The sequence below is a fragment of the Peribacillus simplex genome (assembly GCF_900156045.1).
Classification (GTDB): domain Bacteria; phylum Bacillota; class Bacilli; order Bacillales; family DSM-1321; genus Peribacillus; species Peribacillus simplex_D.
In genome coordinates this window covers 749,730-980,415 of sequence record NZ_FTMX01000001.1, presented here as the reverse complement: position 1 = coordinate 980,415, position 230,686 = coordinate 749,730, and the positions used below count along the sequence as shown (strand labels likewise).

Annotated in this window: 227 protein-coding genes, 2 pseudogenes, 2 riboswitches and 1 other annotated feature (1 of these 232 running past the window's edge); of the genes and pseudogenes, 44 read left to right on the top strand and 185 right to left on the bottom strand. The window is 40.3% G+C overall.

What is annotated here, in order from left to right:
* From BW986_RS04680 to spoIIM, 8 genes are all read right to left on the bottom strand, one after another.
* On the bottom strand, positions 1-467 hold the 5' end (the start) of the coding sequence (locus tag BW986_RS04680; protein WP_076365533.1) for a D-alanyl-D-alanine carboxypeptidase family protein. 700 nt of this gene lie to the left of the window's left edge; 467 of the gene's 1,167 nt are visible here — the first part of the coding sequence; it begins with the start codon at positions 465-467; its stop codon lies off the left edge, out of view.
* A 197-nt stretch (positions 468-664) separates the two neighbouring features.
* The gene (locus BW986_RS04675) at positions 665-1,969 is read right to left on the bottom strand and encodes a pyrimidine-nucleoside phosphorylase (protein WP_076365531.1); all 1,305 of its coding nucleotides are present in this window, start codon (positions 1,967-1,969) and stop codon (positions 665-667) included.
* A 66-nt stretch (positions 1,970-2,035) separates the two neighbouring features.
* Positions 2,036-2,848, bottom strand: coding sequence for a purine-nucleoside phosphorylase (locus BW986_RS04670; protein WP_076365529.1), 813 nt, complete (start codon positions 2,846-2,848; stop codon positions 2,036-2,038).
* Positions 2,849-4,051 carry a phosphopentomutase gene (gene deoB, locus BW986_RS04665; protein ID WP_076365527.1) on the bottom strand — a complete coding sequence of 401 codons (1,203 nt, stop codon included), beginning with the start codon at positions 4,049-4,051 and terminating at the stop codon, positions 2,849-2,851.
* Positions 4,052-4,352: 301 nt separating this feature from the next.
* Positions 4,353-5,246 (bottom strand): site-specific tyrosine recombinase XerD, encoded by an 894-nt coding sequence (xerD, locus tag BW986_RS04660; RefSeq protein ID WP_076365525.1) that lies wholly within the window; start codon positions 5,244-5,246, stop codon positions 4,353-4,355.
* Positions 5,247-5,251: 5 nt separating this feature from the next.
* On the bottom strand, positions 5,252-5,482 hold the full coding sequence (locus BW986_RS04655) for a YqzK family protein (protein WP_370662551.1): 231 nt from the start codon (positions 5,480-5,482) through the stop codon (positions 5,252-5,254).
* A gap of 165 nt (positions 5,483-5,647) precedes the next feature.
* Positions 5,648-6,097 carry a ferric iron uptake transcriptional regulator gene (fur, locus tag BW986_RS04650; protein ID WP_034311309.1) on the bottom strand — a complete coding sequence of 150 codons (450 nt, stop codon included), beginning with the start codon at positions 6,095-6,097 and terminating at the stop codon, positions 5,648-5,650.
* A 119-nt stretch (positions 6,098-6,216) separates the two neighbouring features.
* On the bottom strand, positions 6,217-6,864 hold the full coding sequence (gene spoIIM / locus BW986_RS04645) for a stage II sporulation protein M (protein ID WP_034308157.1): 648 nt from the start codon (positions 6,862-6,864) through the stop codon (positions 6,217-6,219).
* Positions 6,865-7,003: 139 nt separating this feature from the next.
* On the opposite strand from spoIIM, the gene BW986_RS04640 reads away from it, so the two are divergent.
* Positions 7,004-7,567, top strand: coding sequence for a GNAT family N-acetyltransferase (locus tag BW986_RS04640; protein WP_076365523.1), 564 nt, complete (start codon positions 7,004-7,006; stop codon positions 7,565-7,567).
* Between the two features lie 36 nt (positions 7,568-7,603).
* On the opposite strand, the gene BW986_RS04635 is transcribed toward BW986_RS04640, so the two are convergent.
* Both BW986_RS04635 and BW986_RS04630 read right to left on the bottom strand, forming a co-directional pair.
* Positions 7,604-8,785, bottom strand: coding sequence for an endonuclease Q family protein (locus tag BW986_RS04635; protein WP_076365521.1), 1,182 nt, complete (start codon positions 8,783-8,785; stop codon positions 7,604-7,606).
* Complete coding sequence (locus BW986_RS04630) at positions 8,786-9,337, bottom strand: NUDIX hydrolase (protein WP_076365519.1); 552 nt, start codon at positions 9,335-9,337, stop codon at positions 8,786-8,788.
* A gap of 75 nt (positions 9,338-9,412) precedes the next feature.
* On the opposite strand from BW986_RS04630, the gene mciZ reads away from it, so the two are divergent.
* From mciZ to BW986_RS04615, 3 genes are all read left to right on the top strand, one after another.
* Positions 9,413-9,574: a Z-ring formation inhibitor MciZ gene (gene mciZ / locus BW986_RS04625; RefSeq protein ID WP_076365517.1), complete on the top strand. Its 162-nt coding sequence runs from the start codon at positions 9,413-9,415 to the stop codon at positions 9,572-9,574.
* 56 nt (positions 9,575-9,630) lie between these two features.
* Entirely contained in the window at positions 9,631-10,539 is a 909-nt protein-coding gene (locus BW986_RS04620; RefSeq protein ID WP_076365515.1) for an aldo/keto reductase, read from the top strand.
* Positions 10,540-10,782: 243 nt separating this feature from the next.
* A complete protein-coding gene (locus tag BW986_RS04615) occupies positions 10,783-11,208 on the top strand; it encodes an Ohr family peroxiredoxin (RefSeq protein WP_053535641.1) in 426 nt (141 codons plus the stop codon).
* Between the two features lie 44 nt (positions 11,209-11,252).
* Here the strand turns inward: BW986_RS04615 and BW986_RS04610 are convergent, their stop codons facing one another.
* Together BW986_RS04610 and BW986_RS04605 are read right to left on the bottom strand one after the other, a co-directional pair.
* The gene (locus BW986_RS04610; RefSeq protein ID WP_076365513.1) at positions 11,253-11,690 is read right to left on the bottom strand and encodes a MarR family winged helix-turn-helix transcriptional regulator; all 438 of its coding nucleotides are present in this window, start codon (positions 11,688-11,690) and stop codon (positions 11,253-11,255) included.
* Between the two features lie 160 nt (positions 11,691-11,850).
* Positions 11,851-12,111 (bottom strand): YqkE family protein, encoded by a 261-nt coding sequence (locus BW986_RS04605; RefSeq protein ID WP_076365511.1) that lies wholly within the window; start codon positions 12,109-12,111, stop codon positions 11,851-11,853.
* A gap of 130 nt (positions 12,112-12,241) precedes the next feature.
* Between BW986_RS04605 and BW986_RS04600 the strand changes: the two genes are divergently transcribed.
* Positions 12,242-13,141 (top strand): alpha/beta hydrolase, encoded by a 900-nt coding sequence (locus BW986_RS04600; RefSeq protein WP_076365509.1) that lies wholly within the window; start codon positions 12,242-12,244, stop codon positions 13,139-13,141.
* 36 nt (positions 13,142-13,177) lie between these two features.
* Here the strand turns inward: BW986_RS04600 and BW986_RS04595 are convergent, their stop codons facing one another.
* From BW986_RS04595 to BW986_RS04580, 3 genes are all read right to left on the bottom strand, one after another.
* Positions 13,178-13,504, bottom strand: coding sequence for an iron-sulfur cluster biosynthesis family protein (locus BW986_RS04595; RefSeq protein ID WP_076365507.1), 327 nt, complete (start codon positions 13,502-13,504; stop codon positions 13,178-13,180).
* 207 nt (positions 13,505-13,711) lie between these two features.
* Complete coding sequence (locus BW986_RS04585; protein WP_076365503.1) at positions 13,712-14,044, bottom strand: YolD-like family protein; 333 nt, start codon at positions 14,042-14,044, stop codon at positions 13,712-13,714.
* 26 nt (positions 14,045-14,070) lie between these two features.
* A complete protein-coding gene (locus tag BW986_RS04580; protein WP_076365501.1) occupies positions 14,071-15,330 on the bottom strand; it encodes a Y-family DNA polymerase in 1,260 nt (419 codons plus the stop codon).
* Between the two features lie 411 nt (positions 15,331-15,741).
* On the opposite strand from BW986_RS04580, the gene BW986_RS04575 reads away from it, so the two are divergent.
* Positions 15,742-16,401 carry a C40 family peptidase gene (locus BW986_RS04575; RefSeq protein ID WP_076365499.1) on the top strand — a complete coding sequence of 220 codons (660 nt, stop codon included), beginning with the start codon at positions 15,742-15,744 and terminating at the stop codon, positions 16,399-16,401.
* A gap of 82 nt (positions 16,402-16,483) precedes the next feature.
* On the opposite strand, the gene BW986_RS04570 is transcribed toward BW986_RS04575, so the two are convergent.
* The 3 genes from BW986_RS04570 to BW986_RS04560 all read right to left on the bottom strand — a co-directional run bounded on the left by BW986_RS04570 (position 16,484) and on the right by BW986_RS04560 (position 18,942).
* Positions 16,484-16,999 (bottom strand): DUF3221 domain-containing protein, encoded by a 516-nt coding sequence (locus BW986_RS04570; protein WP_076365497.1) that lies wholly within the window; start codon positions 16,997-16,999, stop codon positions 16,484-16,486.
* A gap of 159 nt (positions 17,000-17,158) precedes the next feature.
* Complete coding sequence (locus BW986_RS04565; protein WP_076365495.1) at positions 17,159-17,974, bottom strand: SDR family NAD(P)-dependent oxidoreductase; 816 nt, start codon at positions 17,972-17,974, stop codon at positions 17,159-17,161.
* Positions 17,974-18,942 (bottom strand): MBL fold metallo-hydrolase, encoded by a 969-nt coding sequence (locus BW986_RS04560; protein WP_076365494.1) that lies wholly within the window; start codon positions 18,940-18,942, stop codon positions 17,974-17,976. The genes BW986_RS04565 and BW986_RS04560 overlap by 1 nt, the downstream gene beginning before the upstream one ends.
* Positions 18,943-19,391: 449 nt before the next feature.
* Here BW986_RS04560 and proC point away from each other — a divergent pair, with 449 nt between their 5' ends.
* Positions 19,392-20,300: a pyrroline-5-carboxylate reductase gene (proC, locus tag BW986_RS04555; RefSeq protein WP_260320755.1), complete on the top strand. Its 909-nt coding sequence runs from the start codon at positions 19,392-19,394 to the stop codon at positions 20,298-20,300.
* 108 nt (positions 20,301-20,408) lie between these two features.
* Here proC and BW986_RS04550 read toward each other — a convergent pair whose 3' ends face one another.
* Positions 20,409-20,840, bottom strand: a complete 432-nt coding sequence (locus tag BW986_RS04550; RefSeq protein WP_076365492.1) for a VOC family protein — start codon at positions 20,838-20,840, stop codon at positions 20,409-20,411.
* 279 nt (positions 20,841-21,119) lie between these two features.
* On the opposite strand from BW986_RS04550, the gene BW986_RS04545 reads away from it, so the two are divergent.
* Positions 21,120-21,671 carry a MerR family transcriptional regulator gene (locus tag BW986_RS04545; protein ID WP_076365490.1) on the top strand — a complete coding sequence of 184 codons (552 nt, stop codon included), beginning with the start codon at positions 21,120-21,122 and terminating at the stop codon, positions 21,669-21,671.
* A 157-nt stretch (positions 21,672-21,828) separates the two neighbouring features.
* Here the strand turns inward: BW986_RS04545 and BW986_RS04540 are convergent, their stop codons facing one another.
* The 5 genes from BW986_RS04540 to rnz all read right to left on the bottom strand — a co-directional run bounded on the left by BW986_RS04540 (position 21,829) and on the right by rnz (position 26,689).
* Complete coding sequence (locus tag BW986_RS04540) at positions 21,829-22,623, bottom strand: ABC transporter ATP-binding protein (RefSeq protein WP_076365488.1); 795 nt, start codon at positions 22,621-22,623, stop codon at positions 21,829-21,831.
* On the bottom strand, positions 22,598-23,629 hold the full coding sequence (locus BW986_RS04535; protein WP_076365487.1) for an ABC transporter permease: 1,032 nt from the start codon (positions 23,627-23,629) through the stop codon (positions 22,598-22,600). Before BW986_RS04535 ends, BW986_RS04540 begins: the two co-directional genes overlap by 26 nt.
* A gap of 32 nt (positions 23,630-23,661) precedes the next feature.
* On the bottom strand, positions 23,662-24,657 hold the full coding sequence (locus tag BW986_RS04530; RefSeq protein WP_076365486.1) for an ABC transporter substrate-binding protein: 996 nt from the start codon (positions 24,655-24,657) through the stop codon (positions 23,662-23,664).
* A gap of 208 nt (positions 24,658-24,865) precedes the next feature.
* On the bottom strand, positions 24,866-25,684 hold the full coding sequence (locus tag BW986_RS04525) for a squalene/phytoene synthase family protein (RefSeq protein WP_076365484.1): 819 nt from the start codon (positions 25,682-25,684) through the stop codon (positions 24,866-24,868).
* Positions 25,685-25,747: 63 nt separating this feature from the next.
* On the bottom strand, positions 25,748-26,689 hold the full coding sequence (gene rnz / locus BW986_RS04520; protein ID WP_076365482.1) for a ribonuclease Z: 942 nt from the start codon (positions 26,687-26,689) through the stop codon (positions 25,748-25,750).
* A 229-nt stretch (positions 26,690-26,918) separates the two neighbouring features.
* Between rnz and zwf the strand changes: the two genes are divergently transcribed.
* Positions 26,919-28,418, top strand: coding sequence for a glucose-6-phosphate dehydrogenase (gene zwf / locus BW986_RS04515; RefSeq protein ID WP_076365480.1), 1,500 nt, complete (start codon positions 26,919-26,921; stop codon positions 28,416-28,418).
* A 43-nt stretch (positions 28,419-28,461) separates the two neighbouring features.
* On the opposite strand, the gene BW986_RS30030 is transcribed toward zwf, so the two are convergent.
* Positions 28,462-28,623 (bottom strand): hypothetical protein, encoded by a 162-nt coding sequence (locus tag BW986_RS30030; RefSeq protein WP_179086001.1) that lies wholly within the window; start codon positions 28,621-28,623, stop codon positions 28,462-28,464.
* A 294-nt stretch (positions 28,624-28,917) separates the two neighbouring features.
* Here BW986_RS30030 and BW986_RS04510 point away from each other — a divergent pair, with 294 nt between their 5' ends.
* On the top strand, positions 28,918-29,091 hold the full coding sequence (locus BW986_RS04510) for a hypothetical protein (RefSeq protein WP_034308217.1): 174 nt from the start codon (positions 28,918-28,920) through the stop codon (positions 29,089-29,091).
* Between the two features lie 126 nt (positions 29,092-29,217).
* Here BW986_RS04510 and gndA read toward each other — a convergent pair whose 3' ends face one another.
* The 5 genes from gndA to mce all read right to left on the bottom strand — a co-directional run bounded on the left by gndA (position 29,218) and on the right by mce (position 35,767).
* Positions 29,218-30,630: an NADP-dependent phosphogluconate dehydrogenase gene (gene gndA / locus BW986_RS04505; RefSeq protein ID WP_076365478.1), complete on the bottom strand. Its 1,413-nt coding sequence runs from the start codon at positions 30,628-30,630 to the stop codon at positions 29,218-29,220.
* A 42-nt stretch (positions 30,631-30,672) separates the two neighbouring features.
* Positions 30,673-31,947 carry a DNA polymerase IV gene (locus BW986_RS04500; protein ID WP_076365477.1) on the bottom strand — a complete coding sequence of 425 codons (1,275 nt, stop codon included), beginning with the start codon at positions 31,945-31,947 and terminating at the stop codon, positions 30,673-30,675.
* A gap of 492 nt (positions 31,948-32,439) precedes the next feature.
* On the bottom strand, positions 32,440-33,561 hold the full coding sequence (locus BW986_RS04495) for a tripeptidase T (protein ID WP_076365475.1): 1,122 nt from the start codon (positions 33,559-33,561) through the stop codon (positions 32,440-32,442).
* A 233-nt stretch (positions 33,562-33,794) separates the two neighbouring features.
* Positions 33,795-35,345, bottom strand: coding sequence for an acyl-CoA carboxylase subunit beta (locus tag BW986_RS04485; protein WP_076365471.1), 1,551 nt, complete (start codon positions 35,343-35,345; stop codon positions 33,795-33,797).
* Positions 35,342-35,767 carry a methylmalonyl-CoA epimerase gene (gene mce, locus BW986_RS04480; RefSeq protein ID WP_179086000.1) on the bottom strand — a complete coding sequence of 142 codons (426 nt, stop codon included), beginning with the start codon at positions 35,765-35,767 and terminating at the stop codon, positions 35,342-35,344. The genes BW986_RS04485 and mce overlap by 4 nt, the downstream gene beginning before the upstream one ends.
* Before the next feature lie 167 nt (positions 35,768-35,934).
* Between mce and prli42 the strand changes: the two genes are divergently transcribed.
* The gene (prli42, locus tag BW986_RS30025; RefSeq protein WP_155726463.1) at positions 35,935-36,030 is read left to right on the top strand and encodes a stressosome-associated protein Prli42; all 96 of its coding nucleotides are present in this window, start codon (positions 35,935-35,937) and stop codon (positions 36,028-36,030) included.
* 40 nt (positions 36,031-36,070) lie between these two features.
* Here the strand turns inward: prli42 and BW986_RS04475 are convergent, their stop codons facing one another.
* The 15 genes from BW986_RS04475 to BW986_RS04405 all read right to left on the bottom strand — a co-directional run bounded on the left by BW986_RS04475 (position 36,071) and on the right by BW986_RS04405 (position 55,649).
* Positions 36,071-36,586, bottom strand: a complete 516-nt coding sequence (locus BW986_RS04475) for a L,D-transpeptidase (protein WP_076365467.1) — start codon at positions 36,584-36,586, stop codon at positions 36,071-36,073.
* A gap of 31 nt (positions 36,587-36,617) precedes the next feature.
* Positions 36,618-37,607, bottom strand: coding sequence for an aromatic acid exporter family protein (locus BW986_RS04470; protein ID WP_076365465.1), 990 nt, complete (start codon positions 37,605-37,607; stop codon positions 36,618-36,620).
* A gap of 192 nt (positions 37,608-37,799) precedes the next feature.
* Positions 37,800-38,522 carry an amino acid ABC transporter ATP-binding protein gene (locus BW986_RS04465; RefSeq protein WP_076365463.1) on the bottom strand — a complete coding sequence of 241 codons (723 nt, stop codon included), beginning with the start codon at positions 38,520-38,522 and terminating at the stop codon, positions 37,800-37,802.
* Positions 38,515-39,174, bottom strand: coding sequence for an amino acid ABC transporter permease (locus tag BW986_RS04460; protein WP_076366307.1), 660 nt, complete (start codon positions 39,172-39,174; stop codon positions 38,515-38,517). Before BW986_RS04460 ends, BW986_RS04465 begins: the two co-directional genes overlap by 8 nt.
* 131 nt (positions 39,175-39,305) lie before the next feature.
* Positions 39,306-40,109, bottom strand: coding sequence for a transporter substrate-binding domain-containing protein (locus BW986_RS04455; protein WP_179086019.1), 804 nt, complete (start codon positions 40,107-40,109; stop codon positions 39,306-39,308).
* A gap of 642 nt (positions 40,110-40,751) precedes the next feature.
* Positions 40,752-41,189, bottom strand: a complete 438-nt coding sequence (locus BW986_RS04450; protein ID WP_034308239.1) for a BrxA/BrxB family bacilliredoxin — start codon at positions 41,187-41,189, stop codon at positions 40,752-40,754.
* Between the two features lie 209 nt (positions 41,190-41,398).
* The gene (gene meaB / locus BW986_RS04445; protein WP_076365459.1) at positions 41,399-42,526 is read right to left on the bottom strand and encodes a methylmalonyl Co-A mutase-associated GTPase MeaB; all 1,128 of its coding nucleotides are present in this window, start codon (positions 42,524-42,526) and stop codon (positions 41,399-41,401) included.
* Positions 42,526-44,718, bottom strand: a complete 2,193-nt coding sequence (scpA, locus tag BW986_RS04440; protein ID WP_076365457.1) for a methylmalonyl-CoA mutase — start codon at positions 44,716-44,718, stop codon at positions 42,526-42,528. The genes meaB and scpA overlap by 1 nt, the downstream gene beginning before the upstream one ends.
* A 1-nt stretch (position 44,719) precedes the next feature.
* Positions 44,720-46,597: a methylmalonyl-CoA mutase family protein gene (locus tag BW986_RS04435; protein ID WP_076365455.1), complete on the bottom strand. Its 1,878-nt coding sequence runs from the start codon at positions 46,595-46,597 to the stop codon at positions 44,720-44,722.
* Positions 46,598-47,237: 640 nt separating this feature from the next.
* Positions 47,238-48,530, bottom strand: a complete 1,293-nt coding sequence (locus BW986_RS04430) for a dihydrolipoamide acetyltransferase family protein (RefSeq protein WP_076365453.1) — start codon at positions 48,528-48,530, stop codon at positions 47,238-47,240.
* A 26-nt stretch (positions 48,531-48,556) separates the two neighbouring features.
* The gene (locus BW986_RS04425) at positions 48,557-49,540 is read right to left on the bottom strand and encodes an alpha-ketoacid dehydrogenase subunit beta (protein ID WP_076365451.1); all 984 of its coding nucleotides are present in this window, start codon (positions 49,538-49,540) and stop codon (positions 48,557-48,559) included.
* A gap of 12 nt (positions 49,541-49,552) precedes the next feature.
* Positions 49,553-50,548, bottom strand: coding sequence for a thiamine pyrophosphate-dependent dehydrogenase E1 component subunit alpha (locus BW986_RS04420; protein ID WP_076365449.1), 996 nt, complete (start codon positions 50,546-50,548; stop codon positions 49,553-49,555).
* Positions 50,549-50,572: 24 nt separating this feature from the next.
* Positions 50,573-51,994 carry a dihydrolipoyl dehydrogenase gene (gene lpdA / locus BW986_RS04415; RefSeq protein ID WP_076365447.1) on the bottom strand — a complete coding sequence of 474 codons (1,422 nt, stop codon included), beginning with the start codon at positions 51,992-51,994 and terminating at the stop codon, positions 50,573-50,575.
* A gap of 131 nt (positions 51,995-52,125) precedes the next feature.
* Entirely contained in the window at positions 52,126-53,223 is a 1,098-nt protein-coding gene (gene bcd, locus BW986_RS04410) for a branched-chain amino acid dehydrogenase (protein ID WP_076365445.1), read from the bottom strand.
* A 368-nt stretch (positions 53,224-53,591) separates the two neighbouring features.
* Positions 53,592-55,649, bottom strand: a complete 2,058-nt coding sequence (locus tag BW986_RS04405) for a sigma-54 interaction domain-containing protein (protein WP_076365443.1) — start codon at positions 55,647-55,649, stop codon at positions 53,592-53,594.
* A 204-nt stretch (positions 55,650-55,853) separates the two neighbouring features.
* Between BW986_RS04405 and BW986_RS04400 the strand changes: the two genes are divergently transcribed.
* Positions 55,854-56,090 carry a DUF2627 domain-containing protein gene (locus BW986_RS04400; RefSeq protein ID WP_076365441.1) on the top strand — a complete coding sequence of 79 codons (237 nt, stop codon included), beginning with the start codon at positions 55,854-55,856 and terminating at the stop codon, positions 56,088-56,090.
* A 42-nt stretch (positions 56,091-56,132) separates the two neighbouring features.
* Here BW986_RS04400 and BW986_RS04395 read toward each other — a convergent pair whose 3' ends face one another.
* From BW986_RS04395 to BW986_RS04265, 27 genes are all read right to left on the bottom strand, one after another.
* Positions 56,133-56,867, bottom strand: coding sequence for a glycerophosphodiester phosphodiesterase (locus BW986_RS04395; RefSeq protein ID WP_076365439.1), 735 nt, complete (start codon positions 56,865-56,867; stop codon positions 56,133-56,135).
* Positions 56,868-57,300: 433 nt separating this feature from the next.
* The gene (gene spo0A / locus BW986_RS04390; protein ID WP_034308269.1) at positions 57,301-58,092 is read right to left on the bottom strand and encodes a sporulation transcription factor Spo0A; all 792 of its coding nucleotides are present in this window, start codon (positions 58,090-58,092) and stop codon (positions 57,301-57,303) included.
* Between the two features lie 330 nt (positions 58,093-58,422).
* Positions 58,423-59,715 (bottom strand): SpoIVB peptidase, encoded by a 1,293-nt coding sequence (gene spoIVB, locus BW986_RS04385; protein ID WP_076365437.1) that lies wholly within the window; start codon positions 59,713-59,715, stop codon positions 58,423-58,425.
* A gap of 161 nt (positions 59,716-59,876) precedes the next feature.
* Positions 59,877-61,592: a DNA repair protein RecN gene (gene recN / locus BW986_RS04380; RefSeq protein WP_076365435.1), complete on the bottom strand. Its 1,716-nt coding sequence runs from the start codon at positions 61,590-61,592 to the stop codon at positions 59,877-59,879.
* Positions 61,593-61,614: 22 nt separating this feature from the next.
* Positions 61,615-62,064, bottom strand: a complete 450-nt coding sequence (gene ahrC, locus BW986_RS04375; protein ID WP_034308279.1) for a transcriptional regulator AhrC/ArgR — start codon at positions 62,062-62,064, stop codon at positions 61,615-61,617.
* A gap of 326 nt (positions 62,065-62,390) precedes the next feature.
* A complete protein-coding gene (locus tag BW986_RS04370; protein ID WP_076365433.1) occupies positions 62,391-63,218 on the bottom strand; it encodes a TlyA family RNA methyltransferase in 828 nt (275 codons plus the stop codon).
* A gap of 4 nt (positions 63,219-63,222) precedes the next feature.
* Positions 63,223-65,115 (bottom strand): 1-deoxy-D-xylulose-5-phosphate synthase, encoded by a 1,893-nt coding sequence (gene dxs / locus BW986_RS04365; protein WP_076365431.1) that lies wholly within the window; start codon positions 65,113-65,115, stop codon positions 63,223-63,225.
* 249 nt (positions 65,116-65,364) lie between these two features.
* The gene (locus BW986_RS04360) at positions 65,365-66,258 is read right to left on the bottom strand and encodes a polyprenyl synthetase family protein (RefSeq protein WP_076365429.1); all 894 of its coding nucleotides are present in this window, start codon (positions 66,256-66,258) and stop codon (positions 65,365-65,367) included.
* A gap of 1 nt (position 66,259) precedes the next feature.
* Positions 66,260-66,493: an exodeoxyribonuclease VII small subunit gene (locus tag BW986_RS04355; protein WP_034308286.1), complete on the bottom strand. Its 234-nt coding sequence runs from the start codon at positions 66,491-66,493 to the stop codon at positions 66,260-66,262.
* The gene (gene xseA, locus BW986_RS04350) at positions 66,490-67,842 is read right to left on the bottom strand and encodes an exodeoxyribonuclease VII large subunit (RefSeq protein ID WP_076365427.1); all 1,353 of its coding nucleotides are present in this window, start codon (positions 67,840-67,842) and stop codon (positions 66,490-66,492) included. The genes BW986_RS04355 and xseA overlap by 4 nt, the downstream gene beginning before the upstream one ends.
* A gap of 147 nt (positions 67,843-67,989) precedes the next feature.
* The gene (gene folD / locus BW986_RS04345) at positions 67,990-68,865 is read right to left on the bottom strand and encodes a bifunctional methylenetetrahydrofolate dehydrogenase/methenyltetrahydrofolate cyclohydrolase FolD (RefSeq protein ID WP_076365425.1); all 876 of its coding nucleotides are present in this window, start codon (positions 68,863-68,865) and stop codon (positions 67,990-67,992) included.
* 69 nt (positions 68,866-68,934) lie between these two features.
* On the bottom strand, positions 68,935-69,327 hold the full coding sequence (gene nusB, locus BW986_RS04340) for a transcription antitermination factor NusB (RefSeq protein WP_076365423.1): 393 nt from the start codon (positions 69,325-69,327) through the stop codon (positions 68,935-68,937).
* A 449-nt stretch (positions 69,328-69,776) separates the two neighbouring features.
* Positions 69,777-70,181: an Asp23/Gls24 family envelope stress response protein gene (locus tag BW986_RS04335; RefSeq protein ID WP_222620245.1), complete on the bottom strand. Its 405-nt coding sequence runs from the start codon at positions 70,179-70,181 to the stop codon at positions 69,777-69,779.
* A 37-nt stretch (positions 70,182-70,218) separates the two neighbouring features.
* Entirely contained in the window at positions 70,219-71,571 is a 1,353-nt protein-coding gene (gene accC, locus BW986_RS04330; protein WP_076365421.1) for an acetyl-CoA carboxylase biotin carboxylase subunit, read from the bottom strand.
* A gap of 14 nt (positions 71,572-71,585) precedes the next feature.
* On the bottom strand, positions 71,586-72,083 hold the full coding sequence (gene accB, locus BW986_RS04325; RefSeq protein ID WP_076365419.1) for an acetyl-CoA carboxylase biotin carboxyl carrier protein: 498 nt from the start codon (positions 72,081-72,083) through the stop codon (positions 71,586-71,588).
* Positions 72,084-72,704: 621 nt separating this feature from the next.
* Positions 72,705-73,292, bottom strand: a complete 588-nt coding sequence (locus tag BW986_RS04320; protein ID WP_076365417.1) for a SpoIIIAH-like family protein — start codon at positions 73,290-73,292, stop codon at positions 72,705-72,707.
* Between the two features lie 14 nt (positions 73,293-73,306).
* The gene (gene spoIIIAG / locus BW986_RS04315; protein WP_076365415.1) at positions 73,307-73,978 is read right to left on the bottom strand and encodes a stage III sporulation protein AG; all 672 of its coding nucleotides are present in this window, start codon (positions 73,976-73,978) and stop codon (positions 73,307-73,309) included.
* Between the two features lie 7 nt (positions 73,979-73,985).
* Complete coding sequence (gene spoIIIAF, locus BW986_RS04310) at positions 73,986-74,594, bottom strand: stage III sporulation protein AF (protein WP_076365413.1); 609 nt, start codon at positions 74,592-74,594, stop codon at positions 73,986-73,988.
* A gap of 15 nt (positions 74,595-74,609) precedes the next feature.
* Positions 74,610-75,818, bottom strand: a complete 1,209-nt coding sequence (gene spoIIIAE / locus BW986_RS04305; protein WP_076365411.1) for a stage III sporulation protein AE — start codon at positions 75,816-75,818, stop codon at positions 74,610-74,612.
* 33 nt (positions 75,819-75,851) lie between these two features.
* On the bottom strand, positions 75,852-76,232 hold the full coding sequence (spoIIIAD, locus tag BW986_RS04300) for a stage III sporulation protein AD (RefSeq protein ID WP_142244526.1): 381 nt from the start codon (positions 76,230-76,232) through the stop codon (positions 75,852-75,854).
* 23 nt (positions 76,233-76,255) lie between these two features.
* A complete protein-coding gene (spoIIIAC, locus tag BW986_RS04295) occupies positions 76,256-76,459 on the bottom strand; it encodes a stage III sporulation protein AC (RefSeq protein ID WP_034308319.1) in 204 nt (67 codons plus the stop codon).
* Positions 76,460-76,480: 21 nt separating this feature from the next.
* Positions 76,481-76,996 carry a stage III sporulation protein SpoIIIAB gene (gene spoIIIAB, locus BW986_RS04290; protein ID WP_076365407.1) on the bottom strand — a complete coding sequence of 172 codons (516 nt, stop codon included), beginning with the start codon at positions 76,994-76,996 and terminating at the stop codon, positions 76,481-76,483.
* A complete protein-coding gene (spoIIIAA, locus tag BW986_RS04285; protein ID WP_076365405.1) occupies positions 76,989-77,921 on the bottom strand; it encodes a stage III sporulation protein AA in 933 nt (310 codons plus the stop codon). Before spoIIIAA ends, spoIIIAB begins: the two co-directional genes overlap by 8 nt.
* 769 nt (positions 77,922-78,690) lie before the next feature.
* A complete protein-coding gene (gene efp / locus BW986_RS04280; protein ID WP_034308328.1) occupies positions 78,691-79,248 on the bottom strand; it encodes an elongation factor P in 558 nt (185 codons plus the stop codon).
* A gap of 26 nt (positions 79,249-79,274) precedes the next feature.
* The gene (locus BW986_RS04275) at positions 79,275-80,336 is read right to left on the bottom strand and encodes a M24 family metallopeptidase (RefSeq protein ID WP_076365403.1); all 1,062 of its coding nucleotides are present in this window, start codon (positions 80,334-80,336) and stop codon (positions 79,275-79,277) included.
* Positions 80,337-80,783: a type II 3-dehydroquinate dehydratase gene (gene aroQ / locus BW986_RS04270; RefSeq protein WP_076365401.1), complete on the bottom strand. Its 447-nt coding sequence runs from the start codon at positions 80,781-80,783 to the stop codon at positions 80,337-80,339.
* Between the two features lie 94 nt (positions 80,784-80,877).
* Complete coding sequence (locus tag BW986_RS04265; RefSeq protein WP_076365399.1) at positions 80,878-81,390, bottom strand: YqhR family membrane protein; 513 nt, start codon at positions 81,388-81,390, stop codon at positions 80,878-80,880.
* 334 nt (positions 81,391-81,724) lie between these two features.
* On the opposite strand from BW986_RS04265, the gene BW986_RS04260 reads away from it, so the two are divergent.
* A complete protein-coding gene (locus BW986_RS04260; RefSeq protein ID WP_076365397.1) occupies positions 81,725-82,681 on the top strand; it encodes a DUF1385 domain-containing protein in 957 nt (318 codons plus the stop codon).
* Between the two features lie 137 nt (positions 82,682-82,818).
* The gene (locus tag BW986_RS04255) at positions 82,819-83,193 is read left to right on the top strand and encodes an SA1362 family protein (RefSeq protein ID WP_081395494.1); all 375 of its coding nucleotides are present in this window, start codon (positions 82,819-82,821) and stop codon (positions 83,191-83,193) included.
* A 25-nt stretch (positions 83,194-83,218) separates the two neighbouring features.
* Here BW986_RS04255 and BW986_RS04250 read toward each other — a convergent pair whose 3' ends face one another.
* Positions 83,219-84,100, bottom strand: a complete 882-nt coding sequence (locus BW986_RS04250; RefSeq protein ID WP_076365393.1) for a patatin-like phospholipase family protein — start codon at positions 84,098-84,100, stop codon at positions 83,219-83,221.
* A gap of 85 nt (positions 84,101-84,185) precedes the next feature.
* Complete coding sequence (gene splB / locus BW986_RS04245) at positions 84,186-85,211, bottom strand: spore photoproduct lyase (RefSeq protein ID WP_076365391.1); 1,026 nt, start codon at positions 85,209-85,211, stop codon at positions 84,186-84,188.
* A 137-nt stretch (positions 85,212-85,348) separates the two neighbouring features.
* On the opposite strand from splB, the gene BW986_RS04240 reads away from it, so the two are divergent.
* Positions 85,349-85,534: a hypothetical protein gene (locus BW986_RS04240; RefSeq protein ID WP_076365389.1), complete on the top strand. Its 186-nt coding sequence runs from the start codon at positions 85,349-85,351 to the stop codon at positions 85,532-85,534.
* 142 nt (positions 85,535-85,676) lie between these two features.
* Here BW986_RS04240 and BW986_RS04235 read toward each other — a convergent pair whose 3' ends face one another.
* Together BW986_RS04235 and BW986_RS04230 are read right to left on the bottom strand one after the other, a co-directional pair.
* A complete protein-coding gene (locus BW986_RS04235; protein ID WP_076365387.1) occupies positions 85,677-88,247 on the bottom strand; it encodes a vitamin B12-dependent ribonucleotide reductase in 2,571 nt (856 codons plus the stop codon).
* Between the two features lie 391 nt (positions 88,248-88,638).
* Positions 88,639-89,475 carry a lipoate--protein ligase family protein gene (locus BW986_RS04230; RefSeq protein ID WP_076365385.1) on the bottom strand — a complete coding sequence of 279 codons (837 nt, stop codon included), beginning with the start codon at positions 89,473-89,475 and terminating at the stop codon, positions 88,639-88,641.
* A 203-nt stretch (positions 89,476-89,678) separates the two neighbouring features.
* Between BW986_RS04230 and BW986_RS04225 the strand changes: the two genes are divergently transcribed.
* A complete protein-coding gene (locus BW986_RS04225; protein ID WP_076365383.1) occupies positions 89,679-90,062 on the top strand; it encodes a rhodanese-like domain-containing protein in 384 nt (127 codons plus the stop codon).
* A gap of 158 nt (positions 90,063-90,220) precedes the next feature.
* Here the strand turns inward: BW986_RS04225 and gcvPB are convergent, their stop codons facing one another.
* Genes gcvPB through gcvT form a run of 3 tightly spaced genes read right to left on the bottom strand, consistent with a single transcriptional unit; the run spans position 90,221 to position 94,141 of the window.
* Entirely contained in the window at positions 90,221-91,678 is a 1,458-nt protein-coding gene (gcvPB, locus tag BW986_RS04220; RefSeq protein ID WP_076365381.1) for an aminomethyl-transferring glycine dehydrogenase subunit GcvPB, read from the bottom strand.
* Entirely contained in the window at positions 91,671-93,017 is a 1,347-nt protein-coding gene (gene gcvPA, locus BW986_RS04215) for an aminomethyl-transferring glycine dehydrogenase subunit GcvPA (protein ID WP_076365379.1), read from the bottom strand. Before gcvPA ends, gcvPB begins: the two co-directional genes overlap by 8 nt.
* Before the next feature lie 17 nt (positions 93,018-93,034).
* Positions 93,035-94,141, bottom strand: coding sequence for a glycine cleavage system aminomethyltransferase GcvT (gene gcvT, locus BW986_RS04210; protein ID WP_076365377.1), 1,107 nt, complete (start codon positions 94,139-94,141; stop codon positions 93,035-93,037).
* A 139-nt stretch (positions 94,142-94,280) separates the two neighbouring features.
* Positions 94,281-94,363, bottom strand: a riboswitch (glycine riboswitch).
* Between the two features lie 3 nt (positions 94,364-94,366).
* A riboswitch (glycine riboswitch) is annotated at positions 94,367-94,454 on the bottom strand.
* Positions 94,455-94,829: 375 nt separating this feature from the next.
* Between gcvT and BW986_RS04205 the strand changes: the two genes are divergently transcribed.
* Entirely contained in the window at positions 94,830-96,518 is a 1,689-nt protein-coding gene (locus BW986_RS04205) for a DEAD/DEAH box helicase (protein WP_076365375.1), read from the top strand.
* A complete protein-coding gene (locus tag BW986_RS04200) occupies positions 96,496-97,296 on the top strand; it encodes a YqhG family protein (RefSeq protein ID WP_076365373.1) in 801 nt (266 codons plus the stop codon). Before BW986_RS04205 ends, BW986_RS04200 begins: the two co-directional genes overlap by 23 nt.
* Positions 97,297-97,342: 46 nt before the next feature.
* Here the strand turns inward: BW986_RS04200 and BW986_RS04195 are convergent, their stop codons facing one another.
* The 9 genes from BW986_RS04195 to BW986_RS04155 form a co-directional block, all read right to left on the bottom strand.
* Complete coding sequence (locus BW986_RS04195; RefSeq protein ID WP_063233067.1) at positions 97,343-97,528, bottom strand: YqzE family protein; 186 nt, start codon at positions 97,526-97,528, stop codon at positions 97,343-97,345.
* Between the two features lie 117 nt (positions 97,529-97,645).
* The gene (gene comGG / locus BW986_RS04190; protein WP_179085999.1) at positions 97,646-98,002 is read right to left on the bottom strand and encodes a competence type IV pilus minor pilin ComGG; all 357 of its coding nucleotides are present in this window, start codon (positions 98,000-98,002) and stop codon (positions 97,646-97,648) included.
* Positions 98,003-98,024: 22 nt separating this feature from the next.
* On the bottom strand, positions 98,025-98,504 hold the full coding sequence (gene comGF / locus BW986_RS04185; RefSeq protein ID WP_081395492.1) for a competence type IV pilus minor pilin ComGF: 480 nt from the start codon (positions 98,502-98,504) through the stop codon (positions 98,025-98,027).
* Positions 98,452-98,790 carry a hypothetical protein gene (locus BW986_RS04180; protein WP_076365367.1) on the bottom strand — a complete coding sequence of 113 codons (339 nt, stop codon included), beginning with the start codon at positions 98,788-98,790 and terminating at the stop codon, positions 98,452-98,454. The genes comGF and BW986_RS04180 overlap by 53 nt, the downstream gene beginning before the upstream one ends.
* Positions 98,777-99,220, bottom strand: coding sequence for a competence type IV pilus minor pilin ComGD (comGD, locus tag BW986_RS04175; protein WP_076365365.1), 444 nt, complete (start codon positions 99,218-99,220; stop codon positions 98,777-98,779). Before comGD ends, BW986_RS04180 begins: the two co-directional genes overlap by 14 nt.
* Positions 99,221-99,227: 7 nt before the next feature.
* Positions 99,228-99,527 carry a competence type IV pilus major pilin ComGC gene (comGC, locus tag BW986_RS04170; protein ID WP_076366305.1) on the bottom strand — a complete coding sequence of 100 codons (300 nt, stop codon included), beginning with the start codon at positions 99,525-99,527 and terminating at the stop codon, positions 99,228-99,230.
* An 89-nt stretch (positions 99,528-99,616) separates the two neighbouring features.
* Positions 99,617-100,651, bottom strand: a complete 1,035-nt coding sequence (gene comGB / locus BW986_RS04165; protein WP_076365363.1) for a competence type IV pilus assembly protein ComGB — start codon at positions 100,649-100,651, stop codon at positions 99,617-99,619.
* A complete protein-coding gene (locus BW986_RS29490) occupies positions 100,635-100,958 on the bottom strand; it encodes an ATPase, T2SS/T4P/T4SS family (RefSeq protein WP_464682976.1) in 324 nt (107 codons plus the stop codon). The genes comGB and BW986_RS29490 overlap by 17 nt, the downstream gene beginning before the upstream one ends.
* Positions 100,959-101,680: 722 nt before the next feature.
* The gene (locus BW986_RS04155) at positions 101,681-103,600 is read right to left on the bottom strand and encodes a P-loop NTPase family protein (RefSeq protein WP_076365359.1); all 1,920 of its coding nucleotides are present in this window, start codon (positions 103,598-103,600) and stop codon (positions 101,681-101,683) included.
* A 210-nt stretch (positions 103,601-103,810) separates the two neighbouring features.
* Here BW986_RS04155 and BW986_RS30020 point away from each other — a divergent pair, with 210 nt between their 5' ends.
* The gene (locus BW986_RS30020) at positions 103,811-103,981 is read left to right on the top strand and encodes a hypothetical protein (protein ID WP_179085998.1); all 171 of its coding nucleotides are present in this window, start codon (positions 103,811-103,813) and stop codon (positions 103,979-103,981) included.
* Positions 103,982-104,109: 128 nt separating this feature from the next.
* Positions 104,110-104,403, top strand: coding sequence for a hypothetical protein (locus BW986_RS04150; RefSeq protein ID WP_076365357.1), 294 nt, complete (start codon positions 104,110-104,112; stop codon positions 104,401-104,403).
* A gap of 641 nt (positions 104,404-105,044) precedes the next feature.
* Here BW986_RS04150 and BW986_RS04145 read toward each other — a convergent pair.
* The 4 genes from BW986_RS04145 to BW986_RS30015 form a co-directional block, all read right to left on the bottom strand.
* Positions 105,045-106,577 (bottom strand): TniQ family protein, encoded by a 1,533-nt coding sequence (locus BW986_RS04145; RefSeq protein WP_076365355.1) that lies wholly within the window; start codon positions 106,575-106,577, stop codon positions 105,045-105,047.
* A 178-nt stretch (positions 106,578-106,755) separates the two neighbouring features.
* Entirely contained in the window at positions 106,756-107,646 is an 891-nt protein-coding gene (locus tag BW986_RS04140; protein ID WP_076365353.1) for a TniB family NTP-binding protein, read from the bottom strand.
* Between the two features lie 15 nt (positions 107,647-107,661).
* A complete protein-coding gene (locus BW986_RS04135; RefSeq protein WP_076365351.1) occupies positions 107,662-109,614 on the bottom strand; it encodes a Mu transposase C-terminal domain-containing protein in 1,953 nt (650 codons plus the stop codon).
* A 797-nt stretch (positions 109,615-110,411) separates the two neighbouring features.
* Complete coding sequence (locus tag BW986_RS30015) at positions 110,412-110,585, bottom strand: hypothetical protein (protein WP_179085997.1); 174 nt, start codon at positions 110,583-110,585, stop codon at positions 110,412-110,414.
* Positions 110,586-110,712: 127 nt separating this feature from the next.
* Between BW986_RS30015 and BW986_RS04130 the strand changes: the two genes are divergently transcribed.
* The gene (locus BW986_RS04130) at positions 110,713-112,608 is read left to right on the top strand and encodes a TniQ family protein (protein WP_142244524.1); all 1,896 of its coding nucleotides are present in this window, start codon (positions 110,713-110,715) and stop codon (positions 112,606-112,608) included.
* A gap of 386 nt (positions 112,609-112,994) precedes the next feature.
* Here the strand turns inward: BW986_RS04130 and BW986_RS04125 are convergent, their stop codons facing one another.
* From BW986_RS04125 to BW986_RS30010, 3 genes are all read right to left on the bottom strand, one after another.
* Positions 112,995-113,264 carry a hypothetical protein gene (locus tag BW986_RS04125; RefSeq protein ID WP_076365347.1) on the bottom strand — a complete coding sequence of 90 codons (270 nt, stop codon included), beginning with the start codon at positions 113,262-113,264 and terminating at the stop codon, positions 112,995-112,997.
* A complete protein-coding gene (locus tag BW986_RS04120) occupies positions 113,265-113,753 on the bottom strand; it encodes a hypothetical protein (protein WP_076365345.1) in 489 nt (162 codons plus the stop codon). It abuts the gene before it with no gap.
* 99 nt (positions 113,754-113,852) lie between these two features.
* Positions 113,853-114,002: a hypothetical protein gene (locus tag BW986_RS30010; RefSeq protein WP_179085996.1), complete on the bottom strand. Its 150-nt coding sequence runs from the start codon at positions 114,000-114,002 to the stop codon at positions 113,853-113,855.
* 587 nt (positions 114,003-114,589) lie between these two features.
* Here BW986_RS30010 and BW986_RS04115 point away from each other — a divergent pair.
* Entirely contained in the window at positions 114,590-116,305 is a 1,716-nt protein-coding gene (locus BW986_RS04115; RefSeq protein WP_076365343.1) for a hypothetical protein, read from the top strand.
* A 162-nt stretch (positions 116,306-116,467) separates the two neighbouring features.
* Here BW986_RS04115 and BW986_RS04110 read toward each other — a convergent pair whose 3' ends face one another.
* From BW986_RS04110 to BW986_RS04080, 7 genes are all read right to left on the bottom strand, one after another.
* Positions 116,468-118,114 carry a hypothetical protein gene (locus BW986_RS04110; RefSeq protein ID WP_076365341.1) on the bottom strand — a complete coding sequence of 549 codons (1,647 nt, stop codon included), beginning with the start codon at positions 118,112-118,114 and terminating at the stop codon, positions 116,468-116,470.
* A gap of 407 nt (positions 118,115-118,521) precedes the next feature.
* Complete coding sequence (locus BW986_RS31395) at positions 118,522-121,734, bottom strand: immunoglobulin-like domain-containing protein (RefSeq protein WP_076365339.1); 3,213 nt, start codon at positions 121,732-121,734, stop codon at positions 118,522-118,524.
* A gap of 387 nt (positions 121,735-122,121) precedes the next feature.
* Positions 122,122-124,287 (bottom strand): helicase-related protein, encoded by a 2,166-nt coding sequence (locus tag BW986_RS04100; protein ID WP_076365337.1) that lies wholly within the window; start codon positions 124,285-124,287, stop codon positions 122,122-122,124.
* Positions 124,272-125,123: a HamA C-terminal domain-containing protein gene (locus BW986_RS04095; protein ID WP_076365335.1), complete on the bottom strand. Its 852-nt coding sequence runs from the start codon at positions 125,121-125,123 to the stop codon at positions 124,272-124,274. Before BW986_RS04095 ends, BW986_RS04100 begins: the two co-directional genes overlap by 16 nt.
* A gap of 555 nt (positions 125,124-125,678) precedes the next feature.
* Positions 125,679-126,071: a hypothetical protein gene (locus BW986_RS04090; protein WP_076365333.1), complete on the bottom strand. Its 393-nt coding sequence runs from the start codon at positions 126,069-126,071 to the stop codon at positions 125,679-125,681.
* 214 nt (positions 126,072-126,285) lie between these two features.
* Positions 126,286-128,196, bottom strand: coding sequence for a UvrD-helicase domain-containing protein (locus tag BW986_RS04085; protein WP_076365331.1), 1,911 nt, complete (start codon positions 128,194-128,196; stop codon positions 126,286-126,288).
* Entirely contained in the window at positions 128,193-130,094 is a 1,902-nt protein-coding gene (locus tag BW986_RS04080) for an ATP-dependent nuclease (protein WP_076365329.1), read from the bottom strand. Before BW986_RS04080 ends, BW986_RS04085 begins: the two co-directional genes overlap by 4 nt.
* Positions 130,095-130,739: 645 nt before the next feature.
* Here BW986_RS04080 and BW986_RS04075 point away from each other — a divergent pair.
* Positions 130,740-131,279 carry an RNA polymerase sigma factor gene (locus BW986_RS04075; RefSeq protein WP_076365327.1) on the top strand — a complete coding sequence of 180 codons (540 nt, stop codon included), beginning with the start codon at positions 130,740-130,742 and terminating at the stop codon, positions 131,277-131,279.
* Positions 131,269-132,201 carry a stage II sporulation protein P gene (gene spoIIP / locus BW986_RS04070; protein ID WP_076365325.1) on the top strand — a complete coding sequence of 311 codons (933 nt, stop codon included), beginning with the start codon at positions 131,269-131,271 and terminating at the stop codon, positions 132,199-132,201. Before BW986_RS04075 ends, spoIIP (BW986_RS04070) begins: the two co-directional genes overlap by 11 nt.
* Before the next feature lie 508 nt (positions 132,202-132,709).
* Here spoIIP (BW986_RS04070) and comGA read toward each other — a convergent pair.
* Both comGA and BW986_RS04060 read right to left on the bottom strand, forming a co-directional pair.
* Positions 132,710-133,453 (bottom strand): annotated as a pseudogene (gene comGA / locus BW986_RS04065) (competence type IV pilus ATPase ComGA); the annotation flags it as partial.
* A gap of 101 nt (positions 133,454-133,554) precedes the next feature.
* Positions 133,555-133,935 carry a Spx/MgsR family RNA polymerase-binding regulatory protein gene (locus BW986_RS04060; RefSeq protein ID WP_076365321.1) on the bottom strand — a complete coding sequence of 127 codons (381 nt, stop codon included), beginning with the start codon at positions 133,933-133,935 and terminating at the stop codon, positions 133,555-133,557.
* 212 nt (positions 133,936-134,147) lie between these two features.
* Here BW986_RS04060 and BW986_RS04055 point away from each other — a divergent pair, with 212 nt between their 5' ends.
* Both BW986_RS04055 and BW986_RS04050 read left to right on the top strand, forming a co-directional pair.
* A complete protein-coding gene (locus BW986_RS04055; protein ID WP_076365319.1) occupies positions 134,148-134,849 on the top strand; it encodes a helix-turn-helix transcriptional regulator in 702 nt (233 codons plus the stop codon).
* An 85-nt stretch (positions 134,850-134,934) separates the two neighbouring features.
* Positions 134,935-135,177 carry a DUF2626 domain-containing protein gene (locus tag BW986_RS04050; RefSeq protein ID WP_076365317.1) on the top strand — a complete coding sequence of 81 codons (243 nt, stop codon included), beginning with the start codon at positions 134,935-134,937 and terminating at the stop codon, positions 135,175-135,177.
* Positions 135,178-135,229: 52 nt separating this feature from the next.
* Here the strand turns inward: BW986_RS04050 and BW986_RS04045 are convergent, their stop codons facing one another.
* Both BW986_RS04045 and BW986_RS04040 read right to left on the bottom strand, forming a co-directional pair.
* Complete coding sequence (locus BW986_RS04045) at positions 135,230-136,330, bottom strand: class I SAM-dependent methyltransferase (protein ID WP_076366303.1); 1,101 nt, start codon at positions 136,328-136,330, stop codon at positions 135,230-135,232.
* Between the two features lie 362 nt (positions 136,331-136,692).
* On the bottom strand, positions 136,693-137,319 hold the full coding sequence (locus BW986_RS04040; protein WP_076365315.1) for an MBL fold metallo-hydrolase: 627 nt from the start codon (positions 137,317-137,319) through the stop codon (positions 136,693-136,695).
* Positions 137,320-137,553: 234 nt separating this feature from the next.
* Here BW986_RS04040 and BW986_RS04035 point away from each other — a divergent pair, with 234 nt between their 5' ends.
* Positions 137,554-137,727 carry a DUF2759 domain-containing protein gene (locus BW986_RS04035; RefSeq protein WP_064505148.1) on the top strand — a complete coding sequence of 58 codons (174 nt, stop codon included), beginning with the start codon at positions 137,554-137,556 and terminating at the stop codon, positions 137,725-137,727.
* Positions 137,728-137,768: 41 nt separating this feature from the next.
* Here the strand turns inward: BW986_RS04035 and BW986_RS04030 are convergent, their stop codons facing one another.
* The 5 genes from BW986_RS04030 to BW986_RS04010 all read right to left on the bottom strand — a co-directional run bounded on the left by BW986_RS04030 (position 137,769) and on the right by BW986_RS04010 (position 143,648).
* Positions 137,769-138,941, bottom strand: a complete 1,173-nt coding sequence (locus tag BW986_RS04030; protein ID WP_076365313.1) for a YqgU-like beta propeller domain-containing protein — start codon at positions 138,939-138,941, stop codon at positions 137,769-137,771.
* Between the two features lie 170 nt (positions 138,942-139,111).
* A complete protein-coding gene (locus tag BW986_RS04025) occupies positions 139,112-140,278 on the bottom strand; it encodes a M14 family metallopeptidase (RefSeq protein WP_076365311.1) in 1,167 nt (388 codons plus the stop codon).
* Between the two features lie 143 nt (positions 140,279-140,421).
* The gene (locus BW986_RS04020) at positions 140,422-142,272 is read right to left on the bottom strand and encodes an LTA synthase family protein (RefSeq protein WP_076366301.1); all 1,851 of its coding nucleotides are present in this window, start codon (positions 142,270-142,272) and stop codon (positions 140,422-140,424) included.
* Positions 142,273-142,452: 180 nt separating this feature from the next.
* Complete coding sequence (locus BW986_RS04015; protein WP_076365309.1) at positions 142,453-143,424, bottom strand: ROK family glucokinase; 972 nt, start codon at positions 143,422-143,424, stop codon at positions 142,453-142,455.
* 14 nt (positions 143,425-143,438) lie between these two features.
* Positions 143,439-143,648: a YqgQ family protein gene (locus BW986_RS04010; RefSeq protein WP_076365307.1), complete on the bottom strand. Its 210-nt coding sequence runs from the start codon at positions 143,646-143,648 to the stop codon at positions 143,439-143,441.
* A gap of 213 nt (positions 143,649-143,861) precedes the next feature.
* Here BW986_RS04010 and BW986_RS04005 point away from each other — a divergent pair, with 213 nt between their 5' ends.
* Positions 143,862-144,719 carry a hypothetical protein gene (locus tag BW986_RS04005; protein WP_081395489.1) on the top strand — a complete coding sequence of 286 codons (858 nt, stop codon included), beginning with the start codon at positions 143,862-143,864 and terminating at the stop codon, positions 144,717-144,719.
* Here the strand turns inward: BW986_RS04005 and BW986_RS04000 are convergent.
* The 5 genes from BW986_RS04000 to BW986_RS03980 all read right to left on the bottom strand — a co-directional run bounded on the left by BW986_RS04000 (position 144,714) and on the right by BW986_RS03980 (position 148,533).
* The gene (locus BW986_RS04000; RefSeq protein ID WP_076365305.1) at positions 144,714-146,252 is read right to left on the bottom strand and encodes a rhomboid family intramembrane serine protease; all 1,539 of its coding nucleotides are present in this window, start codon (positions 146,250-146,252) and stop codon (positions 144,714-144,716) included. The genes BW986_RS04005 and BW986_RS04000 overlap by 6 nt on opposite strands.
* Positions 146,253-146,650: 398 nt before the next feature.
* Positions 146,651-146,839 (bottom strand): hypothetical protein, encoded by a 189-nt coding sequence (locus BW986_RS03995; protein WP_076365303.1) that lies wholly within the window; start codon positions 146,837-146,839, stop codon positions 146,651-146,653.
* Between the two features lie 76 nt (positions 146,840-146,915).
* Positions 146,916-147,488 (bottom strand): 5-formyltetrahydrofolate cyclo-ligase, encoded by a 573-nt coding sequence (locus tag BW986_RS03990; RefSeq protein ID WP_076365301.1) that lies wholly within the window; start codon positions 147,486-147,488, stop codon positions 146,916-146,918.
* A 169-nt stretch (positions 147,489-147,657) separates the two neighbouring features.
* Positions 147,658-147,807 (bottom strand): 50S ribosomal protein L33, encoded by a 150-nt coding sequence (gene rpmG / locus BW986_RS03985; RefSeq protein ID WP_028391797.1) that lies wholly within the window; start codon positions 147,805-147,807, stop codon positions 147,658-147,660.
* A gap of 117 nt (positions 147,808-147,924) precedes the next feature.
* Entirely contained in the window at positions 147,925-148,533 is a 609-nt protein-coding gene (locus tag BW986_RS03980; RefSeq protein WP_076365299.1) for a hypothetical protein, read from the bottom strand.
* Between the two features lie 415 nt (positions 148,534-148,948).
* Here BW986_RS03980 and BW986_RS03975 point away from each other — a divergent pair, with 415 nt between their 5' ends.
* Both BW986_RS03975 and BW986_RS03970 read left to right on the top strand, forming a co-directional pair.
* Positions 148,949-149,329 (top strand): hypothetical protein, encoded by a 381-nt coding sequence (locus tag BW986_RS03975; protein WP_076365297.1) that lies wholly within the window; start codon positions 148,949-148,951, stop codon positions 149,327-149,329.
* 2 nt (positions 149,330-149,331) lie between these two features.
* Positions 149,332-149,730 carry an endolytic transglycosylase MltG gene (locus BW986_RS03970; RefSeq protein ID WP_076365295.1) on the top strand — a complete coding sequence of 133 codons (399 nt, stop codon included), beginning with the start codon at positions 149,332-149,334 and terminating at the stop codon, positions 149,728-149,730.
* A 69-nt stretch (positions 149,731-149,799) separates the two neighbouring features.
* Here BW986_RS03970 and phoU read toward each other — a convergent pair whose 3' ends face one another.
* The 9 genes from phoU to BW986_RS03925 form a co-directional block, all read right to left on the bottom strand.
* Entirely contained in the window at positions 149,800-150,453 is a 654-nt protein-coding gene (phoU, locus tag BW986_RS03965) for a phosphate signaling complex protein PhoU (RefSeq protein WP_076365293.1), read from the bottom strand.
* A gap of 20 nt (positions 150,454-150,473) precedes the next feature.
* Positions 150,474-151,295 carry a phosphate ABC transporter ATP-binding protein PstB gene (gene pstB, locus BW986_RS03960; RefSeq protein ID WP_076366297.1) on the bottom strand — a complete coding sequence of 274 codons (822 nt, stop codon included), beginning with the start codon at positions 151,293-151,295 and terminating at the stop codon, positions 150,474-150,476.
* Positions 151,296-151,316: 21 nt separating this feature from the next.
* Positions 151,317-152,195 carry a phosphate ABC transporter permease PstA gene (gene pstA / locus BW986_RS03955; protein ID WP_076365291.1) on the bottom strand — a complete coding sequence of 293 codons (879 nt, stop codon included), beginning with the start codon at positions 152,193-152,195 and terminating at the stop codon, positions 151,317-151,319.
* 3 nt (positions 152,196-152,198) lie between these two features.
* Positions 152,199-153,098 carry a phosphate ABC transporter permease subunit PstC gene (pstC, locus tag BW986_RS03950; RefSeq protein WP_076366295.1) on the bottom strand — a complete coding sequence of 300 codons (900 nt, stop codon included), beginning with the start codon at positions 153,096-153,098 and terminating at the stop codon, positions 152,199-152,201.
* Positions 153,099-153,236: 138 nt separating this feature from the next.
* Positions 153,237-154,202 carry a PstS family phosphate ABC transporter substrate-binding protein gene (locus BW986_RS03945; protein ID WP_076365289.1) on the bottom strand — a complete coding sequence of 322 codons (966 nt, stop codon included), beginning with the start codon at positions 154,200-154,202 and terminating at the stop codon, positions 153,237-153,239.
* A gap of 204 nt (positions 154,203-154,406) precedes the next feature.
* Positions 154,407-156,575: a peptidoglycan D,D-transpeptidase FtsI family protein gene (locus tag BW986_RS03940; protein WP_076365287.1), complete on the bottom strand. Its 2,169-nt coding sequence runs from the start codon at positions 156,573-156,575 to the stop codon at positions 154,407-154,409.
* A gap of 193 nt (positions 156,576-156,768) precedes the next feature.
* Entirely contained in the window at positions 156,769-157,989 is a 1,221-nt protein-coding gene (locus tag BW986_RS03935) for an MFS transporter (protein WP_076365285.1), read from the bottom strand.
* Positions 157,990-159,220: 1,231 nt separating this feature from the next.
* Positions 159,221-159,829: a superoxide dismutase SodA gene (sodA, locus tag BW986_RS03930; protein ID WP_076365283.1), complete on the bottom strand. Its 609-nt coding sequence runs from the start codon at positions 159,827-159,829 to the stop codon at positions 159,221-159,223.
* Between the two features lie 135 nt (positions 159,830-159,964).
* On the bottom strand, positions 159,965-160,450 hold the full coding sequence (locus tag BW986_RS03925; RefSeq protein ID WP_076365281.1) for a DUF456 domain-containing protein: 486 nt from the start codon (positions 160,448-160,450) through the stop codon (positions 159,965-159,967).
* Between the two features lie 163 nt (positions 160,451-160,613).
* Between BW986_RS03925 and BW986_RS03920 the strand changes: the two genes are divergently transcribed.
* From BW986_RS03920 to ispG, 4 genes are all read left to right on the top strand, one after another.
* Positions 160,614-161,381, top strand: coding sequence for a DUF1189 domain-containing protein (locus BW986_RS03920; RefSeq protein ID WP_076365279.1), 768 nt, complete (start codon positions 160,614-160,616; stop codon positions 161,379-161,381).
* A gap of 321 nt (positions 161,382-161,702) precedes the next feature.
* Entirely contained in the window at positions 161,703-161,837 is a 135-nt protein-coding gene (locus tag BW986_RS31185) for an anti-repressor SinI family protein (protein WP_142244522.1), read from the top strand.
* Positions 161,838-161,949: 112 nt separating this feature from the next.
* Positions 161,950-162,282 (top strand): LysM domain-containing protein, encoded by a 333-nt coding sequence (locus BW986_RS03910; protein ID WP_076365277.1) that lies wholly within the window; start codon positions 161,950-161,952, stop codon positions 162,280-162,282.
* A gap of 202 nt (positions 162,283-162,484) precedes the next feature.
* Positions 162,485-163,597, top strand: coding sequence for a flavodoxin-dependent (E)-4-hydroxy-3-methylbut-2-enyl-diphosphate synthase (gene ispG, locus BW986_RS03905; protein ID WP_185116925.1), 1,113 nt, complete (start codon positions 162,485-162,487; stop codon positions 163,595-163,597).
* A 90-nt stretch (positions 163,598-163,687) separates the two neighbouring features.
* On the opposite strand, the gene BW986_RS03900 is transcribed toward ispG, so the two are convergent.
* Positions 163,688-164,158 carry a DUF308 domain-containing protein gene (locus BW986_RS03900; protein ID WP_260320729.1) on the bottom strand — a complete coding sequence of 157 codons (471 nt, stop codon included), beginning with the start codon at positions 164,156-164,158 and terminating at the stop codon, positions 163,688-163,690.
* Between the two features lie 167 nt (positions 164,159-164,325).
* Between BW986_RS03900 and BW986_RS03895 the strand changes: the two genes are divergently transcribed.
* Positions 164,326-164,910 carry a 5' nucleotidase, NT5C type gene (locus BW986_RS03895; protein ID WP_076365274.1) on the top strand — a complete coding sequence of 195 codons (585 nt, stop codon included), beginning with the start codon at positions 164,326-164,328 and terminating at the stop codon, positions 164,908-164,910.
* 36 nt (positions 164,911-164,946) lie between these two features.
* Here BW986_RS03895 and BW986_RS03890 read toward each other — a convergent pair whose 3' ends face one another.
* The 3 genes from BW986_RS03890 to BW986_RS03880 are packed head-to-tail and all read right to left on the bottom strand — an operon-like array spanning position 164,947 to position 167,007.
* The gene (locus tag BW986_RS03890; RefSeq protein WP_034308449.1) at positions 164,947-165,372 is read right to left on the bottom strand and encodes a Fur family transcriptional regulator; all 426 of its coding nucleotides are present in this window, start codon (positions 165,370-165,372) and stop codon (positions 164,947-164,949) included.
* 15 nt (positions 165,373-165,387) lie between these two features.
* A complete protein-coding gene (locus tag BW986_RS03885) occupies positions 165,388-166,221 on the bottom strand; it encodes a metal ABC transporter permease (RefSeq protein ID WP_034308452.1) in 834 nt (277 codons plus the stop codon).
* Between the two features lie 21 nt (positions 166,222-166,242).
* Complete coding sequence (locus BW986_RS03880) at positions 166,243-167,007, bottom strand: metal ABC transporter ATP-binding protein (RefSeq protein ID WP_076365272.1); 765 nt, start codon at positions 167,005-167,007, stop codon at positions 166,243-166,245.
* A 214-nt stretch (positions 167,008-167,221) separates the two neighbouring features.
* Between BW986_RS03880 and BW986_RS03875 the strand changes: the two genes are divergently transcribed.
* The gene (locus BW986_RS03875) at positions 167,222-167,482 is read left to right on the top strand and encodes a DUF2624 family protein (RefSeq protein ID WP_076365270.1); all 261 of its coding nucleotides are present in this window, start codon (positions 167,222-167,224) and stop codon (positions 167,480-167,482) included.
* Positions 167,483-167,585: 103 nt separating this feature from the next.
* On the opposite strand, the gene BW986_RS03870 is transcribed toward BW986_RS03875, so the two are convergent.
* A complete protein-coding gene (locus BW986_RS03870) occupies positions 167,586-168,482 on the bottom strand; it encodes a deoxyribonuclease IV (protein ID WP_076365268.1) in 897 nt (298 codons plus the stop codon).
* A gap of 12 nt (positions 168,483-168,494) precedes the next feature.
* Positions 168,495-169,808, bottom strand: coding sequence for a DEAD/DEAH box helicase (locus BW986_RS03865; RefSeq protein WP_076365266.1), 1,314 nt, complete (start codon positions 169,806-169,808; stop codon positions 168,495-168,497).
* 422 nt (positions 169,809-170,230) lie between these two features.
* Here BW986_RS03865 and vrrA point away from each other — a divergent pair, with 422 nt between their 5' ends.
* Both vrrA and BW986_RS03855 read left to right on the top strand, forming a co-directional pair.
* Complete coding sequence (vrrA, locus tag BW986_RS03860) at positions 170,231-170,917, top strand: VrrA/YqfQ family protein (RefSeq protein WP_076365264.1); 687 nt, start codon at positions 170,231-170,233, stop codon at positions 170,915-170,917.
* Between the two features lie 126 nt (positions 170,918-171,043).
* On the top strand, positions 171,044-171,988 hold the full coding sequence (locus BW986_RS03855) for a 4-hydroxy-3-methylbut-2-enyl diphosphate reductase (RefSeq protein ID WP_076365262.1): 945 nt from the start codon (positions 171,044-171,046) through the stop codon (positions 171,986-171,988).
* Positions 171,989-172,036: 48 nt separating this feature from the next.
* Here BW986_RS03855 and BW986_RS03850 read toward each other — a convergent pair whose 3' ends face one another.
* From BW986_RS03850 to rpsU, 26 genes are all read right to left on the bottom strand, one after another.
* Positions 172,037-173,155 carry a Nif3-like dinuclear metal center hexameric protein gene (locus BW986_RS03850; RefSeq protein ID WP_076365260.1) on the bottom strand — a complete coding sequence of 373 codons (1,119 nt, stop codon included), beginning with the start codon at positions 173,153-173,155 and terminating at the stop codon, positions 172,037-172,039.
* Complete coding sequence (locus BW986_RS03845) at positions 173,152-173,859, bottom strand: tRNA (adenine(22)-N(1))-methyltransferase (protein WP_076366291.1); 708 nt, start codon at positions 173,857-173,859, stop codon at positions 173,152-173,154. Before BW986_RS03845 ends, BW986_RS03850 begins: the two co-directional genes overlap by 4 nt.
* A gap of 215 nt (positions 173,860-174,074) precedes the next feature.
* On the bottom strand, positions 174,075-174,443 hold the full coding sequence (gene cccA, locus BW986_RS03840) for a cytochrome c550 (RefSeq protein ID WP_076365258.1): 369 nt from the start codon (positions 174,441-174,443) through the stop codon (positions 174,075-174,077).
* Positions 174,444-174,889: 446 nt separating this feature from the next.
* A complete protein-coding gene (locus tag BW986_RS03835; protein ID WP_076365256.1) occupies positions 174,890-175,423 on the bottom strand; it encodes a hypothetical protein in 534 nt (177 codons plus the stop codon).
* Between the two features lie 190 nt (positions 175,424-175,613).
* A complete protein-coding gene (gene rpoD / locus BW986_RS03830) occupies positions 175,614-176,747 on the bottom strand; it encodes an RNA polymerase sigma factor RpoD (RefSeq protein WP_034308477.1) in 1,134 nt (377 codons plus the stop codon).
* Positions 176,748-176,782: 35 nt separating this feature from the next.
* Positions 176,783-178,588 carry a DNA primase gene (dnaG, locus tag BW986_RS03825; RefSeq protein ID WP_142244542.1) on the bottom strand — a complete coding sequence of 602 codons (1,806 nt, stop codon included), beginning with the start codon at positions 178,586-178,588 and terminating at the stop codon, positions 176,783-176,785.
* Between the two features lie 51 nt (positions 178,589-178,639).
* A complete protein-coding gene (locus BW986_RS03820; protein ID WP_076366289.1) occupies positions 178,640-179,095 on the bottom strand; it encodes a YaiI/YqxD family protein in 456 nt (151 codons plus the stop codon).
* 513 nt (positions 179,096-179,608) lie between these two features.
* Entirely contained in the window at positions 179,609-180,430 is an 822-nt protein-coding gene (locus BW986_RS03815) for a pyruvate, water dikinase regulatory protein (RefSeq protein WP_370662553.1), read from the bottom strand.
* 16 nt (positions 180,431-180,446) lie between these two features.
* Positions 180,447-181,085, bottom strand: coding sequence for a transcriptional regulator CcpN (locus BW986_RS03810; RefSeq protein WP_034308483.1), 639 nt, complete (start codon positions 181,083-181,085; stop codon positions 180,447-180,449).
* 162 nt (positions 181,086-181,247) lie between these two features.
* On the bottom strand, positions 181,248-183,317 hold the full coding sequence (gene glyS, locus BW986_RS03805) for a glycine--tRNA ligase subunit beta (RefSeq protein ID WP_076365252.1): 2,070 nt from the start codon (positions 183,315-183,317) through the stop codon (positions 181,248-181,250).
* Complete coding sequence (glyQ, locus tag BW986_RS03800) at positions 183,304-184,200, bottom strand: glycine--tRNA ligase subunit alpha (protein WP_076365250.1); 897 nt, start codon at positions 184,198-184,200, stop codon at positions 183,304-183,306. The genes glyS and glyQ overlap by 14 nt, the downstream gene beginning before the upstream one ends.
* A 98-nt stretch (positions 184,201-184,298) precedes the next feature.
* Positions 184,299-184,475, bottom strand: a binding site (T-box leader).
* Positions 184,476-184,532: 57 nt separating this feature from the next.
* The gene (recO, locus tag BW986_RS03795; protein ID WP_076365248.1) at positions 184,533-185,285 is read right to left on the bottom strand and encodes a DNA repair protein RecO; all 753 of its coding nucleotides are present in this window, start codon (positions 185,283-185,285) and stop codon (positions 184,533-184,535) included.
* Positions 185,286-185,318: 33 nt separating this feature from the next.
* A complete protein-coding gene (locus BW986_RS03790; protein ID WP_076365246.1) occupies positions 185,319-185,462 on the bottom strand; it encodes a YqzL family protein in 144 nt (47 codons plus the stop codon).
* 99 nt (positions 185,463-185,561) lie between these two features.
* Complete coding sequence (era, locus tag BW986_RS03785) at positions 185,562-186,491, bottom strand: GTPase Era (protein ID WP_076365244.1); 930 nt, start codon at positions 186,489-186,491, stop codon at positions 185,562-185,564.
* Positions 186,484-186,882 (bottom strand): cytidine deaminase, encoded by a 399-nt coding sequence (locus BW986_RS03780; RefSeq protein ID WP_076365241.1) that lies wholly within the window; start codon positions 186,880-186,882, stop codon positions 186,484-186,486. The genes era and BW986_RS03780 overlap by 8 nt, the downstream gene beginning before the upstream one ends.
* 39 nt (positions 186,883-186,921) lie before the next feature.
* Positions 186,922-187,299 (bottom strand): diacylglycerol kinase family protein, encoded by a 378-nt coding sequence (locus BW986_RS03775; protein ID WP_076365239.1) that lies wholly within the window; start codon positions 187,297-187,299, stop codon positions 186,922-186,924.
* Positions 187,277-187,753, bottom strand: coding sequence for an rRNA maturation RNase YbeY (gene ybeY / locus BW986_RS03770; RefSeq protein ID WP_076365237.1), 477 nt, complete (start codon positions 187,751-187,753; stop codon positions 187,277-187,279). Before ybeY ends, BW986_RS03775 begins: the two co-directional genes overlap by 23 nt.
* A complete protein-coding gene (locus tag BW986_RS03765) occupies positions 187,750-189,912 on the bottom strand; it encodes an HD family phosphohydrolase (RefSeq protein WP_076365235.1) in 2,163 nt (720 codons plus the stop codon). Before BW986_RS03765 ends, ybeY begins: the two co-directional genes overlap by 4 nt.
* Before the next feature lie 178 nt (positions 189,913-190,090).
* Positions 190,091-191,053 (bottom strand): PhoH family protein, encoded by a 963-nt coding sequence (locus BW986_RS03760; RefSeq protein ID WP_076365233.1) that lies wholly within the window; start codon positions 191,051-191,053, stop codon positions 190,091-190,093.
* Between the two features lie 3 nt (positions 191,054-191,056).
* Positions 191,057-192,244 (bottom strand): sporulation protein YqfD, encoded by a 1,188-nt coding sequence (gene yqfD / locus BW986_RS03755; RefSeq protein ID WP_076365231.1) that lies wholly within the window; start codon positions 192,242-192,244, stop codon positions 191,057-191,059.
* 15 nt (positions 192,245-192,259) lie between these two features.
* On the bottom strand, positions 192,260-192,544 hold the full coding sequence (yqfC, locus tag BW986_RS03750) for a sporulation protein YqfC (RefSeq protein ID WP_034308511.1): 285 nt from the start codon (positions 192,542-192,544) through the stop codon (positions 192,260-192,262).
* Positions 192,545-192,671: 127 nt separating this feature from the next.
* A complete protein-coding gene (locus BW986_RS03745) occupies positions 192,672-193,175 on the bottom strand; it encodes a hypothetical protein (RefSeq protein ID WP_076365229.1) in 504 nt (167 codons plus the stop codon).
* Positions 193,176-193,197: 22 nt separating this feature from the next.
* The gene (gene floA, locus BW986_RS03740) at positions 193,198-194,187 is read right to left on the bottom strand and encodes a flotillin-like protein FloA (RefSeq protein WP_397221686.1); all 990 of its coding nucleotides are present in this window, start codon (positions 194,185-194,187) and stop codon (positions 193,198-193,200) included.
* A 50-nt stretch (positions 194,188-194,237) separates the two neighbouring features.
* Positions 194,238-195,512 (bottom strand): NfeD family protein, encoded by a 1,275-nt coding sequence (locus tag BW986_RS03735; protein ID WP_081395515.1) that lies wholly within the window; start codon positions 195,510-195,512, stop codon positions 194,238-194,240.
* A 348-nt stretch (positions 195,513-195,860) separates the two neighbouring features.
* Complete coding sequence (locus BW986_RS03730; protein WP_076365222.1) at positions 195,861-196,304, bottom strand: GatB/YqeY domain-containing protein; 444 nt, start codon at positions 196,302-196,304, stop codon at positions 195,861-195,863.
* Between the two features lie 14 nt (positions 196,305-196,318).
* On the bottom strand, positions 196,319-196,492 hold the full coding sequence (rpsU, locus tag BW986_RS03725) for a 30S ribosomal protein S21 (protein ID WP_028391853.1): 174 nt from the start codon (positions 196,490-196,492) through the stop codon (positions 196,319-196,321).
* Positions 196,493-196,728: 236 nt separating this feature from the next.
* Between rpsU and BW986_RS03720 the strand changes: the two genes are divergently transcribed.
* Positions 196,729-197,661, top strand: coding sequence for a Na/Pi symporter (locus BW986_RS03720; protein WP_076365220.1), 933 nt, complete (start codon positions 196,729-196,731; stop codon positions 197,659-197,661).
* Between the two features lie 628 nt (positions 197,662-198,289).
* Here the strand turns inward: BW986_RS03720 and deoC are convergent.
* The 13 genes from deoC to gpr all read right to left on the bottom strand — a co-directional run bounded on the left by deoC (position 198,290) and on the right by gpr (position 213,470).
* The gene (gene deoC, locus BW986_RS03710; RefSeq protein WP_063233000.1) at positions 198,290-198,961 is read right to left on the bottom strand and encodes a deoxyribose-phosphate aldolase; all 672 of its coding nucleotides are present in this window, start codon (positions 198,959-198,961) and stop codon (positions 198,290-198,292) included.
* Positions 198,962-199,118: 157 nt separating this feature from the next.
* Positions 199,119-200,456 (bottom strand): tRNA (N(6)-L-threonylcarbamoyladenosine(37)-C(2))-methylthiotransferase MtaB, encoded by a 1,338-nt coding sequence (mtaB, locus tag BW986_RS03705; RefSeq protein WP_076365216.1) that lies wholly within the window; start codon positions 200,454-200,456, stop codon positions 199,119-199,121.
* A 6-nt stretch (positions 200,457-200,462) separates the two neighbouring features.
* Entirely contained in the window at positions 200,463-201,215 is a 753-nt protein-coding gene (locus tag BW986_RS03700) for a 16S rRNA (uracil(1498)-N(3))-methyltransferase (protein WP_076365214.1), read from the bottom strand.
* A gap of 139 nt (positions 201,216-201,354) precedes the next feature.
* Complete coding sequence (gene prmA / locus BW986_RS03695) at positions 201,355-202,296, bottom strand: 50S ribosomal protein L11 methyltransferase (protein WP_076365212.1); 942 nt, start codon at positions 202,294-202,296, stop codon at positions 201,355-201,357.
* A gap of 36 nt (positions 202,297-202,332) precedes the next feature.
* A complete protein-coding gene (gene dnaJ, locus BW986_RS03690; RefSeq protein ID WP_076365210.1) occupies positions 202,333-203,448 on the bottom strand; it encodes a molecular chaperone DnaJ in 1,116 nt (371 codons plus the stop codon).
* Positions 203,449-203,748: 300 nt separating this feature from the next.
* The gene (gene dnaK / locus BW986_RS03685; RefSeq protein ID WP_076365208.1) at positions 203,749-205,581 is read right to left on the bottom strand and encodes a molecular chaperone DnaK; all 1,833 of its coding nucleotides are present in this window, start codon (positions 205,579-205,581) and stop codon (positions 203,749-203,751) included.
* Between the two features lie 36 nt (positions 205,582-205,617).
* Entirely contained in the window at positions 205,618-206,214 is a 597-nt protein-coding gene (gene grpE, locus BW986_RS03680) for a nucleotide exchange factor GrpE (protein ID WP_076365206.1), read from the bottom strand.
* 99 nt (positions 206,215-206,313) lie between these two features.
* Positions 206,314-207,342: a heat-inducible transcriptional repressor HrcA gene (hrcA, locus tag BW986_RS03675; RefSeq protein WP_076365204.1), complete on the bottom strand. Its 1,029-nt coding sequence runs from the start codon at positions 207,340-207,342 to the stop codon at positions 206,314-206,316.
* 124 nt (positions 207,343-207,466) lie between these two features.
* Positions 207,467-208,618, bottom strand: coding sequence for a radical SAM family heme chaperone HemW (hemW, locus tag BW986_RS03670; protein WP_076365202.1), 1,152 nt, complete (start codon positions 208,616-208,618; stop codon positions 207,467-207,469).
* A gap of 89 nt (positions 208,619-208,707) precedes the next feature.
* The gene (gene lepA, locus BW986_RS03665; protein ID WP_076365200.1) at positions 208,708-210,543 is read right to left on the bottom strand and encodes a translation elongation factor 4; all 1,836 of its coding nucleotides are present in this window, start codon (positions 210,541-210,543) and stop codon (positions 208,708-208,710) included.
* 176 nt (positions 210,544-210,719) lie between these two features.
* Positions 210,720-211,043 carry a YqxA family protein gene (locus tag BW986_RS03660; RefSeq protein ID WP_076365198.1) on the bottom strand — a complete coding sequence of 108 codons (324 nt, stop codon included), beginning with the start codon at positions 211,041-211,043 and terminating at the stop codon, positions 210,720-210,722.
* Positions 211,044-211,065: 22 nt separating this feature from the next.
* Positions 211,066-212,265, bottom strand: coding sequence for a stage II sporulation protein P (gene spoIIP, locus BW986_RS03655; protein ID WP_076365196.1), 1,200 nt, complete (start codon positions 212,263-212,265; stop codon positions 211,066-211,068).
* Between the two features lie 86 nt (positions 212,266-212,351).
* Positions 212,352-213,470, bottom strand: a complete 1,119-nt coding sequence (gene gpr / locus BW986_RS03650) for a GPR endopeptidase (protein ID WP_076365194.1) — start codon at positions 213,468-213,470, stop codon at positions 212,352-212,354.
* 274 nt (positions 213,471-213,744) lie between these two features.
* Between gpr and rpsT the strand changes: the two genes are divergently transcribed.
* A complete protein-coding gene (rpsT, locus tag BW986_RS03645; RefSeq protein WP_076365192.1) occupies positions 213,745-214,011 on the top strand; it encodes a 30S ribosomal protein S20 in 267 nt (88 codons plus the stop codon).
* 88 nt (positions 214,012-214,099) lie between these two features.
* Here rpsT and holA read toward each other — a convergent pair whose 3' ends face one another.
* Positions 214,100-215,113, bottom strand: coding sequence for a DNA polymerase III subunit delta (gene holA, locus BW986_RS03640; protein ID WP_076365190.1), 1,014 nt, complete (start codon positions 215,111-215,113; stop codon positions 214,100-214,102).
* A gap of 342 nt (positions 215,114-215,455) precedes the next feature.
* Here holA and BW986_RS03635 point away from each other — a divergent pair, with 342 nt between their 5' ends.
* On the top strand, positions 215,456-215,590 hold the full coding sequence (locus BW986_RS03635) for a YqzM family protein (RefSeq protein WP_034308559.1): 135 nt from the start codon (positions 215,456-215,458) through the stop codon (positions 215,588-215,590).
* Positions 215,591-215,666: 76 nt separating this feature from the next.
* On the opposite strand, the pseudogene BW986_RS03630 reads toward BW986_RS03635, so the two are convergent.
* The 3 genes and pseudogenes from BW986_RS03630 to BW986_RS03615 all read right to left on the bottom strand — a co-directional run bounded on the left by BW986_RS03630 (position 215,667) and on the right by BW986_RS03615 (position 219,265).
* Positions 215,667-217,972, bottom strand: a pseudogene (locus BW986_RS03630) (DNA internalization-related competence protein ComEC/Rec2).
* An 18-nt stretch (positions 217,973-217,990) separates the two neighbouring features.
* A complete protein-coding gene (locus BW986_RS03620; RefSeq protein WP_076365184.1) occupies positions 217,991-218,551 on the bottom strand; it encodes a ComE operon protein 2 in 561 nt (186 codons plus the stop codon).
* A 78-nt stretch (positions 218,552-218,629) separates the two neighbouring features.
* Positions 218,630-219,265, bottom strand: a complete 636-nt coding sequence (locus BW986_RS03615) for a helix-hairpin-helix domain-containing protein (RefSeq protein WP_076365182.1) — start codon at positions 219,263-219,265, stop codon at positions 218,630-218,632.
* A gap of 110 nt (positions 219,266-219,375) precedes the next feature.
* Between BW986_RS03615 and comER the strand changes: the two genes are divergently transcribed.
* Entirely contained in the window at positions 219,376-220,206 is an 831-nt protein-coding gene (gene comER, locus BW986_RS03610; protein ID WP_260320727.1) for a late competence protein ComER, read from the top strand.
* Between the two features lie 107 nt (positions 220,207-220,313).
* Here the strand turns inward: comER and BW986_RS03605 are convergent, their stop codons facing one another.
* Genes BW986_RS03605 through BW986_RS03570 form a run of 8 tightly spaced genes read right to left on the bottom strand, consistent with a single transcriptional unit; the run spans position 220,314 to position 225,327 of the window.
* The gene (locus BW986_RS03605) at positions 220,314-221,057 is read right to left on the bottom strand and encodes a class I SAM-dependent DNA methyltransferase (RefSeq protein ID WP_076365180.1); all 744 of its coding nucleotides are present in this window, start codon (positions 221,055-221,057) and stop codon (positions 220,314-220,316) included.
* Positions 221,054-221,410 (bottom strand): ribosome silencing factor, encoded by a 357-nt coding sequence (rsfS, locus tag BW986_RS03600; RefSeq protein WP_034308569.1) that lies wholly within the window; start codon positions 221,408-221,410, stop codon positions 221,054-221,056. Before rsfS ends, BW986_RS03605 begins: the two co-directional genes overlap by 4 nt.
* Positions 221,410-221,982: a bis(5'-nucleosyl)-tetraphosphatase (symmetrical) YqeK gene (yqeK, locus tag BW986_RS03595; protein WP_076365178.1), complete on the bottom strand. Its 573-nt coding sequence runs from the start codon at positions 221,980-221,982 to the stop codon at positions 221,410-221,412. Before yqeK ends, rsfS begins: the two co-directional genes overlap by 1 nt.
* On the bottom strand, positions 221,972-222,541 hold the full coding sequence (locus BW986_RS03590; RefSeq protein WP_076365176.1) for a nicotinate-nucleotide adenylyltransferase: 570 nt from the start codon (positions 222,539-222,541) through the stop codon (positions 221,972-221,974). The genes yqeK and BW986_RS03590 overlap by 11 nt, the downstream gene beginning before the upstream one ends.
* An 11-nt stretch (positions 222,542-222,552) precedes the next feature.
* Positions 222,553-222,843 carry a ribosome assembly RNA-binding protein YhbY gene (gene yhbY, locus BW986_RS03585; RefSeq protein ID WP_076365174.1) on the bottom strand — a complete coding sequence of 97 codons (291 nt, stop codon included), beginning with the start codon at positions 222,841-222,843 and terminating at the stop codon, positions 222,553-222,555.
* Positions 222,837-223,679, bottom strand: coding sequence for a shikimate dehydrogenase (gene aroE / locus BW986_RS03580; protein ID WP_063590586.1), 843 nt, complete (start codon positions 223,677-223,679; stop codon positions 222,837-222,839). Before aroE ends, yhbY begins: the two co-directional genes overlap by 7 nt.
* A gap of 20 nt (positions 223,680-223,699) precedes the next feature.
* Entirely contained in the window at positions 223,700-224,809 is a 1,110-nt protein-coding gene (gene yqeH / locus BW986_RS03575) for a ribosome biogenesis GTPase YqeH (protein WP_397221463.1), read from the bottom strand.
* On the bottom strand, positions 224,806-225,327 hold the full coding sequence (locus BW986_RS03570; RefSeq protein ID WP_076365171.1) for a YqeG family HAD IIIA-type phosphatase: 522 nt from the start codon (positions 225,325-225,327) through the stop codon (positions 224,806-224,808). Before BW986_RS03570 ends, yqeH begins: the two co-directional genes overlap by 4 nt.
* Positions 225,328-225,792: 465 nt before the next feature.
* Here BW986_RS03570 and BW986_RS03565 point away from each other — a divergent pair, with 465 nt between their 5' ends.
* Positions 225,793-225,933, top strand: coding sequence for a sporulation histidine kinase inhibitor Sda (locus BW986_RS03565; RefSeq protein WP_034311351.1), 141 nt, complete (start codon positions 225,793-225,795; stop codon positions 225,931-225,933).
* 52 nt (positions 225,934-225,985) lie between these two features.
* Here the strand turns inward: BW986_RS03565 and BW986_RS03560 are convergent, their stop codons facing one another.
* Positions 225,986-226,771, bottom strand: coding sequence for a phosphatidylserine decarboxylase (locus BW986_RS03560; RefSeq protein WP_076365169.1), 786 nt, complete (start codon positions 226,769-226,771; stop codon positions 225,986-225,988).
* A 136-nt stretch (positions 226,772-226,907) separates the two neighbouring features.
* Here BW986_RS03560 and pssA point away from each other — a divergent pair, with 136 nt between their 5' ends.
* A complete protein-coding gene (pssA, locus tag BW986_RS03555; protein WP_076365167.1) occupies positions 226,908-227,447 on the top strand; it encodes a CDP-diacylglycerol--serine O-phosphatidyltransferase in 540 nt (179 codons plus the stop codon).
* 67 nt (positions 227,448-227,514) lie between these two features.
* Here pssA and BW986_RS03550 read toward each other — a convergent pair whose 3' ends face one another.
* Both BW986_RS03550 and sigK read right to left on the bottom strand, forming a co-directional pair.
* Positions 227,515-229,305: a M3 family oligoendopeptidase gene (locus tag BW986_RS03550; protein WP_076365165.1), complete on the bottom strand. Its 1,791-nt coding sequence runs from the start codon at positions 229,303-229,305 to the stop codon at positions 227,515-227,517.
* A 657-nt stretch (positions 229,306-229,962) separates the two neighbouring features.
* Positions 229,963-230,685 (bottom strand): RNA polymerase sporulation sigma factor SigK, encoded by a 723-nt coding sequence (gene sigK, locus BW986_RS03540; protein ID WP_076365161.1) that lies wholly within the window; start codon positions 230,683-230,685, stop codon positions 229,963-229,965.
* Between the last annotated feature and the right edge of the window lies 1 nt (position 230,686).

Genomic DNA, 230,686 nt, shown 5'->3' with positions numbered 1-230,686 from the left:
TTCAACCCGAGATCTTTCGCCTTTTTGTTCATTTTCCTAACAAACTCTTCTTCCGATCCAGCTAGACGTTCAGCCATCGCCACCGATGCATCATTCGCCGAACCAATCGAGATGCCCTTGAGCATTTGTTCTGTGGTCATTTCTTCACCTGGCTCGAGAAAGATCTGGGAACCGCCCATCGATGCTGCATACTCACTAGTCCTGATTTTCTCCTTCATGCTAAGTTCGCCTTTATCGATCGCTTCCATGATCAGCAGCATCGTCATGATTTTCGTCATGCTTGCCGGTGAAAGGCGAACGTCTGCATTTTTATCATAGAGAACAGTACCTGTATCCCGTTCAATCAAAATAGCGGATTTAGCATTTGCCGCCAATTCGACCCCTTTTTCTTCAGCTGCTTTTGTATGCGGGATGCTAAAACCCAATGCTACCAAAACGGTTAAAAATAGAGAAAGAATCCGCTTCATCTCCATACCCTCCAATCTTTATAGATTTTATTTTTTCCATTAAACCCATTTTTATACAAATAAAGATGAATTTTGAAACATATACTGGATATAGGGTAACAAAGTGAACCAAATTAAAAGAGGATGCGCATGGGCATCCTCTTTTAACATTCAATGGGATGAACGTAAAAAGCCGCTCAATAGCGGCCATTTTACGTTTATTCCATGATTTCTTTATAAATCAATGTAGGTTTTTCTATTTTCTCTTTTGAAATCGCAATGCTTTCATACAATTTTTCTTTTACCTTTGAAACATCTTCAAAATTGCTGTAAATCGTCACTAGGGATTCACCTTTTGCCACGGTTTCCCCGATTTTTTTACGAAGTACCAGTCCGACTGCCAAATCAATCTCTGATTCTTTTGTTGCCCGCCCGGCGCCTAAAAGCATGGCTGCCGTTCCTACTTCATCAGCGATGATTTCCGATACATATCCGTCCTCTTTCGCTTCCAGCTCGAAAGTATGAGCAGCCTGCGGTAGTTTTTCCGGCTGATCCACAACCGAACCATCGCCTCCCTGCGCTTCTAGGAAAACCTTGAATGAGTTAAGTGCAGAACCATCCTTAATCGCATTTTCCAGCAAGGTTCTTGCTTCTTCCAGCGAGCTTGCCTTTTTGGCAAGGTATACCATATGGCTTCCTAGTGTTAAAGAAAGTTCCGTTAAATCTTCCGGTCCCTCTCCTTTAAGCGTATCGATGGCTTCCTTCACTTCTAAAGCATTTCCAATTGCGTAACCCAACGGTTGGCTCATATCGGAAATGACTGCCATCGTGTTTCGTCCCACATTGTTTCCAATGCTAACCATTGCATGCGCCAACTCTTCGGAATCTTCGAGAGTTTTCATGAAAGCGCCCGCTCCCGTTTTAACATCAAGTACGATTGCATCAGCACCAGCGGCGATTTTCTTACTCATGATCGAGCCAGCAATCAAACCGATACTGTTAACGGTAGCCGTAACATCGCGCAATGCATATAACTTTTTGTCGGCTGGAGTCAGGTTACCACTTTGTCCAATGACAGCTATCTTATTTTTATTAACAAGTCGAATGAACTCGTCATTTTCTATTTCGACATGAAATCCTTTTACAGACTCCAACTTATCGATCGTTCCGCCTGTATGACCAAGACCGCGTCCTGACATCTTTGCCACTGGAACACCTACAGCAGCAACCAATGGTCCAAGCACTAGAGTTGTGGTATCACCAACACCGCCTGTTGAATGTTTATCGACCTTAATTCCTTCAATCATCGATAAATCAATTTGATCTCCTGATTCGACCATTGCCATGGTTAGATCTGCACGTTCCTGCTCATTCATGCCTTTGAAATAAACTGCCATTGACCAAGCGCTCATTTGGTAATCCGGAATCGATCCATCGGTAAACCCTTTGATGATGAACTGTATTTCTTCCGTAGTAAGCGCCTTTCCATCACGCTTTTTCTCAATTAAATCTACCATTCTCATATTGGAATCCCCACTTTTTCAAAGACACCGCATCTCTTTAGGTGTACTTGTATTTTTTTGTTCGTTTTATATGTCTTTAACGATCTGCTTAACAAATTCAAGAAAACTGCTTTTCACTTTTTCAGTCGTTTCAATAACCTCTTCATGAGACAATGGCTGATCAAGAATACCTGCGGCCATATTTGTAAGGCATGAAATTCCGAGCACCTTCATACCACTATGCCTAGCTACGATAACTTCCGGAACTGTCGACATACCAACTGCATCCCCGCCAAGGATCCTTGCCATTTTCACTTCTGCCGGTGTCTCATAGGTCGGTCCTGTATTTCCGATATAGACACCTTCTTTAATATCCAATCCTAGTGAAGCTGCTATTTTTTTTGCCTGCGTCCGAAGGTCTTTATTATAAGCCTCCGACATATCAGGGAATCTAGGGCCGAAACGCTCTTCATTAGGACCAATCAATGGATTTGCCCCCATCAAATTAATATGATCCGTAATGAGCATCAAATCACCTGGTTCATAGCTTTCATTAACGCTTCCCGCAGCATTTGTTACAATTAATTGCTCAACGCCAAGTAGTTTCATTACACGTACAGGAAAAGTGACCTTCTCCATAGAATAACCCTCATAAAAGTGGAAACGTCCTTGCATGGCTACAACTTTTTTGCCACTTAATTGTCCAATGACAAGCTGTCCAGCGTGTCCCTCAACAGTCGATACCGGGAATTCCGGGATTTCGTGATATGGAATAGTCATCGGATTTTCAATTTCATCCGCCAATACACCAAGCCCGGAACCAAGAATCAGTCCTATCTCCGGAGTGCCTTCAATTTTACTTTTTATAAATGACGCAGCAGTCTCTATTTTATTAAACATCTATTTAATCTCCCCTAAATTTAAATCGCCCAATATATTTTTTCCAAAGGCAGGCATTTTTACATCAAAATTAGTAGCGACCGTCGCCCCAATATCAGCAAATGTATCTCTTATCGGGAGTTCGGCACCTTCCATAAATCGTTTTGAATAAACTAATAATGGAACATATTCACGTGTGTGATCGGTTCCTTCATGGACTGGATCATTCCCGTGATCGGCAGTGATGATCAATAAATCATCCTCATTCAGTTTATCAAGGACTTCCGGCATCCGAGCATCGAATTCTTCCAATGCCTTTCCGTATCCCTCTGGATCGCGGCGGTGACCGTATAAAGCATCGAAGTCGACTAGGTTAAGGAAACTTAACCCTTTGAAATCCTGTTCTACCGTTTGGATTAATTTATCCATTCCATCCATATTGGATACTGTCCTCAATGATTCAGTGACGCCCTCCCCATCAAAGATATCAGAGATTTTCCCGATTGCGAGCACATCATATCCAGAATCTTTCAATTCATCCATTACCGTCCGGTTAAAAGGCTTCAACGCATAATCATGACGATTAGACGTTCTTTTAAAGCTGCCTGGTTCACCTGTGAACGGTCTGGCAATCACGCGTCCAACCTTGAACTCATCAGCCATTGTCACCTCACGGGCAATTTCACAAATCTTGTATAATTCGTCTATCGGGACGATATCTTCATGTGCAGCAATCTGCAATACGGAATCAGCTGATGTATAAACGATCAGCGCACCCGTTTTCATATGTTCCTCGCCAAGCCTTTCGATAATTTCCGTGCCGCTTGCCGGGACGTTCCCAATAATTCCCCGACCCATCTTCGCCTCGAGCTCATTGACTAATAATTCCGGGAAACCATCCGGAAATACACGGAATGGAGTCGATATATTCAATCCCATGATTTCCCAATGTCCAGTCATCGTATCTTTACCTGTGGAGGCTTCCTTCATTTTCGTATAGTATGCGAGAGGTTGCTGAGCTTTATCAATCCCCTTGATTTCACGGATATTGCCTAAACCCAATTTTGCGAGTGTCGGCATGTTCAATCCATTCATTCTTTCTGCGATATGGCCAAGTGTATCCGCCCCTTTATCGCCGAATAAATCTGCATCAGGTGCTTCACCAATCCCAACTGAATCCATAACTATTACAAATATTCGTTTAAATGCTGAATTCCCTTTCATGAGTCATTCCTCCTAAAATAGTAAATCACTTTTTATACTCTCTATAATACCCTTATTCTGCTCAGTTACTCTTCATTTAAATGAAATCGCGAGAACGTCAGAAGTCTGACCTCTCTACATTGTAAACGATTACCATGATGGAGACAAATAATATATTTCGGAATGAAACAAAGTGCCCCAAGATGCACGTTGGAATCATTTGCAGCCCTTATAGCAGTCAAGTGAAAACGAAGAAAAAAGGCTGCTCCTCCAACTGCCTCGCAGTTAAACTCACAACCTTTTCTATCATTCTACTATTCTTTTAAGCTCGCGGATGGAATTTTGAATATACATCCTTGATCCGTACGTTCGTTATATGTGTATAAATTTGAGTTGTCGAAATATCCGCATGACCAAGCATTTCTTGGACGGCACGTAAATCAGCCCCATTCATCAATAGATGTGTCGCAAAAGAATGTCTTAGTGTATGAGGTGTAATTTCTTTTTCAATTTGTGCCGATTTTACAAGTTTTTTTAGAATCTTCCAAAATCCCTGCCTTGTCAGCCTGTTTCCATGATGATTCAAAAAAAGTGAATCTGTCCTGTGCTTGGGACTGGCCATTTTCCCCCGGGAACTTTCCATATAATGTTCAATCGCACCCAATGCGGTTTGTCCAATCGGAATGATTCTCTCTTTATTTCCTTTCCCTACGCATCGGACAAAACCCATCGATGCATGGACATCACTCACATCCATGGATATCAACTCACTGACACGCATACCCGTCGCATACATCAGTTCTAGCATCGCCTTATCGCGTAAACCGAATTCATCCATTTTCTTCGGGGCTTCCAATAGTGCTTCAACCTCTTCCATGCTTAATACCTTTGGAAGGTTTCGTTCCGGTTTTGGCGTTTCTATATGTATAGACGGATCCTGCTCGGTTACTTTTTCCCTTAGAAGAAATTGATGAAAAGACCGAATGGAAGCTATATGACGTGCCACCGTCTTCGATGATTTCCCTTGATCCTTCAAATGCACGAGAAAATGCAGGATGTTCACCCGCCGTGAATCATTCCAAGTTTCAATGGCTTCAACATCTTTCAGATAGCTCCAATATGATCTTAAGTCACGCTCATACGAGACGAGCGTATTCTTGGCAAGTCCTTTTTCAATGGTTAAAAAATGAATGAAATCCCTAATTTGATTCTCCATATTCATTACTCCCCGTTTAAATAAAACAACATTAAGCGTTCAAGCCATGCATCATCACCCGTATCAACAGCCTTTGATACTTTTACGGCCATGCCTTTCGGTTCATCATAACGATGATAACTTTGATATTCTTGATTTAACCATACCATTCCTATATAAAAAAGAACAGTGAAGCTAACAAAGAGAACCATCACTTTAGCCGTGTGCAAAACAAGCGATAATGATGTTTTCATCATCTTTCCCCTCCCATTCGATCCTTTGTATCAATCTATGCCCAACAGGACAAGTTTTATACGTGTTTCGGAAAGGAGAAAACAAAAACAGCTCTTCCTTAAGAAAATGGGTTTTTAAAATGCAGAAAACCTTCTCCATTAAATGGAAAAGGTCCGACTTCATTCACCTTAATTTTCTTCTTTGTCATGACACCGATGACAAATGCCATGAAAGGTTAATCTATGGTCTTTAATCTTGAAGTTCCAGTCGCGTTCCACAATGTCTTCTACGTCTTCAAGTAGGTCTTCCTGGATCTCATCTACCGCACCACATTCCACACAAACAAGATGATGATGGAAATGCGCAGCTCCCTCTTGTCTTAAATCATAACGGGAAACCCCGTCTCCAAAGTTAATTTTATCTACTATCTTCAATTCAGTCAGCAACTCTAGCGTACGGTAAACTGTTGCCAATCCAATTTCCGGCGACTTTTCTTTGACAAGGAGGTAAACGTCTTCTGCGCTTAAATGATCCTCTTCATGCTCAAGTAAAACGCGGACGGTCGCTTCTCGCTGAGGCGTTAATTTGTAGCTGGACGAGTGTAACTGCTTTTTTATCCTATCAATTCTGTTTTCTATTTCCATACCTAATATTCCCTCCCGCGCCGCTATCCTATCCATTATATCAAAAGAGGGAAAACTGTCAAAATAGATTTCTTGTTAATGATAAAAAAATTTGCGGGAACGGTATATTTCCATCAATGACCCAATAAACTTACGACATTTTTCATTAAAGAAGGGGATAGGTACGCTTCAAACGCAGCAGCCGTAATCAAAAATAACCCCGACAAAACCAATGAGAAAATATATCGTGAAATTATCGGCTTCAGCGGTTCACGAACCTGCTTTAGGAAAATCCGGCTGATCATTTTCATTGATAGTGAGACCGCAAGGACGGTTATGACGATGAATATCGGGACGATAAATATATTTTGGGGCAGAATGGCGACAAACGATAATAAGAACCCGCTCCATCCCATTTGATTGACTAAAAAGCCGACTGTAAATCCAACAACCATCCCTTTAATAAATAACAAAACCAGGATGACAGGCAAACCGATGACCGATATTCCGAGAATCCAGATGACCCCGATATATTTTATATTATGCATAATACTTTGGCTGAACATATCATGCGAAGATGCAAATTCACCCTTGGATACTTGTCCGAAAAATTGCGATAAATAATAGAACAAGTCTTCCTTTTGGGTAAAGCTCAAACTATTCACCAATATTGCCCCAAAAATGACACCCATCAAAAAAAGCACAGTGATAAAGACATATAATGAGGAATGTTCGTTAATATGTTTCATTACGGCATTTTGTACGACAGATTTTTTTTTCATCTTTCATCCTCCCAACTCCGCTTACTAGAATCTATGTTTTCACTCTCTCATTTATGCTAAGAAAACTTTCCCCATCAGCCGAACGGCTTTAACCTAATTTGTGTTATAATTTTCCATATCAATGATATGGAGGCAGGATATGAAAGCTATATTAATGGATTTTCCCGAAAAAATTGAAACCCCACGATTATATCTAAGATCTTGTCAGCCTGGCGACGGCCTGGACCTTTACGAAGCCATTGTCCATTCTAAACCTGAATTGAAACAGTGGCTGCCGTTTGCACATCAAGATATTTCTTTGGAAACTTCTGAACAGAACGTCCTTAAGTCCTTTGCGGACTTTATTTTAAAAGAGGATATCAGACTCCATATTTATAGGAAAGAAGACGATCAATTCATCGGCTCCACGGGTCTGCACCGAATTAACTGGGATATCCCTAAATTCGAGATTGGCTATTGGATTGATACGAGATACAGTAAACTAGGCTACATAACCGAGGCGGTGGAAAAGTTAACTAAATTTGCCTTTTACCATTATGGCGCAAAACGAGTCGAAATCCGCTGTGACCCTAATAATATTGCCAGCAAACAGATTCCCGAGAGGCTGGGATATACACTTGAAGGTATTTTGCTTAATGACTGCCTTAGTGCAGACGGCAAGGAAGTGCGGGACACTTCCATTTATGCAAAAACAACAAACTAAAAAAGTCCTGACAGATCTCATCTGTCAGGACTTTTTTCAGGTTAATTCCTTTTTGACCTTTCCGTACTTTCCTCCGCCCCCCACTTCAAAAGAAAGCGTCCCTTTTCTGGCAGAATCGATGTAGCACGCCAATTTTTCAGGAACGATTTCCATAAGCTGTTCAAGCGTAACTTCATGAAGGATATTCATCTCAGTTCCAAATGCCGCCAGCAGTTTTTCCATGGATTTAGGTCCGAGTCCTGGGATGAAATCGAGTGGCACTTGATGGATATATGGCGGCCTTTCCCTTCCATTTCTTCCGTCCAACTCGGAAACGGAGAGTTCTTCGATCCTGGACGATACCCCTTTAATAATGGATTTATTACCACACTCGGGACATTGTTCATCATCCCTCAATACCTGGTGTAAACACCCTGAACATACGGTTTGATGATACTTTCCCAATAAGGGGTTCAATCCATAATTAACGGCCACCTTACGATTCCCTTTTTCTTTAAGGGCTTTTGCCAGCTCATAGAAACTTGGTTCTTCAAGCAGAACTTTTTGATATTCACGGGCGATTTTCCCAAGCGAATGGGCATCGGAATTTGTCACGAATACATAGGAGTCCAACTCCTCGATATCCTTGACCATTTCTGTATCTGAACTTAAACCGAGTTCGATCGCATCAATTAGCTTCGGATCGAATACTTCTGTCAGACTGGATCGCACCCCTTTCCCATATAAGCTTTTAAATGGGGTAAAAACATGTGCCGGGATAAACAGGCCGCCCAGTGACTTCACGATCTTTTGCAGCGTTCTTCCATCACAATAAATCCTTTGGGAGCTCAAGGTGATATTTTTAACATGTCCGCTCATCCATGAGGAGAATTCCTTCATCGCTTTTAAAGTGGGAAAATAGGCGAGGACATGGATCGGTCCATTACAATTCTGATCATATATTTCAATCTCCGTGCCTGGAATGATGGTTGTATTCTTGTATTGAAGTCCGCCTTTAATCTTTTCCATGATTTCGCCATCAAGAATCCCCGCTTCGATCTCTTCGATTATTTCAGGAGAATGGCAATCGATTATCCCGATTAGATCAAGGCCCTTCCTTTCACTTGCCACTTGCAGCACTTTGCTGAAGGTTAACGTTTTAGCACCTGTTATTTTCACTGCCCTTCCGCTTCTCGTTCTGCCTATATGGATATGCAGGTCAGCATAAAATTCCTTCATTTATGATGTCATCGCCTTTTTCAACTGCAGATACTGAACTGCATATGCCGTTTTGGCATCCTGGATTTTCCCTTCATCCATATAAGTTTGAGCTTCCTCCAATGTGAGTTCAAGCATCTCGACAAATTCATCTTCATCCAGTGGGGCCGCATTTTCTTTCTTTTTCAAATTGTGGGCCACATACAGGTGGACCAATTCATCGGCGAAACCTGGGGATGTATAGAAGGATATGATGTGCTCCATTTTTTCACATTCATAACCTGTCTCCTCTTCCAGCTCCCGTTTAGCCGACAGAACCGGCTCTTCGCCTACTTCCAGCTTTCCTGCAGGAATTTCCACCAAGCTCCTCTCCAGCGCTTTACGGTACTGCTCAACCATGATGATTTTATTGTCTGCCGTGAGAGCTATGATGGCAACCGCCCCCGGATGTTTGATTATTTCACGTTTGCCCGTTTTCCCATCTGGAAGCTCTACATCATCCACTTGCAGGCTGATTACCTTTCCCGTGAAGATTTTTTTCGAATACAGCGTTTTTTCTTCAAATTTTTTCATCCTGACCACTCCTCTGTTCTAATTGCAGCATGATTCCTCATACATTTTACCATAATAGAGATGGAGGGCGATTTAATGAAAGTTTACGTATTGGAAAAAAGCGTTACTTTATCCGGAAAGAGTTGGGAAATCCTTCAAAAACTAAAACAATTACAAAATCAATATGTCTATATCAATGATTGGATTGCCGACATACATGATCAGGTGCCGCCCACTCCTTTAAAACGGATCAAGTGAATTCTTTGAGTGAAATGGATTTCTCCTTTACAATGAATGTAAAGGGAGTGGATAACATGAAAAAACGCAGACTAGGAAATTCTGACTTGCTAGTTTCTGAAATCGGGCTCGGCTGCATGTCATTGGGGACTGTTGAAAATCAAGCATCCGAAATCATACAGGCCGCTTTAGATGAAGGAATCAACTATTTTGATACTGCTGACTTATATGATTTCGGAATGAATGAAGAAATCGTCGGAAAGAATTTAAAATCGGTCCGCGATAAGGTATACATAGCCACCAAGGTCGGAAACCGCTGGAATGAAAATAAAGATTCCTGGAGCTGGGATCCGTCTGGCGCTTATATTAAAACGGCAGTAAAAGATAGCTTAAAGCGATTGGGTACTGATTATATTGATCTTTATCAATTACATGGCGGCACCATTTCAGACAATATCGGGGAAACGGTAGAAGCATTTGAAGATTTGAAAAAAGAAGGCTATATCCGACATTATGGAATTTCCTCGATTCGTCCGAATGTAATCAAGGAATTCACTGAAAAGTCTGAGCTTGATTCCGTGATGATGCAGTTTAATCTACTCGACCGCCGCCCAGAAGAGTGGCTGTCCCTTTTGGCCAATAAACAGATCAGCATTATCGCCCGCGGCCCCCTTGCCAAAGGGCTGCTCAGCGAAAAAATGCTTGAAAAGGCAAATGAGGATAGATACCTTGACTATAGCTATCACGAACTTAAAGATTTGCTTCCGCAAATAAAGGACAAACTTTCTGATAGGAAGTTGAATGAAACGGCACTTCAATATGTATTGTCACATCAAAGCGTCGCTACCGTTGTACCAGGAGCAAGCTCAGTACAGCAGCTCCGCGAGAACTGCCAGGCCGCTAACAGCCCTTCACTGTCCAAAACCGAGCTGGATATCTTGAAGCGGTTGACCAAAGCGAACAAATATGAAAGTCACCGGGAGTAAAAAAAATAGAACTATTTAGGCTGCACTATCTCCGTTTAACCAACGTGATAGGCAGCCTTTTTCCATTCCTTCATTTTTTTTAGCTTCTATACCACTTTCAAGTTTCCCCTCAGTCTAATCCCTTTCCAACCAATTTAACTTCATACCAAAGTTTTTACTTTTCCATTGGACATTTCAAATTTAATATTGTACAATTCAATTGTGCACAATTTAAAATAAAAAGAAGTTAAGGGAGAAAAAATGATGACAAAAACATTATTTACAACGTCTGTAACAGTTGATGGCGGAAGAGAAGGAACGGCAATTTCTGCTGACGGCAACTTCACGGTTGATATTGCGATGCCTGGGACACCTAGGGCTAAACAGATGCCTGAAGCATCTAATCCGGAACAGCTTTTTGCTGCTGGATATGCTGCATGTTTTGATAGTGCTTTGCAATCAGTTGGTAAAATTGAACGCGTTTCTTTCGATTCCAAAGTCACCGCAAGCGTCAGTCTTTTGATGGGTGAGATGCATCAGTACAGCTTGGCAGTAACTTTGGCCGTGAAGGGGTCCGGGGTCGACAAGGAGACATTCGAAACCCTTGTTCATAAAGCGCATCAAATGTGTCCTTATTCAAAAGCAATCAATGGCAATGTGGACGTCGCCTTTGAAATAGATGTAGATTAAATCCGACAAAAAGACGCTTGGGATCACCATGCGTCTTTTCTTTGCTAAAATTCCTGTAATGTTTTCAATAGTTGGAGCAGCGAAGCTTTTAAATCCTCAACCACCTTCTTATCATCACCCGACATTGCCGAAATGCGATCTGGAATGAAACAGGCCTCTTCCTGTAAACCAAGTCCCTTTTCCGTCAACTTAATCATGACAGACCGTTCATCCTCAGACGAACGTTCACGGACAATCAAGCCATTCTGCTCCATTCGTTTCAACATGGGGGTAAGCGTTCCTGAGTCGAGGGCAAGGAGCTCCCCTAGTTTTTTTACCGTAAGTGTATCCTGTTCCCATAATAGAAGAAGAACAAGATATTGAGGATATGTCACTTCGAGTTTATCAAGCAGCGGTTTATATTTCTTCGTCATTTCCCTTGAACTTGCATAAAGCAGGAAACATAATTGGTCTTCCAGTACTTTTTCTATTTTTCTTTGCATCCTATCACCAGCTAATTTAGTCCATCCGATATGAAAGCATATCGAACTTATCTTTAATATAATCGTTATACTTTATAAAATAAAGGAATATCGGCAAGGAATGGTCTCCTGAACGGGAAAAGGGAGCCAGCCCTCTTAAACTAAAACTGCTCCCTGTTCTTCATTTATAGTTCTTCCAGTTCAGGTTGCTTTCGCCCAATAGTTCTTCGAATGATTTATTCTTCTCCCGCCGCTTTCTTTCTTCGCGTTTTTTTTCTTCTTCCTCTGCCCTTTTTTCTTGTTCAGCCTCATTAAGTTCCTTTTGCTTTTGACGAAGCTGTGACATGATATCTTGATTGATCATATCACCAAGTTTCAATGAAGATGAATCTTTATCTTGGTTTTTGCTTTGATTTTGATTTCGCTGCTGTTTCTTTTTCACCCTTAAAACCTCCTGGCCATTTATGAAATTATTATATCACGACTGCCGTTTTCCTCGTCATGGTTTTCAAACAGTGTTTTCCCATTTCCCTCATGGTAAAATAAAGAAAATCAACCTAGGAGGACCTCTCATGAAGAAATGGTGGTTTACACTGGCTGGAATCCTATCGTATGTCATCGGAGTCGGCATTTATTTTTCCAATCGGATCATGTATATGAAAAAGAAGGAAGATGATTTTATCCAGAATCGTGAAATCATGGCTAAACGCCTGATCACGGAGGATTTTGATAATCTGCCTAAAACGGAAATTTGGGTATCGTCACCATCCGGATATTCCTTGAAATGCTTGTTTATCGAACCGCATGATACCAATAAGTGGGTGGTCATTTCTCATGGTGTCACGGAGAACAAAGTCAATTCGATTAAGTACATGAATATTTTTCTTAAGCGGGGCTTCAATGCTATCATTTATGACCACCGCCGGCATGGGGATTCCGGTGGCAAGACGAGCAGTTATGGACATTATGAAAAATTCGACCTGAAGGCCGTAATCGATGAATTGAAAAGACGTAAAGGTCCCGGCCTTCATATTGGCATTCATGGAGAATCCATGGGGGCTGTAACCCTGCTTTTATATGCCGGAATGCTTGAAGATGGTGCTGATTTTTACATTGCCGACTGCCCATTTTCAAATTTCGAAGATCAGATCAAACACCAGCTTAAACATGTAGTCCCACTTCCCTCTTGGACCGTGTTTCCGCTTGGGCGTACGTTCATCAAACTCCGTGATGGGTATTGGACCAATGAAGTGTCACCCATCGATTATATGAAAAATATCCGAACCCCCGTGCTCTTCATCCATAGTGAAAATGATAGTTTCATTCCCGCTTCCATGACAGCGGAATTATATGCAGCAAAAGAGGGCCCAAAGCAGCTGTACATTGCTAAAAAGGGGGCCCACGCTCAATCTTATAATGAAAATCCAAGAGAATATGAAGATCAAATCGATCAGTTTCTAAAACTTGTCTGATAAGAAAGAGAGGGAATCCAAGATTCCCTCTTTGCTTCATTGGATTTTATTAAAAAAGCTCATCCTTGGATTTAAGATTTGATTCGGACTTTTTAATTGAAAGCTGTTCGCTTCCGGAATAAAGTCTATTTTCATGACCTCATCAAGAAAAATCATTTTTGATTTCTCCACATATAGAGGAATCCCGTTTGTTTCCACTTTTTCGGTACCTTCTTCAGGTTCGTTGACCCACCATAGCGCGGTCACACCACTTACCACGCAGCCACAGCCATCAGTATCATATTTCAATTGTAAATATCCTTCTTGTCCCTCTACCTTATCGACCATTTTCCCAGCCGCTGTTTCCGTCCATTCAATATACATGATTGCACGCCTCCCGATGTCTTTCCTTTCCCCCATTATAAACGATAAAAACGCTCCTGTTAAAAAAACTGCCTGCTTCCTTTCGCAAGATCAGCCACACGAACCGTGCTAACAAATGCCGACTCTCTTTTACGCCCACGTGATCCTTTTCATCACGATGCCGTTTCGAAAATGAAAGGCTGTCCCTTGGCACAGCCTTTCCGCTCATCATTCCATTATCCTTACATCCGCTATATCGGAAAGCCTGATATAGTGAACCTGCTGAAACCGATCAACGATATGAAGCCTTTGGGTGGGCTCATTATAATAATGGATCCTGCCGATTAACAGCTGATACCGGTTTCCTTCATAATGAGCAATCGTAACATCCTTTCTTTCCTCCATCGCTTCCCCCATTACGGCATTCATTTCTTCCAGTTGCTGCTCATCCAGGATGCGCTTCGTTTCATAGCCATCCTCCACTACCCAATCCCGCAGCATCTTCACATGCTCCGGTAACATCATCGATGTCCATTTGATACGGCCGCGATCACGAATCATTCTTTTCACTCCCTTCAAAGTCACCCTTACGCCTTATGCCCACCAAGCAGCCTGCTTCGGTAGACGGCTGTACCCGCTTCCGTATACGAAACGGCACGCAATAACGATTTGGCTCCATATTTATGGCGGATTCGATCAACCGTGTAACTCAATTCCCGCTTCTTCCAGCGCGAAGCATCGAATAAAGTCAGCTGCATTTCGTTATCATCCACAATATTCGAGAGTCTGACCTCTATGCTCCGAACTGTTTTTTGCTTATAGTTCTCATGAAAAAGCTCCAGGCAAACTTTATATAACTCCATCGTAATGTTGGTCGGTTCGCTAATCGAACGCGAACGATGGAAACCTCCGCCAAACTCATCCTTGCTGTAACCAATGCTTAGGCTCACCGTTCTTCCTGCCTTGCGATGGGTGCGTGCCCTTCTTCCAACTTCTTCGCAAATTTCCAGCATGACCTGCTTTACCTCATGCGCCTCCTTATAATCCCGCAGCAGGATTTGACTTTTGCCGAAGCTTACCTGCCCTTCGATGATCGCTGCCCCCATATCGGATAAATCTATTCCCCACGCATGGTGGTAAAGCTGATTGCCCATAATCCCAAACTTCGCTTCAAGTAATTCAAGATCATAATTGGCAAGCTGCCCAACCGTAAATATCCCCATTCCATGAAGGGTTTTTTCAACGCGCCTGCCGATCCCCCACATTTCACGAAGCGGGGAAATCGGCCAAAGTTTGCTTGGCACATCCTCATACTTCCATTCTGCAATCCCTTTGTGTTTGGCATCCAAATCAAGGCAAAGTTTTGCCATAAGCATGTTCGGTCCAATTCCAATTGCACAAGGAAGTTGTAATTCGCGTTCGATTTCATCCTTTATTTTTTCAGCTATCATCCGGGCATCTCCCCATAAAGAAGCGGCACCATCGACTTTCACAAAACTTTCGTCCACACTATATACGTGAATCGCTTCTTTGGGCACATAACGGTTGAACAAGCGGGTGATTTCCGTCGAAACCCTTAAATAGGTCGCCATTTTAGGTTCAACGACGACAATCCTCGGATCATTCGGGATCTCAAACATCCGCGAACCTGTCTTGATGCCAAATTCCTTCTTCATTTTTGGAGAAGCCGCGAGCACAATGCTCCCTGTCCTCTTCAAATCACCAACCACCGCCAGATAACAATCAAGCGGGTCCAGACCAAGCATGACTGCTGAACAGCTTGCATAAAAACTTTTCATATCGATACACATAATTGATTGTTTCGGCATCGTCCCATAATCCATCATTTCTTCACCCTAACAAGAATATACGTTCGCTTTTATTATATTCATAACTTTAACCGAATATACGTTCTTATTCAATGGAAGTTTTCATACAAATTTCTACTTTTTATTGTAATTTCCTTGAAAAATATAATTGATACTTAAAATGGATAAAATACCAAATTTAAACTACATATCCAAATTGTTTTTTAGAAAAAGAATCAGTTAGTAGCTTGAATAATTTTTAATGGATCCATATGCTCATTTTTTTAAAATTCGTCCCCCCTTTTCAATAGGCTTTCGTCTATTTATAATTCAGTCTTACTGCTCATTTTTTGTAATGAAACTGTAACCAAAATTATGTCTAATTGTCATAATGGTATTGTAGGATAATATTGTTAAGAATTATAGATAGATAGAGAGGAAATGGAAATTATGAAGAAATGGATCGCTTCAGCTGCTGTTGCATCTGCCATGATGCTAACCCCACTGCAAGCCTTTGCAAATATTGGAGATCAAACCCTCAGACCCGGAATGACACATAGCGATGTCAAACAACTACAACAACTTTTAAAAACCAAAGGTTATTTCACATATTCAGGTTCACTGACTACATATTACGGCACCTATTCTGTATCCGCAGTAAAAAAATTCCAGAAAGCCAAAGGGTTAACTGTCGATGGAATTGCCGGCCGGGGCACATTTAATGCGCTTGGTGTTTATAAAGTCAATAATACAAGCCTGATAAGCTATGCAAAAACCTTAATAGGCAAACCTTACAAATGGGGCGGGACGACACCGACTGGATTCGACTGCTCAGGCTTCGTCTATTATGTATTCCAGAAATCGCAAGGAATTACCTTACCGCGTACAACATCATTGCTCTATTCCAATACAGGTTTAAAAGTATCTTCACCAGCTAAGGGTGATCTTGTATTCTTTGATACTTCTTCTGGAAGAACAGGTGTATCCCATGTTGGAATCTATATCGGAAATGGTCAATTCATTAGTGCTACGTCTTCTAAAGGAATAACCATCACGGATATGGATAATTCTTATTGGAAACCAAAATATTTAGGTGCGAAAACTTTATAAAATCAGAACAAGAGCCTATTCTTGTGAGCGAATACCCATAAAACAACCGGACAGAATTCCACAGTGATTCAGTCCGGTTATTTTATTTTATATATAATATTTCATCCGTTAAATCCTCTACTGTCACCAAAAAAGAAGAGTCTAAGTTGGAACGATTCATCATTTCGATATTATAAACATGCTCTGAGGGTAAATGGACGACTTCGAGAACCATGAACCGCTGGCTTTCCGCTTTGCTGACATGATCGAGGGCAGCAGTGACCGCCCTTTGTTCAGCTAAGCTTTTTTCATCCGTCAAAACAAGAATCAGTTCCGCTTCCGCTTTCCCAGGAAATGATTTCTTCACCCCGCCCCTGTGCCATGGCTTCACTTTCATTCCGATTTCCAGGTCGGAATATTCGAGGTCATTACCATGTTGATCTTGAATATATGTATCATTGGTCACCTTATAATACGTCCCTTTAATCAAAATCCTTTTATCGTCAAGATCCGTAATGAAACCTTCTTCCCCCTTATCAATAAATTCATCAGGGGATTGACAGCTACCCAGAATAAAGGCAACGAATACAGATATATAAAGGTTCACTATCATCTTCATACAAATCCCTCCTACTAGAAATAGACGGATTCCCCATGAAATAGTTACCAATTTATTAAAAAAAGAAACCTTTGGTCATTTCAAAAAGGGGAATGTCATCGACATTCCCCTTTGCCTATTATTAGACCGACTTTCGCCTTTTCGTATCGAAAGTCTAGCCTACTTTTTAAAAAATGCTTTTTTTCCTAATGTTTCGGTGATCTTTGGAAACATGTTATACCATTTCCCAGCAAAATTCATCCAGCCAGGTAGATTGATTTCCCTCTTATTGGTCAGCATCGCCGCTACGATTTTGGCAGCGACATCTCCTGGCTTAAGCATGAATTTTTCAACATTCTTTAAGTATGTACCCGATTCATCCGCAATGTTAAAGAAATTGGTTTCAATGGGGCCAGGATTGACGGTGGTCACAAACACATGATCGTCCATCAGCTCGAGCCGAAGTGCGTTTGAATAGCCAAGAACCGCGAACTTGGTCGAAGAGTACAATGTTGATTTAGGAGTGGCGATTTTACCGGCCTGTGAAGCTATGTTGATGATATGCCCCGCTTTTCTCTGCTTCATATACGGAAGAACCAGCTTTGTGCAGGCCATTAATCCAATGACGTTGACAGCAAACATTGCTTTCGTTTCATTCAATTCCGTATCCTGTGCTTCTTTAAACGTGCCGAAACCAGCATTGTTGACCAACACATCCACTTCTCCTATTTGCGCATGGATGTCATTAAATACATTTGTCACCTGATCAGTATCTGCAACATCAAGCTTATAGGCATATGCATCAATCCCATATTCGGTGATCAGTTCATTCTTTAGCTGCAGTAATTTATCCAGGCTTCTGGCCAAGAGGACGAGACGGGCTCCCTGCCTTGCACTTTGAATGGCAACTTCCTTGCCAATCCCTCCGGAAGCACCGGTAATAACAATGACTTTGCCTTGCAACTTATTCAAAAAAGTGAGCCTCCTTGCGTACATTAAGCGATTGAATACAGAATGACGCCTGATTGGATTTCTGTTTCGACTTCACCCAAGTCTTCTAAATAGTCCAGCTGACCGACCGTTTCCGAAAGTGTCAGGCCCACTTCCTGAAGGTATACTTTCGGAAAAAGCTGCTGACACACTTCAAAGGCCGATAAAGGCCTATCTTGAAGCATGCTTTTCACCTGCATGGCACGGTTATGCTGCCGCTCGAATCGATATTGAATCAAGTCGGCAACCGCATCTCCTTCCACTTCAGATCCATGTCCGGAGTAAACAGTGGAAATGGAAAGATCCAATAATTTCTGAAGTGATGCATTATATTGCAGTAACGGACGAGGCCTTATGCCGCCGGGAAGTAAAGGTGGTTCCATTAATGGATTAGGTGAGATCTTGGCAAGCAAGTGATCGCCTGCAATCATGACACCGTCACTTTCCCGGTAAAAGGATAAATGGCTTTGCGCATGCCCTGGAGTCTCAATCACTTTCCAGCCTGGAAGACCAGGGAGCTCATCTCCCTCAGCCAAATATCCATGAAGCTTCCTTTCACTAAGGAAACTGATTTCGTCGCGGCTATGGATCAGTTTATTTTTCAGCTCTTCTGCGACTCCAAACTTTGTGGCATAATCAAGAAAAAAACGATTATGGATTTCAAGGAATTCATCACTGATAGTCAGCCAGCGCTGATTGTTTTTGTGTCCATAAACGGGGATTTCCTTTTCAAAGAAATCTAGTGCACCAGCATGATCGGGATGATGATGGGTTAAAATGATTTGTTCGATATCAGTCAGTTTCAGACCCAAATCCCCAAGCCCGTTAGTCAAGGCTTCCTTTGATCGTTTTGTTTTCACTCCAGTATCGATTAGCGTTAAAGCATCCCCTTTAACAACATAAACATTCACATCACCCACTGCAAACGGCGTGGGCAAAGCAAGTTTTGCAATATCTCCATTCCAATTCGCCATAATCTTTTCCACCTTAGAAAATTATATTTATATAAATCTTTTTATACGCTAAACAGGATTCCTAGTACACTTAACATGTATAATTACCATTTTACATGCATTTTAAATCACTGTCATTATTTTCACATAATTCATGTCTACTTTTTATCGCCCTTGCATATATTATCATTGACAGAGTACTGATATATCCTTCATAATCACAAGTAATTAAAGACGGCGTGGCATTGATTAAGGCCAAGTAAATTTATGATGGCGTAAAGAGAGTGAAGCTCGGAATGTGCTGAAAGGCTTCATCGCCCCCTCATTATTGAACCTACCTTATGAGCCTTCAGGAAAACCTGACGTAATTCCCGCGTTAGAGGATTCAAGTGCAGCTTTTCTGTTTATTTGTTATGGAAAAGTTGAACAAAGGTGGTACCACGGAAGCTAGACCTTTCGTCCTTTATTGGATGAGGGGTCTTTTTGTTTGTCAAAAAAAGGCCGAAAATTTAAAAGAAAAAGGAGCGGTAAATATGAAAAAAATCGCGTTTATCGGAGCAGGATCGATGGCAGAAGCAATCATTTCGGGGCTGGTGACCCAAAAGGTAATTGAACCGGCAAATATTTTTGTAACAAATAAATCAAATGATGATCGGTTCGATTATTTAAAGAACCAATATGGTGTTACTGCCACAAGATCGCTGCAGCAATTAGTACAGGATGCAAGCCTAGTCGTACTGGCGGTGAAACCGAAAGATATTTTAGAAACGATGCAATCAATAAAAGAATACATTCGTGAGGAAATGCTGTTCATTTCCGTTGTTGCCGGGGTTCATACAACAAGCTTGGAAGGAATCGCCAACAAGCGGTTCTCGATCGTCCGTGCCATGCCTAATACATCGGCAGCTGTAGGGAAATCAGCAACGGCCCTTGCGGCTAACTGTCATACGAAAGACTCGCAATTACAAACGGCGATTACCCTTTTTGAAACGGTAGGTACGGTGGCAGTCGTCGACGAAACCCAGCTAGATGCGGTAACAGGCTTATCAGGCAGCGGTCCGGCTTATATTTATTACTTGGTCGAGGCATTGGAAAAATCAGCAGAAAAAATAGGTCTCGATTCCGAAACCGCCAAGCAATTGATTCTGCAGACACTGATGGGTGCTGCCGATATGTTACAGAAATCACCTAAAACGCCTGCCGTACTAAGAAAGGAAGTAACTTCACCAGGCGGAACGACTGAAGCAGGTCTGAAAGCACTTCAAGCACATCAAGTGGAAGAAGCATTCATTGCCTGTGTACAAGAAGCGACAGAGCAATCGAAGCGAATGGGCAATCAAATAAGTAAAGAACTAGCCAAATATGTAGTTTCGCAGTAAGCCGCATGAAGATGATCGGCTATTGCCTGGCCACTACCTACGGCATTGGCCAGGCAACAGCCCTTTTTATGATCCGGACATCCTATAAAGGGTGATCCTTCCGGAGCGTTACTTTATGATCAGCATATCATTTTCATCGAAACTCCAATCCTTCGAATACGCAACCTCCCAATAGTAACCATCGGGGTCTGAAAAATATCCGCTGTATCCTCCCCAAACAACATCCTGAGGTGATTTCTCGATTGTTCCCCCAGCCTTTTCAGCCTTGTTGATCACATCATCCACTTCTTCAATTGATTTAGCATTATAAGCGAGCGTAAGGCCCGGAAAACCCTTTTTCTTAGGCGGTTCTTTCTCATTGATGTCTTTTGCCAGCTCCTCTAAAGGATACAAAGCAAGTTTCGTTCCGGCATTATTAAAAAAAACGATTGCGGGTTCGTCCTCTTTAATCGATGTATGGAATCCCAACCCGTCCCGGTAAAACCTTAATGATTCAGTAATATCCCTGACACCTAAAGTTATAATGTTGATCCTGTTCATACTAGTCCTCCTTTTTCCCTGTTTTAAGGGTAAATTCGACATCTGGGTCACTTTTCCCTTTATAGCTTGATTGACCATCAGCCACACCATCACAAATGCTTCTTAAAATTCCTGAAAACGCTCAACATTTGCATAAGGGACAATCAAGGGGGCTTGGATTGCTCCTTATGCAAATTACGTAGGAATTCCACTTTCTTTGCCGAATGAATACATGTTTTGTCATCTCTAAAGGAATTCCCTCATACTTATCGAATTCAACAACTAAAAGGGGGAATCTCGATGAATACAAGTGCAGTTGCCCGGTTACTGAATGTTTCCCATAGTACGATTCAACGCTGGGTCACCCAATTGAACATGGAAGTAGAACGGAATCAGCTTGGCCACTACCAGTTTTCGGATGAAGACATTGCATTATTGAGAAAAATCCAAGATCAGTTGAACGAGGGCATCATTCTCCAAAAGGTCAGCATCTCAGAGAAAAAAATTAGGAAAGCAACCATCCAGAAACACTCCGAACCGGATAAAGAACATGATCAACTGCTTGAACGGGTCACCCGGCTTGAAAATGGTCTGAAAACAAAAGCGGACGATGTTGTGTCCTATCAGCTTTTACAGCACAGAAGTGAAATGGAAGAAATGCACAAACTCGTTAGGAAACTCGAGGCCCGTATCGAAGCGTTAGAAACACCAATGAGTCAGCCGTTTGATTATTTCCTCGCTGCTGAAGAAGCTGCTGCCACTAAAAAGACGAAGAAAAAGCCATTCATAAAAATGATTTTTGGAAACAGAAAGAACGATAGTTCATCATGGAGCACAGCCGACAGCGATTAACATCGATTATCATTCAAGATGGATGAGCACCCCACGATAGCCATTTTTCTTATGCCGAGCATTTCTTCAGTAATAGGACCTGAGCTAATTAATCACCCCTAAAATAAAAAGGCCCGGCCCAAGGTTAAATCTCACCTGGGTCGGGCCTTTTCTCTTCTTAAATCAACACTGCACGGTCATTGAGCATTTTTTCGCCTTTGATGCGCTGGAATTCGTTAAGCAGTTTTTCAACGGTAAGCTTCTGCTTTTCAGCACCTCTTGCTTCAAAAATGATTTGTCCTTTATCCATCATGATCAAAGAATTTCCAAGATCGATTGCCTGCTGCATATTGTGAGTCACCATCAACGTCGTTAACTTGTTCTTTTCGACGATTTCCTTCGTCAGATTTGTAACAAGCTCTGCCCTGGAAGGATCAAGTGCTGCTGTATGTTCATCAAGAAGCAAGATTTTAGGATCGGTGAAGGTCGCCATCAACAATGATAATGCCTGGCGCTCCCCTCCTGATAATAATCCCACTTTTGCAGTCATCCGGTTTTCCAAGCCTAAGTGAAGGGTACCCAAACATTCTTTAAAAAGCTCTTTCCGTTTTTTTGTCACCCCGAAGCCTAACCCTCTTCTATTGGTTCTGCCATAGGCGATTGCCATATTTTCTTCAATCGTCATATGCGGCGCCGTACCCAGCATGGGGTCCTGAAAAACGCGGCCAATCATTTTAGCACGGGCATGTTCCTCAATGGCCGACACGTTTTCCCCATCAATGATGACTTCACCGGCATCAGGGAGAATTTTGCCGGATATCATGTTCATCAGCGTCGATTTACCTGCTCCATTACTCCCGATGACTGTTACAAATTCGCCTTTTGTCATCTGCAGTTCCAGATTCCCAAGGGCTAGCTTTTCATCCGGTGTCCCTTCATTGAAGACCTTATAAATCTGATTTAACTGAAGCATATCCTTCTCCCCCTTTCGATAAAGTCCCGCCATGGCGCATCTGTATTTCTTTGAGACGCCTTTTCTTTCGGCTTTTCTCTTTTTGTTTATCGGTAATTTTCGGAATGACAAGTGCCCCTACCACAATAAGTGCCGTAATTAATTTAACATCACCTGTTTCAAGAAATTCTACGCGAAGTGCCAAAGTTACGACGATTCGGTAAATGATCGCTCCTCCAATGACCGCAAGGGTCGCACGTGCAATCGTTTTTGAGCCAAATAATGCTTCGCCTATTATAACGGATGCCAATCCGATGACGATGATTCCAATCCCCATTCCAATATCGCTAAACCCGTTATATTGGGCAACCAAGGATCCCGAGAAAGCCACAAGTGCATTTCCAATCGCAAGTCCCAGGATCTTCATGTTTCCTGTATGGGCGGAAAAGCTCTTGACCATTGCTTCATTATCACCCGTCGCACGTAAAGCAAGACCGATTTCCGTTTTTAAAAAAGCTGACATTCCAGCTTGAATGATTAAAGCCACAACCAACATAACAATTAGTATGGCCCACGTTTTTGGTAAGCTATCACCAAGTCCCACAATCGATAAAAGACCATTCAACATATTGTCCATGCCAGTTTTAGCCCAAACATCCTGGATATTCGTGATAATGGTCGTTTGAGAAAGCAACGGAATGTTAGATGCACCCATGATCCTTAAATTGATGGAATAGAGTGCAATCATCATTAAGATACCTGCGAGAAGTGGATTGATTTTTCCTTTCGTATGCAGGAATCCCGTTATTGTCCCAGCGATGAAACCTGCCACCATGGCACAAAACGTGGCCATGACTGGCGAGAAACCGTTAACGATCATAATGGCGGCCACAGAGGCCCCCGTCACAAAACTGCCTTCCACTGTCATATCCGGGAAGTCGAGGATCCTGAATGTTAAATAGACACCTAGTGCCATGATTGCATAAATCATTCCCGACTCAAAAGAGTTGAATAAAGCTGAGAACATTTTTTTCTTCCTTCCCCGAACAAAAGCAGAGTTTATTTTACAAACTCAGCATCTGCTTTCCATTCTTCTTTTATTTCAACACCCATATCTTTTGCTGCCTTTTCATTGATGACCAATTTCAGTTTTTGTGGATATTGAACTGCGATATCTCCAGGCTTTTTGCCATCCTTCAAGATTTCAACCGCTTTTTGCCCCGCTTCATAACCAATATCATAGTAACTGAAGCCATATGCTGCAAAACCACCAGCATTCACGGAATCAAGCTCACCAACAAACAATGGAATATCTTTATCATTTGCCACCGAAATGACCGATTCAAGTGCAGAGACAACGGTATTATCAGTAATGATATAGAAAGCATCGGCTTTTCCGATTAATGATTCCGTTGCCTGTTTAACCTCGGCTGAAGTGGAGACGGATGCTTCCACGACTTTCAATCCAGCTTTTTTCGCTTCCGCTTTCACGTTTTTTATTTGGACAACGGAATTTTGCTCCCCTGTATTATAAACGGTCCCAATTGTCTTGGCGCCAAGTTCTTCTGCCAGGAATTTCATTGATTTGGCAATGGCCTCAGGATGGGAATCCGTCGTACCCGTCACATTTCCGCCTGGCTTATCCAAAGATGTAACAAGCTCCGCCGCTACAGGATCGGTTACCGAGGTAAAAACGATTGGTATATCCTTTGTCGCATTCAAAGCGCTAAGGGCACTAGGAGTAGAATTGGCAAAGATTAAGTCCACTTTATCCCCAACAAAGTTATTGGCAATCGTTTGACTGTTATTTTGGTCACCCTGTGCAATTTGCAAATCATATTTGGCATTGATGTCACTATCCTTCAATGCCGCCTGGAATCCTTCATAAGCCTGATCCAGCGAATCATGCTGAACGATTTGTGTTACCCCAATGTTGAAGGTATCCTTTTTGCTTTCATCCTTTGCCGTATCTTTTTCCTTGTCATTTCCACAGCCAGCCAATAATAACCCTGCGACCAATGTCATAGCTGCAGTTGAATATAATTTCTTTTTCATATTTTCCCCCCGCTTTTTTCTTATTTAAGATTAGGTTTTTTCTAGCGACGTCAACTTTTTCGCTTTTATTTCCTAAATTATAATCGTTTAGTCCCAATTATTCCAATATATTTTTTAACTTTTTAGAATTTTTTGAGTTCTGGATGTAAAACATAAAAAAAAGCTGCTGTGAAAGGTATGGTAACTTTCACAGCAGCTTTATGAAAAATCAGTGTTCGACAACCTGGCTGACAATTTCGGTAACTGTAGTTCGATCGATTTTTTCTTTGCCTTCTTTGAGGGCTTTCAATGTGGCTTTTGCCAATTCCAAGGGTATTTTGCAGAATTGGATGATTTCTTTCGTTTCAATCTCTCCAATGTATGCATCGGCTAATGCAAGATTATGTTCCGTATGGGCAAGCATCTCGTCGAAACCCCAGCCATCCGGATAAAAATTCACACCGCGCTCTGCATCTTCCTCACGGTTACGCAGGATATTGACCGTTTGGAGTCCACGGCCAAATGCGATGGCAAGCTCGCGATCCGTTTCGGTTCCATCGTACCAGTTCCACATATCAGACAGCATGACCCCCACTAAACCTGCAACATAATATGTGTAATCATCGAGTTCCTCTTCATTATGGATTTGCCAGTCCAAAGTAACCCATTTTGCCATGCCTTCGGCCATTTCCTTTGTAGATTCCAAGACTTTGCCTTTTGCACCGGGAGGACAAAATTCAATCCAGTCCGAAAGAAACAGGGTCACCTCGGGAAGATCATCCTTATATGGTTCAAATAACGATTGAAGATCTTCTTCCCTGAAATCCGCATCAAGCATCTCACTAAGAGCCTTTAAAAGGGAAACCTTATTAGCTGCAGGAAGACCCGGGTGATCCTCGATCTCATCGATGGCGCGCATGCAAAGGTACGCAGCTCCAATAGCTTCTTGCAAACCCTTTGGAAGATAGCTGATTGGAATGAAAAAAGTCCGGCTTGTTTTTAGGAGAAAATCCATTGCTTTAGTATGTAGGTCACTTTTATCAGTCATATTTACACTCCTTTAAATATCCAATGAACAATTGATTAATTATATCAAACATTGACTTTGATTTCAGCTGCCCGATTCCTCTGAATACAAAGGAACTTTAATTGCCATCAGATCTTCACCCATAATCGTGTTTGCAAAGATCGCTTTGCTTTCCTCTTTTAGCCTCTCAGCATCCTCCGGAGTATACCGTGAGCTGATATGCGTAAGGATTAGATTCTTAGCTCCCGCTTTCAATGCCGTTTCTGCAGCCTGAACGGTGGTCGAATGATAATAGGCTGATGCCATTTCGGATTCTTCCGCTGAAAATGTAGCTTCATGAACAAGGTAATCCGCCGATTCAGCAAGAATGAGCGCATTGCTGCACATTCTTGTATCACCAAGAATCGTGATGATCCGTCCTTTTTGCGGTGCACTGAGATAGTCCTTCCCATTTAAGACACGGCCATCTTCGAGACAGACCGTTTGTCCATTTTTCAATGCTTTAAAAAGAGGCCCCGGCTTCACACCTTCAGACCGCAGCCGGTCGACAAGCAGGCTTCCCGGACGATCTTTTTCAACAATCCTGTAACCGATGCTGTAAATGCCATGATCAAGCGACATGGCCGTCACTGTGAATTGTTCGTCCTCAAACACTGCGCCTTCTTCTATTTCGATGATTTCCAAGGGATATTTTAAATGAGTTCCACTCACCTGTAAGCTCGTCTTAATAAATGCATCTATTCCTTGTGGACCATATACGGTCAATTTATCCACACCGCCCTGAAAAGATCTGCTGCTTAAAAATCCAGGCAGTCCGAAGATGTGGTCACCATGTAAATGGGTGATGAAAATCTTTTCAACCTTTCGCGGCTTGACCGCCGTTTTTAATATTTGATGCTGTGTTGCTTCCCCACAATCGAATAACCAAACCGTCCCTCGTTCTTCCAATAATTGAAGGGCGATTGATGTCACATTACGCGCTTTAGCCGGAACGCCAGCGCCTGTACCCAATAAAACGAAATCCACTCATACTACCTCCGTTGCAAATACTTTATTACTTAACTATAGCATAACCAAGGTGCTCTTTCATTTATAGCCCATTAAAACCGAAACCAAATTAAACTTTTAATGAAATATGAGAAAATATGCGCAAATTGATTGCTTTGAGGGAAAGCTAAACGTAAAATTAGAAATTGGTACACATACGGGAATTCCAACTTTATAGACAGATTTAACGGAAAGTTGAGGTTTTAACATGACAGAAAATAATAAACCCACAGCATTGATCATGATTTTTGGTGCTACCGGAGATTTAGCGAAAAGGAAATTGTTTCCTTCCATATATCGACTATTTCAAAAAGAGAAAATCAATAAGTTCGCCGTCGTTGGAGTAGCCAGGAGGCCCCTGACGAACGAGGAGTTCCAGACAAGTGTAAAGGATTCCATACTTACGTTCGGACATGCGGAAGAAAAGGTCGACGAATTCATTTCCCATTTCCATTATCACTCCCATGATGTCTCCAGTTCGGAATCATACCTGCAGTTAAAAGACATTGCCGAAAAATTGGACGGACAATATCAATTAGAAGGAAACCGGATCTTCTACTTGGCGATGGCACCCGAGTTTTTCGGAACGATTGCCGAACAGATTAAAGCTCAAGGCCTGACCGATACGAATGGATATAAGCGCCTTGTCATAGAAAAGCCATTTGGACACAGTTTCGAAACAGCACAAAAATTGAATGAGCAGATTCGAACTGCATTCGCCGAAGATGAAATCTATCGTATCGATCATTATTTAGGTAAAGAAATGGTACAAAATATTGAGGTCATACGTTTTTCAAATGCCCTATTCGAGCCGCTTTGGAATAACAGATATATATCCAATATCCAGGTTACTTCAAGCGAAACACTTGGCGTTGAAGAACGTGGGCGTTATTATGAAACCAGCGGTGCCCTAAGGGATATGGTCCAAAACCATCTGCTGCAAATGGTAGCCTTGCTTGCCATGGAACCCCCGATCGCTTTGACGACAGAAGAGATCCGAAGCGAAAAAGTGCGGGCATTGCGCTCACTTCGACCAATGAAAGTGGAAGAAGTCAATCAATACTTCGTCCGTGGCCAATATGGTGAAGGAACGATAGCCGATCAAACACTTCCAGCCTACCGCAATGAACATAACGTAGATCCCGAATCCAACACAGAGACCTATGTGGCGGGTAAATTGATGATTGATAACTTCCGTTGGGCCGGTGTTCCTTTTTATATCCGTACCGGAAAGAGGATGGATGTCAAATCAACGAATATCGTCGTTCAATTCAAAGATATCCCGATGAATCTGTATTATAAAACGGAAGAAACGCTGAACCCGAATCTTCTCGTTATCCATATCCAGCCTGACGAAGGTATCACACTGTACTTAAATGTTAAGAAATCTGGGACGACATCCAATACAAAGCCAGTGAAGCTTACCGTCTCCAACAAAGGGATCGAACACATCAATTCTCCCGAGGCTTATGAAAAGCTATTGTTTGACAGCATGCGCGGGGATGCTACAAACTTTACGCACTGGGACGAGGTTGCCCTATCATGGAAGTTCGTCGATACCATTTCCAATGCATGGGAAAATACAAAGGAAGAGTCTTTCCCTAACTATGAAGCGGGATCCACAGGTCCGCTGGCATCCGATGAACTCCTCGCAGAGGATGGGCATATTTGGTGGGAAATCAAGAATAACGAAAATGATGTTGATTGAAATGAAGAAGGGATGCAGATTTGAATCTGCATCCCTTCTTCATTCATGAAACACTCTTTCTCAGCAATTTATTCCGGATAATATGAAACATTTCTTTGGGCTTAGACATTTCTTCCTCTATTTCTGAATTAAGCCAAAAGGAAACACCAGATTCCAAGGCGATGAAAAATAAAAAAATGGCTACAGCCCACCAGGTGATGAACATAAGTCTCCGCTCCTTCTCTCTTCTTTCTGCCTACTGTATCCTACGGTCCGTCCAACTCTTTCAATGTCCATATTCCTTTTTCCGCAGGTGTTTAAACCTAAAAAGCAAGGATGAATGACATACATCATACTACGATTTTCCTAAAAAAGGTAAATTAATTGGAACTATTTACAACTAGTTCATTTTCACCATTTTTACCCTCATGGAAAAAGAATGCTAAGTCCTTGCTAAGGTTACACTAGAAAAGGTGCCAGAGGACGGCACCACTAACTTCGGTGTGGAGGGATTAAACTTATGGACATTCGTGAAGGATTAATTCCAACAGCGTTGGGCACAGCCGTGACAGCTGCGGGTTATGCAATGAAGCAGACCCGGGGCTCAAACAAAATGGTAGCTAATACGGTTTTTGGTTTCGGTTTGGCACATGTTGTATTAGGGGTCATTGACCTTGTAGAGCATCGAAGATAGTAAAAAAAAGAGGACGCATAGAAGCGCCCTCTTTTTTCTGTGCATTCGAGGTTCTTAACATGATGAATATTACAACCAAAAAAGCCAGTATAAAAGGGAATCCCCTTTTAAGCCGGCTTGAACTTTTTATTTTTCCATCCATTCGGTATGGAACGTTCCTTCTTTATCAATGCGTTGATAAGTATGAGCTCCAAAATAGTCACGTTGAGCTTGAATCAGGTTTGCTGGCAGCGTTTCTGTGCGATAGCTGTCGAAATAGGCAAGTGCTGATGACAAGCAAGGAACCGGGATTCCGTTCATCACAGCCGTTGACACTACCTCACGTAAAGCTCCTTGATAGCTTTCGACGATCCCTTGGAAGTATGGATCTAGAAGAAGGTTGTTCAAGTTCGCTTCACGATCGTACGCTTCCTTTATTTTTTGGAGGAATTGTGCACGAATGATACAGCCGCCACGGAAAATCATCGCGATTTCCCCATATTGCAAGTTCCAGTCATTTTCTTCTGAAGCTGCTTTCATTTGTGCAAAGCCTTGTGCATATGAACAGATTTTGCTCATATAAAGTGCTTTACGGATATTTTCAATCAAAGCCTTTTTGTCGCCTGTAAATGATTCCGCTTTTGGACCACGAAGGATTTTACTCGCTTCAACACGCTCGTCCTTGATTGCTGAAATAAACCGGGCAAACACGGACTCCGTAATGATTGGAAGCGGAACACCAAGATCAAGCGCACTTTGACTAGTCCATTTCCCTGTACCTTTTTGGCCAGCTTTATCTAAAATGACATCGACCATCGGCTTGCCGGTTTCTTCATCATATTTTTTGAAAATATCAGCAGTGATTTCAATTAAATAGCTATCAAGTTCCCCTTCATTCCATTCAGTAAAGACTTCATGGAATTCTTCAGCAGATAGTCCAAGGAGATTTTTCAGAAGGAAATAAGATTCCGAAATCAATTGCATGTCCCCATATTCAATACCGTTATGTACCATTTTAACATAATGACCTGCACCATCCGGTCCGATATATGTACAGCAAGCATCACCATCGACCTTAGCTGATATATCCTTCAAGATCGGTGCAACAAGTTCATATGCTTCTTTTTGACCTCCAGGCATGATGGATGGACCTGTCAGAGCTCCTTCTTCCCCTCCTGACACGCCTGTACCGATGAAATGGATGCCAAGCTTGCTTAATTCCTCATTGCGGCGCTGAGTGTCCTTGAAGAAGGTATTCCCCCCATCAATAACGATATCACCTTTTTCAAGTAACGGTTTTAATTGCTCGATCGTTGCATCTGTTGCCGCTCCGGCTTTAACCATCAATAAAATTTTACGCGGCGTTTCCAAAGAATTGACGAATTCTTCAAGCGTATAAGCAGGTGTTACGTTTTTGCCTTCCGCTTCCTTCATCATTTCGTCCGTTTTTGATCCTGAGCGATTATACACGGAAATTGAATATCCCCTGCTTTCAATATTAAATGCAAGGTTCTTGCCCATTACGGCTAGTCCGATAACGCCAATCTGTTGTTTTGTCATGCTTCATCTTTCCCTTCTCTATATCTTTACACAGCTTGTAAGCTATTCTTTGTCAAATGGAGGATCATTCCTCCTGGATTGCCCAAAGAAATCTTTGCTGAAGCTAGTGTCTGTTCCAATTGAACGGTTTTTCAAGGGTAATCCCTTTTTAATAATATTTTCTCCGTACTTATTTTGCAAGTGTTCCATCGCCTCATACAGAGGTTCTTTTTCTGCATCCTCTTGAAAGGAGAAAATATCCAGTTGCTTGAAGGCCGACTCTTTTTCGATGACATCATAGGCAGTGACACCAAGAAGCCTGATTCCTTCCCCATTCCAATTTTTCATAAAGAGATCGATAGCTTCATCCAAAATATCCTTTTTTTCAAAAACCGGATTAGGAACCGTTCTGCTTCTCGTTATTGTGCGGCGGTCTTTGTAACGGATCGTCACACCTATTTTTTGACCAAGCAGGCGTTTATTTCTCAAGCGGACGGCTACCTTCCCGGAAAGCTTATCCAATACACCGATCAGTTCTTTTTGATTGGTAGTGTCATGCGGAAGAGTTGTCGAGTTCCCAATGCTCTTATGCTCAAAAATCGCTTCGGGATCCACTACCCTTGGATCGATTCCATTTGCCCTATCTTTCAAACGGATGCCATTGATCCCTAGAAGCTGTTTAAGTTGACTGTCATTGGCGTGTGCAAGGTCCCTGATCGTCATTATCCCGATAGTTTGAAGCTTTTCCGAGGTCTTATCCCCGATGCCATGCATTTGGCCCACTTGTAAAGGCCAGAGCTTTTCCGAAATGTCCCGTTTCCTTAACACGGTGATTCCCATTGGCTTCTTCATATCAGAAGCAGTTTTGGCCAAAAATTTATTAGGGGCAATCCCGATGCTGCAAGGGAGATCCATCGTATTAAAAATTCTTTCCTGAATGCTATTGGCTATATCTAAAGGCGAACCCAATTCGGCGCATTCACTAATATCCAGATACCCCTCATCTATCGAAACCGGTTCAACCATCTCTGTATATTGCCTTAAAACATCGAAAATAGCCAGTGATGCCTTTCGATAGCGCTCGAAATTCGGTTTCTGAATAACTAATTGGGGACATAGTTTTTTCGCCTGCCAAATCGGCATGGTCGTTTTAACCCCGAACTTCCTCGCCTCATAGCTGCAGGTGACGATTATGCCCCTTCTCTCTTCAACATTGCCTGCAATGGCAAGCGGTTTGCCTTTTAATGAAGCATCATATGACATTTCCACCGAAGCATAGAAACTATTCATGTCTACATGGAGAATGACCCTGCCATTTTTGGGATACATGTCCTTCATGTTTGACCGTCACATCCTTGTAAAAATAAAAAATACCGGATAATAGGCCCACTAAAAAACCACTTCTATTAAGGTACCCCTATTTATCTTTGGTAACCACGTTGCTCCCACTCCAAGAAAAACAGCCATCATGTCATTGATGACTGTACATATATTCCTTCAATACTTTTAACATCTTGGCAAATATATACGAGTTTTTGCTGATCAATGATCGTAATCAAACGGCAACACCCTGAATATATTCGGTAAAAATCAAGATTTCACGGGTTCCTGGACAAATAGTTTGAAGGAGAGGATATCCATCTTTATTGCAATCCGCCTTTGACCATCATAGCCTATTTACCTGGTTGCTGAATCCCGGAAAGCAAGGCATCAGGTCTTTTTCGACGGAAACACGTATTCAATCGGCAAGGCATATTCATCGTACCTCTGCCGCCTTTTTCGATTTACTTTAGGAAACTCCCCTCCAACTCCCTCTCTTATTTAGGGTGTTTATTCCCCTGATACTTCTTTGACGATACTGACAACCATTTCAGCTAGCTTCGTTAATTCCTCAACTGGGATTCTTTCATTCGTAGTATGGATATCTTCATAGCCCACTGCGAGATTGACAGTAGGGATGCCAAAGCCTGCAATGACATTCGCATCGCTTCCTCCGCCGCTTTTAACCAGCTCGCAAGGACGGCCGATTTTCTCTGCTGCCTTTCTTGCGATTTCGACTACATGATCACCAGCACCATATTTAAAACCAGGATACATGACGTTAACTTCAACTTCGGCACGTCCGCCCATTTCAATGGCTGCAGTCTCGAATGCCTCTTTCATTTTCGCTACCTGTATTTCCATTTTTTCAGGAATCAAGGATCTTGCTTCTGCAAGGATTTCAACATGGTCACAAACAATATTGGTTTGCTGTCCCCCCTGGAACCTTCCGATATTGGCTGTCGTTTCCTCGTCGATTCTGCCTAATGGCATTCTAGAGATTGCTTTGGCAGCGATCGTAATGGCCGAAACGCCTTTCTCGGGAGCGACACCAGCGTGAGCAGTCTTGCCTAAAATGGTTGCAGATACTTTCGCCTGAGTAGGTGCAGCAACAACCACATTGCCCACTTTACCATCACTATCAAGTGCAAAACCGAATTTAGCCGTTACTAGGGAGCGGTCCAATGCCTTTGCCCCTACCAAGCCAGATTCTTCACCGACTGTAATGATGAATTCGATTGTACCATGCTCGATATTCTGTTCTTTCAACACTTTAAGCGTTTCTAACATGACCGCTAATCCAGCTTTGTCATCCGCCCCTAAAATGGTCGTTCCGTCTGAAACTATGTATCCATCTTTGATGGAAGGCTTGATCCCATTACCTGGTACAACCGTATCCATATGGGAGGTGAAATAGATGGTATCCACGCCTTCTTTATTTCCTTTTAAAGTACATACTAAATTCCCTGCACCATGACCGGTAACTGCTGTTGTATCATCTTCAAAAACCTCTACACCCAGTGCCCCGAATTTTTCTTTCAGCACTTTGGCGATGGCTGCTTCATTTTTCGTTTCGGAATCGATCTGCACCAATTCCATAAATTCATTAACTAAACGTTCTTCATTAATCATAAAATAAAACCTCCAAAAAAGTTTTCCTCTTTAATTATACTGCTAAAAGCGGCGCCCCGGCAAATAATGTGAAAAGGAAGGCCCGGCTAAAAAAGCATCCTGGTCATTTCCCTGCCAATAGGCCGCTTTAAAAAGGTGAATGATGACTAAAATGATTTTCTTTAAAAAATGATATCTTCCCCAGTATGGAAAAGAGCCCAAAACAGATAGTTTGGGCTCCTTGCAATGTTGGATCACAACGGGATATTCCCGTGTTTTTTCCATGGTCGGGTTTCTTTTTTGTTGCGTAGCATATCAAGAGATTGAATGATCTTAATCCTGGTTTCACGGGGATCGATAACATCATCCACCATTCCAAGACTTGCGGCAACATATGGATTGGCGAACTTCTCACGGTATTCTTCAATTTTAGCTGCACGTGTCGCTTCCGGATCTTGGCTATTTTGAATTTCACGGGCAAAAATGATATTTGCCGCTCCAGCAGAACCCATAACCGCGATTTCAGCATTCGGCCATGCAAACGTAAGATCCGCACCGATTGATTTACTATTAAGAGCTACGTAAGCTCCACCGTATGCTTTACGCAGAATGATCGTCAATTTTGGTACTGTCGCTTCTGAATATGCATATAGCAGCTTTGCACCGTGGCGAATGATCCCGCCATGTTCTTGTTTAACGCCCGGGAAAAACCCTGAAACGTCTTCAAACGTAATTAGCGGAATGTTGAACGAGTCACAGAAACGAATAAAACGGGCAGCCTTATCTGATGAATCGATATCAAGTCCCCCAGCCAATACCTTTGGCTGGTTACAGACAAGCCCCACTGATTTCCCTTTGATACGCGCCAAGCCGATCACTATGTTTTTCGCAAAGCCCTCTTGAACTTCCATAAAGGAATCCTCATCGACAACCTGCTCCAATACTTTCCGAACATCATATGGACGGATCCCTTCATAAGGGACTACATCCGTTAAATCCGGACGGTAGTCATCTCCATCGTCTGCTTCCAAAACCGGCGGCTTCTCTTCATTATTTTGTGGAAGATAACTCAGGAGACGTCTAACGTCCGCCAATACTTGCTCCTCAGATGCTCCCTTGAAATGGGCATTACCGCTTATGGTATTATGTACTGTCGCTCCACCCAATCCTTCAGATGAAATCTTTTCACCTGTAACCGTTTCAATGACTTTAGGACCTGTTATGAACATTTGGCTCGTTTTTTCAACCATGAAGACAAAGTCGGTTATGGCTGGGGAATATACGGCTCCGCCTGCACAAGGTCCCATAATAACCGAAATCTGTGGAATGACCCCTGAATAAATGGAATTCCGGTAAAAAATTTGGCCATATCCGTCAAGCGAAACTACGCCTTCTTGAATGCGAGCCCCACCAGAATCGTTCAAACCTATGAAAGGGGCTCCATTTTCCGCTGCCAAATCCATAACATTGGCAATTTTCAGAGCATGCATTTCACCGAGTGCGCCGCCAAAAACAGTAAAATCCTGTGAAAACAGATAAATGTCGCGGCCGTTGACCTTTCCGTAACCAGTGACAACCCCTTCTCCTGGCCCTTCTTCCTTTTCCATGCCAAAATTGGTATTACGGTGTTTGATAAAAGGATTAAGCTCTATGAAAGTACCCGGATCAACTAAAAGATCAATTCTTTCCCTTGCAGTAAGTTTGCCCTTTTCATGCTGCTTATCGATTCTTTCTTCACCGCCGCCCATTTCCACTTTGCGGCGTCTGTCATATAGGTCATTGATTGTATCGTATATGTCTGTCATTCCTGCTCCTCCTTTGATAATGCTTGTTCACAAAGCTCATATAATACACCCGCGGTAGACTTGGGATGAACGAAAGCAACATCCGCATTGTGCGCTCCCTTTCTTGATGAATCATCAATCATGCGCAATCCAGATTCTTTGATTTCTTTTATTCTATCTTCGATGCCATCGACGCCAAGTGCCACATGATGAATCCCTTCACCGCGTTTTTCGATGAATTTGGCGATTGGGCTTGCCGGTGACAACGCTTCCAACAACTCCAAACGGGTATTGCCTGCCAGGATGAAGGCCACTTTCACTCCTTGGCTCTCCACTGTCTCGATTCCTTCAAGTTTCAATTTCAACGTTTCCGTGTAAAGCGGCAAGGCTTCCTCCAGTGACTTGACGGCAATACCTATATGATCGATATTTTTAATCATCATAAAAACCCCCATGCTATGTATGATTGGATGACTCCATTAAAATACTACTAATCTTGCATTAAAGCCTTTTAAGATTCGGAATAATATGAACATTATACTTTTACTTGTTTCTACTAAATGTTCAAGTTAAAATAAAATCAATTAAACTGTTTTAAGGGAGAGAGCATATGGGAAACAAGAAAATCAGAAAAATCGTCGTGTATTTAATGCTTATCTCAATGTTATTAACGAGCTTATTATCAGGTATCGCATTTCTTTTGTAATAGAAACCGTAATTGGGAGGGGAGCAAAGCTTCCCTCTCTTTATTTTATCGCCCCATTTTTCTTTGCCAACGTTTTGAAATCCTCGTTCGATATGGTGATCAACACTTTAGTGCCGATGGGGACTTTTTCGTATAACCGCTCTACATCGGATTTATGCATCCGTACACAGCCATTTGAAATGTATTTACCAATTGATGATGGCTGATTCGTACCATGAATGCCGTAAATCCTTCCATCGGTATTTCGTGCATCGAATCCAATCCACCGCGACCCCAGAGGATTCCTGGGATCGCCGCCAGGAATATTTTTTTTTCGGTAATATGGATTGACTGCTTTTACTTTGACCGTGAAAATCCCTTCAGGTGTAAGTTCTTGACTCTTTCCCGTACCGACCGGCAGGATCTCCTTGACCTCGTTATCATCAATGAACGCCAATTTATTGTTGGCTTTATTGATGATGATAAACGGATCGCCAGGCTTAACCGATTGAGGTTGGGCTTGTGCCTGCAACGGCCACAAAGATAGCATGAGCAACAAAGAAAGGATCCATTTCATTTGTATCAATTCCTTCACTTTTTTGCTTAGTTTAAGCCAAGTGCCTCTTTTTCATTCGGCTGCTGTTCAGCTTGGGCAGTCCCTTGAAGGAATGCTTCAACAATAAATAACGCTCCATTTCCTTCATGAGCTGCAGTAATGCGGCCCTGGATTCGAACTCTTCCCGTGTCTGCGGCAGTGCCATTCCCCTAAAATGAATCTCCATTTCCTCAAGCTTCTTCAGATAAAGGATGGCCGTATTTTGTGGGTGTACGTTTTCTGCCAAATCTTCTATAAAATCAGCCACTATTCCGCTTTGCTTGACAACCAGTGGAATATTCGTGACTAGGGGCAGAATTCGTTCAATTATTTCAAATTGCTTTTCACGCATTTTGAAATAATGGTAATACAGGTCTTCTTCCCTTAAAAAATGATTTTCCACGTCCCTGAAGGCAAGGCTTTTGGCTTGATTAAGCAGATTGGCTGTGTCGGTGATTTCCTTACCATCCCATGTGTGATCATTATCCCTTAAATAGCGGACAATTCCCATCAAGATCGCACTAAAGTTCGTTTCGATGCTTTCCTGGTAGGCCAGCAGTTTATCATCGACACTGGGCATGTACAGATTCATGACAAGCGCCACTCCAACTCCAACTGCAATTAATATCGTTTCATTGATCAGCAGGGAAAAAGTGATGTCACCCGCCCCGTATAAATGCATGATGATGACGCTGCTCGTCACAATCCCCTCATTAATCTTCAAAGCAACTGTCGTTGGAATGAAAATCAAGAGGATCAAACCTATCATCAGCGGATGGAATGCGATGAAATGAAAGAATAGGGATGCATAGGCCATTGCGATCAAACAAGCTAAAAACCGGTGCCAGGAGGCATACACCGACTTCTTTTTTGTAACTTGAATGCATAAGATCGCAATGATTCCCGCAGCAGAGAAATATTCGAGATTAAGCATTTGTGCAATAATAATTGCCAGGGTGGCCCCCAAAGCAGTTTTAATCGTCCTGTATCCGATTTTAAACATTGTTATGTATCACCTGGCACTTTCTCTATCTATTATAATACTATCAGGAAATCAGATATTTTCACAGTCCTTTGCGAGCTAAATTTCCAATTTTTCTAAATACATTTCAAGCAAAAATACATTATAGGAAAAAAATAAAAAAGGTAACCTAAACGTTACCTTTTTTCACAATTATATACTATTTTCTTTAGCTTATAAAACTTTTTCCAAGAAGTCTTTTGCACGCTGGCTTTTCGGATTGGAAAAGAATTCTTCCGGAGCACTTTCCTCAACGAGCAGACCCCCGTCCAGGAATAGTACACGATCGGCCACTTCTCTCGCAAATCCCATTTCATGCGTTACGATCAGCATGGTCATCCCCGTATGTGCCAGTGACTTCATAACCTCGAGCACTTCTTTTACCATCTCGGGATCAAGCGCTGAAGTCGGCTCATCGAAAAGGATTACTTCCGGGTTCATTGCCAATGCCCGTGCAATCGCGACCCTTTGTTTTTGCCCGCCAGACAGACGATTCGGATAAGACGATTCTTTATCGGCCAAACCGACTTTAGTCAAGAGCTCACGAGCTTGTTTTACAGCCTCGGCCTTTGATAGTTTTTTCACCTTCATAGGTGCATATGTCAGATTTTCCAGTACGGTTTTATGTGGAAATAAATGAAAATGCTGAAATACCATCCCGACGTTTTCACGCACTTTCATGATATTGGTCTTTTTATCAGTGATGATTTGATCTTTAAACCTGATTTGACCATCAGTAGGAGTTTCGAGCATATTGATGCAGCGCAAGAAAGTTGATTTTCCCGAACCGGATGGACCGATGATGGCTAATACTTCACCCTGCCCTATCTCGGTGCTGATCCCTTTTAATACCTCGAGCTTTCCATAATTTTTTTTGAGTCCATCAATTTTAATCACTGCGTCTCATTCTCCTTTCAATCACTTTGCCTAAGATGGTGAGAACCATGACCATCACATAATAAATGAGGCCGGCAAATAATATCGGCTCGAAGAATTTATATGTCTCACCGCCGACAATATAAGCACGGCGCATGATATCCCCTAATCCAATAATTGTGACAACGGCTGATTCCTTCGTTAAGGAAATCAATTCGTTCACAAGGGATGGCAGGATATTCTTGATGGCCTGCGGAAGGATAATATTAAGCATCATCCCTGAATAGGGAACCCCCAGTGCAAGCGAAGCCTCTCGTTGGCCTTTATCGACAGCTAAAATGCCTCCCCTGATAATTTCGGAGATGTATGCCGCTGAATTCAGCCCGAATGCTAAAAATGCTGCTTGGAACGCTTCGATTTGAATCCCTAATATTTGTGGTGAACCAAAATAAATCAACATTAATTGCAGCACCAAAGGCGTACCGCGAAAAATGGATGTATAAAAATCAGCAATCCAATTCAAGGGCTTGATTCTGCTGATTTTAAGTATAGATAGTAATATTCCCAAAACAAATCCGATTACTGCCGCTACCGCTACAACCTTTAATGTAGTCGGTATTCCCTCCAGGATATATGGAAGGGAAGGCATAATCCTTTCAAATTCCAGATTCACTCCATTCATCCTCTCTTATGAAGGCCGTTATCTTAGGTCCTTCCTCCTGCTTCATTTTATTAACAATAAAGCGCGGAAAAACGTTCAGAAGGCATGCTAAATCTCTTCTGAACGCTTTTCATCTCTCTGCATTATTCAGTTTCACTGCCACCGAACCATTTTAATATTAATTTTTCCATTTCACCATTTTCCATCATTTTTTTCAACTCGGCATTGAATTCTTCAGTTAACTTGCTTCCTTTTTGGAAAGCGATTGCCGAACCGGCATCTTGTTCACCGGACGTGATCACATGGCCCACCAATTCTTTATTATCTTTCAGGTAGCCTTTTGCCACAGTATCTTCCATGATCACGGCATCAAAACGTCCTGTTGACATTTCTTGAACAACCTCAGGAATACGGTTCCGTTTTTCAACTTTCATCCCGATATCTTGGGATTTATTCAAGTCATTTGCCAATGTCTCCTGAATGGATGCAAGCTGTACGCCTACGGTTTTCCCTTTTAAATCTTCAACAGTTTTGATTTTACTGTCCTTTGTCGTGATGATCATGTTTTTAGCTGTATAGTAAATATCACTGAAATCGACTGATTGCTCACGTTTTGCTGTTGGCGTCATTCCAGAGATAACGAAATCGACCGATTTATTTTCCAGAGCAGGCACAAGACTATTAAAGTCAATGTCCTTCACTTGAACTTCATAACCTAATTTTTTTCCGATTGCTTTAGCGATATCGATGTCAAATCCTTTGATTTCATCACTTTTAGATGTTTCAACATATTCAAATGGCGGATAATCCGCAGAAGTTCCCATTACCAGAACCTTTTTGTCTTCTGTACCAGCTGTGTCCTTATCTTCTTTCCCGGATGTTCCGCATGCTGCTAAAATACCTACTAATAAAACAGAAGTAAGCAACAATGCTAACTGCTTTTTCAACTTCATTATTATTCCTCCAAAATGATATTTTCAATTCTCTTGTTATTGAATTTGGTTTAGTTAAAATTTGAATAACTAATATTCATACACTAATGTGTATTTTAACACACTCTTATAATTATTCAATAACGTAAATAATAGATTTATTTTTCAGAATATTGCTATAATTTTATTTCTAACTTTCGCGCTTTAAGCTCCAAAGGGAAATATTTCGGCATCCTTATCTATCTTCTTTCCTAAATGCCCCTGACTTATGCAAAATCATGAATAAAAAAAACCGCCGGATGGGCGGTTTCAGATGTAGACAAACTTCAAGAAAAGCGAGTTTGACTACGGTTTGTTTCTAAAAAAACATTCCAGTTGATTTCAGAAATCCGCTCCCTTTCCGCCGACTGTCTGCCAAGCCTCCTCGCGCAAGCGCCTGCGGGGTCTCGGCTAGACAGTAATTCGGCAGGAGTGTCGCATATTTCTTCAATCCAATAAGGATTTCATTCCCTATAAAAAAGGTAAAATTCATGAGGGATAACCATGTCTTCTTTTTATCATCATGGTTCGGGATGAGACGGATTCCGAACCCCTTTTGTCTACAAACTGAAACCCGCCGATTGGGCGGGTTTTTTAGCTATAGCTATGGCTATGGGCTTACACTTCTTCGCAATATTGATCGAAGTAGTCTTGTAATTTTTCTACTACAGACATCGGGTGGTGCCCTTCAATTTCATGACGCTCTATCATGGTGATGATTTTTCCATCCTTCAGTAATGCAAATGATGGGGATGACGGCGGATACCCTTCGAAATAATCACGGGCTTTTTCCGTCGCCTCTTTATCTTGCCCAGCAAAAACGGTTACAAGCTGATCTGGGCGTTTATCATTATGGATTGCATGAGCAGCTGCAGGTCTAGCAATCCCCCCAGCGCAGCCACAAACGGAGTTTACCATGACAAGTGTCGTTCCTTTTTGTGCAAATACTTCCTCTACTTCCTCGGGAGTGGTCAATTCTGTATATCCAGCAGTCTTTATCTCATCGCGAGCCTGTTTGACTACGTCGTTCATTAAAAAATTAAAATCCATATTCATGGCATTTGCTCCTTCCAAGTTTTCTCTTCAATCCTATCATAACAATTGCCACTTCGTGATTCAATAAATTTACCTGTTAAACCGCAGAAACCGTTCCGAACATGTTTAAAACGAAATAGAAGCGGGAATCATGTGTGAAACAACAAGACTTACAAAAGGATGGGGCATGCTTAGGAGACATTCCACGCATGCCCCATCCTATTTCTTTTTTAATTTGATTTAAATGTTTCTGTAAAAGATTGAAAGGCCTGCTTAACAGCAGCAGTGACCGTTTTATTCCCTGACATCACTTGATTCTCGAGTATAGGGAGAAGTCCTTTGACAGTTTCATTTTTATAAAACATCGTTTTAAGCTGGTGATCAATCAATGAATAAAGCCATTCCTTAGATTGCATTCTTCTCCGTTCCTGAAAAACACCCGTTTCCTTGGTCATATCGGAAAATTCATTCAATACATCCCAAAGCTCAGGAATTCCTTTACCGGTTATGGCAGAACAAGCATATGCCTTTCCTGCCCATCCCTTTGTTGCTGGCTGAAGGAAGTGCAAGATTCTGCTATATTCGGACTTCGTCCTAATAGCCAGCGGAATGTTCTCTCCGTCGGCTTTATTGACCACAATTCCGTCCACAAGTTCCAGAATCCCTTTTTTCATCCCTTGTAATTCATCTCCGGCACCCGTTAGGACGAGGAGCATGAAGAAGTCGACCATACTTCGAACTATAGCTTCACTCTGACCGACACCGACAGTTTCTATCAGTATCACATCAAATCCTGCCGCTTCACAAAGCAACATCGTTTCCCTCGTTTTGCGGTGAACTCCTCCTAGAGTGCCTTCGGATGGTGAGGGTCTTATGAAGGCATGGGGGTTTCTTGCCAGTTCCTCCATCCTTGTCTTATCACCTAGTATACTACCGCCATTGATTGAAGAGCTTGGATCGACGGCTAGAACGGCAACCTTATGGCCCCTGTCACATAAGTAAGTTCCGAACGTCTCGATAAAGGTACTTTTTCCGGCACCGGGCACTCCGGAAATCCCGATGCGAATCGAGTTCCCTGTATGAGGAAGGATGGCATGCAATAATTCCTGTGCATGATCCAAGTGGTGGGATGCATTGCTTTCAACCAATGTAATCCCTTTAGCTAGCTTAGCCCTGTCCCCTTTTATGATTCCCTCTTTAAGTTCATGGACCGGTATGTTTACATTATGTTTTTTGACGAATTTGCTTTTTGAAGGTTTGTTTTGGCTGGCAGTTAATTCAACACCTGGCTTCAATGAAGATGCAAAACCTTCCTGATTGTTAAGATCGACCCATTCGGGCTTCTTGTCTTCACTCATTATTGGGCCACTTCCTCATATCCGAGGCGATTGTATATTTCCTGAAGCACTTTCTTCGCTGCCTGTGGAATGACCGTACCAGGTCCAAAAATGGCTGTAGCACCATTTTCCAATAGGTAATCATAATCCTGTGCAGGGATGACGCCGCCTATGATCACTATAATGTCCTCACGGCCCAAGTTCTTCAGTTCAGTCATGAGCTGCGGCAACAAAGTTTTATGGCCGGCAGCAAGCGAACTCATTCCGACTACATGCACATCATTTTCCACGGCCTGGATGGCGGTTTCTTTCGGTGTTTGGAATAATGGACCGATATCGACATCATAGCCTAAATCCGCAAACCCCGTTCCTACTACTTTAGCTCCGCGATCATGACCATCCTGGCCCATTTTAGCCATTAACAAACGCGGTCTTCTTCCTTCATTTTCAAGGAACTCTTCCGTCATGCGGACGACTTCCTCAATTTCCGCTTCTTTTGAGTATGCCGAGCTATATACGCCGCTGATGGAACGGATCGTTGCTTTGTGACGTCCAGCCACCTCTTCGATCGCATCGGATATTTCACCTAATGAAGCCCGGACTCTTGCAGCTTGGACAGCCAGTTCAAGAAGGTTACCTTCGCCAGTTCTGGCTGCCATGGATAGCGCTTGAAGAGCTTCATCCACCTTTGCCTGATCACGTTTCGCTTTTAATTCGCTCAAACGCTTAAGCTGACTTTCGCGAACCACCGTATTATCAATCTCCAGTATTTCAATAGGATCTTCTTTTTTCAAACGATACTTATTGACGCCTACGATCGTTTCAACTTGAGAATCGATTTTGGCCTGACGCTTTGCAGCTGCTTCCTCGATCCTCATTTTTGGAAGGCCCGTTTCAATAGCCTTCGCCATTCCACCGAGACCTTCGATTTCTTCTATGTGAGCCCAAGCCCGTTCGATTAATTCATTAGTGAGCGATTCTACATAGTATGAACCCGCCCATGGATCGATCACTTTTGTGATCCCGGTTTCCTCCTGCAAATATAGCTGTGTGTTACGTGCAATGCGTGCCGAAAAATCAGTTGGCAAGGCAATGGCCTCATCCAATGCGTTCGTATGCAGGGACTGTGTATGCCCAAGTGCAGCCGCATGCGCTTCAATAAGGGTCCTTGCGACATTGTTAAACGGATCCTGCTCGGAGAGGCTCCAGCCGGAGGTTTGGGAATGCGTCCTCAATGCCATCGCTTTATTATTCTTCGGTTCGAATTGTTTCATCAGTTTGGACCAAATGAAGCGAGCTGCCCTCATTTTCGCCACTTCCATGAAATAGTTCATTCCTACAGCCCAGAAGAATGACAGGCGTGGTGCAAATTTATCGATATCAATACCTGCTTTCATTCCGGTACGTGCATACTCAAGCCCATCCGCCAAAGTATAGGCAAGTTCGATATCAGCCGGCGCCCCCGCTTCTTGCAGATGATAGCCGGAGATGGAAATGGAATTGAACTTGGGCATATATTTGGATGTATACTCAAATATATCAGCTATGATTTTCATGGACATTTCAGGTGGGTAGATATACGTATTCCGAACCATGTATTCCTTTAAGATGTCATTTTGGATCGTGCCTGAAAGCTTATCCTGTGTTACGCCTTGTTCTTCAGCTGTCACGATATAAAATGCAAGGATGGGTAATACAGCACCATTCATCGTCATTGACACGGACATCTGATCAAGCGGAATGCCGTCAAACAGGATTTTCATGTCAAGAATGGAATCAATGGCAACTCCCGCCTTCCCCACATCACCGACTACGCGTGGATGATCGGAGTCATAACCGCGGTGTGTAGCTAAATCAAAAGCAACTGAGAGCCCTTTTTGCCCCATCGCCAGATTACGCCTGTAAAACGCATTGGATTCCTCGGCAGTCGAAAACCCTGCATACTGGCGTACCGTCCAAGGACGATTGACATACATGGAAGGATAGGGCCCTCTTGTAAAAGGAGCGATGCCTGGCACACTTTCCATATGCTCCAAATCGCGATTATCTTCCTCAACATAAAGCGGTTTGATTTTTATTTGTTCGTTGGTTTCAAACAGAAGATACTCCATGTTTTTCCCAACTGCTTTTTCGACTTCCTTTTTCCATGCTTCCACCGTACCTTTAACCTCTGACTTAGCAGGATTTATAGCAGAAAAATTCGGTTTTTTCATTTCAGTTCACCCCTAGTTTCTGCAACAATTCCGATAAAATGGATATTGCATTCGTTTTAACATGGATAAAATCCTTGACTCCTGCTTCACTTAGTGTAATCTCCAATTCTTCTTTTTGCTTGCCGGCACAATAAATAGTGATTTCAGGGAATTGCTTTTTAATTTCTTTAATGGTGACTGGCGCTAATTCCGAGTAGTCAGCATCACTGCCGCAAACACAATAGATAGGGAGCTTGGTCGCAGCTACATAATCGACTGCTTCCTCAACGGTTTGACACCCCTTACTGCCGATTGTTTCAATACCACCTGCTGCGGCAAGACTTTTAACGAAATCTGCACGAGGTTTATAGGATTTGAGATTTTTCAAATTAATCAAACCGATAGTTGGAGCGGTTCCACTTATTTCTTTATACTTTTCACTGCGTATTCTTATCTGTTCGAACTGAATGGATACCCGATCCAAGTCAAGTGGGGTAATGCCGACCGGCTTCTCGACTTTCATATATGACACATGGTTATTCCGTGTCGGGGTTTTAATCTTATCAGCGGGATTCGGATATACATTCGTTCCGATGATACTTTCTTTTCTGCAAGCCGCATTTTGAACTCTTCCTAGGTAAACTTCAGCTATTTCTTTCTGAAGGGTGCCTTGTTTAATTAGCTCAAGAATCCCTCCAGCTGCATCGATTTCAAGGAATTTCGCCCAAGCCTTTTCAGCCAATTCATCCGTTAGTTGCTCAACATACCATGAACCGCCAGCAGGATCGACCACTGTTGTGATATTTGTTTCTTCTTTTAAAATCAAGTGTGTGTTACGGGCAATCCTTTCTGAAAAATCATCGGTTTCACCAGTTGCGTGTGTGAATGGATGAATTTGAAGATATTGAATGCCTCCAATAGCTGCAGCGAAAGCTTGATTTGTGGTCCGAAGAATATTGACATGCTGATCATAAAGCGTTTCTGTCAACTCGGAAGTAACAGCATGTATCGCCATTTTAAAATGATCCGATGCCGTATCGAAAGCTTCTGCAAGTCCTGCCCAAAGCCTTCTGGCAGCCCGCAGTTTAGCGATGGACATGAAGTAATTTGAATCCAAAGCAAAAGAGAATACTATTTTTTCGGAAACCGAGGCAATGGAAAGCCCTTGTTTTTCACCCTCCAATAGATATTGGACGGCAGCCGATAATCCGTAAGCTATTTCTTGTACGGCATTAGCTCCCCCATTATGGTAGACTGCCGTATTAATCAAAATTGTTTTTAAATCCCTGCCTACATTCTGATAATCTTGGATCTTCTTCAGCCAGTCTGCAAAATAGTTATCCGTATCTTCTGGCAGCTGACCGCAAATGAGCCATTCTGCAATGGGATCTTCAGCAATAACGCCTGTCAATTGGGTATTTTGAGCTTCGGCAACAGCTTTGAATTGAGGGAATAATCCTTTTTGTTTCCCCTTAAGGTCAATGAAAACCGGGATTTCTTTTAATGGGATATCCTTAAACAATTTTTCTGCCCTTGCGCCCTCGGCAAGCAATCGTGCAGGGTATGCCACGACATTTTGACCACGTTTGAATGAAGCCTTCATCTTTTCATTTGCTTCTTCGGCTGTGATACCGCTTACAGGTTGAACGACAAGCCAAGGTTTTTCATGATATCCCGTTGGGGACGTTCCTCGGGTGAAAGGGTAAAATCCTGGTAATTCAGCTACTTTTTCCGGTGAATCCGCCTTTTCTGTATAGAGCGGATATAAAGTGATGCCCTCATATGTATTCGTTTTTAATTTTTCTACACTTTTCCCTTTTAAACTTGCTTCCGCAGCTTCTTTCCACTCTTCAAAAGAAGGCTTCGGAAAGGTTATGTTTTTTACATCTTTTAGTTCCATCTGTAATCGCTTTCTTATCTTCTGCCGCCTCATACGCCCTGTCCTTTCTTTTGAAGAACGAACGCTCAGTCAGTTTTGGATAAGAAAACCACCCTCCCGTCAATTTAATCTGGATTATACTAACATTCTACCATAATTTTCTTGAAATTTAAGACAATAGAAATTAGTAAATCTGTTATTTGGGAAACCACTAGCCTATTTCGCTTTTTTTAAATCTCGTACAGCCCCTGATCTGTATTAGAACAGCTCTTAATAAAATAATAGCAAAAATAAAATTTTTGTCGATGTTTTTCTACAGAAAAGAGAAAGGACAGGGTCTAAACTTTGGCAATCGACTTCGGCATAGCAGTGATGATTCAAGAACCACCTTCTTCACCATAGTTATGGTTTCTATCAAATTTTTTTTTAAAAAAGGTGATTGGAATGGGTGTGCGAGACTTCAGCGGGTATAGTGCATCCAAGGAGATACCACACAGGCGCCAAAGAGCGCCGAGGGCGGACCCACCCGGAAAATCGAGTGCCTGGAGTTCCAACCATCGTGCAAATTGTACCAATCAAAAAAAAATGTAGGCAAACTCGATTTTCATCTAGTTTGCCTACATTCTGAAGGAATGACCTTCCGGCCTTCCTTTTCTTCATTTTAGTATATGGAAGTGTTATCTTTGGAAATCTTTTCGATGATTTCTTTAACCCTTGCAAGGAATCGTCCACATACCAGTCCGTCCAAAACACGATGATCAAGTGATAAACAGAGATTCACCATATCTCGTACGGCAATCATGTCATTTATGACCACTGGACGTTTTACAATCGTTTCAACTTGTAAAATGGCCGCCTGTGGATGATTGATGATTCCCATGGACTGGACAGAACCGAATGAGCCAGTGTTATTAACAGTGAACGTACCACCTTGCATATCCTCTGCTTTTAATTTACCCGCCTTCACTTTGGATGCGAGTTCCTGTATCTCCCTTGCTATACCTTTGATTGATTTTTCATCTGCATTTTTAATGACCGGTACAAATAAGGCATCTTCTGTTGCAACGGCTATTGATATATTGATTTCTTTTTTTTGTATGATTTTTTCGCCTGCCCACATCGAATTGAGCTCTGGAAATTCCGTAAGGGCTTGAGCAACCGCTTTTACGAAAAAGGCAAAGTACGTTAAATTATAGCCTTCTTTTTGTTTAAAGTCGGATTTAAGATTATCACGCAACTTCACCATATTGCTTGCGTCAACTTCCACCATCGTCCAAGCATGCGGAATGTCGTGCTTACTTTTCAACATATTGGACGCAATTGCCTTACGGATGCCGGTAACAGGTATTTCCTTGTCACCAGCCGCAGTAGGCACGTTAGGTACTGGATTGGTTCGACGAATAACTTGAGTGGCGGTCTCTTCAGGAGCCGTTTCGGATATTGCGGCAGGCTCATCCGCCTTAGGAAGATTCCCTGATTCAACAAGTTTCAGTAAATCTTTACGGGTGATCCGTCCCTCATTCCCCGTTCCTTTAACTTTTGTAAGATCGATTCCATGCTCCTGGGAAAGTTTTAACACAGCTGGCGAATAGCGAGCTTTCCTTGATGGTTCGGCCGACGCTTGCTGCACATCTCTTGTAACAGGTGCATTAACATTAACATTTTCCTCACTATGAGAAACTTGCCCCGCATTTTCGTTATCCTTCTTTGCCGCTTCAACTTCAATCGAGCAAATGACTTCCCCGACTGCCAACGTTTGATTCTCATCCGCCTTCAATTCCTTGATGATGCCGGTGAAGGAAGAAGGAACCTCAGCATTTACTTTATCCGTCATCACTTCAGCTAGCGGGTCGTATTTCGTGACATGATCCCCAGGCTTCACAAGCCATTTACTGATGGTTCCCTCTGTGACACTTTCGCCTAGTTGAGGCATCTTCATTAATTCCATAGCCATAATTCTTTCCTCCTTCTTAACAGTCATTAATACTCGGCCAATTCCCTCATTGCTTTTTCCACTTTATCAGGGTTCACCATAAATTGCTTTTCCATCGTAGGCGCATATGGCATGGCAGGTACATCAGGTCCGGCCAAACGTTTTACAGGGGCATCCAAATCAAAAAGGCAATGCTCGGCAATGATGGCTGCGACCTCACTCATGATGCTTCCTTCTTTATTATCTTCCGTAACCAGCAATACTTTCCCCGTTTTAGAAGCTGCTTCTATGATAGCATCCTTATCTAAAGGGTAGACCGTACGCAAGTCAAGAACATGTGCAGAAATTCCATCTGCAGCTAATTTTTCTGCTGCCTGAAGGGCAAAATGCACACAAAGGCCATAGGTGATGACAGTAATGTCTTCCCCTTCCCTTTTCACTTCCGCCTTACCGATGGGAAGTACATAATCTTCAGTCGGGACCTCACCCTTGATCAAGCGGTATGCGCGTTTATGTTCAAAGAAAAGCACTGGGTCTTCGTCGCGAATGGCAGCTTTAAGCAAACCCTTTACATCATAAGGAGTGGAAGGCATTACAATTTTCAAGCCCGGCTGATTGGCAAAGATTGCTTCAACCGATTGTGAATGATAAAGTGCTCCATGGATTCCTCCTCCATACGGAGCACGGATAACCATAGGACAGCTCCAGTCGTTATTAGAACGGTATCTAATTTTGGCTGCCTCTGAAACGATTTGGTTAATGGCAGGCATGATGAAATCAGCAAATTGCATCTCAGCTATCGGCCGAAGTCCATACATGGCGGCTCCAATTCCCACTCCTGCAATTGCAGATTCAGCGAGCGGGGTATCGATGACCCTGGCTTCACCGAATTGGTCGTATAAACCATTAGTGGCTTTAAAGACCCCACCTTTTTTTCCTACATCCTCTCCCAATACGAATACACGGGAATCACGTTCCATCTCTTCCCTCATTGCCATTGTCACGGCATCTATATAAGAAATCACTGGCATTCTATTACCCCCTTACTTTTGTGCATACACATGATTCATAGCACTTTCAGCCTTCGGATATGGAGCATTCTCAGCATAATCGGTTGCTTCGTTTACTATCTTCATGACTTCATCATTCATTTGTTTCTCAAGGTCATCATCCATGATTCCCGCTTCTTTTAAATACGCTCCAAATGTCATTATGGAATCCTTCGTTTTGGCTTCGGCCACTTCGTCCGCAGTCCGGTAGCTTCGGTCATCATCATCACTTGAATGAGGTGTGAGCCTGTATGAAACGGTTTCTACAAGAGTTGGGCCTTCACCTCTACGTGCACGGTCAGCCGCTTCTTTCACCGCTGCATACACTTCCAATGGATCATTGCCATCCACCGTTATTCCAGGCATCCCATAGCCAATTGCCCTGTCGGAAACATTTTCACAAGATAGCTGTTTCTCAATAGGAACTGAAATCGCATATTTATTATTTTCACACATGAAAATGACCGGTAGCTTGTGCACACCTGCAAAGTTGGCCCCTTCATGAAAATCGCCCTGATTGGATGAACCTTCCCCAAACGTTACGAATGTTACCAAATCCTTACCTTCCAGCTTCCCTGCAAGGGCAATCCCGACAGCATGCGGGACCTGTGTCGTTACAGGCGATGAACCAGTGACGATCCTATTTTTCTTTTGACCAAAATGACCAGGCATTTGGCGCCCGCCGGAATTGGGATCTTCCTCTTTCGCGAAACCTGAAAGCATCAAGTCTTTTGCGGTCATTCCAAAGGTAAGCACTACACCGACATCCCGATAATAAGGCAGTACATAATCCTTTTGCCGATCAAGCGCAAACGCAGCCCCAACCTGTGCAGCTTCTTGCCCCTGGCAGGAAATCACGAAGGGAATTTTCCCGGATCGGTTTAAAAGCCACATGCGCTCATCAATTCTGCGGGACAAAAGCATTGTCCGGTACATATCTAAAACCGTTTCCTCATTTAAGCCTAATTGTTCATGACGTTTTTCTACCATCATAAAACCTCCTGACCTTATTCTTTATGAATGAATGGCACGTCCATCGACAGCAAGGGCCGCCTCTCCGATTGCTTCAGATAGACTTGGGTGCGGATGAATTGTCTTGCCTATTTCCCAAGGTGTCGCATCAAGCACTTTTGCAAGTCCCGCTTCTGAAATCATATCCGTAACATGTGGTCCGATCATATGAACGCCCAGTATATCATCCGTTCTCTTATCTGCGATGATTTTGACAAAGCCATCCGCTTCCCCGAAAACAAGGGCCTTACCAACTGCACGGAATGGGAATTTCCCAATTTTAAGGTCATAACCTTCCTTGTTTGCCTGTTCTTCCGTCAACCCGACACTTGCAGCTTCAGGGCTTGAATACACACATTTTGAAATGAGCGAATAATCCAGCCGTTCCGGTTTTTGGCCTGCGATATGTTCAACTGCCGTAATACCTTCATGGGAGGCAACGTGAGCCAATTGCAGACCGCCAATACAATCACCGATTGCATAGATATGTGATTCCTTCGTTTGGAAGAAGTCATTGGTTTCAATAAAACCTTTATCTTTCACAATTTCCGTATTTTCAAGGCCGATCCCTTCAACATTTGCTGATCTGCCTACGGAAACCAGCATTTTTTCAGCTGTGAATTCCTCTACCGAACCTTTGACTTCTGCAGAAATGGAAACTGAAACATCCGTTTTCAGGGTTTCAGGCAATACCTTGGCACCTGTAACGAATTTGACGCCTTTTTTCGTTAGGAGACGAAGCATTTCACTGGAAATATCATGGTCCTCAGTCGGGATGATTCTATCTGCATATTCAACTACTGTCACTTCCACACCAAAATCATTGAGCATCGAAGCCCATTCAATGCCGATAACTCCACCGCCTACAATAATCATTGATTTTGGCAGGCTCTCAAGCTTTAGAGCTTCATCCGATGTAAGCACAAATTCTCCATCAATCGTTAAACCGGGCAGTGTCTTCGGACGCGAACCGGTGGCAATGATGACGTTCTGAGGAATGAGCATTTCATTTTCACTGCCATTATTCATTTCCACGGAAATTGTCCCAGGCATCGGTGAAAATATGGAAGGACCAAGTATACGCCCTAACCCTTCATAAACCGTTATCTTTCCTTGTTTCATCAAATGCTGAACACCTTTATAGAGTTGATCGACCACTTTATTCTTTCTTTCCTGCACCTTAAGGAAGTCTACCTTTACATCCCCGGTAACAATACCGAATTCCTCACTTTTCACTGCAGTCTGATAAACTTCCGCACTCCTTAAAAGTGCTTTCGAAGGGATACACCCTTTATGTAGACACGTTCCGCCGAGCTTGCCTTTCTCCACGACAGCCGTTTTCAATCCTAATTGAGCAGCCCTTATTGCCGCCACATACCCGCCTGTTCCTCCTCCGAGGATAACGAGGTCAAATTCTTCAGCCAAAACCGCTCCTCCTCACGAATACATACTATTTGTCACCATTTTTACTTGCCATATGTTTATTACGTTATCCATGTTGAAAATTCCTGTGTTTATTAAAAAAAACACAGGAATCTATATCTTGTAAATTACATTCATTTTCTTCCATTCAAGATATGTTTTTCATTTTGCAAGAATTGGCTCCTTGAATTCCTCATGCGAGCAATTCGCTCCTCTGCCATCCTATCCGCTGCTTTATAAGTTGGGATTTGATCACGTTTTGCAATCTCGATGACTCTTTCAATTGTATCATAAACCGTTTCCACTTTCTTAAGGGCTCTTTCCCGATTATACCCTAAAAGCTCATCCGCCACGTTTATGACTCCACCTGCATTAATTACATAGTCTGGAGCATATATAATGCCTTTTTCATGAATTTGATCTCCATGAACAGGTTCCTTTAATTGATTATTGGCCGCACCTGCAATGACCTTCGCCTTGATTTGATTGATTGTATGATCATTTATGACAGCCCCTAATGCACAAGGTGCATAGATATCACAGTCGACTCCATAAATTTCATCAGGATCAACTGCAGTCGCCCCAAAGGATTCAACCGCACGGGCCACGCTTTCTTTATTGATATCCGTAACGATAAGCTTGGCGCCCTCCTCATGAAGGTGACGGCATAAGTTATAAGAAACGTTCCCGACGCCCTGGACAGCAACCACCTTGCCTTCTAAGGAATCAGTTCCGAATGCCTCTTTTGCAGCAGCTTTCATACCGCGATATACCCCATAAGCAGTTACAGGGGAAGGATTACCCGAAGAACCGAATGCAGGGGAAATCCCAGTGACAAAATCCGTCTCCTCATGAATGAGGTCCATATCCTCAACCGTTGTACCTACATCTTCCGCTGTTATATAACGCCCATTCAGCCCTTGGATATACCTTCCGAATGCACGGAACATTTCTTCATTTTTATCCTTACGGGGATCGCCGATGATGACGGTTTTTCCCCCGCCTAAATTCAAGCCGGCAGCTGCGTTCTTATATGTCATTCCTCTTGAAAGCCTTAAGGCATCTTCAATGGCATCTTCTTCAGATGCATACGTCCACATCCTAGTGCCTCCAAGCGCAGGCCCTAATGTCGTATCATGAATGGCAATAATCGCTTTCAAACCCGATTGTTTATCCTGACAGAATAACAATTGCTCGTAATCATATTTCTCAAGATATTTAAAAATTTCCATAAAGGAATCCTCCCTAGATGTTTTAATACATGTCAGATATGAGACACTGAATTACTCCTCATTCTTACTTGTTACTACGTTCATTTTAAATAAAATTCGCTACTAGCATGATATTTTCCCCATGGGGAATGGTTCCCTTGAAAAGATCCATGCATTTTTAAATATGCAAATAACATGCCAATAAAATACATTATGCGAGCCTTTATATCCAAATAAAGGAGATGCTGGTTAATATGATGGGCAACTATAGCCTATAACAAATTCAAAAAAATTTCATGTTAGAAGTGGAGTCTCGCTTAAATTAAAATAAATCAGAAAATTCCGCGCAGTTTTTTTCATAGTACGCAATTATTTGCGTGCAAGAATTTTCACAGTTTTAGTTTTTCCATTTTGTAATATAGATTTCTAACTGAAATCCCCAGCGATTTTGCCGTAAGTGTTTTATTTCCCTTGTGGGTAAGGAACGCTTGCTGAATGATTTCGGCTTCATACTGGTCTATTATCTCCGAGAGCGGTTTCCCCGATACGTAGCCAGAAGGCTTCATTATTAATTTCTCCTGTTTTAATGGAATCTCTTCGATAAAATCCGGTATATGATGAATATCAATGACCGTCTCGTTCAATTTCATGAAAATGATCGCCCGTCCTAAGATATTTTCCAGTTCCCTCACATTACCCGGCCAATTGTAAATTTGCATTTTATGTATAGCTGCTGCTGTAATTCCCTCTATGCTCCGTCCATACTCCTGATTGATTTTATTAATCAAATGCTCCGCCAATTCTCTCAAATCTTCTTTTCTCTTTCTTAAGGGTGCAATGAAAATAGGCATGCGGTTCAGCCTGAAATACAAGTCTTCCCTGAATGATCCGTTTGTGATGGCCTGTTCAAGATCGATATTTGTAGCGGCTATGACCCGTACATTGATGGGGATCGGCTTCGTCCCCCCCACTCTGATGATTTCCTTTTCTTGTAATACCCGAAGTAATTTTGCTTGGATGTTGGCTGGCAATTCACCAATTTCGTCCAAAAAGATACTCCCTTGATTTGCCTCTTCAAAAAAACCGACCTTTCCGCCCCTGCTTGCCCCAGTGAAGGCCCCTTCATCATAACCGAACAGTTCACTTTCAAGTAATGAATCCGAGATGGCCGCACAATTTACCCGTACGAATTTATTGAATTTCCTATCGCTCGCATTATGTATGGCATGAGCAAATAACTCTTTGCCAGTCCCTGATTCCCCTCTTAATAAGACAGTAGCAGGTGTTCTTGCAGATAATTTTGCCTGTTCAATGGGAAGCTTCATCTCTTCGGAAGCCCCAATTATATCATCAAAAGAATATTTAGCCTGCAATGTCCGGATAATCTGTCTTGCCCGATTCAGTTCGTGGGTCAAGGCTTGAATTTCCGATACATCATGAATGACGCCAACGCTCCCTTTCAGGCACCCATCCACAATGATTGGAGCAACATTCACGATCACTTCCTTATGTTTCGGGCCGACACGCATATTGACACCCCGAACAGGCTTTTTTGTCTGAAGCACTTTCATATGCATACTTTCACCTTCGTAAATATCGATGGAAGCCGGCTTACCGATCACTTGGGTCTTTGTTAAGCCGGTGATTCTTGTATATGCCGGATTGATCAAAAGCCCCCTGCCTTGATCATCCACAACGGATATGGCTTCATCACTGGATTGAATGATCGCCTGGAGCATCGTCTGTATCTCTTTTAAATCAGTGATCTGCTCTGCCAATTGAACAGCTTCCGTTTTATTCCTGAACACGGAAAAAGCCCCTATGATTTCTTTATCGGCATTCACAAGAGGTATCCTTGTCGTTATTAGTTCCATCCCATTGCTAAGGGTGATTTCCCGATTTACTTCTTTTTGGTTCGTTTGCATCACTCGCAGCAATCCAGTTGAAGGGATGAAATCTTTAATATGCCTGCCTATCACATCTTCGCGCTTTGTGTCAGATGCACGTTCCGCACTATCATTGAACATGATGATGAATCCTTCATGATCAATCACCACCATACCTTCACTGGTCGTATTAAGGATCAAGTCCATTTTTGCCGAGGTATTCTCCAATTTACTTATTAAACGATTTTTCTCTTCAAACAACTTAGTCATAATGAGGGCGACACTTCCAGGAATGAGAATCGTTTGTTCGCCCATGTCCCTTTTTATCTTTTTATGGACAGATGGATCTCCGGTCGTATCAAAAATGATGTCCAAATCCCGCTCCAATCCCATGCTCCAATCAGTCACCGTAGGAATCCTTCGCTCCTTTGCAGCAAGCATCCCTTCAGCGGATTCATTCGTATCAGCCATACAAACAATGGAGAATACTTCACTTTCCGATAGGAGTTTCAACACGGTTGTCCCTCCCACTCCTCCACCTACTATCATGACCTTTTGCATGAGCCATCCCCCTTAAAATATAATTATCCCTTTTAATAGATCATTCCCTGCAATTTTTTTCATACTCGAACCATTTTACCATATCTGTTCCCTTTAAAAACAGCCACCAACTCCCAGTCATTATCTAGATTCCCGAAACTTGACAAATAATTTATATCCTTTATCATTTTTTAAAGACGGAATTTTCGGAAGGGATTTGACCGCATGAAACGTTTAATCGCTTTTTTGATTCTTTTTATACCCGGTGCCTTTGCTGCCTATGGCATAAAAATAATGAGGGACATGGTGTTCGGTATTTTACAGCCTCCCTATCCATTCCTTTGGCTGCAATTCTTAATCGGGCTGCTCATTACGATTGGCGGAATAGCCTTTATCGCCGGCTTCATCCTTCATCGAGACCGAAAACAAAATAAGGTCCAAAGCAGGTTCAATAAATTTTAAACGTAATTAAAGGTGCCATGTATCATATGGCACCTTCTTTCTTTATCTTGATTTCAATCCTTCTCTGATCCGTACGGCTGCCTCGGGAAAATCGGTTATGATGCCGCTGCATCCCAGTTTGAATAACCGCTTCATATCGGCTTCTTCATTTATGGTATATGGCCGTACAGGAACACCCATACTCACCGATGCTTGAATTAGCGCATCAGGGGCAGCCCGGATATTTGGGTGAATTGCACTTCCGCCTATTGCCTTGGCATATATCCACGGCATGTATAGACCATCCCTATAAAGCGGTGCTGTTTCCAATTCAGGTGCCAATTGGTGGCAATTGACCAAACTATAATGATTGAAGGAAGAAAGGATCACCCTTTCCTCCATTTCGTAAGTACGGATGAGCCGGATGACTTTCTCTTCCAAGCCTGGATACAGAAATAGCGTATTTTTCAATTCAATATTGCAAAAAAGCTGATTATCGTAAAGCCAAATAAATAGTTCTTCAAGCGTCGGAATCTTTTCTTTTCCCAATTTACCCTTATGGGTTGCGGAAGCATTAAGTGTTTTCAACTCCATCAAGGTCCGGTCTTTTACATACCCCGAGGCATTCGTGGTCCGATCGAGCTTTTCATCGTGAATGATGACCACTTCTCCATCTTTCGAGAGCTGGACATCCGTTTCAATTCCATCCGCTCCGACACGGGCAGCTTCTTTGAACGCCGACATCGTATTTTCCGGATGTGTTCCTGCAGAACCTCGATGCGCAAAGATTAAGGTCATGATGAAACGCCGCCTCTCTCAATAATTGTTATATCCCAATTTTATGAACAGAAACAGCAAATTATTTTCATCTAGAACAATCCTTCAATCAAAATGCAGGTGATTATTTTCTGCATAGAATGTTCCTTTTGTCAAAACACTCAATTTCTTTTCCAGGCTTTTGATTTGCAAACGGGTATCCGGGAAGGCCATTTGGCTTTTCGACCAAACAAAAACGCCTTTTATTTATGGGATTTCCTTCAAAATCCAATAAATAAAAGGCGTTTAATTTTTTTTAACCGGCATAAAAAATTTGAAGTTGCCGATTAGAAAAAATCAAGAAGCAACTTCTTCCTGTCCTTTACCTCCAGACGGAGAGTTCCTATTTATATTTAGCGGCTCTAGCCTTTATATGGTCAATTGTTCCTTACAACCGGTTTTGCCCCTACCCCTGTCAAGAAGCTTTATGTTCGAGGCGCAGCTTATCGGCAACCATGGCAATGAATTCGGAATTTGTAGGTTTTGCCTTAGTCATGCTTACGGTATATCCGAAAAGAGATGATATGGATTCTATATTTCCACGGCTCCAGGCCACTTCAATCGCATGCCGGATAGCACGTTCAACACGACTGGCCGTAGTATTGTATTTTTTTGCGATATCCGGATATAAAACTTTGGTGATAGAACCCAATAGTTCAATATCATTATATACCATTGATATCGCTTCCCTTAAATACAAATAGCCCTTAATATGTGCAGGCACTCCAATCTCGTGAATGATGCTCGTGATGCTGGCATCGAGGTTCTTCGGCTTGGATTCATTTTGGGGACGATAGCTAAATTGACTATGATTTTTTAAAACCGCCTGCCCTTTACCGCTTACCTGACGTATGTGATTGGCCAGATTTTCCATATCGAATGGTTTCAGGATAAAGTAAGACGCACCCAAATCAACAGCTTTTTTCGTTACATCTTCTTGACCAAAGGCAGTAAGCATAATCACATTAGGCATAGCACCCCGTTTTACTTCACGAAGTTTTTCTAATACACCTAATCCATCTAAATGAGGCATGATAATATCGAGGATCAATATATCCGGATCAACGCTTTCAAGCATTCCCAGGCAATCTTGACCGTTATGTGCCACCCCAATTACTTCCATGTCTTCCTGTGCAGAAATGTATTCTTCCAGAAGGCCAACAAGTTCTCTATTATCATCTACAACGCACACCTTAATTTTTTTCACGCTTGATTTCCTCCTCAACTACAATTGGTCTTTTTTTCTATATGACTAAATTCTATTGTAATTGAACTTTTCGACAATGGAAACTAAATTCCTTTTATTTTTGAAAAAATATAAGGAATTCAATATTATTCTCCGGATATCTCTTGTTTTCGACTTCGTTTGCTATTCGAATAAAGCGATTGTCGAAAAATCTTCATATCGTTATCATTTTATCATACCATTTCAAAAAAACCTCTATTTTTTGAAGAAATCAAATTTAATTCCTACCTAAAATCTATGTTAACCATAACTTCCCATTAAAAAGGGGCATCCCAAAGGATACCCGGATTCTTAGCTTGCCTTTTCATAATTATTTTTGTCGTATATATTTATACCGGCTTCGTTTAACATCCATTCGATATGGACTCCATACCCACTTGTAGGATCATTAACGAATACATGGGTGACTGCACCGATTAATTTCCCATTTTGTATGATAGGACTGCCGCTCATACCTTGAACGATCCCACCTGTTTTTTGCAGCAATTCTTTATCCGTCACTTTTAAGACCATTCCTTTAATTGCAGGAAACTTCTGTGGTATGGAACTGACGATTTCGACATCGAATTCCTCCACTTCAGAACCATCCACCACTGTAAGGATTTTTGCTGGTCCTTCCTTTACCTCATGGGAAAGGGTGATGGGGAGTGGCTTATCGTTAATTCCATTTTTAAAATCTTGATTTAATTTCCCAAAAATTCCAAAGGGACTATTGCGATTGATATTTCCTATTTTTTCTTTATTAGAAGAAAAGCGTGCCAATTTTTCTCCGGGATCACCATTGCTTCCCTTTTCGATGGATGTGACCGTCGATTGAACAATCTGTCCGTCCTTAACAACAATCGGCTTTTTTGTATCCATATCGGATATGACATGTCCCAACGCCCCATATTTTTTTGAATCCGGGTGATAAAACGTCATCGTTCCGATACCAGCTGCCGAATCACGGATATACAAACCCAATTTGTAAGTTCCTTCATTCTTATCTTTTAGAGGTAATAGGGTACTGTGGAGCACTTCGTTATCACGGTTAATGACAAGATTCAACGCCTCACCCTTTTCGCCTGCCTGCTGAACAAAAGGGGTTACATCCCCCATCTTCTTTATCGTCTGACCATTGATTTCTGTAATAATATCACCGATTTCAATTTTCGCTTTTTCTCCCGGTGATTTTTTCCCCTGCGCAGTATCAATAAGATGATGACCTACTACGAGCACCCCAAGAGTATTAAGCTTCACTCCAATGGATTGGCCACCAGGCATGACTTTAAAGTCTTTTAACACCCTGATGTCGACCTTTTTGGCAGGCAAGCCTGCTACATCGAGTAACACTTCATTCGTACCTGGTTTCTCAGCACCAAGCGTAATCGAGGCTTGTTCATCATGAAGTGAAATTCCATCACTGGATCCCGAAGTTTTTGCAGAAACAGGCAATGATTTGGAAATACTATATTGACTTCCTTCAAATAGTACAAGATGATTTGGAATTAAAAAATATTCACGAGATGGCTGGTATAACCCTAATGTTAATAGCGAAACAAGGAGAATTCCACCGATGATCCTGTTTATCCATATAAATTTCAATCCATTCACTCTCCTCGCTCTCTGAAACTTAATGGCTACACCTTTAATTTAGCCCTCATGACAGTCATTTATAACAGGTGCAAAAAATAAAAGCTATCCGTTTTTGGATAGCTTTACAATGAATGCTTATGATTAGTTTAATTAATCTTCTTATCGACCCTTCAAGATGTAATTTTCAGCCTTTTGGCAAGCTGGATTAATTCATTGGCATGTTGTTTCGTCAAATCCGTTATCTCCACTCCTGAAATCATCCTGCCAATTTCTTTTATTTTTTCAGTTTCAATTAACGGCTTTACCGAGGTATTCGTGCGTCCGGCCCTTACATTTTTCGCTATGAAAAGGTGAGTATCCGCCATAGCTGCCACCTGTGGCAAATGGGATATGCAAAGTACTTGTGATCCAGTTGCCACTTTATAGATCTTTTCGGCAATGGATTGCGCAACCCTTCCGCTCACACCTGTGTCCACTTCATCAAAGATAATGGAAGTTATGCCTTGGTGCTTAGAGAATATGCTTTTCAATGCCAGCATGATTCTCGACAGTTCACCACCAGATGCAATTTTAGAAAGAGGTTTTAATGGTTCACCTGGATTGGTGGAAATATAAAATTCCATTGAATCCAGCCCTGACTGATTGATGCCCCTATCTGACAATTCATCGAAAGTATAGGCCGTTTGAAGGAAATGTGGTTCGAAAATTGTCTTTTCCATGTATAAATCTTTTAATTCCTGATGAATCTTTTTGGTTAGCTGCTGAGCGAATTTCTGGCGAAGTTCAGACAGATTCTTTGCTTCGACAATTAAATCTGCCTTGATGGATTTCATTTCCTTTTCAAGCTTCGCTATATGGGTTTCCCTATTTTGCAGTTTTTCGACTTCTTCTTCGATAGCGGCCCCATATTCCAGGATTTCCTCGATGGTCCGCCCGTATTTACGTTTTAATTGATTTATTTCATTAAGGCGACTTTCAATGAATTCCACTCGCTCTGTATCATAATCCAAAGAGTCTAATTGGTCACGGATGTTAGACACGGCCTCTTCAAGCAGGAAGTAACTATTTGAAACGGTTTCAGAGCTGTTCTTTAAACCTTCATCAAGCCCTGCCGCTTCCTCCAAATTATTCATGGCTACTGAAAGCCAATCAATTGCATGCTGCTCACCATTTAAAGCATTATAACTGGTTTGCAGCGCTTCATGGATTTTTTCGAAATTATTAATTTTCTTCCGCTCTTCCATCAATTCTTCATCTTCGCGTAATTTCAAATCAGCTTTTTGGATTTCATCGAATTGAAATTGAATCAAATCAAGGCGGTGGACCATTTGCTGTTCATTTTGGCTCAAACCATTCAATTGTTTAGAAGCGGTTTCATAACGTTTATATAGCTTTTGGTATTCAGTGAGTGCAGATGCGATTTTTTCACCGCCGAATTGATCGAGCAGTGGAAGATGGAGTCGTTCGTCCATTAATTCCTGATGTTCATGTTGACCATGGATATCTATCAACGTCCGTCCTATCTCACGTAAGGTGGAAATCGTTACAAGCTTTCCATTTACCCTGCAAACGCTTTTGCCGCTCAGTGAGATATCCCTTCGAAGTATCGCCATCCCATCATTCATATCGATGCCAAACTCTTCCGCTTTGGCAAAGACCGGGTGTTTTTCATCTTCAATTTGGAATAATCCTTCTATTTCAGCCTTCGACTCACCATGCCGAATGAACTCTGCAGAACCACGTCCCCCAACCAAAAGATGAACGGCATCTATTATGATTGACTTCCCTGCCCCTGTTTCTCCTGTCAAGACCGTCAAGCCTTTCTCAAATGAAACGGACAGGCTGTCTATGATCGCAAAATTCCTAATCGATAGTTCTGTTAACAAACTAGGTCACCTCACAACATTATTAGAGCATGTCCAAGAATTTGCCGGAAATGATCTTTGCATCTTCCTCAGAACGGCAGATGATTAAACAAGTATCGTCGCCGCCGATCGTCCCGAGTATTTCTTGCCAATTTAAATTATCAATCAATGCACAGATTGCCTGGGCATTACCTGGGAGCATCTTCATAACCAGTAAATTGTTGGCTGAGTCAATGCGTACAAATGCATCGACAAGGATTCTCTTTAATTTTTGAAGTGGATTGAAACGTTGGTCGGCCGGCAGACTGTATTTATACCTTCCATCCGTTAAAGGAACTTTTACAAGGTGAAGCTCTTTAATATCCCTGGAAACAGTGGCTTGAGTCACATTGTATCCAGCTAATTTCAATTCTTCAACTAACTCATCCTGGGTTTCGATATCATTATTCGTTATAATGTCCCTTATTTTTATATGTCGTTGTCCTTTATTCATAAGTAGAAGCACCTCTTCTCAACTGTTGCTCATTTAATGGTAATGGCATCACTTTCATTTCTTACTTAAGCAGGCTGTCCCAATACGGGATTGCTTCGGTCATCAGTACGTGCAAATAGGCCGCTTGTGAAAGTGGCTAATATTAATGTTATCGGATTTTTATGCAATTGTACAACTTTTTCTCTAAAAATGAATACAAGTCTATTATTTGTACTTACCTATTTTATATATCCAGCGATAAATGATTCAAGTCATGACCCACAATGTATAGTTAAAAAGCTCCTTTAGCCAACCATTCAGCCAAAGGAGCCCATACAAAGTTCTAGCTATTCTTTTTTAAATTGGGCATGGGCCTCTCCAACGATGTCATCCACCGTTTTCGAAAGCAATATCGCTCCACCTTCCTTCGTACCTTGCCAGTGTAAATGAAGTAAGAATTCAATATTTCCGTCACCGCCGGTAATCGGTGAGAAGGAGGCATCCTTAATATCATAGCCCTCCTTTAAAGAAAAAGAAATGATCTTATCCAACACTTGTTTATGGATTTTGGGATCACGAACAATCCCCTTTTTACCCACTTGATCCTTCCCAGCTTCGAATTGCGGTTTAACTAAGGCAACGACATCACTATTCGGGACGAGCAAGGTCTTTAATACCGGTAAAATTAACGTAAGCGAGATGAAAGAAACATCAATGCTTGCAAAGTTTGGCATCTCCCCATCTAGATCGGCGGGTGTAACATAACGGAAATTGGTCCGTTCCATTACTTTTACCCGCTCATCCTGCCTAAGCTTCCAGGCAAGTTGATTATAGCCGACATCAAGTGCATAAGACATTTTGGCGCCATTTTGCAAAGCACAATCCGTGAACCCACCAGTTGATGATCCTATATCAAGCAGTATTTTTCCATTCACCTGTAAATCAAATTCCCTTAATGCCTTTTCAAGTTTAAGACCGCCTCTTGAAACGTAAGGCATGACTTTTCCTTTGATCGTAAATTCGAGATCGACCGGCACTTTTTCCCCCGGTTTCTCATACCTTTCTTCATTCGCGTAGACAAGGCCTGCCATAACCATACGTTTCGCTTTTTCACGTGTATCGGCCAAGCCTTGTTCTACAAGTAATACATCTACTCTTTCTTTCATTACTTTCATATTGTCAGGCCCTTTTTTCTTTTTTGGGTGTTATCATTTTAATCTTTTTGATGGCTGTCTCAGTCGTTAAACCGATCTCTTCAAGAAGTTCATCGACACTTCCATGTTCAATGAAATAATCAGGTATTCCCATTCGATCTATAATTGCCCCATAAAATCCTTGATCATGAGCATATTCAAGTACAGAGCTACCAAAACCACCTTGAAGAACCGCTTCTTCTATTGTCAAGATTGGCATTTTTTCACCAAGGAGACTGCTTAGCATGTTCTCATCCAAAGGCTTAATGAACCGGGCATTGATCACCTTGACTGAATAATCCTCTTTCTCCAGCAGTTCCGCCGCTTCAAGAGCCATGGGAATCGTTGTTCCGAACGTTAAGATGGCAGCATCCGTTCCTTCTTTAAGAACTTCCCACGAACCGATTGGAATCTGCTTTAAGTCGGTATCCATCACAACTCCCCAACCATTTCCACGAGGGAAACGCATAGCAATCGGACCATCATTATATTTTAAGGCTGTATTGACCATATGCTGACCTTCGTTTTCATCTTTAGGCATCATCAACACCATATTCGGAACATGGCGTAAGAAAGCAATATCGAAAACGCCTTGATGCGTTTCACCATCGGAACCAACCAATCCAGCACGATCGATCCCTATGAATACGTTCAAATTTTGACGGCAGATATCATGAACGACCTGGTCATAAGCTCTTTGCAGGAAGGTTGAATATATGGCCAGGAAAGGTTTCATTTTTTGCGTTGCCAATCCTGCAGCAAAAGTTGCAGCATGCTGCTCGGCAATCCCTACATCATAGAAACGCTCTGGGAACTCTTGAGAAAAGCCCACCAACTTCGATCCTACGGGCATTGCAGGTGTAATCGCGACAATCCGCTCATCTTCACGAGCTAGCCTGCTGACAGTATCGCTTACAAGAGCGCTCCAGGCAGGACCTTTACTAGGGGATTTCACGAAATCGCCAGTCTCGATCTTATATGGGCCTGTCCCATGCCAGTTCCCTGTTGTATCCAATTCGGCAGGTGAGTATCCTTTGCCTTTTTTCGTGATGACATGCAGCAGTACAGGTCCCTTCGTTTTCTTGGCATATCTTAAATTCTCCAGCAATTCTTCATAATTATGACCATCCACTGGTCCAAGGTATGTGAAACCAAGCTCTTCGAAAAAGATTCCTGAGACCAATAAGTACTTCATGCTATCCTTCAAGCGTTCAGCTGTAGCTGCAAGTTTACCACCGACTGCAGGAATTTTTTTCAAAAGCAGCTCCAATTCATCTTTAGCCCAGTTATATTTACCTGCTGTCCGCAATCTTCCCAATATCGTGTGTAATGCACCTACGTTAGGGGCTATGGACATTTCATTATCATTCAGGATAACGATCATGTCCTTTTTTTCATCACCGATATGATTCAACGCTTCAAGCGCCATTCCGCCTGTTAGTGCGCCGTCCCCGATTACAGGCAAAATAAAACTGCTTTCACCCTTGATATCACGGGCAGCCGCCATGCCCATTGCAGCTGAAAGGGAAGTCGAACTGTGACCTGTTTCCCAAACATCATGGGGGCTTTCAATCATTTTAGGAAAACCGCAAAGACCTTTATATTTCTTTAAGGTGTCGAACTCCCCTGCCCTGCCAGTCAGGATTTTATGGACATAGGATTGATGTCCGACATCCCATAAGATTTTATCATTCGGACTGTCGAATTCTTTATGCAAGGCTATAGTCAACTCGACGACACCCAAATTGGGCCCAATATGCCCACCGGTCACCGATAATTTTTCCACAAGGAATTTACGTACTTCCACACTTAACTCGACAAGTTCTTCATTATTCATCTTCTTCAAAAAAGAAGGGTCTTTTATAGATAGAAGATCCAAACAGGACCACTCACTTTCTGTAATTTTCGGTGGTAAGCATAAACAAAGCCTCATTAATGAGGACTATGGATGTCTAGACCGAAAAATTGGTTTTAAGTTAAAAAATAGCCGCCAACACCCAGGTGATTTCGGCGGCTTATTATACCTATTTTATCACGTATTTCAATAAAAAAATTCATTTTGATTTTCACATATTTTTGCACAATGAGTATACCATAAAACCTCAATTGATAACAAATTTAGCCACAATCAATGATTACGGTTCGCTATTAAATCAGTCAGTTCATTCAACAAACCCGTTTGTAAAGTTGTATTTCCTAAAGCTGCATGAGCAAGTTCTATATGATGTTCCAACTTTTCCTTTGCCCCTTGAAGCGTAAGTAAAGAGGGATATGTGCTTTTATGATTCCCCACATCACTGCCAACCGGCTTGCCGATCAACTCGACTGACCCTTCAATATCCAGGATATCATCGCGAATTTGAAAAGCAAGCCCCAGGTGGTATGCAAAATCACGTAAATGCAGTTGCTGTTCTTCATTCGCCCCGGCCAATATAGCACCGGAAAGGATGCTTGCAGTCAATAACTTCCCTGTTTTATGTTCATGTATATACTCCAATTCCTGAAGGGTCAACTGTTTATTTTCACCTTCCATATCCGCAACTTGACCTCCAACCATCCCTTCGGCTCCGGCAGAGCTCGCAATTTCGCTTACTAGGTTCAGCTTCATTTCAGCCGTCACCTCGGGATCGATCATATCCGTCACCAATTGAAAGCTATATGTAAGAAGCGCATCACCTGCCAGTATTGCTACCGCTTCACCGAACACTTTATGGTTCGTCGGTTTTCCGCGCCGGAGATCGTCATCATCCATCGCCGGAAGGTCATCATGAATCAAAGAATATGTATGAATCATTTCAATTGCAGCCGCTGCAGGAATCCCCATCCTCAAGTTTTTTCCAAAGGCCTCCAGAACCGCAAAGACCAATAACGGGCGAATCCGTTTACCTCCTGCCTCCAGAGAGTAGATCATGGCTTCTTTGACCACTGCAGGAGCCTTAAGTTTATTGACATATTCCACGATTTCCCGTTCTATAACCGCCTTATATTCTTTAGAAAACATTTCAAAGGACGCCGTACCCATGTCATTCTTCCTCCTGTACAGCGAAGTTTTCAAGTTCTCCATCTTCGCGTAAAATTTGAGTCAACTGATCTTCAACAGCCTTAAGCTTTGAATGGCAAAGCCTAGATAAATCCATTCCTTGTTTATATATGGAGATGGCTTCTTCCAAGGGTACATCGCCTTCTTCCAACTGCTCTACAATTTTTTCGAGATTCTCCATCGCTTCTTCAAATGTAGCTTCCTGTTTTTTTGTCATGGTTCAATCCGCTCCTTTATATCTTTAATTTCACATTCAAGTGTTCCATCTTTTATCGAAACCGCTATCTTATCCCCTTTGGTTACTTGCTGTGTACTTTTCACTAATGTCTCATCCTCAGCAAAAACCAAACCATAGCCCCGTTCCATGATTTTTAGTGGACTTAGGGCAGATAAAGTGGCTGTTATATGGACGAACTGCTGTGATTTTTGCCGATAGATGGCTTCCATGGCCCTTCGTAAAACCTTTGCATGCTGCTGTAATTCATCTTTCGCATTTTTCACCGCTTGTTCAGGATGCTGCTTTTTCAGAATATCGTTCAGCTGATTCAGCTCATCTCTCTTTTTCATGAAATATCGCGTGCTGGTCCTGCCTAGCCTGTCCATCGTCTTGTCTAGCTGTTCCAGCTTCTGTTCATACATTTTATGTGGATAACGGAAGGCATAAGACCTCTCCATCCTGGTCAAACGGGTCCGTTCAAAATTCACCGCTTCTTGAATGGAGCGAGTCAATCGGTTCTTGCGGTTCATCAGGCGCTCGAGTATTTCATTCAAGTGAGGAACCGCTAACTCTGCTGCACCGGTCGGTGTAGGAGCACGCATATCGGCGACAAAATCAGCAATTGTAAAATCGGTTTCGTGACCGACAGCAGAAATTACCGGTATATCGGAATCATAAATCGATTCAGCCACTACCTCCTCATTAAACGCCCATAGTTCCTCGATCGAACCTCCGCCCCTTCCGACAATGAGAACATCGCTTTCCGCCCTTGCGTTAGCCATGGAAATTGCCTTGGCAATCGATTTAGCTGCATTATTCCCTTGTACAAGTGCTGGATAAACGATGATCCTGGCGATTGGATATCTCCGCTTGATGGTTATCAGGATATCTCTTAATGCAGCTCCGGTCGGCGATGTTATGACACCTACAGATTTTGGGTACTGCGGGATCGGCTTCTTGTGTTCTGCCAAAAACAAACCTGCCGCCTCCAGCTTTTTCTTCAGCTGTTCATAAGCAAAATACAAATCCCCTACACCATCAGGGGCCATGCTTTTCACATAAAGCTGATACTGTCCCCCTGCTTCATATAATGATATATCGCCCTTAACAAGTACCTTCATACCATTTTCGGGCAGGAATTTCATCCCTTTATTATTGGCGGCAAACATAACGGAGAGGAGTCGGGCCTTCTCATCCTTTAAAGTAAAATACATATGTCCGCTTGTATGTTGTTTAAAATTTGAAATTTCACCTTTTATGTATACATTTTGCAAATGGGGGTCGGCATCGAACTTCCTTTTGATGTACTTCGTTAAAGCCGACACACTCAAATATTGTTGGTTGCTCATATTATGTCTCCTTCCGATGGAAGTCGGATATAAAGAAAACCGCCTTAGATTACACTTGAAACTTGTTCAATCCATGAATGGAAAAAAGCGGTCTCCCGTTATTATAAAACAAGAGGTCCGCTTCTTTAAAATAATTTAACGTTTTTTTCAGTTTTTTACTGCTTGCTCGTTCTGTTCAAGTGCTTTTTGAGCAGATTTGACCGTATTCTTCATAAGCATCGTAATCGTCATTGGACCAACGCCTTTAGGAACAGGTGTAATGTATGAAGCCTTTTCTTTCACTTCATCAAACGCTACATCACCGCAAAGCTTCCCTTCATCATTCCTGTTCATACCGACGTCAATGACGACTGCGCCTTCTTTAATATGGTCACTCGTGATCGTGTCCCTCTTTCCGACTGCTGCCACAACGACATCGGCTTGCTTAGTATAATAGGCAAGATCCTTTGTCCGTGAATGACAGTAAGTAACGGTTGCATTTGCATTTAAAAATAATTGTCCGGCAGGTTTTCCGACGATATTACTTCTCCCTACGATGACAACATGCTTACCTTCAAGGTCATAGTCGATATACTCAAGCATCACCATGACGCCGTAAGGAGTACAAGGTAAAAATGCATCTTGTCCCGTCATCATCCGCCCGATATTAATCGGGTGGAATCCATCTACATCCTTTTCAGGCGAAATCGCTTCAATGATCGCCTTTTCCTGAATATGCCCAGGCAATGGCAGCTGCACCAATATACCATGAATGCTGTCATCCTGGTTTAATTCAGCAATGCTCTGAATCAATTCCTCCTGAGTAAGTTCCGCAGGCTTTTTAATTAATACGGAATGCATGCCCAAGTCCTCACAGGCCTTTTGCTTATTGCGTACATAAGTTTGTGATGCTTGATTGTCACCCACCAGGATTACAGCCAAACCCGGAACGATATTTTTTTCACGTAACTGTTGAACTTCCTTACTGATTTCCTGCCTAACTGACTCCGCAATTTCTTTACCATTAATGATTTGAGCTGACATGTGTTTATTCCTCCCAAGTTAATTTTGCTAAAGAAATTGCTGAGAAAATCCTTGTTCAAGGCTGCAACTTTAGCTGCCGCTTTTCACCTTCACTTTGGATAAAACGGCATTTACAAAGCTGCTCGATTGATCATCACCGAATTTCTTAGCAATTTCAATAGCTTCATTCATTGCAACACTTACAGGAACATCTTCACTGTGAACCATTTCATAAACCGCGATCCGCAGTAAATTCCGATCAATGTTCGCCAGTCTTTCCAACGTCCAATTCTCTAAATTGTCCCTGATCATTCCATCAATTTGTTCTCGATTTTCCGTAATCCCCATTACTAATTTCTTGAAATATTCATCAGTAGGAGCACCATCCAGTACGCTTTCCATTGCCTCTTCTGCATTAGAGTTGGCAATATCCATCTGATATAGTGCTTGAAGGGATTTTTCACGGGCTTCTCTTCTTTTCATAATCTTACTCCTTTAACATCTACTATTATATATGAAAATGCTAGAACAAACGAACATTAAATAACATTTTTTCAAAAATATTAAGATTTTTGCTATATTATTTAAATAATAAGCTAAATCCCACTAAAATTAAGGCCAAAATACTCAATATCTTGAATCAAGATAACTTTTCAAGATTACTTTCCAATTAAACGGCCAACACAGTCCCATACTTTTTGAAAGTGTCAAAAAGCTCATGCCTAGCTTTCATGCTCATATTTCACCTTTTACACTCTAACAGAAATCACCCTTGAATTAAAGGGAAACTTCCAGATACCGCCTTATTATGTTCATTTAAATTTAATATTATAAGCAGGCACAAAATTAGGGGTATCATGGAGTATACATTCAAAAAAACAAAAACCCGGCTTTTTGCCGGGTTTTTGCAGGTGTGAATCGAACGAAGCCACTTACACTTCTTGTTCGTAATCCGCTTCTTGTTTAGCGTTTTCAAACGCAATGCCCACTACATGAATGTTCACTTCGCCAGCGTCGATAGCCGTCATATTCAACAAAGCTTCACGAATGTTATCTTGCACTTCCTGAGCAACTTTCGGAATTGAAACACCAAACTTCATGACACAATAAAGTTCGACTTTGATGGATTCTCCCGTTAAGTCCACTTTAACGCCTTTACCGTGGTTCTTTTTACCAAGCTTCTCAACGACACCCGTAGCGAAATTCCCGCGCATATGTGCAACACCTTCAACTTCCGATGCAGCGATACCCGCAATCACCTCTATCACCTCAGGCGCAATCTCCACTTTGCCCAGACCACTATTATAATCATTCATTTCCAGTAATTGGCCTTCCATCTCACTCATTCAAAAGCACCTCCTGTCTTCCTTTACATTATGAGTTCATTACATCATATATTTCAAGGAATTTGGTATTAAATTCCCCGGAAACAAATTGTTCATGTTGAAGTAACTTAATATGGAAAGGAATTGTGGTACTGATCCCTTCAATGACAAACTCACCCAAGGCGCGTTTCATCTTCTCGATCGCCTCTTCTCTAGTCGGTGCATGGACGATCAATTTAGCGATCATGGAATCATAATACGGCGGTATCGAGTATCCAGGGTATGCCGCGGAATCCACACGAACTCCGTAGCCGCCTGGCGGTAAATACATTTGAATCTTACCTGCGGAAGGCATGAAATTCTTTTCTGGATTTTCCGCATTTATCCGACATTCGATAGACCATCCGTTAAAAGTGACATCCTCTTGTGAAAGCGAAAGTTTGTTACCTGAAGCAACTTTGATTTGTTCTTTAATCAAATCCACGCCTGTTACCATTTCCGTAACTGGGTGTTCAACCTGGATACGTGTATTCATTTCCATAAAGTAGTATTTTCTATTCACATAGTCATAAATAAATTCTACTGTTCCGGCACCTGAATAGTTAACGGCAAGTGCAGCCGTTACTGCAGCCTGCCCCATTTCCGCACGTGTTTCACCATCCAACGCTGGTGACGGGGTTTCTTCAACAAGTTTTTGCAAACGTCGTTGGATCGAACAATCACGTTCACCTAAATGGATGGCGTTGCCATGATTATCTGCCATGACCTGTATTTCAACGTGACGGAAATCTTCGATGAACTTTTCAATATACACGCCAGGATTACCAAATGCCGTCGCGGCTTCCTGTTGCGTGATGTTAATGCCTTTAATGAGATCTTCTTCCGTCCTTGCGACACGGATACCTTTACCGCCTCCGCCAGCAGTAGCTTTGATGATGACTGGATAGCCCATTTCATTAGCTAAGGCTACACCTTCATCCGTATCTTTAATTATGCCTTTAGAACCTGGTACGATCGGTACACCAGCTTTGCGCATGGTTTCCCTTGCTACATCCTTTGTTCCCATTTTATTGATCGCTTCGGGGCTAGGGCCGATGAAAATGATATTGCATTCACGGCATAGCTCAGCAAAGTCGGCATTTTCAGCTAGGAATCCATATCCTGGATGAATTGCATCAGATCCCGTTTTCTTGGCTGTACTGATAATGTTCGTTGTATTTAAATAACTGTCTTTTGATAATTTAGGACCGATGCAATATGCTTCATCCGCAATTTGAACATGTAATGCTTCTTTATCTGCTTCTGAATAGACTGCAACAGTCTCGATTCCTAATTCCTTGCATGCCCGGATGATACGGACAGCAATTTCCCCACGATTGGCAATTAATACCTTTTTAATCATTTAGAAACAGCTCCTCATTCCGGCTTTACTAAAAATAATGGTTGACCATATTCTACTAGCTGCCCTTCTTTTACAAGGACTTCAACGATCTCACCGCTTACTTCAGCTTCGATTTCATTGAAAAGTTTCATGGCTTCAACGATGCAGACGATGGAATCCCCCGTTACTTTATCGCCTGCTTTTACGTATGCAGGTGAATCCGGTGCAGGAGATTGGTAGAATGTCCCAACCATCGGTGAAGTGATTTTATGTAAATTTTCCTGTTCGGTGACGGCAGCAGCAGGCTTTGCAGGTTCAGCAGCTATCGGCACTGCAGGGGCAGGGGCCGCTGCGGGTTTGACCTCTACAGCTGCATTGGCTTGAACAACATCTGGAGCAGCTGCTGGTTGTAATACTGTACCCGTTTCAGTTTTTTTCAATTTAATTTTCGTTCCTTCATTTTCAAAAACGAATTCACTGATATTTGATTGATCGACTAGCTTAATAATTTCACGAATTTCTTGCACTTTCATTTTGTGGCACCCCTTGTCTAATTTAATATGAGTTTGTGAGGCAATAATATTTTATGTAACCTTACCCTTAGCTTATCCTACTTTGTCCAATACTGCACAAAGTAGCCGCTTTCTTTATGCGAATGCGAATAAACTGAATACAAACCTCATCTGTATTATAACAGATTTTTCACTTTCTCAAAATATTGTTTCCCAAAGAGATTGAAAAGTTTATGACCAGCTTCTAACATCATACAATATTAGCTTATACAAATTCAATGATAGATTAATTGTAACTTATTAACCATACTTCTATCTTACACCTTTATTATAATATTGTGAATATTTTTCAACCGCGGCACCTTAACGCCTTCTCTCGAATTTTACATTTAATCCCTGAAAAATCAGCAATAATATCCATTGCAATTACTTTTCTAGAATATTACGGATGACCATTATCACCATTTCTATTTGAGTTTTCTGATGCCAATTGACATAAAAAAACTTTTCCTCTAAAGTTTCCAAGTCGTAAGTTAGTTAAAAAAATCATAATAAAAAGCCTCCCTTTTTTAATTAAGGGGGGCTTTCAAATGTTTATGATGTTGAACTGTTCTGTATCAGCACTTTTTTCTGTATGTGTGTTTACTTTTCCGGTTGGAAATCGACCACTACATTTTGTGCATCGCTCACTTCTTTCCTTACAAGGCGGATAATGTTATTGGCCTCTGTTTTCGTTTGTTTATCGGCCTTGACACTCACCTTTACATCCGTTCCGTCCACCCGGACCAGTGCGGCATTGTAATCCATGGCAACTATTAAGTTTTCGATGATATTTTCCTTTACTTTCGTTTCACTTAATTGTTCGATTTTTGCATAAGCCTCGTCTCTTTCTTCAGCTGATAGTTCTGTGTTGCCCATCTTTGCAGTCAATTCTTCATTCAGCTTCGCCCGTTCATCTTCAATCTGCATCCTTAACGATTCGAACTCATCTCCGGATGCAATGGTTACAGAGGAACCTTCTGCATTTTTGGATGTTGCTTTTTCACTTTTATTTTCCCCTTTTGTATCCGCTTTGTTCTCTGTTTTAGTTTCTGTTTTATTTTCATCTTGTTGCTCTGTTGCCGTCATATCAGCTGCATTTTCTTCCGGAGCGGTTAAATAATAGACTGAAAGCACAACGACCAGACTTAGCATAGTCAATAACCAAACGGTTTGTTTTTTTAATAACATGTAGATTTTCCCCCTTATTTTTTAGGCATGACAGAAACCCTGTGACTCGGTACATCAAGTGAGCGTGTGACAGCCTCGATGATCCACTTCTTTATTTGAATGTTTTCGGCCCCTTTAGCGACAACCAGGACTCCTCTCACACTAGGTTTTTTCGTTTCCGAGATGATCGGTCCTTCCTTTTCACCGCTCTTGACCAAAACTAGCTGTTCATCAACAGATGTATCTTCGACCGTCCTTTTGCCGCCTTCCTGGTCGGTTTCTTCAGTGACTTGTTTTTGGGTGACTTTGTTTCTTTCATATACTTTTTTCTCGGATGCATCGACGTAGATCACGACTTTAACATCCTGGACGCCTGCGATGGATTCAAGCGCTTCCTTCATTTCATTTTGAAGATATATTTCATAGTCTTTTGTTGTCTTGAATTCTGATTTCTTCTGGCCGAACGTTTCAACATCCCCCTCATCATCCTGCTGTTCATCATTATTGAATACAGTCTTCACTTCAGGTGTTTGTCCAGCCTGGTTGGTGGTTAACAAATTCCCGGCCATCATGATTCCCGCTCCCAAAAGGACAACTATTAGAGCATAGACATACAGGGAAGGTTTTTTTTCCTTAGGCTCTTTTTGGTCAGGGTCTTTATTTAATAGTTTTTGCAGCCAGGATAATGGACCTTTGTCTTTGTTCAATACTCAGTCACTTCCTTTCCCCGGCGATTTCAATGATCTCTTCATCAACAGACCAACTTGTTGCCAGAAACCTTTTGACAGCATCCAGATTGGCATCATTCGAAGTGGATGGGCTATCTGTATTGATATCAACCTTCGCTACTGCCTCTATCTCCGAGTTTTCTTTCCCTTCTGCCTTTTCCAATGAGATGGTTATGTTCTGCAGATCATCAACATCCGGTTCTTCCTCATTCTTGACACCTACATCAATTGAACTAATCTTCATGTTATAATCCACCATCAGCTCCTCTTCCACTTCTGCCTGTAACTCACCAGCCATTTGTTTTAAAATATATGCACCCTGGGTAGCTTGTATTTCTTTTTTCTTCATTTCTGTCAAATTTCCTAAATCTTTTTTTTCCTGATCCTTAAATTCACTAGTAGCCGCAGTAAGAATATCGTCGAAATCCATATTGAATAATCCCAATATAGGAGTGATGATGATCGCAATCAGCAAAAGTCCGATGACCATTTTGGCATACTTCTGTAAAGCTGAATTCGGAAGAAGCATATCAATCACAGTAGCCAGCAATACAAATATGATGATGTTGGATACCCAGCCAGCTAAAAAACTCACCAAGCCCCCTCCTTTCTAACGAACCATCAGGGTAATGTTTCCAGAGGCGATAATTACCGTGACACTTAAAAAAAACATGAGAGAGACAATGGCCAATGCAGCGAAAATATAAATCATGCTTTTACTTATAACGTCAAGGCATTTTATTACAGGTCCTCCGCCCAGCGGCTGCAAAAGACTCGCTGCCAATTTATATACAAAAGAAATCATCAAGATTTTTATGGCGGGAAATGTGGTAATGAGCAAGAGAATGATGACGCCTGACAAGCCCACTGTATTTTTCAAAAGGACGGAGGCACTGATGACCGTATCCGTTGCATCGGTAAACATGCGCCCTATTACCGGTATAAAGTTACCTGTCACGAATTTGGCTGTCCTGATGGTCACTCCGTCAGCTACAGCTGAGGATGCTCCCTGAACGGAAATCACACCAAGGAATATGGTCATGAATGCTCCAAGGATACCGATGGCAAAATTACGGAGAAGTTGTGCCATCTGAGTCACTTTGTAATGTTCGGTCAGCGTGCTGACTATGCTTAAAATCGCTGCAAAGAATAATAACGGAAGGACGACAAACTGGATCAAGATGCCGCTTGTATTCATCAAAAACATCAATACCGGATGAAAGAATGCTGCCGATACAAGTCCTCCTGAAGCAGCAATCAATGCCAAGAGTAAAGGGATGAGCGCCATTAAAAAGGAAATCATCAAATCTATCGTATCTTTTGTATATTCCATCGCCACATGAAAACTGTTAAGTGCCAAAATGATCAGCACCATATAAACGATTGCATATGCGACCTTACTTACCGAGCTTTGCTCGAACGCATTCTGCAAAGACTGGAGGAACATGCTGAGAACGGTTAATAAAATGAGTGATCCCAGCAGCTTTCCATTCACGAGCAATTCATGAAAGATGAATTTTGTCATTCCCTTTATCCATTGCTCAAAGGAAAATTTCTTATCGCCGCTTACAAAATCCATGAAGCTCCCTTTCTGGCTTTCTGGTAAGAATCCTCCATATTCCGTAACGATGTCATCCCAATATTGTTTGAGCTCATCGACACCCAGCCTTTCTATTTGGGCTTGTACCAGTTCGGACTGCATGATCGGCTCTTGATCGATTTCACCATGTTCTGGATTTTCGGCAGCTTGTCCAATAGATGCATGCAAAAAAAAGAGTAAAACGAATAGAATGGATAAGTAAGGCATCCGCTGCTTCATACATTCACCTCATTGACTAGTAGGAGTAATCCGTTAACTTGGGAGCATCTGTAAAATCGTTTCGATAATGACCGTCAAAATCGGAATCGCCATGGCAAGAATCAAGATTTTTCCGCTCAATTCTATTTTGGAAGCGAGCGAACCTTGCCCCGCATCTTTTGTAATTTGAGAAGCGAATTCTGCTATATAGGCAATTCCGATTATTTTTAAGATGGTCTCTAGATACACGGTATTCACATTCGCATTAACCGCAATTTTTTCTAACATTAAAATGATTTCGTATATTTTGTCAGCTAAAAAAAGAAAAATGGAGCATCCTACAAAAACGACTAGCAGGAATGCGAAATTTGGTTTTTGCTCTTTAATGATCAGTGCCAAAAAGGTGGCAACTAGGGCAATGGCCACGATTTTTATGATTTCAATCGCGAATCCCTCCCTTACTGAAATAGAAATACAGATTTAATTTTTTGAAATAAATCCTCTACAACAGAAGCAACCATGAATAAAATATAGATAAATCCGAAAAGTGTCACCCACTGGGCATATTCCTTTTTCCCAACCTGATCGAGTATCGTGTGAAGAAATGCCACAACTAGCCCAACACCCGCTATTTTAAATATGATGTCCACATCAATGCCCATTTTCATTCCCCCCACATATTCCTACATCAGCAAGATGATCAATAATATCCCTGATAAAAAACCAAGACTTTTCATCATTTTTTCATATTTTCCCTGGCGGTCGAGTGCATCGCTCTCTTCCCTTTCCAAGTGTGCCATCGTTAGCATGATTTGCTTTTGCTGATGATATTTATCGCTTTTTCCAAGCGTCTCCCCAAACTGTGAAAGAATCTCGAATTCTCCCTGTTGTAAAGCAAGGGATTGCCATATTTTCTTCAAACTATCATCCCATGCTTCTTTGACGGTGGTCTCACCTGACTCGAGTCGATTTGCAAATGTATCGAAAAAGATGGATAAAGGTTTGGCCATCTGCTTAGACAGTTTCCTTGCCGCTTCTTTCAAAGGTGTATGACCATACATGATTTCAGCTTCAAGCGATTGCATGGCGACTTTCAGCTGTCTCAGTTGACGAGGCCTCATACTTAATTTTTTCGCGGCTTCGAAACCAGTCCATGTCGTTGCAATCATAATTATCGCTGCTCCTATTATCTTAAACATGCGGGTTCACACTTTCTCCCAAGAAAATGGGAACCCCCGCTGCATCTAGGACTTTGTAGCTCCTCTTACCGGATTTACTTCTCTGTAATTCTATAAAACGTTCAAAGATGTTTTGCTTTAATATTTCGGCGATAAAAGGTCGCTTCTTAATCTCATCCAGTGTATGGCCATGTGTGGTTATTATGAGTTTAATACCTGCATTCACCGCTTCCAGCACAGCCTGTGCATCCGCTGCGCGACCTATTTCATCCACAATCAATACATCCGGGGACATCGAACGGATCATCATCATCATCCCTTCCGCTTTAGGACATCCATCGAGCACATCAACCCTCGTTCCAAATTCGAGCTGCGGCACTCCATGAACACATCCGGCAATTTCCGAGCGCTCGTCCACTATCCCCACCTTTTGAGGAGCAATGCCGCGTTTTTCAATACCACTGGATATCATTCTTGCAATATCACGTAATATGGTCGTTTTTCCCGTTTGCGGAGCACCGATCAACATAGTATGCTGCCATTCCCCGTCATATAAATATGAAGTGAGTGGTTCAGCTGCACCTATTTTTTCACGTGCAACCCGAATATTGAATGAGGATATATCCCTGATCGCTTTGACCGACCCATTTTCAAGGATCACCTTCCCAGCAAGCCCCACCCGATGTCCGCCCGCTATGGTTATATAACCTCGCTTTAATTCTTCCTCAAGTGTATATAACGAAAATTGACCTATTTGATTCAATAATTGATCGGCATCCAGATGGGTCACTTCATAGGAAAAGAAGTATGGTTCCCCTCCTACAATGACCTCAAGCGGCCTTCCAACCCTAATTCGCAGCTCTTCCATCTTATCGATCATCATCGGTGTCATACCCCGGAGTTGCTCGTTTAATTTTTTCGGTAAAAAAGAAAGAATCGTTTCCATTTTGACAATCCTCCTGTATACACCACTTTCAATAAAATATATGCCGACAAGCCCATAATGATGACAGGCTATTAAAGAAACAGGCCTATTATTGATTTTTTATATTCTCCGGGATCAAAAGAAAGACCGAGAAATTAATCTCGGTCTACAGGCTGTAGACAAATTCGAAGAAAACGAGTTTGCCAAAGTTTTTTTATGGCTTGTACAATTTGGACGTTGATTATAACGTAGGGCACTCGCTTTCCGCGGGCGGTCCGGGATCCTCCTCGGCGCCTTTGCGCCTGTGGGGTCTCCCTTGGCCACGCATTTCCCGCAGGAGTCTCGTACCTTCCGTTCCCAATCAACTTTGGTTTAACATTAAGATAGCCCCCTTCCTACAGTCTTTTTAAAATAGGCTGATGAAAAAACTTGAGGTGATAAGGATTCTTTTTAAAACATGATTCTATTCAGCGAGATCAGCTTGAAATGATTACTTTAGACCAAAATGGTGCCAGCTTGTAAAATGGAGATTAAAGAGGGCTATCATGTGTACAAATCATCCTAATCCATTTGTGCGACTCGTTCATTTTTATCACAGTGTACAGAAAGTAAGGAACATCAGAAAGTGGTGACACTCCATATTTGGCAAGAATAAATGGAAGAAGCAGACCATCTGCGTCATCATGAAGTCCAATCCAATAAAAAATCAAAAAGGTTTCGGAATGAGACCATTCCGAAACCTTTTTGTTTACAAACTGAGGCCGAGAAATTAATCTCGGCCTCCTTTCATTTATGCACGTGATACGTAAGAACCTTCATTAGTGTTGATCAATAATTTGTCACCTTGGTTGATGAAGAATGGAACTTGAACCGAAAGGCCCGTCTCAAGTACGGCTGATTTCGTGCCGCCTGAAGATGTATCTCCTTTAATTCCCGGCTCAGTCTCCGCCACTTCAAGTTCCACTGTGTTTGGAAGCTCGACCCCAAGTGTTTCCGCTTGGAAAGTCATGATATGTACTTCCATATTTTCCTTAAGGAATTTAAGTTCACGTTCAATGCTTGAAGCAGGCAGTTCGATTTGGTCATACGTTTCGTTATCCATGAATACATGGCTATCTCCACTTGCATAAAGGTACTGCATCTTGCGGTTTTCGATATGTGCTTTAGCAACTTTTTCTCCAGCACGGAATGTTTTCTCTTGGATTGAACCCGTACGAAGGTTACGAAGTTTAGAGCGTACAAAAGCTGCACCTTTACCAGGTTTAACATGTTGGAACTCGATAACCTGCCAAATCCCATTATCTACTTCAATTGTAACACCCGTGCGAAAATCGTTTACAGAAATCATAAATTTGTCCTCCTACATGTACATGTTTACAGAATGATTAACTCTTTGGTTGAATGAGTAAGTGCTTCGTTACCTTCAATTGTAACGATTGTATCATCTTCAATCCGCACTCCGCCTACACCCGGTAAGTAAATGCCCGGTTCAACGGTTACAGCCATACCTGGTTCTAAAATGATATCAGACCTTAAGGATAATGCTGGACCTTCATGAACTTCAAGACCGATACCATGTCCGGTCGAATGACCAAAATACTGTCCATATCCCTTTTCTTCAATTAGATTACGAGTTAGTGCATCCGCTTCCCTGCCAGTCATACCAGGTTTGATCCCAGCCATTCCTCGCAGTTGAGCTTCTAAAACAATGTCATAAATATTAATAAGTTCTTCACTTGGCTTGCCAACTGCTAATGTCCGAGTGATGTCAGACACATACCCGTTATAGTATGCCCCGTAATCCAATGTGACAAAATCGCCTTTTTCGATGATTTTATCCGTAGCCACTCCATGCGGAAGTGCGGACCTAATGCCCGATGCTACAATGATATCGAAGGAAGAAGAAGTTGCCCCTTGTTTCCTCATAAAGAATTCAAGTTCATTGGATACATCCAGTTCCGAGATCCCTGGACGCAGGAAATCCAGAATATGTGTAAACGCAGCATCAGCAATAGCAGCCGCTTCCTTTAATATCTTAATCTCTGATGAAGTCTTTATCAAGCGTAAATTCTCAATAACACCCGACACCGGCATAAGTTGACCATCAATGGCCGCTTCGTATGCCTTATATGTAGCATAAGTCAGGTGCTCTTGCTCAAAGCCCAGCTTGCCGATATTCATCGCTTTAGCCTGCTTGCCCACTTCTTCGATGATGGTTCCTTTGTGTTGAACGATCTCAAAATCCGGTGCCTGCTTGCCCGCTTGTTCCACGTATCGGAAATCAGTGATGAATTTAGCTTCTTTTTGGGAAATAAGGACAACGCCTGCACTTCCAGTAAAGTTGGTCATGTATCGGCGGTTATATGTACTGGTGATCAAAAAACCATCAATGCCCACCTTTTCCATTGAGGCCCTTAAGCTCATTAGTTTATTCATTTAATTTCTCCCCTTTGCAATCTTTGTGATCGCCTGCAACGCCAATTCATATCCGTGTATCCCCAAGCCGACAATCTGTCCCGCTGATACCGCCGCGGTCACTGATTCATGCCGAAAGCTTTCACGGGCATGTATGTTCGAGATATGCACTTCCACCACTGGAACATCAATTCCGGCTATTGCATCACGAATCGCATAGCTATAATGAGTAAAAGCTCCAGGATTAATGATAATCCCGTCGATCCCATGATCCTCTGACCAATGGAGCTTGTCGATAATCGCTCCTTCATGGTTCGTTTGAAAAGAGGTCAATTCCACATTTAACCCTTGAGCCTGCTGCATTAATTGCGCTTCCACATCCGCAAGCGTCGAGGATCCATAATGCGCAGGTTCCCGCTTCCCCAAGCGATTTAAATTAGGACCATTGATTAGTAAAATTTTTGTCATCATCAAACACCTGCTCATGTTAAAAGATTGCTTTCCATGAACATTCTATCATAATTACAAATTGTCTTACTACTTTTTTACAACCAAGAAGCAATCAGCTTTCCGATTGCTTCTCGGCTTTGTTTTTTTGACGTATATATTCCTGATGATCATATGATATAGAAAACCCTATAAAAAGACCGTATATAATAAAAATGCAGACACTTGTTATAACCGTATTTGCTGACATTTTAGAAAAGGTTGGCAAATCGACGAACATCGGTTTTAGGATAAATACCAGCAAAGCCCAGCAAACCACTCCGTAAAAAACACCCGAAAATATACTCTTCATCCTTTTAAAGAGACTATAGTATATAAAAGCGATTCCCACGGATAGTATTCCGAATAAAATTATGGTCATTACCGTACCAAGCCAATGATCGATCCAGGTCATGTTGGACCATGAAGTTAGTATGAATTTTGGGCTGAAATCCATAAAATTAACATAATGGGCAAAGATCCCGATAAAACTGGCTAAAGCCCCACCAACAAAACCGACAGCAAGTACATTGTAGATTAACATGCTTTGATATTCCTGTTGAATTTGTCCATTTTCATTAGAAGACATATCAAACACCTCCGCTACGTAGTATGCCCTTTGTTAATTAGAACTATTTTTTTTTATTCTTAGGAAGGAGAATCACTAGAGGTTTTGCGATTTATTCTGTATGATTAAATCATAAATAATCTACTTTTTTCAGAGGAAAATACCCATCCTCTGTTGAAGTTTATAATGTACACAGGATACTACCTTCCTGTGATTCAACATTCATAAAGTTATCGCAGGGTTAAGGCTTCCATTCAATTTTATAGGAACGCCCATAAACCGTTGCGATGCTTGATAATAAACATGTTAGCACCCTTGAGAGAGCTACGTGAATAACTATTAGGTTGGTGTAGAAATGTCTGAGGTTCAAAAACCCGTTTATGGAGGGCAGGCTGTAGTGGAAGGCGTCATGTTCGGCGGCAAACATCACACAGTCACTGCGGTACGCCGCAAAGATTCGACGATTGTATATTATCATCTTCCGCGTGAATCGAAACCTGTTGTCAACCGCTTAAAAAAAGTACCGTTTATACGCGGTATCGTATCACTGATTCAGTCAAGTGCCACCGGCTCGAAACATCTAAACTTTTCAACTGAACAGTATGAAGAAGAAGACGACGGGGAAAAGCAGGAAGAAAAGAAAAAAGAAACGAAAGAACCCTCTAAATTAAGTCTTTGGCTAGGTGTTGCCGTGATAGGTGTGATTTCCTTCCTATTTGGGAAATTGCTTTTCACCTTGATTCCAGTCTTTCTTGCAAAATTGACAGAACCCATTTTCAGTGGCCATACGGCTCAGGTATTAGTGGAAAGCTTGTTCAAGCTGATCTTACTGCTCGTATATATTTATGTAGTTTCCTTGACGCCATTAATCAAGCGAGTCTTTCAATATCACGGAGCTGAGCATAAGGTGATCAATTGCTTCGAAAGCGGTAAAGAATTGACCGTAGCAAATGTGCAGGCAAGTTCCCGCCTTCATTATCGCTGCGGCAGCAGCTTCATTTTATTTACTGTCATTGTAGGGATGTTTGTCTATCTTCTCGTACCAATTGATCCGTTATGGGTTCGAGTCGTCAATCGCATTTTGCTTATCCCCGTCGTGCTAGGCATTGCCTTCGAGGTATTGCAGGCAACGAACAAATTAAAGGATATTCCTGTTCTGCGCTACCTTGGTTACCCTGGGCTTTGGCTTCAGTTATTAACGACCAAGGCTCCCACCGATGATCAAGTCGAAGTGGCATTAGCATCCTTCCAAGAACTGTTAAGGATGGAAAAAGAGACAGAAAAAAGTTTAGAATCCGATGTAATTGTGTAAAACATCTATACACATTTTGATTATGGAAAATCATATACTAATTAAGGGAATGATCTTCACTTTTTTCAAATATTTTACTTTAACGATGTTTAAAATAAGCTAAAAATGCTTATGATGCTCTTAAGGAGGTGTCTTTGTTGAAACGTTTCATATCTTTCATGATATACGGAATCATCGCCCTCGGAGTCCTCGGACTAATGAGCCGACTATTTAATGACCCGATTGGCTTTTTTAGAAACATTCTCATAATAGCCATTGTCGCAGGGATTATTTATATGATTTATACCGGATTAACAAAGGGAAAACCAGTTAAGAAAGAGCAGCAAGCATTCCGAAAGGCTGCCCGCCAATCGAAAAAAAGGCTAAAAAACCGAACTTCGAAAAAAGATAATGTGGCTAGCTTCTCTGCAGCAAAATCATCAAAGAAAATAAAATGGAGAAAGAAAACGGATAGTCACTTAACCGTCATCGAAGGGAAAAAGAATAAAAAGAAAAATCGGGCTTCTTTTTAAGAGCCCGATTTTTTATTATTTATAATCAATAAGTCCATTTTTTAAGGAATTCTTTCGTGCACTGCCTGCCCCGATTCATCAATTCACCTTTTTTTTCATCATTCAAATTGAAATCCATTGCAGAAATTCCCTTCATCGGGATAAATACAATATTATGGACGTGTTTCTTGGAAATATACCGTGCATCATGGGCATCTTTCATCGTTTTGAATAACGCGGAGAACAATTCAACCGCATTATCCACTTCATGCGGTTTCCATATCTCATCGACACTTAGCCGCAAGCCGATGACCGGCCTTTCCTTTCTTACATGATCTGAATTGAATAGCCACATTGGAAAATTGCTTAACACACCTCCATCAACAAAAAGGATCTTGCTTTTTCCGACATCAATTTTGACTGGCTCAAAAAAATAAGGAATGCTACAACTCATTCTTACTGCCTTTGCCACTGGAAAAGTGTTTGGATCAATGCCATAGTTCGGTAAATCATCAGGCAGGACCACCAATTTCCCATTTGTAATGTCAGAGCTTATGATTCGGAGGGATTTCGGTCGAATATCCTTAAAGGTGACTACATTCCTTTCGGCAAGTTTACCGGCGACCCATGTCTCCAGTGCATTGCCTTTATAAAGGCCAAGTTTCCAGTATACAAGGAGCCATTTGGCAAGCGGGATAGGCAAAAGACCACGCCTTTTATCCAGCAGGCCGCTTAAATCTATATCAAGAAAAAGCTTTTCCATTTCTTTACCTGTGTACCCAGCTGCTACGAAAGCTGCAATTATGGATCCTGCACTTGTACCGGCTGTTCGATGGAATACAAATCCCCGTTCTTCTAATTCCTGCAGGGCTCCTACTAAACCGTAGCCTTTAATCCCTCCTCCGGAAAAAACGCCGTCAATAATCATAGCTGCCCTCCCCTAATCCGGTCTTTACATTTCTAAGCAGGATTAGAGTGATTTATGACAGTTTTAAATAGAAAATTGCCTTGATTCAAGTAAAATACTGAATTTCCGCTTTCGGGAAGAATTCCGCTATATACCCACGAATGGTCGTTTCCAGTTCTGCGGCTTCTTCTTTTTGATAAACATATTTACCAATTCCATATCGGCCCCATTTATATTTACGCTTCGTTTCGTCCAGTTCCAATTTTGTTTTCGGGTAGTTTTTTTGAATCACTTTTTTTGCTGGGCCAGTAAAGCGATGCTGTATTAATTCGAAAGTCAAGTCAGGGATATCCACCCCATTCAAAGCCTCACTCAACCGTTCGAATAATTCATGATAGCCCTCCTTCCATGCTTCATGACGATATATTGGAGCTACGATAAAACCGAGGGGATATCCGGCACCTGCCACTTTACGTGCCGCTTCCATCCTTTCTTCGAAGCTCGAAGTTCCGGGCTCGAAATTCTTTATTACGAAACGTGAATTTATACTGAAGCGAAATCTCGTTTTTCCATTATGTTCAGCATCCAACAGATGGTCGACATGATGAAATTTAGTTACGAACCTTAGAACCCCATATTCACTTTTCCCAAAATATTCTATGGCCCTTTTTAACGAATGTGTCAAATGGTCAATTCCGACGATATCCGATGTACAAGCTGCCTCAAAACGGGTAATTTCAGGCTTTCTCTCATTTATATATTTTTCGGCTGCTTCGAAAATTTCGTCAAGATTCACATATGTCCTAATATATGGTTTTGATCCGAGTGTCGTCTGTAAATAACAATAATGACAATGCCCCATACACCCTGTAGCAAGGGGGATGGCATATTCAGCAGATGGCTTTGAAGAATCGAATTTCAATGTTTTTCTGATTCCTACCACAAGCGTCGATTTAGCGACACGATATTTTTGCAGATCATTTTCTCCAGGAAGATCCCTAATTTGGTTATGCGATGTGGTCTCACGGATTTCAATGTTCAAATCTTCGAATTTCTTTTTTAACTCCCGGCCAAGAGGGTATTCCAGTGCCCTTGGCTCGATATATACTAACTGTGGCATAAATGGTTTCATTTCGATCTCCATTCTTTTATCGTTTTGTTCATATTTTCAATCGAACTACACAATCTAATTCATAAGGATAGTTTTTCTTTATTCTGTTAGCCTCATGTTTGTTTTTACTTGGAAATTCAAAATGAAGGAGATGCGATATGGCAAATAAACGAGACTTCTTGACAAATGGAACGGGGAAACAAGCGATCACCGTCCAAACAGATAATAAATATCCAAATCCAAGAAATATACCCGGAGACTCGGTCGATGAATTTTCGGTATTGAAAGATGGCAACCAATATCTAGCTGAAAAGGAAATAGGCCAGCAAAATGAAAATGGTTGATTGAACGCAAAAAGAAGACCGAATTTAAGTTGATTCGGCCTTCTTTTGCTATGTAACTGAACAGACTGTTGCTACCCCACATATAAGAAAAAAGCCGTTAAGATAGCTTTGCAGCATACTTAACGACTTCCTTTCCATCAGCTTATAGCCCGCATTTTAATTGCGCTCCGCAATTCGTGCAAGTATTGCATCCGCCCATTTCCTGGACTTCACCTTTACGGCAGACCGGGCAAGTGTTACCCACTTCCGATCCAATTGTAACATTCGTCGAACGAAGTTCATTTATCGTATCGACCAATACAACTTTTTTCTTAACTTCAACATCTGTCAATTCATCCATTTCAAGCTGCTCGTCCATTTGGTTCTCTTCCGCTTTGAGCGTAAGGACCTGACTGTCACGGCTGCCATCCACATATACAGTACCGCCTTTTGCTCCGCCTTTGTATAGACGTTCATATACTTTTTCAACTTGTTCGACCGTATATCCTTTTGGAGCATTTACTGTCTTACTGATCGAGCTGTCAATCCAGCGCTGAATGATGCATTGAACATCAGCATGTGCTTCCGGAGCTAATTCCATAGCGGAAATGAACCATTTTGGAAGCTCTTCTGTATCGGCTTCCGGATGACGGTCCAAGTATTCCTGTACAATGTCAGCCTTCACTTCAATGAATTTACCCAGACGGCCGCTGCGGAAATACGTGAAGGAGAAATATGGTTCAAGACCAGTTGATACCCCAACCATCGTTCCTGTGCTTCCTGTAGGAGCCACTGTCAATAAATGAGAGTTACGGATACCATGTGCAGCAACACTTTCCCTGATATCTTCCGGCATTTTTTCCATAAATCCGGTTTGGGTGAAACGTGTTCTAAGCTCATTGGTTTCTTTGTCCGTTGACCCGATCAGGAACGGGAAACTGCCTTTTTCTTTAGCGAGTTCCACGGAAGCCCTGTAAGCTGTAGTCGCAATCGTTTCAAACACCTTGTCAACAAGGATATTTCCTTCTTCAGAACCATATTCCGTTTCACAGTAGATCAACAGGTCATGCAGACCCATTACACCAAGTCCAACCCGTCGCTCGCCAAGTGCCTGCTTTTTGTTTTCATCCAAGAAATAAGGAGTTGCGTCAATGACATTGTCCTGCATACGCACACCGACTTCGACGGTTTGCTTAAGTTTCTCGAAATTAACCGTTTTGCTATCTTTATCAGCCATTTCAGCCAGATTGACTGCCGCAAGGTTACATACTGAATATGGGGCCAATGGCTGTTCGCCACAAGGGTTCGTGGCAACGACCTGCTGACCGTATGCCTTGGCATTCGTCATTTCATTAGCATTATCGATAAAGAAAATTCCTGGTTCAGCAGAATATGTCGCACAAATGTTTATTAAGTTCCAAAGCTCTTTAGCTCGGATTTTACGGTAAACACGGACTTTGTGACCCATTTTCTCCCACTCACGAACATCACCGACTTTATGCCATTCTTCATTGTAAATGGCCATTTCTTCGGCATTATAGCTTTCTACATCAGGAAAACGCAATTCGTATTCCGCATCTTGTTCCGCCGCTTCCATAAATTCCTTAGTCAGGCAAATAGAGATATTGGCTCCAGTCAGAAAATCCGAATTATGGACACTGTACGTTCCACCTGTACGGATCTTTTCTTCTGCATCCCTAATGATTTTCTCACTGAATCCACCTAGGCCAGGAATCTGCTTATAATTGATGATCCCTTGATACATAGCCGTTTCCTGTTCCGTGTGCGGCGTGAATTTCAATTTATCCGTCGCATATTTCTTAATGGCTTCATCTTTAGTGTTTTCCACTAGGTAACGCAGAATCCTTGGATTTTGCATTTTGGAAATGATGAACTCCGCAATATCAGGGTGCCAATCAGCAAGCATGATCATTTGCGCGCCGCGTCTGCTACCGCCCTGTTCAACAAGATGCGTCAGTTTCGCAATATCGTCAAGCCACGATACCGACCCCGAGGATTTTCCATTCACCCCTTTTGCCAGAGTGTTTCTTGGACGCAATGTCGATCCGTTCGTACCCACTCCGCCGCCGCGGCTCATGATCTCCATCACTTGTTTCCTATGTTCTGAGATCCCTTCACGTGAATCCGGTACGAATGGCATCACATAGCAGTTGAAATAAGTAACGTCCGTATTGGAACCTGCACCGTATAATACTCGTCCAGCCGGGACAAAATTAAGGTTCTTTAATTCTTCATAGAATTTATTGAACCATTCCGTTCTTTTTTCTTCCGTGGTTTCCACCGATGCCAAGCCCGTTGCATTACGTTTCGCAATTTGTTCATAGTATATTTCAAGCGGCTTTTCGATAATATCCAACGGACGGTTTACAATCCCCGTCTCCACTTCTTCCGGATTATCCAATACGCCACGGAATTCTTCATCCACCAATACCTTGGCTTTTTTCGTTTCCCAATCAATTTCAACGATGTACCCGAGACCCCTTGCCGGGAATTTCGGATCTTCCTTAATCGTCAACACGACGAAATCGCCTGCCGAGAGTGTGATTTTTTCAGTATCCTTAAAAGAATAGCGGTCAAGCATGACTAGACGGGACACTCCCTTATGCGCCATTTTCATATCAGCAGTTACAGGGTGAACCTGGGGAAATAAAGAAATATCCTTATTCAACCTTTCTAGATCAACCTTTAAAGCTTCTTTTATTACAACCGACATAATTCCCTCTCCTTTATATGTTTCAAGATCCGTTCTTGCTGCCGCAAAAATCCTTATGTAGCCTTACATGTCCGTTTCGCTTAACAAGTACCCTAAATTTATCATAGCGAAACTCAAAAATCAATATATAGTGTCGCATTAAATATTTCAACTACTACATATTGTGTTTGTTTTGAATAACTTTTTATTTTGTCAAACGATAAATCAATTAATATAGTTAGCAAAAGGGAGGAAAATGTCGATTTACAATAATTTTTCATCAGATTTCAATTAATTTGGACCTTGCTTTTTCCCCATCCCTTTTAGGGCTTATCCCTGCAAGGGATGTGTTATTTGGTCAAACAAATCTGAAAAAACTTTTTTATTAATCACTCTAATTATCCCACTTCGTCTATCTCATGAAATTCCATTCATCGCTTTCATATTTGCTTTCTGCAATGGCCTTCACTTCCAGCAATTGCTTTTCAGTTAGGACGTATGGCTCTAACTCGATCGAAAGTCCTTCGGCAAAACCTTTTTCAAAAGCTTCTTTCGCTTCAGGGATGGTAATCTTTCTCCCGGCAATGTCATTTATGGCCACAGCTTTATTTTTCAGGTTTTTTTGCATTCTCTCTTTAACCCTGTCATTTGAGAATTTAAATACGCTAAAGAGCTTATCATCATCAAGTTCAAGCAAAATGGACCCGTGCTGAAGGATGACGCCTTTTTGCCTGGTTTGAGCGCTGCCAGCAACCTTCCTGCCCTCGACGACCAGTTCATACCAGCTTGGAGCATCAAAACAGACGGAAGACCTGGGCGATTTTAAAGCCGCTTTTTCCTGATCGGTTCGAGGCACGGCAAAATAAGCATCCAATCCCAGATTCCTGAATCCCATTAATATTCCTTCAGAAATGACACGATATGCTTCAGTAACGGTAGTTGGCATTCCCGGATAGGATTCTGGAACGATTACGCTATAAGTCAATTCATGCTCGTGCAGTACCGCTCGTCCTCCTGTTGGCCTGCGAACAAAACCAAGGCCCTGCCTTTTGACCTCTTCCAAATCAATTTCCGCTTCAGCCTTTTGAAAATAACCAATCGACAATGTCGCTGGATCCCAGCCGTAAAAGCGTATGATTGGCGGAATTTCCCCTTTGCTTTGCCAGTTTAACAGTGCTTCGTCCAACGCCATATTAAAAGCCGGTGAACAAAACCCCGAATCTATAAAACCCCATTTATCTTTAGTCATCCTTACCCCTCGTTTCAATAGACTGTTTTTCAATCCCCCACAAAAAACTCACATGTAGTAGTTTAACAGACTTTAACACTCTAAAAAAGAAAGTGCTATCAAGTCGATGAAGAATTTGATGAAAATTCTTTTTGATTATTGGGTAAAGCAATTATATAATAAAGATTGTCTGTATTCGTTAAGGTAGAAGGGAGTTTTTATGTTTGGAAATATTATATACACTGCTCATCATCTTAGGAGTGGTTATTGCGTATTCACTTTTTAATTGGTACCGCCAGCGTAAAATCGTTAAAACATTAACACAGGACGAATTTATCGCTAACTACAGAAAAGTGCAGCTAATCGATGTGCGGGAACCGAATGATTTCGATAATGGTCATATCTTAGGCGCAAGAAACATCCCTATGACTCAAATGAAAACGCGCTTGGTCGAAATTAGGCCGGACAAGCCTGTATATTTGTACGCTCAAAGCGAAATCATCAGCGGAAGAGCTGCAGCCATGCTATACAAAAAGGGCTACAGGGAACTTTTTCACCTAAAGGGCGGTTTCAAGATGTGGACCGGGAAAATCAAAGCAAAGAAATAAGACCCATCTCCGCATGGGCTCTTTTACATTAAAAAGCCTTCTTGTGCATCATGCGGGCTCTAGAAAATGAAAGTTAACTGTTGGACTTTAATGAATTCTTACATAAACATGAAAAATCCCCGCCGGCAGGCAGGGATTTTTTCGTGTAAGCTATCAGTCTAGGCTTGATAGCGCAGAACAGGTTTTCTTGCAGCAAGAGTTTCATCAAGCCGCTTTATAACGGTTGTATGCGGAGCTTCCTGAACGATTTCAGGGGTTTCTTCCGCTTCCTTGGCAATCTGGATCATCGCATCGATGAACGCATCCAGCGTTTCTTTTGACTCGGTTTCAGTCGGTTCTATCATCATTCCTTCTTCCACGTTTAACGGGAAGTAAATGGTTGGAGGATGGTACCCGAAATCCAGCAATCTTTTGGCTATATCGAGAGTCCTTACCCCTAATTTCTTTTGACGGCGTCCGCTTAATACGAATTCATGTTTACAATGACGATTATATGGTAAATCAAAATAAGGTTCCAACCTACGCATCATATAATTGGCATTGATGACCGCATTCTCAGTGACGGCTTTAAGGCCATCAGGACCCATTGACCGAATGTACGTATATGCCCTCACGTTTATCCCGAAATTACCATAATAAGGTTTTACCCTACCAATGGATTGCGGGCGATCATAATCAAGAACGAATTGCTCACCTTGTTTGACCACAAGCGGTTTAGGCAAGTAAGGAATCAAGTCCGACTTCACCCCTACAGGACCAGAACCCGGGCCGCCGCCGCCATGCGGGCCTGTGAATGTTTTATGGAGATTTAAGTGAACCACATCAAAGCCCATATCACCCGGGCGTGCTTTTGATAGGACTGCATTCAGATTGGCTCCATCATAATAAAGTTTCCCACCTGCGTCATGGACAAGTTGTGCCATTTCCAAAATGTTTTCTTCAAACAATCCCAATGTATTGGGGTTCGTCAGCATCAAGGCAGCCGTATCCGGTCCGACAACACGCTTTAAATCTTCCAGGTCGACCAACCCATTTTCATCCGACTTCACTGTAATCGTTTCAAGTCCGGCAACAGTTGCAGAGGCAGGATTCGTACCGTGTGCAGAATCAGGTACAATCACTTTAGTCCGTTCTGTATCGCCATTCGCTTCGTGAAAAGCGCGAATCATCATCAATCCAGTCCACTCACCGTGAGCACCTGCTGCAGGCTGTAATGTCACTTGGTCCATCCCGGTGATTTCCGTTAAGTGTTCCTGCAAATCAAATAATAGTCCCAATGCTCCCTGAACAGTAGCCGGATCCTGATATGGATGGATATGGGCAAAACCGTTGAAGCGTGCCACATTTTCATTTATCTTCGGATTATATTTCATCGTGCATGAACCCAGCGGGTAAAAACCCGAATCCACCCCATGATTCCGTTTGGAAAGTGCTGTATAATGACGCATGATATCCAGTTCGGACACCTCAGGAAGCTCTGCCTCTTCTTCACGGATGTAGTCGGCAGGAAGAATTTCTTCGAGCGGAATAGTTGCAACATCCATTTCTGGCAGACTGTATCCGATTCGACCGGAAGTACTGATTTCAAAAATGAGTGATTGATCTTGATTATTCATGTTGATCCCCCAATTCCTGCGCAAGTGCATCGATTTCTTCTTTTGTTCTAAGTTCAGTTACCGCCACCAGCATATGGTCTTTCAGCTCAGGATAAACCGTCCCTAAATCGAAGCCGCCGATCATCCCTTTTTCAAAAAGGTTTTTATTGATTTCTGAAAACGAAGCAGGCAGTTTAATGACAAATTCATTAAACGAAGGACCGTCGAATATCACTTCCACCCCTTTTGCCATAATTGCTTTTTTCGCATAATGCGCTTTTTGAATATTTTGCACGGCCATTTCTTTGACACCTTTTTTGCCAAGCGCGGTCATTGCAACAGAGGCTGCCAAGGCATTCAAAGCTTGATTGGAACAAATGTTGGATGTGGCTTTGTCACGGCGAATGTGCTGTTCACGAGCTTGAAGCGTCAGTACAAACCCTCTTTTTCCATTTTCATCCACCGTTTGACCGACGAGTCGGCCCGGAACTTTCCGAACAAGTTTATTAGTAACGGCAAAATAGCCACAATGAGGTCCCCCAAATGCCGCTGGAATGCCGAATGGCTGGGCATCCCCCGTTACGATATCTGCACCGAGTGCACCAGGGGATGTCAAAGCTCCCAATGCAAGCGGGTTACTGGAAACGATAAACATGGACTTGACTCCATGAATGATTTCCTCCATTTCTTTCAATGGCTCGATGCGGCCAAAAAAGTTCGGATATTGCACGATCACTCCTGCAATGTCATCATTCGCCAATTCCCTTAAAGCAGCTAAGTCCGTCACACCGTCTTTATAAGGAATTTCGACCACTTCCACGCGTTGCCCTTTCGCATATGTCTTCACAACTTCTCTTGATTCAGGATGAACGGTCCCTGAAATGAGAATCTTCTTGCGTCGTGTCTGGCCTGAAGCAAGCATGGCTGCTTCAGCTAGCGCCGTCCCGCCGTCATACATGGAAGAGTTAGCTACATCCATGCCCGTCAATTCACATATCATCGTTTGATATTCAAAGATCGCCTGAAGCTCGCCCTGTGAAATTTCAGGCTGATAAGGTGTATAAGCCGTATAAAACTCAGAACGGGATAAAACATGATCGACGATGACCGGTGCGTAATGGTCATAGACACCCGCACCAAGGAAGGAAGCATAGTTTTTAAGGTCCGCATTCTTGGCAGCAAGCCTTGATAATTCTTTCATCAATGCAGGTTCCGATTTAGCAGGCTTGATATCGTATTCTCCTTGAAAACGAACGCTTTCAGGGATATCATTAAAAAGTTCTTGAACAGTAGATACCCCTATCACTTCCAGCATTTCTTGTTTATCTTGCTCTGTCATGGGTAAATAACGATGTTTCATCTAATGACCATTCCCCTCTATTTACGTGGTTTTTTATAAAAAGGTGTTTGTATTATAACGGCTTTCAAACGTTTGGAACGGATTTCCACTTCGACTTCCGCATCCAGCACCGAAAATTCCTTATCGATAAGTACCAATCCCACGTTTTTCTTCAACGTTGGTGATTGTGTACCGGTCGTGACTTCGCCAATGACTTTATCACCGCTGTAGACCTTATACCCATGACGTGGAATGCCACGGTCAATCATTTCAATTCCCACAAGCTTGCGGGGAGCTCCTTTCTCCTTTTGCTCAGCAAGAACGGCTTTCCCGAAAAAATCCATTTCCTTATCCACTTTCACTGCAAAACCAATACCGGCTTCCATCGGAGTGATGTCCGCTGAAAGCTCCTGCCCATACAGCGGCAGTTTCGCTTCAAAACGCAAAGTATCACGAGCACCTAAACCAATCGGCTGAGCCCCCTCTTCCTTTCCGGCTTCCATAATCGCCTTCCAAAGGGCAGGGCCATTTTCACTGTCGCTATATATCTCAAAACCATCTTCACCAGTGTATCCAGTACGGGATACCAACGTGGAGATACCGTTAATCAGGACATTTTCCTTGAACTTGAAAAATCCAATTTCACTTAAGTCAGTATTTCCCGATAGTTTTTGTAATATCTTTTCTGCAGATGGCCCTTGAAGTGCCAGCTGTGTATAGTCACTCGATACATTCGAAATTTGGACATCTTCCGTTAAATTAGCTTGCAGCCAATTGAAATCCTTTTCTGTATTCGCTGCATTGACCACGAGCAGATAGTCGTCCTCAGCCCTTTTATACACGATAAGATCATCAACCGTGCCTCCGTTTTCATAACACATGGCGGTATATTGTGCACCGCCCTGTTGCAGCTTTGATATATCATTAGTCAGCATCTTCTGTAAAAAGGCACGGCTCCCAGGACCCTTAACATCGACTTCCCCCATATGGGAAACATCGAATAACCCCGCTTTTGTACGTACGGCTTCATGTTCGTCCTTTATACCAGAAAATTGGACAGGAAGTTCCCAGCCGCCAAAATCAATCGTTTTACCTCCGTATTCACGATAAACCTCAAATAGTGGTGTTCTTTTTAAATTGGTCAAAAAATGACCTCCTTCAGATTTTTTTAAAAATAATTGGCTTCATTATCAAAAGCTTCTTGTCATTACGCTTCAGGTATATCCTGATTCATGATGTGAAAAAAGCACAAAAAAGGACAGAGAAAGCCCGTTTGAGCTTTTTCTCTGTCCTGAAACCTGAAAGTTTACCTATGTAATAGGTTTTCCCCTTTGGTGGCCGTCCCAAACGGGCGGCGCTCTCCAGAGTTGCGTCCAATAAGAGTTCTTTTGCCTGAGAGATTCACTGCTAAGTTTGCTCCTTCGGCGCTACATCCGTAGTCTCTCCCCTTATCTTCACCCGCATATGAATGGTCTGCCAATGAAAGGAAGCGAAATAGCCCCAAGCATCGGTAAAACCTTTGAGCATCATGGAATGCATTCTCTGCCAATTCTCCTAAAACTTCAGAAACCGTTTGAGTGATCTCCTTCAGTAATCTTGGATAAATCAGGAGCCTATAGCCCATACTAAGAAAACGCGAACTGCAAAATCGATGTACAAAGATTCTTTGTAGCGTTTGGAAATTGGAATTTTCTAAATATACTTATATCCTACCCTAAGAAACTTATCTCTGCAATATCTTTTGAAGAGAAATATTTTTCTTATTTCACATACGAAATGTTCGGGTTTTGACCTTTTATTAAGGAAATTATGATTTAAGAAGGAGTTATTTCTATGAAAATCAATATATCCTTCAATTCTGAATGGAATGACGAGTTTCTGCAAAAAATGGAAAACGACGGTCCATGGGGAAATTGGGAGCTTTATAAGTTGGCGGTTCAAATGGAGGAAAACCTTATCATCCCTGATTTTGAAGGTTTACAGGCGCCCAAGCACCTTCCGCAGTTAACCCCGCTTCCCCATCAATTGGAAGCAGCCAAGCAAGTGGTGGAAAAGATGAATGGAAAGGCAATTTTAGCTGATGAGGTGGGGCTCGGAAAAACAATTGAAGCAGGCTTGATCCTAAAAGAGTATATGATTAGGGGGCTTGTAAAAAAAGTATTGATCCTTGTTCCAGCCTCCCTTGTCACACAATGGGCTTTTGAATTGAATACCAAGTTTCATATACCGGCAGTCGTTCAGAGAAAAAGTTATGTTTGGGACTCCTGTGATGTGGTCATTTCATCCATTGATACAGCGAAACGCGCTCCACATCGAGATATCATTTTCACTCAGGAATATGACTTCATCATTATTGATGAAGCTCATAAACTTAAAAACAATAAGACGAAGAACTATGAATTCGTCCAAAATCTGAAAAAGAAATTTTGTTTACTCCTGACAGCCACTCCGATTCAAAATAAAGTCGAGGAGATTTTTCACCTCGTTTCGTTATTGAAACCGGGCCACTTGGGAAATGCCTCACTCTTTTCGGAAAAGTATAAAGGGAAAGGCCGGAACATCATTGAAGATGAACACCTAAAGGAACTGGTCAATACTGTCATGATTCGAAACCGGCGGGCCGATACTGGCATTGAATGGACAAAACGGCATGTGGAAACCATCACCATTGAATTTTCTCCAACGGAACAGGCATTGTACGATGCTGTTTCCAAATTCAAGCCTATTTCGGATGGATCAAAAGGAAGCGCCTTTTCGGCTCTCACTCTCCAAAGGGAAGCATGCAGCAGCAGAGAGGCGGTCTTTTATACTTTAAAGAATATGAAAGAAAAATATGATCAGCCTTCCCCTGACTTTTTGGCAAAGCTTGATGATTTATTTTCTAAAGTGAATGAAACAGTTCAGAACTCCAAGGCTGAAAAAGCCTTGGAACTGATCAAGAAAATTGATGACAAAGTGATCATCTTTACCGAATACCGGGCGACTCAGCTATATCTCCAATGGTACCTACAGCAGAATGGGATTTCTTCGGTTCCTTTCCGAGGCGGTTTTAAGCGCGGAAAGAAAGACTGGATGCGAGAATTATTCCAAAAGAATATACAGGTATTAATTGCAACAGAAGCTGGCGGGGAAGGGATAAACCTTCAGTTTTGCCATCACTTGATTAATTTTGACCTGCCATGGAACCCCATGAGGCTCGAACAGAGAATTGGACGGATTCACCGCCTTGGTCAGGAAGAAGATGTGATGATTTATAACTTTGCCACGAAAAATACAGTAGAAGAACATATTCTGAATTTACTATACGAAAAAATAAATTTATTTGAAAAAGTAATTGGAGAATTGGATGATATTCTAACCAAACTGGATATCAATAACATTGAAGAATATTTAATCGATGTGGTTGGCGAGTCCAAAACAGAGGGCGAAATGAAAATCAAAATGGATAATTTTTCATCATTAATCCAATTCGCTCAATCAATGAAGGAAGGTGAGGTTCATGCAGCAACGGGAAATTCATGATTTTTTAATAACTTACTTTAAAGCCAACGATTGCGAAATACTGGATAATGCACCAACCCACCTTACAGTCCAATTGACGATTGATATGGATAAAGAATTAATGAATAGACCCTTTTATTGGCATTATCTAGAAAAAACAGGTGGCGTTCCGAACCCGGCACGGATGACTTTCATTACCGATCCAGAACAAGCTCCATCCGATTTAAAGGGGGAAATGATTCATTTTGGCTCCCCACGCCTTCACCAGATCATTCAATCAACCAAAAAGCTGGCAGGGTATACTAGACTTTTTGAGGATACTCCTCCATCAAAAGGCGGCGGGAATAATCCTTTGTTTCCTTGGCTGACCCTGAATGTGAAAATATCCTATCAATGCGACCGTAAAAAAGATACTTTCATGTCGATCGGATTGAATTTAATCTCGGGTGAAATCATGGAAGGGTTTCACCGTCGGGTTTTACCGGTAAAGGTCACCCCAAAAATACCGGATTACTCCTTTACGCTTTCACCTTTGATCATGCCCAAGAGTGGATTGGCAAGGCTGGATACATACATCAGGACCAGTTTCGAGGATGATGACCATTCCTGGGCGGAGGAAGCAATGCTGCGCTGGCAGAATGATTTGAATTTATTGGAGCATTTTTACAAGGATATGGACGAAAAAAGTGAGAGTTATTATACCGAGAAAGAAGCACTAAAAGCTCAATATGAACCCACCATCAGAATATCGATCATTAACGGAGGATTATTTTACCTTTCCAATAGGGCGTTGGGATAAGTCAAGAACGAAAAGAAACAGATGTCCTAAGTTCAGGACATCTGTTTCACTTTTTGATATTTTTCCTTACGAACATCGACAAAGCAAAAGGGACAATGCCAAACCAATGGGACATACCATGATTTTTATCCTCTTTTCTGTGACGGCGCTTTTCTTTTCGTTCTTTTTTCGTCAGATTAAAATACTCGACAAGCTGCTGCGTCAGATATTTAATATAAGCGTTTGTAGACATATAAAATCATCACCCTATGCAAAGTATGTCCGGTTTACGCTCCTTTTATTCCTCCGCTTATTCCCTGAACACGTGAACCTGTCGTGTTCCGTTTTAAAAGAGTGTTGATTTTGTGTATTAAACAGCCTGCTTTTCCAACCATTCTTTCACTTTCCCCGCTTCTATATCGTATTGAATGATGACCCTGCCCTCGCGATCATTTTTTGTCGTGGAAGAAAACTCGATATATACGTAAGGACCTTCTTGTTTCATCAAGGAATACCGCACCACACCATTGGGATATGTAATTTCCCCCTGGATGATTTTTGGGATCTCTTCGCCCCATTCTGCCGTCACGTCCTTGATGGCTAGATGGACAAGATGGTCGGCCACAAGCGATTCTTCCACTTCTTTATAGAACCTTTTATCAATGATAAACTGGTCTATCATCAGTATCGTGAACATGATGAAAACACTTGCTACAATCATAACCATCGGGAAAACGACTCCTTTTTGATTATTCATCGACTTTCGTAACATTCCTAATGAAAGGGTGAAATCTTCGACTGAAAGTAGTCCCTGCTTTATCCGTTATATTTATAACAATGACACCGCCATCCTTCTCAACCCGGAATTCCGAAATATTCTGCAAGATGACCTCATGCCCCATTCCATTCACTCGTCTTCGAACCTTATCTTCATATTGTTCAAACGATGACAATTGATCACCTGAAAGCAAATATAATTTATTTCCCATTACATCCTGATCTTTGGAACTCCGGACCTCCTGCTTCATTTGCATGGTAAAGACCTCCCATTCTTTAGGATGCAATTTATCAACGGACCCCATCTGGGTGTGAATGATAGAAAAAAGCTGTAGAACAAAAAGGGACGTCGTCATTAAAATCATTAATGAAAAAAGCATTTCGATCATCGTAAAGCCATCATTTTTTCGCAGCATCACAAATGGATTCCAGATTACCCGATTCATCTTCATAACGTACACACCCTTCAATCATTCCAGGGAAATCCCCATGGTCCTTCCAAACCAACTCATAGGATCTTTTTTTGTAAATGATTTCCTGACTAACTGCTTGTATCTCCCCATCCATGAACGCCGTCAATCTTTCATATAATAAATGGTGGGCTTCTGTCCTTACGGCAATACCTTTCCGATGCATCAATAATTCTTCAAGAATTGGTAAAATGGCAAGGACCAGGAATATACAAATGGCAAATGCGGCTATCAGCTCAAGGTAGACGTAACCTTTACAATTTCTCAATCCTGAACCTCCCTTTACCGATATTGAGGATCAGCTTGTACTTTCCCTTTGAGGTGTCAATCATAAGCGTTCCGGCTTTTGAAGCATTTCCATACTGATTAAAATGAAAGCTGAACCCCAAAGTGCCACTTAAAAACTGTATATCCTCTGGTATGCTTCTCTCTAGAACGATTCCCTCCTTATAAGACGAAACGGTATAAACCTTTTTGGTATTATCAATATGGAGGTAAATCAAGCTCTCATGACTGATGGCATACTGTTGTGCATAGAAAAGATCTTCATGGAATTGAGATAGGAATAGCCTATTTTCCATTCCTTTAGTGAAGCTAGGATATAGATTAGGTCCGATGGAAATCAGGAGTACAAAAATAACGAGGACAATGAGGGTTTCAGATAGTGTATACCCCCCATTGGAATGCCGTATTTTCACTTCTCTCCTACTCAACGACCGTTATCTTTCCTTTACTATCCAAACTAATCTCATCCCCATTAGGACAGGATGTCTGTTTGAGATAGCCTTGAGTTTCCAATTCACCGATACTTCCGGGCAGTTTAGCATTGTCAATCTCATAAGCCTGTACCTGTGCTTGGGCCATCTTCACGAATGCTTCACATCCTTTAGACTGGATCGTAGATTGGTTCTTCGTGATATTTGGGATCGTTATAATCAAAAGGATGGATATTACCAGTAAAACAATAAGCATTTCAATTAGTGTAAAACCACGTTCATTCATCATTTTCTTCAACATATCATCATGCTCCTGAAACCATCTGAATACCAGATGATCTTCGAGCATTTTCACCTCCGGAATACAAAAATGAAATCCTATATACCTTCTAGCAGTGAGAACATCGGCAGCAAAACTGCCAAATAAATGGATACGATCAAAAGACCTATAAGTGAAAACATAAGAGGCTGAATGATTTTCAAGATTGCATTCATTCTCTCTTCAATTCTCTCCAGTAAAAAACGACTGTAATGAAGCAGCTCCGCATCAAGTCTGCCGTATTTTTGACCATTTGCAGCGACCACCGGTAAATTCCGGTCAAAATATGGGAGCTCCTGAAAAATCGTTTCAAGTGATCTGCCCTCGATCAAATCATCCTTAATGATATTGCATAGTTTTTGGTAAAAAGGCTGCTGTTGATTTATCGAGAATAATTTGATGCTATCGTTTATCGATAGCCCTCCGGAAAGTAAGCCACTGAATTGGCTGGCAAAAAAATAAGTTTCGTATAATTTGATGAAGGTCCCGAATATCGGAATTCCCATCAAAATCCTTCGCTGACTTAATGGGCACAATCCGTTAAACCAAAATCGTTTGAGTACATACAAGAATAGGAGCAATCCGAGTAATAAGAAGGGGAGTGCTGGAAGAATGAATGTGGAGGCTGACATTAATTTTAAGAGTGTGTGCTGATCGACATCCATCGTGAAATAGATTGTCTGGAATTTGGGAAGGAGAACACTCTGAAGAATATAAAAAACGATGCTTACAAAAAAGACTAAGAATACGGGATACACCATTAGCTTTTTTACTTTATCCATATCCTCGGTTCTTTTCTTCCAATATCGCCCTCCTTCTTTCAACGCCCGTTCCAGGTCGCCATATTGTTCTCCATAAAATATATAGCTTACAAGCTGCGGATGAAAATTAAGATGGGTCAGCACCATGTGCAACGGGTAACCGTTCCTTAAATCGTCTTTAGCCTGAGTGAAGTCTTCCGCTTTCTTCTTTGATTCCTGAAACTCAAGAAAATGTAAAGCTTCCGCTAATGGATAACCATGATTCAATAATTCACCTAACTTCGAAATAAAGACCGCCTGCTCTTTTACCTTCCATTTACTTTTTGGTTTCATCGTATACCAGCCGTTCGTATTCCTTGGAATCCACATAACCCATCGCAACCGCTTTTCCGATTTCATCCTTCAATTGGCGGTAGCTTACCGTTACCTCTCCTCTTTCATCTCCCATTATCCGGAGAACCTCAGCCAGGCTTTTTCCATATAGCAATTCATATACACTTGCCCTTTTATTCCTGGCAGTCATTTTGCAAGGTAAAGCACAGTCCCCTTTACATGCAAGGCAACGCAATTCAACCAGCCGCTGTGCTGTCACGCCAATCAAACTCTGTTCAACCTCAAGCAAGCTCACACCAAATTCCAGTAACCTGGATGTCGGACGACATTAAAAATGGTAAAGAGAGTTCTTAAAACCGTTGATAATATAAAGGCACCGAGACAATAACAAATAATAAAAAAGACATCATTAATGATAAAAACCGATTTTTTGCCCTTTAAGAAATGATAAAAGCTATTGAGGTTTATAAATGTTACTATTTAAAAATTATTCATCATAATTTTCGATTAGATATAAATTTAATTTATTATTATGTTTTATATTGAATCTCTAGAAACTGGAACAGCTTTTCGTTTGGAACACTCATCGTTTCCTACGTAGAATCCGATACCTTTACTATCGAATTATTTGTAAAAGATGATGAGAAGACAATGTCCCTAAAGGGGGAAGTTGATGACACCCAGTCAAAATTATTCGAAAATAAAAAGGGTTTTCCGAAAAGTTCTTACAGTAAAGGATACGGACAAATAAGCTAGGAAGGAGAACGACGCAAAAGGTATATGTCCGTCGACAAGGAAGAGAGTTCTAGCTGCGCACTTAAGGGAGTTCGGCACATCCCGCTTGAAACTTAAAATTAAATACCATGTTTCGATGTTTTGTTATCACGCAACCCTCAAGCCCCAAAAACGGTAGGAATCATCAGGACAATCATTAGAATCCTGACTTAACAAAAAAGACCAGCCCAGAAAATTAAATGGGTTGGTCTTTAAGAGTGTGGGTGCAGATTCGTGCCTTCCCTGACATTGATGTTATGTAATAAGCGGTTCACTTATAAGGGATAGGGCTTTCTCCAAAGTAGATAAAAGTTCTTTGAGGACATCTGTTTTTAATTTGTCATCAACTGAATCAATGCTACCTTTTAAATTGCTAATAAAAACATCGAGGTCTTTACTTTCAATTTGTCTCATTGAATTTGCATATGGCATCACATAACGTTCTTTGATTATTGAACTAAAAAAACCTATTCCCTTGTTGTTCATATTAACAATGGTGTTAGCAAACGGAGTTTTATTAATGAGAAAAAACCAATTCTCTTCATGTTGAATGTCCTTGTAAGAATTATTTATCTCCGCGTCTTCCATTGTATGCAAAGAGTCTAAGAAATTTTGCATCTTTTCTCCTTTAGATTCCTCATTATAGCGATTACGCAACTCTCTAATTGTACTTACAAGCTCTAGGTATTTTTCATCTTGAACTTTATTATTAAATTTATTTTCAAATAATAAATCTGGAATGCCATCAATTTGGTTTTTTCCTTCAAATGAGCTACTTATTTCTTTGTTTGCTAACTTAAAAATTTCATCCATATCATATTCTATATAACCTTTCTCCTTAAGCTCATTGAGTATTTGAAATACGGAAGGGATATGAAAAACGTCGTAATTACCTTTTTTTAAATGCTCGATAATATCGACAGCTGTCTCCCTTACCTCATTAAGTTCTAATGTAAGATAATTGAACATTTGATTTAAGGCTAACATGCTTTTTTCTTCTTTTGGAATATATTTAGTTATTTCATCTTTTAATAGCTTTTGATTTAGGACACCATCAATGACAAGTATACCAACCTGATTAAAATATGCGTAAAAATCTTTAATGATTGAGTAACCAATTTTGTTTTTAAAATATTTATTAATAATTTTCTTTTGATATTCTTCGGTTTTCGATGACGTTTTATTTAAATGTTGCTCTTCGAATAAATGCCTAAAGTAAATACTGTGAGAATCAAAATTAAGTTCCTCTAGATTAATTTCTTCCCCTTCTTTATACTCATTTGAGAGAATTAAATTAAAGACAAAAAGATTACAGAGTATATCTCTTTTATTTTCTTTCAACCATTCATCATGTTCAAAAAAATCATTATCCAATGACTGAAAAATAACGCTAAAGTTATCTAAAGTAAACCTTAAGGTTCTCAAATTATTCATACTAGCAGCTTCGATACTTTTTTTAACGAATTCAATATTCTCATTCAAGAAGTCTAGATACTCATTTTTATAAATATCAGACCAATAATTTTCAAGAATATCTGTTATCGGTCTGTTGTAAGTTAAGGTTCTTCCTATTACTTTTTCTTTTTTCTCGATAAAGGCTTCAATATCTTTCACTTTATCTTGATTAGATACAAAAATAGTCTTTACCTTTCCGTGTTCCACAAAGTTTGTATTAATGAAGCCAAGCACTTGTTCCATATTAATTGAAGGGTCAATCCTCTCTAAATCATCAAAGCATAAAACCATCTGTTTTAAATTAAGCATCTTATAACTCTTACTTTGTATTTCCTTCTTAATATGTAGCGCACTTTCGCTAAATAGTTTTGACCACCATCCCAATGGACCGGTTAGCCCAGCTAATCCTGGACCAATTTTTAGTATGGATTGTGTAAGGGCAAACCCAGTTTCTAAACCATTTAAATTTGCAAAGAGTATTCTATCTCCAATTTCTTCGACATTTTTTAAACCATTTAAAGATATATAGATGAATTTATAACGATTATCTTTGTTTTTATTCCCCTTAACATCATTGACTTCTTGACTCTCAATAAATGGCTGTATCACATTTTTTACATAATAGGTTTTTCCAATTCCCCATTCACCATTTATCTGTAAAGCATAATCCGTTTTATTTAATTCTAAATAAGTTTTTACGCCTTCTTTTATTTCTTTCATATCCATCTCCCTAATGAAATACATCCCTTACAACAAAACAAGACTACCTATTCAGCTACCTAGCTAGATATGTTTTGATAAAAATCTATACCAATAAAGAACGAGCCAATATCGAAACCTTTGTCTGGATATTTTTGTTGTGAATTTTCATTGTAATTTCAAAATATTATGTTATTACATGTAAATAATATATCAGAGAGGATACGAACAATGCACTTAAATAAGCACGTAAAAAATATTTTAACTTTATCTATTATGTCGGTAGCATTGTTATCGTACTCGCATAACACACATGTAGCGACACCGCCATTTGCAGGGGATTCCAAAATTATTCCAGAGACGGACACCAATCAAAATGTGAAAATATACATTATTGGATGAGATGTCGATTCAGGAAAAAAAAGAATTATTTTACCAGATGGCAGTTCAATCAAAAAAGCGCATACAGAATATACAGTTACTCAAAACGGGATATATGTTTACCTTTGAAGATAATGTGGGATTGACACATGACTACCATAAATAATATAGATAAAACTGCTCCTACCTATACAAATTTAACCTTAATGAAAGATGTAAATGGGCAATACCAGGTTGGTATTCCTGCTTCAGATATTAAGGAAATTAGTAGCGTGTTATTAAACACAGGAGAAGAAATTCCAATAGACCAAGAACGAGGAAACTACTTCATTAAAAACTTAACAACTAAGCATTCCTTTATACAAATTAAAGATAGGCGGGAAATAATTCTAGAAATATTTCTTTTTGGGGTTGCCTACCGTGACTTATCCTGCCGGGTATAACAATGCCATCAAAACGTATTAGAACGTGGATGTTTCGATAAATGGGTCCGGAACCCTTAAATACAATTTGGAGTATGAGGTGTATAATTTGCAACAAAACCTTACAGCATAAAACTGACTAATAATGCAGAAGTGACCATGATTAATACGAGCGGCAGTAGAACGTCTATCGATTCCTTTAGTTGAATAATATTGAAAAATTGTCAACACCTCGCATTAACGGGCACAAGTACAGGAACTGGTTCGAATACGATATATTTGTCATGGAATAAGAATCTTTCTAGTGGATAGTTGACCAGAGAAAGCCCTAATAACACCTTGAATTATAGTTTCACTGGGAAAAATTATAAATATAGTTGCATCGCCAAGGGAACTTCGAATGGGGTGAATGTACTCTGACTCCTATCCAATTAAGACGTTTAATTCTAAAGTGAAAATTGCTCAAGAAAAAAATACTTTAGGCGCTAATCACCATTGGACCTAGAGGGGTAAAAAGGTTGGGAACCCTTTATAAATTAAACGTTTCCTTTAACATCATGTAAAAAAGCAGTTCTAATAACAGCGACTATAGAACTGCTTTTTGATATTTACGGTTACTTCCTTATTAATGTCAACCCTCATATAAATAACATTAGTAAGTGTTACAAATTTTTTATCAATCTTAATTTCTCCATATAACTTTTTACTTGTTCAAGGTTAATATATATATTTTCAATACTCCGCTCCCCGTTTAATAAAAAAGCCTGGAATTTGTCTTTATTGAGTAAATTAATTAATGAGCTCGAGTCAATACTGAAATTTTTAAGTTTAGGAATTGCTTGATAAAAAGAAATATACTCACTTTTATCTACAAAGGAGACGTTGGGTATTTTATTAAAAAAAGAATTAAAATACGACTCCATATCTTTTCTGTCCAATAACCAAATATTCTTCTTTTCACCATTTTGTAATTTAACATGTCCTAATATTATTTCTTTTTCAACTAACTTTCTACATTGACCACGATGAAGTCCTATATAAGAACTTAATGTATTTAGCGATACGAACTCATCTTTTTCGATTAAACTCAAAACATCATCTTCTTTAAAAAGTGGTCTTCGTGTAGCTTTACCTTTATTATTTAAGGTATGCAAACCATTTTTTGATTGTCTATCTGTTCTTAATTTGGTCTCTGATTGGATAATATAATTATTTTCATCTGTATGGATTAATTGTGTACTTCCCTTAGTTTTTTGAATTTCAAGGAACTTTTGAATGAATTTATACTTTCGCTTGGATGCAGAAGTATTTTCTTTATACTTATCAATAACACCCATAATTTTTGGAATAAAGATATCTGGAAACATAATTGTTTGATGGATAGCATTTACAATAAAAGACATAGTAAGAATATCGTGTTTAATATCCCACCAATCAAAATTATCAATAGATAAATGTTTTGAATCGAATATAGTTTTTATAGGCAGGTTAAGAAGTGTGTTTATTAATAACCTAAAGCAATAGAAGTAATCCTTTGAAGACTTAAATTCATTTGGAGGGGAATCTAATCTTTTTTCATGTAAAAGAAGATTATGGATGTATATTTGGGTTTGTAGTATGTCTTCATCTGGTTTAACCAAGTCGTATATTTGACTTGAGTAACAACTACCACACTGACAGTGATTTTGCATTAATTGCCCTATTTTAATTGGTTTTTGACAGCTTTTACATATATTAATTAAATTCACTTTATGTTTTGGGCAGGTTGTAATAAATGAAAAATCCCAAATTAATTTGTAGTGTTTATGTTCACAAAAACATAAAGGACAATATTTCGCCTGAGATTTGACATAATAGTAATCCTTTTCAACTTTTGTAGGAGTTTTATCACCGAAGATAATCTCATCATACTGATTAAGGCAAAGTTTATTTATATCTTTATATAAAATTTCTTCTTCAACAAAGTTTGAAATAACTTTTGTCCACTTCTTATCAAAATCTAAGTAATTATAGTGATACCAATAAATATTACATGATTTCAATTCATCTTTTAACATTATTCCCAAGCTTTCAAAATAATTAGCTTCCGCATTTCTGAACATAAATGAATAAAGACTTTCACCTTGGTTTGGAGGTACTCGATTAATTAGAGGGGTTCTTTTAGAAGATATACTTTCATCGAAATATAATGTCATTTTTATCACCTAAAGAGGATTATACCAAGGTATAAATACCATTTCATTGGTAATTTATTCTCCTTATTGCATGATAAAAAAACAGATGTTACTATGTATGTACCGTGTATGTACCGTGTATGTACCGTGTATATACACACATAAATATAAAAAAAAGCAGGGAATCTGCTCTTTTGAATTAAAAAGGATTAATTTTATTTTTATTTCCTAAATGGCCGTCATAGCTAAACGCGGCATATAAATCTTCTGATTTTATTTTGTTTTCATTTTCTTTTATTGCAATATATGCTGCCTCTCTCAAAAGGCTCATTATATTATCCATAATACCGTCCGTAGCAGAATAAATTTTTTCACTTAAACTAATAAGTCTCGATGGTTCTTCAAATGGTAAAAGTCTTTCAATTTCTTGTAGCAGTCGATTGAAATTCTCTATATCTGACTTGTTACGATAACCAAAAGGTTCTAAGTTAACTCGTCGTTTAAAACGCCTACTAAGCTGTTGATTTTCCTTTAATACATCTAATGAATCTTCAAGTCCAAACAAGACTACGGGTATGTTGGTATGATTTATTAATGATTTAAACCAATCTGCTACATCTTTATGAGGTCTTTTAGTTTTCGGATTAATAAAATGCTGAAATTCATCTAACATAATTAATTCTATCCCGCAATCTTTGATTAAACCAACCAATCTGTCAAATTTTTGTTGTTGACTCCCCTTATCGAATCGTCTATCACCTAATTGCTTTAATAATATTTCCATCAGAGAATTAGGACGAATGGGTTGAGGGAGTGTCGCCCATAAAATATTCTTTTTGGTTCCGGTGCTAGTATAAATCGTTTCATCATTTTGCTGAACATATTCCTTGAAAATTGTAGTTTTACCCACTCCTGGACCACCTGTAATAATCAAGGAAAGAGGGTCCTTTCGTGACTTACTATCTGAATGACAAACCTTAATATGTTTAAGCGCCATCCTAAAGAGTGGATGATTAATTTTAATGTCATTTATAATTTTAATTTTATCCTCATTTGTTAAAGACAAATATTCTTTTTTCTCTATCTTCATATTTAAGTTCCTTCCTTATTCTTCTTCCCATCCCATGTTATTAAAACCATATGGGTCATATGCTTTTTTCTTACTTTTTGAATTGGTAGTAGAACTGGTTGCTTCTACTTTTTCCAATTTATTTGAACCAATGCCAGACAATCGAGCTCCCTTACTACCTCCAGTCGTAGTATTGGATTTCATATAGCCCTGTACTTTTTCTTTAATAGCTGCTTTGGTCTCAATAAGGCTATACATATTAACTGGTTTATCATTTTTATTTAACTCTCTTACAGCTGCCTTATGCAATATTAAGGAGAGACCTTCCGCATACCCTTCTTTTTTACACGGTACTTCTATATACCCTTTTGTAAAAATTTCATCGTAAACATATATTTTCGACAAATCATCTGGATTGTATTTAACATCTACTTCAGCGTTTCCTTTTTTCTCCTTCAGATACTTTCTTAATTTATCAAGTTCAGGAGAATTGTATTCTAAATGTTCAAATTCGATACCATAATGCTGAATTCTTCTCTTTTTTATTGGATATAAACGAATTTCCCATTCTGGTCCAAATTTTCCGATTGAAACAAGAGACCCATTTTTTGAAGAAACCTCCCATAACTCTTTCGGAACTCCTTTAACTCCCTTATGATAGTCGACAGAAAAATCATCAATAAGCCACTCTAAAAACAATTCCATCAGCTGACTAAACTTTATAATCGCATTCTTCTTAGGGTCATAGTCAAATCTCTTTAATTCTTGAATATTTGACAGAGTTGTTCCAGGCATTTGGTGAAGAAGCGAGGTATTTAAAGTACCAAAGAATCTTTCTACAGCTCCTTTTTGCCAAGGCTTACCAGGGGTACAAAACTTCAAGTTAATATCAAAATGTTGGCAAACGCTCTTTAAGGAATTGCTATGAAATTCCTTTCCATTATCAACAAGCAATGTCTCTGGAACGCCATGGGCTAGCCAATCATTCTTTATATCTTTAAAATGTTCTTTAATATACCCTTTCGTCTTAAAAGCGTTTCTTAGAGCATACATTACAGATTTATAGGAGGGGCCTTCATACCCGAGGTAAAATCCTAATGGATATCCTGAATATTCATCCATTATATAGGTTAACCAAGGTCTACCAAGTGGTTTTCCTGATTCATCATCAACAACAATAATATCTAATCTTGTATGGTCACATTGAGCCACCTTCATTGCATAAGAAGGTTTATCTTTTGCTTTCAAATTTTTGGCTTTTTTGTTCTTTTTATTTGCTTCGAAAAATGCTTTTCCCTTCGTTATTCTTCTCGCTATGGTTTTACGTGAGGGTATTACTTCTGGGTATTTGTGGTGTTTTTCATTCCATTGCGAAATTTCTGTGTAGATTTTTGAATAACATGTATCAATACTTTCTAATTCGTATTGAAGAAACTTATACACCTGTTTACGAATAATGTTTTCAGTAATCGTACCAAAAGGTCTTCTTTCATAATTTCCTCTTTTCTTTGATACAAGGCTTGTTATTTGTTCATCCTTTTTATACTGCTTAATCCATCGATAAATGGTCGAGATTTGGAACTTCAAATTACATTCATTCATCCTTAATTGAATTTCTGGGTCAGATTTCAACTCATTGATATGCTCCTGAATCTCCTTAACAGAATGTTTTCTTTCGAGTAAAGGCTTAATTATTTCTTTTTTTAATAATGCTTGTTTTTGCTTTTTTTCCGGAACTCTTTCAAAATCTTCAAAGCGATATGCATACATTCCTGATTCAAGAGGAATAATCACGTTTTCAAATTCGGGTAAAACAATTTCGTTCTTCTCTAAATGTCTTAGGAATTCCATTCTTGTAATCTTTGTGATTTCCCTATCTTTTTCATTACTTTGCATATAAAAACTTCCATCGTTCAGTTCTTCAATGATTTCATGTTTTTTACCGTTAAAGATAAATTCAACCCCAATGCCTAACAATACCTTTGACAATACCCTCTCTCCTTAATAACAGATTCCTAATCAGAAACTTTTTTTCTTTTATCAGAATTTACTATCCAATAAAATATATAAGATTTCTTATGTGTTAGATAATAATCCTGTTGGTTCCATTGCTTCAAGTGGTAATATCTTCAACTTCCAAGTAATAGGACATTATTCGGGCTAATTACCAAAAAAAGTTTTTAGTTAGGTCTCCCCCTTACTTTTTCTGTTCATCCACTATTGTTATGTCTAACCTTATGTGGTCCCACCCACGTAACTTTCATTGGTTTATTTGCCTTAGTGTTTAAATTCATGACTTTTTCCTCTCTTACTAAAACTGAAATAAAAATAATATCAACATGGTTGAAGCTTCATTAGTGTTTTTATTTCCCAATATCACTCTCACTGCAGTTTTTTAATAATGACTACTTATGTTTTTTCCGATTTCGTCAAATTATATACTACAAAATAAAAGGATTAATGATTAATAGTTTTGTATATACAGTGTACATACCGTGTATATACACGGTGTATAGCGTAGTAAACCTTAAATATAAATAATCCATATACATTGGTGCATCAACTTATTTAATTCTAAAAAATATATGTGTAAATTTTGTATCGATTGATTGATTGTAAATACTCTTTGCAAAAGTCTTTTTTTAAAAGAGAAATTAATTGGAAAGGTTCAGACGGAACATTTTTTGCAGATTATAAAATAATCCTTCAAACCGAAAATGGACTTGGAGATTCCAAGTCCATTTTCGAGAGAATACAAATATATTTGGGGGATTAACCTAAAAAACTTAATTTAAATATTTATCTTCTTCACGTTGATGTTGTTTCAAATTACGTGATATAGCTTTACCTCTTTTTAATCCAAGTTTGTAAAGTTCTGTATCCCTCATAAGGAGGGATTGAAACTCTTTCTGGGTTAAAAAGACTTTACATTTCGGAAGGGCTATCTCGATATAATCCATTTAAAACTTCCTTTCAATATTTAAATATATCTTAAGTACATTCGTCCTTTTTATTCATCTTAAAATAATCTGAATTGAGAATATTATTTATAAAACAGGGAATGCCCTCGTATATAGAAAGGATTAATTGGGTAAAACTTTCATTGAGGTGAAGAAAATGCTACTTTTTCGTCCAGAGATACTTAAAGGAGAAAGTTTAACCAATTATTTGTATAGACTTGCTGCAGCGAACAGATATCCATCTATTTCATATATTACAGAATTAATTAATGTAAAATGGTTTCACCTAAATAGTAATAGTTTTCCTATCTCTTCAATTAATGAACTTTCAAAACTGACTTTATATGATTATAAGGAATTATATAATATTTCACTAAATTACTACGAAATACAACTTGGAATGCATTTAGGGAAGTTATTGGTGTGCAAAAATCGAGCTAAGTATTGCCCATTATGTATAAACAATACAATAAAGCATAAAACAGAGTGGAATCTCCACTTTGTAAATATTTGCGATGAACATCATTTAAAGTTAATTGATTCATGTGTTCAGTGTCATTATCCCCTGTCAATTTCTTCTTTAATGAAATCAGAATGTATTAACTGTGGGTACAGCTTAGAAGTATCTTCTAAGCCTAATACTATACGTGAATCAGACGTTCTATTTAAATCTCATTTGATTATGAGAAACATGCTATATGGTAAAAATCCATTTATATTAAATAGCTATTTATCTATTCATGACTATATGGAACTTGCTACTAAAAGTTTTTATTTAATCGAAGGTTTATCAGACTTTACTGCTTCCGACACAAATGAAAAGGTTATCTATACACTTGCTTCTACCTTGAATGGTGAAAGAAATAATAAAAACATGTCTCTTGCTTTTACAAATGTTTATTGGATGTATAACAACTTCCCTAATAATTTTTATAAAGTTCTAGATGCATTCTATCAAAAACCGTTTAATGTAAGAAAATATCAAAAAAAGCAATTTGAAAAGTTACTATTGTCACATAAATTTTTCTTAATTAAATTGGCTTATGAAGAATTCTGGGAAATGCAAGGAAGAAAAGGGAATATTCATTCGGTAGCACTGAAAAAATTAAGGAATATACATAAAGACAAAAAAATTAATTTCACAAAAAAAGAATTAACAGAGCTTTACGGATTAACTAGAAATGATGTGAATGTAATTTGGAATAACAAAAGAATGTTAAGGATAGTAAATAGAGGGGGAAAAGAAAGAGAGGTTCTTCCAAAAGAGTCCTTAAAAGAGATTGAAAAATATATTGAAGACAAAAATTATCTTATAAATTTAAAGGAAACAGCACACATATTAGGTCTACCAATTGAAACTATAAATATACTAGTTAAGCTAGGTTATTTAAACAAAAAAATAGTCTTAGGAAAGCTATCTACAAAATTCGATAGTAGGGAGATTGACACATTCCTATTTAGAAATAAAGGTCCTTTTTGCGAAAGTGAAATTGGGATTAATTTACAAAATGCATTAAAAAAATATAAAACAAGTGGACTTACTATTAAAAAAATCTTCAATTTAATTTATGAAGGGAAATTAACCCCCTTTACCAATAAAAAGGATGCCAAATTAAAGGATATTCATTTTAGATTTGAAGAAATAGAAGTCTATTTAAATAATCATAAAAATGAAGAAAATGGAATTAGAAGATATTCATTAAGGGAGGTAAAATCACTCTTAAAAATGGATGGAGAAACAATACACAAAATGATTCTAAAAGACATTATTAAACCGGTGGAAATAAAAATTACCAAAAATAATAAAAAACGTTACTTTTTTTCTAAAAATGAAATAGATTTATTTATAAAATGTCATATAGGAGTTCAAGCAGCTGTAAAAGAGTATCCAATTTCAGAGAAAGGATTATTAAAATTAATTAAAAATGGTGAACTAAAGAATGTTGTTTCTGATATTAGTAGAATAAACCTAATAAAAAGGACAGAACTAACAAAGGTAATTTTCAAAGGACGAAAAGAATAATAATTTACCAGTCAAAATTTGATATTAATGGTTATACTTAAATATATTTAATATCAAATTTTTATAATAACTTTTTCTCAAGGGGGTGTAATTCCCTCTACCTTTAACATGTGTATGAATTGTGGTTACAATGAATAAGATTGAAATATTGGCTAAATATATTGCTAATTCAAAGTCGATATTCTTTAAGCAAAGTCTTATATATAATAGAACAGCAAATATTTCAGAGTGGTTAAATAAAACAAGGGAACCTCTTTTCGGGAGGTTTCCTTAATGTTTTAGGCCATTTTAATTACTACTCAGGTTATTCTTGGTTTCAATTCTATGGTCGTCATATTAATCTAACACAGTCGTTTTGATAATGAGGTTACGTCAATTTGATAACTTTAAAATTCAAAGCTATTTAAGTAATCCAAAGTAGCTGAAATGTTTATTTCATGAGCAATATGAATTCCATCCTGTAATTCCTTTAGTAAGTAAATAGAATACTTAGAGGCGTAATACTCACCTTCTTTAGTATAAGGGAGCAAATCTTCCGGTTTCCACTCTTTAAGCTCGATTTGTTGAAGTACCTTAATCAAATCCTTCGAACCTTCAATAGTAATTCTCCCGAATCCATCCACACTATCTATATCCACACCAAAAGAACTTAACATCTAACAAAGAGTCCGGGTTATGGTTGTTCCCGTAAAGGTCTCAAAAATTGTTTCGTTTTTCATTTCCCAGATAGGTCTTTGTTTTGTATGAAACCCAAATTCTTGATACTTTCTTCGCATATCCCTAAGTGTGTTCGCCGCTTCATCATTGGTATACGTGACCGTCTGGTCGCAACACACTATCTCCATCATTTTTTCTCCAATTTTCTTGTGTAACATCCCTCCACTTCCCAAATAAAGCGGGGGCTTAACATTCACTGCCTTCGATACGTATACTTTATTTTTATCCGTGTCGATATCTTTAATTATCCACAGCTTACCGGCAAGGATTACATTGCCTATCTTTCTTATACCTTCCAATACATCATACTCTTCTGGAGTCATAAAGACTGTGTAAAATTGCTTGCCCCTAAGAATACGCTCCCCTTCAATGCCGATAATGAGTTCATTTTTTCCTTGAATGATTTCTAAGTGGTCTTTTTCCACCATATGATTTATTAATACTTGGACATCTAACGTGTTGAGTGTATGTAAAATATGATTGGTTTCTATCCGTTCTAATAATTCACCGTAGGTAATTCCATTGGTCTACTGGCAAATAGAAATGATTTGATGGAAGGCAATATCGATTGGAAACGGATAATCCGATGCAGGTTCTATCCATTTTTCTAGGACTAATTCCATGACCGCCAAGGATTGGAGAAGACTATCTTCCTTCGTCGTATATAGTTGCAACATTTGACTGGCATCCGTTTTTCTACCGGATAGACATATTGAATGAAGTTGAAGTATAAGGTAAAAAAATTACCATATTTGTAGTTGTGGATATAGAGGTACCTGTTTAAATATCTTATTAAGATATTCAAAAATTATTCTACAAACACAATTAGAATAGTTAAGAATCTTGTCATTGTATTCCGATTTTCTCAGAAAAAAAATAGATGGTGAGAAAATTTCGTTGAGGTCATATATTGAAGGAATTAATCCGAGTAATTTGGATGTGGGCTTTCCTAAATGGGATAACATAGACCATAATACGGATAGTTTTCTGACGATGTCAATGTATTTTTATAGATTATATTAAACTCTTTTATCACTCCCGTTAGCATCATTTTTGTTTTGAAAGGAACTCTTCCATTAAATATCTTCAACTGTAGAACCCAGCCTATTCCACAATGCTTCTGTTCGCCATGAAAAGGACCACATTTTATTTACTTTTTTCCAGTTGCCGCACATAAATAAGCAATGATACCTGCTAATTTAGTAATTCTGTTCCTTTAGAAGATGGTATAATCTTCATATTACTTATTAGGAGGGAGAACTTCATGAATAAAAAAGAAATTATAAATAATATGTTAGCATATTCAGATATTCTTTTAAACAAAGATAATATATTTGGACTTAACAAAGACCAAATTATATTCGATTTCTTTCTTGAAATCTTTAAAATTGATATTTCTACAACATCATTTTCTGAATTAAGAAATTACATCGTAGATTTTTTTGCATATACAAAAATTGATTTTCCCAGTGGAAAGGAAGAATTTTATAATTATTTTTTTGAAACTATCATTGGACTTTATAATACTCCCCAAAAGGAATGTTTAAAAGTGAAAAGTGCAATCGATGATACACTTGCACTCATTGATAATGTAAAAACATACAATTTAGAGTCTGAAAGAAAATTAATCAAGGAACGAGCCGATTTCTATGAGAGAATTAGGTTAATTAATGGAGAAATTACTAATAATAGAAAAAGATTTTTAGATTATAATCATTTGATTGAAGAAAAAAAATTAATAACACACGAATTGCTCCCGACTATAAAATCTAAAATTGATGAATGTAATTATTATCACAAATTAGTTGAAGAAGAAGAAATTAAAATAAAAAGCTTAGATATCAAATCTATAGCTCTTATTAAAGCAAAAGAAAGTAATTCAAATTATAAGTATCAATTTTCATATATACAAGAGAATAAAAATTATTATAAAACTGGATATGATTACTCAATCACAATTAAATTTACCAAAGAACTTTTTCATTTAATAAGTACATACAAAAAAAATTATGATAATAATAAGGAACAGGCAGATAGCACACTTGCTAATTATAAGTTTTCCAGTGATAAACTTATAAAATTAAAAAATGAAAACATTAATGAATACAAAGAGGTTTTGTATAAATATATTGAAGAATATAAGGTATCTGAATATATAAAAACTAACATGAAAAACAACCACGTTTTATACAAAAGGTATTCAGTGATAAAAAGTGCATTAGACGCTTTTACAAATAGAGATTATCTTGCTTTTATGAATTTAATACCCATCCAAATTGAAGGCATATTCTTTGACATGTGTGATGAATTTGAAATTATACCAGACGAATTAAGCAGTTATAGTTTAATTTCCAAAGTTAACGAAATAGGAATTAGAGTTCCAACATACGATGAAAAACCATATTTTTTATTTCATTTCCCTTTAATAAGAAATAGGGTTGCACACGGACTATTCTTACAATCTGAAAAAATTGAACTATTATCATTTGAAATGCTATTAGATTTACAATACTTGGTTTATGTAATGAATGAAAAGGAATATCTTCCATACTTCGAACCTTTGAATTTCGTTAGAACATTTAAAGAGAAAAAAAGTTCAGTTTTTCTTGAAAAGATTTATAAAACATCATTTGAAAATATACAACTATTTAAATGGTTAAACTCTGGGTACTATGAAAAAAAATTAAAATGGATTCTTAACCCTTCTTATAATAAAGTTTTTGAATTTTATGAATCAGAGGATTTAATAGGAGGCATAAAAGAAATTAGGTATTTAATTCAATCAGACAACTTTCTGAATTTTGTAAAAGAACAATATATCAAAGAAAAAGAAAAAGATGTCTACTATCCAAACCAAAGTAAGAAAATGTTGAAAAAGTGGGAGAAAATCCTGACTTTATTATTAATATATTTAAAAGAATATAAGGTAGAAAACAGGGAATTTATTATTAATTTTAAGCGAGAGCTCAATCTTGCATAACCTTTCCGATTTAAAACGGAAACTAGTTCAAAAAGGCTTTGTTCGACAATAATTGAAATACTTTATTCCATTTCAATTATGCAACATAACCTGGATTAAGGGGAGAAGAATATTATTTTCTCCCCTAAAAAGTAGTATACTTTTCACTTATTCATAATTTTTTTATAACCTTATAATCTCATCATAAGTGAAATACTTTATCTCTTCATTTTCCTCTTCTAACTGTTTCCCGTAAAAGTTTGGTCTACCCGTTACTAAGTAGGTAAAAACCGTATATGAACCTGATTCTAATCCCCAAGCTTTTACTATATCTTCGATATTATCTTTAAACCATTCTGCCCGAGCTTTTATTTTCGGAATATCTTCAAAAATTTTTTTATCTTTTTTTATCATGTCCATATTTCTGACAGCCGGTTTATAATATTTAACTTCCATTAGAATTAGCTGTTTTTTTTGAATATCGACACAAACAGCATCAATATCGCCTAAATCCATATTATTTTGGTTAACTATTTTTTTCTTTATCCCATTTCCATTTACCGTTTTAAAATTGACAAGCGGTACACCTTTTTGTTGGATAGGAACAAAATAATTTTCCTTATTAAAAAAGGATTCAGCGATTTTCATTCCAATTAAATAAGCTGTATTCTCTTGTGCTTTTTTAAATACTTTAGTTGCAAATTGACCAAAAATATTCTGAATAAAATGGTCAGATGAAGCAATATTCTCAAACATTGTAATGCTATTTGCTGAATCCATTATACCGAATGCTAACAAATCTTCGTATTCAAAGATAAATTTATAGTCTAAATAGGGGTCAGTTAATTTATCCAATTTATCCCCTTTTTTAAAAGAAGGTTTATAGGACATGTACTTGATTATATTTAATAATTTTTCTTGATTAAAAACTTCGGGTAATTGCTCTTTAAAAATAAATAATGCTCTCATATATTTATCTTCCGTTAATGGACAAATATCAAATACCTGTCCATTTTCCTCTGCAACTGAGATAACCACTTTTCTAAAATCATGTAGGTCTAGAAAAGAAAATCCGAATAATTTATCAAGTTCATCATTCACTGACTTTTTAATTTTAACCGTCTGAATGTTCCTTTGTCCTAAGAATTTTTCGATTGTGGTATTATTAAAAATTATTTCTTCAGGTTTTTGAAGTTCCTCCACTTCAAAATATTGGTGATACAGTGAAAGATAATCATTTTCTATTCTAGTTTTAATAATATCTGTTAGAGTTGGCTCCCAACCAAATATATGAGTATTAAATACATTGCTTATAATTTTATCGATTTCCTCTGTTAAAACAAAGGCAGAGATAATATCAGTATCTTCCACAATTCCATTTTCCCCGAATGTTTCTTGTTCTATATAAGAGATTAAATTTGAAAATACGTGAGACAAGTTACGGGCATGAACTGCTGCCCAAACATCATCCGGTTCTAGATGAATCTTCCATGTTGCTAGCTCTCTTAAGCCCAGCATCATAAATAAAAGGTCTTCTTTAGGGTAATCTTTTAGTAGGTTCTTAAATTGTTTAATTAAATATTCACCTATACTAATTGCTCCCTTCAGTGGCGCCAATTGACCAATATGTTCATTTATGAAAGGATTATATATTCTTTGATGGATGTTTTTGAAATAAATATCCTCATTTTTATCGATTTGCAAATAAGAAGTGCAGGCAATTCTAAGAGTATGTCTTAAATAAATATAAAATCCACAATGAGGACAATTTCCTTCAAAATTTTCTTCTTCCTTTAAATTAACTTGATTTTTGCAGCTAGGACATTCCACGCAAAAATACCCCCTTTTATATAATTTAAAATGTGTACCCTTCCATTACGATTCGTCCAATTTTTGGATTGTTCCTACAAAAAAAGATGTAACCTTTAATTAAACAAATCGTTCTATTCTACCTACGGAATTTTTTTTAACAATAACAACATAGAGACTGTTTATTGGTATACTAGATGAATTTTACAATGAAAGTCTCTCGGTAATTATTATGGTGAATGACAAGTAAGTAGCTATATAATATTCAAAATGTAGATAACCATCATAGTCGCCTTAAAGGCTGGATGGACTTTCTGGAATATATATCTTAAGTAGAATCTTAGTTGAAAAATAAAACCCCGTTTCCGGGGTTAATATTTATCAAGGTACTTAGGTGAACCTTTCGCTGCTTGATAAACTCGCTTATATTACTCAACCATTATCTTTCTCTTAACTACCGCCTTGTTACCAGCCTTGTCGCTAACAGAATACGTTAGAAAATATGTCCCTCTTTTATTTATATTAACTGTTCCTGTGATTTTTATTAATTTAGTCAAATTGCCATCAATATTGTCCCTCGCTGTAACATTACTTTTTGGATTAAACGACGATTTAAGTTTAATTACTTTTGTTGTTGCACCAGAGATTACAGGTTTGAGAATATCTTTTACGCTTATTTTTCGTGTAATCATAATCATATTTCCTGATTTGTCTGTAACCACATAGGTTAAAGAATAAGTGCCTTTTTTCTTGGTATTAACAGTCCCAATCACCTTAATTGAACTTGTCAAATCACCATCAACATTGTCCTTCGCTTTTACCCCGGTTCTAGGATTAAATGCAGAACCAATATTGATTGTCTTGTTAGCTGCTCCTGTAATGACGGGCTTAATGTTATCAGTTACAGTTATTTTTCTAGTTACTGTAGTAACATTTCTTGAAGAATCTGACACTGTGTACTTTAATGTGTAAGTCCCCTTTTCCTTCGTATTTACCATACCAGATATTTTAATTGAATTTGTCAAATTACCATCAACATTATCCTTTGATGTTACTCCTGTTTTGGGATTAAATGCATCGTTTTGATTAATGGTTTTATTTATGGCACCAGTAATAACAGGTTTTACATTATCGACTACCATTATTTTTCTCGAAATCACTGTTATGTTTCCTGAGATATCAGATACTGTATACGTTAATGTATAAACCCCTTTTACTTTAGTATTTACTGTACCAGATATTTTCAAATTACTTGTCAGATTTCCATCAGAATTATCATTTGCTGTCACACCCAATTTCGAATCAAAATTGGAATTGATAAAAACAGTTTTGTCTGATGCACCTAAAATGACAGGTTTTATATTATCTTTTACTGTAACTGTTATTGGAATTGAAGTTTCATTTCCTGATTTATCCACAACTGAGTAGATAAGTGAGTATTTTCCTTTTTTCTTTGTGTTGACCGTGCCACTTATATTTATTTTATTTGTTAGGTAGCCATCCGTAAGGTCTGTTGCAGTTATGCCCTTTATTGGATTAAAAACTGAATTTATAAAAATCACTTTGCTTGCTGCCCCCAAAATGAAGGGCATATCATTATCTACTTCGAATATATTGTTAGCATAATAATCTGCAAAGTAATTATTATCTACATCAATCATTTCAGAAAGTTGAAAATGCACTTTACCTGATACATCTTGTGGAACCGTATAGATGTAATTAAAAGATTTGCCATTACTACCTACAACTTCTTTCATCGATACAGGATGATTTTTTATTGTTCCTCTTAATGAAAGTTTTACAGTATTCTTCATACTTTTATTGAAATTCACTCTAATGGTAACGTTGTCCCCGCTCTTGGAATGTCTTTTCGAAATATCAAAAGAGCTAACAGGAGCTTCAAATTTCAGACTCATAGGATTCACATTGGTTTGACCAGTAGAATTCCATCCAGTTGCTACTAAAGTTCCGTCACTTTTTAATCCAGCTGTAGTATGTTCACCAGTCGAAATAGCAACTATATCTTTCCATTCACTGACATTGTTTTGACCAGCAGAATTCCATCCAGTTGCTACAACTGTTCCATCACTTTTTAATCCAACAGTATGATTATTTTTAATTGAAATGGCGACTATATCTTTCCATTCACTGACATTATTTTGTCCATAATAATTCGTCCCAGTTGCTACAACTGTTCCATCTGTTTTTAACCCAATAGTATTATGTGAATCAGCGGCGATGGCAACTATATCTTTCCAGCCACTCACTTTTATTTGTTCAGAATAGTTGTCTCCTACTCCAACGACAGTTCCATCCTTTTTCAATCCTACTGTATGCGATGTGCCGGCTGCTATCGAAGTAATATCCTTCCAATTGGAAACATTTATTTGGCCATAATAATTACTTCCAACAGCTTCAACAGTTCCATCCTTTTTTAATCCTACTGTATGACTTCCTCCACTTCCATTTGATATGGCTTTAATGTCTTTCCAGTTAGTTATTTCAGATTGACCTATATAATTTTCACCAGATGCAACAACGGTTCCATCGTTTTTAATTCCAAAAGTATGACCGTTTCCCGCAGATATTCCAATGATTCCACTCCAATTACTTATATTTATTGCTCCTGGGTCACCAACACCCACAACAGTGCCATCGCTTTTTAATCCTACTGTATGGCTAGCTCCAGCTGATAAACTAACAATATCTTCCAAACTCGAATAACTTGTATGAACGTCCTTATTGTAACCAGATGAGACTACTGTACCATCGCTCTTTAAGCCTAAAACATGATTCGGTCCAGCGGAGATTGCAACGATGTCTTTCCAAACACCTACATTTATCTTATCAGGAAAAAGCCCTCCAACAGCAATCACTGTACCATCACTTTTTAAACCTATGGTAAAGGCATGCCCACAAGCAACTGCAACAATATCCTTCCACTCGTTAACATTTGTTTCTCCGTAGTCATTATCGCCAGTAGCAATAACGGTTCCATCGTTTTTTAATCCGACGGTATGGGAATATCCAGCCGATACAGCAACAATATTTTTAAATTCGCTAACGTTAATTTCCCCGTTATAATTATCTCCAACAGCCACCACTGTACCATCACTTTTTAGTCCGACCGTGTGCCCTCCCCCAGCCGAGACCGAAACTATATCTGTCCAATTATCCACATTACTTTGACCATTATAATTGCTTCCCACAGCAACTACTGTTCCATCCCTTTTTAATCCAAAAGTAGTTCCTTCTCCCGCAGATACTTGGATAATATCCGACCATTCGCCAACATTTGTTTGTTCTTTAGGATTTTCACCGACAGCCACCACTGTACCATCACTTTTTAAACCGACAGTTTGACTATAGCCTGTTGATAAAGCAACTATATCTTTCCAACCACTGACGTTTAATTGCCCCCAAGAGTTTCTCCCAACTGCTTGAACTGTGCCTTTACCATTCAAAAAAGCAGAGTGCTCTCCTCCAGCGGCAATTTTACCTTCAAATTTTTTCACTCCCTCTCTATCTAGCAAAACTGACGCTTGTACTTCTTTACTAAATTGAAATATTTTTGGAAAGGTTTCTGATGGTATAAAAATTAATAGAAAAACAATAACTATAAATGATTTTATATAATACATATTTGATAATTACCTCCTATTTCAGGAATTATATTCTTTTCTTTACCTTCTTTAAATACAAAAAAATTTGTTGATACGTATTAGTATTTTCTACTATTGTTATTTTCTTGTTTTATTTTCATCATTAAATTTCTTGAATTCCAGCTATATTGAAATTATTCAAATAAGTTATTCCATCTCGAACACCTCTTTCTGTACATTAGAATTTTGCTTGTGTCAGTTAAAATTTAATAAAGAATTATAATACCGTTCCTTATCAGGAATTTTAATGTCTGTAACTTTCGCTCAAAAAGAAAAAGGGGCATTAAAATAGCCCCTTGGAATCAGATGTTCCTTCTACTCCTTAGTTGAGAAAAACAACACCAACAGTTTACCAAATTAAGACAATTATCCTTTAACAAAATCTTTTAGGAGTTTCGTCTCAAATGGGTCTAAATGTATAGAAGACACATCCATCTTTTTGATTTGAGTAATTACCTTATCTAGGTCGTCATTATTTTCTAACTCTTTCATGTCCATATAAGGTTCTAATTGCCTTAATAAAGAGATTGGTAGTCCAAACTCCTGTAAAGATGATAAGGTTGGGCTGCAAAAAGCAAATTCAATCTGTGAAGCATAAAATTTATAATCTCCAAAAGGCAATCCATTCTGTTTAAATACAGCTTCTTGAATTTGCTGTAAGCCTAAAAGGAGTTTTGGAAATCTGAATTCAAACCAACTCCTACTAATCTTTGTTGCTTTTTGAACAGCTTGGTCAGCAGTTTTAATTTTAATATCGTTCGTCAAGAAAAAATGTATATACTTTGCCATATTTGATTGAACCCGTACATAATTTCTCACATAGAATGCAAGTTGTTTGCCACTATATACCTCATCTTTCGTATGTTTAAAGCGAAGGTAATTAAAGATTAAGGTGCAACACGTTTCCAACTGGTTATATGTCGGATAACTCGTCCATGTTAGTTGGTTTTGATAATAATCTAAATCACCTTGAATTAGCTCAGCTAATTCAACCTGACCTTTAACAGGTATGTTATTATTTTTCTTTATAACTTCAATCTCAAGAACTTTTTGTTCTTTATAGGGCTTTAACTTTTCTATGGATGCCGGCTTTAAATCTCCTTCTTCCACTTGAATCAAAATCTCATCTGATGCCTTATCCTGCGTATACCATGGGATATCGACATTCACATCAATGTCCTTAGGAGGGTTGTAAAATGAGTATACCCGACCTAGAAAATGTTTTTTCATACGACCAGCCCGACCTCGAATGTTCCGGTAGTCAAAAAAGGTAATAGGTTCAATTCCCTTCTTATCTTCAAAAACCACAACATTTTTTGCGGTTGTATTAATTCCTTCTATTAGAGTGCTAGTACAAAATAGGTACTTGATGGTTCCTTTATTAAACTCTTCAACTATATACCTACCAAGATGCCGAGGCATAGCTCCATGGTGAAAAGCCACTCCATGAGACAGGGCACTGATTAATAACCAATCAGGATGGATATTCTTTTTTATCCAGTTTATCGCATCGTTATGGTGCTTATTTTTTGTTAAATAGCTATTTGCCTTTTCTAGGAACTCTTTTACATTTCTTTCAGCGCTTCCAGGCGCCTTGCAATAAACCATGGTTGGCTCATAAAGATTTTTAAGAAGTTCGACAAGTTGTTCCAGTTCACGTTTCTTTTCACGCTTTATAAATATTTCGTCACATGCTACAGTTGTAAAATCGGAAGGAATGAACTTGCAGGCATAATCAACTTCAAAACCCTTTGGTATTGCAGCTATATTCGGACCAAGTAAATAAAATTTATCTGTAGATTTGATTAACCGGTAAAATGCATGGTTTAATACATTCAACCGTTCATCTTCACTTCTGGAACTATCTAGCTTGTAAAATTCGTCGATAATGAAAAAGTCCGCTACTGGCATACCTTCAATCTCTAGAAGACGTTCAGGTGTTAATATGAATATATTGCGTTTACCAAAGCTTTGTTTCGAAGAAAAAATTAATTTATATACGTCTGAATACTTCACCAGTTTCATTCTGGTTTCATCAATTAAAGCAAGTGTAGGTAGAATAATGACAATGTTATAGTATTCTTTTGAAGCCACAATTTCTTCAATCAGCAGACTTTTTCCAAAGCTTGTTGGGGCACTCAAAATAACACTTTGATGGTTTGAAATAACATCATATACCTCTGCTTGCTTTTGGTGCATGACGATATTTGGAATATTTTCCGACCGATAAAACTCATAACGTAATAAGTCTCTTGCTGACATAAATTCTTTGTTTACATCTAAATAAGGGAAATACCCAAGCTTACCCACATAATCATTTAAAATGGGTTCTATTTCCTTCGGTAATTTGTCTATCTTGTCCATCATCCTTAATATAACATCTCTTCCATCACCTTCTTTAGCTTTATTCTGAGTGACGCGGTTAACCCACATAAAGATGGAAAAGCATCGTTCGATAGATAGATTTCCCTGTTCGATTAATTCTATTATTTGCTGATAGTTTAATTCTTCATTTTTCATATCTGCTGCCATACCCTTAATTTTTCATGTAATTTTTCGACTAATGCCTTTTTCTGCGCAAAAGGAAGGATAATTAAAACTAAATCCACATTCTTCGGCAACTCACTACTCCTAAACTTTTTATGATGCTTATTGAGTTCGTCAATTAAATCCATTTTATATTCCTCGCATACTTCTTTATAGGAACTGACAATTTTGCTATCATACGTCAGAAGAACAGGTATTCGAATTCTCTTTATAATCTTATCCAAGCTCGTCCTTGTGTCGATTAGTCGTTTTACATTTCCAGCATGTTCCCAATTAGGGTCAATTTTATTGGATATAAATAAAAATTCGTTACGTAAATAATCCTTATCCATGTGTGCATGAAGTTCTGGTAGAACATCCCTTATCGCCCGTGCCATATTATTGTAAAACTTAACTTCACCTAACCAAAGTTCTAAATCTTTTTCTTGAGTTACAATATGAACAGCATCGAATCCTTTTACAGTTTCATTTGGACCATCTTTATAATACATTTTAGAAATGGCAGGAATGGAATTAAAATAATCTCGCATAATGATATGGAGTAAAATTTCCCCGAACTCACCACGTTTACTATATTTATCTGAAGCGTATACGGCTCTTGCAGCATTTCTCATTTTTCTTTCTGCATTTAAATGAGTGATGGAATGCTTTTCACTTTCTGGTAGTGAAAAGTCCATTAAAGCTGAAAAAATCAAATCAACAAGAGCTTCGTATCTAAATTCTTCAAGTTCATAACCAACAGAAAAACCACGAAAATGCGTTTCTTCAACATATTGTTCAAAAATTAAGTCCGATTCAAAAATTGGCGTTATTGTTTCCATAATAACCCTCCAATATATTTCAAATGGAAAAGATGTGGATTTATCAACTAATATCAAAATTTTAACATAAAAAGTTATATTTTTTCAGTTTTTTAAAAAAATAGTCCTACTACTTTTCTACCTATTTAACAGAAACAAAGGAACCACATCGGTAAAAAAAACAAAATCCTTTAAAAAACAGGATAGCTTAAAAATTATTAGATTATAAAACAAAAGACCGATATCCAAATGATAACGGTCGGTAACAAAGCAAACTCTATCTTATGTTGTTATTTTATATTAAAGTCCAGCTTTTTTTAATTCGATAAGTATAAAACTATATTCTTTAGCTTGTTAATACTCAAGTGTGATAAAATATTGAATTCATCAATAGAAATCTCGTGAGCTATTGGGTTTGACTTCACGATTTAGGATTGGCGTTACAAAATCAGGACAGTTCTGTCATTTGTTTTTTTGTTTAATAGTAAGAATATATGTAAAAAAACAGCCAAATGGCTGTTTTTTCTAGGGTTATACCTAAAGTATTCGATATTAGAGTATTCTAAGTCCAATTCATTATGTTGGCGGGCTTGACCTCAGACGAGAGGTTTTTGATACAGGCAGTAGCGTTGTTCCTTTAAGGGCCCTTTGTTTTCTTTCTGTCCCTAGACCTGGTTCAGCTTCTACATTGGTAAAACTAAATCCAAAGTCTGCAATCATAGATAAACTCATATCAAAATTACCTTGGCTTTTCAATTCTTTATAATCTGAGTAATTAAAATTAATTGGGCTTCTCCCATAAAAATCAACATAGTGATAATATTCCGTCCCTATATATATCCCTTGGGATATCCTTCTTTTTAATAAAATCCCCATATGTTTTATTTCACCATTATCTTCACGCATGCAAATTGGGTGTTCCTCAACTGTATCATCTTCACTAAGTGAAATTTCATGCAATAAAAACATAATATCCCCTTCCTTTCCATCCATTCAATAGATATGTCAAAAGGGATTATATTATTACTCTTATTTAACATGTTACTTTCAAGGAAGATGCCAACAGAATTAACGAACGAATTTACCGAAGAAAAATAAACATGAAGCTACAAAGGTAATAATCTAACGAATTAATAAGAAAGAAGAGCGGGCGCTGCACCCACCCTCTAACTATTTCAATCAATTAAGAAATTTGTATTATTTCCCATCCAGCTGAAAGAAGTGCCTCCTCATGTCCATCAATGGATGATTTTTGAGCGGCTACACACAATAAATGGGATGGTCTTGACATTGCGACGTAGGCATTTTTTGCAGCTGCTTTTTGTCTTACACCTTTTTTTTCCTTTATTTTACCTTTATAGAAATCTATTAAATTACCTACATCATAGGTATAGTGAAAAGTTTCAAAAAATAATGTCCCCGTATGGGTTTCACCTTTAACACCTGCTACTGTATTGATATGAATCTCTAAAGGACTATCTTCTTCGATGTGGTGTGTATAAATATTAGATGACCCATTCTTGGCTTCTTCCTCAGCACTCGTTTCTTCATAGAAAACCTTTAATTTTGAGACATCTTGAATATTAAACAAGCGGCATAATAATTCATTACTAAAATCAATAAATTCTGATTTCACATTCTCTCTTCTTTTCAATTTTAAACACCAGTTATATAAGTTTTCCTCGAACTTCAAAAATAAGGACTCGTCTTCTAAATGCAACTTTTTTAATAAGGTCTTATTAGTATAATAATTGTTCTGGTCCTTTTTAATTCCCAACAACCACAGAATTCTAAGCAACGCGCTAAGTATTGAGTCCTTATATAACTTTACTTCATTAACATCCAAAGAGTCTATATTTTCCATACTAAGATAATCATTTAAGTATTTTAATTTTTTTAAATTATTCCCTGAAGTCTTTTGATTGTAAGTAGGAAAATAACTAGGAATACTTATTTTTCCATTTTTATTTATCTTTGCTATTCTCCCCACTGCCTTAAACACATTTTTTGAATCTCCGTTTAACCCACAATCGATAATTATCTTGGCAAATTGAGGTAACACTGTTTCAATTTCTTTCTCCTCATAAACAATTATCTTAGGCGCTATTTCAGGTGTTTGAAGATTCCCTCTCATTCCTGAAGCAGCAACCTCAAATGGTGCAATAATTTTACTAACAATCTCAGAGTTCCTTTTACTATCTGTTATTCTTAAGGGCTCGTTCCATAAATCCCATGCGATAACTTCTCCATTTTCATAAATAGACTGATTCGGGTCCCCAAACCTTTGTATAATAACTCTTTCCTTATCAAACAATTTATTCAATAATTCACACTGAAATTGGGATGTATCTTGCATTTCATCGATAAATAAAAATGAGAATCTTTCAGAAAATAATTCATTAAGCTGATTTCCACATTTATTTAGATACTTGTAAGCTAACCAATATGCATCTTCATAACATAGAATTCCTTTCTTCATGATTCCTTTTTTCAATTTTGTTAAGGCAAGTGAAGTTGGGTTCTTAGTCTTATAAAGCGGCTTACCTGTTTTATCGCACAAAGAATCATCATTAAAATTAAATCTCATATTCATAAGTGATTCATAAAGCATCTCAGAGTCATCTTTATATTTTTTCCGTAGACCAATTTTTATATTATTATTTATCAAAAAGAAGTCTCTAACAATTTCACGATTATATATTTCGTCGTTAATTGATACGATATTCTTTCCAAATATGTTACGGTAAAAAGGAGTTGTTAAGAATTGATTAACAAAGGATTGTATTGTTCCAAAGAAATTCGGATACTCAAATAACTTTTTACTCTTTTCACCTAACCTTTCTTTAATTTCATCAATAGCAACATTTGTATGTGTTAACACGCAAATACCCTTGTTATTTGAAAAAGGTAGATGTTTTTCAATAATTGATAGTTTTGCTAATAATGTTGTGGTTTTTCCACTACCGGGACAAGCAACAATATCTCTTGAGTCCATGCATTTTAAAATTTGTTTTTTCTCATCAGTGAATCTCTCTCCAGAAGGTAAAAAGTATTTTTCTACCTTAGAAATGTCACCCTCATTTATTGAAATCAACTACCATCACCTAACTTCGCTGCATATTTAATTGCGTCAACTAAATACTTTAGATTTGAATCCCGCTCGAATATTTCCCTAATTTCCTTCTCCTTTAGTTCGCAAAGGATATTTGCAAAGCACTGAGCAACAATTGCCTTAGATATTTTTTTAACAAGCATATAATTGTTGTATATTAGAAATGCGATTTCTTCGTTTGTTTTATTTTCTGTTTCCCATTTGGTTAATTCGGCTAAAACAAATGCATTGCCTTGTTCAATCTTTTTATCGGTTAATCCGATTACTTCACTATTTTCAATATACTCTGCATATTTTACTGCTTTAAAGAATTGTTCTTTTAATTCACTAGCTGCGATGCAGAATTCTAAAGTCCAACTATCAGACACAAAACATTTAACATCTTGTTTCGTATATAGCTTTTCTTTTCTACTCTTTTCAAAAACTTTATATTCTTCATAACTTACTTCTTTATCTGCTAAGGTATATTTAGTACCAAAAGGTTTCACATCTACATCCGTAATACATGCTACTGAAACTCCTAAACTCTCCTGTTCATTTTTTCTATTGAAAATATTTGAGTATCTCAAAAACCCTGTACTCCCAACATTAATGACCGATATACCATATTTAGACAATGGAATTCCCATTATTCTTGCAATAGTAGGAATTAGAATATTTTCAGCATCTCCCTCAACCATAATAATTCCATTGGCGAAGAACAGATTTGACCTCGTTACATCTAAGAACCTTTGAAGAAAAGAATAATCTCCTTTGCGAAGTTCAGTAAAGTCTGATGACATATTAAATACTCCATTGTTTTTACATATATTAATATTTTCGATATTCACTTTTGAAGCAAGGATTGGGCTATGTGTCGATAAAATCATCTGAATTTGTGAATCATTACACACTTTTTCAAGGTATTCGATTAATAAAGTCTGAGATTGAGGATGTAAATGTGCTTCAATCTCTTCAATTAGGGCAAGTTTAAGACCTGTAAAATTATCTCTCTTCAACAATAATAATTCAGTTGCAATAAACAATAGATTTTGTGACCCTAATCCGGCTTTGTTATTAAAAAGCTGTAGACTTAATTTTTCTAAAATAGATTTTAATTTAGTATCTGCAATGCTGAATTTAGACTTCAAGAGATTTCCTTCTCTTGAGAAACTATCTAAATATGAATTTAGTTCTTCTAATAATTCCTTGCCCGAACTATCTTCAATTGGACCTCCATCCAAATCAACACCTTGAAAATAATTACCGATAGATTTATTTGCTTCCTGTATAATATTTAACAACTCGTGGCTTTCTTCATTACTAAAAGCATCATGATTGTATAATATTTGAGATAAACGAGAATTCCTTCTAGGACTTAGCTCACTCTCTGAATCCCTTAACGGTTTTAAAAAAGTTGTTCTCAAGAGTTCACGAGCTTTCCCATCTATTTGAGAGCCTTCAACATGAGAACCAGCTTTCAAATCATAAAAGACACTTTTTCCATCTCTTTTTGCAACCAAAAAAATTTTTAAATAGTAGCAAATGTTCCTATCTTCGTCTTCATAAAAACTTAACCATTCTAAGAAGTTTTTGGCTTCCTCTTTAGAAAACCCCTTAAAAATACATTCAATTCTAAATTCTGTTGACCTTTCTCTTTCTTCTTTTTCAGGTTCTAAATAAAAGTCTTCCACCTGTGGTCTGCTAAACTCATTGCTATGTGTATTTAACACTAATTTTATCGCACTTATCAGAGCTGTTTTTCCCGCATCATTTTCCCCAACCAATAAATTAAGTTGTGGGTTTAATGATAACGAAATGCCCGGTAAAGTTGAGCCAGCTTCATCCGTCCTAGTGCCATACTTTCGAAAATTCCATAAATTCAATTCTGATAAGTACATTTACTTACTTCCTTTCATAACCTTTTTATCAACTATTATTACATATAGTATAAATATACCATTAAATTTAAATGTTGGTACAATAATTAAAACCTACTCTTAATATCTAAAATTCTGTATATATAAGGTAAAGCTACTTCCAATAATACAATGTGAAGAACTATCAAATTAATATTTTCTGAATTTATTAGTAGAGAAAGAAAATGACATTGCAAATGGATTTTTTGTTTCTAGGTTAAGGAGACAGCCATTTTGAAAGAACTCTATTAGCAGGAAAAAGAGCTGCCGCAGTAACTCCTACCGTTTGTAACAAGTTTTAATAAAAGGCGATTTTTAAAGTAAAGGTTGATTTACATAGTAGACAAGATATAAACTCAAAAGATGATGGTCAGATATGGAAATATTTGTTAGTGCGTGTGATATTGTGAAGTTTTCTACTTATTCTAACGGAGCAGGTTAGTTCATTAAAGTTATGGAATGGTTTGTTACTAGTACATTTATTCCCCCGAAAAAATTCAACGCTATGCACTTATTTATAATTAATTCCAAAACACTTTAAATTAATATCTTTTTTTATTTTTAAATATTGTAACTTTTTGGATTCTTATTCGATTAATAATTGAACACAAAAAAGGAGGGGTATTTTTGCTTGATAAAGATAATTTAGACGAGAGTATCGAGATAATCTACAACAAGTATTATCGAGATGTTTATAAGTTCTTGATTTGTTTTACTGGGAACCAAAACGATGCTGAAGATTTAACCCAAGATGTTTTTATACGGTTACTACAATCTCAATCTAAATTTAACAAGCAATGTACATTAAAAACGTGGATTCTTTCCATAGCCAAACACGCTGCAATTGACCACCACAGGAAAAAAAGATTTTCTGCTGTATTTAAAGATAGCTTTTTTAAACAACTTGTTTCAAATAGGAAAATTCCAGATGAGATTCTACAAGATAATGAACGTACAAAAGTATTGCAAGCTGCTATACAGTCATTAAAACCTACGTATAGAAGTATTGTCATTCTAAGGGGAATAAATGAATTTTCCATTAAGGAAACCTCAACAATATTGCAATGTAACGAAGCAAAAGTCAAAGTCGATTACCATAGAGCATTAAAAGTATTAAGAAAGAAACTTAATCTTTCAATAGAGGAGGTTTTTGAGAATGCAAAATGATAATGAAATTTTTGAAGAGATTAAACGCTCAACGAATTTAAATCCAAGAACAGAGTTTGTGAATGATACAAGACACTTATTAGTTAAAAAGGCTAACCATATAAGGAAAGTAAGTAAAATTAAGAAGCTTTCTTATTATTGGTCTGTAGTTATTGCAACAGTGGCGCTAACTGCCTGGACTTTCCTTTTTGGGGGGAATCAGCACATTATAAAGTCTTACCAAACTGTAATGTCTGCCATTCCTAAAAATAATGAGGAAAGCATGACTGCTTCAACTAATAATCCTTCTGTATTTATTTACCACACCCATACCACGGAATCCTTTACACCGTTACTTGAAAATAAAAACCTAGATGAAGCATACGATGAGAATAAAAATATTACGATGGTAGGTGCAGAACTAACTAGTGAATTAAGGAAAAAAAATATTAATGTATCGCACAGCACCACGGATTTTGACAAAATAGTTCGTGACCGTGATTTAGATTACTCAAACATATATGATATGTCAGGGAAAGAAGTACAAACTGTTCTTGATAAAAATAAGAATTTAAAATTAATTATAGATATTCACAGAGATACTCAACTAAAAGATGCTACAACCGTTAGAATAAATGGAAAAGATGTAGCCAGTGTGTCATTTGTTGTCTCGGAAAACAGTCCTAATTTTAAAGAAAACCGAAAAATCGCAAATCTCTTTCATCAAAAGTTAGAAAAGAAGTATCCTGGACTTTCTAGAGGAGTCTTACTGAAAACATCACAAACTAAAAATCCTTATAAACAAAACTTTTATAACCATGACTTATTTCCGAACTCACTCCTTCTTCAAATTGGAGGGGTAGAAAATACAATTGACGAAGAAAATAGGAGCGTTGAATTATTAGCAGAAATTATAGATGAACTACTAATTGAAATTGATTAATAAAAATTAAGCATCCTCTACCTCATAAATCACAAAAATTATTATCATTTACAACTCACTATAAGTCTTTAGAACTAATAAGTGCTTTACTTCAATGTGGAGTGAAGCCTTTTTTATGCTGAAAGGGTAATCTCTTCGAACATATTGTTTGATAAAAGGAAGGCAAAACTTGACGCGTTTGGGATAGGTATATCTTTAGAAACCTTATTGGAAAAATACTAATTAAAAGCTATATCAAAAAGGCGCATACAATCTGTATGTGCCTTTTGCGGCTCCAAACTATCTAAATCAAATATTCTTTGTATCGATGCGTGGCGAGCTTTTAAAACAGTTTTCCTTCCTCTGATTTCTTACAATATTTGTCCTAAATCTCAAGCTCTCTGTTGACTTACACTTTTCATTATCATTTCTTAATGACTTATAGCTACTGATATATCGCAAGTTACAAGTTTTTTTATTACTAAATATGCTGTCTCAATTATCACTTATGATGTCCTCCGACACTGGAGATGGCGCCCTGGGCGTCCCTTGTATGCATGGTTGTAAGTATCAAATGACCGGTCAATGCGGCACGCACTGCGATTTTAGCGGTTTCTGCATCTCTGACTTCCCCAACCATGATCACGTCAGGGTCATGCCTCAGAACAGCTTTTAGTCCGACAGAATACGTAATGCCCGCCTTTTCATTGATTTGGACTTGCAATACCTTTTCGGATACATTTTCAATTGGATCTTCAAGTGTAATAATATTTCGATTGATCATCTCTTGGGCATGGTGAAGCAGGGAATATAGTGTAGTGGTTTTTCCACTGCCAGTCGGACCGGTAAATATGAGCATGCCATGGGAATGCTTAAGGAGTGCAATCAATTTTTGAACGGTGCTTGGAAATAAGGATAACTGTTCTAGAGGAAGGATATTCTGTTGGGGTATTAAGCGGATGACCAAGCTTTCGAGATGGGCAGTGGGTAAAGTGGAAAGGCGGAGTCCGACCACCTGGTTAGCCAAATTGATGGTGATGGCACCACTCTGGGGCCTCCTTTTCTCCCCTATATCCATCGAGGCTAGGAACTTCAAATGAGCGATCAGCCTCTCAGCTTCAAAGAATGATAATGTTTCCCTTGGAACAAGCTTATTATCTATCCTGAATTGGATGAGAGGTCCCTCCCTGCGAAAAAAAATGTGGATATCAGATGCCGATTCCTGTACAGCACGGGTCAGTATTTTTTCTGCGGTCTTTTCAATCGATATCAATTCATTCATCACCTCCTATGTTCTTGTTGTATGGATTCGACAATCCACGACAAATTCCTGCTTCAAGAAAAAAAATTCTCGAAAAAACTTCGAGAATCATCTCACATGCTCATTTTCAAATTAAGCCTTTGGGAAACCAAATTTCTTAATGCGTCTACATTATGACCAATCACCAGTTTTTGCCCCTCTATGAGAATGGGCCTTCTTAATAACTTCGGTTCTTTTGTTAATAATTGGATTGCATCAGAAAGCATCATTTCGTCAATATTAACTTGTAAGTCTTTGTATGCTTCACTTCTTGTCGCTAAGACTTCATCAAGCCCTTCCGATGTCAATTCAAGAATTCTTTTTAACTCCGCTACAGTTGGAGTCTCTCTGAATAAATGTCGCTCATCGAAGGAAACTTGATTTGCCCTTAACCATTTTTTTGTTTTGCGGCAAGATGTACAACTTGGATACGAAAAGAAAGTTAACTGTGCCATACTAATCACTCCCCGTTCACAATTTGTATACATTAATAATCCATGTAATGATTGTATAACATTTGTACAATTATTGTATAGATATCTGCTTATCAATCCGCTTTATTTGTGAACATTTTTTAAACTAAAGGGAGTTTGCCCTTTCTCTTATTCCATTTTTTTCTGTCTGCATTATAATGGACATAGTTAAACTATGGAAACAGGGGGATGTAATGGAACAAACGTTAAAAATAACAAATGTGTTAGCTGATCCCACCAGATATTATATATATCAGCATATTGTGAACAAGCATGGTGATGTATCGGTACAGCAGATCGCCGATTCTTTTAATATCCATCCAAATGTTGCCCGTCTGCATTTGTCAAAACTTGAGGATATCGATATGTTGACCTCGGATGCCCGAAAGACCGGGAAAGGCGGTCGTCCCAGCAGACTTTATCGATTATCTGATAAAGTCATTCAGCTTCATTTTCCATATAGGAACTATCAGCTGCTTTCAAGGATTGCCATCCAGACGATGATGACATTAGGGGAACAAGGAAAACAGGCACTTTATGAAACGGGAAAAGTATTCGGGGAGGAATTGATCGATCAGCAACTAGCCCTGAATTCGACATCGATCGATCGACTTGGTTTTGGGGAAAAGGTCGACTTGCTTAAAAATGCGGCTACCATCGCAGGGTTATCCCCTGAAATACAAGCAAGCGAAGAAGAAAATAAAATATACTTCCGTATTTTCAATTGCCCGTTTAAGGAAGTTGCTGAAGTGGAGCCAAGAACAATTTGCTCCATGCACAATTCATTTTTAGAAGGTATGTTCGAAGCCTTGTTTGAGAATGTCGATATTGTGGAATTAGAAAATATGATGTCCAATTGTGCAACATGCTCATACCAGGCTTCGGTTCTCACATAGAAACAAAAGGCATCCTTTACATTACCTTACAATTTCATTTATAATTATTTAGAATGTACACGACTAGACATAAGGAGGGATTCGGGTGGAACGCATGTTCAGAGTATGTGGATTTTGGACAGGAATTATGGCAATTTTCTTTTATCTTGGCCACATGCATCAAACGTCTTTGCTTTTCTTTGCACAAACGATCTTTTTTGTACTTTTAAGTTATTTGAAATTATCTGAGCGCATGTATATCTATGTTTTCGGCGCCTATCTTACCGTTTTCTTTGCAGGATTTTCCTACTGGAGCGTATTCATGATGACTCCGGGTACTGCGCATTAAGAACAAGCAATATTACATAACCCATGAATTTTGATTCATGGGTTTTTACTTGTCACCATTCAGGAAAGATCCTCACATCTTCTGCTAAATTCTTTGATTGGAGCAACACTTTGAAATGTTCACTAAATCCCCCTGGAACGATTAGCCCCCGAATTGCCCGATTACGCTTTGCCGTTTTCGAGAATGGATCAGTTCCTTGATGGTCCTTCAATTCCTCCAGTATCCCTGCTTTAAGCAAGAATTCATTTTGAAGAAATAGCCCCTGATTGGAAAGTTCCTTTCTTTTTCCCATCTCGATTAATGTGTCAAAATGGATATGTGTCGTCAAATCCATATCACCAGGATACATAAGCGCATCTTTAATCATTTGATGCTGATAATAGCCCCTCAAGCTTCCTAGAAGATGAGCTGGCTCCTTCCATTCCCTATCGGTATAGCCATAATCAATCGTAAGGAGAATACCCGATTCGATACAGGAAACGATCTTCTCATATTCACGGACCATTTTTAGAGGTACTTCATATCGCTGTCTTTCATTTAAGGTGATAGTTCGTTCTGTAAGGTAAGATAGAATGTCAGGGTTGTCCAAAGGTTCCCTCACTTCTACCAAATCGCCTTCCTTTTCAGTGACGAATACCTCTACAAGGGCTCCCTTATCCTTTTCAATAACATGTACAGGCAACGCGTCGAAAAGTTCATTTGAAAAGACGATTCCATTTACATTCGTCCATTTTTCTAAACTGGCGGCAGAAACTGCCTGTTTGAACATCCCTATACGTTCTTGCTGAACCTTTCTATGAAATGGACTGCCATCCACAAGGATATAAGTCAGAGAGTCCCATATCTGCGGTTCCATTTCTTTTATGAAAACAAGGATGTCATAAGCCAACTTACCGTCCCCTGCGCCGACCTCGATGATTCTTGGTGAAACTCCGCACCTTTTTATCAAATAAACGAACCACCTGGCCAGTGATCTCCCGAATGCATCCCCAACATTGCCAGACGTATAAAAATCCCCTCTTGGACCAATTTTCTCTTTTGCGCGTGCATAGTAGCCTATATTTGGCGTATATAAAACAGCATCCATATAGTCATGAAAGGAAATCCTTTTTTGGGGGCTTCCTGCAATCAATTCCTTCAAGTGATTTTTCAACACAACAGCCTCCGTCTCCATCATCTTTCATCATATTGAAAATTAAACTTTCCTTTTTCTTAATAAAACACATAAATAAGTTTTTTTATCGACAATCATACTCGAAAACAAATTTAAGGTTCACAAAATGTTCAATTTTTCATCTCACGAGTGACACCATAAAAAATGAATGCTTCCAGCAAATATGCATCTTAATTCAGGGCAGAATCAGAAGAGTCATCCACACTAGGAAGACCACAGAAATTTCTTTAAGCCTTTTACGTTTTTATCTTCAGTATAGTTGCGGAAATGACCCCTTTCAATATTTTCACATTATAAAAATGCTAAAAATAAAACAGGTGCCATATGGCACCTGCAAGTCATTATCTCAAAAAGGGATTAGTATTCTTTTCATCCAAAATGGTCGTGACAGGCCCATGACCAGGAAAAACGATAGCATCATCAGAAAGTGTCAGCAGCTTCGTTTCAATGCTATTTAACAGCACTGCCTCGCTTCCCCCTATTAAATCGGTCCTGCCAACGCTTCCTTGGAACAAGACGTCACCTGAAAAGAGGAAACGTTCTTCCTTCACATAATACGAAACGCTCCCTGGTGAGTGTCCGGGAGTTTCGAATACTTCGAAAGTGAATCCTCCAATAGTGAGTTCCTGCTCATTTGCCAGGATGTGATCGGCAGGCTTCATTCGCATCGGATTTTCAGGGAACCAGTTTTGGGAACCATTCAACGCGGGATCAAGCAGCCATTTGGCCTCTTTTTCATGAATATATGCAGGTATCCCATAATGATCCCGAATAGCATCAAGAGCACCGATATGGTCAAAATGTGCATGTGTCAATAAAATCGCCAAAGGCTTTAAATTTTTTGTTTGTATGTACTGTATGATTTTCTGTGGCTCTTCACCCGGATCGAAAATGATGCAATCCTGTCCATCGGAAACTACATAACAATTCGTTTGCAGCGGGCCTAGAGGAATTTGTTTCCATTTCATTTCCATCAACTCCAATTATGATTTTCTATCTTCATCTTACACTAATTATGCTGCTAATGTTAATCCAGTTTACTCAAGTCATAGAAGTGTCACCTATTAAACCTCGACAAATAATTGAAAAAATATTAAGATATTAACAAATGCAATCTTTTCTACATATTTTTGGTAGTTGCTTTATTCTCTGGGTATATTATTAGGGATTAGGTACTCATTACGTAAAAAGGGGGTTTTGACATGATATTAATGGTTGTTTTCGGACTTGTGGCTATATTAGGAGTGGCAGCTGTGTTTACCTCATTAAAAAAGAGAAACTTCTTAGGATTCATTTTTGCAGCCGGCAGTGCAGTCGTGTTTGGCTGGTTCACTGTCATGACTATCATCAACAGCGGTTTTCCTGTTGCCCATTGAAGAAAAAAGCTCGCCATCCGGCGAGCTTTTGTTTTAGGTCATCATGTTTGTTTGAACAATCTTTGTATTTGATGGGTTTTCATATCAATGATTTTCTCAAATTGATATCCATATAAGCAGAAGTTGCCATCAAGCGAACAGCTTAATGGTTCATTTTCCATGTCCTTCATCAATTCTTCTTGTGTGCCTTTTTCCCAATTTAATTTAGTTAAGGTAAACCTTCCCTCATATTGGTCCGCATCTTTTGATTCATTAGGAATGAACGTTATGAATTCCTTGTTTTTTTCAATGAAATCATAGGATGGAATCACCCAATCTGAAAAGCTTTTCAATAGCGGCACGGAAAAAGAGTGGATCGGCTTGTTTGTTGAATCATAAAATGCATATGTACCCCGATCTTGTTTTTCTGTCTCCACTTGAATCGTCATCAGCGCTTGTTTCATTTTTTTAAAGTGAATGACATCGAGCATAAGACTGTCCGCTCCATCCCCATTCAGCGCTTTTCTTTCCAGGGGAGCCGTCAAAGCAGGTTCTTCCTTGTCCCAATCCAGAAACATCAATTCATTTTCACTTGCCCATTGAGCAAAGGGCTGCGGAAAGTCCAGAGTTTCCATAGTTTGTTCATCTGGGTTTAACACATAACTGCTGTAAGTCCAATCTTCATAAAAGCTCGATACAAACAACTGGCCATCTTTAAATGAATTCCACTCATAAGCTAATTCATAGGCCGGGATCGCCACGGAATACAATGGATTTCCCGTTTTATCGAGTATTGTGATGGATGCTTTATCCGAAGAAGTGAAGGACGATAACAAAATATGCGTACCAGACGGACTGATCGATACTTCAGAAAACGCAAAAGCCGGCTGATAGAAAACGGAAGTTTCATTCGTTTCCAAATTCCATGCCATCAACTGGGATAATTCATTACCATCCCGCTTCACAGAATATAAAATGGTTTTAGAATCCAGCCATCCAAAAATGGCTTCGATTTTTTCCGTTTCTGCAGTCGGGATCTTTAAATTGCTTACTGAAGTTTCCAGGTTTGATTGGGAATGTTCTTTTTCCGTATCATTTACGGGTTTACTAAGGTCCTTGGAAGGCTCACAAGCCGAGATAAGAAGGATAGTGGAGATAAATAATGGGACGAAACACAACATCTTACAAATGGAAAGCCGCATACAAAGTGCTGCTTTGGATACTTTAATCTCCACACACCTCCCACTTTAAAACTAAAACGCCTGGCATATGTGAGCGAGACATTAGAAAGAGAGTAAGGACTGACCAATCGAATCCTTACTCTCTTTCATTATAAAGTAAAAAAGAGAAAATGTGGCGGATAATGATCTTATATTTTTTTGGAAGTATATTCCTTATGGGAGCATCACATATATAGGCCTGCCATCAGAATCTTGACAGAATCTTCGTATATACCAGGCAAATGGGATAGCGGAAGCGGATTGATGCCCTTTCCCAGCTCGATTGTGAATCCGCCGCGTTTAAATTCCTGAATGAACCAATCTTTATACCCGGCATGACTGTCAACATATTGTACGGCCCGATATCCGCTGCGCTCCTCAAACTCCCTCGCAACATTCGCTGCCTGTTCAGGTTCATGGCCCTCATATCCCCAATAGAATTCTTTCCCCTGGGTGTGAAGTGCAAGCACTCTTTCAAAATTCCGCCTTATTGCCAGCTCCTTCATGGCCATTGCTTCTGGTTCTGATAACGGGGTATCTCCTGGAAAATCCCTCGGTGCAGGGGCTTTTGGAATCTTTCTGCGCTTTTCAATCTCCCAATTGGCAGGATATTGATTATTCAGGTCCACACCGCGGATATTGGCTTTCCAAGCATAAAAAGCAGGATTTCCATTATTTATTTTTAAAACATCAACCTTCCCCTCTGCCGCCTCCTCCCCCTTTAGGACAAGCTCGACTCCATCCGGATTCACCATTGGAACCATCGAAATGGTCATATCCCGATAGAAGGGCATACAATCCATTCCACATAGTGTACGATCATTCGTTACTGCCAGCAGAAGATCATTCAGCCATTTCATCAATACCGCCGTAGTGATCCATTCATTAGCATGGAATGAACCGTTATAATGTATGACCCTTTCACCTTGACCGATTTTTACCTCAAGTAGTTCTTTTCCCAACACACTCCTCCCGATCGATTCAACCTTAATAAAGGGGTAATGAAAAGATAGAATATCAAGATCGTCAAGAAGTGATTGATATTCATAAGGCTTGTCGGTGACAATCATGGGATTCATCACCCGGACGGGTACGGAAAAAGGTTTTTGTCCATCTTGATTCAATAAGGATATCCCATCGATGGGCAGGTGATATTGTAAAGCGATTTCGGCAAAATCGATATCTAACCGGGACTCTTCCTGAACAATATACCCAGGTATTTGTACTTCCATGCCATTTGGCAAAACCCCGCCGGTAATGGCGGGATTGGCATCCTCAATCAAAACCCGGGGAATTTGGAACAATTGACTGTAATATGCCAAATCATCCCCGCTTCTGCTCACAACTTTCATTCAGCCTCCGCCCCTTTCATTGTTTTATCTTTATGAAGCGAAAAACAGAAAGATGTTCAGGAAGTCTCATGTGTTTCATAAATTGTAATGCTACTGATTTCCTGAAAAAACAAAAAAACCTGGATTGCGCCAGGTTTCCTTTTTCAATGTTGCTCATAAAATCGGAGCAAGTCCCCATAAATGATTTTGTCGGAGTACTCAAGCTCCTGCTTTGCCTTATCCAAATACTTTTCACATGAATCCTTTGCAGTCGCCGCTCCGGTCTTTTTATCATAACAGGTATCCATCGTATAGAGATAATCCTTTGTGATGAAACTGCTATCGCGAAGAACGGTGAATTCTAATTTCTCTTCAGAAAAAAGATCTTTGCCGAATTCGATATAATCATCATTTTCAATCCCCAATAAATGAAGGAGAGTCGGCCTTACATCAATTTGGCCGGAAACGGTGGAAATCGTTTTCCCCTCCTGCCCAGGGATATGTATGATGAGCGGAACACGCTGAAGTTGGATGGATTCAAAAGGCGTGATTTCCTTCCCAAGGAACTGACTCATGGCAGAGTTGTGATTTTCCGAAATTCCATAATGGTCACCATATAGTATAATAATTGAGTCCTCATATAATCCATCACGTTTCAAATCACCGATAAATTGTTCCAAGGCTTCGTCTGTATAACGTACGGTCGGAAAATACTGATTCAATGTTTTGGAATTCGAAGCGTACGGTTCCAATGTACGGTCCTGTTCATTCAAAGTGAATGGAAAATGATTGGTTAACGTTATGAACTTGGCATAAAAAGGCTCAGGCAACCGCTTCAAGTGAGAGATTGATTGCTTGAAGAACGATTTATCATTCAAACCCCAATTGATGGAATTCCCTTCAGAGACTTTGTATTCATCACTATCATAAAACCGTTGATACCCGAGAGAGCCGTACATTATGTCACGATTCCAAAAGCTTTTATTATTGGCATGGAAGGAAGACGTATTGTAACCTTTTTCGGTTAAGATTTCGGGGGTGGCTTTGTATTCATTTTGGGCATGAGTGAAAAATACTGCCCCCCTACCTAAAGGATAGAGGGAATTCTCAATAATGAATTCTGAATCGGATGTTTTCCCCTGGCCAGTTTGGTGATAAAAGTTATTGAAATAATAGCTCTCTTTAATGAATTGGTTCAGAAAAGGAGTGATTTCTTCACCGTTGACCGTTTTATTGATGACAAAGCTTTGAGTGGATTCCAATGATACAAGGATCACATTTTTACCTTTTGCCAGACCATAAAGATCATCATTAACCTTTTTATGATTGGCACGGACATAATTTTCAATTTCCGACAATTCACTGCCATCCGCAAGGGCCCGTTGAGCTGATGATTTCGTCTGTAATATTGCATCATAAAGGTGATAATGATACGTACCGATATTCTTAACGAGGATTTCGCGGTCAAACGTTCTTGTCAGTAGTTCAGGACGCGCCGCTTCAGCTAAAGCCAAGTTGAAAAATGTCACTCCCAAAGCCATTAACAAAAAGAATTTACGGTCCTGGGGATTGTATCGACATTCTTGGAATGTTTTTGGTTTGTATTTCAGCAGAAGCATCAAGACCAGAATATCGGCAAAATATAAAAGGTCACTCGGATTGATCAATTCATGTACACTGCTTCCAAGATCGCTCATATTGCTCGTTTGAAAAAGAACGGGAATGGTTAAAAAGTCATTGAAAAAGCGAAAAAAAACAAGGTTGGCAAAAAGGACGAAGGTGATGAAAAAACTCATGATCAATAGGTATGCTGTCCTTCTATTTTCTTTTAAAAATATATTCACGCCAAGAGTAAGCAAAAGGAAACTGACAGGATTGATGAATAGTATGAACTCCTGGATCCAATTATCAATATCTATCTCAAAACTTGTTTTATAAGCAATATATGTTTTAAGCCAAAGTGAAATCAATACGACCCAAAACAATGAATATCCCTGTCTTTTGAAGACCCTAATCAATCCTGGTCCCTCCTCATCGAAAAAGCGCTGGAGCCATGATGCAGAGCGCCTCAATCATGGTTCATGGTTCCTCCCCCTATGCAAAAACAGAACGATTGCCCCCCCTCAAAAAGAGGCTATTTTTTTGAATATTCCATCTTTTTCTTATAACCCTGTTTGCCACAGGGCAGCAAGGGATCACGTATTCAGTTGGCTTTTAATGAGCCAGGCTGCACCTATTACCCCTGCATCATTGCCTAGTGTGGCCAGGCTGATTTTCGTTGATTTACTAACCCGTTTGAATGCATACTTCCCGAAGGCAGAACGGACAGTTTCAAGCAAAATGTCTCCCGCTTGCGAAACGCCCCCACCAATGACGATTTTATCTGGATTCATGACATTTCCAACATGTGATAATGCAAGCCCCAAATAATTGCCTACCTTATTTACCACAGATTTGGACAAAGGATCACCTGCTGCAGCGCATTGAAATAACAGTTTGGAAGTAACAGCATTTCCCTCTTCGACTTTCTGCTGAAGCATTGACTGTTCATCGGCGGTATTCAAGGCCTCTATAGCCATACGGACGATTCCCGTTGCCGAAGCAACCGTTTCCAAACAACCAGTCTTACCGCAATTGCATGGTGCCCCTCCATCCGTTACGACCGTTATATGCCCTATTTCTCCAGCAGCCCCACTGGTACCATGGACGATTTGCCCATTATGGATGATCCCGCCGCCTACACCCGTTCCTAGAGTTACACAAACGAGGTCTTTGGCACCATTACCGGCACCTTTCCACATTTCTCCCAAAGCTGCCATATTGGCATCATTATCGATTACAGCCGGAAGAGATGTCTCCACCTCCAATAAATCTTTTAAAGGATAGTCCTTCCAGCCTAGATTGACGGCTTCATATATGGAACCGTTAACAAATTTCACAGGCCCGGGAGCACCCATTCCTATCCCTACTATCTTACTCTTCGGTTCATTAAGTTCCACGAGCTTCGCATCAATTGCTTTGGCTATGTTAATCGTAATGAATTTTCCCTTTTCGGAGATGTCCGTGCTGATTTCCCATTTATGAATTATCTCTCCGTATAAATTGATCAGAGCCAGTTTGGTAGTTGTACCGCCTAAATCCACACCCATCAGCCACTTTTCCATCATTCTCACCTTTTTTATCAATTTTTTTTCTGTTTTTCCCTTTCAAGAGACAATTGCTGCCTAATTAAAAGGATCGCCATTTGATAATCTTTCGTATCCATCATCTGCATACGGTGGATTTCCCTTATTTCGGCTTCCATCAGTTCAAGCTCGGCTAAGCGATCACCAATATAGATAAATGTACCAAATCTTTTCAAGTATTGTTGTAGATCATAATATGTTTTCATCGTAAACCTCTTTACTCTTTTCTATAGGAAAGTATATCGAATCAGCCTCTTTGTAACAAGCGCCCATTTCCCCTTTGATAATTTCCCCCATCCCCCCTCATACATGTCCAATTGTATTCATATGATGAAATATCAAGAATGTGGACTCTTTCGATTTGATGTAACAACTTAATGCTTTAATGCATTCATCACGCGTGAAAACGGAGGGGAAAAATGAAAGTACAATTGAAGTATACCGTCTTTTTGGTTTTAACCACCATTTTTGTCATCCTTTATTTATCAAATCATAAACAGACAGAGGAAACCATCATTTTTTTTCCCATCGATTCCTCGCTCCATTTTGATCATGCCTCCACCCACCTGACACCGAAGGGTACCGGGGATTCCACCTATACCATCACTTGGAGGGTGGAGTCTTCTTTGGACCAGCCTGCTTACTTACGTCAGGACGTATCGCTTTTATACAAAAATGGAAAATTGGCAGGAGCTTTAAAAAATTGGCGCCAAAATAAACAAGAACTCTCTCAAAAAGCGAAATCTAAAGAATCCGAGAGCGGGCGTTATGAAGCGGTAACGTTTCATTATGCCGAGGTTCATCCGAGTGACACAATTTTCACCAGTGCCCAGCAGCTCAGTAAAGATAAACTTTATACAGTAACGACACCGGTTTTTCAATTTTTCCACCGTCCGCTTTCAGAAGAACAGGTTCAGTGGAAAAAAACGCTGGACGGCTTGACGGACCAAACGATTCGAAATGGTTTGGAGAAAGCTGGTCAAGCTTTTCAGGTTAATCTGGAACAGTACAATATCATCTCTTTAACAGATCTGCCCTCAAAGAAAAATCAATGGCTTGCTGCATTCCCCCAATTCAAACGGGAGGAAATTGTGGGAAAACTATGGGAAGGACTTTACAAAAATTATGTGTTGGGAATAAAAAAGGAGGATGGATCCACTGTGAGTCCACAAAGTAGCACCACCCCCCTATTGCTTATGGCGAAGAATCAAAGTGAAATACTTGTCTTGTTTACCCTGAAAGACGGTACCCCAATCATGCTGCGTCAAAAGTTATAGTTGCCTTTCAATTTCTGCCAGCAGTTTAGTATATGACTTATTATCCGGGGCAAGCTCAATGGCCTTATCAGCTTGCTCCTTAGCCTGATCGAATGATTCGAGATTCAAGTAGACTAAGGCAAGATTGTAATGGGCTTCATGCAAATCCGGATTACTATCAATCGCTTTTTCATAATAATCCCTAGCTTTGAGTATGTCCTTTTTATCAAAAGATAAATTTCCCAGCATAAAAAGCGATAGCGGTGCTTCAGGATTTGCATCGACATATTTGAATAGCATCTCTTCCGCTTTGTCCTCTTCGTCATCATCTATATACTTTTGGGCCAGCATGGCCATGGTATTATCATCTATAGCTGCACTTTCCTGATGATTGTAACCAAATTGCAGCAGGGCATAGGTTAGTATTACCGTCCCAATCAGAAAAGCCAGCTGTCGAAAGATATTCTTGGATTTTGGCAGATGGACCACTCCAGCAGCCAAGAACCCTCCAATCAAACCTCCGATATGCCCTGCATTATCGATTCCCGAAACGGTGAAACCATATATCAAGTTAATGATGATCAACACGATCACCGATGAGCCCATCGAGCGCATGAATAATTTTGGATAGACGATGCCAAAGTACAGAAGTGCCCCAAAACAGCCAAAAATGGCTCCGCTCGCTCCTGCGGAAAGATTAGGGGTCATGATGAAGCTGCCTAGAGTTCCAGCGAAACCAGCGAATATATAGATGATAAGGAACCTGGCATTACCGTAAATCCTTTCAACTTCAGCACCGATCAAATACAATGAAAATGTATTCATAAGTAAATGAATGAACCCAATATGGACGATCATCGGTGTAAAGAACCGCCACCATTCCCCTTGTATGATATAAGGGGAAAATTTAGCGCCAAACTCGATCAAAGTTTTGGAATTGGTGCTGCCCCCATTAAACTCCATCAAGATGAACACAGCTAATTGTATCGCCATGAATATATATGTAAAGAATGGCTTATTGGCATTTTGAAATACTTTCTGCTCTGCCTTAGCCTTTTTGACTGACTCCGAGATGGCGGCCTTCTTTACTGCGAGAACCTTTTCCTCATCTATTTCATTTTCTTCAAGAACTTGAATTGAAAGTGGCTTTTTCAAAACATGTTCAAGGTTTTGCAACGAATCATGAAAGTTTTCGCACGTTAGAAGAAATGTGTTAACATTCGTTTTTTTAAAGGAAGCCATCCGTGAACTAAAGTCATGATCATCCACCGGGGCGAATTTACTAACATAGATACTTAATATGTTTATGGGTTTTTTGTATAATCTCCTTCTGATCCTTTCCCCATTCTGCAATGTCCGTTCAATGTCGCGTTTCAGCCAATTAGCCCAATCCAAATCATGTCGAATGAGTCTTATGACTGGAAACGCCTTATCCTTATCGCTCTCAAGCCAAATCTCCTGATGGTTTTCCGTGACAGTGATCATTCGATAATCATAATGGGCAGTCAATTCCCTTATGGTTTCCCAAAACAAATAATCCTCTTTAAATCCCAATGCCTTCCCCACTTTCCAATGAAACTTAAGCTTCTAAAATTCCTGTTTCTTTAATTAAAACTATAGACGAAATCATGTAAAAAGTAAAAAAGGAGACTGTTTAAAATTCACCCTATCCTTATAAATAAAGGCTCTTTTCGTAAAAATTGTTGTTTTTAAAAACTAAACGATTTAAGGTTGATTGGAGCGCAAGTGCGAGACTCCTGCGGGAGCAGCGGGACAGGTGAGGCCCCACAGGCGTTTACGCCGAGGAGGCTCACCGCCCGCCCGCGGAAAGCGAGCATCTGGAGGGGAAATCAACCACACCGCTTTACTTGGTAAATAGCAACAAAGTATGCGAAAACAGCCTAAATAAAAAAGGAACCCCTGAACAGGTTCCTTTTTAAGATGCCCGCATCTCATTTGGTCTGAGTGAACATGCTTTGCATCATTTTATCCCTGAACATTGGCATATCCAAGGATTTAGTCACTAGAAATCTTCTCAGCATGCCGTTGGACAGCGCAACATTTACCAGGCGGTACCGGTTTTGGTAACCTGCATAAACAACTAAACCAACCAAGAAGATTTGAATAATTAATCGAAGCATAACAATCCCTCCTATCAATAGTTTGATACAGGACAGGATTTTTATGAGCTAAAAGTGATATTTAATAAACTTCTTCTTAATGGGCGTACGTGCGTATAACCCTGGATGGGGTAATGAGTTTGCCGACCGCTATATCATGTACCTCTATCGGGAGTTCATCCATTAATTGAAGCTCGTATGTAAGTGCCAATGTATCTCCCCGGTAATAGGATAGGAAACGGTCATAATAGCCCCCGCCAAAGCCTAGGCGATACCCTTCTTTGGTAAAAGCAAGACCTGGCACGATCATTGCATCCAATTCCTCTTTGCGAACCTTGGCTGTTTCAGCCACTGGTTCTAGCAATCCGTAATAAACAGACTCCAGCTGATTGAAGGACGAAATTTTTTTGAATTCCATTGTCTTTTTTTCAGGATCACATTTTGGTACAGCCACTTCTTTTCCTTCACTCCATGCTTGTTCGATGATCCGTACCGTTGGAACTTCAGGCGGAATGGAGATGGTAATGCCAATTGTTTCAGCTTTTTTCCATTCCTCCAGAGAAAATAAGTTTACAGCGATTCTGTTCGATAGTTCTTCATGTTCCTCTTTAGTCAGCTCCATTAAACGGGACCTAACTTCTTGACGGAGCTTATTCTTGTTTTCTCTCATCTCTTCCGACTCCTTTAGTCTACTTCTATCATTATCTCATAATATTTGTTCTTTTTCGAAAATACGGTGTCGGAAATCGCCGAATCATTAGTGCTTTCTGAAAAAAATATTCACTAAAGGAAAGTGAGAAAGAAGGAAATAAAAAAAACAACAGGAAAAATCCTGTTGCTTACTTTGTTTCACGGTGAGTCGTGCTGCGTTTTTCTCTTGAGCAGTATTTTTTAAGCTCAAGACGGTCTGGATTGTTACGTTTATTTTTTTTAGAAATGTAGTTACGGTCTCCACATTCAGTGCAAGCTAATGTAATATTCACGCGCATTGTGTATTTCCCTCCAAACATATTGACATTTTCACATAGGACTTTTCTATAATATCATTATTCAATGTGAATTGCTAGTATGTTTTTTGGGAAATCCAACATTAACTTTTTGGATTTTTAATTGTTTACGTTTTGCATCGTCAGGAGGAGCTGATTATTTATAACTTTCGCTTCTTCTTTCGTTTCTGCATGAATGACCCAAGCCACAGCTTCCACGCATTCTTTCGGTAAGATATCCGTCTCTAACGTAAACACGCTGGTAACTTCCCCTTTGGCAAGCGGTGAATAAGCCAGGAGTCCTTCTTTCAATGATTTGAAGCACCCTTCTTGATAAAGGCTTCCCTTACCTTGGATGCAATATTGGGAGATGCTTTTTCCTTTCACCAATCCACCCAATAAGGCAATCGATTGAGGGGCTACATGTAAAATCGCCCGTTCATTCGGGCTGTAAAAGGCCACTGCCTGCCTCTCGAAAGCGTTTTCATAGTGAAAAAACACTTTAGGGCGCTTAGTCTCGAATGAGGTATTCCTAATCGTGAACTTCGAAAAGGTCACCTGCCCTTGGGTATATGTTTGTGAAAGTGTCCGGATCTCTCCATTAGGATGACTCATCATATCTTCCTCAGGATACCAATCAAAACTCTCATCCATCCATAGCCCAGCCTTTAATCCCTTACGAAATAAATCCTGGTTATCCTGCGGCATATACGCGAATAGCGAATTCATAATAATCATCCCTTTCCCTTTATTTATCCTTATATAACTTATCGTTAGGCGCTGACAGTGAAACAATCCACTTTAGAATCTGCACACCATTTTCTTATAGTTCAACCAATTTTTAACTATTCAAAATATTTTGTTTTTTCGATTTATTCTATCTTTATGTTAGCACTGAATTGGCTGATGGACAATAAACACTTTTTGTCGAATTTTATGTATGTTATCTCTCAAAGGTTTTTTTCCCATTTTAATACCTATTTTTTTTCTTTAACGTCGGACATAAGGCTTTTCGACAATGTTTTTAAAAAAACAGACAATAAATGAAGTATACGGCCCACATTGAATATGAAAATCTCCAATTTTTTAAAAATATGTGTAAAATATAAGTATATTGTCGAAATTTATCTTCTGAGGTGAAAACATGGAAACACTTATCATCCTTCTTTTTTCATTAGCGATCGTCCTTCTCATCATATCCTTTTTCGGTAAAGATAAAGTTGCCAAGTTAGAAGAAGATATAGAACAGATGACACTAACGTATATGCAGGATATCCACCAATTAAAGAAGAAGGTGAAGATTCTTGAAGAGGAATTCATTATCCAGGACGACATTATTCCCCCTATAAAGGATAAATCAACTTCCAATTCCAATGATATCGAAACCATTCATGAAATTCTAAAAAGCCAGGTTCTGTCTTTATATAGTCAAGGTCTTTCTTTGGAGCAGATCGCCAGACAATCCTCGTTAACGAAGGAACAGACCATTTCAGTGATCGAGCAACAAAGATTGCGGGGTGAATGAAAATGAACAAAGCAAGACTGCAAGGTCTTTCCGCCGGTATCATTTTTACAACAACAATCTTTGCCGGCTTTTATTATGGAACCGGATTATCCGAAGGCACCACTCCTACTCCGGAGGAAGCTAAAGTGAACGCCCAACCAAAGAATCCGGATAAGGATCCAATGGAGAAAGAGGCTTCGAAAAAAGAGCCTTCCATCGTCACCTATTCAATTAAAGTGAAAACGAATATGACCACAACAGAAATTGCCGATAGCCTTTACAAAGAAAAAATCATCGATGATGCTGCTGAATTCGAAGCTTACATGAATGACCGTGATTTCTCAAAAAAAATACAAATCGGCGAGTTTGTTGTTACGAATAATATGACATATAGACAATTGGCCAATACTTTGACCCATTAATGAATAAGAGAGACTTTTAAATGGACGATGTCCGAGAAAAAGCCTCTCTTTTTTTAAATTGGGATGGTATCATTCATTCCTGCTGATATATCTCCCTCTTACCAGGAAGTAAATATTCTCTGCGATATTCGTTGTATGGTCCGCTGTCCTTTCCAAATATCGAGCAATTAAGGAAAGCTGTGTAACCTGCTGCAGGTTTTTTTCATCTGAAAGGCGAAGGAGACTTCGAATCATATCTCCATAAAAGCGATCAACCTCATCATCCATTTCAATGATTTCTCTTGAAAGAACAACATCTTCCTTCTCAAATGCTTCTATTGAAAGTTGAATCATTTTTAATGTAATATCATGCATCTGCTTTAAAGGTGTTAAAGGCAGAATAAATGGCTGGTCACCGATCCGGATGGATGCTTTAGCGATATTCACACCAAAGTCCGCCATCCTTTCAATATCCGAGGCGATTTTTATGGCAGCAATGATACGCCTTAAATCAATCGCAACCGGCTGTTGCTTAGCAATCAGTAAAATCGCAAAGTCATTGATTTCCTCTTCCAGTAAATCAGCTATTGTATCATCATCGATAACTTCAAGAGCATCATCTACATTATTGTTTTCTAATGCGACATATGATTTTGATATGGCACCTGAAGCTAAATTAGCCAATTTCACGATTTTCTCCTGTAGCTCTTTCAATTGAAGCTCGAAATTTTCACGAACGATCATTTTCGCATCTCCCTTTCTCTTTAACCGAAGCGCCCGGTAATGTAATCTTCTGTTCTTTTATCATTCGGATTAGAGAAGATGGTGTTTGTATCAGAATATTCGATGACTTCCCCATTTAAGAAGAAGGCTGTTCTATCAGAGATACGTGCTGCCTGCTGCATGTTATGGGTAACGATGATGATGCTGAAATCCTTTTTCAGTTCTTGGACCAATTCTTCTATTTTCAAAGTGGATATCGGATCAAGGGCAGAAGTCGGTTCATCCATTAATATGACATCCGGTTCGATTGCCAAACATCTGGCAATACAAAGGCGCTGTTGCTGTCCACCTGAAAGTCCATATGCATTTTCATGAAGACGGTCTTTCACCTCATCCCAAATGGCTGCCCCTTTTAAACTCTTTTCAACGATCTCATCAAGAATTTTTTTATTTTTAATTCCATGGATTTTTGGTCCGTATACAACATTTTCATAAATTGATTTCGGGAAGGGATTAGGCTTTTGGAATACCATCCCCACCTGTGTCCGTAAATCTTCCACCTTATAGGACTGATCGAGGATATTCCTGTTCCTATATTTAATCTGTCCTGTCGTTTTCACATCCGGGACTAGTTCTATCATACGGTTCAATGTTTTGATGTATGTGGATTTCCCACATCCTGAAGGCCCGATGATGGCGGTCACTTCATTTTGATGCATATCCAGATTAATATTTTTCAAAGCATGGTTTTCTCCATACCATAAATTGAGATTGGATGTTTCATACACCTTTTCCTTCAAGGCAGCTGATCCGACATTTTCGATCCCGATTGCCGATGACTCTTTTTCTCTCGTTAAGGTCATATTCACGCTTCCTTCCTCCTATCAGTATCTTTTCTGGAATTTATTTCGAATTATAACCGCTATTGAATTCATGATTATTAACAGGATGAGTAATACGATGATTCCCGCGGCAGCAACCTGCTGGAATTCCTCCTGCGGACGAGATGTCCAATTATAGATTTGCATTGGCAGCACCGTAAATGTATCCATGAACGATTGTGGTAAAAAGGCAATGAACATTGGTATGCCAACCACCACCAATGGAGCCGTTTCACCGATTGCCCGTGACAAAGCAAGTATTCCTCCAGTTAAAATGCCAGGTACCGCAGCCGGCAGGACCACTTTCAATATGGTTTGCCACTTTGTTGCACCCATTCCAAATGAAGCTTCTCTTAAATCACGAGGTACGGCACGTATGGCCTCTTGGGCAGCTACTATGATGACCGGGAGAACGAGCAGGCTCATGGTCAAGCCTGCTGCCAATATGGACCGGTCCAAGGCTAGAGCACGAACGAAAACCGTTAAGCCCAGCAGTCCAAATACAATTGAGGGGACACCTGCCAGATTGGAAATATTCACTTTGATAAAAGTGGTGATCCAATTCTTCCTGGCATATTCCTCTAAATAAATGGCCGTTCCAACACCAAGCAGCAGGGAAACTGGAGCCACCACTACCATCAACCATATTGAACCGATCAGTGCTGCTTTTATACCAGCCTCTTCAGGTTTCCTTGAAGCGAAATTCTGAAGGAAATCCCCATTCAGACTGCCAATTCCTTGAGTGAATATCCGATAAAATAAGATGGCCAATACGAGGAGGCCAACCAATGTTGCCAAGAAGAATAATCCTTTAAAAATCGTGTTAACAGCCAGCCTAGCAGGCATTTTTTTTGCAACATGACTTTTGTTTATCAGTTTCATGTCTTAATATTCCTCCCTGAACTTGCGAGAGATGAACTGCGCCAGTAAATTCATGACAAGCGTAAAGACGAACAGTGTCATTCCAACCGCATATATGCTGTAGTAAATCGTTGTCCCGTATCCTGCATCCCCCGAACTGACCTGAACGATATAAGCGGTCATCGTTTGAATCGATGACGTGACATCCATGCTCATATTTGGTGTCGAGCCACCGGCAACGCTCACAATCATGGTTTCCCCGATCGCTCTTGATAAAGCAAGGACGATGGATGCCACAATTCCTGAAATGGCTGCTGGCAATACCACTTTAATTGTCGTTTCGAGTTTCGTTGCTCCTAAAGCATACGCACCTTCGCGAATCGACTTAGGTACCGATACAAGGGCATCTTCCGACAATGAGGCTATCATCGGCATGATCATGATACCTACAACGATTCCTGGACTCAGGGCATTGAACATGTCAAGGGAAGGAAATAAATCCCGCAAAACCGGTGTTACAAAAGTTAAGGCAAAAAAGCCGTAAACGATAGTAGGAATCCCAGCTAAAACTTCTAAAATCGGCTTGATGATTCTCCGTGTTTTCTCTGATGCATATTCACTCAAGAAAATGGCTGTTGCAAGTCCTACCGGAACTGCAACCACCGCTGCTATGACTGTTATCTTCAACGTTCCAACGATAAGAGGCATAATCCCAAAGGAAGGTGTAGATGCAAATGGCAGCCATTTAGCTTCCGTAAAAAATTCGACGATGGAAACTCTGTCAAAAAAGATGAATGTTTCAAAAATAAGGGTCAGTATGATCCCGATTGTAGTAAAAACGGAAATTGCCGCCGTAAGGAACAAAAGCTTAGGTATGACTTTTTCCATATTGATTTTTTTCTTACTTTTCTTTTCTAGAATCATTTGCTGTACAGAATAGGTTTCTGTTTTTCTAAGTTCCAACTTGCATCCTCCATTTCAGACACGCAATATTTGGATTTACAAGCTGTTACCCCCGCCTTAATCGAGTCAAGGCGGGATTTAAATAGCCTGTAATATCGTTTATTTTTCCAGTTCTTTTAATTTATCAAGATCTTTCTGGTACTCTTCTTCAGGCAGGCTGATATAACCCACTTCTTCTGCAAGCTCTCCTGCATTCTCAATGACGAATTGAGTATAATCTGCGACTTGTTCTTTTTCAGCTACCGACTTATTAGCTACATATGTGTAAAGTGGACGTGATAATGGTGCATACTCCCCACTTTTAATCGTTTCATGCGTTGGCTCAACAGCACCTTTGCCGTTATCGATGGAAATGATCTTTAACTTATCCTTATTTTCAGCATAGTAGGCATAACCGAAGAATCCGATCGCATTTTTATCACCTTCTACACCTTGTACAAGAACGTTATCATCTTCTGAAAGCGTAGCATTTTCCACCATCGGTTTTTCTTCAAGGATCACTTCATTGAAATAATCATATGTTCCTGAATCTGTTCCCGGAGAGTAGAATTTAATTTCTTCGTTCGGCCATTCAGGACGTATATCAGACCATTTCTTCACCTTTCCATTATCAACCCACAGTTTTTGAAGTTCTTCGACTGTTAGTGAATCGATGAATTCATTATCTTTATTGGCGACGATTGATATCCCGTCAAATGCCAGTTTCAATTCTGTATATTTAACTCCCTTTTCATCAAGTAAGGCACTTTCTTCTTCTTTCACCGGGCGGGATGCATTGGCTAGGTCCGTATCACCAGCGATGAATTTCTTGAATCCCCCACCTGTTCCTGACGATCCCACTGAAACCTTCACATCAGGCTGTGTAGCCATATATTCTTCTGCAACTGCCTCCATGATTGGAAAGACCGTTGAAGAACCATCCGTAATAACTTCGCCCTTGAGTTGATCTGAAGCCGCTTCATTTCCTTTACCGCTGTTTGAAGTATCATTTGATCCACATCCAGCTGCCACTGCGATTACTCCACCCATTACTGCGGTCATAGCCATAAATTTGAAACGTCTCATTTGTAAATCCCCCTAAGAATTTTATATGAATATTTTGTCCTACTATCACATCATACTTTCAGACTGTAAATTCCGTTTAAAGCATTTGTAAATGTTCAGTAAATAATTGTGTGTTATTTGTAAAGACGAAGGAACAGTACTGATCTCGTTCTTAAAACACAAAAAAACACGTTTTCGGTTTACCCGAAAACGTGTTTTAACCTTTTATTCATTTTCCTGGCTTTCCCTAACTTCTGCCTGATCCTTTTGAACGTCTTTACCATTCTCCACCTTCAAATCAGTCGAGGTTTCGGTATTTTCCTTCTTAGCCCGTTCTTTTTTCAGTTCGAAATAAGTATCCATAATTTCTTCACCTATCTCTTTACTCATGCTGTGGCCTGAATGTCCTTGGTATGCCCACGGAACAACGACCGCAAAAGCGACCTCCGGATTTTTGGCTGGGGCATAGCCAACAAGCGTAATGTTCATCGTTTCTTGGGGCTCGCTATAATCCAACCGGTTCGGGCCATCATAGAATGCTTCCGCCGTCCCGGTTTTAGCTGCCACTGTATACGATTTATTCCCAAAATAGGTATAAGCCGTTCCGCCTTGTTCCATCGCAACTTTATCAAAACCGCTCTGAACACGTTCAATCCACTCTTCCTTCATATCAAGACGATTAAGGACAGTCGGTGAAACGTCTTCGGCAACAGGTCCCAATTCCTCATTATTATCAACCGGATCGCGGATTTCCTTAACCATATGCGGCTTCATGCGGTTACCGCCATTCGCAATGGTTGAAACATATTGCACGAGCTGCATTGGTGTGTACGTATCATACTGTCCGATAGCAAGGTCAAGCAGTTTACCAGGAGATGCGTCGGAACCTTTGAACCCGCTCATTTCATTAGGTAAATCAATCCCCGTGCGGACACCCAAGCCAAACTGGGCAAATGAATTCCGCATGGTCGAAAAGGCGCTTGAACTAATATTCAACGGTTCATTCGGCACATAATGCGCACCTGCAATATTTATTGCCGTCCTGAACATATAAACGTTCGAAGATACTTTCAATGCGGTCAAATCATTAATGTTCCCGAAGTCACTATATGAACCTTTGGCTGGTGTACCTTTGATTTTCAGCTTCGTATCATAAAAGTAGGTACCCGGCTGGATCGCACCTTGCTGATAACCGGTTAAAACGGTAGCCCCTTTGACTGCAGATCCCATTGTATAGGAAGTCGTGATATTTCCCAATGCGAAGTCCTCAATCGAGGATTTCCCCGTTTTAGGGTCCTTCTCATATTTCTTCCCAGCCATCGTTAATACTTCCCCTGTATCGGGATCCATCATGACGACAAAGGCCCTGTCCAAGAATTTGGTGTTACCCATTTTTTTCTTGGCAATCAATTGCTTTTCAATGATTTCCTCTGTTGCAAGCTGTAAATCCATATCAACTGTCAATATAAGATCTTTTCCTCGCGAACCTTCGGTAACCACTTCGGAATCGACGACATTTCCTGATTTATCGGTCACATTCCTTACTTTCGCTTTCTGCCCTTGGAGGATATCTTCATATTGCGCCTCAATATAACTCTTACCTACACGGTCATTCCGGCTGTAATCACGTGCAAGGTAGTAGTTCAGGCTTTCACTGGGCAACCCTTCTTCAGATGAGGAAACTTTACCCAATACAGATTTAAGTGTTTTATTATATGTATAAAAACGATCCCAATCTGTAGATACATCGACCCCTGGAAGAGAATCAAGGTTTTCACTCACCTTGGCGAATTCTTCTTTTGTTACTTTCTTGTTTTTCACAATTTGCGGGGTAAGGGCATATCCGCTAGCAAATTCCCTGTAGATGGCAAGGACTTCCAGATCTTTTTCTGAAAGATTAATTTCATCTAAAGTTATCCGATCAAGCTGAAGCTTATACAAATCACTTTCTTCCATCTCGCCCTCTGCCACTTTTTTCCGTTCTTTATCCGTAATCTTTTTCTCGGCCAGCTTTGGATTTTTCAAAATCCAAAAATCCTTTTTATCGCGCTCAGTCACTTTGTTTGTTTCCTTTTCGATCAACTTCGCGAGTTTCTCAGCCGTTTCCACCATTTCTGTTTGTTTCGTACCTTGCTTTCGTGTATATGTAATTGCATCCAGTGGTTGGTTATCGACCATCAATTTTAAATTCCGGTCATACATTTTCCCACGGGGCACCGAATTATTCACGGTCACTTCCTCTGTTCTTTCAATCTCACGCCGGTAATCATCACCATAAACAATCTGTACAACACCCAAGCGTAAAATTAAAGCGGAAAACAAAACAAACACTAAAAAGAAAAGAATATTCAATCTGAAAGGCACATGCGTCTTTTTCTTTTTCTTTTTATTCACACTAAGCCACACATCCTTTTTACATAGTCATAATAGGTCCTATACTATTCTATAGAACATTTATATTTTTTTCTACCTTAGTGTTCTAGAAATATTAAACATCTAACGAACTTTACATAAAAAGTGACTTACGGCTCATAAATTTTAAAACCGTAAGTCATGTATATTGAAAAGAGGCCTCTAAGGCCTCTTTTCAATCTTGGTCAATGATATCGATTTTCCGTACAAACCAATATATCACGGTATGCCCTGCACCGACGATTAACAGATAAATCGGCAGTAATTGCTTTAGGTCGAATAACATGACGGAAAGTATGAATCCTGATATGGATACAATCCTTCCAATATGAACGAACAGTTCCCTGACAACGATATATTCAATCCTCATTTCCGCTGCTTTCCAAGCGCGTCCTATAATGTCATAAGTCAATGATATATAAGGGACCAAAAGAATAGGATAAGCGGTAGCGACAATTGCCCCATAAATGAGAAGCTTCCCGAATGTGATATCAAATGCAATCAATAAGACACCTGCATACAACAGGATTCCTCCAATAAGAATTGCTTTTTTTCGCATCGGCTGCTTTATATACCGTGAAGCAAAAAAATACGCAACGAATGATATGGCCGAATTTAACAGACCATAGCTCCCTAATGCAAGTTCACTATCCGTCTGAATGAAAACGGTAATCGAAATGATGAACATGAATGTGCCCTCTCGTATCCCTTGAAAAAAGTGAGCACGAGTAATTAAGAGCCAATTCCGATTATTTTTCCGTTCCTGCAATATCCGAAGGAAACAGTATCTGCCATGCGCTGGACGTCTTTTTAACGAAAAGCTAAGAAACACCGCAACGGAAAACAAAAGCAAAGACAATCCGAATACAATGGAATAACCCGTGAATTTTTCTAGCCTCGAAATGATGAACCCTGAAAGAATCGGACCGACCATTCCCCCAAGTGATGATAAAATCCCTAAAAAACCATTGAAGAAATCCCTTGTTTCCGGTTCAGTTATCTCAAAAGTCAATACATTATAGGCAAGCCAATAAAACCCATAACCGATTCCTAACAGTCCTCCAAGCAACCAAAGGAAATCCGTAGCCCGTGTGCCGACCAATAGGACCGATAAATAAAATAGGGCCAAAAAGATAACACCCAGACGCAAAACAATGATTCGATCAACCTTTTTCGCCAGCCTGCCAGCAAAGACAAAAGTAAGCGGTTGAAAAAGCACCACGGTTAGATTATATACGGCAATATCAACTATTTGACCGGATTGTTTCCACAAGTACACATTAACGAATGTATTGGATAAAGCAATACTTAGGCTGTACAGCCCGCCAATAAACAAAAGGAGGTGCAAATCCTTCTTCCCTCCCGCTTCACCCAACCATCTCTCTAAAATACCCATTGTTTTAACTCTCCTTTAAATTCCACTCTAGTGTTTGAAAAAACAAAAGAATTTATGTAAAAAAAGGTAAAGAAAACTCTTCGACTGGCGAAGACAGAGAAGTAGTTGCACTTACACTGTTTTCCCTAAAGGCTTTTTCTTTTAATCAAGAACAGTGTAAAGAAAACTCTTCGACTGGCGAAGACAGAGAAGTAGTTGCACTTACACTGTTTTCTTTAAAGGCTTTTTCTCTTTAATTAAGAACAGTGTAAAGATAACTCTTCGATTGGCGAAGACAGAGAAGTAGTTGCCCTTACACTGTTTTCTTTAAAGGCTTTTTCTCTTTAATCAAGAACAGTGTAAAGAAAACTCTTCGACTGGCGAAGACAGAGAAGTAGTTGCCCTTACACTGTTTTCTTTAAAGGCTTTTTCTCTTTAATTAAGAACAGTGTAAAGAAAACTCTTCGACTGGCGAAGACAGAGAAGTAGTTGCACTTACACTGTTTTCCCTAAAGGCTTTTTCTTTTAATCAAGAACAGTGTAAAGAAAACTCTTCGACTGGCGAAGACAGGATGGCGAAGACAGAGAAGTAGTTGCCCTTACACTGTTTTCTTTAAAGGCTTTTTCTCTTTAATTAAGAACAGTGTAAAGATAACTCTTCGATTGGCGAAGACAGAGAAGTAGTTGCCCTTACACTGTTTTCTTTAAAGGCTTTTTCTCTTTAATCAAGAACAGTGTAAAGAAAAACTCTTCGATTGGCGGAGACAGAGAAGTAGTTGCAATTAAACTGTTTTCCTTAAAGGCTTTTTCTCTTAAATCAAGAACAGTGTAAAGAAAACTCTTCGACTGGCGAATACAGAGAAGCAGTTGCCCTTACACTGTTTTCCTTAAAGGCTTTTTCTCTTTAATCAAGAACAGTGTAAAGAAAACTCTTCGATTGGCGGAGTCGAAGGGGATATTCATGAATTTTGAGTGTTTACTCGTGAATTCGATGCTTTTACTCGTGAATTTCGGGCTTTTACTCGTGAGTTTTGAGCTTTTACTCGTGAATTTTGAGCTTTTACTCGTGAATTTGTGCGTTTCTCGTATATTTGCAGCTTTTACTCGTTAATTTCTTTCACTTCTTTTGGCGAAACAGCCATACGAGTTGCCTTAATATTGTTTTTCTTTAATGTTCCCGTTCGGATAAAAGAAACAAAAAAAAGACAGGATTCCTTTTCACAAAAGGAATCCTGTCTTTTTTAATTACAAATTATTTTGCAGCACTGTAACGTTTTGCAACTTCATCCCAGTTTACAACATTCCAGAAAGAATTGATGTATTCAGGACGGCGGTTTTGGTAGTTTAAGTAGTAAGCATGTTCCCAAACGTCCAATCCAAGAATCGGTGTTTTACCTTCTGATAGTGGATTGTCTTGGTTCGGTGTGCTTGTTACTTCCAACTCGCCGTTGTTGACTGCAAGCCAAGCCCAGCCAGATCCAAAACGAGTAGTAGCAGCTTTAGCGAACTCTTCTTTAAAGCTGTCAAAGCTTCCGAATTTTGAAGTGATAGCATCCGCTAATTCACCAGTTGGTTGTCCGCCGCCGTTAGGTGAAAGGATTTCCCAGAATAAAGTGTGGTTAGCATGTCCGCCACCATTGTTGCGTACAGCTGTACGAGCAGCTTCAGGTACTGCGTCAAGGTTAGCGACGATTTCTTCAACGCTTTTGCTTAGAAGTTCTTGGTTGCCTTCTAGCGCATTGTTCAGGTTTGTCACATATGTGTTGTGATGTTTAGTGTGGTGAATGTTCATTGTTTCTTTGTCGATGTGCGGTTCTAATGCATCATATGCATACGGTAATTGTGGAAGTTCAAAAGCCATAATAAAATTCCTCCCTATGTAAGCTGTTTTTTTGAGGGCTTCAGTTCTCGAAAGATACCTAAAGCTCGCTAGCAATAGAGTATCAAATTTTTGTAACCGTTTCAAACCTTATGCCTCAATTTTTCATTTTATTTCCTATGAGAATACCACGAATATAAAATATCCAATCATCAGAAGTTGAATGATGCCTTTTGTGATTACGCTGCTTATAAAGCCTACCACGGAACCAAGGCCGATTTTTGAAGCAGTAACCGGGTCTTTTTTATGTACTATTATCTCAGCCAGGAATGCCCCGATGAATGGCCCTATTAGTATACCGACGAACGGAATCACGAATGGCCCGACCAGCAGCCCGATCGTACTGCCCCAAATTCCCGCTTTCGTGCCGCCATACTTTTTGACCCCGACCATGTTCGCAATATAATCGGCTGCGAATAAAAGGATGACGAATAATATTTGGACCGTCCAGAAAAACCAGCCAAATGGTTCAAAAGAATAAAATAGTCCATATAACAATATTCCGCCGAAAATGAACAAAACACTTGGGATGATTGGAAAAATCAGACCGACAAATCCCATTATGAACATGAGGGTAATTATCACCCAAAATAGTGTATCCATAACTAAAACGCCCCTTTCTCATTTCATTTATAATTTGACTTTATCTCTCCATAATTACCTCATTGCTGATGGTTGAAACCAATGAAGCGGAATACAGGTTGTTTTATTTTTCCCATATAGTTAAAATTGGTAAGGAATCTTATATAGTTAGGTGCTGAAAACATTGAACATATTCAAACAACTGTGGGTAAGCTTATATTCTCCTAAAGATATCGCTTCCTTTCAAAACCAAGGTATCGGGAAAACGATTTTATTCGTCTTCTTTATAAGTCTCATCGCCTTTCTCCCTTCAGCTTTTTATTTCGGTACAATGGTAGCTGACGGGATAGATGCCATGCACGAAACCGTATCCGAAGACTTACCGCCATTTGAAATCAAAAATGGCACGTTGACGACTGAAAAAGATGAGCCATTTAGCCTGAATAAAAACGGATATCAAATTTTTGTAGATGGTACGGGAGCCTTGACCCCGGAAGAAGTAGCAGCAAAAGCTGATGAGGCTGTCGCGCTTTTAAAGTCTGATCTGGTTTTCGTATCCGGAGGCAACGTGCAATCCTCTCCATATTCAGTTCTGGAGGGAGATAATCAGGAAATATCCACATGGCTTGATTCAGTGGAATCTGTACTGCCGATCATCCTTCCATTGCTTCTACTTATATTATACCTGTTTACTGCTAGCGGAATCTTCATTAAAGTGACAATCCTTGCCGCATTCGGTCTTTTTTTCAAAAATGCTCTTGGCCGTCCTCTTTCCTATAGGCATCTTTGGAGAATCGGTGCATACAGCATAACGCTTGCCACCATATTCTTCACCATCATGGATGCTTTTCAAGCAATTGTACCATTCGCTTCCATCATTAGCTGGTTTGTGACATTGATGATGCTATATTTATCCATTAAAGAAACATCAGCCAATAAGATCGGAAATTGACATTAAAAAGATTCGAACCCAGACTGTAGGCAAACTCGATGAGAATCAAGTTTGCCTACAGTCTTTTATGGATTTGTATAATCCTAACGTTGATTGGAACGTAGGACACTCACTCCAATCGACTTTGTTTTAAAATTTAGATGGAACCCCATTTGTCTGCAAATTGAGATTCGCCACCTTGCTAAAAAATAAAATCGGGTATTCATGCCTTCCCCTCATATGACTACAGTCATCATTTTTTTATATCTACTTAATTCGACAAAATACTCACCAAGTTATTCCTATACTTATGGTTGAAATAGTATTTAAGAGGTGATAGACATGAAGGAGAGTCATATTGATGTACAGTGGTTGTTACTCATAATTGAGGCAAAAAAGATTGGTCTGACCCCAAAGGAAATTCGCTCCTTTCTTAGCACACATTCAAATAATAAGGATATTACTCAGCCGGAATAGAAAATTTGATTGGTCCCTCTCACATTCCATTTGAAAAATCGCCCATTTTTAGGCATATTTTTTGCCCCCTCCAAGTATGATGAATTAAAGACAAGCTTGGGAGGATGGAAAATTGAAACGGCTACTGCTTTTTATCTCATTCTGTTTCACTTTATTTATTATTTATTTTGATTTGACAACGGGTACCCTGCCGGCTTCCCATCCACCGGCCTCTACAAACGAAACGGCCGTGCCGGCCAGCCAGCCTGCATCCGCACCATCTGCCGCTTATAAAGAAATCACCATGAAACCCGGGGATACCTTACTCTCCATCGTTGAAACGGAAAAAGGCGGGTCCAATCAGCCAATCGAAACGATCATCGCTGATTTTCAAAGTTTGAATGAAGGTTTGAAGCCCGAAAATATGCAGATTGGCAAAACATATAAGATTCCCGTTTATAAATAACGGTCAAAAGGATCTGCGCTCCCAATTAAAGGGATTTCCAAGCACCAGGTATATCCTGAAATAGGAAATGTCTCATATTGAAAAAAGTTTATGCGTCCTATTTCCTTGTCAAGCGGTATGTACATTGATACAATATTTCAGAGAAGCAAATTAAAAATCAAAACTGATTTTTTCCTAAAGGAGAGAATTCCACTTGAGTGAAATCATACATCGCACCAAGACGCGGCCAATTAAAGTCGGAAACTTAACGATTGGCGGCAATAATGAAGTTATCGTACAAAGCATGACAACGACAAAAACACATGATGTTGAAGCAACTGTTGCAGAAATCCTTCGTCTTGAAGAAGCGGGATGTCAAATCGTACGTGTCGCCTGTCCAGATGAAAGGGCAGCTGATGCAATCTCTGAGATAAAAAAACGGATAAACATCCCTCTTGTAGTCGATATCCATTTCGATTACAAACTTGCTCTGAAGGCCATTGAAGGCGGAGCCGATAAAATCAGGATAAATCCTGGTAATATCGGACGCCGTGAAAAGGTTGAAGCAGTCGTGAAAGCTGCAAAGGCTAAAGGAATCCCAATCCGCATCGGGGTAAATGCCGGTTCCCTCGAGAAGAAAATCATCGAGAAATATGGCTTCCCGACAGCAGATGGAATGGTGGAAAGTGCTTTACACCATATCAAGATCCTGGAAGACCTCGATTTTCATGACATTATCGTTTCCATGAAGGCTTCCGATGTCAATTTAGCCATCGAAGCATATGAAAAAGCTTCAAAAGCATTCGATTATCCTTTACATCTTGGGATCACGGAATCAGGGACACTGTTCTCCGGGACCGTAAAAAGCGCTGCCGGCTTGGGTGCCATCCTAAGCCAAGGGATCGGGAGCACGATGCGTGTTTCCTTAAGTGCCGACCCTGTCGAAGAGGTGAAGGTGGCAAGGGAGCTTCTAAAAGTATTTGGCCTTGCTTCTAACATGGCCACTTTAATTTCCTGCCCTACTTGCGGTCGAATCGAGATTGATTTGATTTCCATCGCCAATGAAGTTGAAGAGTACATCCAGACGGTTAAAGCACCAATCAAGGTATCAGTGCTTGGTTGTGCAGTAAACGGTCCTGGAGAAGCCCGTGAGGCTGATATCGGCATTGCCGGGGCCCGAGGTGAAGGTTTACTGTTTAGAAAAGGTCAAATCGTACGTAAAGTGCCTGAAGAGACGATGGTCGAGGAACTGAAAAAGGAAATTGACAAAATCGCTGAAGAGTACTATGAAAAACAAAGAGCCGAAGCTGCTGTTGCAGCTACACTAAATAAATAAGACAAAAAAATCCCGAATTATCATTCGGGATTTTTTTGTCTTATTTGAAAAACCCTTTGATGCATAATGACATCAAAGGGTTTAATGATGCTAAAAGAACGGCAGGATGAATATGGCAACGATAATGGAGACTGCACCTATGCCGATGGCCCAAGTACCCAGGTTCGATCCTCGGCTTCTGGCCACTATTCCTACAATGATCCCTGCAATCCCTAAAATGAAAGGCATCATGAATAACGATAAAATGGAGATGATCAATGCTATGACACCAATCGCTTTTCCTCTTGATGCCACCTCCCCCGAACCATTATCCTCTGCAGGCTCATCATTTCTATATGACCTGATTCGCTGAGGTGGTGTAGAAATCTCGGCAGACGTTTCTTCCTGATACCGATTATCCATATTGGTTATGGCCCCACGATTCTCATATCGTCTGTCTTCTTCAGGTGCATCTTCATTATAATATCGCTCATGATGCTGATCATCCACAACGGATGGTTCATTGCTCTCTTTCGCCAATTGCATTTCATCGTCAATACTGGAGTATTGATCTTTTTCCATTCGCGCATCCCTCACTTTCGTTTGTGAAGCATTTATAGTGTATGTAAAAATTGCAGGAACCATCGTGAAAATGGTTTCATGTCTTGGAAATAAATACGGGTTTTTACCAAAGCTATGAAGGGATATGTTACACTATTACAAGTATTGAAAATGAGGAGAGATTCATCATGAAAAAACGTTTTGGCATCGATATAGACGGGACTGTCACAAGACCTGATTCCATGGTCCCCTTTTTAAATAAAGCTTTTCAGCTGAATTTAGCTTATGAAGACATTACCGAATATGACTTATTTCCTTTCGTGAATGTTCCAAAAGAGGATTTCACTAAATGGTTCATTGAGACCGAGCCACTCATCTATTCCGAATCCTTATTGGCTGATGGTGCGAAAGATGTATTGGAAAAATGGACAGAACAAGCCAACCTTTATTTCATCAGTGCCAGGAGCACCCGTCTATTGGATGTAACGAAAAATTGGTTCACGACTAATCAAGTCCTTTATGATCATATAGAACTTGTAGGTTCACACGATAAGATTGCTGCAGCCAAAAAATTCGAAGTCGATCTCTTTTTAGAGGACAAGCATGATAACGCAGTGGCGATATCGGAAGAGTGTAAAATCCCCGTGATTTTATTTAATACCCCCTACAACCAAGATCCCGTGCCTGAAAGGGTGATTCGGGTCAACAATTGGCAAGAAGCCTCAGCCTGGGTGAATAATTGGATGTCAGGGAAAGTGGCAAGTATAAAATAAGAAAAGAAAAAACCATTGACTGGAGGTCAATGGTTTTTATGCTTCCAAAGATACACTGCATGCGGGACAGCGACCGTAAATTTCAAATTTATGCCCCGAAACATCGTAGTCCTTCAAGCTTTCCTGAAGTTCCTGCATCGGGCACAGTTCGATTTCTTTCGTTTTTCCACAATTCAAACAGATGAAGTGGTGATGGTGGGAAGAATGACCGCATGTAAAACGAAAACGCTTTTCCCCTTCCAACTCAGTCGCTTCAAAGATGCCCAGTTCGACAAATAAGGAAAGGTTCCTATAAATCGTATCGAAGCTTAACCCTGGATAATCCTGTTTCATATTCTCCAATACATCTTTGGCCGTTAAATATTTATCACTGGAAGAGAAAAGCTGAAGCATTTCTTCCCTCTTTCCTGTATGCTTAAAACCTTTATCTTTTAAAAGTTGCATGGCAGTAGTTACGTTCAAAATACATCACCCCATCTATCGATTTTTCCACTTATCAAACAAAATTGACAAGATGAGAATTAGTACAGCTATTATTACAATGGTCCCACCAGGAGCAAGGTCAAGGTTGTATGATAAGAATAATCCGCCAATGACAGAAACTTCACCGAATAATACCGAATAACCAATCATCTGCTTAAAGCCCTTCGCAAAGCGGAGACTAGCTGCTACCGGGAGCGTCATGAGCGAAGAAACAAGTAATATGCCAATGATTTTCATGGAAGCCGCAATGACCAATGCAACCATGACAATAAAAATGAAATGAATCGCTTTATAAGGTATTCCAGACGCTTTGGCATGCTCTTCATCAAAAGATAACAGAAATAATTCTTTATACAATAAGGTAAGCATCAATGCAACGACTAACCCCACTGCCAAAATGACATACAGGTCCGCTCGGCTGACGGCACTGACACTGCCGAATAAATAACCATATAAATCGGTATTGAAACCATCTGCAATGGATATGAAAATGACACTAAGACCCATGCCGCCGGACATTATGATCGGGATTGCAAGCTCTTGGTAATGCTTGTACACCCCTCTTAATTTTTCAATGAATAATGAACCACCTACAGAAAACGCCATTCCAATATAAAGTGGATTCAATCCTGCTAAAGATAGAAAGCTCTTCTGCAGCAATAAACTAAACGCTATACCCGCAAGCGCTACATGACTAAGCGCATCGGAAATCATCGACATCCGCCTTACCACGACAAAAACGCCCACTAATGGCGCAATCGCTCCGATGATGATTCCGGTCAAGAATGCGTTCTGCAAAAATTCAAATTGCAATATCCCCGATATCATTGGGCTATCCTCCAAAACATATTAATGATCATGATTTAAAAATTGGACCCCATGTCCATAAATGGACGAGAGCTCACCTTCATCCAATTCATTATATTCACGGGCATCCCCATGAAAATGAAGTTGTTTATTCAAGCAGGCAACGTGTGTGACTTTATCGGTCACAGTACCAACATCATGGGTTACTAAAATCAGGGTTATTCCTAATTTTTTATTCAACATCTCAAGCATTTCATAAAATTGATTGACGTTTTTTGAATCAACGCCAACCGTGGGTTCATCCAATATCATCAATTCCGGTTCGCTGACCAGTGAACGGGCAATGAATACCCTTTGCTGTTGGCCTCCGGACAATTCCCCGATATTACGGTTCTGATATTCAAGCATATCCACGGATTCCAGAGCCTTCTTCACCTTTTGCTTATCCTCTTTGCCTGCAAACTTAAACAAGCCAATTTTTTTGGTCAAACCGCTCTGAACCACTTCAAAAACAGTGGCAGGGAATCCTGAGTTGAAGGAATTCGCCTTTTGGGAAACGAACCCGACCTTTTGCCAATCTCTAAAGCGTCGTATGTCTTCCCCGAATATTTCAATTTTGCCCTTTTGAAGCTTAAACAGACCAAGCAGCAACTTCAAAAGCGTTGACTTACCGGACCCATTTGGCCCGACGATAGCTAAGAAGGCCCCTCTGGGAATTTCAAGTGAAACATGTTCCAGCACTAGATCTTTTGTATATTTGTAAGATATATCTTCAAATTTAACTATGGGGTTTACTACATTATCCAAAGAGATCACCTATTTTTTAAGAATCATTACGATTAACAATCGTTAGTATAAATCAAAGAACTCCAGATGTAAAGAATCCGGTCTTCTTGACAAGTGCCGATACGCCCTGAATCACAAAAAAATGTTATCTGAACCAATTTACCGTAACCAAAACGAAGTTTCATGTTCAAATACGTCTTCCTCCTTCATATGTTTTAACAAAGGAGGAGATCGTTTGAAATTATTTGAAATGATGGTCAATCATAAAATCAACAATATACGCCCCGATGAACTGCTTTCCCTTGCTAAACAGCATAAGGTTGCACTCACTCAAAAACAAGCACAGGATATCACTGCACTTCTAGCCGGTAAAAATATTAACATTTTTGATATACGTCAAAGACAGAACGTACTTGGTCAAATTACAAAAGTTGCCGGAGCAAGCACAGCCAGGGAGATAGAATCCCTCTTCAACAACCTTACTTCCACTTTTTAAAGATCTTAAGCCTGTTGCTGACAGTCTTGTGCATACTTAATCCAAATGCAAAATGAAAGGACGATTCATCTTCATTTCAATGAATCGTCCTTTTCTATTATGATTATTGTTGGAATCTGATTTTTTCCAATAAATCTTCTTCAAATTGATTATTCTTGAACATATCAATTTCGAATTTATAAGGTGCCCTTTTGTCTTTCTTGTCTTCCCCTACATAAGGTGTTTCCAGGATTTTCGGAACATTGCTTAATTGAGGATGGTGTACAATATCATTCAGCGCCTTAAAACCAATATGACCAAACCCAATGTTTTCATGGCGGTCCTTATGGGTGCCGCGTTCGTTTTTGCTATCGTTTATGTGAAGGACCTTGATACGGTCAATACCGACCAATTTATCAAATTCATTCAGTACGCCATCAAAATCCTCGATGATATTATATCCGGCATCGTGAGTATGGCAAGTATCGAAGCAAACTGATAATTTTTCATTATGGGTTACACCATCAATGATCATCGCCAGTTCCTCGAAAGACCTGCCACATTCAGAACCTTTACCCGCCATCGTTTCAAGGGCAATCTGAACTTTATCGTCGGCAGTCAGCACTTCATTCAACCCTTCGATGATCCTCTTGATTCCCAGTTCACTGCCTGCACCAACATGCGCACCTGGATGAAGTACGATTTGCCTTGCGCCAATCGCTTCGGTCCGATCGATTTCGCTGCGTAAGAAGTTGACTCCAAGCTCATATGTGGCTGGATTCGTGGTATTTCCTATATTAATGATATACGGAGCATGGACTACGATATCGCTGATTCCATTTTCCTCCATATGCAGTCTTCCGGCTTCGATATTTAAATCCTCGATTTTTTTACGTCTTGTATTTTGAGGGGCCCCTGTATAGATCATGAATGTGTTGGAGCCATACGAAGCCGCTTCTTGACTCGCAGCAAGAAGCATCCCTTTCCCGCTCATTGAAACATGCGATCCAATCTTCAGCATCTGATTTCTCCCCTATTTCTTTCTCTGTATACGACGTTCGCGTTTTTTAAAGTTTTCCACATCACGTTGAATTTTCTTCTTGTACCCTGGCTTTACTTTAGTTGGCTTCTTGACGTGCCTGCTCGCTTTAACATCAATATCAGATTTTTGTTTTTTACGGTTTTTCCGTTTATTACGTTCTTCGATATCAACCCAATCACCGTTTTGGATATCGGCATCACGGAACTGAATGCCCATTTTTTCAAGGCGGTTCAATGAATCTTCATCGGAAGTATCGTAAATGGTAGTGGCAATGCCTGAATATCCTGCACGTGCCGTCCTACCCGTCCTATGGATATAAAAATCCAAATCTGAAGGCAATTCATAGTTAATGATATGACTTACACCTTCAATATCGATTCCACGGGAAGCCAGATCTGTCGCAACGATGAATTGATACTCCAAATCATTGATTTGCTTCATCATTTTTTTACGCTCACGAGGCGTTAAATCCCCATGAATACGGCCGACATTCAATCCCTTTTCGCTCAAGGAATTAGCCACATGATCCGCCATTTTCTTTGTGTTCGTGAAAACAATCGCCAAATATGGATTATAACGGACGATGATATCATGAAGCAACTGCTCTTTGTTACGGTGGCGAAGCGGTATAAGAACATGTTCAATTTTCGAAGCTGTCGCCTGCTTCGGATTCACTTGAACATACTTTGGATTCTCCATATATTTATTTAAAAACGGCTTCAATTTTTCTGGGATGGTTGCCGAAAAGACAAGCATTTGAATTTTTTCAGCCATACGTGATGCAAATAAATCGACATCTTCAATGAATCCCATGTCCAGCATAAGGTCCGCTTCATCGACTACAAGCATTTTAGCTGTATACACCTGTAATGCCTGAGCTTCAACCAAGTCCTTGATCCGGCCCGGCGTACCAATTACCAATTGTGGCTGTGTCTTCAATTTATCTATCATTCGCTGTTTATCAGTGCCACCAATGAAACAACGGACTTGAATCTGCTCATCCTCAGGGAAATGGTCAGCAATTTTCAAAGCTTCTTTGTAGATTTGGTTCGCTAACTCACGGGTTGGTGCGGAAATAATCGCTTGAACTTCATTTTTACCAGCATCAAGCCTGTTCATGATCGGCAGCAAATAGGAATGTGTCTTTCCTGTACCTGTCTGCGACTGGCCAATTAAGCTACTTCCCTTTAAAAGCGACGGAAGCACGCGCTCTTGAATTTCCGTCGGCTTATCGAACCCTAAAGTACGAACCGCATCTAGAATGTAGCTTTTCAAATTAAATCGTTCAAATTGATTTTGTTTCATCAAAAAACTCCTTTATCCTGTCAGTCATTAGACATGTCCTGTTATTATAATAAATTTTACACAAAAAGCGCAAGCGCCTGGGGTTGCTCGTGAAGAAAATAGGGATTGTCCCATAAGGCGCTTTTTGCCTTGTGAGGGCAATCTTCTTTTTCACAACGAGCTAGGCGCTGAAGCTGGATTACACAAAAAGCGCATGCGCTGAGGTTAGTTCTCTTAAAATGGACTCTTGCAAACGAAAAGCCCCTGTCCTGGTCATAGCGTATCCCCCGCAGACATGGAGCTAAAAGACTACCGTTACCATCTTACCTTCTTTCCGGTTACTTCACAACTGCCCAGTCACTCTTTCCTCAAACCTTTTTTGCCGAGTTGCATAATTTATATAGAAGATTACATCGCATATAAAAACTGAGGAGGTGAAACCTATGTTCCCAAATAGAAATCGTCAGCCCGGACCCGGTTTTCAGCCACCCAATGGTCGAAGGATGCAGCAGCACCCTGCTCCATTCAGACAGTCACGGCAAATTCCCCATCCTTATCAGCAGATGCAGCGGCCGATGGTCCAAAACAGACCGCAGATGCCACAGGGACCCCAAGGTTTCCGAGGCCCTTTCGCCCAACCGCAGCGGCAGGAAATGCCGCCAGCAAAGAAAGAAGGGTTATTGTCAAAAATACTCGGTAAGTCGAAACAAAAAGGAGCTTCTCCCAATTTGTTTGCGCCAGCCGCTTCCACTAACAAAAGTTCTTCACGAAGCAGCGGAGGCGGTATCTTAGAAACATTAAAAAACCCCGATTCGCTTAATAATATGCTTTCCAACACGCAAAAAGTGTTGCAGGCGGCGGAACAATTCACGCCTATGGTGGAACAATACGGGCCAGTGATTAAAAATCTGCCTTCCATGTGGAAAGTTTTCAGGAGCATATCCTCAGCCGGTGAGACCGAGGACGAGGGAGCTCCCGTCGAAAGCGGGCCAAAGGTTGAGGAACAAAAAAACAGTGAGGTAAAAATGGATTCGAAGAAAGAAGATAAAGCTAAAGAAGCTAGCCCCATCGCCCAAGTTCGTACCGAAAGGAAAAGGGAAAGAACATCCGGACCCAAGCTTTATATATAGAGTCTACAAAAAATTTTCCAATAACTGATTTTATGTAAATATGATGTTTTGTAATATCATCTATGGTCTTATATAATAGAAAGGTATAAAAAGTGGGAGTTTCTTGCCTTGAAGGAGGACACATAGATGAAAGTGATTAAAATTTCCCCGCGAGGCTATTGTTATGGCGTTGTCGATGCCATGGTCATTGCCCGAAATGCGGCTTTAGATAAAACCTTGCCACGTCCTATTTACATTTTAGGAATGATCGTGCATAACAAACATGTGACGGATGCGTTCGAAGAAGAAGGCATCATCACGTTGGACGGAAGCAACCGCAACGATATCATCGAACAGGTGGACAGCGGAACCGTCATCTTTACTGCTCACGGCGTTTCACCTGAGATTAGGAAGATCGCTGAGAAAAAAGGTCTTGTGACGCTCGATGCAACATGTCCCGATGTTACCGCAACACATGACTTAATTCGGGAAAAACAAGCGGAAGGCTATCAAATCATTTATATAGGCAAAAAAGGCCATCCGGAACCAGAGGGTGCTGTCGGAGTTGCTCCTGATGTCGTTCACCTGGTTCAAAAGGATAAAGATGTGGAAGCCTTGACTTTGAATAGTGATAAGATCATTGTCACCAATCAAACAACGATGAGCCAATGGGATGTTTTGGATATCATGGATAAGGTCAAGGAAAAGTTCCCGCATGCCGAAGTCCATAAGGAAATTTGTTTAGCGACACAGGTTCGCCAAGAAGCGGTTGCCGAGCAAGCCGGCGAAGCTGATGTTTTAATCGTTGTCGGAGATCCCAAGAGTAATAATTCAAACCGTCTTGCACAAGTATCCCAAGAGATTGCCGGCACGAGAGCTTATCGAATCGCTGACATTTCCGAGTTGAACCTTGAATGGTTAAAGGATGCAGAAACGGTTGCCGTCACTTCGGGGGCTTCTACACCAACTCCGATCACGAAGGAAGTTATCGCATTTCTAGAACAATACGAAGCAAATGATGAATCGACTTGGAATACTGAAAAGAAAACGCCATTGCATAAGATTTTACCTAAGATTAAAGTGAAGAAATGATTGCACAAAAACAAAGGCAGCCACTAAGGGCTGCCTTTTTCGTGTTATTTAAATGAAGCGGAAAGGGTCTGTATTCAGCCGGGATGGAATGAATTCAACATCGTAGTTCTTTTCGCGGCACATTTTTTCAAGGATTCGTGCAACACCTTTTTTCATCACTTTTTCAACATTGTGGCCCGGATCCACGATATTCAATCCAATCATCATCGCGTCATGGGCTGTATGGTAATACATATCACCAGTAACGTAAACATCGGCTCCCTTGAATTTCGCTGTCGTAAAGTATTTATTGCCGTCTCCGCCCAAAACGGCCACTTTTTTTATCGGACTTTGCAAATCCCCAACGACACGCACTTTTTCAACATCGAGGGTCCGCTTCACATGTTCGGAAAATTGTTCGAGTGTCATTTCTTCAGCAAGTACACCAATCTTTCCTAAGCCAAGGGACTCACCTTTGTTCTCCAGTTTATATATATCGTGAGCAACTTCCTCATATGGATGGGCTTTAATCATCGCAGCTAGCACTTTTTTCTCGATATTTTCCGGGAATATCGTTTCAACCCTCATTTCAGCTACCTCTTCAAGTTTTCCTTTAGAGCCAATTACCGGTTCACTGCCTACACCTGGCAAGAAACGTCCGGTACCTTCTCCCGAAAACGAACAATTGCTGTAGTTCCCGATCGCTCCGGCCCCTGCCTTACCTAGGGCTTCCCTCACCTTTTGTTCGTCGGTCTTTGGAACATATACGACCAATTTCTTTAGAGCTGTTTCGTAAGTTGGAATCAATACCTCTGTATCCTGCAATTGTAGCGCTTCGGCAAGTAAATCATTCACTCCGCCCTTAGCAACATCCAAATTGGTATGTGCAGCATATACAGCGATATCATGTTTGATCAGCTTTTCGATGATTCGGCCTCCAGCTGCGTTTGTATCGATCCTTTTCAATGGTCGGTAAATAAGCGGATGGTGGGCGATGATCAATTCCACGCCATGTTCTATCGCTTCGTCTACAACCTCTTCCAGCACATCAAGGGCAATCAGCACTTTAGTAACCGGCTTATTGAGCTGCCCGACATGCAGCCCGATTGGATCTCCCTCCATTGCATATTGCTTTGGGGAGAATCGTTCAAACGTTTCAATGATTTCGTGGCCATTCACTGTCTTCACCCTTTAAGCACCTCCTCAATTACTGAAATTTGAGATTTTAATTCATTGCGCTTCGTTTCCAGTCCGCTTCTTCCGCTTTCATCCAATTGTTCGATGATTCTTTCCAAATGTTTTTTCTCAAGCTGCCATTTTTTTATGAAAATGTCACTGAATTGCTCTCTTAAGTATGGACCGAAAGTGAGGCCGGCTTGCTTGTTCACCCCATAAGGGCGGAGCGGGTCTCCTTTTTTGGCAATTAAGATCTCGTAGATTTTCCCATCTTCTTCAAGGATTTCCTCTCCACTAAGTTCCCAGCCGTTTTCGATTAGCCAGCTGCGAACATTCGCCGCACCTACATTAGGCTGAAGGATAAGCCTTTCTGCCTTGCCGAGTTTCCCTTTTCCGCTTTCCAATATACTTGATATTAACGTCCCACCCATGCCTGCAATCGTAATGCATGTCGCTTCATCAGGATTCAATACTTCAAGCCCGTTTCCTTTGCGGACCTCTATCTTGTCCCCAAGCCCCGTCATTGCCACTTGCTTGCGTGCTGACTGATAGGGACCTTCTACAACCTCACCTGCTATAGCGCTGTCACACAAGCCGTTAGTCACCGCATAGCATGGCAAGTAAGCATGGTCTGAACCTATATCTGCAAGGATGCTTCCTTTTGGTATATGTATGGCAACACGTTCTAATCTCATCGATAGTTTTTCATGATTCATATTTATCAACTCTCTTAATTCAAATAATGTCTTACTATAATTACTTTCCCATTCGATTATACCAAGTTCAATCGAAAAATTACAGAAAGGAGAAACAGGGCCCTTTCTATCAGTGGGCAAAAGAAACCTTCCATCTGGAATCTTCTTTTTCCGAAAAATGAAAAACTGACTCAAAAAGCTCGCTTTCCAACGATTTCTTGAGTCAGTTTCATGACTTATTTCAGTCCATGAATATATTCGGCCATGGCGTCAATATTCTGTTCCTCTACTAAACCTGGTGGCATGGCACCTCGTCCATTAGTGATTACTTCTTTAACCTCGTCCACCGACAGACGATCGCCAACTCCTTTTAGAGCAGGCCCGACACCGCCTTGATAGGCATCACCATGACAAGAAATACAGTTTTGCTTATAAATGTCCTCAGGTGATGCTGAGGCATTTTCTGTTTCTTCTGTCTTTTCGCCGCCCTCTTTTTCCTTAGCAAGATCTTTGGCATCACCCAAACCTTTAAACGAAAGTAAAAACATAAGTCCAATACCAAAAACCATGATAATAATAAAAGGCATTACTGCATTGCGATTCATAGTATTTCCTCCCCTATGTAGAACCTAAACTTACCATAATTAATATTATATACAAACAGCTATATATTATTTTACTTGAAAAGAGTTTCAAGTAAAAGCCCAAAAATAGAAGATATTATATAATTTCTTAAAATTGTCAAAAACTTATGTATATTTCCAAACATTTTACTTTTTCTTACATATGTTCATGATACCCTAAAATCATTATTTAAAACCGCTGGTTATATTAATAAAAAGTAAGGCTGTTTTCGCTTACTTTGTTGCTATTTTCCAAGTAAAGTGGTGTGGTTGATTTCCCCTCCAGATGCTCGCTTTCCGCGGGGCGGGCGGTGAGCCTCCTCGGCGTAAACTCCTGTGGGATCTCACCTGTCCCGCTTGCTCCCGCAGGAGTCTCGCACTTCCGCTCCAATCAACCTTAAATCGTTTCGTTTTAAAAACAACAATCTTTACGAAAAGAGCCAAAAGTAAAGAGTGACAAGTGCTCCCAGGCCTCCCGCTATGGAAAAATGAAGCAGCTTCAGTTTAGTGCCCATTAAAATCCAGAGTCCGCAATTAATGAACAAGAAGATAAAAAGGATTCCCACTTTGCCAGGTGCCATGAATTCCGCAAAACTGACAGTTAATAAAAGCAATGATAGCGCCATTCCCATCAACGACATTTGAAAAATGATTTTCCTGCCGTTAAAGCGGCGGACCGCAAGCCAAAAGACAAGTATTGAAATTGTTGTCATAAGCATTTGCATTCTTATGGGTATTTCAGTAAAATAATTCAAAAATACAATAAATGCAAAAAGGGCCCCAATCAGCACCCCAGAGAAGATGTCGCTATTTTTGCTCTCGGTTTTAATCGATTTAGATGGCGGCAGTTCTCCTTGACAGTATAATGCAAGCAGGTAATTACAATATTGCTCCGGAAGCATACGACTTTCCTTCCAGGAGTTTATTTCTTGAATGATGATTTTCTTTCTCATCTCATCCATGAATCTCACATCCTCATGATGACTATTTCTTTTTAAATGCTAAGCTTTTTAGTTATGTAAGATTGTTTCTGTTGTAAAATCGATTTCCATTATACGAAAAATACAAGGATATTTTTACATCATAATTGAAAAAAAGAGCCGCTCCCGAACGCTGGGCATTCAAGAGGGCTCTGTAAAGGGCATATATATTCTATTCCAGGAAATCTTTCAAGCGTTTGCTGCGGCTTGGATGTCTCAGTTTACGTAGCGCCTTCGCTTCGATTTGACGGATACGCTCGCGGGTGACCCCAAACACTTTACCTACCTCTTCAAGAGTGCGGGTGCGGCCATCATCAAGGCCAAAGCGGAGTCTCAAGACGTTCTCTTCACGGTCAGTAAGAGTATCCAATACGTCTTCAAGCTGTTCTTTCAAAAGTTCATATGCTGCATGTTCCGATGGGGAAGTCGCATCCTGATCTTCAATGAAATCACCTAAATGTGAATCGTCTTCTTCACCTATTGGCGTTTCCAATGAAACAGGCTCCTGTGCTATTTTCAAGATTTCACGAACTTTTTCAGGAGTTAAGTCCATATCCTCCGCAATTTCTTCCGGAGAAGGTTCACGTCCTAAATCCTGAAGAAGCTGTCTTTGGACACGGATCAATTTATTGATGGTTTCCACCATATGCACCGGTATCCGGATCGTTCTTGCTTGGTCGGCAATGGCACGGGTTATCGCTTGGCGAATCCACCATGTTGCATACGTACTGAATTTGAATCCCTTGCGGTAATCAAATTTTTCCACTGCTTTGATAAGTCCCATATTACCTTCCTGAATCAAATCAAGGAAAAGCATTCCGCGTCCTACATAGCGCTTGGCGATACTGACAACAAGACGAAGGTTAGCTTCTGCCAAGCGGCGTTTCGCTTCTTCATCTCCATCTTCAATTCTCGTCGCCAGAGATATTTCCTCTTCTGCCGATAAAAGGTCGACCCGACCAATTTCCTTTAAATACATGCGTACTGGGTCATTAATTTTAACGCCAGGAGGAACACTTAAATCATTTAAGTCAAACTCTTCTTCTTTTGCAAGTTTCTTCTCATCTGGATCGTCTTCATCTTCGTCTTCCTCACCATCAGTGAGTATTTCGACGCCGTTTTCGGCTAACACCTCATAGAACTCATCCATTTGATCGGAATCCAACTCAAAACCGCCAATCATTTCAGCAATTTTTTCTAAAGTCAAAGAGCCCCGTTTTTTACCTAGCTCTAGTAATTTTTCTTTCACCTGTTCAAGGCTAAATTCATTATCAACTTGTTTGGAACGTGCTGGTTTTTCAGCCATTAGTTCCCCTCCTTCCAGGACTTACACCTAAACGACTACAACATTTTACGCAATTTAATGATTTCCATGGCAATTTGTGCAGCAGTAACATAATCACTTCGTCTAACTGCATCTTTTTCTTCAACTTGTTTTTCTTTTATCTTTAACAACTTTTCATATTTCAACACTTGATTTATACAATCGGTCAGTTCTTTATCTGTAACTTCCTCATTCACTGACATCATTTCTATTTCCGAAACGATCCTTCTCAAGTTTGGATCCGGTAAATAAGTAAGGAAAAAGCTTGTATCCGGTTCGTGTCCATCTTCATAGAACGCATATAAATAGGTGATGATTGCCTGATGTTCATCTACATGAAAGACCGTTTGCCCAAGCAACTGCTGAATTTTGAAAGTCATCTCCCTGCTTTTTAGCATATGGGCAATCAACTTCGTTTCAGCATTATGGTGAGCAGGCTTTAACTTATGCTCATATTGCAGGGCCATTTTCTTTGGAGCTGCTGGCTGCGGCAGTGTCCCTTTCTTGCGTTCCGTAAAGAACACCTGACGCTGCTGCTGTTCCAGCGCATCCAATGAAAGGGAAAATTCAGAGGATAGCTGCCGGAGATAATGATCCCTCTCCACTGCATTGGGCAATCGCGAAATTTCTTTAAGGACTTCTTCGATATATTGAATTCGATCTCCTTCATTATTTACATTTTTCCCTCGACGCAAATAATGCATTTTGAATGCCATGTAGGTTAAACTGGCCCCTATTACTTCAGAAACAAAGCTTTTTTCACCGAATTCCTTTATGTAGTCATCGGGGTCCAAGTTATCAGGCATGAGAGCGACTTTCACGGAAAACTCATGGTCCTGTAACATATCAACTGCACGATTGGCAGCGTTCAATCCCGCAGAGTCCGAATCGTAGCAAATAAGTATCTGGTCAGTATTTCTTTTTAAAAGCTGGATATGCTGGTCCGTCAGGGCAGTACCCATTGTAGCGACCGCATTCTCCACACCTGCGCCAACTGCTGAAATGCAATCGGCAAAGCCTTCAAATATGACAGCTTGTTCTTTCTTTCGTATGTGTGGTCTTGCATGATGGAAATTATATAGAGTTTTACTTTTATTAAAGATTGGCGTTTCAGGACTATTCAAATATTTGGGCTCATCGTCCCCCATCGCTCTTCCTGAAAACGCAATCGTATTTCCTTGATGATCCATAATTGGAAACATGACTCTATTTCTGAAACGGTCAAAATATGACTCGTCTTTTTCTCTGTAAATAATAAGCCCTGCCTGCTCCATGTATTCCGCTGGAAACCCGCGTTTTAAAAGGAATTTGGACACGAAGTCCCATGAATCCAAAGAGTAGCCAATTTGGAACTTTTCTATTGTCTCTTCAGTAAACCCGCGTTTAAGTAGATATTCGAGAGCATCCTGCCCCTCTTTCGTATTGACGAGGAGATGATGATAAAACTTCCTCAGCAGGTCATGGGCTTCAATCATTTGCTGAGAGCCTGCCGGCATGTTAGATCGCTTGGAATCCTTATTGATTTCAACATCCAAAGGAACATTTCCTTTTTCAGCTAAAACTTTTGCAGATTCCACAAAGCTGTAGCCTTCTATATCCATCAAAAAGGTAAAAATATTTCCGCCTGCCCCGCAACCAAAACAGTGAAAGATTTGCTTTTCCGTTGAAACGGAAAACGAGGGCGAGTTTTCACCATGAAAAGGACATAAGCCAAAGTAATTGCGCCCCTGCTTCTTCAGCTGGACATACTCCCCAATTAAATCAACAATGTCAACAGCTTCACGAATTTGATTAATTTTCTCATCTTCTATACGGCCATTTATCATTTTTCCACCTTGCAATATTGGTGATAGTTTCTAATTCGATACTGTTTCCTAATTCCCTGCAAAGTTCGACAATGTTTTCATAAGTTTATTTGTAAAACATGCACGATCTTCCTTTGTGAATGCTTTCGGCCCTTTCGTATGCTTACCCTGCCTGCGGAGCTTCGCCGACTGATAACGCATATCCAAGAGCATGAAAATATTCTCGTCCGTGTATTCTTTTCCCCTTGGCGAAAGGACATAAACGTTTTTAGGAAGCAGGGTCCCAGCCAAACCAATATCTGCAGTAACGACAATATCACCCTTTTTTACTGAGTTTACTATATAAAGATCTGCCGCTTCTTTGTCTGCATCGACATAAACCCATTTACCTTCAGGGTTATTCATCATATTTTTATATGATGCAACAAAACAGACTTCAACATCGTGCAAGCTTGCACAATGAAGGATTTCGTCTTTCACCGGGCATGCATCGGCATCGACGTGTATCGTAGGTTTATTATTCATACCTTCTAATTCTACATCTTTCTGCATAATCCTTTTTCTCCCCTAAACTTTATGAAGATATGGTGAATTTTCAGCATTGATTCAGAGGATTCCCTCTAAAAGAGCACACATTATTCTTCAAAGAATACCTGCTTATTTAAGTGAAAGCACCTCTTTTGCCTTGAAAAAGACCAGCCCTTCCTGAATTATACGGAACATGTCGAATTATTTTTATGATAAAAACCTTGACATCTCATTAACCTTTAGTTTATTCCTTATTAATTAAGTCTAAACCTTAAGATTACTTTTTTCTCACAATTTTTTATTATAGTCTATTTGATTAGAAGATGCCAACATTTAAATTCCGAATGTTTTCCCATGCAAATCAACGGATTTACACTTGGAAACCAAGAGGAATTATATGTAATTATTTTGAACTTATTCTTGTTATTCCCTAATTTGACCTTGGCATTAAAATGTGAGCTGACACATAGAGTGTCTAGCTCACATTTTGTTTTGCCTTAATTATAAGGATCAACGGTTTTTGTTTTGAAGGATATTGATTATCAAATTGGCTGTTTCTTCAACAGCTTTATTGGTTACATCAATGATAGGACAGTTCAACCTTGATATGATTGTATCAAAGTATGTCAATTCTTCTTTTATGCGCTCCACATTTGCGTAAATGGCATGATCATTGAGCCCAAGTGACTTTAAACGTTCTTTACGAATATGGTTCAGCTTCTCCGGGCTGATCTTTAAACCAATGCATTTTTCAGGAGGCACCAGGAACAGCTCTTCTGGAGGTTCCACTTCAGGCACTAAAGGTACGTTCGCCACTTTATAGCGTTTGTGGGCTAAATACTGTGATAATGGCGTTTTGGAAGTGCGCGAAACACCCACAAGGACGATATCTGCACGTAAAATGCCCCGAGGGTCACGTCCATCATCATACTTTACTGCAAATTCAATGGCTTCCACACGCTTGAAATAGTCATCATCCAGCTTTCTCACCAGACCAGGTTCATTAAGCGGCCCTTTTGGCGCCCTTTCCTGTAGGATGTCCATGAGCGGCCCTAAAATGTCATAAGCAGACAGGTTTTCTTTCTCGACCTGTGCTTTCATATACGCTCTAATGGCTGGCTTGACAAGAGTATAAGCAATGATCGCCCCGTCCAGCTTAGCCAGTGATATCACTTCATCCACGTTTTGTTCATCTTCAATATACGGAATTCGCTTTATGGAAAAAGCAGATCCCGAAAACTGGCTTGCAGCGGCTTTTGTAACCAATTCCGCTGTTTCCCCTACTGAATCCGATACAACATATATAATAGAACCGTTCATATTCTCCGTCATTCCTTTTGCAAGCCCCCTAATAGCCTTCATCAGCCAAAGCTACGAATGCTTTCGTAATATTGGTTTTTGTAATCCTTCCAATTACTTCATAGCCTTTTTCTGTGTCTTTGACGACCGGTAATGAGTCGATTTGTTTATCAATCAATTTTTTGGCAACATCAATCAAAAGGTCTTCTTTTGAACACATTGTAATATTGGGCATCCTAGTCATGATGATGTTGACTGGAATGGAGTTAAGCTCTTGTTTCCCAATACTTGCACGCAACAAGTCTTTCCTTGATAAGACACCGACAAGCAATGCATGCTTATCGACGACGAACATTGTTCCGACATCTTCCAAAAACATCATGACTATTGCATCATATACGGAAATGCCCTCGTCAACAACGACAGGTATCGATTGGTAGTCACGTACATAAAGATGGTTAAGGCTATCTGTCAAAAGCTGTGTCCCTGACCTGCCTGTATAGAAATACCCCACTCGGGGCCTGGCATCAAGAAAACCTGCCATCGTTAAAATCGCTAGATCTGGACGAAGTGTCGCCCTGGTAAGGTTCAATCTATCCGCAATATGTTCTCCAGTAATCGGTCCGTTTTCTTTTACGATTTGTAAAATTTGTTCCTGACGCTTATTCAATTGGATTATAATCACCACCCCACTGCTTTCGCAGAGTAAAGTAACAAAAGTTATTCATATAATAATTATATACTAAATTATTTAATTAGGGCATTTTTGTCCTATTTATTGACCATTTATCTTTTTAAGAAATCGGAAACCCTTATTCAAAGTGTTTCCGATTTCCATACATCCTTTCGATCATGTAAGGATGATCTTATTCATGGCAGCAAAACCTGCAATCAAATCACTGATTTCCTTCATTAAGGATAAACGGTTATTGCGGATTGCTTCATCCTCTGCCATGACCATCGTATTCTCGAAATATGACTCTATTTCCGTTTGAAGCGAAACAAGCTGTTCAAACCGCTCATTCTCATCTTTGGATTCCATATAACGCATTGCCACTTTTTGATATTTTACGTATAACGCATTTTCTTGATCATTTTCAAAGGCGCTAGGGTCGACTGTCACCTTATTGTCACATTTCACGGCAATGTTCATGACCCGACTTAAAGCTTCAAGGCTTTCTTTAAAGCCAGCTTCGTCTTTTTTCGCATTCAAGACATGTGCACGTTCCACGATTGAGTGGATATAGCCGATCTCATTGAACAGAACTGCATCGATCAAATCGTAACGGATTTGCTGTTCTTGAAGCAGGTGTTTGACACGGGCTTTAAAGAATGTGAACATATCCGCTTTAACTTCTTCAAGATCACGTTTTAAGATGCCCTTTGATTCCAGTCCTTTAAGGCCTAAAACAATAAGCTCCTCTAAAGAAATATTCCATTTCTTCTCGGCTAGAATTTGGACGACCCCGCTCGCCTGCCTTCTCAATGCGTAAGGATCCTGGGAACCTGTCGGAATGACACCAATAGCGAAGAATGAAGACAAAGTATCAATTTTTTCAGCTAAACTCACAACCGCTCCAATGACTGAAGGCGGTATATTGTCATCGGCATGTCTTGGCATATAATGTTCATTGATAGCCGCGGCCACTTCTTTGGCTTCCCCTTTTAAGAGAGCATATTTTTCACCCATATACCCTTGCAATTCCGGGAATTCATAAACCATATGACTCACTAAATCGAACTTGGCAATTGCCGCCGTACGAAGCGCCATTTCTTTTTCCGCCTTTAAATTCAAAGCATCCGCAAGGGCACCGGTCACTGCAGTTACCCTGGCAGTTTTCTCGGCTAATGTGCCAATTTCTTCATGATAAACGATGCTGTCAAGCTTTTTCAAAGCATCCGAAATCTCTTTTTTCTGATCTTCTTGATAGAAGAATGCTGCATCCGATAAGCGGGCACGCAGTACTTTTTCATTACCCTTAGAAACCTGATCCAAATGGCGGTCATCGCCATTACGCACGGTTACAAAGTAAGCAAGCAGTTTCCCGTCCTTATCTTTAACAGGGAAATAACGTTGGTGTTCCTTCATTGATGTGATAAGTACCTCAGCAGGAAGCTCTAGGAATTCTTCTTCAAAATGTCCAAATAACACCGTTGGATACTCTACCAAATTATTGACTTCTTCAAGCAGATCTTCATCGACTGGGATGATCCAGCCTTTCTCCTGCTCAAGCTCTTTAATCTGATCCAATATAACTTGTCGGCGTTTATCTGGATCAGCCATTACAAATTGTTCTTTTAGCGTATGTTCGTACAGTTCCGGCAGCTCGATGCTTGCGTTATCGCCCAAGAAGCGGTGTCCTTTTGTTTCACGGCCCGTTTCCACATCAGCAATGCTGAATGGCACTATGTCATTGCCGAATAAAGCAATCAGCCATTTAATCGGACGGACGAAGCGAAGCTCCTGATTGGCCCAACGCATATTTTTTGGGAACGTCATGCCGCTGATGATATCCTGCAGCTCGGATAAAAGCTTAACGGTCTGCTGTCCTTTTATGAATTTATTCACATGGACATATTCTACACCCTTGATTTCTTTAAAGTAAATATCCTCTGAAGTCATCCCTTGACCCCTGACGAATCCCAATGCGGCTTTAGACCAATTGCCTTCTCCGTCCAAAGCGATTTTCTTGGCAGGGCCTTTAGCTTCTTCTTCGATATCCTTTTGCGATTCTTCCACGTCTTTCACCAATACGGCTAAACGTCTTGGTGTGGAAAAAGCTTCAACCGTTCCGAATTCAATCGCTTTTTCCGTTAGCCATTGCTGTACTTTATCTGACAACTGTTTCATTGATGCTGTCACAAAACGGGCAGGCAGCTCTTCCAATCCAATTTCCAATAACAAATCACGCTTGCTCATTTGTATTCTCCCCTTTCACTTTCAGGATCGGGAAGCCTAATTTTTCCCGCTCTTCATAGAAGGTTTTGGCAACCTTACGCGCTAAGTTACGGCACCGGGCAATATAACCCGTTCTTTCTGTCACCGAGATGGCACCTTTGGCATCCAAAAGGTTAAATGTATGTGAACATTTCAAAACATAGTCATATGCAGGATGTACAAGTCCTTCTTCCATTTGGCGATGCGCTTCCTTTTCATACATCGAGAAAAGCTGAAACAGCATATCAAGGTCGGAGGTTTCGAACGTATATTTCGAATGTTCGTATTCCGGCTGACCAAATATATCCCGAACCGTGAATCCATCTGTCCATTCTAGGTCAAATACGTTTTCCTTATCTTGAATGTAAGATGCGAGACGTTCGATCCCGTATGTAATTTCCACGGAAACCGGCTTACACTCAAGGCCGCCCACTTGTTGGAAATAGGTAAATTGAGTGATTTCCATTCCATCAAGCCATACTTCCCAACCTAGACCAGCACACCCTAGTGATGGATTTTCCCAGTTGTCCTCCACAAAGCGAATATCATGCTCAAGCGGATTTATCCCTAAAGCGCGTAATGAATCCAAATATAACTCTTGGATATTGTCAGGCGACGGCTTCATGATCACTTGGAACTGATGATGCTGATACAGTCGATTAGGGTTCTCGCCATAACGGCCGTCAGCAGGACGGCGGGAAGGCTCTACGTAAGCAACGCTCCAAGGCTCAGGTCCAATGGCTCTAAGGAACGTGTATGGGCTCATCGTTCCTGCCCCTTTCTCTACATCATAAGCATTCATCAATATGCAGCCTTGTTCAGACCAATGCTTTTGTAACGTTAAAATCATATTTTGAATATTCATCGTACACCTCCAGATTATTTAAACGGCTCTTTTTAAAATTAAGGATTGGAACCCATTACATTTTGGCAAACAAAAAACTCCCGTCCCTATGCGAAATGCATAGGGACGAGAGTATACCCGCGGTTCCACCCTAATTGCCGTTTATAAAACGGCCTCTTTTCAAAGCTACATGCTCCGGAAACGCCCTTCCCTGTAAATCCATATCCCGGCTTCCACCGTCCCGGGTTCGCTTTTTATGGAGAATGACAGATACTCTTTTCCATCAACGCAATCTTCTTATTTTGATGATTAGAATTTTATACAAACTAGCATGGAATGTCAATAGTCAGATCCTAAAACATATCTTTCATCGTATCAATCTGTTTCAGGAACTTTTTTGATTTCAAATGCAGACCGGAATATTCCTCATAATATGCATCGATGATCTTCCGAAGTTCTTTTTTCGTTTCAGGCTTTACGGAAATGTTTCCGAGCCTTGATAAATCGAAATAATAAAAGATTCGAAGCAATTTGACGGCTGCAGGTGAAATTTTATAATGATAAGGGTCTTTCCCCAGACAGCGGTGACAGATAAAACCCGCTTCCCGAAGCGAGAAGGAGAATTCCCCTTCCGTTTCACCACATACAGCACACTGATTCAGTACAGGGTTAATCCCATTGACGGGCAGCATCTTCATTTCAAAAATGAATGTCAAAACCTCTGCGTCATATTCCTCGTTTATGTAATGCAAGGTTTGCGAAAGCAATTCATACAAATATGGATTCGGTTTCTTATCCTCGACGCTTTTATCAAGCAATTCAACAATATATGAAGCATAAGCAGTGGCAAAAAGATCCTCCCTTATGAAACGGAGTGAATCGACCATTTCGCCTTGCTGAAGACTACCAAGTCCCGTTGATGTGGTTACAAGAAAATACCCGGAGCAAAAAAGCTGTGTAACGGCTGAAAGCCTGCTGTTAGGTTTACTGGCTCCTCTGGCCATAACGCCTATTTTTCCTAGCTCGCGGGTATATATAGTAATGATTTTGTTATTTTCTCCATATGCAGTTCGCCTTATGACAATGCCTTCACATTTTTGGAGCATACCAAGACACCACCCATGCTCGCCAAGGCTAACCTATGAAACAGGAAAATCAATTTCTGCTAGCTCATCATTCAATACCAAGTGTCTTTCCTGTCTCTCGACTTCTATCTCCTTAAACAGCAAATAGGTGTCCACATTACCCGTTTCAGTAAATAACTCCCAGGTAAAATCCAACATATAAAGCCCACCTTTCATTTTTAACTAGCAATATGAATATCCGACCATATGGTTAGCTTGACCGTTTTCCGAACTTTCATGACGCGTAAATTTTGTTAATTAATACTCGCTCTCATTGAAGCCATAATCGCGAAGCTGGCTTGCTTTGTTCCGCCAATCCTTCTGCACCTTCACCCATAGTTCCAAGAAAACTTTCGAGCCCAATAAGTTTTCGATATCCACTCTGGCACGGCTACCGACTTCTTTAAGCATTTTTCCTTGCTTTCCGATGACGATGCCTTTTTGTGAATCACGTTCCACGACGATTGTCGCCATGACATTAATGGTGTCACTGTTGTCCATTTTTTTAATTGAATCGATGACAACAGCCACTGAATGCGGAATTTCTTCACGTGTCAGGTGCAGTACCTTCTCGCGGACCAATTCGGAAATGATAAAACGTTCCGGGTGGTCTGTCACTTGGTCAGCCGGATAAAACTGGGGACCTTCTGGCAAATGTTCCTTGATTTGTTCAAGCAGTGTATCAACATTATTTCCTTCAAGCGCAGAAATCGGAACGACCGCCGCAAAAGGGTAAAGCTGTTGGTATTTTTCAATAATCGGAAGTAAATCATCTGGATGCATCGCATCGATTTTGTTTACAACAAGGAAAACTGGCGTTTTTACGGATTGAAGTTTTTCGATGATAAACTCGTCACCTCGTCCGTATCCTTCAGTAGCATTGATCATGAAGAGAATCAAATCGACTTCCTTCAATGTATTCGTTGCCACTTTCATCATGAAGTCACCAAGCTTATGCTTCGGTTTATGAATGCCGGGTGTATCGATGAAAATCATTTGTGAATCGTTTTGCGTAAGTACACCCTGGACCTTATTTCTTGTAGTTTGTGGTTTATCGCTCATAATGGCGATCTTTTGACCGATGACCCGATTCAGAAATGTACTCTTTCCAACATTAGGTCTTCCAATAATCGAAATGAAACCTGATTTGTAATCTTTTACTTGTTTATCATCAAATAGTTTATCCATTTAAATCCTCCGGTGAAAAAGCTCCTGGAAGCAATTCCTGTACTGTTAGTTCTTTTATATCCCCATGTAAGTTGGTCAAAACGACCGGCATATCCTTTTCACAAAGTTCCGAAATAACCTGCCTGCATGCCCCGCATGGGGAAACGGGACCATCGGTATCCGCCACGACTGCAAGTTTAGTGAATTTTTTATCATTATGGGCATAAGCGCTGAATAAAGCTGTCCTTTCGGCACAGTTACACATGCTGTATGCAGCATTTTCTATATTACAACCATGATAGACTTTTCCATCTGCGGTTAAAAGGGCTGCCCCCACCTTAAATTTGGAGTAAGGCACATAAGCTTTATCCCTTGCTTTTTTAGCTTCCTCAATCAATTCTTTTGTATTCAATTCACATCTTCCTTTCAAATTGAGTACCATTTCGGCAACCTACAGGCCAAACTTGGGCAAAAAGATAATCAATCCAACTATTATAGAAAATATAGCATATATGAATACAGCTCCGGCTGCAATATCTTTTGCCTGCTTGGCAAGCGGATGGATTTGATCCGTTACCAGGTCCACTACCCTTTCAATCGCTGAATTAACGAGCTCCAACGTAATCGTACCGGTTATGGCCGCCAAGATGAAAAGCCACTCCATCCCATTCAATGAGAAGTACCAGCCAAAGAATACGACGATTGCCGTTAACGCGAAATGAATCTTGATATTGCGTTCAGTCCGAACAGCCTCCAAAATACCCTGACAGGCAAAAGAGAAACTTTTTAATAAAGGATACCTTTTTTTATCCTTCTCTTGAAAGTCCATATTCTTCCAAGATCTCCTTTTGTTTAGTGAACATCACTTTTTCATCTTCTTCATTCATGTGGTCGAATCCTAATAAATGCAGAAAACCATGCAGTGCTAAAAATCCTAGTTCCCGGTCAAAAGAATGTCCATATTCTTCAGCCTGCTCTTTCGTGCGTTCAATGGAAATGATGATATCCCCTAACATGCGTGGCATTTCCGCTCCGACAATTTCCACTTCATCTTCTCCCATTTCTTCAAGAGCAAAAGAAATGACATCTGTAGCTGAATCTTTATGTCGATATTCTTTATTGATTTCCCGAATCCTATCATTGTCTACAAATGTAACGGACAGCTCGGTGTCTTTTTCAATATTTTCTTTTCTTGCCGCAAATTGCAGAATGCTTTCAACAAGCCGCTGGGCTTCCTCCGTTACTTCATTCGTTTCATCCATTAAATCGATAGCTAAAATCATTCTTTCACCTTCTGTCCTAATTTATCCGGCTCCGGATATTCAATCCTGGAGTGGAAGATACCATTCAGCGATTCACATAAGGAATGCTTCACGATACTCAATTCTCTCATAGTAATGTCACATTCATCAAATTGACCATCAGAAATCCTGTCCTGAATGATGAAACTTACCAGCTCTTCAATCTTCTCCGGAGTTGGGTGCTTCATCGATCTCACTGCAGCTTCAACACTATCGGCTATGCCGATGACGGCTACTTCCTTCATTATCGCCCTCGGTCCGGGATATCGATAGGCCGCTTCAAGTGTGGACTCATCCTGTTTCTTTGCCTTATGGTAGAAAAACTTCAATAAAGTAGTACCGTGATGCTGCTCTGCAATATCCACAATCTCTTTCGGGAATTTGTGACTGCGCAGCATCTCCCCGCCATCTACGGCATGGGCAATGATGATATCCCTGCTCGTTTCCGGCGGCAGGCGATCATGCGGGTTCTCTTCATTCATCTGATTTTCGATGAAGAAGTGCGGCCGCTTCGTTTTACCGATATCATGATAATAGCTGCCCACCCTTGCCAGCAATCCATTCGACCCGATGGCTTCACAAGCGGATTCCGCCAAGTTGGCGACCATTACACTGTGATGATATGTCCCCGGTGCCTCAATCAAGATCCTCCGCAATAACGGATGATTGGGATTCGCGAGCTCGATTAGCTTAATCGATGATAAGATCCCGAAACCTGCCTCGAAAAACGGTAGCAGGCCCATTGTCAAAACGGCTGAACCCACCCCAGAACCTATGGCAGCAGCAGCATAATACAAGTACTCCATTCTAGTATAATGGCTGTCCATAATAAAGATGAGCGAAAAAACGAATGCCATATTGATTAAAGCCAATAGCAGCCCCGCTACCAGCACCTTTGATTTGAAATTTGGCCTGGATAGAATGATGATTGCCGTCAATCCCCCGAAAATGATATAAAGCCCCATCGAGAAATCCAGATTTCCAGGTGTATCACCATTAAATATAATCGTACCATACGAACCTAACAATATGATCATTGCCACCGCTAACTTATCATTCAATAATATCTTGATGAGCATCGCCGCCATGGCACCCGGGAAAATGTATTCCAAGTTCGAGTTCTTCAGGTCTGCCAGAATGCTGACCGTTTTCATGGTAACCATTGAAAGGATAAAGACAAGACTGAAGATCAATAACTGATTGTACTTGTTATCCTTTTTGGATATGGAATAGTAGAAATAGTAATAAAAAGCGGCAAAAGTCAGGAATATGAATAACAGCAGGCCGATATACGGGTAAATGGTAGACTCCGTATTTAAGAAGCCTGCCAGTTCAAGCTGCCTATATACATCCCTGTCCACCAATTGATTTTCTTCAACGATGATTTGACCTTGAAGGATCCTGATTGGCTCCACGCTTTCAACCGCTTTCCTTCGCTGTTCCTCGGTTTTGTCCTTATCAAAAAAAACATTCTGAATGATTGCCGTACGTGCAAGGGAAGTGGAGGCTTTTTTCATATCGCCACTAATGCTCATGTAACCCAATTCCTCTACAACCTTCTTCTTGGCATTTTCGACGTCACTTGCAGCAATCCGGGAGCTCATCACATTATTCACGGCTGTAATGGTTGAATCCTTCGCTATTTTCAACTCATCTTCTTCCGCCTGCACTAATGCCAGGAAAACGGATTCCTCGATATTTTTATTCACTTCATCAGTCAATTTTTCTTTTAATATGGAAACTTTTTGAGCATCCGTCTTTACGGGCTCTTTTTCTTCATCTTCTTTATGATCTTCATCGGGGTCCGTTTCTTTATTCACTTCTATTGCTGAATCGAAAATGGATGAGATCAGATCGACTTTATTTTTGGCATATTCCTTTTTTAAAGAATAAACATCCGCCACCTGTTTTGAAATCTCTTCTTTTTCCTGTTCCGTCTTATAGGTATCTTCCACAGTCTTGGTTGAACGGATTGTTTGTTCCGCAGGCTTAAAAAGCTCTACCTGGACCCTTTCCGGCTTAACATTGGAGAACATTAACCCATACGCAAACAAACCAAGTATGATGAACAAAAGCACTTGAAAAAAGCGATGGACCAACAGCCCTTTTATTTGAGTGAAAAATTTCTGGATACGATTCAAGGAAGGTCCTCCTAAAAAAATGATGTTTATTATTCTAGATATGTAAAATCATAACAGTTTTCATGTGAATTTTCACCTTCGTATTGATAAATGAAGCTTCATATCCACTTTTTCCCTATAAAGTTTGTCATTTAGACACATCACGAAAAATCCGCCGATTGAAATGGCGGATTTTTTCTTATGACTTCGCCTGCTCGTAAGCAGTAATGATTTTGGCGACAAGCGGATGTCTTACTACATCACTATGTTCAAAATAAACAAAGGAAAGGCCTTTAACATTCTTCAAGATCTCTTCTACCCGGACCAGACCTGACTTCATCCCTTTCGGAAGGTCAATCTGGGTCCGATCTCCCGTAATGACCATTTTCGATCCGAAACCAAGCCGGGTCAAGAACATCTTCATTTGGGCTTCCGTCGTATTCTGGGCTTCATCCAATATGACAAAGGCATCTTCAAGCGTACGGCCCCTCATATAAGCCAGAGGAGCTATTTCGATCGTTCCGCGTTCTATCATCCTTTGCGTCTGTTCCATCCCTAGAAGGTCATGGAGAGCGTCATACAGCGGCCGTAGATAAGGATCTACCTTTTCCTTCAGATCACCAGGCAGAAAACCAAGGCTTTCCCCCGCTTCGACGGCAGGCCGTGTCAGGATGATCCGTTTAACATGTCCATTTTTCAATGCATTGATGGCCATCACTACAGCAAGGTAGGTCTTCCCGGTTCCGGCAGGCCCAATTCCAAATACAAGATCCTGTTTCTTTATGGCCTGGATATAGTATCTTTGCCCGATTGTTTTGACCTTAATGGATTTCCCCTTAGCCGTTTTAGCGATTTCCTCATCATATAATTCACCGAAATACTCCAATGTGCCTTTTCTTGCCAATTCAATTGCATAAAGCACATCCCTGGAGCTGATTGCAATTCCTTTTCTGACCACTTTCAATAATGCATTGAGGATTTCCTCCCCCATCGTTACCCGCTCGATATCCCCGGCAACACTCACCGCTTCACCTCGGGTTATGACGGAAATGCCAAGCTCCTCTTCGAGCACTTTTACATTTGAATCTCCATTGCCCAATAATGCGATCGCTTCATTGGGTGATTCTATTTCTAGCTTAATTACTTTCACATCATCTGCCATTCGTTAGTCTCCTTGAATGATTGGCTGTCCAATCGCTATATCTTCAATAACTTGGTAATGTATAGATAATTTAACTTTACCATTCTCCATGCTTTCGTGCAAAATTTTTTCCTCGACGATTTCATCTTCCTCTTCCAAATGCTTTTTCAATTCTGCTTTGGCCATTTTCTTGCCTTCCTTCACCGCTTCTTTTTCCGTATAACTTCGTACAATATCTTCCTTGCTCCTCAAGGTCACTTGTTTATAGGAAATGGGAAGTTCCCATTGAAGAAAGTGAAAAGGCCTCACTGTCGTTTCTTTTTCCTGTTTTTCGTATCCCGGATCCTTGAAACCCCATACCGGAAGGGAAAAGCCCCCCATTTTCAAAAAGTGCCTGGTCGTTTCATCTCCGTTAAAAACGGAAAACTTGGTTTTTAACGGAACTTCCACTTTCGCTTTATACCACGTTTTCCCTTTTATTACTCCCTGTGCGGATACAATTTCCTGTTTATCCTCTTTTCCAATCAATCCTGAAACAAGAAGCTGTCCTTTTCCTACATAATCATTCACATTAACAATAGATTGTCCCTTTTCAACGAACATATCAGTGATGATCGCTTTTTTGGAAGCTACCAAATTTTGCGGAGATGTTTTCTCGACCTCCTTAGGCTGCCGTTTTTCTACAACCCGAAAATGGTATGTCGTTCCCTTAAGCTCAACCCCTACCCATGTCAATGCACCAATCCGGTCCGACAGCTTACGCTGAATCGTATCCACATCATCAACAAAGAATTGCACTTTCCCGATCTTCACGCCCATCTTGTCCAATTCTTTCCGGATGGCATGCTCGGTTGCCGGTTTGGCATCTTGAACCTCGATGCCCCATACCATATTGGAAAGAACAAATATGCAGAGCAGGAAAGCGATCATCCCCGCTAAAAACCCGCTGTTTTTCATGACTCTCTTCATTAGGAAAGGGAAACCCTTTCCCTGCATGAACTTTACTTTACAATCGCTCTTACGCATGACCTGACGTAGTTTGGGGATATCCCTGATATCCATATGGAAAATCAGGGCTTCACTTCCGACACGCTTCACATCCCAGATATGAAGCCCCCTTCTCGTCAGCATATTAATCAGCCGTTCTGCACCTTTGCCATAAGCCTTCACCTTTACATAGCCTGTATAATAGTTTGTCCATTGGTTTTTCATGGAGACCTCCCGGGATCATTCATTGATAAAATAGACCTTATCGATTTTGCCTTCGAGCATGATTTCTTCCGGCAAAATCGTCTTTATGACAAAGGCATTTCCCTTTATCAGCAACTGCCCATTTTTTAGCATCAATCGTACTTCGCTGTCTGTAAAAGCCAATAAGCCACGATGGTTTTCAATATAAATATGTAATTGTCCGATCATTGTAATTCGCGGCAGGTCCATCATGACATCTTGCGGAAGGTCCATTGTTTTGGTCATAAGCTGTTTCACTTTTTTTCCCCAATTGCGTGCCATAAAAAAGAACCCCCTTTCATCTCAATGTATGAAATGAAAGAGGGTTCTAGCACAAAATTATAAGTGAATGAAAGTCTATTTTTTTATGCACATGTAATGACGGGCATAAAAAGTACGGGGCTTTGAATCACCTTCTGGACCTCTGAAGACTTCTCTTCGCCCTTGGCGGTCCCAGCACTTCTGACATGATGATGCCATCAATCAGCTGCTTTTTACCAAAAGACGGCCCTTTGCGATAGACCGGACTGTTATTATCAGAAATAGTCGATGTAAGCTGATCCGCCTTCGCTTTTTGATATAAACGCTCCTGATCGTACTTCTGCTGAAGCCTTCTAAGCTCCGCGATCCTTTTGTTCGCTTCGTTCGTCGTCTCATCGATCACTTCAACAGCCTGAGCTTCCTGCTGTTCGACTTTCCTTACGGGAGCAGGGGCAGGCCTTTGCTGCGGATTCCCTTGCTGCATTTCACCTTGAAGCTCCCGCATGACCTCCTGCCATTTCTTTTTCGGAGGCACGTTAGGATCATCATGTTGCTGATGCTGCTTTTTCTTTCCCAACATGGACGTTAAAATACCGATCAAGACAATGATAAGGAATGGGTTCTGGAGAAAGAAATCAATAAAATCTCCCATTTAAAGACCTTCCTTCCCTGACCTAATTATTATTATGGTTATTGTTGTTATCTTTTGGATTGTCTGAAATTTTACTGATGGAATCGCGCATATCCGTATCGGCCGTGATATTTTGGATATTCATATAATCCATCACTCCAATGTTTCCGCTTTTCAGTGCATCGGCCATGGCCAATGGAACCTCCGCTTCGGATTGAACAACCTTCGCTCTCATTTCCTGAACACGGGCAACCATTTCCTGTTCAAGTGCAACAGCCATCGCACGGCGTTCTTCGGCCTTTGCCTGGGCTATTTTCTTATCAGCTTCGGCTTGGTCCGTTTGTAATATGGCCCCGATATTTTTTCCGATATCCACTTCAGCGATATCAATGGAAAGAATTTCGAATGCCGTTCCTGAATCCAATCCTTTCGATAAAACCGTTCTTGAAATCAAATCGGGGTTCTCAAGTACATCCGTATGCATTTTCGAAGCACCGATCGTCGATACGATCCCTTCACCTACACGGGCAATGATCGTCTCTTCACCGGCACCACCGACCAGGCGTTCAATATTGGCCCGGACCGTTATCCTTGCCTTCGCTTTCACTTCAATACCATTCATCGCCACACCAGAGATGAACGGAGTTTCGATCACTTTCGGGTTAACGCTCATTTGAACGGCTTCCAGTACATCACGGCCTGCAAGATCAATGGCTGCACCCCGTTCGAAAGGCAGCACGATATTGGCACGTTCTGCAGCAATTAATGCATTCACCACTCGATCGACATTACCGCCTGCAAGGTAATGGCTCTCCAATTGATTCGTTGAAACATTGATTCCAGCCTTATGGGCCTTGATAAGCGGGTTGACGACCCTGCTTGGTATAACACGGCGAAGCCTCATCCCAACTAATGTAAATATACTGATTTTGACTCCTGCCGCTAAAGCGGAAATCCATAACATTACTGGTACGAATGTGAAAAACACTGCCAATACGATGATGGCAGCAATCACTGCCAGTACAATAAATATCGTTCCTGAAGTTATCACTTAATGATTCATCCTTCCTGTATCTTTTAATTTTAATTTGAATCCGGAATTTCCCGGACGACTACCCTTGATCCTTCAACTTTAATGATGATGATTGTCGAACCTTTGGAAATAAAGCTTCCCTCGGTCACGACATCCACTCTTTCTTCTTTGACCAAAGCTGTTCCTGAAGGCCTCAAATCTGTAAGGGCCTTCCCTTCTACACCTAATAAATCCAAACGATTCGGATTGCTGACATATCCTTGTTCCGTTTTTGTTGCATCGGTTAATATCATTTTCCTGAAAAATTTCATCTGTTTTCCAAACACCTTTACAAGTAGGATGAATACCAAAATGGATACGGTGACCGCAATTAGCAAGGATATCGTCATATGGACCGGATCACCTGTTGCGAGGAATAAACTCCCCACTATCGCTGTAAATCCGAGCAGCCCGATGATCCCCCCTGGGATAAAAAATTCAATTAGTACGAGAATGACCCCGATGATGAACATCGCTAACGATTCGTATCCGGTGATACCGGCGACAAGATGACCATAGAAGAATAAAATAAGGCTGGTGATTCCAATGACCCCCGGAATTCCAAAACCGGGTGAAAACAATTCCATCACAATCCCGATTCCCGCTATCGTTAACAAAATCGGAACGACGATCGGGTTGGTCAAAAAGCGGGCAAGTTTCTCAGGAAAGCTTTCTTCGATTGACCGAATATCAGCATCCTCAACTCCAAGTATACTATACAGCTCCGCTTTCCCAGAGACGGTGCCTTCACTATATCCAGCCTTTTTTGCCTGTTCAGCTGTAAATGTCAGCAACTTCCCTTTTTCCGCTCCATATTCGGGTAGATCGATGTCAACATCCGCCATCGCCTGGGCGTATATGGGGTCACGTCCATTTTGTTCTGCAGCAGTCTTCATGGCAGCTAACCAATAAGATTGCGCTTTCTTACCTGCGGCATTCCCCGCTGAATCTATCACTGCCGCAGATCCCATGGTGGCACTCGGAACCATATAGATTTCATCTGCACTTAGAGAAATGTATGCACCTGCAGATAAAGCCCTGTTATTGACGTAGGCAACTGTCTTGATTGGTGAATCCGACAGTAACTTTGCAATTTCCCCTGCTGCATCCACAGCACCTCCAGGGGTATTCACCTCGAAAACGACAAGATCTGCATCAGCTGCCTCAGCAGTGGTCAGCGCGCGTTCCAAAAAGGCCGAGAGTCCCTTTTCCACCGTTTCTTCAATTGGAACATGGTAAACGATCTTTTCGTTTGCAGATGCCGTCGCCCCCCCAAAAGAAGACATGGTGAACAGCAATCCAAATAAGAGTACAGATAAATAACGCCAAATTTTCAACGGAACGCCCCCTTTCCCGTATTAAACGCGGTAAGCGCCTCCATGTTCAGAGGAAAACCTACCAGTAAATTCAGCACGCAACTAAAATTCGAATAAGGAGCAAATGAAGCAACCCTTTACTCTGTTCTTTAGTTATTACGTATGTATATGAAAAAGGTTTCAAAAAAAAGCAAATAAAATTAAAAGTGCCCCCATTATCTGGGCTACGTTTCAATAATATACGCATAAAAATCATGAAATACACAAAAACCACAGGCAATTTGCCTGCGGTTAGGTTTCGAGTTTTAAGTTTAGAGTTTAAGATAGATGTTGTTGTACTAATTTGTTTACTAGTGAACCATCCGCTTTACCTTTAACTTTAGGCATTAAAGCTCCCATAACTCGGCCCATATCTGCTTTGGATGTTGCATTGACTTCTTCAATCGTTTGTTTAACGATTTTAGAAAGGTCTTCTTCTGAAAGTTGCTCAGGCATATATGCCTCTACGTATACTAGTTCGGTGCGGACTTTATCCACGAGATCTGAACGACCTGCGTTTTCAAACTCCTGGAGGGAGTCTTTGCGTTGTTTTAATTCGCGAGAGAGCACTGTCAATTCTTCATCATCTGTTAAATCTTGTCTCTGCTTCAGAGCTTCGTTTTGAATAGAAGCTTTCAGCATCCGAATAACAGATAGTTTGTCCTTTTCCTTGTTCTTCATCGCTTGTTTCATATCATTATTTAAACGCTCGAGAAGACTCATCTTTCCACCCTCTCTTAGAATTTACGTTTTCTTGCAGCTTCAGACTTTTTCTTACGTTTTACGCTTGGCTTTTCATAAAATTCACGCTTCCTAGCTTCCTGAAGCGATCCTGCTTTAGATACAGTACGTTTGAAACGACGAAGAGCATCTTCAAGCGATTCGTTTTTACGAACGACGGTTTTAGACATCTCTTTCCCTCCCTCCGAAAACAACACACTAACTCAAGTTGTCAACATGTTATACATGTACTAAACAATTATAATATATCATCTTTAGCAGGTCAACCAATAAAATCAAACTTATTTTGAATATCATCATGTTATTATCATAATTTTTCACGAAACGATGATTCAACCTGCTTGAAATTCCAATTTATAGCATGTCTCACGTCATTGGGCCATAAGCTTACTATGAGGTGACAGTCATGCACGAGCTATTTTTATTCCTTTTATTCATCGCGATATTTTTGGCGGGTATGTCGGTTTTACGAATCGGACTGTTCAATATGTCCGGTGCAGCATTAAAAACTTTTCTCTCAAAGGTTACGGATAAGCCATGGAAGGGCTTCATGGCCGGAACCATCTTTACCGGGATCCTGCAGAGCAGCTCGGCGGTCATGGTCATGACGGTCGGCCTCGTTTCCGCAGGAAGCTTAACATTCCCGCAAACAATCGGGATTATTCTTGGAACGAATATCGGATCGACCTTTACAGCAGAGTTCATGACCTTCTCTTTGGATCGTTGGATCATTCCCGGTGTCGTAAGCGGCGCTTTCCTTTGTTTCATGCCAAAAACATTACCGAGAAGCATAGGGATGTCCCTGATCGGAATCTCGGCCATCTTCGCGGCGATGAGTGGTTTTAAAACGCTATCGACGCCGATTGCTGCCTATCCATCCATACAAACGCTCATCCATTACATAGAGGGCCACATGAGCTATGCCCTATTAGCCGGGATATTATTGACAGCACTCATTCACTCCAGTTCGGCAACCATCGGGATAGCCATGAGCTTTTTGATGAATGGGGAGTTATCCGTCTCCTCCGCAATCGTCATCATGCTCGGATCGAATATTGGCACTTGCATCACCGGATACATGGCGAGCATCGGTTCCGGCAGACAAGCTGCCTTCACAGCTTATGCACATATTTGGCTTAACGTCATCGGGGTTGCCGCATTCCTGCCTTTTGTGGACAACCTGGAAAGCACTGCTGCCTTTTTTACCGAAAACAGGGGGACACAGCTGGCCCATGCCAGTGTCATTTTCAATATCTTGACTTCTTTGGCCGTCTTGCCATTCGCAAGGCAATTCTCCAACCTCATTCTTTTGGTGCACCGGCCACACTTAAAAAAATAAGGAGCTGTCCAAAAGTCATTAGAGACTTTCATTTAGGACAGCTTCGTGGGAAGATTGGATATCATATGTAGCTGCAAGGATGAATGATTACTGGTAGGTTTTTCAATAAGCTCAAACCACTCGATCTAACAGCAGCTGATTTCAAAATCATCAAACCTTTATTGGAGAACGATGTTAACTCCCTGTTTGATTACCCCCTAATATTTATTACATCCACAAATTCATTGGTTCCAAAAATGATACGGGTCCTCTTTTTTCATGGAATAAAAAGGCATGGGATATCACCAGTTCAATTACCGATTTTTTTTATGGAAGTAATAAAAAGGCTGTTTTCGCATACTTTGTTGCTATTTACCAAGTAGTGCAGTGTGGTTGATTTCCCATCCAGATGCTCGCTTTCCGCGGGGCGGGCGGTGAGCCTACTCGGCGTAAACGCCTGTGGGGTCTCACCTGTCCCGCTGCTCCCGCAGGAGTCTCGCACTTCCGCTCCAATCAACCTTAATTCGTTTCGTTTTAAAAACAACAATCTTTACGAAAAGAGCCAATAAAAAAAAAGGCGGAGAAAAATAAAATATTTTTCTCCGCCTTTTTTATTTTCAGGGACTTATTATACGGTCCCTTCTTAAAATCAATAATCGGAATCAGCCGTTAAGCCCTTTACGATGGAGACACCTGCACTCGCTCCAATTCTTGTAGCACCAGCTTCAATCACTTTCTGGGCATCACTCGTGTTGCGGACTCCGCCTGAAGCTTTGACACCGATATCCGGGCCAACCGTTTTTCTCATAAGCGTGATATCTTCAACAGTCGCTCCGCCGGTAGAAAAACCAGTTGATGTTTTCACATAATCCGTTCCTGCCTTTACGGCCAATTCACATGCACGGACTTTTTCTTCATCAGTCAATAAAGAAGTTTCAATGATCACCTTTGAAAGAGCCTTACCAGTGGATGCCGCTACAACAGCACGAATATCCCGCTCCACCAACTCATCATCCTTGTCCTTCAATGCGCCGATATTGATTACCATATCGACTTCGTGAGCGCCATTGGAGATGGCGTCTTTCGTTTCAAAAGCTTTGGTTTCCGGTGTGGTTGCACCTAGAGGGAAGCCGATGACCGTACAAACTTTCACTTCTGAACCTTCCAAAAGTTCGCTTGCATATTTCACCCAAGTTGGGTTTACGCATACGGAAGCAAAGTTATACTCTCTCGCTTCTTCGCATAACACCTTTATTTGCTCTTTGGTTGCATCTGCTTTTAATAACGTGTGGTCAATTAAACCTGCTACATTTTGTGACATTTATAAATCCTCCTCAAAAACAATCTATACCTAGTTGTACGTACCTCTCATGATACCATAGTTTATCCACTTTGACGATATATATAGTCTTTACCCGAAAGCGCCAAGAAAACACATCAAAAAGAGGATAAAAAAAAGACAGCGATTAACCGCTGTCTTAGATATTGGATGCTTGTTGTAACGGAAAATCCTTCACGACCGTCACGAACTGACCTTCACTAGATGGATAGCCAGACTTTGTAATCTTCACTTTGACGATTTCACCGACCATTTCATCCGAAGCCGAAAAGATGATTTTCATGTAATTATCGGAGTAGCCCTCATAAAGGCCATTTTCCAACTTCGTTTCAGGAATGACTTCCAGAACTTCCCCCTCGAATCGGGAGGCATACTCTTTTGCCAGCTGATCCGACAACGCGATAAGGCGGTGGACGCGTTCATTTTTGATATCTTCATCCACTTGATCTTCCATACGGGCAGCCGGAGTCCCTGTCCGTTTTGAATAAGGGAAAACATGAAGTTCGGAGAATTTATATTTTTCTATAAAGTTATATGTCTCCATGAACTCTTCTTCGGTTTCACCTGGGAAACCTACGATGACATCAGAGGTAACAGCAAGACCCGGAAGTGCAATTTTCAACTTTTCGATTCGATCACCGAAGAAATCCATCGTATATTTACGTCTCATCCGTTTTAGAACTGTATCGGAACCCGATTGGATTGGTATATGCAAATGACGTACCACTTTTTTCGAATTCGTCAGCACTTCAATGATTTCATCTGTAATTTGGCTGGCTTCAATGGATGAAATGCGGATACGCTTCAGTCCATCGACTTTTTCCAAGTCCCGCAGCAGCATCGCCAAATTATAGTCTTTTAAATCGTCTCCGTAGCCGCCAGTATGAATTCCGGTGAGGACTAGCTCTTTATAGCCTGCCTCGACAAGCTGTTCAGCTTGGTGAATGACTTCTTTTGGATCGCGGGAACGCATCAAGCCACGAGCCCAAGGGATGATGCAGAAAGTGCAAAAATTATTGCAACCTTCCTGAATCTTAAGTGAAGCGCGTGTACGGTCTGTAAAAGCAGGTACATCCAACTCTTCGTAGACACGGTTTTTCATGATATTTCCTACGGCATTGATTGGTTCACGTTCCACCTTGAATTGCTCAATGTAATCAAGGAGTTTAACCCTGTCTTGTGTTCCTACAACAATATCCACACCTGGTATGGCCATGATTTCTGCCGGCGATGTCTGTGCATAACATCCCGTTACCGCTATGACGGCATTCGGGTTCTTACGAATGGCACGACGGATGACCTGACGGCTTTTCTTGTCGCCAGTGTTTGTCACCGTGCATGTGTTGATGACATATACATCTGATGCATTTTCAAACTCAACACGATCATATCCCCCAGTTTTGAATAATTGCCATATAGCCTCTGTTTCATAATGATTCACTTTACAGCCTAATGTATGGAAAGCGACCGTTGCCATTTTTCATCACCTCAAAAGTTCTACATGATAAGAAACAGCGGAAAGTGCATATAAAGGTGCTGTTTCAGTTCTTAATATTCTTGGTCCAAGACCGCAAGCCATAAAACCGGCATCAGTCAGTTTTTCAATTTCCTTATCTGCTAAACCGCCTTCAGGCCCAAATACGAATAGGATGGATTGCCCAGCGGTAATATCTTTCAAGACAGAAGCGAGTACAGAAGTTTCCCCCCGTTTTGCCTCTTCTTCAAAAGCGATTAATTTATGATCGAAACCAGTTGCATACCCAGCTAGCTGATCTGCCGTCATCGGTTCCTTGATGGCAGGGATAACCGTGCGGTGGGATTGCTCAGCCGCCTCTTTTGAAATCTTCTGGAGTCTCTCCAATTTCTTGCCTACCTTTTTGTGGTCCCATTTTACCACCGAACGAGCAGCAATAAAAGGGATAAATTCAACGGCACCCAGTTCAGTACCCTTTTGAACGATATATTCCAACTTATCCCCTTTAGGCAGACCGCTCGCTATCACAACCCTTACAGGAAGTTCCTTTTCTTCATTCTTCCATTCGGTAACTGTCCCTATAACAGCATCATCAGTTATTTCCGAAATTTCCGCGATAGCTGTCATACCATTATCTTTCACCGTGATGATCCGTTCCCCTGGTCCCATTCTCATCACCCTGGCGATATGATGAAAATCATCGCCTGATATCTTCACCGTGTTTCCATTGATGTCTGCTTCGTTAAGAAAATACCGTTGCACACTGCCACCTACTTCGTCTAGTCTAAAAAAACTCACAGGCTAACAGTCAGGATTCCAGAATGCAAGCCGTGCAAAGATTCAAGCTAAAAAAAGGTACTCTGACTATCAAAAAACCCGATAATCAGAGTAACTTTTTCAATTAATCATTTCTTTTCGCGATTATTGCCACCCAATCTTCCATCAAGATCGTTTCCTCAACGGTGAATCCAGATGCTATTATCGCTTCTTTCACATCTTGTTTCTTAGTTTGAATGATTCCGGAAGCGATGAAATATCCGCCAGGTTTAACCACTTTCGCTACATCATCCGTAAAACGCATGATCACTTCGGCAAGAATATTAGCCACGACGATATCCGCTTGTTCATTCACACCATCCAGTAAATTGCCTTGTGAGACGGACACTTTATCCTGCACGTTATTTAGTTCCACATTTTGTTTGGCTGACTGTACTGCCACTTCATCCAAATCCAAGGACTGGATTCGTTTTGCGTCCAATAATGCAGCTGCAATACTCAGAACACCAGAACCAGTTCCTACATCAACGACTAAATCCCCAGGCTGTACCGTACGCTCCAGCGCTTGGATGCACATGACCGTCGTCGGGTGTGTACCCGTTCCGAAAGCCATGCCTGGATCAAGTTCAATGATCAATTCGTCACTGCTTACTGGAGTGTAGTCTTCCCATGTTGGCACGATGGTAAAACGTTCGGATATCTTGACGGGGTTATAATATTTTTTCCAAGCCGTCGCCCATTCTTCCTCATTCACTTCACTAATAGAAACAACATTTTTCCCAAGGTCTATATCAAAAAGAAGGAGATTATTGATTGATTCCTTAATAGCATCAATGGTATCGCCAAGGAAGCTGTTAACAGGCAGATAAGCCTTAATGACTACACCTTCATTCGGATAATCATCTGGGTTTAAGTGGTAGATTTCGCCAAAAACATTTTCTCGTTCCTTGACTAATTCTAGAGGATCCTCAATGACAACACCACTCGCACCTGCCTCATGAAGAATATTCGAAACAGGTTCAACCGCTTCATTCGTTGTTTGGATTGCAAATTCAGACCACTTCATAATCTACCAACTCCCAATTTGTTCTTTTACTTTTATTCACCTATCTTTAAAAGCACGCTTTACTTTTGAGAAAAAGCCATCATCTTGTTCATCTACACCTTGTCCGCTGATATCACTGAACTCACGAAGCAGGTCCTTTTGTTTTTCCGTTAATTTCTTAGGCGTAACCACTAATACGACCACATGCTGATCTCCTTGGCCATATCCTCTGACATTCGGAACCCCTTTGCCTTTTAAACGGAAACGTGTGCTTGTTTGTGTACCGGCAGGAATCTTCAGCTTCACTTTTCCATGAAGCGTCGGAACTTCAATTTCATCGCCTAATGCTGCCTGGGCAAAAGTAACCGGCATTTCACAATAAATATCATCGCCATCCCGCTCAAAGAATTCATGGCTGCGCACATGGAAGACTACATATAGGTCTCCTGCCGGACCGCCATTGATTCCTGGCTCTCCTTGGCCGGTTACACGCAATTGCTGGCCATCATCAATTCCTGCTGGCACCTTGACTTGGATCTTTTTACGTTTTTGGACTTTTCCGTCACCGCCGCATGTTGAACATTTATTAGGAATGATTTTTCCTGTTCCTTGACAATGGTGACATGCTCTCCGGTTCACAATCCTTCCGAACGCTGTGTTTTGTTCTACATTCAATTGACCGGTTCCATGGCAATGTGAACAATTTTCCACTTTTGTACCTGGTTTGGCACCGGATCCTTTACAAGTATCACAATTCTCTTCACGCGGAATTTCGATTTCAGTATCTTTTCCGAATGCAGCCTCTTCAAAAGAAAGCGTCATCGTATACTGTAAATCCGCCCCTTGACGCGGTGCATTAGGATCTCTCCTGCGTCCGCCGCCACCAAAAAAGCTACTGAAAATATCTTCAAAACCGCCGAAACCGCCAAAGTCCTGACCGCCAAAGCCTTGATTTGGATCTGTGTGTCCAAATTGGTCATAATGGGCCTTTTTCTGTTCGTCACTCAATACTTCGTAAGCTTCCTTGATTTCCTTGAATTTATCCGCAGCATCGTCCGCTTTATTAATATCAGGGTGATATTGTTTGGAGAGCTTTCGATACGCTTTTTTGATTTCATCCTTCGAAGCACTCTTCGAAAGGCCTAACACCTCATAATAATCGCGTTTACTCATATCTAAAATCCACTCCCGATTCGATTCACATAAAGGTAATATTATCACTGAACGAAGATAATAATCAACTAGAAAAGTACAATCGGCTTTAACACATTTTTGCAAATGATATTGCCAGTGCCAATTTGCATACGTTTCCCACTAAAATTCAACGATTCCCCACCAGTGATTGCAACACTTCCAGACAATGATTCCATACACTGTAAAAAAAGCCAAAGTCAAGATAACCTGACTTTGACTTTTTTACAATGGCAGGCAGAAAAACTGCCCAATATATCAGTGTCCCGATTGGGTCACTTTTTATTTTTTCTCTTCTTCGTTAACTTCCGTGTATTCAGCATCAACCACATTATCGTCTTTAGCAGACTCGCCAGCACCGGCTTCGCCAGCTTGCTGAGCTTTTGCCGCTTCTTCATAAAGCTTCATTGTCAAAGCTTGAACGATTTCGTTAAGCGCATCTTTTTTCACGCGGATTTCTTCAAGCTCATTTTTCTCGATTGCAGCTTTCAGTTCGTCCTTCGCTTCATTCGCTTTTGTTACTTCCGCTTCGTCCACTTTACCTTCTAGATCTTTAAGCGTTTTTTCCGTTTGGAAAACTAATTGATCAGCTTCGTTACGAAGTTCGACTTCTTCTTTACGTTGTTTATCGCTATCGGCATTTTCTTCCGCTTCACGGACCATGCGTTCAATCTCTTCATCAGAAAGTCCTGAAGATGATTTGATGGTGATCGCTTGTTCTTTGTTCGTACCAAGATCTTTCGCACGAACGTTCACGATACCGTTTTTATCGATATCGAAAGTCACTTCAACTTGCGGAATTCCACGCGGTGCCGGTGGAATGTCACTCAATTGGAAACGACCAAGAGTTTTGTTATCCGCTGACATTGGACGCTCACCTTGAAGGACATGGATATCAACTGCCGTTTGATTATCAGCCGCAGTCGAGAATACTTGTGATTTACTTGTAGGAATCGTAGTATTACGGTCAATCAGTTTCGTGAATACTCCGCCCATCGTTTCAATTCCAAGTGAAAGTGGTGTTACATCAAGTAGGACAACGTCTTTAACATCCCCTGTCAATACGCCACCTTGAATGGCAGCACCCATAGCCACTACTTCATCAGGGTTCACGCCTTTGCTTGGTTCTTGACCGATTTCCTTTTTGATCGCTTCAACAACCGCAGGAATACGTGTAGATCCACCAACAAGGATTACTTTGTCAATTTCAGATGCTGAAAGACCAGCATCTTTCAATGCTTGACGAGTTGGTCCCATAGTACGTTCCACAAGACCAGTAGAAAGCTCATCGAATTTAGCTCTAGTCATCGTTACATCCAAGTGAAGCGGGCCAGCTTCTCCAGCAGTGATGAACGGTAAAGAAATTTGGGTTGAAGTTACGCCGGAAAGATCTTTTTTCGCTTTTTCAGCTGCATCTTTCAAACGTTGAACCGCCATTTTATCTTTTGAAAGGTCGATTCCGTTTTCTTTCTTGAATGCTTCAACTAAGTAATCGATGATGACTTGGTCGAAATCATCCCCACCTAGACGGTTGTCACCAGCTGTGGACTTAACTTCGAAAACGCCGTCCCCAAGTTCCATGATCGAAACGTCAAATGTACCGCCGCCAAGGTCGAATACAAGGATCGTTTGATCTTCTTCCGTTTTATCCAAACCGTATGCAAGTGCTGCAGCTGTCGGTTCGTTGATGATACGTTCCACTTCAAGGCCGGCAATTTGACCAGCATCCTTAGTTGCTTGACGTTCTGCATCATTGAAGTAAGCAGGTACAGTGATAACCGCTTTAGTAACTTTTTCGCCAAGATACTCTTCAGCATATGATTTCAAGTATTGAAGGATGATTGCAGAAACTTCTTGAGGTGAGTATTCTTTTCCTTCAATGACTTCTTTATGGTCGGTACCCATATGGCGTTTAATGGAAATGATCGTGTTAGGGTTTGTAATCGCTTGGCGTTTTGCCACTTCCCCTACTTGCCTTTCACCATTTTTGAATGCCACTACGGATGGAGTTGTACGGTTTCCTTCTGGATTCGGGATTACTTTTGGTTCCCCGCCTTCAAGTACAGATACACAAGAGTTTGTTGTACCTAAGTCAATACCAATAATCTTGCTCATAGTTTCACTACCTCCCAATTATTTATATGTAAAATCCTATTCGTTCACTTTTACCATTGCAGGTCGAATCACACGGTCTTTAAGAATGTATCCTTTTTGGAATTCCTCGACGACGATGTTTGAACCGAAGTTTTCATCTTGAACTTGCATGACCGCTTGATGCAAACGCGGATCGAACTCTTCGCCAACCGAACTGATCGGTTCGATGCCTTCTTTAGTCAATGCATCAGTAATCGCTTTATAGACCATTTCCATGCCAGATAGCAAGGATTTTGTCTGTTCATTATCCGCTTCGATTTTTGTAGCTCTTTCAAAATTATCAAGAGCCTCCACCAAATCACCAGCAATACTTTGAACTCTATATTTTTGAGCCGCCTCCATATCTAGCTTGGCACGGCGTCTTGAATTATCAAAATCGGCCTGCAGACGAAGATAACGGTTATCCATTTCTTCGATTTTCGCCTCTAGTTCGGCAATCTTTTCATGAGCCAATTGAAGTTCATCTTTTTCAACCGGAGTTCCCTCATGGTTTTCTTCCGCTGGAATTTCTTCTTCAGCGAAAACTGCTTCTGCAGCGCTTTCCTCGATTGTTTCATTTTCCAATGTTTGTTCTTCATTTTTATTTTCTGTCACAATCTCACCTCCCTAAAAGGGTTATACAATTTATGCTAAAGTAATATGCCAGGCCGCGGGATATACTCCTCCGCCACCTTAACAATATTACCTTTGCTACTATTTTTGATACAGTTTTGTCATCAGGGCCGTTAAATCTTTCGAGAAAAACGAAAGCAAACTGATCACTCTCGAATATTCCATCCTCGTCGGACCCAATATGGCCAATGTGCCAACTTGCTCCTGCCCGATTGAGTAGGTTGCCGTAATCAAACTGCAGTCATCGAGCACCGTGTTTTGATTTTCACGGCCGATCTTGACGTGGATGCCCGATGGATTTTGAGTAATAAGTTCATAAAATCCTTGTTCCTGCTCAATCATCGATAAAAGCGTGCTCACTTTAGCAATATCATGGAATTCCGGCTGCCTCAGCATATTCGTTTTCCCGCCGAAAAATATTTTTTCGGGTTTTGTGTCCGTCAGGGTCTCCGCAAGGATCGAGACCATCGATCCATAGTTATGAATGTGGCGGCTCAATAGAACTGCAACTTCCTTATAGATCTTATCCTTCAGATCAACTAGCGGAACATCGACCAAGCGGGAATTCAATATGTTCACCATCTTTTCAATTTCGTTTATATCAAAAGAAGGCGGTAAGGAAATCATTCGATTTTCCACATGACCTGTATCCGTAATAATGATGGCTATTGCCGTTTCAGGACTTAAAGGAATGATCTGAATTTTTTTCAGCTTATGCTCATTCACTTTTGGCCCGAGTACAATCGCCGTATAATTCGTCAGTTCCGAAAGTATTTTCGCTGACTTCTGAACGATCTTTTCCAATTCATAAATTCGTTCTACAAAAACGGATTTTAATATCTTCATTTCATTCTTTTTCGGAGCTTGAGGAGAAAGTAAATGATCCACATAATATCTATACCCTTTTTCAGAAGGGATCCTACCGGAAGAAGTATGGGTTTTTTCTAAAAATCCCATTTCTTCAAGATCAGACATTTCGTTGCGAATTGTGGCAGAGCTGAACGTAATTTCATCTTTCTTCGACAAGCTTCGTGACCCGACTGGCTGGGCAGAATGGATGAAATCCTCGATTATCACTTGTAGAATCAATAATTGACGATCAGTTAGCATGTATGATCACCTCTGTTAGCACTCTGTCTCATCGAGTGCTAATATACTAATAAATTATCAAATGAAGCTTATGATGTCAACAATGAAAACCGCTAAATCACCGTTAAAATAACATAGATTTCCTTCAGTCGGAATCAATAACGCCTAAAAATGATTGGAACACTTCATTTCCCAGCAGTTTGCCCTGCTCAGTCAGGCGTACAAACCCGTCTTCCACCTTTAGCAGACCCTTTACCGACCCTTCTTCGAGCGGTTTCCTGAAAATCTCCGTCATTTCAACAAAAAATTTACCCTTAAAGATTTCCAATGAAACTCCTTCCGTTTTCCGGAGCCCCAAAAACATCTCCTCTTCCATCCGTTCATGAAGCGGTACCAGGTGTTCTTCCAACACAGGCAGCTCGTTCACCAGCAATGGCGTAATATATTTCTTCACAGGCCCATGATTGGCCACCCTTTTACCTCCAGTATAGCCATGTGCACCTGCACCAATCCCATAATATTCCACATTATCCCAATATGTCAGGTTGTGCCTGCTTTCAAACCCAGCTCGGGCAAAATTACTGATTTCATATTGATGCAGACCATGCTTCTCCATCTCTTCCATCAGCTTCTCATACATCGAAGCCTCGAGCTCCTGCGGCGGCAGGTTCAATTTACCCCTTCGCATCTGATTATAAAAAACCGTCTTCGGCTCAACGATCAATGAGTAGCTGGAATAATGAGGCAATTGAAGGGCAATCGCTTTATCCAGCGTATCCTTGAAATCTTCCATCGTTTGGCCCGGCAATCCATAAATCAAGTCGATGCTTATATTCGTAAAGCCAACCTCTTGGGCCAATTGAATCGTTTCATATACTTCAGAGGCCCGGTGAGTCCGGCCAATTCGTTTTAATAATTCATCATTGAAGCTTTGCACGCCAAAGCTAAGTCTATTGACACCTGAATCAAAAAGTATCTGGAGTTTTTCCCTCGAAAGATCCCCTGGATTGGCTTCGAATGTATATTCAGCCTTTTTAGGATCAAAGGGTAGGGTTTCATTGATTGCTTCACATAAGAATGCAAGCTGCTTTTCATCTAGTGAGGTCGGTGTCCCTCCACCGACGAAAACCGTATCCAAACCTGAAGTCGGGTATTTGGAAAGCTGCATCACCATTTCCCTTTTCATCATCTGTAAATATTCGTCGACCGGCTGCCCCTGCAAAAATACTTTATTGAAATCACAATAATGACAAATATGTTCACAAAATGGTATATGGAGGTAGGCGCTTTTGATCATTGTGTTCACAACCTTTTAATCGAATGAGTCGATAGAAAAAGAGGCTAGATCTCCTCTACCCTCTTTTTTCTAACTATCGTTTATTTTATTTATTTTTTGGGTGTCGTATCATCCATTTTCAAAACAGCCATGAAAGCTTCTTGCGGCACTTCAACGGAACCTACTTGTTTCATCCGCTTTTTACCTTCTTTCTGTTTTTCGAGCAACTTACGTTTACGGGAAATATCGCCGCCGTAACATTTAGCCAATACGTTTTTGCGCATCGCACTAATCGAAGAACGGGCTATGATTTTTTGCCCGATTGCCGCTTGGATCGGCACTTCAAATTGTTGTCTTGGAATCAGCTTCTTCAATTTTTCAACAATGACTTTACCGCGTTCATAAGCAAAGTCCTTATGAACGATGAAACTTAAAGCATCGACAGTTTCAGAATTCAATAAGATATCCATCTTCACAAGCTTGGACGGTTTGTAGCCGATCAACTCATAATCGAATGAAGCATAGCCTCTTGTATTGGATTTCAATTGATCGAAGAAATCATACACGATTTCCGATAATGGAATTTCGTAATGAATGCTCACACGAGTCTCATCGATATATTCCATATCAATGAAGTTACCCCGTTTATTTTGACAGATCTCCATGATCGCCCCAACAAACTCCGTCGGTGCCATCATCGTTGCTTTGACATATGGCTCCTCGACCCGTTCGATCTTTTGAGCATCAGGCATATTAGACGGGTTATCCACTTTCAGGACCGTTCCGTCTGTTTGGACCACATCATAAATAACACTAGGTGCAGTGGTGATCAGATCGATTTTGAATTCTCGTTCAATCCGTTCCTGGATAATTTCCATATGAAGGAGTCCAAGGAATCCGCAACGGAAACCGAAGCCCAATGCTTGCGATGATTCCGCTTCGAACTGGAGCGCTGAATCGTTCAATTCCAATTTCTCCAATGCATCCCGTAAATCATTGAATTTCGATGCGTCAATCGGGTATAAACCGCAATATACCATCGGATTCATCTTCCTGTAGCCCGGCAATGGTTCTGTCGCACTATTCACGGCACTTGTAATCGTATCACCAACAGTCGTATCACCAACGTTTTTAATGGATGCAGTAAGGAAACCTACATCACCGACGTTCAGTTCATCCAACAGCTGGGTCTTAGGGTTGAAGACACCCAGTTCGGTAACATCGAATTCCTTGCCAGTGGACATCATTTTGATTTTGTCGCCCACTTTAACGGACCCCTCGACAACACGGATATAGGCAACTACACCGCGGTACGCATCAAACAGTGAATCGAAAATAAGCGCCTTGAAAGGAGCTTCTGGATCACCTTGTGGAGCTGGAACCAATTCAACGACCTGTTCCAAAATCTCCTCGATTCCGATTCCGGCTTTAGCCGAAGCCAGGACTGCATCGGAAGCATCCAATCCGATCACTTCCTCGATTTCTCCACGCACCCGTTCCGGATCTGCACTCGGCAAATCAATTTTATTGATGACCGGAATGATTTCAAGGTTATTGTCCAAAGCTAGATACACATTTGCAAGCGTTTGGGCCTCGATACCCTGTGCCGCATCGACAACAAGGACAGCGCCTTCACACGCTGCAAGGCTTCGTGACACTTCATACGTAAAATCGACATGTCCCGGTGTATCAATAAGATGGAAGATATATTCTTCTCCATCTTTCGCGTTATATTTCAATTGAATCGCATTCAATTTAATCGTAATTCCACGCTCACGCTCTAAATCCATGGAATCCAACAGCTGACTCTTCATTTCACGCTGAGTCATGGCGTTCGTTTTTTCAATGATACGATCCGCCAATGTAGATTTACCATGATCAATATGAGCGATGATGGAAAAGTTACGAATTTTTGATTGTCTTTTTAATTTTTCTTCTCTATTCATGACGTTCACTCCCACTAGTCGACACAATACACTATTTTTTATTATATCAATAGAAAATGCAAGATTCAACAGAATAGTTACAAAAGAAGCATCATTGCAGGGCAAAGGATAAAAAAAGGCTGCATTCCGGATTCGGATGCAGCCTTTTGGCAGGGCCCACTCAACTTATTTCATACCTAAATCATATTAATCAGAGCTTGAAAGGCACCTGATATGGACTCTCCAAGCGTTTTGCCGATCGATGAAAAAAAGTTGAAGGCCTTCATTTCTTCAAGTTTCTCTTTTTTCGTCTCCAAATCATGACTTGTTACTTTTTCGCCAAGGATATCCGCTTCCATCTCCCCTTGGTCCGATTGGTTAATAATGAATGCACTATTCAAAGAGGGATCTTCATACCCCTTCATTTTTTTCATCCCGTCGTTCGCTTGCTGCATCCCGATTAGAACACCTAAAAATAATACGAGCACGATCCCTGTACATTTCAACCAAAATCGAACCATGATTAAGAGAACCCCTTTCAAATTACTTCGCTTCCGAATCCCCGGTCGGGTTATCCACTGCTTTGGCATCCCAGTAAAACTCACTGAAAACATCGCTAAAGGCATCAACGGTCAAGTACATTTCCTCGAAAGTATTATCAACACCGCCAATTTCAATGAGCATGGAATTGCCTGATAAATCCTGATTGTATACTCCATTCTGCCCCGCTCCGCCTTGTTTCATAACCCCGCGTGAAATCCCAGGGTATTTTTTCTCCAAAGCTTTATGAAGCTTATTGGCAAGCGCGGCATTTTTTTCGAAGTTCGGGTTATTGCCCCCGATCACGAAGGCAATCTTGGCATAATCTTTACCGTTAATGTTAATGGTCGTATGTTTTTTTCGTTTCGAATCACGATGGATATCAATCATATATTCTAGATCTTTGTTAGTGGCCAATGCCGTCTGAACAGACTTTCGGGATTCTTGATAGGATTTGGCATAATTCAAGCCTTTATTATTGAGATTTCCCATGATATCCGTTTTATCGAGCGAGGAACCAATCCCCTTATCAGCCAGATCTTCAACCATCCGTTCCCCAAGTTTCGTAATATTGATTTTAGAATGGTAGGCCAGATCCGGATTGGTCACGCCTTTTAAATAAGGAAGGTACGATTCTCGGTTATGGCTATGGTATATCTCGACCACCTTCCGTCCATTGGTCGTTTGTTTCGGCTGATTGGCCACTCCTTTTTCCGGTTCTTCAATCCCATCGAGATTTTGCAGGGATGCATCCCTTTCTTCATTCAGGACGTCTACTGGCGGCGAGGATTCGTACGGCATATTCGTATAATTCGTTCCTTCCCCAGCAACGAGGATCTCATTATCAAAAATCGAAAAGCCAGGTAGTTCCCTGCCAAGTAAACTTCGCGGGTCCTCGAGTGAAATGTTTGTCGCGACTTTTATCAATTGATTCGTGATCACTGATTCCTGCTTACCTTCCGGAAGGGCATTTAAAAGATAATGGTTTTCATTGGCCAGCATCGAGAACAGCATTTTTCCCGAGAATTGGTTGGCTACAGTATGTACGGAATTAGAAGATATCCGATACTCCGGTCTTAGGGAAGTCATGACCCCACTGACTGAAAAAACAAAAAGAAGCAAGGCGAGAATACCTAGAAAAGTTTTTATTATTGTTGATCCGTGAACGGCTGTTATGATTCCTGGGGAATTTCTTCTTTTCATCCTTCCACCCTCTCTATAGCTTGTCTATTAATAACTATGACTTTGCTAGAAAGGGTAGAACACCATTTTTGGGCACTGAAAGTGATTTAACGGGTGTAGTAGCCGGTATTATCCTGATTTATTGAATGATGCAAGGCTGCATTTAAACCATTGGCTATCAAATTGGCCATATCCTCAATGAAAACATCGACTTCTTTCGGTGTAACCATTAAATTTTGACCAAGCGGTGACAGCACCTCATAAATCAATTTCCGTTTCTCTTCATCAGGGAGGACACCTATCATTCCCAAGAAGGTTTGGCGTTCCTTTTCACCTGGCATATCCTCTTCGGTCAATTTCGTGCGTTTCCCAAAACTGAATCCAGCGGGTGCCAACGATCGTGATGGTCTGTCCCCTTCATTCAGTTCCTTGCCAAAGTGCTTCAAAATATAATCTATCGTATCGCTGGCAATTGATACGGCATCCACGACGGTAGGTATTCCAATTGCTATAACAGGAACTCCCAGTGTATCCTGGCTCAATTCTTTTCGTTTATTTCCAACACCAGACCCTGGATGGATACCTGTATCCGTAATTTGAATCGTGGAATTCACCCGTTCGATCGAACGCGCAGCCAATGCGTCAACGACGATCAGGAAATCAGGATTACTTTTTTCGATGACTCCTTTAATGATGTCACTCGTCTCGATTCCCGTAATCCCCATCACCCCGGGGGAAATCGCACTGACCGGCCGATAGCCTTCCTTGACGGACTCCGGCTGCAATTCGAACAAATGCCTTGTGACTACAAGGTTTTCAACGACTGCTGGTCCAAGAGCATCGGGAGTAACATTCCAATTACCAAGACCTACAACCAAACAACTGCTTTCTTTAGTGATTTTATTCCGTTTCAAGAAGTAAGCCAGTTCGTTGGCGAACACCTTTTCCACCCGCTGCTGCGTTTCCGTATCCTGCTGGCGGATGCCCTGCACTTCGATGGTCAAGTAACTGCCCTGTTTCTTACCGATTTCTTTTTCACCCTCTGCCGTGACCTCTACCAAGGATACCTTCAGATCATCCACTTCTTTTTCCTTAATAATGACCCCTTCGATACGGGATACATCAACTTCCTCTACAACACCTTTATGTTCAAGCGCAATTTCCTTTGCTTCTATCGCCAAATCTGTACGAATTCCGTATTCACTAAGGTCCAAATTATTCTCCATAACGGCCTCCTGATGTTTGAATTGTATCTAATCTAGTATTTTCAATAGTCTCTCTTAAACATTCTGTCATTTTTGCTTTTTTATTATTCATTTTTTTGGTACAATGAGTGATGACGAGATGAATTTATTCCCGAAATTATAATTCCTTTTCGATTCTCAATCTGAAGTATTGCATATTTATGAGCAGTCTGATAGAATATCACTTGTGCTATTTGATATGGATTTGAAAAGTCGAGTTCATATAATCTCGATTTCTTTGTAGGAGGTGAACGGAATGCCAAACATTAAATCTGCTATTAAACGTGTGAAAATTAACGACAAAAAACGCGTTCATAACATTACTGTTAGATCAACTATGCGTACTTCAGTGAAAAACGCTGAGGTTGCATTAGCTGGTGAAAACGTTGAAGCTGCTAAAGAAGCTCTTTTAACAGCTGCTGTGAAATTAGACAAAGCTGCATCTAAAGGATTAATCCATAAAAATGCGGCAGCCCGTAAAAAATCTCGTTTAGCGAAAAGACTTAACGCTCTTAACGCATAATGACAAAAAATAAACGATCCAATCGGATCGTTTTTTTTGTGCCGTTTTATGCATAAAAAAGGTGACAGGATATCTGCCACCTTTTTTATCATCTAATTTTTAGAAGCAGCAGTTCAAGCGTGATTGCCTTATCTGCTTGGCCGGTCTTCATTTTATAATCCGCTTCCGCCAAGTCGTTCATGATGCTCAACAGTTCGCGTTCCTGGAATTTCCCCGTCTTTTCAAGTGCCAGCTTTACCCGGTAAGGGTGCACCTTCAGTTGACCCGCAATTTTTTGCTGGCTATAGCCCTGACGGGAAAGCTCCTTCACTTGATACATGAGCCTGACCTGACCTGCAATGACACTCAAGATCTTGATGGGCTCTTCATTCTGCCTGAGAAGATCGTGCAGAATCGTCATGGCACTCTCCATCTTTCGCTGTAACACATGATCAACAAGCGTGAAGATATTCTGTTCAAGGGATTTAGCGACCAGCTTTTCCACTATCTCAACCGTAATATGTTTATCAGCTTCTGCATAAAGCACCATTTTATCCAGTTCATTCGTCAGCATCATCAGATTCGTTCCTGCAAGTTCAAGTAAAAGCTCTGTTGCCTGCTCATCTATCTGGACTGAAGAAGCTTCGACCCTCTCCTTCACCCACCCCTTTAACTCGTGATCACCAAGCTTCTTCGCTTCAACAAGAACTGCCTTACGCTTCAGTTCCTTGGTGATTTTTTTTCGTTCATCCAGTTTCTCATAAGGTGCGGTCAATACGACAATAGAATAAGGGACCGGGTCGGCCAAATACGCTTCCAGTCTTTTCACATTATGTTCAACTCTTGACTTTGTTTTTTCAGCTGTCAAAAAAAATGGGTTTTGCATGAAAACAAGGCGCCTTTCCCCGATGAACGGGAGGGTTTCGACATCCTCAAGCGCAGTTTCAACAGGCGTCTCTTCTAAATCAAATTGAGCAAAGTTAAAATCCATCTCATCTTCGTGAAGGACATTCTCGATCAATAGCTGCTTCGTTTCATTAATAAGATAGGCTTCTGTCCCATATAACAAGTATACCGGCGCGAATTGCCCTTTTTTTATACTTTTCCAAACGTCTAATACCAATAGAATCCGCCTCTTTACTATGTATTCTTCTCTAATGGTATAGGTGGATGGACCATTTGACAAGCTATAAAGGGAACTAGCCCTAAAAAGGGCTAGTTCCGGATCTATATGAACACTTTCAAGAAAGGCCCGGGTAATCTCCCTTGAAAGCGGGTAGAGTATTCATGTAGAACAAAAAATGAGCTTTTCTCTTTCGCTTACTTTGTTTGTACTTTTATTTTGACCTCAAAATCCCAAACTATTTGTGTCAACTCTTGTCAGTAAAGGAAATGAAGGAATGAAGCCTGTAGATTTTTTTTTGGTAATGTTTTATACTATTAGCAGAAATAGGAGGGGTAAATAATGAACGAATTCGAAAAGAATGTTCAGTCAAAAACAGATGACGTCGCTGATTCCGCTATAGGATTCATCGGTTCTTTTGTATTTTTCGCTGCCATGTTCACCATAGCGGTCGTCATTAAAGCTGTCGGATCCTGATTTCTTTAACTACATGCACTTATTTTTCCTGATGGAGGCTGCCGCTGCAGTCTCTTTCTTTTTGATTTTCTACATACTATGGGAGTGTCTTCCGAAAGGTTCCACTGCTTTTGTAATACTTGTAAATAATAGAACCATCCTCGTCCGTCCTGAACACCTTTATGCCATTTTTCTCAAGATTCCCAATTACATCTCCATGAGGGTGACCGTAGCGATTATCTTTTCCAACTGAAATAAGCGCCGCTTTCGGCTGTATCTGTTCAAGGAAGGCCGCGGAAGAAGAAGTTTTACTGCCATGATGTCCAACCTTCAAGATATCCGCATGCAACTGCGGAAATGTGCTCAATAGTTCCTTTTCCCCTTCTTCTCCCATATCACCGGTTAATAACCATGACAATCCCCCAAGCTCCGTGAATAGAACTATGGATGCATCATTCTTATTTTCTTTTTTCTCATATGGACTTAGCACAGCAAACGGCGCTCCGCCCGCCACCCAATGGTCCCCCCTTCTCAGGACAGTCATTTTCATTTTTTTATCTCTTGCCATGGATACAAAATCCATTTCCCTATATTGCTCTTCACTCCAGCCTCCAATGATGATCTCCCCAACTTTGAAATTTCCAATCAATTCTTTTGCACTCCCCATATGATCTGCATCCGGATGGGTTAAAATGAGTTTGTCCAATTGGTGGATTCCCTTACTTTTCAATAATGGAATAATGATATCATCCGCGGTGTTGAACTTCTTTCGCTTTTTTGCCCACGTGTCGATTGGAAATGTAATTTGCCCACCCGTATCGATCAAATAATTGCCGCGATTGAACGGCAGGATAATTAAAATGGAGTCACCTTGTCCAACGTCGAGGATTTGTACTTCACCAAAAGGAGAGAACCTTTGTAAATTATATTGAAGAAGCAAAAGGACAATCATTATTCCGCACCAGGTTTTACTTTTTTCAAAAGATACATCCCAAGTCAGGTATAGCCCTAAAAGGGAAATAACGAGTAATGCCATCATGATGAAAGGTGGTTTTCCAAACGGAATGGAAGCCAGCGGCAAATCCGATGCTGCATCCGCGGCTTTATTGCAGAGTACGAATGTGAAGTTCAATAATGATATGAGGAGTTGCCCCAAGGGAGGCAGCAATAAATGGATAAGGAGGGAAATCAGTGAGAGTGGCAGCAATATGATGGAATAAAGCGGAACATACAATACGTTTAGAAACACACCAAGAAAGGATACTTCAAAAAAGTGAAAAAGCAAAATCGGAAGGGCTGCCAATTGGCAGATGGAACTGATGATGAATAGCTGCGCTGTTTTCTTAGGATATTGTAAGAAAATGCTTGAAGACATGATAATGGAGAAAGTGACGGCGAATGAAAGCTGAAAACCTATATCATAGATCATATTAGGCCGAAGAAACAATAATGCCATATAAGTCGATCCGATTGCGGCACCCGCCGAGATCCGCTTCTTGAATAGCAGGATTAGAAAGAAAAGCATAGCCATTAAACAGGATCTCACCACAGATGGACTGGCACCTGAAAGTAACATGTAAACCGGAAGGAAGATTAAGATGGCCACCATCATTCTTTCACGTGTAATCCCAACCCTGATGCCGAAGTAAAATAACATCCCGTTAAAAAACTGACATGGAGACCGGAAATCGCCAGTAAATGAACAAGACCCAACCGCTGATAATTAGTAAGGTCACCTTCATCTATATATGACTGGTCGCCGAATATGAGAGCTGTGACAAAACCACTCGATTCTTCCGGAAAGTGTTCCCTAATATACGTAATTCCCTTCAGGCGCAAATTACGAATCGAAACTGGAATCGAGTTTCCAGCCTTTTTGCATTCTTCAAATGAAATGGAATTCGCTTTGAATATCCATTGGATGCCTTGGCGGAAAAGATAACGCTGGTAATCGAAACTGTTTTCATTCCTATTTTTGTCGGGAATTTGCAATGTCCCTTCTGCCGGACAAGATAAACCGATTCGCAGAAACCGACTCAGCTTTTCCTGTTCCAATTCGGTTGTGATTTTATAACGAAGCACGAGCCGTTCACCTTTCTCACTGCGCACGAATCCTTTTAACGAATTTCCATCTATATTCGGTTGGTCGGTAAATGTGATGATAAAGCGGCTTTCCGTTCCATGATAGGCAGTTTTATTTCGGTGATCGGAGAAGGAGGCGGCCCCTAAAAATATCCCCATGATCACCAAATGAAAACTAAGGGCCTTCACGCTTAACCCCACAGAAAAATAAAGGAAACAGAGAAAAATAAGGATAATGATCAGCAGCCTCACATTAAAAAAAGAATGGGCCGTAACACCAAATGTAGCCGAAACGGCTAGTAAAATAAGATGTCTAGCCATGCCTGCCCCCCGTCCTATTTAATTTTCAAATATCTGATTGGCCTGCTTTTCCAACTCCAATAAATCTTCTTTTTTCAGGTCTGTTCGTTCAAGTTGAGCTAGCAATGAGAATACAAAGTCCTTTTTTTGTTTTCCATTAACATCGATGGCCCCTTTTGCTTCAACCTTCTCGGTCTTAACACCAGCCTGTTTGAATAATTCCAGGGCATATGGATGATTTTTGTAATCCTCTGCGTAATAAACAGCCTTTATGCCAGCTTGAATGAGTGATTTACAACACTGAAGACACGGAAAATGCGTCACATATATTTCTGCCCCATCAGTAGGTACCCCAAATTTCGCACATTGTAAAAGAGCATTCATTTCTGCATGTATCGTTCTGACACAATGATTATCAATTACATAACAGCCGTCATCAATACAATGCGTCCCTCCCGCAATGGACCCATTATATCCCCCAGCAATGATTCGGTTATCCCTGACGATGGTCGCCCCTACAGTGAGGCGTGTACATGTGCTTCTTAAAGCTAATAAATGGCTTTGCGCCATGAAATATTGATCCCAACTAATCCTGTTCATGTTTTATCCCCTAACCACTAGATTGATTTTCTTCAATTTTACCCTCTTCCTGGCCATTTGTGTAGCATATTCAATCATTCATTTCACCGAAATGGAATCCCGTAACCTTTCAAACGTTTTTTCTCCGATTCCCGTTACATTCTTCAAGTCATCGACCTCCTTGAATTTCCCTACCGTTTCCCTGTATTCGAGGATTGCATTCGCTTTAGATGGTCCAATTCCCGTCAAGGTTTCCAAATCTTCCTGTGTAGCAGTATTCAAGTTCACCAGTCCTCCTGATGTCCTCCCAGAGACGGCATCACCAGACGACCCGACTTGTATATTCTCCAACTTCCCTTCGTCTTCTTCACCTATTTCCGGTACATAAATGACCATTTGGTCCTCGACGATTTGGGCAAAATTCACTTTATCCTTATCAGCGTTGTCCGTAAAACTGCCCGCAGCCGAAATCAAATCGATCACCCGGTCACCTGCGTGTGCAGTGAATATGCCAGGGGACTTGACCGCTCCTTTAACGTCCACTTTAATGATCTCAGGTTCGGCAGGCGTTTCATCTTCATTTTCTTTAACTCCAGCTTCTTTTGCAGTAATGGAAAATATATCTTCCGTATCAGCCGGCTCCCCCCCTTGTTGCAAAAAAAAGTAAATGCCCGCTGCCACAAATCCCATGGCAACGGTTATCATCATCCATTTCTTTTTAAAAATCCCTTCCATTTCTTTACCTCCTTGTTGGATTTCGCGCGATACATTGTCATAGGACAGATTAAAAATACATAGTGTTTTTAGGAGAATCAATCGCTTTAAGTGAGAGGAGTTGATCGGAATTGAAGAAAATCGGTGTTATCGGAACCGGAAATATGGGTACCATTTTAATCGAGGCATGGCTGGAGGCAAAAATATTAAATCCAGCAGATTTAATCATTACAAATCGCACGCTTTCCAAAGCATTGGCGCTGAAAGAAAAACACCCTGGAATCAAGGTTGCGGAAAGCGCAGCCGAAATCGTCCAACAAGCGGACTTTATCTTTCTCTGTGTAAAACCATTGCAAATTAACAGCCTATTACAGGGCATCAAACATCATATAAAAAGGGATCAGCTGGTTATTTCCATCACAAGTCCGCTTTCAGTCTCCCAGCTTGAATCCGCCGTGAATGCCCCTTGTGCCCGTTTTATCCCGAGCATAACGAACCGTGTGGGTTCAGGGGTATCACTACTGAGTTTCAGCAAGAACTGCAGTAAGGAGAAAGTGTCAGCTTTATTTGATTTGGCCTCCGCCATATCGGCACCGGTCATCATAGAAAATGATATCACCCGGGTAGCTTCCGATATCGTCAGCTGCGGTCCTGCCTTCTTCAGCTATTTAGCACAAGCGTTTATTGACGCGGCTTGCCAAACGACGAAGATAGATAAAGAAACGGCTACGACTTTGACTGAGAATATGCTGGTTGGCTTAGGGGAACTGCTCGGTAAAGGGGTTTATACATTGCCGACTTTACAGGAAAAGGTTTGTGTAAAGGGTGGAATAACAGGTGAAGGGATCAAGGTTTTAGAAGCTGAAACCGGGGAAATGTTCCATCATCTTTTTCAAGCGACACATGAAAAGTTTGCAGAGGATCTTCATGAAGTTGAAAAGCAGTTCGGCCATCCTTATTAATATTCGTAATCAATATCTTTAACTCCTTCTGAAAGTATAAAAAAGAAGAGGTCAGACCTCCGTTCGTACAGTATGATGTACGAAAACAGGGGTTCTTGACCTCTTTATCATTTACTGGCTGCAAATAAGATTCTTTCGGTTTCCGCTACAAGCGGTGCGTCTTCAAGATCCGCCAGAATTTCAGAAACCGTAAAACCTGCTTGCTCCAACCACTTTTTATATTGTTCAACCGGATAGGTCCGTTGGTAATGCAACTCATCAAATCGATCATAAAGGCCGCTTTCATCGTCCCTTACGAAAAAACTTAAATCATGTTCCACACTGTATGGTTCTTCACCCGGGAAACAGTCCCATATATAGGATACTTCTTCACCATTGACAGCAAACGTATTATCACGGAAGATTTCTTCCATTTTATAAATGGAATGGACATCAAACAAAAATAATCCGCCATCCTTCAAATGCTCATGAACCCGGCTAAACGTCTTGACTATATCTTCCTCATCGCGAAGGTAGTTCAGCGAATCACAAAAAATCGTGACACAATCAAATTGGCCAAGTCCTTCGAGTTCTGCCATATTCTGCTGGAAAAGCGGAATCGATAATCCAAGCTTAACCGCTTTTTCATTGGCAACAAGAAGCATTTCATCAGATAAATCCACGCCGGTGACTTCGAATCCGTGTTGCGCCAATTCAACGGTCATTTCCCCGGTTCCACACGCTAAATCCAAGACTTTCCTTCCGCCAATTCCGTACTGTTCCAGCTTCGCCGTAAGGATCATCAGCCATTTTTCATAAGGTGCGTCCTTCATCAATTCATCGTATACATAGGCAAAGCGTTCGTACGTCATGAAGTCAGTTCACTCTCTAGATCTTCAAAAGGTGCATCTCCCCATAAACGTTCGAGGTTATAGTAGTTTCTTTCATCTTTATGGAAAATGTGGGCCACTACATCGCCAAGATCAACAAGCACCCATTTCGCCTCGTCAAAACCTTCAAGACGTTTTACATTGATTCCTGATTCATCAGCTTTGCTCTTCATTTCACGGGCTATTGCTTGTACTTGTTTTTCAGAATTACCATGGCAGATCAAAAAGTAATCCGCTACAAGGGAAATACCTTGCATGTTCAATGCCACGATATCCTCCGCTCTTTTATCATCCGCCGCTTTTGCTGCAATTACTAGAAGTTCACGTTCAGTCATTACATCTTCTCCTTCAAATTCATGATCAAATCATTATATGTCTTAAATGTGTCAGGGTAAATTGCCTGATTTCTTTTCATTAAAAAAACAACTGTATTCCTTAAAGCCTGAATGACAGCATGATCCAAATTTTGCTTTGCCGTCTGCCTGACTTCGTCGACACCGGGAAAAGAACGTCCCGGCTCAATATAGTCAGCAAGGTATACGACTTTATCCAATAGGCTCATGCCAACCCTGCCAGACGTGTGATAGGCAATCGCATCCAAGATTTCAGCGTCCTGAATGCCAGCTTCCTTTTTCACCAAATAAGCCCCGACAGGAGCGTGCCACAGCTCCATATTGTATTCAAGTAACTGCGGGTCCATTTTTTCAGCGATTATTATTTGCTCCATTTCCTCTTTTGGACGAAATTTTGCATAATCATGGAAAATGGCTGCCAGTTCGGCTTTTTTGACGTCGGCACCATACCGTTCAGCAAGTTCAATCGCAGACTCGACCACACCCAAGGTATGAATGTACCTGCGCTCGGTGATTTGTTCTTTGACCAGCGCCAATGCTTTCTCACGATTCATATAAACCATTCCCTTTAATATACTTCACCACTGGATCTGCTATTAAATATTTCACGGTTTTCCCCGTTCTTAACTTCCTTCGTATCATGGAAGACGAAATGAACATCTGGGGGACTTTCACCATCGTGATTGGGTATACGGTCTTTTCGTTATATCCAGGGCGCTTCACCCCGACGAAATTGACCATATGCACCAGCTCGTCGATATGGTGCCAATTCGGTAAGTACTCAATCATATCTGCGCCAATTATGAAATAGAACTCATTGGTTGGCTCAAGTTCTTTCAGCAATTTTATTGTGTCATACGTATAAGATGTGCCTTTTCTTTCTATTTCAATACCCTCAATATAAAAAGATGGGTTTCCGGCTATCGCGTTTTCCAACATGGCCAGCCTGTCCATATCGGTTACTTCCTCCGATTTTTCCTTATGTGGAGGAACGTGATTTGGCATGAACCTGATTTCATCTAGTTCAAGGGCATCCAGCACTTCATTCGCTATAATTAAATGCCCGATATGCGGAGGATTGAATGTACCGCCAAGAATTCCAATTTTTTTCATAGATAGGTTCCTTAAGGTAATTTAAGTTGTTTGTTTTCTTTTGATTCTTTATACAGCACAATTGTGTTGCCGATAATCTGAACCAATTCCGCCCGTGCACCTTTTGATAAAGAAAGTCCGACATCATCGCGGTCCTCTTCACAGTTTTGCAGGATGCTGACCTTGATTAATTCACGTACTTCAAGCGCCTCACCAATTTGCTTGATGAGATTATCATTGACGCCGCCTTTACCAACTTGAAATATTGGATTGAGGTGATGGGCCTTTGATCGTAAAAATCTTTTCTGTTTTCCAGTTAACATGTGTTACCTCCTAGTTTGTTCAAGACAATATCTGTCATTCTTGCTGTATCCGGCATAATGCCTGTCCATATCTCAAATGCGAGCGCGGCCTGGTTGATGAACATCCCCAAACCATTTTGCGTTTCCGCCCCTTTTTCCCCCGCTTCACGCAGCAGTTTGGTTTGCAGAGGGTTATAGATGATATCACTGACAATTGCACCGGTTTTAAGCTGGTCGACCTTTAACGGTGAATGATCCAATTCCGGGCTCATTCCTGAAGAAGTCGTTTGGATGATTAAATCATATTGTGATAAGCTTTCTTCCGCTTCGATAATCGAGAGTGCCTTCGATACTTTATCATATGGGCAATCAGAAACAAGCTGGGCCGCCCTTTCCTTTGTCCGGTTTGCAATATCAACTTGCTTTACCCCTTCTTTTACGAGGGTAAAATAAATCGCACGCGCAGCACCGCCCGCTCCGATCACTAACGTTTTTTTAGCCTTGATGTCACCTGATATTTCATCGCATAAGGATTTGAAAAATCCTTTTCCGTCTGTATTATACCCTATAAACCGACCATTTTTGTTAACAACCGTATTTACAGCCCCGATTGCAAGGGCCAGTTCATCCACTTCATCAAGGAAAGGGATGATTGAAGTCTTATGTGGAATCGTGATGTTAAACCCTTCTATACCAAGGGCTTTCATGCCTTTCACGGCATCGTTCAAACCTTCTTTCGTCACATGGAAATGATGATAAACCGCTTCTATATTTTCTTTTTCAAATGCATCATTATGGATGTCCGGTGACATCGAATGTGCAATTGGATCTCCCATTACCCCATAAATCTTTTTCATAGACTAGACGACCCCTATATTTAGATTAATGATTTGCGAACGATCACATTGACGCCCTTTGGAACATGTGCAACGATTTTAGCTCCTGGCTCATTGACCGTCACCCAGCCAAGACCAGAAAACACAATATCCATTTTACCATCTTTCAAGGAGAATTCATGTGGAATCAGCTTCGGAAACTCCTCGATTTGTTCAGGCCGTGGGGGCGTAAGTAATTCCCCGGCATGGTTTTTATACAATTCATCGGCATTTTCAAGTTTCGTACGGTGAATATTCAATTCATTCGAAAGGTAGCAAGTCAATGAACGCCTTCCGCCTGAGACATAGTCCAACCGGGCCAACCCTCCGAAAAATAGCGTCTGCGCTTCATTCAGTTGGTACACTCTCGGCTTGATTTCCTTTTTCGGCATGATCACCTTGAAGTCCCGCTTGTCCACATAATGAGCCATTTGATGATGATTAATGATTCCTGGTGTATCGATCAATGCCTTTTCATCATCCAAAGGAATTTCGATCATATCCAAGGTAGTCCCTGGGAAATGGGAAGTCGTGATGATATCACTTTCTCCGCTCACTTCTTTTATAAGCCGGTTGATGAAAGTCGATTTCCCTACATTCGTACAGCCCACCACATAGACATCTTTACCTTTGCGATACCGCTCGATCGCATCAGCCGCTTCAAGTATGTGCTTTCCCTTTTCCGCACTGACAAGCAGGACATCAACCGGGTTAAGACCCAATTCCTTGGACGATTGCTTCATCCAATTGATCAACTTGTTCGGTTTTACGGATTTAGGCAATAAATCAACCTTATTTCCGATCAGAAGAACATCATTTCTTCCTACAAATCGATGCAGGCCAGGCAGCCAGCTTCCATTGAAATCAAAAATATCGACGATCTTGACGATTAAAGAGTCGGTTTCGCCTACTTTATTCAAGATTTTCAAGAAGTCATCGTCTGTTAAGGAAACATCCTGAACTTCGTTATAATGTTTCAATTTAAAGCAGCGCTGACAAACGATGGTCTCCTTTTCCAGAGCTGATTTAGGGGCAAAGCCCAATTCCTTCGGATCTTCAGTCTGGACCTTGACACCGCAGCCGATGCACACTAATTCTTGATGATTATTCAATTGTGATCCTCCCATTCTATCATTCCTTTTCGTTTAAAAAACGCCATGATCTTTCTTTCAAAATAACGATTGATCCTCGTTCTGAATTCGTCGGTTTGTGCTACTGGGAGCACTAAGATCGTATGAAACCCGCCTCTGTTCCCTCCCAATACATCCGTCAATAACTGATCGCCGATTACCACCGTTTCTTCCAATTTCAATCCCATTGCCTTACGGGCTTTATGGAAAGCTCTTGCCATCGGTTTTCTGGCCTGGAAGATAAACGGAATGTGAAGCGGATCGGAAAAAGCCCGAACCCGATTTTCATTATTATTGGACACAATCGTCACTAAAATCCCATGATCCCGCATATTGTCGAACCATTTGATTAAATCGGGGGTGGCAGTTGGCCTGTCCCATTCAACGAGAGTATTATCCAAATCGGTAATGACTCCCTTTATCCCTCTTTTTTTCAATTCTTGAGGATCTATATTAAAAATGCTTTTAACATGTTCACTCGGCAAAAATAATTTAAGCATATTGACACCTCTATATTTTCGTTAAAATTTACCGTCTCCATCATATCGAATTTTCAGCACACTTTCAAAAAAAATTAGGAAAGAAGGGCTGACGGTAAAGAAACATCATAATGTATGTTTTCTGATATGGAAAGGCATTTTTTATTAAATAATGGGGAATTTGCAGGCAGACCATAACCAAAGAACTAATTATTCATAAAAGATTTCGACAAAAATTTCATTTATTCAATCTGTGGATAACTTTACTAACATTTTCCATACTGGCATGCACCATTTCGCTCACCTTGTAAACAACTTAACCACAAGTTATCCACTTTTAACTGTGGATAACAGAACGATTGTTCTCCACGTTTATTTCTGATACAGTAGGGGTACATCAAGGAAGACTTATCAATATATGCAAGAAAGCACCAAATTATTCCACGTAATCCCTACTGGAGGTGAGCAGCCGCAAATGGCGTTCTGATGCAAAAACTATCTGATGACCTGTTGCTTGAATCCTATTTTAAAGCACAGAATTTAAAGTTGAGTACCGATTTCATCCGCCTCATAGAAACGGAAATTCATCGAAGATCCCTAACACATAAAATCCGATCAATATTCTAATATGAAATACATAGGCTGACATCAAATGTCAGCCTCTTATTTTCATTTGAAGTTAGACGGCTCTCATGAATCCGATTGTTTCACCAACACGGACATCTGCGGGAATGGATATGTTTCCTTCAAGTTCAAAACTTCCTTTTTCAAAAAGAAGCACCACTGTGGAACCAAAGCTGAAATAAGAAAATTCCTGTCCTTTTTCCAATTCATCCGATTCATCAGTAATGACGATCGAATTTATGAACATGGCACCGACTTTCACCATTGCCAGACTTCCCGCTTCATTTTGAAGTTCAGTTATTGTCCGGTAATTTTTTGATAAAGGCTCTTTTCCAAATTTCATCCCCCATTTATTAACGGGGTACGATTTCCTTCCAAGGGTCCAACGTTTGACCACTGAACCCTTGATTGGTGCATGGATCCTATGGTAATGACTCGGGCTTAAGTATAGCACGAGATATTTGCCCCCTAAGTACTTTTCCAAAAAAAGCTCATCCCCGAGCATTTCCTCCATTGAATATACCTTTCCCTTAACAACGATATTTTTATCAGCACGTATTTCCCCTGAATCCTCAAGAACACCGTCCACGGGACAAGCTACCGCAGAAGGAACTGCCGTAATTGGCCTGGCATCCGCCTTTAACTGCCTGGTAAATAGCTCGTGCAGGTTAGTATAAGCTTTTACCTCCTTACCAAATTCCTGTTGATTAAGGTTGAATGTTTTTACATAAAGTAAAATTAAAGGCCTGCTCCAGCGAGATTGGCTAAAATGCTTTAATAAACCTGATGAATACTGACCATTCGTCAGTTCAATAAGAATGCGATACAAAGACTGAAACAAATAAAACCACTCCAAATTGTAAAATTATTCTAAAATTCTCTTGCATAAATTGTGTTAAGTAAAATATTATTATATAATAAATGCTTATGTTTACTATATATTGTTTTAATTTGTTTCATTTGAAAGGAGGGAAAAGATGTTTTTATTACACGCCCTAGATCAAACCATAAAAAAAGTGAAAACACAAACAGCAAATATACTTACTTTAATCAATTTATCCCTTGGTGGATTTGCGATAATTGCCGTAATGCACGGCCAATTGAATTTAAGCCTGCTATTAATTTTCCTGGCTGCCCTTGCAGATCGCTTTGACGGTATGGTTGCACGTAAATTCAACATTGAATCGGAATTGGGTAAGCAACTTGATTCGATGTGTGACATCATATCCTTTGGCGTCGCACCAGCTCTATTATTATACCAAGGAATATTAATAGAATTCGGAGCACCTGGCACACTCTTCACGGTTTTCTATATTGGCTGTGGCGCATTTCGTCTCGCCCGCTTCAATATAAGTGAAAGCAATGGATATTTTACAGGAGTGCCAATTACGGTTGCGGGCTGCATTGCTACTTTAAGTTATCTAGCCATCCCGTATTTCCATCCGGTCTTTTTCTTATCCCTCATGATTATATTATCATTACTTATGGTCAGTCCATTTAAACTGAAGAAAGTTTAAATAAGAAAAGCGGATGTCCTAAACCGGACATCCGCTTTTTTCGTTCATATTCCATCCGAAACCCTTCTTAAGCTTTTCGGACTAGGGGGTCGGTCAAACGCAAGAATTCTTCTACATCCTCCATACAGGCATTGACCGCTTCTTTCCAAAAATCCCGGGTCTTCAAATCGACGCCCAAATGCTTCTCCGCCAAATCCTCGACCTTCATGGAACCGGTATCCTTTAATAGAGCGATATATTTTTCTTCGAATCCTGCTGGTTCTTTCAGGGCATTCGCGTATATGCCTAATGAGAATAAATATCCGAATGTGTACGGAAAATTATAAAATGGTACACTTGTAATATAAAAATGGAGCTTTGAAGCCCAGAACGTTGGATTATAATCACTTAAAGCATCGCCATAAGCTTCTTTTTGGGCATCGACCATCAGTTCATTCAACCGTTCGGCACTGACATAACCTTGTTTCCTCTCAGCATAAAACCTTGTTTCGAATAAGTAGCGGGCATGGATATTCATCAATAATGCCACGGAACGCTGAATTTTATCTTCTAAAAGCACCAGCTTTTCTTCCTCACTGGCCGCTTCCTTCACAGCTGCATCCGCAACGACCATTTCAGCAAAAGTAGAGGCGGTTTCAGCCACATTCATGGCATATGACCGATTCAACGGATGGATATCCCTCATCGCATATGAATGGAATGCATGTCCCAATTCATGGGCCAATGTCGATACATTGGATGGTGTGCCCGAATACGTCATGAAAATTCTTGACTGCTTATTTAATGGAAAGCCGGTACAAAAACCGCCTGGTCTCTTACCTGGTCTGTCCTCCGCTTCAATCCAGCTGTCTTCAAAAGCTTTTTGGGTGAAGTTTGCTAATTGAGACCCGAACTTAGAGAATTGCTGTATGATGAAGTCTGCACCTTCTTGATAATCCATTACTTTGGACTCTGCTGTAACGGCGAGCGGTGCGTCCAAATCCGCCCAACTTAATTTATCCAAATCCAGTAACTCCGCTTTCCTTTCTAAAAACCTCACAAGCGGCTCCTTATGATCGGCAATTACATTCCACATGCTTTCGAGGGTTTCTTTTTTCATCCTCCCTATTTCAAGAGGCTCTTTCAAAATATCATCCCAGCCCCGTTTTTCATTCACACTGAGGCGGAATCCGGCCAAGTGGTTCAAAGTCCGGGCAAAAAGGTCACTTTTTTCCTCCCAAGCCTGTTCCCACGCAGTAAATAATTCTTTCCGGGTCCTTTCATCGGGATCGGAAAATTTATTCGCCGCTTGGCCTACAGAAAGCTTTTCACCCTTATAAGGGATGGTCATTGAACCGACGATCGTATCATACATTTGGCTCCAACCTTCGAAACCGTCCATGGCCAATTGGGTGATTAATGATTCTTCCTTCACGGAAAGTTTTTCCTTTGCCTTTTCCCGACGTTCATTCAATACGAATTCCAATTCATTCAATGGTTCTTTTTCGAGGATTTTTTTAAAGGAAGCATCATCAAGCTGTATCAACTTTTCATCCAGCTTGCTTAACACCATTTTTAGTGAAGCGACTATCTTCATTTGTTTGATCCGCAGCTGACCAGCCTTTTTATCCTGTGCATTTTGAGCTTCTAGGCAGCCAATGAATGCACTTGCCTGCGTGGATTTCATATTTGTATCTTTAAAAAGATCAAATGCCTGGATTAAACTGATTTCATCATTTCCTTCTGGATTGATATTGCTTACAATTCGGTCTAATTCTTTTACCTCGCCGTTAATTTCATCTAAAAAAATCAGGAACTCCTTAGAAGAGCTTCCTCCTTTAAAAAAGATATCCAAATCCCACGTCAAAGAATATCCCATACTAAATTGCCCCCTTTTTATCAATAATCCCATTATAGAGGTAAATTCAATATTTTTCTAATTAAAAGGAATTTTCAGTATTTTGTCGGAACATTTTTCTATATCCCAGATTAAAAGCATGTTATGATGTATATATTCTTGGGAAAGGGGCGGTTGATTCATATGAAATTCTTCATTCACATGTCTGCCATCATCTTGCTCCTTTGGACACTGCCCATACAGTTCCATCATCATGCACAGCAGCTAACCATTGAGGAACATACCGATGTTCACCATTGGGATAAGGCCGACAAGAAACAGCCTTTCGTGCCTTCCTTTAGTTCATGGCAAACACTTATCATTATTCTCTTTTTCGAATTTTCCATTTTGAGTTTTCTTTATTTTCACTCAAATCTTCGCCGACGATATCTCAGCCCTGTTTTTTTCCAGGCGAATTACGTAGCCTTACGCTCTGACATTTTATAAAAAATAAAATGGAGGAGTGATTCATATGTGGTTTCGCTTTATTATGATAGGGATCTTATCTTTAACCGCTTCACGCATGTTCCTTTTTCAGGGAATCGAGATTTATCACGCTTTTGCAGATATGATCAGAAATAAATATTAAAAAAAGAGTGCGGGGAAATTTTCCCGCACTCTCTTTGCCTTTTACCATTCCTATCCTTTGGCTTTCTTTTCCTTCTCTTTTTCTGCTCTGTAAAATTCGTGGAACATCTTCATTAAAGCACGTTTTTCGATCCTTGATACATAACTGCGTGAAATGCCAAGCTCTTTAGCGATTTCCCTCTGGGTTTTTTCCTTTTTCAAATCCAGTCCGAACCTGCCTACAATGACTTCCTTTTCGCGTTCATCCAAAATATCAATATACTTTTTCACTTTTTCAATTTCCATATTAAGCTGAATCGTATCGATGACATCTTCCGATTCCGATTTCAGTACATCGATTAAACTGATTTCATTTCCTTCTTTATCTTGACCGATCGGATCATGCAGGGAAATATCTTTCTTCGTTTTCTTTGTCGCCCGTAAATGCATCAAGATCTCATTCTCAATGCATCGCGCCGCATATGTGGCCAGCTTCGTACCCTTCCCATCCGAATAACTCTCAATGGCTTTTATCAAACCAATTGTCCCAATCGAAATCAAATCCTCTGTATCCTCGCCCGTATTCTCGAATTTCTTGACGATATGGGCAACAAGTCTGAGATTATGTTCGATCAGGATGTTACGGGCATCACCGTCTCCCTCGCTCATTAGCTTCAGATATCTCTTTTCATCCTGAGATGACAAGGGCTGGGGAAAAGCGTTGTTTTTCACATAGGAAACGAAGAAGTAAAATTCTTTGATAATATAACCGACAACTGTAAGTATTCCGGGCATT

Excerpts from the sequence above, each read along its gene's own strand:
- BW986_RS04675 (WP_076365531.1), bottom strand. The coding sequence starts at position 1,969 with ATGAGAATGGTAGATTTAATTGAGAAAAAGCGTGATGGAAAGGCGCTT.
- BW986_RS04670 (WP_076365529.1), bottom strand. The coding sequence starts at position 2,848 with ATGTTTAATAAAATAGAGACTGCTGCGTCATTTATAAAAAGTAAAATT.
- deoB (WP_076365527.1), bottom strand. The coding sequence starts at position 4,051 with ATGAAAGGGAATTCAGCATTTAAACGAATATTTGTAATAGTTATGGAT.
- xerD (WP_076365525.1), bottom strand. The coding sequence starts at position 5,246 with ATGGAGAATCAAATTAGGGATTTCATTCATTTTTTAACCATTGAAAAA.
- BW986_RS04655 (WP_370662551.1), bottom strand. The coding sequence starts at position 5,482 with ATGATGAAAACATCATTATCGCTTGTTTTGCACACGGCTAAAGTGATG.
- spoIIM (WP_034308157.1), bottom strand. The coding sequence starts at position 6,864 with ATGAAAAAAAAATCTGTCGTACAAAATGCCGTAATGAAACATATTAAC.
- BW986_RS04640 (WP_076365523.1), top strand. The coding sequence starts at position 7,004 with ATGAAAGCTATATTAATGGATTTTCCCGAAAAAATTGAAACCCCACGA.
- BW986_RS04635 (WP_076365521.1), bottom strand. The coding sequence starts at position 8,785 with ATGAAGGAATTTTATGCTGACCTGCATATCCATATAGGCAGAACGAGA.
- BW986_RS04630 (WP_076365519.1), bottom strand. The coding sequence starts at position 9,337 with ATGAAAAAATTTGAAGAAAAAACGCTGTATTCGAAAAAAATCTTCACG.
- mciZ (WP_076365517.1), top strand. The coding sequence starts at position 9,413 with ATGAAAGTTTACGTATTGGAAAAAAGCGTTACTTTATCCGGAAAGAGT.
- BW986_RS04620 (WP_076365515.1), top strand. The coding sequence starts at position 9,631 with ATGAAAAAACGCAGACTAGGAAATTCTGACTTGCTAGTTTCTGAAATC.
- BW986_RS04615 (WP_053535641.1), top strand. The coding sequence starts at position 10,783 with ATGACAAAAACATTATTTACAACGTCTGTAACAGTTGATGGCGGAAGA.
- BW986_RS04610 (WP_076365513.1), bottom strand. The coding sequence starts at position 11,690 with ATGCAAAGAAAAATAGAAAAAGTACTGGAAGACCAATTATGTTTCCTG.
- BW986_RS04600 (WP_076365509.1), top strand. The coding sequence starts at position 12,242 with ATGAAGAAATGGTGGTTTACACTGGCTGGAATCCTATCGTATGTCATC.
- BW986_RS04595 (WP_076365507.1), bottom strand. The coding sequence starts at position 13,504 with ATGTATATTGAATGGACGGAAACAGCGGCTGGGAAAATGGTCGATAAG.
- BW986_RS04585 (WP_076365503.1), bottom strand. The coding sequence starts at position 14,044 with ATGATTCGTGATCGCGGCCGTATCAAATGGACATCGATGATGTTACCG.
- BW986_RS04580 (WP_076365501.1), bottom strand. The coding sequence starts at position 15,330 with ATGATGGATTATGGGACGATGCCGAAACAATCAATTATGTGTATCGAT.
- BW986_RS04575 (WP_076365499.1), top strand. The coding sequence starts at position 15,742 with ATGAAGAAATGGATCGCTTCAGCTGCTGTTGCATCTGCCATGATGCTA.
- BW986_RS04570 (WP_076365497.1), bottom strand. The coding sequence starts at position 16,999 with ATGAAGATGATAGTGAACCTTTATATATCTGTATTCGTTGCCTTTATT.
- BW986_RS04565 (WP_076365495.1), bottom strand. The coding sequence starts at position 17,974 with ATGTACGCAAGGAGGCTCACTTTTTTGAATAAGTTGCAAGGCAAAGTC.
- BW986_RS04560 (WP_076365494.1), bottom strand. The coding sequence starts at position 18,942 with ATGGCGAATTGGAATGGAGATATTGCAAAACTTGCTTTGCCCACGCCG.
- proC (WP_260320755.1), top strand. The coding sequence starts at position 19,392 with ATGAGGGGTCTTTTTGTTTGTCAAAAAAAGGCCGAAAATTTAAAAGAA.
- BW986_RS04550 (WP_076365492.1), bottom strand. The coding sequence starts at position 20,840 with ATGAACAGGATCAACATTATAACTTTAGGTGTCAGGGATATTACTGAA.
- BW986_RS04545 (WP_076365490.1), top strand. The coding sequence starts at position 21,120 with ATGAATACAAGTGCAGTTGCCCGGTTACTGAATGTTTCCCATAGTACG.
- BW986_RS04540 (WP_076365488.1), bottom strand. The coding sequence starts at position 22,623 with ATGCTTCAGTTAAATCAGATTTATAAGGTCTTCAATGAAGGGACACCG.
- BW986_RS04535 (WP_076365487.1), bottom strand. The coding sequence starts at position 23,629 with ATGTTCTCAGCTTTATTCAACTCTTTTGAGTCGGGAATGATTTATGCA.
- BW986_RS04530 (WP_076365486.1), bottom strand. The coding sequence starts at position 24,657 with ATGAAAAAGAAATTATATTCAACTGCAGCTATGACATTGGTCGCAGGG.
- BW986_RS04525 (WP_076365484.1), bottom strand. The coding sequence starts at position 25,684 with ATGACTGATAAAAGTGACCTACATACTAAAGCAATGGATTTTCTCCTA.
- zwf (WP_076365480.1), top strand. The coding sequence starts at position 26,919 with ATGACAGAAAATAATAAACCCACAGCATTGATCATGATTTTTGGTGCT.
- BW986_RS30030 (WP_179086001.1), bottom strand. The coding sequence starts at position 28,623 with ATGTTCATCACCTGGTGGGCTGTAGCCATTTTTTTATTTTTCATCGCC.
- BW986_RS04510 (WP_034308217.1), top strand. The coding sequence starts at position 28,918 with ATGGACATTCGTGAAGGATTAATTCCAACAGCGTTGGGCACAGCCGTG.
- gndA (WP_076365478.1), bottom strand. The coding sequence starts at position 30,630 with ATGACAAAACAACAGATTGGCGTTATCGGACTAGCCGTAATGGGCAAG.
- BW986_RS04500 (WP_076365477.1), bottom strand. The coding sequence starts at position 31,947 with ATGAAGGACATGTATCCCAAAAATGGCAGGGTCATTCTCCATGTAGAC.
- BW986_RS04495 (WP_076365475.1), bottom strand. The coding sequence starts at position 33,561 with ATGATTAATGAAGAACGTTTAGTTAATGAATTTATGGAATTGGTGCAG.
- BW986_RS04485 (WP_076365471.1), bottom strand. The coding sequence starts at position 35,345 with ATGACAGACATATACGATACAATCAATGACCTATATGACAGACGCCGC.
- mce (WP_179086000.1), bottom strand. The coding sequence starts at position 35,767 with ATGATGATTAAAAATATCGATCATATAGGTATTGCCGTCAAGTCACTG.
- prli42 (WP_155726463.1), top strand. The coding sequence starts at position 35,935 with ATGGGAAACAAGAAAATCAGAAAAATCGTCGTGTATTTAATGCTTATC.
- BW986_RS04475 (WP_076365467.1), bottom strand. The coding sequence starts at position 36,586 with ATGAAATGGATCCTTTCTTTGTTGCTCATGCTATCTTTGTGGCCGTTG.
- BW986_RS04470 (WP_076365465.1), bottom strand. The coding sequence starts at position 37,607 with ATGTTTAAAATCGGATACAGGACGATTAAAACTGCTTTGGGGGCCACC.
- BW986_RS04450 (WP_034308239.1), bottom strand. The coding sequence starts at position 41,189 with ATGAATATGGATTTTAATTTTTTAATGAACGACGTAGTCAAACAGGCT.
- meaB (WP_076365459.1), bottom strand. The coding sequence starts at position 42,526 with ATGAGTGAAGACAAGAAGCCCGAATGGGTCGATCTTAACAATCAGGAA.
- scpA (WP_076365457.1), bottom strand. The coding sequence starts at position 44,718 with ATGAAAAAACCGAATTTTTCTGCTATAAATCCTGCTAAGTCAGAGGTT.
- BW986_RS04435 (WP_076365455.1), bottom strand. The coding sequence starts at position 46,597 with ATGGAACTAAAAGATGTAAAAAACATAACCTTTCCGAAGCCTTCTTTT.
- BW986_RS04430 (WP_076365453.1), bottom strand. The coding sequence starts at position 48,530 with ATGGCTATGGAATTAATGAAGATGCCTCAACTAGGCGAAAGTGTCACA.
- BW986_RS04425 (WP_076365451.1), bottom strand. The coding sequence starts at position 49,540 with ATGCCAGTGATTTCTTATATAGATGCCGTGACAATGGCAATGAGGGAA.
- BW986_RS04420 (WP_076365449.1), bottom strand. The coding sequence starts at position 50,548 with ATGGTAGAAAAACGTCATGAACAATTAGGCTTAAATGAGGAAACGGTT.
- bcd (WP_076365445.1), bottom strand. The coding sequence starts at position 53,223 with ATGGAAATTTTTAAATATCTTGAGAAATATGATTACGAGCAATTGTTA.
- BW986_RS04405 (WP_076365443.1), bottom strand. The coding sequence starts at position 55,649 with ATGCAAAAGGTCATGATAGTAGGTGGAGGAGTGGGAGGGACAACCGTG.
- BW986_RS04400 (WP_076365441.1), top strand. The coding sequence starts at position 55,854 with ATGAAACGTTTAATCGCTTTTTTGATTCTTTTTATACCCGGTGCCTTT.
- BW986_RS04395 (WP_076365439.1), bottom strand. The coding sequence starts at position 56,867 with ATGACCTTAATCTTTGCGCATCGAGGTTCTGCAGGAACACATCCGGAA.
- ahrC (WP_034308279.1), bottom strand. The coding sequence starts at position 62,064 with ATGAATAAAGGACAACGACATATAAAAATAAGGGACATTATAACGAAT.
- BW986_RS04370 (WP_076365433.1), bottom strand. The coding sequence starts at position 63,218 with ATGAAAGTAATGAAAGAAAGAGTAGATGTATTACTTGTAGAACAAGGC.
- BW986_RS04360 (WP_076365429.1), bottom strand. The coding sequence starts at position 66,258 with ATGGGTACGGCGTCCTTTGAAATGTTTTCTAAAGAATATAAGGCGGTT.
- BW986_RS04355 (WP_034308286.1), bottom strand. The coding sequence starts at position 66,493 with ATGACAAAAAAACAGGAAGCTACATTTGAAGAAGCGATGGAGAATCTC.
- xseA (WP_076365427.1), bottom strand. The coding sequence starts at position 67,842 with ATGAGCAACCAACAATATTTGAGTGTGTCGGCTTTAACGAAGTACATC.
- folD (WP_076365425.1), bottom strand. The coding sequence starts at position 68,865 with ATGTCAGCTCAAATCATTAATGGTAAAGAAATTGCGGAGTCAGTTAGG.
- nusB (WP_076365423.1), bottom strand. The coding sequence starts at position 69,327 with ATGAAAAGAAGAGAAGCCCGTGAAAAATCCCTTCAAGCACTATATCAG.
- BW986_RS04335 (WP_222620245.1), bottom strand. The coding sequence starts at position 70,181 with ATGGAAGGCCAATTACTGGAAATGAATGATTATAATAGTGGTCTGGGC.
- accC (WP_076365421.1), bottom strand. The coding sequence starts at position 71,571 with ATGATTAAAAAGGTATTAATTGCCAATCGTGGGGAAATTGCTGTCCGT.
- accB (WP_076365419.1), bottom strand. The coding sequence starts at position 72,083 with ATGAAAGTGCAAGAAATTCGTGAAATTATTAAGCTAGTCGATCAATCA.
- BW986_RS04320 (WP_076365417.1), bottom strand. The coding sequence starts at position 73,292 with ATGTTATTAAAAAAACAAACCGTTTGGTTATTGACTATGCTAAGTCTG.
- spoIIIAE (WP_076365411.1), bottom strand. The coding sequence starts at position 75,818 with ATGAAGCAGCGGATGCCTTACTTATCCATTCTATTCGTTTTACTCTTT.
- spoIIIAC (WP_034308319.1), bottom strand. The coding sequence starts at position 76,459 with ATGGGCATTGATGTGGACATCATATTTAAAATAGCGGGTGTTGGGCTA.
- spoIIIAB (WP_076365407.1), bottom strand. The coding sequence starts at position 76,996 with ATGTTTAAGATAATAGGAGCAGCGATAATTATGATTGCAACGACATGG.
- spoIIIAA (WP_076365405.1), bottom strand. The coding sequence starts at position 77,921 with ATGGAAACGATTCTTTCTTTTTTACCGAAAAAATTAAACGAGCAACTC.
- efp (WP_034308328.1), bottom strand. The coding sequence starts at position 79,248 with ATGATTTCTGTAAACGATTTTCGCACGGGTGTTACAATTGAAGTAGAT.
- BW986_RS04275 (WP_076365403.1), bottom strand. The coding sequence starts at position 80,336 with ATGAATAAACTAATGAGCTTAAGGGCCTCAATGGAAAAGGTGGGCATT.
- aroQ (WP_076365401.1), bottom strand. The coding sequence starts at position 80,783 with ATGACAAAAATTTTACTAATCAATGGTCCTAATTTAAATCGCTTGGGG.
- BW986_RS04265 (WP_076365399.1), bottom strand. The coding sequence starts at position 81,390 with ATGTCTTCTAATGAAAATGGACAAATTCAACAGGAATATCAAAGCATG.
- BW986_RS04260 (WP_076365397.1), top strand. The coding sequence starts at position 81,725 with ATGTCTGAGGTTCAAAAACCCGTTTATGGAGGGCAGGCTGTAGTGGAA.
- BW986_RS04250 (WP_076365393.1), bottom strand. The coding sequence starts at position 84,100 with ATGATTATTGACGGCGTTTTTTCCGGAGGAGGGATTAAAGGCTACGGT.
- splB (WP_076365391.1), bottom strand. The coding sequence starts at position 85,211 with ATGAAACCATTTATGCCACAGTTAGTATATATCGAGCCAAGGGCACTG.
- BW986_RS04240 (WP_076365389.1), top strand. The coding sequence starts at position 85,349 with ATGGCAAATAAACGAGACTTCTTGACAAATGGAACGGGGAAACAAGCG.
- BW986_RS04235 (WP_076365387.1), bottom strand. The coding sequence starts at position 88,247 with ATGTCGGTTGTAATAAAAGAAGCTTTAAAGGTTGATCTAGAAAGGTTG.
- BW986_RS04230 (WP_076365385.1), bottom strand. The coding sequence starts at position 89,475 with ATGACTAAAGATAAATGGGGTTTTATAGATTCGGGGTTTTGTTCACCG.
- gcvPB (WP_076365381.1), bottom strand. The coding sequence starts at position 91,678 with ATGAATAATCAAGATCAATCACTCATTTTTGAAATCAGTACTTCCGGT.
- gcvPA (WP_076365379.1), bottom strand. The coding sequence starts at position 93,017 with ATGAAACATCGTTATTTACCCATGACAGAGCAAGATAAACAAGAAATG.
- BW986_RS04205 (WP_076365375.1), top strand. The coding sequence starts at position 94,830 with ATGAAAATCAATATATCCTTCAATTCTGAATGGAATGACGAGTTTCTG.
- BW986_RS04200 (WP_076365373.1), top strand. The coding sequence starts at position 96,496 with ATGCAGCAACGGGAAATTCATGATTTTTTAATAACTTACTTTAAAGCC.
- BW986_RS04195 (WP_063233067.1), bottom strand. The coding sequence starts at position 97,528 with ATGTCTACAAACGCTTATATTAAATATCTGACGCAGCAGCTTGTCGAG.
- comGG (WP_179085999.1), bottom strand. The coding sequence starts at position 98,002 with ATGGTTATGATTGTAGCAAGTGTTTTCATCATGTTCACGATACTGATG.
- comGF (WP_081395492.1), bottom strand. The coding sequence starts at position 98,504 with ATGAAGATGAATCGGGTAATCTGGAATCCATTTGTGATGCTGCGAAAA.
- comGC (WP_076366305.1), bottom strand. The coding sequence starts at position 99,527 with ATGATGAATGAACGTGGTTTTACACTAATTGAAATGCTTATTGTTTTA.
- comGB (WP_076365363.1), bottom strand. The coding sequence starts at position 100,651 with ATGAAACCAAAAAGTAAATGGAAGGTAAAAGAGCAGGCGGTCTTTATT.
- BW986_RS04155 (WP_076365359.1), bottom strand. The coding sequence starts at position 103,600 with ATGAAAGAAATAAAAGAAGGCGTAAAAACTTATTTAGAATTAAATAAA.
- BW986_RS30020 (WP_179085998.1), top strand. The coding sequence starts at position 103,811 with ATGCACTTAAATAAGCACGTAAAAAATATTTTAACTTTATCTATTATG.
- BW986_RS04150 (WP_076365357.1), top strand. The coding sequence starts at position 104,110 with ATGACTACCATAAATAATATAGATAAAACTGCTCCTACCTATACAAAT.
- BW986_RS04145 (WP_076365355.1), bottom strand. The coding sequence starts at position 106,577 with ATGACATTATATTTCGATGAAAGTATATCTTCTAAAAGAACCCCTCTA.
- BW986_RS04140 (WP_076365353.1), bottom strand. The coding sequence starts at position 107,646 with ATGAAGATAGAGAAAAAAGAATATTTGTCTTTAACAAATGAGGATAAA.
- BW986_RS30015 (WP_179085997.1), bottom strand. The coding sequence starts at position 110,585 with ATGGATTATATCGAGATAGCCCTTCCGAAATGTAAAGTCTTTTTAACC.
- BW986_RS04125 (WP_076365347.1), bottom strand. The coding sequence starts at position 113,264 with ATGTTAAGTTCTTTTGGTGTGGATATAGATAGTGTGGATGGATTCGGG.
- BW986_RS04120 (WP_076365345.1), bottom strand. The coding sequence starts at position 113,753 with ATGGTGGAAAAAGACCACTTAGAAATCATTCAAGGAAAAAATGAACTC.
- BW986_RS30010 (WP_179085996.1), bottom strand. The coding sequence starts at position 114,002 with ATGTTGCAACTATATACGACGAAGGAAGATAGTCTTCTCCAATCCTTG.
- BW986_RS04115 (WP_076365343.1), top strand. The coding sequence starts at position 114,590 with ATGAATAAAAAAGAAATTATAAATAATATGTTAGCATATTCAGATATT.
- BW986_RS31395 (WP_076365339.1), bottom strand. The coding sequence starts at position 121,734 with ATGTATTATATAAAATCATTTATAGTTATTGTTTTTCTATTAATTTTT.
- BW986_RS04100 (WP_076365337.1), bottom strand. The coding sequence starts at position 124,287 with ATGGCAGCAGATATGAAAAATGAAGAATTAAACTATCAGCAAATAATA.
- BW986_RS04095 (WP_076365335.1), bottom strand. The coding sequence starts at position 125,123 with ATGGAAACAATAACGCCAATTTTTGAATCGGACTTAATTTTTGAACAA.
- BW986_RS04090 (WP_076365333.1), bottom strand. The coding sequence starts at position 126,071 with ATGTTTTTATTGCATGAAATTTCACTTAGTGAAGATGATACAGTTGAG.
- BW986_RS04080 (WP_076365329.1), bottom strand. The coding sequence starts at position 130,094 with ATGTACTTATCAGAATTGAATTTATGGAATTTTCGAAAGTATGGCACT.
- spoIIP (WP_076365325.1), top strand. The coding sequence starts at position 131,269 with ATGCAAAATGATAATGAAATTTTTGAAGAGATTAAACGCTCAACGAAT.
- BW986_RS04060 (WP_076365321.1), bottom strand. The coding sequence starts at position 133,935 with ATGGCACAGTTAACTTTCTTTTCGTATCCAAGTTGTACATCTTGCCGC.
- BW986_RS04055 (WP_076365319.1), top strand. The coding sequence starts at position 134,148 with ATGGAACAAACGTTAAAAATAACAAATGTGTTAGCTGATCCCACCAGA.
- BW986_RS04040 (WP_076365315.1), bottom strand. The coding sequence starts at position 137,319 with ATGAAATGGAAACAAATTCCTCTAGGCCCGCTGCAAACGAATTGTTAT.
- BW986_RS04035 (WP_064505148.1), top strand. The coding sequence starts at position 137,554 with ATGATATTAATGGTTGTTTTCGGACTTGTGGCTATATTAGGAGTGGCA.
- BW986_RS04025 (WP_076365311.1), bottom strand. The coding sequence starts at position 140,278 with ATGAAAGTTGTGAGCAGAAGCGGGGATGATTTGGCATATTACAGTCAA.
- BW986_RS04015 (WP_076365309.1), bottom strand. The coding sequence starts at position 143,424 with ATGATGGAAAAGTGGCTGATGGGTGTGGATTTAGGCGGTACAACTACC.
- BW986_RS04010 (WP_076365307.1), bottom strand. The coding sequence starts at position 143,648 with ATGAAAACATATTATGATCTACAACAATACTTGAAAAGATTTGGTACA.
- BW986_RS04005 (WP_081395489.1), top strand. The coding sequence starts at position 143,862 with ATGAAAGTACAATTGAAGTATACCGTCTTTTTGGTTTTAACCACCATT.
- BW986_RS03995 (WP_076365303.1), bottom strand. The coding sequence starts at position 146,839 with ATGCTTCGATTAATTATTCAAATCTTCTTGGTTGGTTTAGTTGTTTAT.
- BW986_RS03990 (WP_076365301.1), bottom strand. The coding sequence starts at position 147,488 with ATGAGAGAAAACAAGAATAAGCTCCGTCAAGAAGTTAGGTCCCGTTTA.
- rpmG (WP_028391797.1), bottom strand. The coding sequence starts at position 147,807 with ATGCGCGTGAATATTACATTAGCTTGCACTGAATGTGGAGACCGTAAC.
- BW986_RS03980 (WP_076365299.1), bottom strand. The coding sequence starts at position 148,533 with ATGAATTCGCTATTCGCGTATATGCCGCAGGATAACCAGGATTTATTT.
- BW986_RS03975 (WP_076365297.1), top strand. The coding sequence starts at position 148,949 with ATGGAAACACTTATCATCCTTCTTTTTTCATTAGCGATCGTCCTTCTC.
- BW986_RS03970 (WP_076365295.1), top strand. The coding sequence starts at position 149,332 with ATGAACAAAGCAAGACTGCAAGGTCTTTCCGCCGGTATCATTTTTACA.
- phoU (WP_076365293.1), bottom strand. The coding sequence starts at position 150,453 with ATGATCGTTCGTGAAAATTTCGAGCTTCAATTGAAAGAGCTACAGGAG.
- pstB (WP_076366297.1), bottom strand. The coding sequence starts at position 151,295 with ATGACCTTAACGAGAGAAAAAGAGTCATCGGCAATCGGGATCGAAAAT.
- pstA (WP_076365291.1), bottom strand. The coding sequence starts at position 152,195 with ATGAAACTGATAAACAAAAGTCATGTTGCAAAAAAAATGCCTGCTAGG.
- pstC (WP_076366295.1), bottom strand. The coding sequence starts at position 153,098 with ATGATTCTAGAAAAGAAAAGTAAGAAAAAAATCAATATGGAAAAAGTC.
- BW986_RS03945 (WP_076365289.1), bottom strand. The coding sequence starts at position 154,202 with ATGAGACGTTTCAAATTTATGGCTATGACCGCAGTAATGGGTGGAGTA.
- BW986_RS03935 (WP_076365285.1), bottom strand. The coding sequence starts at position 157,989 with ATGGGTATTTTAGAGAGATGGTTGGGTGAAGCGGGAGGGAAGAAGGAT.
- sodA (WP_076365283.1), bottom strand. The coding sequence starts at position 159,829 with ATGGCTTTTGAACTTCCACAATTACCGTATGCATATGATGCATTAGAA.
- BW986_RS03925 (WP_076365281.1), bottom strand. The coding sequence starts at position 160,450 with ATGGATACACTATTTTGGGTGATAATTACCCTCATGTTCATAATGGGA.
- BW986_RS31185 (WP_142244522.1), top strand. The coding sequence starts at position 161,703 with ATGAAGGAGAGTCATATTGATGTACAGTGGTTGTTACTCATAATTGAG.
- BW986_RS03900 (WP_260320729.1), bottom strand. The coding sequence starts at position 164,158 with ATGGAAAAAGATCAATACTCCAGTATTGACGATGAAATGCAATTGGCG.
- BW986_RS03895 (WP_076365274.1), top strand. The coding sequence starts at position 164,326 with ATGAAAAAACGTTTTGGCATCGATATAGACGGGACTGTCACAAGACCT.
- BW986_RS03885 (WP_034308452.1), bottom strand. The coding sequence starts at position 166,221 with ATGATATCGGGGATATTGCAATTTGAATTTTTGCAGAACGCATTCTTG.
- BW986_RS03870 (WP_076365268.1), bottom strand. The coding sequence starts at position 168,482 with ATGCTGAAGATTGGATCGCATGTTTCAATGAGCGGGAAAGGGATGCTT.
- BW986_RS03865 (WP_076365266.1), bottom strand. The coding sequence starts at position 169,808 with ATGAAACAAAATCAATTTGAACGATTTAATTTGAAAAGCTACATTCTA.
- vrrA (WP_076365264.1), top strand. The coding sequence starts at position 170,231 with ATGTTCCCAAATAGAAATCGTCAGCCCGGACCCGGTTTTCAGCCACCC.
- BW986_RS03855 (WP_076365262.1), top strand. The coding sequence starts at position 171,044 with ATGAAAGTGATTAAAATTTCCCCGCGAGGCTATTGTTATGGCGTTGTC.
- BW986_RS03845 (WP_076366291.1), bottom strand. The coding sequence starts at position 173,859 with ATGAATCATGAAAAACTATCGATGAGATTAGAACGTGTTGCCATACAT.
- cccA (WP_076365258.1), bottom strand. The coding sequence starts at position 174,443 with ATGAATCGCAATGCAGTAATGCCTTTTATTATTATCATGGTTTTTGGT.
- BW986_RS03835 (WP_076365256.1), bottom strand. The coding sequence starts at position 175,423 with ATGGATGAGATGAGAAAGAAAATCATCATTCAAGAAATAAACTCCTGG.
- rpoD (WP_034308477.1), bottom strand. The coding sequence starts at position 176,747 with ATGGCTGAAAAACCAGCACGTTCCAAACAAGTTGATAATGAATTTAGC.
- BW986_RS03820 (WP_076366289.1), bottom strand. The coding sequence starts at position 179,095 with ATGAATAATAAACCTACGATACACGTCGATGCCGATGCATGCCCGGTG.
- BW986_RS03815 (WP_370662553.1), bottom strand. The coding sequence starts at position 180,430 with ATGACGGAGAATATGAACGGTTCTATTATATATGTTGTATCGGATTCA.
- glyS (WP_076365252.1), bottom strand. The coding sequence starts at position 183,317 with ATGAGCAAGCGTGATTTGTTATTGGAAATTGGATTGGAAGAGCTGCCT.
- glyQ (WP_076365250.1), bottom strand. The coding sequence starts at position 184,200 with ATGAATATTCAAAATATGATTTTAACGTTACAAAAGCATTGGTCTGAA.
- recO (WP_076365248.1), bottom strand. The coding sequence starts at position 185,285 with ATGCTCCAAAAATGTGAAGGCATTGTCATAAGGCGAACTGCATATGGA.
- BW986_RS03790 (WP_076365246.1), bottom strand. The coding sequence starts at position 185,462 with ATGTTGGATTTTACCTGGGAGTTATTTACTGAAACGGGTAATGTGGAC.
- era (WP_076365244.1), bottom strand. The coding sequence starts at position 186,491 with ATGGATAAACTATTTGATGATAAACAAGTAAAAGATTACAAATCAGGT.
- BW986_RS03775 (WP_076365239.1), bottom strand. The coding sequence starts at position 187,299 with ATGGACTTTCAAGAGAAGGATAAAAAAAGGTATCCTTTATTAAAAAGT.
- ybeY (WP_076365237.1), bottom strand. The coding sequence starts at position 187,753 with ATGATTTTAGCTATCGATTTAATGGATGAAACGAATGAAGTAACGGAG.
- BW986_RS03760 (WP_076365233.1), bottom strand. The coding sequence starts at position 191,053 with ATGGCAGATGATGTGAAAGTAATTAAGCTAGAAATAGAATCACCCAAT.
- yqfD (WP_076365231.1), bottom strand. The coding sequence starts at position 192,244 with ATGAAAAACCAATGGACAAACTATTATACAGGCTATGTAAAGGTGAAG.
- yqfC (WP_034308511.1), bottom strand. The coding sequence starts at position 192,544 with ATGGCACGCAATTGGGGAAAAAAAGTGAAACAGCTTATGACCAAAACA.
- BW986_RS03745 (WP_076365229.1), bottom strand. The coding sequence starts at position 193,175 with ATGGGAGATTTTATTGATTTCTTTCTCCAGAACCCATTCCTTATCATT.
- BW986_RS03735 (WP_081395515.1), bottom strand. The coding sequence starts at position 195,512 with ATGTCTTCTTTTGGGGGGGCGACGGCATCTGCAAACGAAAAGATCGTT.
- BW986_RS03730 (WP_076365222.1), bottom strand. The coding sequence starts at position 196,304 with ATGAGTCTTCTCGAGCGTTTAAATAATGATATGAAACAAGCGATGAAG.
- rpsU (WP_028391853.1), bottom strand. The coding sequence starts at position 196,492 with ATGTCTAAAACCGTCGTTCGTAAAAACGAATCGCTTGAAGATGCTCTT.
- BW986_RS03720 (WP_076365220.1), top strand. The coding sequence starts at position 196,729 with ATGCACGAGCTATTTTTATTCCTTTTATTCATCGCGATATTTTTGGCG.
- deoC (WP_063233000.1), bottom strand. The coding sequence starts at position 198,961 with ATGTCACAAAATGTAGCAGGTTTAATTGACCACACGTTATTAAAAGCA.
- mtaB (WP_076365216.1), bottom strand. The coding sequence starts at position 200,456 with ATGGCAACGGTCGCTTTCCATACATTAGGCTGTAAAGTGAATCATTAT.
- prmA (WP_076365212.1), bottom strand. The coding sequence starts at position 202,296 with ATGAAGTGGTCTGAATTTGCAATCCAAACAACGAATGAAGCGGTTGAA.
- dnaJ (WP_076365210.1), bottom strand. The coding sequence starts at position 203,448 with ATGAGTAAACGCGATTATTATGAGGTGTTAGGCCTTTCGAAGAGTGCT.
- dnaK (WP_076365208.1), bottom strand. The coding sequence starts at position 205,581 with ATGAGCAAGATTATTGGTATTGACTTAGGTACAACAAACTCTTGTGTA.
- hrcA (WP_076365204.1), bottom strand. The coding sequence starts at position 207,342 with ATGCTAACTGATCGTCAATTATTGATTCTACAAGTGATAATCGAGGAT.
- hemW (WP_076365202.1), bottom strand. The coding sequence starts at position 208,618 with ATGATCAAAAGCGCCTACCTCCATATACCATTTTGTGAACATATTTGT.
- lepA (WP_076365200.1), bottom strand. The coding sequence starts at position 210,543 with ATGAATAGAGAAGAAAAATTAAAAAGACAATCAAAAATTCGTAACTTT.
- BW986_RS03660 (WP_076365198.1), bottom strand. The coding sequence starts at position 211,043 with ATGGTTCGATTTTGGTTGAAATGTACAGGGATCGTGCTCGTATTATTT.
- spoIIP (WP_076365196.1), bottom strand. The coding sequence starts at position 212,265 with ATGAAAAGAAGAAATTCCCCAGGAATCATAACAGCCGTTCACGGATCA.
- gpr (WP_076365194.1), bottom strand. The coding sequence starts at position 213,470 with ATGGAGAATAATTTGGACCTTAGTGAATACGGAATTCGTACAGATTTG.
- rpsT (WP_076365192.1), top strand. The coding sequence starts at position 213,745 with ATGCCAAACATTAAATCTGCTATTAAACGTGTGAAAATTAACGACAAA.
- BW986_RS03635 (WP_034308559.1), top strand. The coding sequence starts at position 215,456 with ATGAACGAATTCGAAAAGAATGTTCAGTCAAAAACAGATGACGTCGCT.
- BW986_RS03620 (WP_076365184.1), bottom strand. The coding sequence starts at position 218,551 with ATGAACAGGATTAGTTGGGATCAATATTTCATGGCGCAAAGCCATTTA.
- BW986_RS03615 (WP_076365182.1), bottom strand. The coding sequence starts at position 219,265 with ATGGAAGGGATTTTTAAAAAGAAATGGATGATGATAACCGTTGCCATG.
- BW986_RS03605 (WP_076365180.1), bottom strand. The coding sequence starts at position 221,057 with ATGACGTACGAACGCTTTGCCTATGTATACGATGAATTGATGAAGGAC.
- rsfS (WP_034308569.1), bottom strand. The coding sequence starts at position 221,410 with ATGACTGAACGTGAACTTCTAGTAATTGCAGCAAAAGCGGCGGATGAT.
- yqeK (WP_076365178.1), bottom strand. The coding sequence starts at position 221,982 with ATGAATCGTGAGAAAGCATTGGCGCTGGTCAAAGAACAAATCACCGAG.
- BW986_RS03590 (WP_076365176.1), bottom strand. The coding sequence starts at position 222,541 with ATGAAAAAAATTGGAATTCTTGGCGGTACATTCAATCCTCCGCATATC.
- yhbY (WP_076365174.1), bottom strand. The coding sequence starts at position 222,843 with ATGTTAACTGGAAAACAGAAAAGATTTTTACGATCAAAGGCCCATCAC.
- aroE (WP_063590586.1), bottom strand. The coding sequence starts at position 223,679 with ATGAAAAAGATTTATGGGGTAATGGGAGATCCAATTGCACATTCGATG.
- BW986_RS03570 (WP_076365171.1), bottom strand. The coding sequence starts at position 225,327 with ATGCTTAAATTATTTTTGCCGAGTGAACATGTTAAAAGCATTTTTAAT.
- BW986_RS03565 (WP_034311351.1), top strand. The coding sequence starts at position 225,793 with ATGCAAAAACTATCTGATGACCTGTTGCTTGAATCCTATTTTAAAGCA.
- pssA (WP_076365167.1), top strand. The coding sequence starts at position 226,908 with ATGTTTTTATTACACGCCCTAGATCAAACCATAAAAAAAGTGAAAACA.
- BW986_RS03550 (WP_076365165.1), bottom strand. The coding sequence starts at position 229,305 with ATGGGATATTCTTTGACGTGGGATTTGGATATCTTTTTTAAAGGAGGA.
- sigK (WP_076365161.1), bottom strand. The coding sequence starts at position 230,685 with ATGCCCGGAATACTTACAGTTGTCGGTTATATTATCAAAGAATTTTAC.